This window comes from uncultured Roseobacter sp. (assembly GCF_947496515.1).
Classification (GTDB): Bacteria; Pseudomonadota; Alphaproteobacteria; order Rhodobacterales; family Rhodobacteraceae; genus Roseobacter.
Genome location: NZ_CANMDB010000004.1, coordinates 56,920 through 284,612, shown reverse-complemented (window position 1 = coordinate 284,612; position 227,693 = coordinate 56,920). Strand labels below are relative to the sequence as shown.

At 63.6% G+C, this 227,693-nt stretch carries 212 protein-coding genes and 6 tRNA genes (1 of these 218 running past the window's edge); 95 read left to right on the top strand and 123 right to left on the bottom strand.

The genetic code is table 11. The annotated features are described in order from the left end of the window. The first annotated feature begins 179 nt into the window (after nt 1-179). Nucleotides 180-830: an invasion associated locus B family protein gene (locus Q1A53_RS10205; protein ID WP_299965897.1), complete on the top strand. Its 651-nt coding sequence runs from the start codon at nt 180-182 to the stop codon at nt 828-830. 207 nt (nt 831-1,037) lie between these two features. Here Q1A53_RS10205 and Q1A53_RS10200 read toward each other — a convergent pair whose 3' ends face one another. The 4 genes from Q1A53_RS10200 to Q1A53_RS10185 are packed head-to-tail and all read right to left on the bottom strand — an operon-like array spanning nt 1,038 to nt 5,310. Next, a complete protein-coding gene (locus Q1A53_RS10200) occupies nt 1,038-2,246 on the bottom strand; it encodes a beta-ketoacyl-[acyl-carrier-protein] synthase family protein (protein ID WP_299965894.1) in 1,209 nt (402 codons plus the stop codon). A 5-nt stretch (nt 2,247-2,251) separates the two neighbouring features. Beyond that, nucleotides 2,252-2,509 (bottom strand): acyl carrier protein, encoded by a 258-nt coding sequence (locus Q1A53_RS10195; protein WP_299965891.1) that lies wholly within the window; start codon nt 2,507-2,509, stop codon nt 2,252-2,254. 35 nt (nt 2,510-2,544) lie between these two features. After that, the gene (locus Q1A53_RS10190) at nt 2,545-3,645 is read right to left on the bottom strand and encodes a UDP-3-O-(3-hydroxymyristoyl)glucosamine N-acyltransferase (protein ID WP_299965888.1); all 1,101 of its coding nucleotides are present in this window, start codon (nt 3,643-3,645) and stop codon (nt 2,545-2,547) included. Between the two features lie 39 nt (nt 3,646-3,684). Then, nucleotides 3,685-5,310 (bottom strand): L,D-transpeptidase family protein, encoded by a 1,626-nt coding sequence (locus Q1A53_RS10185; protein WP_299965885.1) that lies wholly within the window; start codon nt 5,308-5,310, stop codon nt 3,685-3,687. A gap of 317 nt (nt 5,311-5,627) precedes the next feature. Here Q1A53_RS10185 and Q1A53_RS10180 point away from each other — a divergent pair, with 317 nt between their 5' ends. After that, nucleotides 5,628-6,173: a DUF882 domain-containing protein gene (locus tag Q1A53_RS10180; protein ID WP_299965882.1), complete on the top strand. Its 546-nt coding sequence runs from the start codon at nt 5,628-5,630 to the stop codon at nt 6,171-6,173. Between the two features lie 1,391 nt (nt 6,174-7,564). After that, nucleotides 7,565-7,702, top strand: coding sequence for a hypothetical protein (locus Q1A53_RS10175; RefSeq protein WP_299965878.1), 138 nt, complete (start codon nt 7,565-7,567; stop codon nt 7,700-7,702). A 170-nt stretch (nt 7,703-7,872) separates the two neighbouring features. Here Q1A53_RS10175 and Q1A53_RS10170 read toward each other — a convergent pair whose 3' ends face one another. The 10 genes from Q1A53_RS10170 to rlmB form a co-directional block, all read right to left on the bottom strand. Further along, nucleotides 7,873-8,508, bottom strand: a complete 636-nt coding sequence (locus Q1A53_RS10170) for a response regulator (RefSeq protein WP_299965875.1) — start codon at nt 8,506-8,508, stop codon at nt 7,873-7,875. After that, nucleotides 8,492-10,837 carry an ATP-binding protein gene (locus Q1A53_RS10165; RefSeq protein ID WP_299965872.1) on the bottom strand — a complete coding sequence of 782 codons (2,346 nt, stop codon included), beginning with the start codon at nt 10,835-10,837 and terminating at the stop codon, nt 8,492-8,494. The genes Q1A53_RS10170 and Q1A53_RS10165 overlap by 17 nt, the downstream gene beginning before the upstream one ends. Nucleotides 10,838-10,990: 153 nt before the next feature. After that, complete coding sequence (locus Q1A53_RS10160) at nt 10,991-11,497, bottom strand: GAF domain-containing protein (RefSeq protein WP_299965869.1); 507 nt, start codon at nt 11,495-11,497, stop codon at nt 10,991-10,993. 111 nt (nt 11,498-11,608) lie between these two features. Next, nucleotides 11,609-12,655 carry a PucR family transcriptional regulator gene (locus tag Q1A53_RS10155; RefSeq protein ID WP_299965866.1) on the bottom strand — a complete coding sequence of 349 codons (1,047 nt, stop codon included), beginning with the start codon at nt 12,653-12,655 and terminating at the stop codon, nt 11,609-11,611. Next, nucleotides 12,652-14,085 (bottom strand): PucC family protein, encoded by a 1,434-nt coding sequence (locus Q1A53_RS10150; RefSeq protein ID WP_299965863.1) that lies wholly within the window; start codon nt 14,083-14,085, stop codon nt 12,652-12,654. The genes Q1A53_RS10155 and Q1A53_RS10150 overlap by 4 nt, the downstream gene beginning before the upstream one ends. Before the next feature lie 90 nt (nt 14,086-14,175). Next, the gene (locus Q1A53_RS10145; RefSeq protein ID WP_299965860.1) at nt 14,176-14,520 is read right to left on the bottom strand and encodes a light-harvesting protein; all 345 of its coding nucleotides are present in this window, start codon (nt 14,518-14,520) and stop codon (nt 14,176-14,178) included. A 12-nt stretch (nt 14,521-14,532) separates the two neighbouring features. Then, complete coding sequence (gene pufB / locus Q1A53_RS10140) at nt 14,533-14,688, bottom strand: light-harvesting antenna LH1, beta subunit (RefSeq protein ID WP_299965857.1); 156 nt, start codon at nt 14,686-14,688, stop codon at nt 14,533-14,535. A 489-nt stretch (nt 14,689-15,177) separates the two neighbouring features. Next, entirely contained in the window at nt 15,178-15,645 is a 468-nt protein-coding gene (locus Q1A53_RS10135) for a CoA-binding protein (RefSeq protein WP_299965854.1), read from the bottom strand. A 213-nt stretch (nt 15,646-15,858) separates the two neighbouring features. Then, nucleotides 15,859-16,176 carry a hypothetical protein gene (locus Q1A53_RS10130; RefSeq protein ID WP_299965851.1) on the bottom strand — a complete coding sequence of 106 codons (318 nt, stop codon included), beginning with the start codon at nt 16,174-16,176 and terminating at the stop codon, nt 15,859-15,861. 23 nt (nt 16,177-16,199) lie between these two features. After that, complete coding sequence (rlmB, locus tag Q1A53_RS10125) at nt 16,200-16,976, bottom strand: 23S rRNA (guanosine(2251)-2'-O)-methyltransferase RlmB (RefSeq protein ID WP_299965848.1); 777 nt, start codon at nt 16,974-16,976, stop codon at nt 16,200-16,202. Between the two features lie 111 nt (nt 16,977-17,087). Here rlmB and Q1A53_RS10120 point away from each other — a divergent pair. Further along, nucleotides 17,088-17,171: transfer RNA gene (locus Q1A53_RS10120), tRNA-Tyr, on the top strand. Nucleotides 17,172-17,617: 446 nt separating this feature from the next. Here Q1A53_RS10120 and Q1A53_RS10115 read toward each other — a convergent pair. From Q1A53_RS10115 to hisA, 3 genes are read right to left on the bottom strand one after another with little or no spacing between them, the layout of a single operon-like run. Continuing rightward, the gene (locus Q1A53_RS10115; protein ID WP_299965845.1) at nt 17,618-17,923 is read right to left on the bottom strand and encodes a phosphoribosyl-ATP diphosphatase; all 306 of its coding nucleotides are present in this window, start codon (nt 17,921-17,923) and stop codon (nt 17,618-17,620) included. Next, nucleotides 17,920-18,681 (bottom strand): imidazole glycerol phosphate synthase subunit HisF, encoded by a 762-nt coding sequence (gene hisF / locus Q1A53_RS10110; RefSeq protein ID WP_299965842.1) that lies wholly within the window; start codon nt 18,679-18,681, stop codon nt 17,920-17,922. Before hisF ends, Q1A53_RS10115 begins: the two co-directional genes overlap by 4 nt. A 37-nt stretch (nt 18,682-18,718) precedes the next feature. Then, nucleotides 18,719-19,441, bottom strand: a complete 723-nt coding sequence (gene hisA, locus Q1A53_RS10105) for a 1-(5-phosphoribosyl)-5-[(5-phosphoribosylamino)methylideneamino]imidazole-4-carboxamide isomerase (RefSeq protein WP_299965839.1) — start codon at nt 19,439-19,441, stop codon at nt 18,719-18,721. 228 nt (nt 19,442-19,669) lie between these two features. Here hisA and Q1A53_RS10100 point away from each other — a divergent pair, with 228 nt between their 5' ends. Continuing rightward, nucleotides 19,670-20,143, top strand: coding sequence for a hypothetical protein (locus tag Q1A53_RS10100; protein ID WP_299965836.1), 474 nt, complete (start codon nt 19,670-19,672; stop codon nt 20,141-20,143). Nucleotides 20,144-21,294: 1,151 nt separating this feature from the next. Here Q1A53_RS10100 and Q1A53_RS10095 read toward each other — a convergent pair. The 4 genes from Q1A53_RS10095 to Q1A53_RS10080 are packed head-to-tail and all read right to left on the bottom strand — an operon-like array spanning nt 21,295 to nt 25,497. Next, a complete protein-coding gene (locus Q1A53_RS10095; protein ID WP_299965833.1) occupies nt 21,295-22,275 on the bottom strand; it encodes a sugar-binding domain-containing protein in 981 nt (326 codons plus the stop codon). Nucleotides 22,276-22,278: 3 nt separating this feature from the next. Continuing rightward, complete coding sequence (locus Q1A53_RS10090; RefSeq protein ID WP_299965830.1) at nt 22,279-22,944, bottom strand: class II aldolase/adducin family protein; 666 nt, start codon at nt 22,942-22,944, stop codon at nt 22,279-22,281. Next, entirely contained in the window at nt 22,937-23,974 is a 1,038-nt protein-coding gene (locus tag Q1A53_RS10085; protein ID WP_299965828.1) for a zinc-binding dehydrogenase, read from the bottom strand. Before Q1A53_RS10085 ends, Q1A53_RS10090 begins: the two co-directional genes overlap by 8 nt. Nucleotides 23,975-23,985: 11 nt before the next feature. Then, complete coding sequence (locus Q1A53_RS10080) at nt 23,986-25,497, bottom strand: FGGY family carbohydrate kinase (RefSeq protein ID WP_299965826.1); 1,512 nt, start codon at nt 25,495-25,497, stop codon at nt 23,986-23,988. 113 nt (nt 25,498-25,610) lie between these two features. Here Q1A53_RS10080 and Q1A53_RS10075 point away from each other — a divergent pair, with 113 nt between their 5' ends. The 4 genes from Q1A53_RS10075 (at nt 25,611) to Q1A53_RS10060 (ending at nt 30,114) form a co-directional block, all read left to right on the top strand. Further along, on the top strand, nt 25,611-26,582 hold the full coding sequence (locus tag Q1A53_RS10075; protein ID WP_299965824.1) for a sugar ABC transporter substrate-binding protein: 972 nt from the start codon (nt 25,611-25,613) through the stop codon (nt 26,580-26,582). A 66-nt stretch (nt 26,583-26,648) separates the two neighbouring features. Next, nucleotides 26,649-28,172: a sugar ABC transporter ATP-binding protein gene (locus Q1A53_RS10070; protein WP_299965822.1), complete on the top strand. Its 1,524-nt coding sequence runs from the start codon at nt 26,649-26,651 to the stop codon at nt 28,170-28,172. Next, nucleotides 28,162-29,136 (top strand): ABC transporter permease, encoded by a 975-nt coding sequence (locus Q1A53_RS10065; RefSeq protein WP_299965820.1) that lies wholly within the window; start codon nt 28,162-28,164, stop codon nt 29,134-29,136. Before Q1A53_RS10070 ends, Q1A53_RS10065 begins: the two co-directional genes overlap by 11 nt. Nucleotides 29,137-29,139: 3 nt before the next feature. Then, a complete protein-coding gene (locus Q1A53_RS10060) occupies nt 29,140-30,114 on the top strand; it encodes an ABC transporter permease (protein WP_299965818.1) in 975 nt (324 codons plus the stop codon). Here Q1A53_RS10060 and Q1A53_RS10055 read toward each other — a convergent pair. Further along, nucleotides 30,111-32,372, bottom strand: a complete 2,262-nt coding sequence (locus tag Q1A53_RS10055) for a molybdopterin-dependent oxidoreductase (RefSeq protein ID WP_299965816.1) — start codon at nt 32,370-32,372, stop codon at nt 30,111-30,113. The genes Q1A53_RS10060 and Q1A53_RS10055 overlap by 4 nt on opposite strands. A 9-nt stretch (nt 32,373-32,381) precedes the next feature. Further along, a complete protein-coding gene (locus Q1A53_RS10050; protein WP_299965814.1) occupies nt 32,382-33,476 on the bottom strand; it encodes an alcohol dehydrogenase catalytic domain-containing protein in 1,095 nt (364 codons plus the stop codon). Nucleotides 33,477-33,547: 71 nt separating this feature from the next. On the opposite strand from Q1A53_RS10050, the gene Q1A53_RS10045 reads away from it, so the two are divergent. Both Q1A53_RS10045 and Q1A53_RS10040 read left to right on the top strand, forming a co-directional pair. Next, nucleotides 33,548-34,474 carry a transketolase gene (locus Q1A53_RS10045; protein ID WP_299965812.1) on the top strand — a complete coding sequence of 309 codons (927 nt, stop codon included), beginning with the start codon at nt 33,548-33,550 and terminating at the stop codon, nt 34,472-34,474. 12 nt (nt 34,475-34,486) lie between these two features. Beyond that, complete coding sequence (locus Q1A53_RS10040; RefSeq protein WP_299965809.1) at nt 34,487-35,491, top strand: transketolase C-terminal domain-containing protein; 1,005 nt, start codon at nt 34,487-34,489, stop codon at nt 35,489-35,491. A 73-nt stretch (nt 35,492-35,564) separates the two neighbouring features. On the opposite strand, the gene hisH is transcribed toward Q1A53_RS10040, so the two are convergent. After that, nucleotides 35,565-36,203: an imidazole glycerol phosphate synthase subunit HisH gene (gene hisH / locus Q1A53_RS10035; RefSeq protein WP_299965807.1), complete on the bottom strand. Its 639-nt coding sequence runs from the start codon at nt 36,201-36,203 to the stop codon at nt 35,565-35,567. A 1-nt stretch (nt 36,204) separates the two neighbouring features. After that, nucleotides 36,205-36,792 carry an imidazoleglycerol-phosphate dehydratase HisB gene (gene hisB / locus Q1A53_RS10030; protein WP_299965805.1) on the bottom strand — a complete coding sequence of 196 codons (588 nt, stop codon included), beginning with the start codon at nt 36,790-36,792 and terminating at the stop codon, nt 36,205-36,207. Nucleotides 36,793-36,933: 141 nt separating this feature from the next. On the opposite strand from hisB, the gene Q1A53_RS10025 reads away from it, so the two are divergent. The 4 genes from Q1A53_RS10025 (at nt 36,934) to Q1A53_RS10010 (ending at nt 38,570) form a co-directional block, all read left to right on the top strand. Beyond that, on the top strand, nt 36,934-37,173 hold the full coding sequence (locus tag Q1A53_RS10025; RefSeq protein WP_299965803.1) for an Lrp/AsnC family transcriptional regulator: 240 nt from the start codon (nt 36,934-36,936) through the stop codon (nt 37,171-37,173). Then, nucleotides 37,170-37,514: a hypothetical protein gene (locus Q1A53_RS10020; RefSeq protein ID WP_299965801.1), complete on the top strand. Its 345-nt coding sequence runs from the start codon at nt 37,170-37,172 to the stop codon at nt 37,512-37,514. Before Q1A53_RS10025 ends, Q1A53_RS10020 begins: the two co-directional genes overlap by 4 nt. A 295-nt stretch (nt 37,515-37,809) precedes the next feature. Beyond that, complete coding sequence (locus Q1A53_RS10015; RefSeq protein WP_299965797.1) at nt 37,810-38,070, top strand: hypothetical protein; 261 nt, start codon at nt 37,810-37,812, stop codon at nt 38,068-38,070. Nucleotides 38,071-38,186: 116 nt separating this feature from the next. Further along, complete coding sequence (locus Q1A53_RS10010; RefSeq protein WP_299965795.1) at nt 38,187-38,570, top strand: hypothetical protein; 384 nt, start codon at nt 38,187-38,189, stop codon at nt 38,568-38,570. A gap of 204 nt (nt 38,571-38,774) precedes the next feature. Here the strand turns inward: Q1A53_RS10010 and Q1A53_RS10005 are convergent. Both Q1A53_RS10005 and Q1A53_RS10000 read right to left on the bottom strand, forming a co-directional pair. Beyond that, nucleotides 38,775-38,849 (bottom strand) — tRNA-Asn (locus Q1A53_RS10005). Between the two features lie 77 nt (nt 38,850-38,926). Then, nucleotides 38,927-39,841, bottom strand: coding sequence for an MBL fold metallo-hydrolase (locus Q1A53_RS10000; protein WP_299966085.1), 915 nt, complete (start codon nt 39,839-39,841; stop codon nt 38,927-38,929). A gap of 47 nt (nt 39,842-39,888) precedes the next feature. Between Q1A53_RS10000 and Q1A53_RS09995 the strand changes: the two genes are divergently transcribed. Next, nucleotides 39,889-41,214: an ATP-binding protein gene (locus tag Q1A53_RS09995; RefSeq protein WP_299965793.1), complete on the top strand. Its 1,326-nt coding sequence runs from the start codon at nt 39,889-39,891 to the stop codon at nt 41,212-41,214. A 10-nt stretch (nt 41,215-41,224) separates the two neighbouring features. Here the strand turns inward: Q1A53_RS09995 and Q1A53_RS09990 are convergent, their stop codons facing one another. Beyond that, entirely contained in the window at nt 41,225-42,055 is an 831-nt protein-coding gene (locus tag Q1A53_RS09990) for a hypothetical protein (RefSeq protein WP_299965791.1), read from the bottom strand. Nucleotides 42,056-42,460: 405 nt separating this feature from the next. Between Q1A53_RS09990 and Q1A53_RS09985 the strand changes: the two genes are divergently transcribed. Next, nucleotides 42,461-42,550 (top strand) — tRNA-Ser (locus Q1A53_RS09985). A gap of 856 nt (nt 42,551-43,406) precedes the next feature. Here the strand turns inward: Q1A53_RS09985 and Q1A53_RS09980 are convergent. The 10 genes from Q1A53_RS09980 to Q1A53_RS09935 all read right to left on the bottom strand — a co-directional run bounded on the left by Q1A53_RS09980 (nt 43,407) and on the right by Q1A53_RS09935 (nt 52,091). Further along, a tRNA-Arg gene (locus Q1A53_RS09980) sits at nt 43,407-43,483 on the bottom strand. 302 nt (nt 43,484-43,785) lie between these two features. After that, nucleotides 43,786-45,006, bottom strand: a complete 1,221-nt coding sequence (locus Q1A53_RS09975; protein WP_299965789.1) for a cysteine desulfurase — start codon at nt 45,004-45,006, stop codon at nt 43,786-43,788. Next, nucleotides 44,999-45,592, bottom strand: coding sequence for a YIP1 family protein (locus Q1A53_RS09970; RefSeq protein ID WP_299965787.1), 594 nt, complete (start codon nt 45,590-45,592; stop codon nt 44,999-45,001). The genes Q1A53_RS09975 and Q1A53_RS09970 overlap by 8 nt, the downstream gene beginning before the upstream one ends. Further along, a complete protein-coding gene (locus Q1A53_RS09965; protein WP_299965785.1) occupies nt 45,589-46,074 on the bottom strand; it encodes a YIP1 family protein in 486 nt (161 codons plus the stop codon). Before Q1A53_RS09965 ends, Q1A53_RS09970 begins: the two co-directional genes overlap by 4 nt. Then, nucleotides 46,074-47,354 carry a Fe-S cluster assembly protein SufD gene (sufD, locus tag Q1A53_RS09960; RefSeq protein ID WP_299965783.1) on the bottom strand — a complete coding sequence of 427 codons (1,281 nt, stop codon included), beginning with the start codon at nt 47,352-47,354 and terminating at the stop codon, nt 46,074-46,076. The genes Q1A53_RS09965 and sufD overlap by 1 nt, the downstream gene beginning before the upstream one ends. Further along, nucleotides 47,354-48,109, bottom strand: coding sequence for a Fe-S cluster assembly ATPase SufC (gene sufC, locus Q1A53_RS09955; protein WP_299965781.1), 756 nt, complete (start codon nt 48,107-48,109; stop codon nt 47,354-47,356). The genes sufD and sufC overlap by 1 nt, the downstream gene beginning before the upstream one ends. A 69-nt stretch (nt 48,110-48,178) precedes the next feature. After that, nucleotides 48,179-48,493, bottom strand: coding sequence for a YbjQ family protein (locus Q1A53_RS09950; protein ID WP_299965778.1), 315 nt, complete (start codon nt 48,491-48,493; stop codon nt 48,179-48,181). 342 nt (nt 48,494-48,835) lie between these two features. After that, nucleotides 48,836-50,374 carry a Fe-S cluster assembly protein SufB gene (gene sufB / locus Q1A53_RS09945; RefSeq protein WP_299965776.1) on the bottom strand — a complete coding sequence of 513 codons (1,539 nt, stop codon included), beginning with the start codon at nt 50,372-50,374 and terminating at the stop codon, nt 48,836-48,838. Nucleotides 50,375-50,502: 128 nt separating this feature from the next. After that, nucleotides 50,503-51,594, bottom strand: a complete 1,092-nt coding sequence (locus Q1A53_RS09940; RefSeq protein ID WP_299965774.1) for an aminotransferase class V-fold PLP-dependent enzyme — start codon at nt 51,592-51,594, stop codon at nt 50,503-50,505. Nucleotides 51,595-51,629: 35 nt separating this feature from the next. Continuing rightward, on the bottom strand, nt 51,630-52,091 hold the full coding sequence (locus Q1A53_RS09935) for an Rrf2 family transcriptional regulator (RefSeq protein ID WP_299965771.1): 462 nt from the start codon (nt 52,089-52,091) through the stop codon (nt 51,630-51,632). A gap of 195 nt (nt 52,092-52,286) precedes the next feature. Between Q1A53_RS09935 and Q1A53_RS09930 the strand changes: the two genes are divergently transcribed. The 4 genes from Q1A53_RS09930 to Q1A53_RS09915 all read left to right on the top strand — a co-directional run bounded on the left by Q1A53_RS09930 (nt 52,287) and on the right by Q1A53_RS09915 (nt 55,782). Continuing rightward, nucleotides 52,287-52,940 (top strand): alpha/beta hydrolase, encoded by a 654-nt coding sequence (locus Q1A53_RS09930; protein WP_299965769.1) that lies wholly within the window; start codon nt 52,287-52,289, stop codon nt 52,938-52,940. 32 nt (nt 52,941-52,972) lie between these two features. Then, the gene (locus Q1A53_RS09925) at nt 52,973-53,533 is read left to right on the top strand and encodes an HD family hydrolase (protein WP_299966083.1); all 561 of its coding nucleotides are present in this window, start codon (nt 52,973-52,975) and stop codon (nt 53,531-53,533) included. 251 nt (nt 53,534-53,784) lie between these two features. Further along, a complete protein-coding gene (locus Q1A53_RS09920) occupies nt 53,785-54,999 on the top strand; it encodes an NADP-dependent isocitrate dehydrogenase (RefSeq protein ID WP_299965767.1) in 1,215 nt (404 codons plus the stop codon). 168 nt (nt 55,000-55,167) lie between these two features. After that, nucleotides 55,168-55,782, top strand: coding sequence for a YitT family protein (locus Q1A53_RS09915; protein WP_299966081.1), 615 nt, complete (start codon nt 55,168-55,170; stop codon nt 55,780-55,782). Between the two features lies 1 nt (nt 55,783). Here the strand turns inward: Q1A53_RS09915 and Q1A53_RS09910 are convergent, their stop codons facing one another. Beyond that, the gene (locus Q1A53_RS09910) at nt 55,784-55,987 is read right to left on the bottom strand and encodes a DUF6356 family protein (protein ID WP_299965765.1); all 204 of its coding nucleotides are present in this window, start codon (nt 55,985-55,987) and stop codon (nt 55,784-55,786) included. Between the two features lie 112 nt (nt 55,988-56,099). On the opposite strand from Q1A53_RS09910, the gene Q1A53_RS09905 reads away from it, so the two are divergent. The 3 genes from Q1A53_RS09905 (at nt 56,100) to typA (ending at nt 58,832) form a co-directional block, all read left to right on the top strand. Then, the gene (locus tag Q1A53_RS09905; RefSeq protein ID WP_299965763.1) at nt 56,100-56,558 is read left to right on the top strand and encodes an Lrp/AsnC family transcriptional regulator; all 459 of its coding nucleotides are present in this window, start codon (nt 56,100-56,102) and stop codon (nt 56,556-56,558) included. Nucleotides 56,559-56,568: 10 nt separating this feature from the next. Then, entirely contained in the window at nt 56,569-56,904 is a 336-nt protein-coding gene (locus Q1A53_RS09900) for a multidrug efflux SMR transporter (protein WP_299965761.1), read from the top strand. A 110-nt stretch (nt 56,905-57,014) separates the two neighbouring features. After that, on the top strand, nt 57,015-58,832 hold the full coding sequence (gene typA, locus Q1A53_RS09895) for a translational GTPase TypA (protein WP_299965757.1): 1,818 nt from the start codon (nt 57,015-57,017) through the stop codon (nt 58,830-58,832). Nucleotides 58,833-58,968: 136 nt separating this feature from the next. On the opposite strand, the gene Q1A53_RS09890 is transcribed toward typA, so the two are convergent. From Q1A53_RS09890 to Q1A53_RS09870, 5 genes are all read right to left on the bottom strand, one after another. After that, on the bottom strand, nt 58,969-59,256 hold the full coding sequence (locus Q1A53_RS09890; RefSeq protein ID WP_299965755.1) for a DUF1330 domain-containing protein: 288 nt from the start codon (nt 59,254-59,256) through the stop codon (nt 58,969-58,971). A 4-nt stretch (nt 59,257-59,260) separates the two neighbouring features. Further along, nucleotides 59,261-61,918: an alanine--tRNA ligase gene (gene alaS, locus Q1A53_RS09885; protein WP_299965752.1), complete on the bottom strand. Its 2,658-nt coding sequence runs from the start codon at nt 61,916-61,918 to the stop codon at nt 59,261-59,263. A 144-nt stretch (nt 61,919-62,062) separates the two neighbouring features. Next, nucleotides 62,063-63,136, bottom strand: a complete 1,074-nt coding sequence (gene recA, locus Q1A53_RS09880; protein WP_299965749.1) for a recombinase RecA — start codon at nt 63,134-63,136, stop codon at nt 62,063-62,065. A gap of 443 nt (nt 63,137-63,579) precedes the next feature. Beyond that, complete coding sequence (locus Q1A53_RS09875) at nt 63,580-65,796, bottom strand: ATP-binding protein (protein WP_299965746.1); 2,217 nt, start codon at nt 65,794-65,796, stop codon at nt 63,580-63,582. Nucleotides 65,797-65,984: 188 nt separating this feature from the next. After that, entirely contained in the window at nt 65,985-67,142 is a 1,158-nt protein-coding gene (locus Q1A53_RS09870; RefSeq protein WP_299965743.1) for an RsmB/NOP family class I SAM-dependent RNA methyltransferase, read from the bottom strand. 761 nt (nt 67,143-67,903) lie between these two features. Between Q1A53_RS09870 and Q1A53_RS09865 the strand changes: the two genes are divergently transcribed. From Q1A53_RS09865 to Q1A53_RS09850, 4 genes are all read left to right on the top strand, one after another. After that, nucleotides 67,904-68,371, top strand: coding sequence for a hypothetical protein (locus tag Q1A53_RS09865; protein WP_299965741.1), 468 nt, complete (start codon nt 67,904-67,906; stop codon nt 68,369-68,371). Nucleotides 68,372-68,521: 150 nt separating this feature from the next. Next, nucleotides 68,522-68,722: a hypothetical protein gene (locus tag Q1A53_RS09860; RefSeq protein ID WP_299965739.1), complete on the top strand. Its 201-nt coding sequence runs from the start codon at nt 68,522-68,524 to the stop codon at nt 68,720-68,722. 65 nt (nt 68,723-68,787) lie between these two features. Further along, nucleotides 68,788-70,416 (top strand): hypothetical protein, encoded by a 1,629-nt coding sequence (locus Q1A53_RS09855; RefSeq protein WP_299965737.1) that lies wholly within the window; start codon nt 68,788-68,790, stop codon nt 70,414-70,416. 121 nt (nt 70,417-70,537) lie between these two features. Then, nucleotides 70,538-71,464 (top strand): hypothetical protein, encoded by a 927-nt coding sequence (locus Q1A53_RS09850; protein WP_299965735.1) that lies wholly within the window; start codon nt 70,538-70,540, stop codon nt 71,462-71,464. Nucleotides 71,465-72,311: 847 nt separating this feature from the next. Here the strand turns inward: Q1A53_RS09850 and Q1A53_RS09845 are convergent. From Q1A53_RS09845 to Q1A53_RS09830, 4 genes are all read right to left on the bottom strand, one after another. Then, a complete protein-coding gene (locus Q1A53_RS09845; RefSeq protein WP_299965733.1) occupies nt 72,312-73,379 on the bottom strand; it encodes a GGDEF domain-containing protein in 1,068 nt (355 codons plus the stop codon). Further along, the gene (locus Q1A53_RS09840) at nt 73,379-73,963 is read right to left on the bottom strand and encodes a heme NO-binding domain-containing protein (protein ID WP_299965731.1); all 585 of its coding nucleotides are present in this window, start codon (nt 73,961-73,963) and stop codon (nt 73,379-73,381) included. The genes Q1A53_RS09845 and Q1A53_RS09840 overlap by 1 nt, the downstream gene beginning before the upstream one ends. A 157-nt stretch (nt 73,964-74,120) precedes the next feature. Continuing rightward, nucleotides 74,121-74,819 carry an HAD family hydrolase gene (locus Q1A53_RS09835; protein WP_299965729.1) on the bottom strand — a complete coding sequence of 233 codons (699 nt, stop codon included), beginning with the start codon at nt 74,817-74,819 and terminating at the stop codon, nt 74,121-74,123. After that, entirely contained in the window at nt 74,816-75,097 is a 282-nt protein-coding gene (locus Q1A53_RS09830; RefSeq protein WP_299965727.1) for a DUF3572 domain-containing protein, read from the bottom strand. Before Q1A53_RS09830 ends, Q1A53_RS09835 begins: the two co-directional genes overlap by 4 nt. A 102-nt stretch (nt 75,098-75,199) precedes the next feature. Between Q1A53_RS09830 and Q1A53_RS09825 the strand changes: the two genes are divergently transcribed. Next, entirely contained in the window at nt 75,200-76,603 is a 1,404-nt protein-coding gene (locus tag Q1A53_RS09825; RefSeq protein WP_299965725.1) for a diguanylate cyclase, read from the top strand. Between the two features lie 1,183 nt (nt 76,604-77,786). Here Q1A53_RS09825 and Q1A53_RS09820 read toward each other — a convergent pair. The 4 genes from Q1A53_RS09820 to Q1A53_RS09805 form a co-directional block, all read right to left on the bottom strand. After that, nucleotides 77,787-78,290, bottom strand: coding sequence for a periplasmic heavy metal sensor (locus tag Q1A53_RS09820; protein WP_299965723.1), 504 nt, complete (start codon nt 78,288-78,290; stop codon nt 77,787-77,789). Between the two features lie 3 nt (nt 78,291-78,293). Next, on the bottom strand, nt 78,294-78,623 hold the full coding sequence (locus Q1A53_RS09815; RefSeq protein WP_299965721.1) for a hypothetical protein: 330 nt from the start codon (nt 78,621-78,623) through the stop codon (nt 78,294-78,296). Continuing rightward, nucleotides 78,607-79,194: an RNA polymerase sigma factor gene (locus Q1A53_RS09810; protein ID WP_299965719.1), complete on the bottom strand. Its 588-nt coding sequence runs from the start codon at nt 79,192-79,194 to the stop codon at nt 78,607-78,609. The genes Q1A53_RS09815 and Q1A53_RS09810 overlap by 17 nt, the downstream gene beginning before the upstream one ends. Nucleotides 79,195-79,263: 69 nt before the next feature. Beyond that, nucleotides 79,264-79,704 (bottom strand): calcium-binding protein, encoded by a 441-nt coding sequence (locus tag Q1A53_RS09805; RefSeq protein WP_299965716.1) that lies wholly within the window; start codon nt 79,702-79,704, stop codon nt 79,264-79,266. Nucleotides 79,705-79,976: 272 nt separating this feature from the next. On the opposite strand from Q1A53_RS09805, the gene Q1A53_RS09800 reads away from it, so the two are divergent. Both Q1A53_RS09800 and Q1A53_RS09795 read left to right on the top strand, forming a co-directional pair. Beyond that, complete coding sequence (locus tag Q1A53_RS09800; RefSeq protein WP_299966078.1) at nt 79,977-80,318, top strand: DUF983 domain-containing protein; 342 nt, start codon at nt 79,977-79,979, stop codon at nt 80,316-80,318. Between the two features lie 48 nt (nt 80,319-80,366). Next, on the top strand, nt 80,367-81,074 hold the full coding sequence (locus tag Q1A53_RS09795; protein ID WP_299965712.1) for an NUDIX hydrolase: 708 nt from the start codon (nt 80,367-80,369) through the stop codon (nt 81,072-81,074). A 5-nt stretch (nt 81,075-81,079) separates the two neighbouring features. Here the strand turns inward: Q1A53_RS09795 and Q1A53_RS09790 are convergent, their stop codons facing one another. The 5 genes from Q1A53_RS09790 to Q1A53_RS09770 form a co-directional block, all read right to left on the bottom strand. After that, the gene (locus Q1A53_RS09790) at nt 81,080-81,991 is read right to left on the bottom strand and encodes a DMT family transporter (protein WP_299965710.1); all 912 of its coding nucleotides are present in this window, start codon (nt 81,989-81,991) and stop codon (nt 81,080-81,082) included. After that, a complete protein-coding gene (locus Q1A53_RS09785; RefSeq protein WP_299965707.1) occupies nt 81,988-83,463 on the bottom strand; it encodes a carnitine 3-dehydrogenase in 1,476 nt (491 codons plus the stop codon). Before Q1A53_RS09785 ends, Q1A53_RS09790 begins: the two co-directional genes overlap by 4 nt. Further along, the gene (locus tag Q1A53_RS09780; RefSeq protein WP_299965704.1) at nt 83,460-84,062 is read right to left on the bottom strand and encodes a lipocalin family protein; all 603 of its coding nucleotides are present in this window, start codon (nt 84,060-84,062) and stop codon (nt 83,460-83,462) included. Before Q1A53_RS09780 ends, Q1A53_RS09785 begins: the two co-directional genes overlap by 4 nt. Then, nucleotides 84,059-84,973: a 3-keto-5-aminohexanoate cleavage protein gene (locus tag Q1A53_RS09775; RefSeq protein ID WP_299965701.1), complete on the bottom strand. Its 915-nt coding sequence runs from the start codon at nt 84,971-84,973 to the stop codon at nt 84,059-84,061. Before Q1A53_RS09775 ends, Q1A53_RS09780 begins: the two co-directional genes overlap by 4 nt. Before the next feature lie 114 nt (nt 84,974-85,087). After that, nucleotides 85,088-86,131: an aldo/keto reductase gene (locus Q1A53_RS09770; RefSeq protein ID WP_299965699.1), complete on the bottom strand. Its 1,044-nt coding sequence runs from the start codon at nt 86,129-86,131 to the stop codon at nt 85,088-85,090. Between the two features lie 173 nt (nt 86,132-86,304). Between Q1A53_RS09770 and Q1A53_RS09765 the strand changes: the two genes are divergently transcribed. Together Q1A53_RS09765 and metG are read left to right on the top strand one after the other, a co-directional pair. Further along, the gene (locus tag Q1A53_RS09765) at nt 86,305-86,892 is read left to right on the top strand and encodes a YceI family protein (protein ID WP_299966075.1); all 588 of its coding nucleotides are present in this window, start codon (nt 86,305-86,307) and stop codon (nt 86,890-86,892) included. A 165-nt stretch (nt 86,893-87,057) separates the two neighbouring features. Continuing rightward, nucleotides 87,058-88,812: a methionine--tRNA ligase gene (gene metG, locus Q1A53_RS09760; protein WP_299965697.1), complete on the top strand. Its 1,755-nt coding sequence runs from the start codon at nt 87,058-87,060 to the stop codon at nt 88,810-88,812. Between the two features lie 580 nt (nt 88,813-89,392). On the opposite strand, the gene Q1A53_RS09755 is transcribed toward metG, so the two are convergent. The 7 genes from Q1A53_RS09755 to Q1A53_RS09725 all read right to left on the bottom strand — a co-directional run bounded on the left by Q1A53_RS09755 (nt 89,393) and on the right by Q1A53_RS09725 (nt 99,618). Next, a complete protein-coding gene (locus Q1A53_RS09755; protein WP_299965695.1) occupies nt 89,393-91,990 on the bottom strand; it encodes a methyl-accepting chemotaxis protein in 2,598 nt (865 codons plus the stop codon). Between the two features lie 235 nt (nt 91,991-92,225). Further along, nucleotides 92,226-92,807: a ferric reductase-like transmembrane domain-containing protein gene (locus Q1A53_RS09750; protein WP_299965693.1), complete on the bottom strand. Its 582-nt coding sequence runs from the start codon at nt 92,805-92,807 to the stop codon at nt 92,226-92,228. A 16-nt stretch (nt 92,808-92,823) separates the two neighbouring features. Beyond that, nucleotides 92,824-93,312, bottom strand: coding sequence for a twin-arginine translocation pathway signal (locus Q1A53_RS09745; RefSeq protein WP_299965690.1), 489 nt, complete (start codon nt 93,310-93,312; stop codon nt 92,824-92,826). A gap of 129 nt (nt 93,313-93,441) precedes the next feature. Further along, nucleotides 93,442-94,473 (bottom strand): choline ABC transporter ATP-binding protein, encoded by a 1,032-nt coding sequence (gene choV, locus Q1A53_RS09740; RefSeq protein ID WP_299965687.1) that lies wholly within the window; start codon nt 94,471-94,473, stop codon nt 93,442-93,444. Next, nucleotides 94,470-95,306 (bottom strand): choline ABC transporter permease subunit, encoded by an 837-nt coding sequence (choW, locus tag Q1A53_RS09735; protein ID WP_299965685.1) that lies wholly within the window; start codon nt 95,304-95,306, stop codon nt 94,470-94,472. Before choW ends, choV begins: the two co-directional genes overlap by 4 nt. A gap of 40 nt (nt 95,307-95,346) precedes the next feature. Beyond that, the gene (locus Q1A53_RS09730; protein ID WP_299965682.1) at nt 95,347-96,273 is read right to left on the bottom strand and encodes a choline ABC transporter substrate-binding protein; all 927 of its coding nucleotides are present in this window, start codon (nt 96,271-96,273) and stop codon (nt 95,347-95,349) included. Nucleotides 96,274-96,375: 102 nt separating this feature from the next. Then, nucleotides 96,376-99,618 carry a chemotaxis protein CheB gene (locus Q1A53_RS09725; RefSeq protein WP_299965680.1) on the bottom strand — a complete coding sequence of 1,081 codons (3,243 nt, stop codon included), beginning with the start codon at nt 99,616-99,618 and terminating at the stop codon, nt 96,376-96,378. A gap of 246 nt (nt 99,619-99,864) precedes the next feature. On the opposite strand from Q1A53_RS09725, the gene Q1A53_RS09720 reads away from it, so the two are divergent. Together Q1A53_RS09720 and Q1A53_RS09715 are read left to right on the top strand one after the other, a co-directional pair. Continuing rightward, nucleotides 99,865-100,542, top strand: a complete 678-nt coding sequence (locus tag Q1A53_RS09720; protein ID WP_299965678.1) for a hypothetical protein — start codon at nt 99,865-99,867, stop codon at nt 100,540-100,542. A 324-nt stretch (nt 100,543-100,866) separates the two neighbouring features. After that, nucleotides 100,867-101,196, top strand: a complete 330-nt coding sequence (locus tag Q1A53_RS09715; protein ID WP_299965676.1) for a TfoX/Sxy family protein — start codon at nt 100,867-100,869, stop codon at nt 101,194-101,196. A gap of 61 nt (nt 101,197-101,257) precedes the next feature. Here the strand turns inward: Q1A53_RS09715 and ndk are convergent, their stop codons facing one another. Continuing rightward, entirely contained in the window at nt 101,258-101,680 is a 423-nt protein-coding gene (ndk, locus tag Q1A53_RS09710; RefSeq protein ID WP_299965674.1) for a nucleoside-diphosphate kinase, read from the bottom strand. Between the two features lie 132 nt (nt 101,681-101,812). Between ndk and Q1A53_RS09705 the strand changes: the two genes are divergently transcribed. Genes Q1A53_RS09705 through Q1A53_RS09695 form a run of 3 tightly spaced genes read left to right on the top strand, consistent with a single transcriptional unit; the run spans nt 101,813 to nt 104,990 of the window. Further along, nucleotides 101,813-103,675, top strand: a complete 1,863-nt coding sequence (locus Q1A53_RS09705) for an ABC-F family ATP-binding cassette domain-containing protein (RefSeq protein ID WP_299965672.1) — start codon at nt 101,813-101,815, stop codon at nt 103,673-103,675. Between the two features lie 55 nt (nt 103,676-103,730). Continuing rightward, nucleotides 103,731-104,357, top strand: coding sequence for a MarC family protein (locus Q1A53_RS09700; RefSeq protein WP_299965671.1), 627 nt, complete (start codon nt 103,731-103,733; stop codon nt 104,355-104,357). 51 nt (nt 104,358-104,408) lie between these two features. Next, on the top strand, nt 104,409-104,990 hold the full coding sequence (locus Q1A53_RS09695) for a TIGR02281 family clan AA aspartic protease (protein WP_299965670.1): 582 nt from the start codon (nt 104,409-104,411) through the stop codon (nt 104,988-104,990). Nucleotides 104,991-105,105: 115 nt separating this feature from the next. Here Q1A53_RS09695 and Q1A53_RS09690 read toward each other — a convergent pair whose 3' ends face one another. Both Q1A53_RS09690 and Q1A53_RS09685 read right to left on the bottom strand, forming a co-directional pair. Then, nucleotides 105,106-105,564 (bottom strand): DNA polymerase III subunit chi, encoded by a 459-nt coding sequence (locus tag Q1A53_RS09690; protein ID WP_299965669.1) that lies wholly within the window; start codon nt 105,562-105,564, stop codon nt 105,106-105,108. A gap of 5 nt (nt 105,565-105,569) precedes the next feature. Beyond that, on the bottom strand, nt 105,570-107,042 hold the full coding sequence (locus Q1A53_RS09685) for a leucyl aminopeptidase (protein ID WP_299965667.1): 1,473 nt from the start codon (nt 107,040-107,042) through the stop codon (nt 105,570-105,572). A gap of 136 nt (nt 107,043-107,178) precedes the next feature. Here Q1A53_RS09685 and lptF point away from each other — a divergent pair, with 136 nt between their 5' ends. Genes lptF through rsmA form a run of 6 tightly spaced genes read left to right on the top strand, consistent with a single transcriptional unit; the run spans nt 107,179 to nt 114,603 of the window. Beyond that, nucleotides 107,179-108,312, top strand: coding sequence for an LPS export ABC transporter permease LptF (lptF, locus tag Q1A53_RS09680; RefSeq protein WP_299965665.1), 1,134 nt, complete (start codon nt 107,179-107,181; stop codon nt 108,310-108,312). After that, on the top strand, nt 108,309-109,406 hold the full coding sequence (gene lptG / locus Q1A53_RS09675) for an LPS export ABC transporter permease LptG (RefSeq protein WP_299965661.1): 1,098 nt from the start codon (nt 108,309-108,311) through the stop codon (nt 109,404-109,406). Before lptF ends, lptG begins: the two co-directional genes overlap by 4 nt. 3 nt (nt 109,407-109,409) lie before the next feature. Further along, nucleotides 109,410-111,539: an LPS assembly protein LptD gene (gene lptD / locus Q1A53_RS09670; RefSeq protein ID WP_299965658.1), complete on the top strand. Its 2,130-nt coding sequence runs from the start codon at nt 109,410-109,412 to the stop codon at nt 111,537-111,539. A gap of 26 nt (nt 111,540-111,565) precedes the next feature. After that, nucleotides 111,566-112,768, top strand: coding sequence for a peptidylprolyl isomerase (locus Q1A53_RS09665; RefSeq protein WP_299965655.1), 1,203 nt, complete (start codon nt 111,566-111,568; stop codon nt 112,766-112,768). After that, entirely contained in the window at nt 112,765-113,739 is a 975-nt protein-coding gene (gene pdxA / locus Q1A53_RS09660) for a 4-hydroxythreonine-4-phosphate dehydrogenase PdxA (protein WP_299965653.1), read from the top strand. The genes Q1A53_RS09665 and pdxA overlap by 4 nt, the downstream gene beginning before the upstream one ends. A gap of 21 nt (nt 113,740-113,760) precedes the next feature. Beyond that, nucleotides 113,761-114,603, top strand: coding sequence for a 16S rRNA (adenine(1518)-N(6)/adenine(1519)-N(6))-dimethyltransferase RsmA (gene rsmA / locus Q1A53_RS09655; protein WP_299965650.1), 843 nt, complete (start codon nt 113,761-113,763; stop codon nt 114,601-114,603). A 6-nt stretch (nt 114,604-114,609) separates the two neighbouring features. On the opposite strand, the gene Q1A53_RS09650 is transcribed toward rsmA, so the two are convergent. The 3 genes from Q1A53_RS09650 to prfA form a co-directional block, all read right to left on the bottom strand. After that, complete coding sequence (locus tag Q1A53_RS09650) at nt 114,610-115,218, bottom strand: DUF4167 domain-containing protein (RefSeq protein ID WP_299965647.1); 609 nt, start codon at nt 115,216-115,218, stop codon at nt 114,610-114,612. Nucleotides 115,219-115,441: 223 nt separating this feature from the next. Continuing rightward, nucleotides 115,442-116,275: a peptide chain release factor N(5)-glutamine methyltransferase gene (gene prmC / locus Q1A53_RS09645; protein WP_299965645.1), complete on the bottom strand. Its 834-nt coding sequence runs from the start codon at nt 116,273-116,275 to the stop codon at nt 115,442-115,444. Further along, on the bottom strand, nt 116,272-117,327 hold the full coding sequence (prfA, locus tag Q1A53_RS09640; RefSeq protein ID WP_299965643.1) for a peptide chain release factor 1: 1,056 nt from the start codon (nt 117,325-117,327) through the stop codon (nt 116,272-116,274). Before prfA ends, prmC begins: the two co-directional genes overlap by 4 nt. A gap of 63 nt (nt 117,328-117,390) precedes the next feature. Between prfA and Q1A53_RS09635 the strand changes: the two genes are divergently transcribed. Then, nucleotides 117,391-117,690 carry a hypothetical protein gene (locus Q1A53_RS09635; protein ID WP_299965641.1) on the top strand — a complete coding sequence of 100 codons (300 nt, stop codon included), beginning with the start codon at nt 117,391-117,393 and terminating at the stop codon, nt 117,688-117,690. Here Q1A53_RS09635 and Q1A53_RS09630 read toward each other — a convergent pair. Beyond that, a complete protein-coding gene (locus tag Q1A53_RS09630) occupies nt 117,634-118,038 on the bottom strand; it encodes a DUF1499 domain-containing protein (protein WP_299965639.1) in 405 nt (134 codons plus the stop codon). The two genes, Q1A53_RS09635 and Q1A53_RS09630, sit on opposite strands and share 57 nt — an antisense overlap. Nucleotides 118,039-118,178: 140 nt before the next feature. Between Q1A53_RS09630 and Q1A53_RS09625 the strand changes: the two genes are divergently transcribed. Then, entirely contained in the window at nt 118,179-118,496 is a 318-nt protein-coding gene (locus tag Q1A53_RS09625) for a hypothetical protein (RefSeq protein WP_299965637.1), read from the top strand. A 64-nt stretch (nt 118,497-118,560) separates the two neighbouring features. Here Q1A53_RS09625 and speB (Q1A53_RS09620) read toward each other — a convergent pair whose 3' ends face one another. The 3 genes from speB (Q1A53_RS09620) to Q1A53_RS09610 are packed head-to-tail and all read right to left on the bottom strand — an operon-like array spanning nt 118,561 to nt 121,655. Then, a complete protein-coding gene (gene speB / locus Q1A53_RS09620) occupies nt 118,561-119,514 on the bottom strand; it encodes an agmatinase (RefSeq protein WP_299965635.1) in 954 nt (317 codons plus the stop codon). After that, the gene (speB, locus tag Q1A53_RS09615; protein WP_299965633.1) at nt 119,511-120,485 is read right to left on the bottom strand and encodes an agmatinase; all 975 of its coding nucleotides are present in this window, start codon (nt 120,483-120,485) and stop codon (nt 119,511-119,513) included. The genes speB (Q1A53_RS09620) and speB (Q1A53_RS09615) overlap by 4 nt, the downstream gene beginning before the upstream one ends. Before the next feature lie 3 nt (nt 120,486-120,488). Then, nucleotides 120,489-121,655 (bottom strand): M20 aminoacylase family protein, encoded by a 1,167-nt coding sequence (locus Q1A53_RS09610; RefSeq protein WP_299965631.1) that lies wholly within the window; start codon nt 121,653-121,655, stop codon nt 120,489-120,491. A 63-nt stretch (nt 121,656-121,718) separates the two neighbouring features. Here Q1A53_RS09610 and mazG point away from each other — a divergent pair, with 63 nt between their 5' ends. Genes mazG through Q1A53_RS09590 form a run of 4 tightly spaced genes read left to right on the top strand, consistent with a single transcriptional unit; the run spans nt 121,719 to nt 125,466 of the window. After that, a complete protein-coding gene (mazG, locus tag Q1A53_RS09605) occupies nt 121,719-122,555 on the top strand; it encodes a nucleoside triphosphate pyrophosphohydrolase (RefSeq protein ID WP_299965628.1) in 837 nt (278 codons plus the stop codon). A 60-nt stretch (nt 122,556-122,615) separates the two neighbouring features. Further along, nucleotides 122,616-123,557: a nucleoside hydrolase gene (locus Q1A53_RS09600; protein ID WP_299965625.1), complete on the top strand. Its 942-nt coding sequence runs from the start codon at nt 122,616-122,618 to the stop codon at nt 123,555-123,557. Continuing rightward, a complete protein-coding gene (locus tag Q1A53_RS09595; protein WP_299965622.1) occupies nt 123,554-124,003 on the top strand; it encodes a GNAT family N-acetyltransferase in 450 nt (149 codons plus the stop codon). Before Q1A53_RS09600 ends, Q1A53_RS09595 begins: the two co-directional genes overlap by 4 nt. Nucleotides 124,004-124,032: 29 nt before the next feature. After that, nucleotides 124,033-125,466, top strand: coding sequence for a protein adenylyltransferase SelO (locus tag Q1A53_RS09590; RefSeq protein WP_299965619.1), 1,434 nt, complete (start codon nt 124,033-124,035; stop codon nt 125,464-125,466). Nucleotides 125,467-125,599: 133 nt separating this feature from the next. Here Q1A53_RS09590 and Q1A53_RS09585 read toward each other — a convergent pair whose 3' ends face one another. Both Q1A53_RS09585 and Q1A53_RS09580 read right to left on the bottom strand, forming a co-directional pair. Then, nucleotides 125,600-126,490, bottom strand: a complete 891-nt coding sequence (locus Q1A53_RS09585) for a DMT family transporter (protein ID WP_299965616.1) — start codon at nt 126,488-126,490, stop codon at nt 125,600-125,602. A 63-nt stretch (nt 126,491-126,553) separates the two neighbouring features. After that, entirely contained in the window at nt 126,554-127,903 is a 1,350-nt protein-coding gene (locus tag Q1A53_RS09580; RefSeq protein WP_299965613.1) for a DEAD/DEAH box helicase, read from the bottom strand. A 353-nt stretch (nt 127,904-128,256) separates the two neighbouring features. Here Q1A53_RS09580 and Q1A53_RS09575 point away from each other — a divergent pair, with 353 nt between their 5' ends. Beyond that, nucleotides 128,257-128,670, top strand: a complete 414-nt coding sequence (locus Q1A53_RS09575) for a Fur family transcriptional regulator (protein WP_299965610.1) — start codon at nt 128,257-128,259, stop codon at nt 128,668-128,670. Between the two features lie 1,161 nt (nt 128,671-129,831). Here Q1A53_RS09575 and Q1A53_RS09570 read toward each other — a convergent pair. Continuing rightward, nucleotides 129,832-130,791 carry a hypothetical protein gene (locus Q1A53_RS09570; protein WP_299965608.1) on the bottom strand — a complete coding sequence of 320 codons (960 nt, stop codon included), beginning with the start codon at nt 130,789-130,791 and terminating at the stop codon, nt 129,832-129,834. A 483-nt stretch (nt 130,792-131,274) separates the two neighbouring features. Here Q1A53_RS09570 and Q1A53_RS09565 point away from each other — a divergent pair, with 483 nt between their 5' ends. From Q1A53_RS09565 to Q1A53_RS09550, 4 genes are all read left to right on the top strand, one after another. Then, the gene (locus Q1A53_RS09565; RefSeq protein ID WP_299965605.1) at nt 131,275-132,147 is read left to right on the top strand and encodes a DMT family transporter; all 873 of its coding nucleotides are present in this window, start codon (nt 131,275-131,277) and stop codon (nt 132,145-132,147) included. Nucleotides 132,148-132,209: 62 nt separating this feature from the next. Beyond that, the gene (gene eno, locus Q1A53_RS09560) at nt 132,210-133,484 is read left to right on the top strand and encodes a phosphopyruvate hydratase (protein ID WP_299965603.1); all 1,275 of its coding nucleotides are present in this window, start codon (nt 132,210-132,212) and stop codon (nt 133,482-133,484) included. A gap of 161 nt (nt 133,485-133,645) precedes the next feature. Continuing rightward, complete coding sequence (locus Q1A53_RS09555) at nt 133,646-134,098, top strand: hypothetical protein (protein ID WP_299965601.1); 453 nt, start codon at nt 133,646-133,648, stop codon at nt 134,096-134,098. A gap of 110 nt (nt 134,099-134,208) precedes the next feature. Continuing rightward, nucleotides 134,209-134,628, top strand: coding sequence for a cupin domain-containing protein (locus Q1A53_RS09550; protein WP_299965599.1), 420 nt, complete (start codon nt 134,209-134,211; stop codon nt 134,626-134,628). Here Q1A53_RS09550 and Q1A53_RS09545 read toward each other — a convergent pair. Further along, the gene (locus Q1A53_RS09545; RefSeq protein ID WP_299965597.1) at nt 134,625-135,749 is read right to left on the bottom strand and encodes an anhydro-N-acetylmuramic acid kinase; all 1,125 of its coding nucleotides are present in this window, start codon (nt 135,747-135,749) and stop codon (nt 134,625-134,627) included. The genes Q1A53_RS09550 and Q1A53_RS09545 overlap by 4 nt on opposite strands. A 64-nt stretch (nt 135,750-135,813) precedes the next feature. On the opposite strand from Q1A53_RS09545, the gene tyrS reads away from it, so the two are divergent. Further along, nucleotides 135,814-137,064: a tyrosine--tRNA ligase gene (gene tyrS, locus Q1A53_RS09540; protein ID WP_299965594.1), complete on the top strand. Its 1,251-nt coding sequence runs from the start codon at nt 135,814-135,816 to the stop codon at nt 137,062-137,064. A gap of 321 nt (nt 137,065-137,385) precedes the next feature. Here the strand turns inward: tyrS and Q1A53_RS09535 are convergent, their stop codons facing one another. After that, the gene (locus Q1A53_RS09535) at nt 137,386-137,517 is read right to left on the bottom strand and encodes a hypothetical protein (RefSeq protein ID WP_299965592.1); all 132 of its coding nucleotides are present in this window, start codon (nt 137,515-137,517) and stop codon (nt 137,386-137,388) included. Nucleotides 137,518-137,563: 46 nt separating this feature from the next. Between Q1A53_RS09535 and Q1A53_RS09530 the strand changes: the two genes are divergently transcribed. After that, the gene (locus Q1A53_RS09530; RefSeq protein WP_299965590.1) at nt 137,564-138,448 is read left to right on the top strand and encodes a GNAT family N-acetyltransferase; all 885 of its coding nucleotides are present in this window, start codon (nt 137,564-137,566) and stop codon (nt 138,446-138,448) included. Nucleotides 138,449-138,501: 53 nt separating this feature from the next. Further along, nucleotides 138,502-139,257, top strand: a complete 756-nt coding sequence (locus tag Q1A53_RS09525; RefSeq protein ID WP_299965587.1) for an SDR family NAD(P)-dependent oxidoreductase — start codon at nt 138,502-138,504, stop codon at nt 139,255-139,257. On the opposite strand, the gene Q1A53_RS09520 is transcribed toward Q1A53_RS09525, so the two are convergent. The 3 genes from Q1A53_RS09520 to bamE form a co-directional block, all read right to left on the bottom strand. After that, a complete protein-coding gene (locus tag Q1A53_RS09520; protein ID WP_299965585.1) occupies nt 139,254-141,065 on the bottom strand; it encodes an ATP-binding cassette domain-containing protein in 1,812 nt (603 codons plus the stop codon). The genes Q1A53_RS09525 and Q1A53_RS09520 overlap by 4 nt on opposite strands. Nucleotides 141,066-141,096: 31 nt before the next feature. Beyond that, the gene (locus Q1A53_RS09515; RefSeq protein ID WP_299965583.1) at nt 141,097-141,822 is read right to left on the bottom strand and encodes a GNAT family N-acyltransferase; all 726 of its coding nucleotides are present in this window, start codon (nt 141,820-141,822) and stop codon (nt 141,097-141,099) included. A 62-nt stretch (nt 141,823-141,884) separates the two neighbouring features. Further along, nucleotides 141,885-142,364, bottom strand: a complete 480-nt coding sequence (gene bamE, locus Q1A53_RS09510) for an outer membrane protein assembly factor BamE (protein WP_299965580.1) — start codon at nt 142,362-142,364, stop codon at nt 141,885-141,887. An 87-nt stretch (nt 142,365-142,451) separates the two neighbouring features. Here bamE and Q1A53_RS09505 point away from each other — a divergent pair, with 87 nt between their 5' ends. From Q1A53_RS09505 to Q1A53_RS09470, 8 genes are all read left to right on the top strand, one after another. After that, nucleotides 142,452-143,009, top strand: coding sequence for a DUF177 domain-containing protein (locus Q1A53_RS09505; RefSeq protein WP_299965578.1), 558 nt, complete (start codon nt 142,452-142,454; stop codon nt 143,007-143,009). A 199-nt stretch (nt 143,010-143,208) separates the two neighbouring features. Then, nucleotides 143,209-143,415 carry a 50S ribosomal protein L32 gene (gene rpmF / locus Q1A53_RS09500; RefSeq protein ID WP_187431692.1) on the top strand — a complete coding sequence of 69 codons (207 nt, stop codon included), beginning with the start codon at nt 143,209-143,211 and terminating at the stop codon, nt 143,413-143,415. Nucleotides 143,416-143,506: 91 nt separating this feature from the next. Beyond that, complete coding sequence (gene plsX / locus Q1A53_RS09495; RefSeq protein ID WP_299966073.1) at nt 143,507-144,538, top strand: phosphate acyltransferase PlsX; 1,032 nt, start codon at nt 143,507-143,509, stop codon at nt 144,536-144,538. Next, nucleotides 144,535-145,506, top strand: coding sequence for a beta-ketoacyl-ACP synthase III (locus Q1A53_RS09490; protein WP_299965572.1), 972 nt, complete (start codon nt 144,535-144,537; stop codon nt 145,504-145,506). Before plsX ends, Q1A53_RS09490 begins: the two co-directional genes overlap by 4 nt. A 97-nt stretch (nt 145,507-145,603) precedes the next feature. Further along, nucleotides 145,604-145,906 carry an integration host factor subunit alpha gene (gene ihfA, locus Q1A53_RS09485; RefSeq protein WP_299965570.1) on the top strand — a complete coding sequence of 101 codons (303 nt, stop codon included), beginning with the start codon at nt 145,604-145,606 and terminating at the stop codon, nt 145,904-145,906. A 4-nt stretch (nt 145,907-145,910) separates the two neighbouring features. Beyond that, nucleotides 145,911-147,842, top strand: a complete 1,932-nt coding sequence (locus tag Q1A53_RS09480; protein ID WP_299965568.1) for a MerR family transcriptional regulator — start codon at nt 145,911-145,913, stop codon at nt 147,840-147,842. 56 nt (nt 147,843-147,898) lie between these two features. Further along, a tRNA-Pro gene (locus Q1A53_RS09475) sits at nt 147,899-147,975 on the top strand. Nucleotides 147,976-148,030: 55 nt separating this feature from the next. Further along, nucleotides 148,031-149,107 carry a 2'-deoxycytidine 5'-triphosphate deaminase gene (locus Q1A53_RS09470; RefSeq protein WP_299965566.1) on the top strand — a complete coding sequence of 359 codons (1,077 nt, stop codon included), beginning with the start codon at nt 148,031-148,033 and terminating at the stop codon, nt 149,105-149,107. Nucleotides 149,108-149,659: 552 nt separating this feature from the next. Here the strand turns inward: Q1A53_RS09470 and scpB are convergent. From scpB to Q1A53_RS09440, 6 genes are all read right to left on the bottom strand, one after another. Further along, complete coding sequence (scpB, locus tag Q1A53_RS09465) at nt 149,660-150,265, bottom strand: SMC-Scp complex subunit ScpB (RefSeq protein WP_299966071.1); 606 nt, start codon at nt 150,263-150,265, stop codon at nt 149,660-149,662. A 50-nt stretch (nt 150,266-150,315) separates the two neighbouring features. Beyond that, nucleotides 150,316-151,107, bottom strand: coding sequence for a ScpA family protein (locus tag Q1A53_RS09460; protein ID WP_299965565.1), 792 nt, complete (start codon nt 151,105-151,107; stop codon nt 150,316-150,318). A gap of 13 nt (nt 151,108-151,120) precedes the next feature. Next, nucleotides 151,121-152,119 carry a beta-N-acetylhexosaminidase gene (nagZ, locus tag Q1A53_RS09455; RefSeq protein WP_299965563.1) on the bottom strand — a complete coding sequence of 333 codons (999 nt, stop codon included), beginning with the start codon at nt 152,117-152,119 and terminating at the stop codon, nt 151,121-151,123. Then, nucleotides 152,116-153,018: an SPOR domain-containing protein gene (locus Q1A53_RS09450; RefSeq protein ID WP_366872551.1), complete on the bottom strand. Its 903-nt coding sequence runs from the start codon at nt 153,016-153,018 to the stop codon at nt 152,116-152,118. The genes nagZ and Q1A53_RS09450 overlap by 4 nt, the downstream gene beginning before the upstream one ends. A gap of 77 nt (nt 153,019-153,095) precedes the next feature. Continuing rightward, on the bottom strand, nt 153,096-154,835 hold the full coding sequence (gene argS / locus Q1A53_RS09445) for an arginine--tRNA ligase (RefSeq protein WP_299965561.1): 1,740 nt from the start codon (nt 154,833-154,835) through the stop codon (nt 153,096-153,098). 73 nt (nt 154,836-154,908) lie between these two features. After that, complete coding sequence (locus Q1A53_RS09440) at nt 154,909-156,048, bottom strand: deoxyguanosinetriphosphate triphosphohydrolase (RefSeq protein WP_299965559.1); 1,140 nt, start codon at nt 156,046-156,048, stop codon at nt 154,909-154,911. An 80-nt stretch (nt 156,049-156,128) separates the two neighbouring features. Between Q1A53_RS09440 and Q1A53_RS09435 the strand changes: the two genes are divergently transcribed. Beyond that, complete coding sequence (locus Q1A53_RS09435; RefSeq protein WP_299965557.1) at nt 156,129-156,452, top strand: iron-sulfur cluster assembly accessory protein; 324 nt, start codon at nt 156,129-156,131, stop codon at nt 156,450-156,452. Between the two features lie 12 nt (nt 156,453-156,464). Here Q1A53_RS09435 and Q1A53_RS09430 read toward each other — a convergent pair whose 3' ends face one another. Beyond that, nucleotides 156,465-157,514, bottom strand: coding sequence for a hypothetical protein (locus tag Q1A53_RS09430; RefSeq protein ID WP_299965555.1), 1,050 nt, complete (start codon nt 157,512-157,514; stop codon nt 156,465-156,467). A gap of 81 nt (nt 157,515-157,595) precedes the next feature. Beyond that, nucleotides 157,596-157,877: a DUF6749 domain-containing protein gene (locus Q1A53_RS09425; RefSeq protein ID WP_299965552.1), complete on the bottom strand. Its 282-nt coding sequence runs from the start codon at nt 157,875-157,877 to the stop codon at nt 157,596-157,598. Nucleotides 157,878-158,211: 334 nt separating this feature from the next. Here Q1A53_RS09425 and xth point away from each other — a divergent pair, with 334 nt between their 5' ends. Further along, nucleotides 158,212-158,994: an exodeoxyribonuclease III gene (gene xth / locus Q1A53_RS09420; RefSeq protein ID WP_299965549.1), complete on the top strand. Its 783-nt coding sequence runs from the start codon at nt 158,212-158,214 to the stop codon at nt 158,992-158,994. A 244-nt stretch (nt 158,995-159,238) separates the two neighbouring features. After that, nucleotides 159,239-159,715: a hypothetical protein gene (locus Q1A53_RS09415; protein ID WP_299965545.1), complete on the top strand. Its 477-nt coding sequence runs from the start codon at nt 159,239-159,241 to the stop codon at nt 159,713-159,715. 94 nt (nt 159,716-159,809) lie between these two features. Here the strand turns inward: Q1A53_RS09415 and Q1A53_RS09410 are convergent, their stop codons facing one another. The 5 genes from Q1A53_RS09410 to Q1A53_RS09390 all read right to left on the bottom strand — a co-directional run bounded on the left by Q1A53_RS09410 (nt 159,810) and on the right by Q1A53_RS09390 (nt 164,184). Beyond that, the gene (locus tag Q1A53_RS09410) at nt 159,810-160,394 is read right to left on the bottom strand and encodes an HNH endonuclease (RefSeq protein ID WP_299965543.1); all 585 of its coding nucleotides are present in this window, start codon (nt 160,392-160,394) and stop codon (nt 159,810-159,812) included. Nucleotides 160,395-160,934: 540 nt separating this feature from the next. Beyond that, nucleotides 160,935-162,011 (bottom strand): HAMP domain-containing sensor histidine kinase, encoded by a 1,077-nt coding sequence (locus Q1A53_RS09405; protein ID WP_299965541.1) that lies wholly within the window; start codon nt 162,009-162,011, stop codon nt 160,935-160,937. Nucleotides 162,012-162,176: 165 nt separating this feature from the next. After that, nucleotides 162,177-162,842, bottom strand: a complete 666-nt coding sequence (locus tag Q1A53_RS09400; protein WP_299965538.1) for an alpha/beta fold hydrolase — start codon at nt 162,840-162,842, stop codon at nt 162,177-162,179. Then, nucleotides 162,839-163,471, bottom strand: coding sequence for a DNA-3-methyladenine glycosylase 2 family protein (locus tag Q1A53_RS09395; protein WP_299965536.1), 633 nt, complete (start codon nt 163,469-163,471; stop codon nt 162,839-162,841). Before Q1A53_RS09395 ends, Q1A53_RS09400 begins: the two co-directional genes overlap by 4 nt. Further along, nucleotides 163,468-164,184, bottom strand: a complete 717-nt coding sequence (locus Q1A53_RS09390; protein WP_299965534.1) for a precorrin-6A/cobalt-precorrin-6A reductase — start codon at nt 164,182-164,184, stop codon at nt 163,468-163,470. Before Q1A53_RS09390 ends, Q1A53_RS09395 begins: the two co-directional genes overlap by 4 nt. A gap of 254 nt (nt 164,185-164,438) precedes the next feature. Here Q1A53_RS09390 and Q1A53_RS09385 point away from each other — a divergent pair, with 254 nt between their 5' ends. Beyond that, nucleotides 164,439-165,662, top strand: a complete 1,224-nt coding sequence (locus Q1A53_RS09385; RefSeq protein ID WP_299965532.1) for an MFS transporter — start codon at nt 164,439-164,441, stop codon at nt 165,660-165,662. Between the two features lie 26 nt (nt 165,663-165,688). Here Q1A53_RS09385 and Q1A53_RS09380 read toward each other — a convergent pair whose 3' ends face one another. From Q1A53_RS09380 to cysS, 4 genes are all read right to left on the bottom strand, one after another. After that, the gene (locus tag Q1A53_RS09380; RefSeq protein ID WP_299965530.1) at nt 165,689-166,459 is read right to left on the bottom strand and encodes a squalene/phytoene synthase family protein; all 771 of its coding nucleotides are present in this window, start codon (nt 166,457-166,459) and stop codon (nt 165,689-165,691) included. Beyond that, nucleotides 166,456-167,175 carry a class I SAM-dependent methyltransferase gene (locus Q1A53_RS09375; RefSeq protein ID WP_299965528.1) on the bottom strand — a complete coding sequence of 240 codons (720 nt, stop codon included), beginning with the start codon at nt 167,173-167,175 and terminating at the stop codon, nt 166,456-166,458. The genes Q1A53_RS09380 and Q1A53_RS09375 overlap by 4 nt, the downstream gene beginning before the upstream one ends. Beyond that, complete coding sequence (gene cimA / locus Q1A53_RS09370; protein ID WP_299965526.1) at nt 167,172-168,794, bottom strand: citramalate synthase; 1,623 nt, start codon at nt 168,792-168,794, stop codon at nt 167,172-167,174. Before cimA ends, Q1A53_RS09375 begins: the two co-directional genes overlap by 4 nt. A gap of 613 nt (nt 168,795-169,407) precedes the next feature. After that, entirely contained in the window at nt 169,408-170,805 is a 1,398-nt protein-coding gene (gene cysS, locus Q1A53_RS09365) for a cysteine--tRNA ligase (protein ID WP_299965524.1), read from the bottom strand. 222 nt (nt 170,806-171,027) lie between these two features. Here cysS and Q1A53_RS09360 point away from each other — a divergent pair, with 222 nt between their 5' ends. Continuing rightward, complete coding sequence (locus Q1A53_RS09360; RefSeq protein ID WP_299965522.1) at nt 171,028-172,200, top strand: pyridoxal phosphate-dependent aminotransferase; 1,173 nt, start codon at nt 171,028-171,030, stop codon at nt 172,198-172,200. A 195-nt stretch (nt 172,201-172,395) separates the two neighbouring features. Here the strand turns inward: Q1A53_RS09360 and Q1A53_RS09355 are convergent, their stop codons facing one another. Continuing rightward, complete coding sequence (locus tag Q1A53_RS09355; RefSeq protein WP_299965520.1) at nt 172,396-172,998, bottom strand: porin family protein; 603 nt, start codon at nt 172,996-172,998, stop codon at nt 172,396-172,398. 407 nt (nt 172,999-173,405) lie between these two features. Between Q1A53_RS09355 and Q1A53_RS09350 the strand changes: the two genes are divergently transcribed. Continuing rightward, nucleotides 173,406-174,944, top strand: a complete 1,539-nt coding sequence (locus Q1A53_RS09350; protein WP_299965518.1) for a trimethylamine methyltransferase family protein — start codon at nt 173,406-173,408, stop codon at nt 174,942-174,944. A gap of 176 nt (nt 174,945-175,120) precedes the next feature. On the opposite strand, the gene Q1A53_RS09345 is transcribed toward Q1A53_RS09350, so the two are convergent. Further along, nucleotides 175,121-175,357, bottom strand: a complete 237-nt coding sequence (locus Q1A53_RS09345) for a hypothetical protein (protein ID WP_299965516.1) — start codon at nt 175,355-175,357, stop codon at nt 175,121-175,123. A 267-nt stretch (nt 175,358-175,624) separates the two neighbouring features. On the opposite strand from Q1A53_RS09345, the gene Q1A53_RS09340 reads away from it, so the two are divergent. Then, on the top strand, nt 175,625-176,140 hold the full coding sequence (locus tag Q1A53_RS09340; RefSeq protein WP_299965514.1) for an RNA polymerase sigma factor: 516 nt from the start codon (nt 175,625-175,627) through the stop codon (nt 176,138-176,140). Between the two features lie 646 nt (nt 176,141-176,786). Here Q1A53_RS09340 and Q1A53_RS09335 read toward each other — a convergent pair. From Q1A53_RS09335 to Q1A53_RS09295, 9 genes are all read right to left on the bottom strand, one after another. Then, nucleotides 176,787-177,131: a GrlR family regulatory protein gene (locus tag Q1A53_RS09335; RefSeq protein WP_299965512.1), complete on the bottom strand. Its 345-nt coding sequence runs from the start codon at nt 177,129-177,131 to the stop codon at nt 176,787-176,789. Between the two features lie 222 nt (nt 177,132-177,353). After that, nucleotides 177,354-181,016, bottom strand: coding sequence for a vitamin B12-dependent ribonucleotide reductase (locus Q1A53_RS09330; RefSeq protein ID WP_299965509.1), 3,663 nt, complete (start codon nt 181,014-181,016; stop codon nt 177,354-177,356). A 737-nt stretch (nt 181,017-181,753) separates the two neighbouring features. Continuing rightward, on the bottom strand, nt 181,754-182,899 hold the full coding sequence (argE, locus tag Q1A53_RS09325; RefSeq protein ID WP_299965505.1) for an acetylornithine deacetylase: 1,146 nt from the start codon (nt 182,897-182,899) through the stop codon (nt 181,754-181,756). Continuing rightward, nucleotides 182,896-184,245 carry an aminotransferase class V-fold PLP-dependent enzyme gene (locus Q1A53_RS09320; RefSeq protein WP_299965503.1) on the bottom strand — a complete coding sequence of 450 codons (1,350 nt, stop codon included), beginning with the start codon at nt 184,243-184,245 and terminating at the stop codon, nt 182,896-182,898. Before Q1A53_RS09320 ends, argE begins: the two co-directional genes overlap by 4 nt. Continuing rightward, the gene (locus tag Q1A53_RS09315) at nt 184,245-186,314 is read right to left on the bottom strand and encodes an FAD-dependent oxidoreductase (protein WP_299965501.1); all 2,070 of its coding nucleotides are present in this window, start codon (nt 186,312-186,314) and stop codon (nt 184,245-184,247) included. Before Q1A53_RS09315 ends, Q1A53_RS09320 begins: the two co-directional genes overlap by 1 nt. 95 nt (nt 186,315-186,409) lie before the next feature. After that, the gene (locus tag Q1A53_RS09310) at nt 186,410-187,348 is read right to left on the bottom strand and encodes a LysR family transcriptional regulator (protein WP_299965497.1); all 939 of its coding nucleotides are present in this window, start codon (nt 187,346-187,348) and stop codon (nt 186,410-186,412) included. A gap of 48 nt (nt 187,349-187,396) precedes the next feature. Then, nucleotides 187,397-188,071, bottom strand: coding sequence for a DUF1028 domain-containing protein (locus Q1A53_RS09305; protein ID WP_299965495.1), 675 nt, complete (start codon nt 188,069-188,071; stop codon nt 187,397-187,399). Further along, on the bottom strand, nt 188,068-188,484 hold the full coding sequence (locus tag Q1A53_RS09300) for a RidA family protein (protein WP_299965493.1): 417 nt from the start codon (nt 188,482-188,484) through the stop codon (nt 188,068-188,070). The genes Q1A53_RS09305 and Q1A53_RS09300 overlap by 4 nt, the downstream gene beginning before the upstream one ends. A 27-nt stretch (nt 188,485-188,511) precedes the next feature. Further along, entirely contained in the window at nt 188,512-189,789 is a 1,278-nt protein-coding gene (locus Q1A53_RS09295; protein WP_299965491.1) for an NAD(P)/FAD-dependent oxidoreductase, read from the bottom strand. A gap of 295 nt (nt 189,790-190,084) precedes the next feature. Here Q1A53_RS09295 and Q1A53_RS09290 point away from each other — a divergent pair, with 295 nt between their 5' ends. The 7 genes from Q1A53_RS09290 to Q1A53_RS09260 all read left to right on the top strand — a co-directional run bounded on the left by Q1A53_RS09290 (nt 190,085) and on the right by Q1A53_RS09260 (nt 197,074). After that, the gene (locus Q1A53_RS09290; RefSeq protein ID WP_299965488.1) at nt 190,085-191,173 is read left to right on the top strand and encodes an ABC transporter ATP-binding protein; all 1,089 of its coding nucleotides are present in this window, start codon (nt 190,085-190,087) and stop codon (nt 191,171-191,173) included. Beyond that, nucleotides 191,173-192,099, top strand: coding sequence for an ABC transporter permease (locus tag Q1A53_RS09285; RefSeq protein ID WP_299965485.1), 927 nt, complete (start codon nt 191,173-191,175; stop codon nt 192,097-192,099). Before Q1A53_RS09290 ends, Q1A53_RS09285 begins: the two co-directional genes overlap by 1 nt. Further along, nucleotides 192,096-192,902, top strand: coding sequence for an ABC transporter permease (locus Q1A53_RS09280; RefSeq protein ID WP_299965482.1), 807 nt, complete (start codon nt 192,096-192,098; stop codon nt 192,900-192,902). Before Q1A53_RS09285 ends, Q1A53_RS09280 begins: the two co-directional genes overlap by 4 nt. A gap of 23 nt (nt 192,903-192,925) precedes the next feature. Further along, the gene (locus Q1A53_RS09275; protein ID WP_299965480.1) at nt 192,926-193,954 is read left to right on the top strand and encodes an extracellular solute-binding protein; all 1,029 of its coding nucleotides are present in this window, start codon (nt 192,926-192,928) and stop codon (nt 193,952-193,954) included. Between the two features lie 56 nt (nt 193,955-194,010). Then, a complete protein-coding gene (locus tag Q1A53_RS09270) occupies nt 194,011-194,769 on the top strand; it encodes a nitrilase-related carbon-nitrogen hydrolase (protein ID WP_299965477.1) in 759 nt (252 codons plus the stop codon). A gap of 31 nt (nt 194,770-194,800) precedes the next feature. Then, nucleotides 194,801-195,637: a helix-turn-helix transcriptional regulator gene (locus tag Q1A53_RS09265; protein ID WP_299965475.1), complete on the top strand. Its 837-nt coding sequence runs from the start codon at nt 194,801-194,803 to the stop codon at nt 195,635-195,637. Nucleotides 195,638-195,703: 66 nt separating this feature from the next. After that, nucleotides 195,704-197,074, top strand: coding sequence for an aminotransferase (locus tag Q1A53_RS09260; protein ID WP_299965473.1), 1,371 nt, complete (start codon nt 195,704-195,706; stop codon nt 197,072-197,074). Between the two features lie 131 nt (nt 197,075-197,205). Here Q1A53_RS09260 and Q1A53_RS09255 read toward each other — a convergent pair whose 3' ends face one another. Further along, nucleotides 197,206-197,982: a sulfite exporter TauE/SafE family protein gene (locus Q1A53_RS09255; protein WP_299965471.1), complete on the bottom strand. Its 777-nt coding sequence runs from the start codon at nt 197,980-197,982 to the stop codon at nt 197,206-197,208. A gap of 65 nt (nt 197,983-198,047) precedes the next feature. On the opposite strand from Q1A53_RS09255, the gene Q1A53_RS09250 reads away from it, so the two are divergent. Further along, the gene (locus Q1A53_RS09250) at nt 198,048-198,902 is read left to right on the top strand and encodes a LysR family transcriptional regulator (RefSeq protein WP_299965469.1); all 855 of its coding nucleotides are present in this window, start codon (nt 198,048-198,050) and stop codon (nt 198,900-198,902) included. Between the two features lie 224 nt (nt 198,903-199,126). Here Q1A53_RS09250 and Q1A53_RS09245 read toward each other — a convergent pair whose 3' ends face one another. The 11 genes from Q1A53_RS09245 to pdxH all read right to left on the bottom strand — a co-directional run bounded on the left by Q1A53_RS09245 (nt 199,127) and on the right by pdxH (nt 210,681). Further along, entirely contained in the window at nt 199,127-200,521 is a 1,395-nt protein-coding gene (locus Q1A53_RS09245; RefSeq protein ID WP_299965467.1) for an AMP-binding protein, read from the bottom strand. Then, nucleotides 200,518-201,360 (bottom strand): hypothetical protein, encoded by an 843-nt coding sequence (locus Q1A53_RS09240; RefSeq protein WP_299965465.1) that lies wholly within the window; start codon nt 201,358-201,360, stop codon nt 200,518-200,520. The genes Q1A53_RS09245 and Q1A53_RS09240 overlap by 4 nt, the downstream gene beginning before the upstream one ends. Continuing rightward, nucleotides 201,357-202,673 (bottom strand): hypothetical protein, encoded by a 1,317-nt coding sequence (locus tag Q1A53_RS09235; protein WP_299965463.1) that lies wholly within the window; start codon nt 202,671-202,673, stop codon nt 201,357-201,359. The genes Q1A53_RS09240 and Q1A53_RS09235 overlap by 4 nt, the downstream gene beginning before the upstream one ends. After that, nucleotides 202,670-203,773 (bottom strand): DUF3419 family protein, encoded by a 1,104-nt coding sequence (locus tag Q1A53_RS09230; protein ID WP_299965461.1) that lies wholly within the window; start codon nt 203,771-203,773, stop codon nt 202,670-202,672. Before Q1A53_RS09230 ends, Q1A53_RS09235 begins: the two co-directional genes overlap by 4 nt. Beyond that, a complete protein-coding gene (locus Q1A53_RS09225) occupies nt 203,770-206,163 on the bottom strand; it encodes a PEP/pyruvate-binding domain-containing protein (protein ID WP_299965459.1) in 2,394 nt (797 codons plus the stop codon). The genes Q1A53_RS09230 and Q1A53_RS09225 overlap by 4 nt, the downstream gene beginning before the upstream one ends. Then, nucleotides 206,160-207,071 (bottom strand): UbiA family prenyltransferase, encoded by a 912-nt coding sequence (locus tag Q1A53_RS09220; protein WP_299965457.1) that lies wholly within the window; start codon nt 207,069-207,071, stop codon nt 206,160-206,162. Before Q1A53_RS09220 ends, Q1A53_RS09225 begins: the two co-directional genes overlap by 4 nt. Then, nucleotides 207,068-208,333: a hydroxymethylglutaryl-CoA reductase gene (locus Q1A53_RS09215; protein ID WP_299965455.1), complete on the bottom strand. Its 1,266-nt coding sequence runs from the start codon at nt 208,331-208,333 to the stop codon at nt 207,068-207,070. The genes Q1A53_RS09220 and Q1A53_RS09215 overlap by 4 nt, the downstream gene beginning before the upstream one ends. 267 nt (nt 208,334-208,600) lie before the next feature. Beyond that, nucleotides 208,601-208,677: transfer RNA gene (locus Q1A53_RS09210), tRNA-Pro, on the bottom strand. A gap of 183 nt (nt 208,678-208,860) precedes the next feature. Beyond that, nucleotides 208,861-209,325, bottom strand: a complete 465-nt coding sequence (locus tag Q1A53_RS09205) for a DUF192 domain-containing protein (RefSeq protein WP_299965452.1) — start codon at nt 209,323-209,325, stop codon at nt 208,861-208,863. Continuing rightward, nucleotides 209,322-209,858 carry a cold-shock protein gene (locus tag Q1A53_RS09200; protein ID WP_299965450.1) on the bottom strand — a complete coding sequence of 179 codons (537 nt, stop codon included), beginning with the start codon at nt 209,856-209,858 and terminating at the stop codon, nt 209,322-209,324. The genes Q1A53_RS09205 and Q1A53_RS09200 overlap by 4 nt, the downstream gene beginning before the upstream one ends. A 217-nt stretch (nt 209,859-210,075) precedes the next feature. Then, the gene (pdxH, locus tag Q1A53_RS09195) at nt 210,076-210,681 is read right to left on the bottom strand and encodes a pyridoxamine 5'-phosphate oxidase (protein ID WP_299966066.1); all 606 of its coding nucleotides are present in this window, start codon (nt 210,679-210,681) and stop codon (nt 210,076-210,078) included. A 144-nt stretch (nt 210,682-210,825) separates the two neighbouring features. On the opposite strand from pdxH, the gene fabI reads away from it, so the two are divergent. The 8 genes from fabI to Q1A53_RS09155 all read left to right on the top strand — a co-directional run bounded on the left by fabI (nt 210,826) and on the right by Q1A53_RS09155 (nt 220,700). Then, the gene (gene fabI / locus Q1A53_RS09190; protein ID WP_299965447.1) at nt 210,826-211,632 is read left to right on the top strand and encodes an enoyl-ACP reductase FabI; all 807 of its coding nucleotides are present in this window, start codon (nt 210,826-210,828) and stop codon (nt 211,630-211,632) included. Nucleotides 211,633-211,635: 3 nt separating this feature from the next. Next, nucleotides 211,636-212,238, top strand: coding sequence for a LysE family transporter (locus Q1A53_RS09185; protein ID WP_299965445.1), 603 nt, complete (start codon nt 211,636-211,638; stop codon nt 212,236-212,238). A 3-nt stretch (nt 212,239-212,241) separates the two neighbouring features. After that, nucleotides 212,242-212,769, top strand: a complete 528-nt coding sequence (gene gpt, locus Q1A53_RS09180; protein WP_299965443.1) for a xanthine phosphoribosyltransferase — start codon at nt 212,242-212,244, stop codon at nt 212,767-212,769. Nucleotides 212,770-212,793: 24 nt separating this feature from the next. After that, complete coding sequence (locus Q1A53_RS09175; RefSeq protein WP_299965441.1) at nt 212,794-213,975, top strand: aminotransferase; 1,182 nt, start codon at nt 212,794-212,796, stop codon at nt 213,973-213,975. A gap of 74 nt (nt 213,976-214,049) precedes the next feature. Next, on the top strand, nt 214,050-215,891 hold the full coding sequence (locus Q1A53_RS09170; RefSeq protein ID WP_299965438.1) for a peptidyl-prolyl cis-trans isomerase: 1,842 nt from the start codon (nt 214,050-214,052) through the stop codon (nt 215,889-215,891). A 3-nt stretch (nt 215,892-215,894) separates the two neighbouring features. Then, nucleotides 215,895-217,406: an anthranilate synthase component I gene (gene trpE / locus Q1A53_RS09165; RefSeq protein ID WP_299965435.1), complete on the top strand. Its 1,512-nt coding sequence runs from the start codon at nt 215,895-215,897 to the stop codon at nt 217,404-217,406. A gap of 3 nt (nt 217,407-217,409) precedes the next feature. Further along, nucleotides 217,410-218,447 (top strand): succinylglutamate desuccinylase/aspartoacylase family protein, encoded by a 1,038-nt coding sequence (locus Q1A53_RS09160; protein WP_299965431.1) that lies wholly within the window; start codon nt 217,410-217,412, stop codon nt 218,445-218,447. Nucleotides 218,448-218,651: 204 nt separating this feature from the next. Further along, on the top strand, nt 218,652-220,700 hold the full coding sequence (locus Q1A53_RS09155) for an EAL domain-containing protein (protein WP_299965428.1): 2,049 nt from the start codon (nt 218,652-218,654) through the stop codon (nt 220,698-220,700). A gap of 1,151 nt (nt 220,701-221,851) precedes the next feature. On the opposite strand, the gene Q1A53_RS09150 is transcribed toward Q1A53_RS09155, so the two are convergent. Next, nucleotides 221,852-223,558, bottom strand: a complete 1,707-nt coding sequence (locus Q1A53_RS09150; RefSeq protein ID WP_299965425.1) for a divergent polysaccharide deacetylase family protein — start codon at nt 223,556-223,558, stop codon at nt 221,852-221,854. Between the two features lie 174 nt (nt 223,559-223,732). Between Q1A53_RS09150 and Q1A53_RS09145 the strand changes: the two genes are divergently transcribed. The 6 genes in view from Q1A53_RS09145 to glp are tightly spaced (each overlapping or abutting the next) and all read left to right on the top strand, a layout consistent with a single transcriptional unit that may run on beyond the window. Continuing rightward, nucleotides 223,733-224,314: an aminodeoxychorismate/anthranilate synthase component II gene (locus tag Q1A53_RS09145; protein WP_299965422.1), complete on the top strand. Its 582-nt coding sequence runs from the start codon at nt 223,733-223,735 to the stop codon at nt 224,312-224,314. Then, nucleotides 224,311-225,330, top strand: coding sequence for an anthranilate phosphoribosyltransferase (trpD, locus tag Q1A53_RS09140; protein WP_299965419.1), 1,020 nt, complete (start codon nt 224,311-224,313; stop codon nt 225,328-225,330). The genes Q1A53_RS09145 and trpD overlap by 4 nt, the downstream gene beginning before the upstream one ends. Further along, nucleotides 225,327-225,992, top strand: a complete 666-nt coding sequence (locus Q1A53_RS09135; RefSeq protein ID WP_299965416.1) for a uracil-DNA glycosylase — start codon at nt 225,327-225,329, stop codon at nt 225,990-225,992. Before trpD ends, Q1A53_RS09135 begins: the two co-directional genes overlap by 4 nt. Continuing rightward, a complete protein-coding gene (gene trpC / locus Q1A53_RS09130; RefSeq protein ID WP_299965413.1) occupies nt 225,989-226,801 on the top strand; it encodes an indole-3-glycerol phosphate synthase TrpC in 813 nt (270 codons plus the stop codon). Before Q1A53_RS09135 ends, trpC begins: the two co-directional genes overlap by 4 nt. Continuing rightward, entirely contained in the window at nt 226,802-227,281 is a 480-nt protein-coding gene (gene moaC / locus Q1A53_RS09125; protein WP_299965410.1) for a cyclic pyranopterin monophosphate synthase MoaC, read from the top strand. Continuing rightward, nucleotides 227,278-227,693: the 5' end (the start) of a gephyrin-like molybdotransferase Glp gene (glp, locus tag Q1A53_RS09120; RefSeq protein ID WP_299965408.1), read on the top strand. Its footprint extends 757 nt past the window's final position; the window shows 416 of its 1,173 coding nt (coding positions 1-416); it begins with the start codon at nt 227,278-227,280; its stop codon lies off the right edge, out of view. Before moaC ends, glp begins: the two co-directional genes overlap by 4 nt.

Genomic DNA, 227,693 nt, shown 5'->3' with positions numbered 1-227,693 from the left:
GCAGCCTTTGTCTGACGCGCGCATTGCCCGAAGAGCTTGCGGGGCCGGAAATGCCCGCTCCTTGCAGAATCCCCGCTCTCCCAAAAATGATGGCATGCCATGTGGGTTTCCCGCCGACTGGGCCTGACAGTCGCGCAGACCCATGCTAGAGCGGGGAAAGTCCAGCGAACGGAGCGATCATGCCGACACCCACGCCTTTCTCCCTTGCCCTGAGTTTTGCCGCGCTGATGGCGCTGAGCGCCGCACCGGTGCTGGCCCAGAGCGACAGCACCGAGACGCCGCCCGCGGCAACAGATGCCCCCGCGGACGACGACGCGCCCGCACCCGGTGTCCCCGATGGGCTGAGCCTGGGCGAAGAGGTCACCGACGAGCCACAGGTGGGTCAGACGTACATTGGCCAGAAATTCGGTGACTGGAGCATGCGCTGCATCCGCACGGAGAGCGGTGATGATCCGTGCCAGATGTACCAGTTCCTGGTGGATGACGAAGAGACACCGCTGGCGGAGGTATCGCTCTTTCGCTTGCCCGAGGGCGGGCAGGCGGTGGCCGGAGCGACGGTGATCGTCCCTCTGGAGACATCGCTCGCGGCACAGTTGTCGATCAGGATCGATGAAAATCCGGTGCGCCGCTATCCCTTTGCCTTTTGCAACCAGATCGGCTGTTACGCGCGGCTGGGTCTGACGGAGGCGGATGTGACCGCCTTCAAACGCGGGGGTCGTGCGGTGCTGACAATCGTGCCGGTCATGGCGCCCGATCAGCAGGTGAACATCCCCATGTCGCTGAGCGGCTTCACCGCCAGCTATGACGTGGTGTCCGTGATCGACCAGTAAGGCAGCGCGCCTTCTTGGGATGCCCGCGCTGTCGGTGATCGTGCCGGTTCTGGCGGATCCTCCGGCACCGGACAGGCGGTGATCGCGTTTTGCGCGCCCTTGGGCGGGGAGAAGCCCCCTCCCCTCCATCGAGGAGGGTCGGGGGCTGCCCGGCCTTGGGGCCGGGTGGCGGCAGAGGTCATAGGCAGGGTGCCCTGTGCCCGACGGTCAGACCGCGCGCAGAGCCACCACGGCGTTCATGCCGCCAAAGGCAAAGGCATTGGACAGCGCGACGGTGACGGCCGCCTCGCGCGCCTCATTCGGCACCACGTCGAGCGCGCATTCCGGGTCCGGTTCCTCATAGCCGATGGTGGGCGCGATCACACCGTCGCGCAGGGCCATGATGCAGGCCAGAAGCTCGACCGCGCCTGTGCCGCCGATGAGATGGCCGTGCATGGATTTGGTGGAGGAGATCATCAGCTTGTCCGCGTGCGGTCCGAAGACATCCGCAACAGCGGCGCATTCGGTCTTGTCATTGGCCGCCGTCCCGGTGCCGTGGGCATTGATGTATCCCACCTCTGACCGGTCGATGCGCGCATCGGCCAGCGCGCCCGCCATCGCCCGCGCGGCCCCGTTCTTGGAGGGCATGACGATGTCGCTGGCATCCGAGGACATGGCAAAGCCCGCCACCTCGCAGAGGATCTGCGCGCCACGGGCACGGGCGTGGTCGTAATCCTCGAAGACGAAGACCCCTGCCCCCTCGCCCTGCACCATCCCGTTGCGGTTGGCGGAGAACGGGCGGCAGGCATCGCGGCTCATCACGCGCAGACCTTCCCAGGCCTTGACGCCCCCGAAGCACAGCATCGATTCCGAGCCGCCGGTGATCATCACCGGGGCCATACCCGCGCGGACCATCGCAAAGGCCTGCGCCATGGCGTGGTTGGAGGACGCGCAGGCAGTCGAGACGGTGAAGGACGGGCCCTTGAGGTTGTGCTCCATGCTGACATGGCAGGCAGCGGCATTGTTCATCAGCTTGGGCACCACGAAGGGGTGCACACGGTTCTTGCCGTCCTCATAGACGGAGCGGTAGTTGTCGTCCCAGGTGCTGACGCCGCCGCCAGCGGTGCCCAGCACGACGCCGGATTTCGCCGCAAGCTCGCCGGAAAAGCTCAGGCCCGACTGGTCGATCGCCTCCTTTGCCGCGGCCAGGGTGAACTGGGTGAAGCGGTCATAGAGCGACATCTGCTGGCGGTTGTAGCGACCTTCGGCCTCGAACCCCCGTACCTGACCGCCGATCTGGATGGAGAGCCGGTCCACATCGCGCAGCTCCAGCGCGCCGATGCCGCAGACCCCTTCGCGCATGGCCGCCAGCGTGCCGGGCACGTCATGGCCCAGAGCGTTGATCGTCCCGGCCCCGGTGATGACGACGCGGTTCACCGGCGTCAGCTCTGCTCGGCGCGCAGCCGTTCGATGCCTGCGATGATGGAGGACACGGTGGAGATGTCGAAATCCGAGGCCTGCGGGTCGTTGGCATTGAAAGGCACCGAGATGTCGAAGGCCTCTTCGATGGCGAAGATGCTTTCAACCAGACCCAGGCTGTCGATCCCGAGGCTTTCCGGCGTGCTGTCCATGGTCACATCCGAGGGGTCCAGCACGGCCTGTTCGGCAATGATGGCGATGACTTGATCCTTGGTGCTCATGGCGCGGTCCTCCGGGGCGTCACTTGATCTGGGATTTAGTCACTTGCGCCCGATTTGAAAACCGCTTTCTGGAGGGCCGCGATGTCGCGCATGAGGCGCGGCAGGCGGCGGCTGGCCTTGTAGGTCTCGATATGGGTGTCCATCTTGACCGCCGGGTATCCCAGCACGGAGCGCCCCGCGGGCACGTTGGACATCAGCTTGCTGCCGCCGCCCGCGATCACGCCGTCACCGATGAAGATATTGTCGCTGACGCCCACCTGACCGCCGAGCACCACGAAGTTGCCGATGTCCACGGAACCCGCGATGCCCACGCAGCCGCAGATCAGGCAATCGGTGCCGATGGTGCAGTTGTGGCCGATGTGCACGAGGTTGTCGATCTTGGTGCGGTCGCCCACCACCGTGTCGCGGATGGTGCCGCAGTCGATCACCGCGTTCATGCCGATCTCGATGTCGTCGCCGAGGGTGACCGCGCCCAGCGAGTGGATGCGGGTCCACGATTGGCCTGCCGCGTCCTGCCGGTCGCCCAGCGTGCTGCGCGTGGCCTCCACCGCGGAGCGTTCGGGCGTGACGAAGGAAAAGCCGTCACCGCCGATGCGCGCACCGGGTTGTGCGATAAAGCGCGCGCCGATGCTCACCCGCGCGCCGATGCTGACGCCCTCGCGCAGAAAGGCGCCCGGCCCCAGCGTGGCGTTCCAGCCGATGAAGCATTGCGGCCCGATGATGGATCCCGCACCGATGCGCGCGCCGGGGCCGATGACCGTGAAGGGGCCGATATGGACCCCCTCGCCCAGCTCTGCCGAGGGGTCGATGATGGCCGCGGGATGGATCCCGGTGCCGAACCCCTGCCCCGGATCGAGCAACCGCGTCACACCGGACATGGCATAGCGGGGCCGGTTCGGGATGATGGCAGCCTTGAGCCCGAGCGCCTGCCAATCGGCACCGTCCCACAGCAAGCCCACCTGCGCCTGCCCTGCGCTCAGCGCGTCAGCGTAGCGTTGGCTGGTGGCGATGGCCAGATCGCCCGCGCGGGCGGTCTGTGGTTCCGCCGCGCGGGCGATGCGCAGGGTGGTGTCGCCGTGGGCGGTCGCCCCCAAGGCGGTCGCGATCTCGGCGACGCTGTGGCTTTTGCTCGTCATGGCAGCGGCTCTCTTCCCGGGGGTTGGTCCCGGGCAGATTTAGCCCTGAACCGCGCGCAATGCCACCCCGCTCTTGGCCAGCGCATCCCAGATCTTGCCGTCACGACCGTAGATGTCGCGGCGGAACTGGGGGCGGCCTTTGCCGTCCACAAAGGCGGTGCGGTAGATGATGTGGACCGGCACGGGCGTCTCCAGGTTCACCTGCTGTTCGCGCCCGGTGGCCAGTTTGGACTGAAAGAAGCCCTCGGGGTCGGACGTCTGTTTGGCCAGCAGCGCGTAGGCAAAGTCAAACGGATCGGCCAGCCGGATGCAGCCGTGGCTATAGGCGCGGACCTCGCGGCCAAAGAGACTCTTGGCCGGGGTGTCGTGCAGGTAGATGTTGTATTTGTTGGGGAACATGAATTTCACCAGCCCCAGAGCGTTGCCCTGATTGGGTGGCTCACGCATGGAAAACGGGAAGGTGCGTGCGGTGAACTGGGTGAAATCCACCGCCGAGCGGTCGATGCGGCGGCCATTGCGGTCGGTGATCTCCAGATGGCTGACCGCGTTGGGGTTGGCCTTCAGCTCGGGCAGATACTCCTTGGTCGCGATGGAGCGGGGCACGTACCAGCTGGGGTTGATCACCATGAACTCCATCACATCGGAGAATTCGGGCGACTGCCGGTCGCTGGCGCGATGCCCGATCACGGAGCGGGTCTCGAAGGTGGTCTTGCCGCCATCGATGATCTTGGCGCTGAAATCAGTGAGGTTGACCTCCACGTGCCTGTCGCCCCGGTCGCGGTTGACCCAGCGTTCGCGTTCCATGGCAACGATCACCGACTGCAGGCGGGTCGCGACGGGGGTGTTGATCTCGGTCAGGGTCCCGGGGCCGGCCACGCCGTCCTGCGCCAGACCGTGGGCCGCCTGAAAGGCCTGCACGGCGCTCTGGAGGGCCGCATCATAGGTGGGCGCGGCGCTGCGCCCCATATAGCCCATCCGCACCAGCCGGTCGCGCAGTGCAACGACCTGCGGCCCCGAGGCGCCCGGCTTCAGCGTCTCCGACGGGCCCGCAGGCCCCCAGCCACCGGCCGCCAGCAGACGCTCGAGCCGCAACTTTTCCTTCATCAGTGCGGTGTATTCGCGGGTCTGCGGCGGCAAGGCGCGGAAAAACCCTTTGACCGAGGATTTGGTCAGATTGGTGAGGTAGGATGTCCGGTCGCGATAGGGGATGCTCCGCACGATGGCGCTGTCGATGCGGCTGGGCACGAGCAGCCCGGTCTGCACATCGCGGGCGTATTGCAGGAAAATGCGGCTCATTTCAACGTCGAGCAGGCCCAGTTCGCGCGGTGTACGTGCTGTCTGCATCCGGGCCTGCAAGCCGGGCAGGTCGTAGCGCGCGGCGGGCAGACCATGCGCGTCAACCCCGGCGAGCGCCTTGAGCAGTGCCGCACGACGCTGCCGGTCCTCTCCCCGCGCGGTCCAGATGCCACGGTAGCCGTTGGCCTTGTAAAAGGCGGCAATGTCCGCGTCATCGCTGGCTGCTTCGGCCACGGCCTGCCGGAACGCGGTATCCTGCGCGGCGGCGGGCCCCGGCACGGTGGCCCACAGGAGCATGGCAAACACCAGCAGGGCACGGGCGACAACAAGCCGGTGGCGGGACAACGCAAATACCATTTCAAACCTCATGAACAAATAGTTAACACGGGTTTTGGCCAGCCTGCCGCACCGCTGTCCAATAACATTTCACGGCACGGTCAAGGAAAACTGAACGTGATGCACGGTTGCATCGTGTTCAGACCGAAATTCAACCACGCCACGAACTGGCAATATTTTGCCTAAAATTGTGTGCAAACAACCACATCCGCTTTCAGCACTTGGTTAACAATCGGCGCTATGCCATACCTCATGTTGCATCTGGGGATGAGATGACACCCTCGTGTAACATCACGGGTAAAGGCAGTATACGGGGCGAAAACCATATGACGACAGGCAGCTCATTGAGTATGTCTCGCCGCACCTTGCTGGGTGCATTTGCGGCGACGGCGATCACGGCAGCACCGACTTTTGGCAATGCGGCGGGGTTTCTTCGCGGCGCCGGTGATATCAGACGGATCAAGATGTACTCGGGCCGGACGGGCGAGCGCATCGATATGATCTACTGGATCGAGGGCGAATATGTCCGCGAATCCGTGAAGGAAATCAATCATTTCATGCGCGACTGGCGGACCGATGGTGTGAAATCCATGGATCTGCGCACCATCGACATCATGTCGGCGGCACATAATCTGCTTGATGCGTCCGAGCCTTACATGCTGCTGTCTGGGTATCGCAGTCCGCAGACCAACGCGATGCTGCGGTCGCGCAGCCGCGGTGTGGCCAAGAACTCGTTGCACATGAAAGGCCAGGCGGCGGACCTGCGGCTATCGAGCCGCTCCGTCGGTCAGCTGGCCCGTGCCGCGCGCGCCTGCAAAGGCGGTGGAGTTGGTAAATACTCGCGGTCCAATTTTGTCCATATGGACTGCGGTGTGGTCCGCAGCTGGGGGCGATAACGCCCTCAGGTCGGCCCGGAAATCGGACGGGTTTTCGATGCCTTTATAGAGCATTTTACCTGTATCACGGCTTTTTGCGCAGAGCTGATTGAGCATCGTCAGCTGACAAATTTGGCGGTTACAGCAGACGTTGCGCCTTTTCGACCACGGTACCACACGGCAAATCCCTGGGGAGAGAGACCGGCAGCGTTGCAATCCGATCGTGTGCATCGAACTGCAACGCATATCCGGGTAGGCCAAGTCATACGCACTCGAAACAAACCGGCTGTAAAATCTCACGTCAAAATAGGTCATTCGTCAAAAGCGAAATGAACACTCGGTACCGGGTCGCCGTAACCAAAACCGACACTCCCTTACACCCACACTGTGCCGGCAAAATGCAGCAAAAGCCGGTTGGTCACAATTGGCGTCTTTGCCTAGGCAAGACTGCCTAGCGCAATTCGCCCGTGGCGTGTATGAGAAATGCCTCGAGGCCTAGGCGATCTGGGCAAAAGAGCGGCTTCCCACGCACCCGACTTACCGGCGCATGACATGGGTTTGGCGCATGTGGTTAGGTCCACAAGGCCCGGTTCGAGTATCAACCACAATACACGCTCAAGGCTTGTTCCGCGCAACAGCGTCGAGGCAGGTCGCATCTCCCCGCAAGATATGCTGCAACAGCGAATGCAGACACCGGTGCGATGATGTTGAAACCGTGCCAGTAATCACGATGGCTCCTACTTTCTGTAAAGGAACAGGCGGATGCTGCGGATTGCACATCTCTTCTGTTGCGCCCTTAAGCGGCTGGGGAGCAGGAGCCCGCACGATCGACCGCAGATCGTCCGTTTTCAGGTCAGAGCAGCATAGGATGGGTTCGGCGAGAGGCTCGGCGACCGGCGATTAGACCTTTCCGCCACCGTGGACGGCCTAAGCAAAACGGCTTGATTGTCGGACTGCGCGCATCTGCTTTCCTCGCTGTCGCTGGGCCGGGTGCTCCAAGAAAGCTGCGCGGCCCAGGGCGATAGGTCCGCTGTAGCCCCCCTTCGACCCAGATTTCCCCGGTTGGTGATCCACCGGCGGCAGGGCATCGGGTGCGGGTACCGAAGCAGGACGGGATGACAGGCGCGGTGGCCGACGGGCTCTCCTGTCGATATCAAATCGGTGAAGGGCGGCCCATGTCGCGCTGCGCCGTCGCCTGAGACTGCCTAGAGTTCTAACCGTTCAGCGCTCCCCGCCGATACCAACCGGGCGTTCCGTGCAAGGCCACGGAAATCCCTTTGCACGAAAAACTCGGGATACCGCGCGCCGATTGATGACGCTGAGCGCAGCGTAGATTCGACGCATGGGCTTTCACATGATGTTGGCGGCTATCTCACATGGTCCGACCCCTTGAGGAAAGCATTGAAGGATCGGTGATCGTCATCCTGTCGGCACGATCGAACGCGGTGCCTGACAGCAGTTTTGCGCACATCTCAAAGATCGCGCACATCCTTGAGCGTGCTGCAAAAAAAGCGGCGGCGCGCGTGACCGAGGATGGTTGCCTTACATGAACACCGAAATGCGAGAGCTCCAAACGCACCGAGACTGGACCCGCGCGGCTACACCCGGTTGATCAGTCGCTTTGGTCGAACCGACGTGTTGGCATTCTGTCGCGCGCCTGCGCCTCACCGGGTCGCAAGGCCCAAACCGGGTCCAGATCCAGTCCACCGCCCGGCCCCGCTCAGCGCTTTTCGACCAGCCGGGTTGTGATGGCGAGGTCAATCAGCTCCGCCACGGAGTTCACCCGCATCTTCTCCAAGATGCGGGCCCGGTGATGATCGACGGTGCGCGGGCTGATGTCGAGCTGTCGCGCCACGTCCTTGCTGGTGGCGCTGGACGGATTGGAGACGAAGATACCCGCAATCTCGCGCTCACGCTCGGTGAGCCGATCAAAGCGGGCCTTGGCCGTCCGCGCCTTGTCCTGCCCTCGACGGCGGCGGGCATCAAGCTCAAGTGCTGCATCAACTTGTGCCAGTAACACTTCCTGTTTGAATGGTTTTTCCAGAAAATCAAGTGCGCCCAGCTTCATCGCCCGCACGGATTCCGGCACCCCACCGTGGCCGGTGATAAAGATCACCGGGAGCGCGTACCCCTTCGTGATCAGAAGCTCCTGCAACTCCAGCCCCGTCATTTCGGGCAAACCGTAGTCCAGGATCAGACAGCCCGGTTGCTCCGGATCGTAGCCCTCCAGAAAAGCCTGGGCAGAGGCGAAAACCGATGTCTCGTACCCCCTCAGCCGCAGCGCGCGTGACAGGGACGTGCGGATGTCCTCATCATCATCGACGATGAAAACACACGGTTCAGGCGCTGACGGCATCGTGCACCCCCTTGGGCATCCTGGGCATCAACCGCGGCAGGGTAAAACAGAACTCGGACAGCCCGTCGGGATCCAGCCGGAACCAGAGCCGGCCGCCGTGCGCCTCCACGATGGACCGGCAGATCGACAGGCCGAGGCCCATGCCGTCCTCCTTGGTGGTCTCGAACTGCTCGAAGGGGCGCGCGCCGGGGGCAAAGCCGGGGCCGGTATCGGTGATGGACACTGTGAGCCCGGCCTGTGTCTCCTCGCCGCTGATCCAGATGATCCGCCTTTGCCCACCGCCTTCCGCGATGGCCTCGATGGCGTTGCGCAAGAGGTTCAGCAGGACCTGCGCGATCTGCACCCGGCTGCCGTAGACCGGCTCGATCTCGGGGAGCCGGATGCGGATGCTGACCCCCTGATCGCGCGCCTCTGAGCGGATGAGATGCAGTGTTTGCTCGGTCAGCTCCGCGAAATCGAAATTCATCTTGCCGACACCGTCCTTTTTCACGAAGCCCCGCAGGGCGCGGATGATGTCACCCGCCCGGTGGGCATGACGGTCGGTCTCTTCGAGGATGGTCTTGAGCTCACCGATGTCGGATCCAGCCTTGTTCAGCGCGAAAAGCGCGCTGTCCATGTTCTGGGTGATGGCCAGCAGCGGTTGGTTGAGCTCATGGGCGAGGCTGGTCGCCATCTGCCCCATCATGTTGACCCGCGCGGAATGCGACAGATCTCGGTTGAGCCGTTCAATCTGACGGTCGGCTGCCTTGCGCTCGGTGATGTCATCGACGGTCAGCACCGCGTGCTGGATCACCCCCGCCTCATCGCGGATCGCGATCACGTTCTCGTTCACCCAGATCACACTGCCATCTTTGCGCCGCAAGCGCTTTTCGTGCAGGTATTCCGACCGGGCGGTATCGTCCTCCTTCTCGAAAATCGCGGCGACCGGATCATCTGGGTGCGAGATATCCTGCACCCGCATGCCGCGCAGCTCCGCAGCGGTGTAGCCCAGCATGTCGGCCAGCTTGGCATTGGTGCGCATCAGCTGTCCCGTCCCGGCGGCAACCTGCGCCATTCCACTGGACGCCAGATCAAAGGTGCGCCCGAACTCGGTCTCGGATTTGCGCCGCTCGGCGATGGCCTGAACGAGGGTCTCGTTGGCGCGTTCCAACTCCCGGTAGGTGCGGGGCAGCGGATCGCTGGCGGAAACCTCACCCTGGCTGACCAGTGAGGCACGCACCGCAAAAGCGCGCACCGGCTTGTGAATGAGATGCGCCAGCGCCAGCCCACACACAGCGGTGATCAGGGCGATGGCCGCCGCAATCCAGATGTTCTGGGTTCGGTTGGCCTTGATTTCACCGGTAAAATCGGATTCGGGCGCATAGACGGCGATGGTCCAGGGCAGTTGCGGGCTGATCGCCGGCATCACCTTGGAGACATAGCTTTTCCCGTCGTTCACAAACTGCAGCGACACCTCTTCCGAGATCGAGATATCGCCGTCTCGGCCCAGCCAGCCGAAGGCGGCGCGCGCCACCGGGTCGCCGATTTCATCTATGCTGGTGAAGCGAAAGCTGCCGTCAGGGTTGGCCGTCCGGATCAGATGGCTGTCCGGGTGCGCGATCACGTCGCCATTGCGGTTGAGGATCAGCGCAGCACCGTTGTCGCCCACGTTCAGCTGCGACAGAAATCCGGAGATGGCTTCAATGCCGATATCGACACCCACGACCCCCTTCAACTCACCGGTATTGCCGAAAACCGGCGAGGCCGCCGTGATCCCGGGGGTCTGGGACGTGAAGAAGATATAGGGATCTGTCCAGATGCTGGTCTGCTGCGCCTTAGCGGTTTGATACCACAGGCGGCGGCGCGGATCGAAGGTATCGGTGGGATCCTGTCGGGCGAGCATGATGTTGTAGTCATCGTCACGCCAGATCAGCTGCGTGCTGCGGGCGTCGTCGTTGCGGCGCACGATCTTTGTACGGAACGGCCCCGGCCCCTTGCTGCGCATCACATAGACGAAGTTTCCCGCCTCATCCCCGTAAAAAAGCCCGGCGAACTGCGGCGAGATCTGCAGCTGCTGGAACAGCAGCTTTTCCAGCTGCGCGGTGTTCTCGCTGACGATCACATCCGTCTCAGCCAGTCGGGTGGCAAGCTCTGCGGCACCCTTGGCGGGTTGCAGGAATTCGCGCGCGTGGGTGATCGTGTTGACCCCTACATCGCTGAGCAGATCGCCCGCGTGTTCAAGCAGCACCTTTTGCGACGTCAGAAAAGAAGAGAACACGACCGTGGTCACAGCCACGAACTGCAGCCCCGCCAGACAGAGCGCGAGGATCATGCCGAGCGATAGCTTCATACCCCCGCTATCCACCGCAGTGACGGGCATCTCGCCATCCAAGGCTCGTCGGTGCGGAAGAGGTCGGTGCCCATCCCGTCAGTCGTCGCCGCATGTCATGTCGGTTTTCGTACCCGTACCGTTTCTCTTATTGAACGATATTGTTACATAATTTCAGAAAAACGACAGCCGACGAAGGTCTAACTGAGCAACTATTTGCGCAATCATGGCGCAGTCCTGCGCCGTCCAGCGACGTACAACCGTGTCAATGGCGCACATGACGCCCAAGAGCGCGCCATCCGCGTCGCGGATCGGTGCCCCGAGGAACGCTCGCAGGCGATGCCCGGACAGCACCTCGGCCCGGCGGATCAGCGGATGGGCGTAGATGTCATCAACGGCCAGCGGTGCGTAGAGGGACGCAACCTGTGCTGAAAGCAGCAAGGCCTGACCGTGCATGACGTCATCGTGCAGCAGCGGGCGACCACCGGCGGGTTGGCCAATGGTCAGGTCAAGTTCACGGGCAGAGAACAGATAGGCCGCCTTGGCATCGACCCCGATGGTCAACAAATGCAGGGCGATGCGCGCGTTCTCACCGGCACCGCCGCCGACTGTGTCCTTCGGGGGGCGCCCCGAGGGCGCGTCACGGGACCCCGGGGGGCCCGGCTTGGCATGGCTGATCACGCACATCCTCCGGCGATATCCGACACGGGAGAATGTGCCCGAAAGCGAAACGCGCGAGAATAAGCAGTATTGCCTAGGTACAATTACCCAGACGCACGGAGACAGACCCGCTCAGCGGCGGATCAGTGTCGGGATGCGCAACAGCCCGGAGAAGGAGAAGCCCTTGTTCTTTCTGGGCGAAGCACCGTGGGGGATCACCAGTGGCAGAAAGACATCCGCCATGCGGGCGTGGCGCTGGAACAGCGACCCCGTAAAGGGTTTGCGACGGCTGATCAGCGGCAGGATCAGCTTTGCCATCCGCGCATGGCGGGGGAAGGCGAACTTATCCGTGGGCTTCCGGTCGCTGAGCAAGGGGATGGGAAAGTTTGCCATGCGGGGCCCGCCGGGGATCAGCGCGTTGGTACCGGTCTTGCCATTGATGAGCAGTGGAAAAGGCCAGTTGGCCATGCGCGTGTGCCGCCCGATCAGCGTACCGTCGTAGGGTTTGCGGCGGCTGATCAGCGGCAGGATCAGGTTTGCCATCCGGGCATGGCGCGGAAAGGCGAAGCGGTCGTAGGGCTTGCGCTTGCTTAGCAGCGGGATGGGAAACTTGGCCATCCGGGCGTGGCGCGGAAAGGCAAAGTTGTCCTTGGGCTTGCGGCGGCTGATCAGTGGCAGGATGAAGTTGGCCATCCGCGCGTGACGCGGAAAGGCAAAAAGATCAAAAGGTTTGCGGCGACTGATCAGCGGGATTGGCCAGTCGGCCATGTGATAGGTATCACTCTCCGGATCGCGCGGCGCAGGGGTCAGAAAGCGCGGGTGGTTGGTCAGGACCGACCCGCCACCGCTGCCGGGGCGATCCTTGACAAAGACCTCCTCGGTCAGGTCGCCCATGTCGGCGGCCCCTTCTTGCGCTGTCAGCTCGCGCGTCATGCGGGCGGCGCCCAGGGGTTTGTAGGTCGCCCGGGCCAACAGGACGGCCCCGCCTTTCTTCAACCGGTCTGCGTAGGCTGTGGCGGTCTTTTTCTCCACTTGCTCTTTGGTCAGCGCGTCGACCACTTTGCCTGCGTCCGACAGCACATAGAGATCGGCGCGGGGAAAGCCTTCGATCTCCAACGAGCGTTTGACCCGGGATGCCACTGTGGCGTCCTCGAAATATCGGGTGATGACGTTTGTCATGATGCCTCCGCCGGATGAGGGGGCGGCCCGGCTGCGGGCCGCGGGGACGTGTGCTGCTGCGATGTCTGTCTCGCTTGGGACAGAAGCATAGCGCAGGCGAGCACAAGGAAAACAATTTCAACCAGAAAAACCGCCCTGTAGGGGGCATGAGCGGTCGTCTCAAGCCCGTTCGGCAGGGCGAGGATCGCGTCGCGCAGGATGCCGGCGAGCGCAACGCCCAACCCGGCGAAGCTTGCCTGCACAGCACCCCAGGTGCCAAGTGCAAGGCCGATGCGGTCCCGCGGCGCGGCACGGATCGTGGCTGTCAGCGTAGCGTGACCGAAGAGCCCTGCCCCCAGGCCGGTCAGAAGCGTGCCCGCCAGAAACATGAGCGCACCACCGCCCAGCGATGACAGGATGATGGCGCCAAATCCCGGCACGCCGGTCAGCGCGCCGATGAGCGCCAGCCGCAGCGGCGCGCCTCCGCGGCCCAGCACCTTTGAGGCGATGCCAAAGCCGATGAGCGTACCGCCCGCGAGCAACGCGGTCAGCCGCGTCGTCTCCGCCACCGAAAACCCGAGCACCTGTCCGCCGTAGGGTTCCAGCAGCACATCTGCCGCCCCGAACCCTAACGTGCCAAGCGCGATGATGATCAGCAAAGGCCGCAGCGGCGCCATCTGTGGCCAGACCGTGCGGAAGGGGGCGGGAACAGTGCCTTGAACCCGCTGGGCGCGCACACGATCACGCGCTTCCTGCTTCCACATGGCAAAGAGATTGAGCGCGACGGTCAGCACCGCGGCCCCCTGAATGACCTGAATGAGCCGTCCCGGCGAGTAGGTCTGCAGAAGGGCGCCGAAAACCAGCGCGCTCAGCACCATACCGACGAGCAGCATCACATACATCAGCCCCACAACCTTGGGCTGGTCTTCCTCGCGCACCAGATCGGTGGCGAGCGCCAGACCGACGGTCTGCACCATATGCACGCCCGCACCCACCAGCAGAAACGCCAGTGCCGCAGACGACAGCCCCCACCAGCGCGGCGCGTCAAAGGACTCGCCGTAGCCCGAGAGCACAAGCAACGCGAAAGGCATGATGGCAAAGCCGCCGAACTGGTAGAGCGTGCCTTTCCAGATATAGGGGACCCGTCGCAGCCCGAGGGCCGAGACATGCACGTCAGAGCGGTAGCCGATCACCATGCGCAAGGGCGCAAACAGCAACGGCAGCGCCAGCATGACCGCCACAAGCGAGGCAGGCACCGACAGCTCCACGATCATCACGCGGTTGAGCGTACCGGCGAGCAACACGACCGCCATGCCGACGGTGACCTGAAAGAGCGACAGCCGCAGCAGCCGCGACAGGGGCACATCCTCGGTTGCGACATCGGCAAAGGGCAGATACCGCGGGGCAATGGACGCCAGCTTGCGCAGGGCGAATGCACGATATTGGATCATCGGCTCCTCGCGGTGGATGGGCAGAAAGGCGGCGCCAGAGGTCCGCCGTCGCAGTGCGGGCCCCTCACCGCAGTGGCAAGGGGCCGCGGGTCACTGTTCTATGACAGCCGGTTGCGAGACCTTCATCGGGGCCGCCGCATCCAGTGTCGCCGTTCGGACAGAGCCGTCCGGCATCATCACCAGCAGTCGCTGGCCACCATCCGGGGATGGCATGGCATAGGACGCCTTGGCCACCGATGCTGCACCTTCGTCGATGAGCATCGCTTCCTGCTGATCCCCGGAGCCGAGCTCCTGACCAGAGAGGAAATCAGACACCCAGGAGGTGTTGCTGAGAACGGCCACATGTACTGCGAAAGAGCCCACAGCCACTGCGCCGAGAAACACCGGGACGCCCACGGCGGGCGGGACGACAAGCCACATTTTTGCGTTGTTCATGGTGTTTCCTTTTTAGCCCAGCCAAGGGGTGGCTGCTGCGACGAGCATATGTGCAACCAGTGCGATGGCACCAAAAACACGTGTGCCATCAATGAGATAGCTGTGCACTTCTTCGGCTTCGGGTAAGGTAAGACCGGTGGGCCAAACCTTGTCGGGATCGTCGGACATCTTATTCCTCCAAGTCTGCTTCAAATGAATTGCGCCGCACCCCTCCAGAGAGAAAAAGGGGCCCTGCTGCCACGCAGCTCCTGATCGCGGCGCGCACAGCCGGATCCGAGTCCAGTGTGTCATACTTTATTGACAAAGCAAGTGTAATTTTTACTAGACACTCGTGATCTAGGTGTCGCGACCTCCTGTTGACCAATGTGTGACCATGCGCCCTACCCGGACAAACGGAGGCGCGATCGCGTGGTATCGGTGGCTCACGGCAGACTGAAAGAGCGTTGCCCGGCAGCGCAGATCAAGCGCCCGTCCGGCACCCTACAGACCATTTGTATCTTAGGGATCTACGGTATTTTGGAAAGACACCTCCGCGCCGCCAGATCTTCTTGGCAAACAGGCGGACGCATTTGGATCGCCCGGCGCTGCTCCATCACGCTGACGAGACTGGCGTCGCCCCTGCCCTTCGATGCGGCGGATCTGTCCAGGGTCCAGACCTTAGAGCTTGCTGGAAATCACCCCGGTGGCAAAGCCACCCATCCGCAGCTCTCCGAAAAGCCGTTGGTATTCGATCTTGGGACAGCGGTTCTGGATGACCGTGACCCCGCGGGCCTCCGCCTGGGCTGCCGCGTCGGCATGCTCCACACCGATTTGCATCCAGATCGTCTGCAGGTCGGGAAAGAGGTCGAGTGCTTCGGCCACGATGGGGGGTACGGCGTCAGACCGCCGGAAGATGTCGACCATATCGACCCCGCCGGGGATCTCCGCCAGACCGGCGCGCACCTGCTGTCCAAAGAGCGTGGCCCCCGCATGTCCGGGGTTTACCGGGATCACCTCGAACCCTTTCAGCGACAGATAGCGGGCCACATAGTAGCTGGGCCTCACAGGGTTCATCGACACGCCCACCACGGCGATGCGCCGGGTCCGGGTCAGGATATCTTTCAACATCGAGTCCGAATAGGTCATGCTGCACCCTACACATCTGCCGCGTGAAAAAAAGCGCCCGATGCTGAAAAGCAAAGGGCGCTGCAAGGTACGGAACGAGGGACAGTCATGAAATCGAAAAGCGTTCCGGGCTCTCCAACTGACGTTTAGATATGCGTGCAAACCGCATATGCAATTAGTCTCGCAAACCTGTGAACGATTGGTTAAAAAAATGCCGAAAATGCGCCGATTTGATCAATCAAGGATGTCTTCGATCACGTCAAAGGCCTCTTTCATGAGATACACCATGAGCCCCTTGCGCCGTTTGCCGGGCTTGCTGCGCGATTTGTGGTATTTGTGCTTCTTGGATTTTTTCGGACGGGTCGGTGCGGGTCGCACAGCGGACGGTTTGACGAGGTCGCGTTGCCCGGGATGGTCCTGCGGCAGGCGTTTGAGATCGTGCAACGGCGCGCCGCAACTGGCGCAGGTCAGCTCATGCCGTGCGTGATCCAGCACCAGGGCCGCGCGCGTCCCGCAATAGCAACATGTGGCGATTTTCGTGGACCTGCTCATCAAGGCTTCCTCTCACCGCGCCATCATGCGCGCGCTCTACTCGCATATAAGGCGATCGCGGCCGCGTTTGAAACATTCAGCGATCCGAAACCGCCCGCAGCATCGATCCGCACCAGCCCGTCCACCACGTCCTTTGTCTTTGCACGCAGGCCGGGGCCTTCCGCCCCGAAAACGAGAGCGACGGGCCGGTCCAGATGGTCCGCCACGGCCTTCTCGATGGTCTGCTCTGCCTCTCCGTCGAGCCCCAGAACCAGATAGCCCATCCGCTGGAGCGCCGCGATGCTGTCGGCCAGGTTGCGCACCCGCAGATAGGGCTGACGCTCCAGCGCGCCGCTGGCGGTCTTGGCCAGGGCACCGGTCTCGGGCGCGGAATGATGCCGCGTGCCGATGACGGCAGAAGCGCCCAGAACCTCCGCCGACCGCAGGATGGCACCGACGTTATGCGGATCGGTGACCCGGTCCAGCATCACCACGCGCGGTGCCGCAGGACCGATGCACACATCCTCCAGCGTGCCCCAATCGAGCGGCTTCACTTCCATGGCTGCCCCCTGATGGACCGAGCCGGGATCAATGGGCACGCTGAACTTGCGCGGATCAACGATCTCGGGCGCGATACCGGCTTGGGCAATCGCCGCTTCCAGCTTGTTCTGGGCGTTGAGCGTCACCACAAGGCGCAGTTTCTGACGCGCCGGGTTCATCAGCGCATCTCGCACGGCGTGTAATCCGAAAAGCCACAGGGTTTCACGGCCCTGCGCTTTTTTCTCCTGCTCTTTTTGCACAACCCATTTGGGTTTTTTCATCGTCCTTGCCCCGTATTTGCGGCCTGCCAAAAAGCTGCGCATTGCATCTTGACGCCTTCAGGTACCGCTTGTAATCACGCCTCCACCGCAGGTGCAATGCACGCGCGGCGTGGGCGACAGGCCGCAAGGTGTGGCAGGGGACTGTAACTCCCTCGCGGAGACGCACGCCTGGTTCGATTCCAGGGTCGCCCACCACTTCTCCTTCTTCAGTTAAGTTACTGCGCAAAAAGGCAATCTAGCGGTCAGACGCCCGGTTTCTTGGCTGTCCGCAGGGCTTTCGGCAAGATCCATCACGACATCGGCGCGTCTCTCACTCGGCGGGCCCGCGAGAGACTGCGCAAAAGCTTGACGCTCGGTGTGATACCATCAGTCAGATGGCGTTTTGGCGCGAAGGGGCTCGGGGACGAGTGATTGGAGCCCGGTTTCTCCCATGCAAGAGGCATCCAAGATCACCCGCTTAAGTACTGCGCGGGTGAAAGGCCTTCGAAGGCCTTTCCGGCGGCTTTGCGCCCCATCGGCCCGGGATTTCGGGCGAGGTCACGTGACAGCCTGCCCATCCGGTCAAAGATCCGGCGCGGTGTGCCAGCCGTTCGACCCTCTAAAGCTCGATGCGCACGAGGCGCTCAAGCGAGCGGCGTGGATCAGCGGGCGGCTTTTTCGGCGAGCCCGGACTGGCCCTGCCGACGGTCAAGCTCCGCCAATACATCGCTTAGGGAAATGTCGCTGGCCGCCAGCATCACCAACAGATGGTAGAGCACATCGGCCGCCTCCGCGGTCAGCGCTGCGGTGTCGCCCCGGGCCGCTTCGATGATGGCCTCGACGGCTTCCTCGCCAAATTTCTCGGCGCATTTGGCGGGCCCTTTTGCCAGCAGCTGCGCGGTCCAGCTACTCTCGGGGTCGGCGGTCTTGCGCGCCTCGATGGTGGCAAAGAGATCCTCGAGCGTCATGACAGCCTCATGGGGATGCCGGCGCGGGCCATATGCGCCTTGGCCTCGGCGATGGTGAAATCGCCGAAATGAAAGATCGACGCGGCGAGCACGGCGGAGGCGCCGCCCTCGGTCACCCCTTCGACCAGATGATCGAGCGTGCCCACCCCGCCAGAGGCGATCACCGGCACCTCGACCGCGTCCGAAATGGCCCGTGTGAGCGGCAGGTTGAACCCCGCCCGCGTACCGTCCCGGTCCATGGAGGTGAGCAGGATCTCCCCTGCCCCTTTGTCCGCCACGGTTCGGGCGAAATCCACCGCGTCGATGCCTGTTGGTTTACGCCCGCCATGGGTAAAGATCTCCCATTTGCCGGGTGCGACGGTCTTGGCATCAATGGCCACGACGATGCACTGGCTGCCGAAGTGGTCCGCAGCCTCGGCCACCACATCCGGATTAGCCACGGCGGCGGAGTTGAAAGACACCTTGTCCGCCCCCGCCCGCAGCAGCGCACGCACATCATCGCGGGTTCGCACACCGCCGCCCACGGTAAGGGGAATGTAGCAATGCTCCGCCGTGCGGGTCACCACATCGAACATGGTGGCGCGGTTTTCGTGGGTGGCGGTGATGTCGAGAAAACACAGCTCATCCGCGCCCGCCGCATCATAGGCCACCGCCGCATCGACCGGATCACCCGCGTCGCGCAGATCGACAAAGTTCACGCCCTTGACCACCCTCCCTTCGGCCACGTCGAGACAGGGGATGATACGGGTCTTCAGCATCGCTTGGCACCCTTGCTGCAGGGTCCGGGTTCACGCGTCATTGCTTGAGGACCTGCAGTGCTTCCGCCAGATCCAGCGCCCCGTCATAGAGCGCGCGACCGGAGATGGCGCCCGCCAGTCCCGCCCCGCAGTCGCGCAGCGCGATGAGATCTTCGATGGAGGATACGCCGCCCGACGCGATCACCGGAATATCAACAGCCCGGGCCAGCGCCGCAGTCGCCTCTACGTTCGGGCCGCCCATCGCTCCGTCCCGCAGGATGTCGGTGTAGACGATGGCGGCGACCCCCGCATCCTCAAAGGATTTTGCCAGATCGGTGACCTCTACATCTGTTTCTTCGGCCCATCCCTTGGTGGCCACGCGGCCGTTGCGCGCGTCGATGCCCACCGCGATGTGACCGGGGTAGATCGCGGCTGCCTCGCGCACGAGACCCGGGTTTTCAACGGCCACGGTCCCCAGGATGACGCGCGTCACCCCCTTTTCCAGCCAGGTATCGATGGTCGCCATGTCGCGGATGCCACCGCCCAACTGCACCGGAACCGTGCAGCTTTTCAGGATAGCCTCCACAGCATCGGCGTTGACGGGCGTCCCGGCAAACGCGCCATTAAGGTCCACCAGATGCAGCCATTCGCATCCCGCCTTGACGAAACTTGCGGCCTGCGCCGTGGGATCCTCGTTGAAAACGGTCGAGCGTTCCATATCGCCGTGGATCAGACGCACAGCCTGCCCGTCTTTGAGGTCGATGGCGGGAAAGAGGATCATACGCGCTGTCCAATCGTGCGAGTTTGGGGAATATCCGCGGTCTCTTGCACCCTTTGGGCGTTTTTTGCAACGCCGCATCGGCCGTGGTGACGGGCGGCCTCGCACGGGCGGACGGCATTTGTGGCGCGGCGCTCAACAGTTCTTTAACGGTCAATTGCTTAAATATAGCGATTCATGGTGTGGCGAGAGGCGATACCGGCATTGTTTTGGTTCTGACTGGGGTTCAATATGGGGTATCGGCGCAAACCACCCTCTGAAATCACACCGGAGTATGAGGACGCCGGGCTTTTCAAGAACAAGGTCGGCCAGATTTCGGTCGAGCTGGTTCCGCAGATGACGCGCAACAGCCGCAACGATCTGGTGGTGCGCGGTTTCGTCAATCGCACCATCGAGATCGAGGTTGCCTTTGCCGGGCGGCGGGTCAAGGAAGTGGGCCCGCTTGAAACATATCTGAAAGCGGTGCGCAGCAAAGCGGTGAAAGCGGCCAAGGCCAAAGGGTTGCCAGAGCCTGACATCGACAGGATGCGCCTGCCCGTCCTTATCGAAGGTGCCTGGCGACCGCGGTTCCAGCGCGATCAGGCCGGATGGGAAACGCGCAGCTATTACCTCTTTGCGGCACGCTGGTCGGTTCTGGACGGGGAAGGTAATACCGTGTCCTTTGGCTCGCGCCCTCTGGTAGTCGCCGAGCAACCGAGCGCCTGACTTTTCAGCCGCGGCATCGGTGGACCGGGCCGAGAGGAGTCTGCTTTGCTTCTGATGTCCGATTTTCCCGGATGCCTCCCGCGCGCGGGAAACCATTCCGGATCCTCAAGCGTCGGTGAAAACCGGACTTTCCAGAGGGTTGGCAGGGTCGGGGCAAAGAGGACCATGGCTGTTGTCGTGGAACTGTTTCACCTCAGCGCCGCTCATCCACTCGACCCAGTCTCCTCCACGGGTGATCTTGCCTGGTGAGGCGATGCCCAAGTGTTTGCAATACCGATGATGTAGGATCGCCTTGGCGGTGAACAGCCCGTGTTCCAAAGGCTCGTTTGGTTGCAGGATGGGATGTCACTCTGCGCCAGGATCGGACGGGCCGTCCACGGCAGCGCGTGAGAGACGGTTTCTAGAGACCCTTTTGCAGTTTCACGAGTTGCTTTGTTGACCACGTAGGTGCCGACAGTGCTGCCAGTCCGGTCCGCAGCGCCGAGGAAAATAGGGTCCCGGTCTTGCAGGAGGTCTGGCGATCTCCCTATCGACGTAACCCGCAGGCTATCGTTTGAACTTCTGACATTTGGGCCTGTCAGCGTCCGTATCGGGCAAACGGAATATGCCCTGAAACGACAACCAGCGATGCCGGGCGCGCCAGAGTTGGGATCGCCGACGCCGAAACTTAGAGGCAGTTATTCAACGTCCAGCGTGGGGCGATGAACGTCACGAAGCATTTCTTCCTCCGCGTTCAGACCTGTGGAACGGTTTCAGTATCGGGCTCACACCATTTGGCGACCATCTCGATAGTAATCTCAGCACCCCCGATCAGCTGGGCGCTGGCAGCTAATGATCGGGTCGCTTTTGCTTTGACGACCTGCGTCCCCCCTGATCAGTTGTTGCGCAAAGGACCGGGGATCGCTCGCGCATCCAGGACGCAGCTGCCCCTTGGTACGTCGGTCCATTTCAACGGCCAGATCAATCATCGGCCTGAGAGAGCCTATACACAGATCTGCTGCCTGAAATGCCATGCCCGGGGGAAGGATCCTTAAAGGGTCGCCAGCTAACCTCTCGGTCGCACTGGCACGCAGTTCTGTGGCTGGCGGTCAATGGCCCCTGCCCGACAGAAGCACGGATCTTGATGCAGGTGGCACCAGCCGGTCCCCCGATCAGGAGTTGGACTGTAGAAGCGCCGCTGCCAAGCCCCGGTCCACGCAGAGGTGCGTTGCAAACCCTCCGGCAATGGCCGCGCGCGTTGCGTCGGCCCGGTCCTCACCGCAAACCACCAGCATGATCTTGCGGGCTGCGCGGAGATTTTTGAGGCTTGTCGTGACCACACGGTCCGACGGCGGCAGCGCACATTCCTGCCCCTGCGCATCAATGTAGCGACAACAGATGACACCTTTGGCACCGGCCTTTTCGGCGGCCTTGGCCTCGCCGGGGGTGGCCATGCCCGCCGCAACGAGATGCGTGTCTTTGGAGACGTTTCCAATCGAGGAGACGACCATATCCAGAGCCCGCAGCCGGTTCATCTGGGCCGCGATCGTCGGCTCAAGGCGCAGCGCGCGCGCAAGATCGACGGTAGAGACAATCGCCGGGGCGTGCAGCGTGAAACACCGCGCACCGATCTGGTTGGCAATCTGAATGGCGCAGGTTTCGGAGGCGGGAACCCGGTCAGAAATCATGGATCCGATCAGCTGGCTGACCTCCACCCCCTCGACCCGCGCACGTGGCAGCGCATTGCACAGCGCCAGAACCGTCTCGCCCCAGGCAACGCCAATCTTGTCCCCCGGTTCGACCACATTCAAAAAGGCCGTCGCCGCGACACGGCCCAACTGGCGCAACACGGCAGCGCGGTCCGTCTCCGCGCTGTTGAACGTGTCGGAGATATAGACGTCTTCCAACCCGAACTTGTCGCGCAGATCACGCGACAGGCTGCTTTCGGTCAGATGCCGGCCGCTCACATGGATCTCGACGATCCCCTCGTCGCGGGCATCGCGCAGCAGATTGACGACCGTTACACGTGACACCTGCAGACGCTTGGCGATTTCCGACTGGGTCAGCCCCTCACCGTAGTAGAGCAGCGCCACATTGGACAACTGCGTGGCGCGATCGCCGTCCTTGGAGAATGTGCCGCCCGATCTGTTCATGGATCAGCTGTTGACCTTCTTTTCACCGGCCTGTCCATAGTTTTTGCGGAACCAGTTGTAGCAGCGGTCGATCTCCTGGTCGGACAGTTCTTCGACAGGGCCGCGGGTCATGGCCAGATGCGTGGTCATGGCGGCCTCTTCCAGATACATCGCAAAGCTTGTCGCCTCGGACGCGGATGCGCCCATGGTAAAGACGCCGTGGGCCTTCACCAGCACCGCCCAGCCGCCGTCCGCAGCATCAATGATGGCCTGCCCTGTGTCGACCTCACCGGGTGTCGCGTAGCGCGAACAGGGAATGTCCCGGCCCAGCATATGCGTGATCGGGGTCAACACGGCAGGGATGCGTTCACCGCGCGCCGCAAAGCTGCTGGCGTAAGGCGAATGTGTATGCGTGATGCCAAACACGTCCGCGCGCTGCTTGTAGATATAAAGGTGGATGCCCGTATCGACAGAAGGCCGCATCTCGCCTTCGATCACGGCGCCGTCCGGATCAACGACGACCATGGTCTCCGGCGTCAGTTTCGCGAATTTCACGCCGGACGGTTTGATCACCACCAGCCCTGTTTCCGGGTCGCGCCCCGACACGTTGCCGCCGGAACCGACAACCAAGCCATTGTTGGGCAATTCATGGTTTTGCGCGCAAACTTCTTCTTTGAGGGCTTCAAGCATCTGGCACTCCATGGGGGTAGACGACGATTTTCAGGGACTTTTCGGCCTTGACCAACAGGCGGAATGCGTCGGCGCTGTCGGCGATATCAAAGCGGTGTGAGATCGCGTCGCGGGCGTTGATCCGGCCCGCTTCCAGCAGGCGGATATAGCTGTAGGTGTCGGTATGATCGGACGAATAGCGCGAAGTGATGGTGATCTGGTCGAAATAGGCCTTGTGGCCGTCCTGAACCCAATCGGTTTCGGGTGGCAGCGGGGCGCCCAGATGCAGGCATCCGCCAACCTCGACCAATGCAAGGGCCTGCGCCCATGCCGAAGCGAACGGCGCGATGACGATGACGGTGTCCGCCAGACGACCGTTATTGAGCGCACGCATGGCCTCAACCGCGTCTTCGGTCTTGGGGTTGATCGTATGGGTCGCGCCAAAGTGACGGGACTTTTCCAGCCGCCAGTCGGAAAAGTCGAGCGCCACGACCTTACCCGCCCCGAACAGCGGCGCCATATGCACAAATCCCTGCCCCATGAAACCTGCGCCCACCACGGCCACGGTATCGCCCGGTTGAATATTGCAGACCTTCAGACCGGACAAAACGCACGACCACGGCTCGATCGTGACAGCCTCTTCGTCGGTGATGCTGTCCGGCAGCTTGTGGGTATCCATGGCCAGATGCTGGGCCGTTACGCGGAAGTAATCGCAGACCCCGCCGGGATCGAGCCGGTTTTTCCTGTAGAACGGATCGCGGGTGAAATGGCCGCGGCGCGACAGGTGACTGTCCACCCGACCGACGTGGTGATTGACGAACACCCGGTCGCCGATGCTGTAGTCGGTGACGCCCGCGCCAACCTCGACCACCTCGCCCGCAGGCTCGTGGCCCAGCACTTTGGCCTCGGACTTGTACCAGGCCATGGTTTCGCCACCGCAAAGCCCGCAGGCCCGGGTTTTCAGCAGCAGCTCCCCGGGTCCGATCTGAGGAACGGGGACATCCTCCAGCCGGATATCGTCGATGGCGTATTGAACGGCCGCGCGCATCATATTGGACAAGGTCAGTCCCCTTTCGGTTGGTTGAGGGCATGTTGCACGCCCCGCATCGCGTCCGACAACATCGTGTAGCGCGCATAGGGGCCTTCATAGGCCGCATGCGCTGTGGCATCGCAGCGGTAGCGGGTGACCTGCCCCTGTCTGCGGGTCAGACCGATGGCGTTTTCGCCGGTGACTGCCGCCCGCCCGATACAGGACGCGCCCCAAAGCCCCAGATCGTCGGCGGGCTTGACCAGCACATCCTGACCCATCACATCCGCGATGATCTGACACCAGACCGGATTGCGCGCGCCACCGCCGGTCAGATGCACAGGCACGTCGGGCAAACCACCTTCGGTTTCGAAACAGTGGCGCAGGCTATAGGCCGTCCCTTCCATCACGGCGCGGCCCAGTTCGCCCTTGGTGCTCGTTGATGACATGCCAATAAAGGATGCGCGGATCGCCGGGCTTACAAAGGGTGCGCGCTCGCCATTCAGATAGGGCAGGAATGTAACACCGTTCGCCCCGATGGGGATCTCTCTGACCAGGGCGTTGAGTTTGTCGGCAATCGCGCCCGCGCTTTCCCCGCCGAGGCTTTGGGGATGCAGGGTCGCGAACCAGTCAAAGGCGGCAGCGCCTGTAGAGGGGGCCAGGATGCGAATGATGACATCTTCCGTCGCGTGCAGGGCCGCAGCGGCCACCGGTGGCTCATGCCCTGCAGCGGTGTCGCGTAGGATCGTGACCACGGCGGTGGTGCCGAGGATCATCATGGCATCGCCGGGTTTTGACAGCCCCAACCCCGCGATCATCGCCGCAATATCCAGCGTTGCCACCGACACTGGCGTGCCTTGGGGCAACCCAGTCTGCTGTGCTGCCGTCGTCGTCAACTCACCCAGAATGTCAGTCGCCTTGCGGGGCGCGGGCAAGGCCGCGCGCATGTCTTCGCAGTCCAGTGCCATGATCGCGTCACCGTACCTGCGCCGCTCGATGTCCATGAACGGGATGGACGCGTTGGCGAAGTCAGTCGCCACAGCACCGGTCAGCTGCGCCCCGATCCAGTCGCCACAGGTCACCACATGCGCGACCTTTGCCGCCGACGTCGGTTCATGGGTGCGCAACCACCTCCATCCCAGCGCCGACGTACCCGGCCACAGCGCGGTGTCGCATCCACGCCCCACGATATCCAACGCCCCGGCCCTGCGCAGCTGTGCCAGATCGGCCGCGGTATCGGGGCGCGTATCGGACCACAGGATTGCGTGTCGAACGGGCTGCGCCCGCTCATCAAGGGGCCAAAACCCGTCGCCCTGGGCACAGATCCCCAGCGAGCCGACATCCGCGCCCTCAATCTGTCGGGCCAGCGCTTTGAGGCAGGCGGCCGTCTCGGTCCAGACCGCCATGGGATCCTGCTCGTTCGACCCATCGGCGGATCGAAGAACCAGCGTGGCCCTCTCCGCCCGGGCCATAGCCCTGCCCGCCGCATCATAGGCGGCAGCTTTGATGGTTGTGGTCCCCACATCCAGACCGATTGATAGCGTCATCGCAACACCCCTTCACACCAAACATCTGAAATAAAAATTGACATTTGTAAACATCTTTGATTTTCATCTGGTTGATTGACGGACCACGCGTCAGGATTTCTAGGGAGGATCACATGAGTTCAATTCAAAAGGCCATTGTCGCCGGTGTCATCGCGACATTTGCGGCACCCGCTCTGGCGGACGGGCATCTGAGCCTCGAAGGCAAGACGATCGGCGTCGCTGTCGTCGGCACCCAGCATTTCTGGGACCGCGAGGCGTTTAACGGTGCAACCAGCACGGTCGAGGAACTGGGCGGTACAGTTGTTCCGGTTGACGGCGGCCGGGACAATCAGGTTCACGCCGACAACCACGACATCTTGCTGAACAACGGCGTTGATGCGGTGATTTCGATCCTGGGTGACGGCGCGGTCGAGCCGAAGTTCGAGGCCCTGCAAGAGGCAGGCATTCCGGTCTTCACCGTTGATCATCCCAGCCCCTTTGCAATCAACAATACCACATCCGACAACTACTACATGGGCACGACCATTGGTCGCTACATGGCCGATGCCATCGGGGGCGAAGGCAAGGTCGCCGTATTCAACGCCTTTGAAGGCGCGCTGCGGATCTGCGGCATTCGGACGGGATTGTGGAAATACGTCCTGCAGGATTATCCCAACATTGAAATCATCCAGCCCGAACTGGCCGAAGAATTTGCGAACGCGCCGGAAAATGCGCGGATCCAGACCCTGGACCTGCTGAGCCAATATCCCGAGGGCGAGCTTGACGCGATCCATGTGGGGTGCTGGGACCAGCCGGCCATCGGTGTCGTGCAGGCTCTGGAGGAGACGGGCCGTACCGATGTGCTCGTCACCGCGCTCGATGGTGGGCCGGATACGCTAGAGATCATGGCCGAGGACGGCTCCCCCTTCGTGGCCAATGTGGCCCAGCAGCCCAATGTCATCGGCTCGACATCGGCGATGAACGTCGCGCGTCATTTTGCCGGTGAAGAGCTGTTGCCGCAAACCTACGTGGACGTGGTGCCGGTGAACGGCCAGGCCGAAGCCATCGCGGCCTATGAACAGCTTGGCTACGGCTCGCTGGAGTAAGACTTGCACACAGACAGACGGGTGGCGGGACGCCCGCCGCCCCTTGACCAGCGAGGGAGCCGTTTCATGGGGCATGCCGCCTTTCGTCTGTCCGGTATTGTCAAGGATTTTCCCGGTGTCCGTGCGCTCGATCACGCCTCCCTTGAAGTGATGCCCGGCGAAGTTCACGGGCTGGTGGGTGAAAACGGTGCGGGCAAATCCACGGTGATCAAGGTGCTTGCGGGTGTCTACCAGCCCGAGGCGGGACAGATCGAAGTGGACGGGCAACGCCTGTCGCCCGCGACCCCTCTATCGGTGCACGCAGTAGGCGTGCGGTTCATCCATCAGGAATTGCACCTCGTCCCGCATTTCACGGTAACGGAATCCGTCTTCATGGGGCAGGAACGCACCGCCCGTCTCGGTCTGGCAAAACGCGAGATGCGCCGCGCGGCTGAAGCATTTCTGCGCGATGCCCTTGGCCTTGATCTGCCGGGCAACCGGTTGATCCGCGATCTGGGGACAGCAGAAAGAAAACTCGTGCAGGTGGCGCGTGCGCTCATCGATGGCGAGGCGAAGGTGGTGGTTTTCGACGAACCGACAGCGCCGCTTGCCTCCAATGAAGTCGATATCGTGATGGAGGCGATTGCCCGCCTCAAGGCACAGGGCATCGCGATCCTCTATGTCTCCCACTACCTGTCCGAGATCACCGAGATCTGCGACCGGGTGACTGTGTTTCGCCAGGGCGAGACGGTCGGCGTCTTTGACACCATCACCGACGCCAGCGCGGGCGATCTGGTCTTTGCCATGGTGGGGCGCAACATCACCGATATGTTCCCGCCAAAGGGGTCGCGCGCCACGGGGCGCGGGCTGGAGATCTCCGGGCTGACTGATGGCGCGAAATTCGCCCCGCTGTCGCTCTCAGTCGGTGAAGGTGAGATCGTGGGCATCGCGGGTCTGATCGGCTCAGGGCGAGAGGAATTCGTCGATACGCTGTACGGATTGCGCCGAAAGACATCGGGGCATGTGACCTTCGACGGCAGCCCGCTGCACATCGCAACAGCGGCGCAGGCAGTCAAGGCCGGGCTGGTGCTCGTCCCGCGGGACCGGCGGCACGACGGGCTGGTCCTGCCGATGACCGTGACCGAGAACGCAACGCTCGCCACGCTGGAAGATAACGCGACCGCGGGCATCGAGAACCGCAAGGCCGCGCGCACTGCCACTGAAGCTCAGATCCAGGCCCTCGATATTCGCCCCCCCAACCCGGACGCCGTCACGCGGCTGCTCAGCGGCGGGAACCAGCAAAAGGTCGTGCTGGCCCGGTGGCTGGCAACATCGGCGCGAATTTTCATTTTTGACGAACCTACCGTTGGCGTGGACGTAGGCGCCAAGGCGGAAATCTATCAATTGATCGAAGACCTCGCAGCCAAGGGCGCCTGCATCATCCTGTCCTCCTCCGACCCGGTCGAGTTACAAGGTGTCTGCGACCGGATCGCCGTCATGACGCGCGGCGCGCTGGTGGGCGAACTGAACGCGGGCGAGATCACCGTGGACGACCTTGTGGCGGCCACGACAGGTGCTGCCTCATTGGCGGAGATCCGCGATGCAGGCTGATGCGCAGGGTCGCCGGTTTCTGCTGGAGCTTTTCGGTTTTCTGCCCGTGATCATCTTTGCGGGCGTGCTGGTCTACATCAGCTTCAACGCGCCAAACTTTGTCACCTTGCGCAATCTGGAACTGATTGTGATGCAAAGCCTTCCGGTCGTGCTGGTATGTGCCGGGCTCGCGGCGGTGGTGATGGCGGGAGGGGACGACGTCGTGTCGGGGGGAATTGATCTGTCGATCCCCGCGACCGCCGTGCTGTCGGCGGGCATCACGGCGCAGATGCTCAGCCTTGGCTATCCCCTCCTCTTTTGTGCAGCGGCAGCGCTGGCGGCATCGACGGTGGTTGGCGTGCTGAATGCCCTGCTGGTCACCCGGATCCAGATGACGCCGCTCTTGACGACGCTGGCCATGTTCGTAGCGGTCGTGGGGGCGAACAATGTCGTGACTGCAAGCCGCCGGATCAACGTCGATCATCCGTGGATCATCGCCCTGCGGGCACAGGATGTCGGGGGTGTACCGCTGGGCATCGTGGTGGTCGCCCTGGTTGTCGCAGCAGCCTTCTTTCTGCTGCACCAGACCCGTTGGGGCCTGAACCTGCAGGCCGCGGGCGGCAGCCGCGATGCCGCTGAAATCTCCGGACTGAATGTGAACCGTTTCATCGACCAGAGCTTTCTGCTCGCCGCCTTCACGGGTTTCATCTGCGGGTTTTTCATCCTCGCCCGCGGGTCGGGCAGTTCACCCGGCGTCCAGGACAACCTGATGCTGGAGATGGTTCTGGCGACTTTTCTGGGGGCTGCCTTTTCGCCGCGCCGCGTGGTGACGATGTGGGGGGCCGTTCTGGGCGCGCTTTTGGTCGCCGCCATTTCCATCGGGTTCAAATCCATGGGCGTGAACTTGTTCTGGACAGGTCTGATCAAGGGATCGCTGATCGTTCTCGTGGTCGCCTTTTCCGCCATTTCGCAACGGGCGCGCTGAGCGATGTCCAGCACCTCCGCACCCTCAGGCCCCTTTGCAAACATCTTCCTGCGGTTCGGCTTTTTGATCGTCTTTGCGGCATTCTTTGCCCTTTTTGCCGTATGGAACCCGGTCTTTGTTCAGGGCGGCAACCTGATGAACATCGTCGAAGGGTCTGCCGTGCTGATGATCGTCGCCCTGGGCATGACGCTGATCGTCGCCACGGGTGGCATTGATCTGAGCATCGGCATCGCCCTCGACTTTGGCGCGGCCTTTGCTGTGGTGGCGATGAAGACCTACGGGCTGGACTGGTTCGGGGCCGCCTGTGCGGGCATCATCGGCGGCTCTCTTGTCGGGCTCTTTAACGCAGCACTGGTCGTGGGCCTGAGGATCAGCCCGTTTCTGGCGACCCTGAGCACGTTCTTCATCGGCTCCTCCGTTCAGCGCATCTTCACCAACGGCGGTGGACCGATCTCGCATCGGCGCATGCCGGAGGAGTTTCGCAACCTCGCCCTGGGCCAGATAGCGGGCATCCCGACCGAAGCGGTCATCGCCTTTGTGCTCGCGGTTCTCTATTTTCTGGTTCTGGAGCGGTCGATCTGGGGCCGCCGCATTCACGCGATGGGCATGCAGCGGTCAGCCGCTGTTGTGGCGGGCATCCGCGTGAACCGCATCCTCCTGCTGTGCTTTGTCCTGGCGTCGGCGACCTGTGCGGTGGGCGGGCTGATTGCGGCGGCAAACATCCGCATGTTCACCCCGCTGTCAGGCTTTTCCTACCTCTTGGACGCGATTGCCGCGGTGTTCATCGGGGCGGCCCTGCACCCGCGCGGACGGCCCAACATTCCGGGCACCGTCATCGGCGTGTTGTTCCTCGGCATGGTGGCCAACGGACTGAACTTGATGGGCCTCAATTTCAACACCAAGGATGCTCTACAGGGCATTATCCTGCTGTCCGCTCTTGCGCTGGCCGTTGCGCAGCGCAAGGCCCGCAACGGCTAGGAGGCGATCACCGGCGGTCGGGTGACGCGCAGGGCGGGCAGCGGACCGGTCCACCGCTCTGCCCGCACCACAGAGGTATGCGCGATATTGCCCTGGCTGAGCCCGGAGCATCCCTTGTCGATGGTCAGCACGTTGGGATTGCCATGCACATCCATCAGCGTGCCGTCCACGTCCTGCACATCGAGCCACGCGCCGGTCGGCAGCGAAATGCAATCGGCGCGCATGTCCGGACTGGTCCGAAAGGCGCACAGACAGGCGCCGCGCGCATTGCTGAGCTTGATCAGGTCGCCCTCCGTCAGCTTCAGCATCGCGGCGGCGTCGGGATGAAGGGTGCACACCTCACGCCCCTGCCGCTTGGTCGCCTGCGCTTCGGACCCCATATCGTTCTGCGCATGCAGGCGCGTGTCCGGCTGGCCGGTGATCAGATGGAATGTTCCGCTGTCCAGCGCCCCGCCCTCAATGGGGGCAAGCCAGACGGGATGCCCCGGACAATCCGCCAGATCCATGTGGGCAATAGTCCGGTTGAACAATGTCAGCTTCCCGCTTTCCGTGCTCAACCCGTGGGCATCGGGGGCGGCAATGAACTGGCTGAATGCAACGCGCCGCTCTGTCGCGTGGGGCACGTCAAAGCGCCCTTCCGTACGGAACGTGTCAAACTCGGGCAACGCAAAGCCGTGCGCTTTCGCGACACTTTCGGCACGCGCCCAGATATGGCGCAGCCAGCCATCGGTGCTGCGGCCTTCGGTAAAGGCATCGCGCAGGCCAAGCCGTTCCGCGACATCGGCAAAGATGGTGTGATCGTCGCGTGCGTCACCCATCGGATCGAACATCCGGCTCATAAAAAGCAGGATCGGATCACGCCGGTTCATCATGATGTCGTCGCGTTCAAGCGGGGTTGTGGCAGGCAGTACCAGATCCGCGCGGCGGGCGGTCGCGGTCCAGCTGTGTTCATTCACGATGACGGTCTCGGGCCGGCACCATGCCTGTTGCAAGCGAAAGAGATCCTGATGGTGATGAAAGGGATTGCCACCGGTCCACCAGATCAGTCGCAAATCCGGGTAGTGACGCGTCTGCCCGTCGTATCGGTAGGGTTGACCCGGCTGCAGCAGGCAATCCGCGATGCGTGCCACGGGGATGAAATCCGTGACCTGGTTGGGCGCCTTCGGCAGCGACGGCCAGGGGATCAGCCTGGCCGCGCGACCAACGGGCGTGGTTGAGCCGTAACCGAAGGCGTAGCCCGTGCCGGGTTGCCCGATCTGACCCAACACACAGGCCAGCGCGAGACCGGCCCAGATTGGTTGCTCCCCATGATCTGCGCGCTGCAGGCCCCAGGCCAGCGAGACCATCACCCGTTTGCGCGTCAGCTCCTCGGCCAGATCGGCGATATCGCCCGCATCGAGATCACAAATCTGCGCCGCCCAGGCAACGGTCTTGGGAATGCCGTCGCTGTCCCCCCGCACGTAGCGCTCCAGGGTGGGCCAACCGCTGGTATAGCGCTCCAGAAAACCCCTGTCCTCACGTCCCAGACGCAAGATCTCGTGGATCAGCGCAAGGATCAGCGCGGTGTCCGTTCCCGGCTTGATTGCCAGCCAATCCTCCTGTGCCTCCCCCCGCTCGGGCGAGATGGTCACGACCCGCACACCCGCGCTCTTCAATGCGTGGATCCATGGTGCGACCTCATGCGTCGACGTGCCTGCTGCGGTGATCTGCGCGGTGCGTGCTGACAGACCGCCAAAAGCCAGCATGACGTCGCAATGCTCCGTCACCAGCGGCATGGCCGTCACCTGATCCTGAAACGCGCGATGTGTCAGGCCCAGTACATGCGGAAACAGCACCTCGGCGGCCGCGTGAGAGTATGTCTCGCGCGATGAGGTAAAGCCGCCCGCCACCGACAGCATCCGGCGCATCTGGCTTTGCGCGTGGTGAAAACGCCCCGCGCTCGACCACCCGTAGGAGCCACCAAAGATCGCACTGTTCCCGTGGGTTTGCCGCACCCGGTCCAGTTCGGAGGCTGCCAGATCAAGCGCGCGGTCCCAGCCGATCTCCACGAATGTATCGTCGCATCGGGCGGCACCCCTGTCGCCCGCCAGCCAGCCCCTGCGTGCGACGGGGGCCATCACGCGGGCATCGCGGTTGCGGACCGCTGACACCCAGCCGCGCCCGATGCGTGAGGGTGCGGGATCGCCGTCCAGCGGCGTCAGTTCCGTGTCGCCGGGATCGAACTGATAGCTGCCCCAATGTGCGGCGGTGTACTTCATCACGTATCCTCAGAGGGTCGGGTCCAGCATGATCTTGATCTGAAGCTCGTCGGGGTCCGGTCTGCGGGTCAGCGCGGTCTCGAACGCCTCCAGAGCATAGACATGGGTCACACAGGCGTCCCCGTCGATCTTGCCCCGCGCCATCAGATCCAGCGCGGTGGCGTAGGTAAAAGGCGCAAGGTGACCGCCGCGCACGTCCAGTTCCTTGAACTCTCCAAAGATATTCAGGTCCACGCGGGCCGGTGATTTGTAAACACCAAAGACCACGATCCGCGCACCCTTGCGCACGATTTGCAGGCCCTGTTCAAAGGCCGATGTCTGGCCTGATGCCTCCAGAAAAACATCCGCGCCGCGCCCGTCTGTCAGATCGCCAAGCGCCTCATGCAGCCGCGGATCATCCGGAGCAAAGGCCATGTCCGCCCCGAGAGACAGCGCTGCTGTGCGCTTGGCAGCACCTGGGTTGATCACGATCACCTTGCGCGGGGTTTTCAACGCGGCCGCCTGCACCATGCCCATCCCGATGGGCCCTGCCCCGGCAATCACGACCACATCGTCAAACTGGATATCCGCCCGCTGTACACCGTGGATCGCATTGGCCAGCGGTTCCGTGTAGCACGCCGCTTTGGTGCTCAGCCCGTCGGGCACCCGGTGGATAACGGCATTGGCCGGATAGATCATGTACTCCGCCCAGCCACCGTCGCACGTGGCGCCCAGCACCTCCATGCAATCGGTCAGATGATAGGCGCCGCGCTGGCGGAAAAAGTCATTTCCGCTTGTCACATTCAATTCGGCAATGGCGCGGTCACCGACGGACAGACCGTGCATCTCGGCCGCATCCGCACCCAGTTCAACGACCGTTCCTGTAAATTCATGCCCCGGCGTAAACGGAAAAGACAGATCCCACGGCCCGGTCGCATCCCACATGGCGCGGTCTGCTGCACAGATGCCGGAACCGTCGACGCGCACCAGAACCTCGCCCGCACCGGGTCGGGGCACCGGGTGATCTCTCACCAACCGGTGCTTGCCGCCAAACCCCTCACAGCGCACGGCTTTCATCATTTGCGTCATGGTCTCGACCTTTCGTTGACCGGCAGTATCGGGCATCCCACCCCAAATGTCTTGCTCTATACATTTGATCAGTATATTGACTAATGTAAAGAAAAAGGAGCCGTGCAATGCGCAATGAAAGACAAACCGACGATGTCGCCCTGGGCATCCGCCGCAGAGTCTTTGAGCACGCGATCCGTAACAACGGCGGCTATCTCAGTCAGGCGTGTTCCGCGGCAGAACAGCTGGCCTGGCTCTACAATGAGGAGCTGAAGCTCGGCGCACCAACACTGCCGATGATCCCCAAACCGTTTGAGGGCGTGCCGTCGCAGGACAATCCCGACTACCACACCGGCGCGGGCTACAATGGCCCCGCAACGCCCCATCATGACCGCCTGTTCATCGCCCCTGCGCATTATGCGCTCGTGGCCTATGCCACGTTGATAGAGGTCGGACGCATGGCGCCCGAGGGGCTGGAAATGTTCAATCAGGACGGATCGTCGGTGGAGATGATCGGCGCGGAACACAGCCCCGGCATGGAAGTGCACAACGGCACCCTGGGCATTGGCCTCTCGACGGCATCAGGGCTTGCCTACGGGCGGCGGTTGCGCGGGGAGACGGGGCGGACATGGGTCTTTATGTCGGACGGCGAGGTGCAGGAAGGTCAGACATGGGAGGCCGTACAGGCCTGCGCGCACCACGGGATCGATACGGTGCTGGCCATCATGGACGTGAATGACCAGCAATGCGACGGCGCCATGTCGTCGGTCATGGACGTGGGGGATATCCGCACCAAATTTCTCAATTTCGGGGCCTCCTGCGTGGAAATCGACGGTCATGACCTGTCGGCCATGCGCGATGCGGTGCAGGAACCGCACGCTGGCAAGCCGTTGATCATCCTGGCGCGCACCAATCCGTTCCACAGCATGTCGATCCTCGAAGAACGCTTTCCGCGCCTGCATTACGTGCGGTTCAAGTCAGAGGACGAGCGCGCACGCTTCAACACCTCCATCGCGGCCGACCTTGGCGTCGATCCCGTCGACTACGGCCACTAAGGAGACCGCGATATGGTAGAAATGGTCAACCGCCCCTATGCCAAGGCTTTCGAGACCTTCGCCGCTGGCAACCCGGATATCCTGTGCCTGAGCGCTGATCTGACCTCCTCGTGCGAGATCGACGGATTTAGGGACCGCCACCCGGATCAGTTTCTGTCCCTCGGCATGGCGGAACAGAACATGATGAGCTTTGCGGGCGGTCTCGGTCTGGCGGGCTTCCGCCCGTTCATTCACACTTTTGGCGTCTTCATGTACCGCCGACCCTACGATCAGCTGATGGCCTCCATCGCGTACCCCCGGCGCAAGGTCAGGCTGATGGGGTTTCTGCCCGGGGTGACAACACCCGGCGGCATGACCCACCAATCGATCGAGGATATCTCGGTCATGCGGTCCATTCCGAACATGACCATTCTGGAGACGGGCGATGCCACGGAGGTGGAAAGCATCTGCGAGGCCGCCGACAGCATAGATGGCCCCGTCTGGTGCCGCGTGCTGCGCGGGTCCGTGCCGCGATTGTTCGATACACCGATCAAGGTGGGCGACATGCGTGAGCTGTCCACGGGCGACGATATTCTCGTGGTGACCTCCGGCATCTGCACCGAAGAAGCGATGCGCGCACGCGCGGCCTTCACTAAAGCGGGTCTGGCCATCCGTCACCTGCACTTGCACACCATCAAGCCTTTCGACGCGCAGCAGCTGCTGGATCATATCGGCAGCGTCAGACACGGTGTGGTAACCCTTGAAAACCACGTGACCGAAGGAGGCATCGGGTCGTTGGTCGCAGAGACCATGGCCGACGCAGGCGTCGGCAAGAAACTGGTACGGCTGGGGTTGAAAGATACCTATGCCCATGGTGGATCGCGGCCTTACCTGATGCGGTATTATGGCCTGGATGCCCTGGCGCTCGTACGGGGAATTGAAAAGCTGATGGGTCAAGAGTTCGACATCAGCGAAGACGACCTGGCTGTCGCGCGGGTGGATGACGTGCACTCTCTCGTCAAGGCCGAAGCGCTATAACGACGTCATCCGGCTGACTGTCTGATCCGGCAAATGGTGGTCAGTCGCGCCCTCTTCTGACCCACCGCTGGCGCTAGGGTCGCCAGTTGAGAAAGTTGGCGATCATCCTAAGCCCGGCGGCCTGGCTTTTCTCCGGGTGAAACTGCAGGCCGATCATCGTGCCCGCCCCCACCACCGCGGTCACATCGCCACCGTAGTCCACATGGGCCAGACGGTCGGCCAGATCAGACACGACCATGTGGTAGCTGTGCACGAAATAGGCGTGGTCTCCCGTGGCAATGCCATCAAAGACCGGGTGCGCTGCGTCCAGCACCAGATCGTTCCACCCCATGTGCGGCACCTTGAGCGCCTCTGCCGCCGGCGTGATCCGGACGACCTCGCCCGACACCCAGTCCAGCCCCGCCGTATCGCCGTATTCCCGACCCCAGCTGGCCATCAGCTGCATGCCAACGCAGATCCCCATGAAGGGACGACCCTTTTCCTCCACTGCGTGGACCATCGCGTCATAAAGACCGGAGTGGCCCTTGAGCGCGCTCATGCAGGCTGCGAACGCGCCATCCCCGGGCAGCACGATCCGGTCTGCCCCGGCGACGACCTCCGCCTCACCGGTCACCACCACCTCACCGCCGCCCGTCTCGCGCGCCATGCGCTCAAAGGCCTTTTGCGCGGAGTGCAGGTTGCCGCTCTCGTAGTCGATAATCGCTGTCAGCACGTCAGAGCGCACCTTTGGTCGAGGGGATCGCATCCGCCTTGCGGGCGTCCTGTTCGACCGCTTCGCGCAAGGCCCGGGCCACGGATTTGAAGACAGCCTCCGCGATGTGGTGGCTGTTGATCCCGTGCAGCATGTCCACGTGCAGGGTGATGCCCCCATGCGTGCTGAGTGCCTGGAAGAACTCCCGCACCAACTCGCTGTCGAAAATGCCGATCTTGGGGGTGGGCAGATCCACGTTCCAGATCAGATAGGGCCGTGCGGACAGATCCAGCGCCACGCGCACCAGCGCATCGTCCATCGGCAAAAGGCACGCACCGTACCGCCGGATGCCCCGCTTGTCGCCGAGCGCTGCCGCCAGTGCCTGACCGATCGCGATGCCCGTATCCTCGACCGTGTGGTGATCATCGATGTGCAGATCCCCGTGCGCGCGCACGGTCATGTCGATGAGCGAATGGCGCGCCAGCTGATCCAGCATGTGATCAAAAAAGCCCACACCCGTCTGATTGTCGTAAGCGCCGGTGCCATCCAGGTTCACCTCGACGGTGATATCGGTCTCTGCCGTCGCGCGGGTCAAACTGTGGGTACGCATCGGAGCCTCCGGGCCAGCTGTCATCGCCGCCCTTATAACAGCGCCGAACGGCGCGCCAAGTGGCACATTCGGGATTGCAGCGCCTGTGCCGGTTATGCCAGCCTGCGACAGAGGCAACATTGCCCGGACAAAGGAGCGCCGATGGCCACCTGCGTATTCATTCAGATCCGGTGCACCCCGGGCACGACCTACCGGGTCGCCGAAGAAATCGCCCTGCGCGAAATCCACTCCGAACTCTATTCCACTAGCGGCGACTATGATCTGCTGATGAAGCTCTACATTCCGGCAGAGGCGGATGTGGGCAAATACATCAACGATCATCTGCTGGACATTGGCGGGCTTGAACGGTCGCTCACGACCATGACGTTCAAAGTCTTTTGAGCGCGCGCCGCGTCCTTTTTGCCGGACTCACCCTGCTGTGGTGCGGTGCCGCCGCAGCGGGTCAAAAGACCTATAGTGGCGACGAAGCGGCCGCCCTGCGCTGTGCAAATACGGTTGCCTTCACAGCGATCGTGCTGGCCTCCACCGACCGGATCGGGCGGTTTGAGCGCAACGTGATGCTGGGCATCAGCGCAAATATCCTGACCGAATACGTGAGCGGCACACGCGGCCAGAAAAAACGCGCGCTCGCTCAGATCCGGGACAGACGAAGCGTGCTGGAAACCCTCAGCGATTTCCAGCGCCTCGCCGAGAGATGCCTGCGGAGATTTCCCCTGAATTGAGGCCGGAGGAGGTGTCCTATCGCTGCATGGTCGGTGCCTATCCTGTCGAAAACCACTACAAACGCCGGGACGGATGATCTGTTAGCCAATAATCTGGCTGGGGATAACCGAACACGGCAAGGTGACTGCTGCGAGCGACGGAACCTGAACGGACAGCGGCAGTGATGACCGCACGACGAACTTCACCTATTGCCGTGCTGGATCACGCGAAAGTGCAGAAGTCTGTTGGGACAAGTTCGCGAACCAACATCTAGGCTCCGCCTTTTTCGAGAGGATTAGAGAAGCTCATGTTGCCGTGACGATTCTTGCTGAGCCGCCTAGCAAGCAGGTTGTGGTGAATGAAAGGCTAGACTGGAAACCGGGTGTTGTTCCAAACAATATCCAACATCTTTTTGTGGCGATCCGTCGGGTTCGAGATAATCTCCTTCATGGTGGCAAAGCTGGCGACATTGACCACCACCGGAACGCAAATCTCGTGTCCGAGTCCATTGCCGTGTTACTCGAGGTGCTGAAGTTTGATGAAGAGCTGCGAATGATGGTTGAAGATCGTCACTAGCTGAAGCATAGCGCCTGTTGGTCGATTTCCGATGACTTTTCCCGAAAAATTTGCTGTATAGTTGCGATATGAAAGCTTGGGTCGTTAAATAGGAGTGGATCGGAGATCACACTGCAGTGGCTGATCCGATTATCGCGGCCCTGAGCGCTCGCTTGTCTCCCAAAGACGTGCGCAAGTTCGTAGAAAAGTATTACTCAATTCAAAAATTGTCTCTCCGAGAACAAATAGGTCAAGCCCGCTATAACAAGCCCTCGAAACCGGCGTATCCAGCAAGGTTTAACGTGCTTGATGGTCACGCATACGCGGGACAAATCATTTGTGGAAACAATCCATTCATTGAGGCTTTTAGAGCTGACGGAGTATGCGTGGATGAAGAGACAGATCAGTTGGTATGGGACCAAGAGAGCATCAACGAAGGTCGTTTGAAATTCTCAGCTGCGGTAAAAAATTTCGTTGAAGGTTCGGTACCCAAGAGCGAGATAGGTAGCGAACTCTCATAACGCTGCTTGGTAAGTTGCCAGACGGCAGCTCGGACGATCTATATCCCGAGACTTCAAGTGCTAACAAGCCTGAGCATGCCACGGTGCCGAGGACAGACCTTGGGATCGGCAGCTATCGAAACCATTGTCGTCGAAAATGAGCCTAGAACGAGCCTAGAAATCAGGCAGATGCTTGAGCTTGTTTTCTAAGTCTTTGAATTTTATTGGCTCCGGCGGTAGGGATCGAACCTACGACCAATTGATTAACAGTCAACTGCTCTACCGCTGAGCTACGCCGGAACGGTTCTGGCGATATAGCAGCGAGGATTTTTATCGTCCAGTGGATTTTCAGCGCAAGAGCGCAAAAAACCTGAGCGCTACTGTGAGGCTCGTTCAAACCGGCTGTCTGCGTGCAGCGCGCCTTGCACCCAAACCTCATTTCTTTGTTCCAGATCAATCAGATGCGCCAGTACATTGCGGGTTGCCGCGGGGATCAGCGCGGCAGGCGTGTCGTGGTACACCAGCCGCGCGATCTCCGCCGCGCGCGCCGGTCCGGCAACAAGTGCGGCCAGCACCGCGGCCTCTCTGTCCAGCCGGTGCGAAATGAGCCAGTCGAGCCGCTCCGCGGGGTCTTCGATCACCGCGCCGTGGCCCGGGTAGAACCGGTGCCACGACCGGCGCCGCAGCCGCTGACAGGACACCATGAAATCCGTGAGATCGCCGTCGGGCGGCGAGACCAGCGAGCTGGCCCAGCCCATCACATGATCGGCCGTGAAGCAGGATCCCTCCCACCCAAGACAGATGTGATTGCCCATATGGCCCGGCGTATGGATCACCTCCAGCGCCCAGCCCGACCCGTGGAGGACCTTACCATCGGCGACCGGCTGATCGGGGCTGAAACCCGTATCCACGCCCTCACCGCCCGTCAGCCCCGCGCGGGCCAGCGACTGCATGACCTCGGAACGCCCCGCCTGAGCCGGACCAAACCCATAGACGGGCGCGCCGCAGACCGCCTTCAGGTCCCGGGCCAGTGGCGCGTGATCGAGATGCGCGTGGCTCACGATGATGTGGCTGATCCGCTGCCCCGGCCGAAGCGCAGCAAGGATGGCCTCCAGATGCGCCTTGCTCCGCGGCCCCGGGTCGATGACCGCCAGATCGCTCTCGCCCAGCAGATAGGTATTGGTGCCGCGCCAGGTCATGGGCGACGGGTTCGGCGCGAGGATCCGGCGCAAGCCCGGGCCGAGCGTCTGAGCTTGCCCTGGCGGTGGATCAAAGGGTTCCGGCACTGGGATGGTCTTTGCCTCTTTCTTCGGGGCGGGGGCACCGATAGGCTTTAGCCATGTCCTTTGTCTGGCTCAAACACTATATGCCGCGCGGCCTTTATGCGCGCGCCGTCCTGATCCTGCTGTTGCCTGTCGTTTTCCTGCAACTGGTGGTCACCGTGCTGTTTCTGACCCGCCATTTCGAGGACGTCACCCAGCAGATGACCACAGCGGTCGCACGCGAGCTGAACCTGGTTCTGGATGTGATCGACACGGCCCCGACCCGCGATGCCATCGCCCAAACGGTTGAAACGCAGGTGCCGCAGCTCGCGATGACCGCTGAACACGTGCCGCCCGAGACGATACCGACGGAACCGCAGCGAGCCTGGTACGACTTCTCGGGCCGTGTCATCGTGTCGAGCCTGCCGGAGCGGGTCCCCCGGATCCGCCAGATTGATCTGCTGGATGACCGCACCGTCATGGTCTACGCAGAGACATCCGCAGGCCCGGTGCGCATCGGCTTTGACAGGCGGCGCGTCTCGGCTGCTAACCCGCACCAACTCTTTGTAAACATGATTTTTTTCGGCGGGCTGGTGACGGTGATCGCGATCCTTTACCTGCGCGGCCAGCTCCGCCCCATTCAGCGTCTCGCAAAGGCGGCGGAAGCCTTTGGCCGGGGGCGGCACGAAAGGTTCTCGCCATCGGGCGCGTTGGAGGTTCGCGCCGCGGGCAACGCTTTTCTGGACATGCGCAACAGGATCGAGCGGCAGATCGAACAGCGCACGCTGATGCTGTCCGGTGTCAGCCATGACCTGCGCACACCGCTCACACGCATGCGGCTGAGCCTGTCGATGCTGGATGACGATGATCGAACAGTGCTGGAACAAGACGTGGACGACATGCAGCAGATGCTGGATGCCTTCCTCAACTTCGTCAAAGGCGCGGGCGAAGGCGAGCCGGAACCGGTTGATCCCCATGCACTGGTGGCCAGCGTGGTGGAAGACGCCTGCCGCGCGGGGCGTGATGTGCGGCTGGTGCCTGCCGAAGGCGATGGTCTCGGCACTGTCCAGCTCAACCCGCTGGCCATGCGGCGCGCGCTCGATAATCTGATTTCCAACGCCGTGCGCTACGGCGCCATGGCCGAGGTGTCGGTCACTCTGACCGAACGCACCTTGCGGATCCGGGTGGAGGATGACGGCCCCGGTATCCCGGAGGCCCGCCGCGCCGAGGCGACGCGGCCCTTCACCCGCCTCGACGCGGCCCGCAATCAGGACAAAGGGGGCGGCGTGGGCCTCGGTCTTGCCATCGCCACGGACATCGCACGCGCGCACGGCGGGATCTTGCGGCTGAGCAGCTCGACCCGGCTTGGCGGGCTTTGCGCGGATATCGTCATCGCGCGCTGAGCCCTGCGTGTCAGGCCAGGCGCGGGTTCCGGCGTCTTAAGAGCGCAAGACATCCCAGAGCAGCGACCATCAGGCTTGCGGCAAACGGCAGTGGCACAGGTGCTGGTGCTTCCGTGTCATCTTCATTGGCCGCGGTGTTGTCGCCGCCGGGCGTGACGCCACCGCTATCACCGGTTCCATCGGGAAAAAGACGCAGACCATCGTTCTCGCCCGTATCCCCTTCGTCGTCGTCAGATCCGGTGTCGCCCGTGTCATCCGAGGCAAGGCTGGTGCGGGCACTGCCGCCAAATCCGGCGATCCGCGGTTGACCTGCAGATGACCGAGCCGCACGCAAGATATCCGACTGGGGCAGCGCCACGGGCGCGGGCGTCCGGGCTGCGACCTCTTCAGCACCCAGGATCGGGGTCCAGAAGGACGCAATTGTGCCGTCGTCCTGAATGGGCTCGACGTCCTCAAAACTCACGATCTCCTTGCGGCAAACGTCAGCATAGCGGGCGAAGTACGTGTCCCACTCGGCAGGATCAGCCGGTCGTCCCATCAGCTGGGACAGTCGAAACGGCGTCAGCGCCTGTTCGCAGGGTTCGGGCAGGCAGGTTCGGGGCAGTCTCAACCCTTTGCCCGACGCATAGAAGGCCAGATCAATGTCGCCTTCCTCGATGCACTCACCGCCCAGCGCGTCTGTGCTGATCAATTCCCCCAGCGTGAACTCGTCCAAGGGCTCGCTGTCCAGCGCCGGCAGTTCGTTGATCGTTCGTCCCTGTGCCGTAACAGCCGCCAGGCCGACACTCGCGGCACAGCAGAGACGCAAGAAATACGTGTTTGTCACAGAAAAGGGATACATCCCGACCTCACTTAGGTTACTCATTACTTTACAATTCGATCGCGTTAGAGCGCTTCGAGAGAAAAAACTAGCATAAATTTGCGCAAAATTGCGATCTGACTTCCCAGTTGGTAAATACGCCACGTCACCGTTAACCTTTACCCCTGCGGTAGAGGGCATTGCAGGGCGATCAACCCCCTCGTGTGCACGTTCAGAGCCTCTTGCAGCGCACCGTTCCTGATGAAAACTCATCCTGCTGGCGTTCGACCCACCGCGCAGCGGCAAGCCCGGGCCGATACGCTCCCCGGTGCCACACCGCCACCCCCTATCCGACGTGGACAGCATTGGGACCAGCTGTGACCCGTAAAGAAGTTTGTCGCGATTTCAGCTTGTATCTGTCCGCACGCGACGGCTATACCCGGCAGCGGAGACGTGGCCGAGTGGTCGAAGGCGCTCCCCTGCTAAGGGAGTAGGCCCGGAAGGGTCTCGAGGGTTCGAATCCCTTCGTCTCCGCCACAGGCTTTTCTGGAACAGAAACGCCAAAACCATCTGACACAAAGAGCAGGGCGGCAGTCGTTTCGCAGAAACGATGAGAGCTTCCTAGGTTCGAACTCTCTCCCGTCAGGTCCGCCACAGGCTTTTCTGGAGCAGAAACGCCGGTTGCCTTCAGATCGAAAACCTGAGCGGCAGTTGCATCGTAGATGCAATGAGAGCATCGAAGGTTCGAACGCTTTGCCGTTCACCCCGCCACAGGCTCATTCAAGGAATGATGCCGCAGCACCTTCGATAGATATAGGCGGTCGTTTTCTGGAGGAAAACGATCAGAACCCCGGTCCGAACACGCTCTATTCTGACCCGCTACTGCACATTGATTTCATTGGATAAATACGATGTGAGGCAGGTCCATCCATGGATGGCTGCGCAGCTGGCGGCAATTGGTGCATCTATGTTTGCCATGTCATTTCCAGTCTTGAGTTTGATCTCAGGATCCTCTCACCCACATAGCCAATGTGTCGAACGTTGCGCGTCATTGGCACGTCAAGTTCGGCTGTAGCAGGGTCAGGTCTCAGATACACACCAACGGCGCCCTTGATTGTAAACCTGCACGGACGCGAACATCTTGTTCCGCCGGAACGCCATGTCGTGCTTTTGGGGATACGGCGACAATCATCGCTCATCGGATCTCGTTTAACCGCAAGCCTATCGCAACGTCCGCCGACGTCGTTCGGCACAGCATCAATCTTGTCGCTTATCGGGACCATGGGCTTCTCCAACGCCGGGGGCAGTCAGACCGGGCGCGTGAACCGCTGAGAAAACTCCACGGACCGCACGCAAGAGCGAGACATACGCCGTTGATCTCATTGTAGAAAGGTGGCGCACCCGAGAGGATTCGAACCTCTGGCCTCTGCCTTCGGAGGGCAGCGCTCTATCCAGCTGAGCTACGGGTGCCTGACCATGGGCCAAAGCGCGGATATGTCTCTTGCCGTCTAACCACAATCCGCCGTGCGGCCAGTCGGCAGAGGGTCGCCCCTCAGACCGCGGTATAGCCGGAGGTCCGCCGCCTCGCAACGGCAAAAACCATAGGCGGCCCACGCCGTTGGCAGAGATTGTCCCTGAGGGATGAACCGGCACGGCGGCCAAGCGTCATCCTCTCAGGATCACGGCGCTTTCAGCACATCCGTGTCAGCGCATAGCGTCGGTGCGCGCCGGGCAGCGGGCCCAGACACAACTCTCCCAACAGACGACCTCTCTCAGGCGAAAAGGTCGTGGGCCAGCTCCAACGCCTCCACCAGCACGTCCACCTCATCCGTTGTGTTGTAAAGGCCAAAGGACGCGCGGCAGCTGGCCGTAATGCCCATATGGGTCATCAATGGCCCGACGCAGTGTTGGCCTGCCCGGACGGCCACCCCCTTTTTGTCGAGGATGGTGGAGATGTCATGCGGATGCGCCGCACCTTCCATGGTAAAGCTGAAGATCGCCGCCTTGTCGGGGGTCGTGCCCTGGGTCTGCAACCAGTTCAGCCCGGACAGCTGCGCCACCGTATAGTCGCGCAAGGCGTCCTCATGGGCGGCGATGTTCGCCATGCCCAGATCCATCATATACTCCAGCGCAACGCCCAGACCGATGGTCTGGACAATACCGGGCGTGCCCGCCTCGAACTTCATGGGCGGATCATTGTAGATCACGGTCTCCTTGGTGACCTCACGGATCATGTCGCCGCCGCCCATGAAAGGTTGCATCTCGGCCATCCGGTCGGACGTCACATAGATCGCGCCGGACCCCGACGGACCATAAAGCTTGTGGCCGGTGACCGCGTAGAAGTCGCAGCCGATCTCCTGCAGATCCACCGGCTGGTGCACCGCGGCCTGGCTGCCGTCGATCAGCACGGCCACACCGCGGGCACGCGCCTCGCGGCAGATCGTCCTGACGTCCACCCGCGTGCCCAGCACATTTGACAGATGCGTCACCGCGATCAGCTTGGTGCGCGGACCAATGGCATCAATCACCGCCTGCGGATCCAGCGCACCGGTGCTGTCCACATCGACCCATTTCAGCACCACCCCCTGCCGTTCGCGCAGAAAATGCCAGGGCACGATGTTGGCGTGATGCTCCATCACGCTGAGGATGATCTCATCCCCCGCCTCCAGCCGCGGCATCGCCCAGCCGTAGGCCACCATGTTGATGCCCTCGGTGGTGCCGGAGTTGAGGATGATCTCCTCCTCCCTGCCCGCGTTCAGGAACCGCGCGACGATGCCGCGCACCGCCTCGTATTTCTCTGTCGCGATGTTGGAAAGGGTGTGCAAACCGCGGTGCACATTGGCGTATTCCTCGGCGTAGGCGCGATGGATCGCGTCAATCACCACCCGCGGTTTCTGCGCCGATGCCCCGTTGTCGAGATAGACCAGCGGCTTGCCGTTCACCTCGCGCGACAGGATCGGGAAATCCCCGCGGATTTTGGCAACATCATACATTGGGGGGTACTCCAAAAGCGCTCACACCCAGCATCTGCAACAGCATGGCGAGCCCGAAAGAAATGGCAAAGCCGGTGATCAGCAAGACCAGCAGCGCGCTCATCAGCGAGTTCAGCTGCAAGCCGACGCTGACGAAATTGAGAAGGATCCAGATGGTGGCGATCCCCACCGCAAAGATCAAGAGCCCCGCCAGCGGCGGCAGGAGCACGACCGACAGCAACGCCACCAGCCCCGCCAGCGCGCGCAACAGCTGCAGCCAGACGAGCAAGGCGAGCATCTCGTCGACCTCGCCGCCACCGCCTAGTGCGCGGCCCGCCCAGACCAGCACGTAAAGCCCCAGCACAAAGACCACCATCGTCAGCGCGCACAGGATCAGGGGCTGGGCCAGCACGACGGCCATGACCTCCGGCACCGGCATCAGCGCATTCGACAGGATCGACATGAAGGTGCTGAGGATCGTGATCAGCACAGCAGCCATCCACAGCACGCTTTGGGGCAGCTGCCAGCCGATGATCACGGCGGCGGCATCCTTGGGCGCCCGCAGGGTCAGGATGGCAAGATCGGTCCACCGCACAGCCGTGCTCATGGCGCGCCCCTTTCCGCGGCCCGCAGACCCGCGAGCCAGAACCACATGAAAATCGCAAACCACAGCAGACCCACGAGCTGCAGTCCGGTGCCCGGCCCGATGAACCCTGCCACCAGCCCGTTGAGCAGCATCAGCGGCGAAGAGGCCAGCAAGGCCCAGAACAGCGCGATGCGCGCCCCGTAAAAGCTGCCCTTGCCGCCCAGCAGCTTGGCCACCAGATGGCTGATCGCCGCCACACCGTAGAGCAGCAGGGGCGCGATAAAGATCCACGCCATCAGCGCCGCCCCCAGCAGCATGTCAAGCTCGGTGCCCTCCAGATGGGCCTGCCGGGCCAGCCGCGGCAGCTGCGCGATGAACACCACCAGACAGCCCGCCATCAGATAGCCCAACGCGCGATCCTCCCGCGGCCCGAGCGCCAACAACCCGCGCAGTGTTCTGCCCGGGTTGCGGTAAGTGGCCGTGATGTTGCGCGTCACCGCCATCAGGTTCGGTGCCGTTCCAGCCAGGCGGCCATGCGCCCCGTGATCTCTTCGCGCAGGGCCTCATCGGCGATCTCCTCGACCGCCTCGGCCAGGAATGCCAGGGTCAGCAGATCCGTCGCCTCCGCATGCGGCACCCCGCGCGAGCGCAGATAGAACAGCGCCTCCTCGTCAATCGCCCCCGAGGTGGAGCCATGCGAACAGGCCACGTCATCGGCGTAGATCTCCAGCTCCGGCTTGGCCAGAAACTGGCTGTCGCCGTCCAAGAGCAGCGACTGGCTGATCTGGTAGCCGTCGGTCTTCTGCGCGTCCTTCTTGACGAGGATCTTGCCCTGAAAGACGCCCGTGGCGCCGTTGCGGAGCACCTTTTTGAAGACCTGACGGCTCTCGCAGCCGACCGCATCATGGGTGATGAACACGGTATCGTCATGGTGGAAATCACCGTCTCCGACGCAGGCGCCCGCCACATGCGCAATGGCGTTGTCACCCGTCAACTCGATCACACATTCGTTGCGCGTCAGAACGCCATTGGCCGTCAGCGTAAAGGACTTGAAGACGCTCTCCTCCCCCAGCCGGGTAAAGATATGGGTGGCCGCCCGGCGCTCGTGGTCGCGGCCTTGCGCGCGCACGTGATGGAAACAGGCACCATCCGCGATCTCCACTTCCATGCATTTGTTGAACCGTGCCGCTGCCGGACCATTCTCCAGCACCGTCAGCTCCGCCCCGGGATCGAGCCGGATCACATGGTGCAGGATCGCGTCCGAGGTCTCATCCGCGTGATGGTAGATCAGGCTGATGGGCCGGGAAGGTTTGCCGGTCACATGGATCAGCACGCCATCGGTGGCAAAAGCGGTGTTGAGGGCAGCCAGCGGGCGCGACACCGGGTCCTGCCCTGCCGCCTCCAGCGTGCCGTAGAGATCGCGCGCCCAGTGAATATCCGCATCCGTCTCCGCCAGCCGGTCGATCTTGACCCCTTCGAGGCTCAGATCATCCGAGGCGTCCGGATCGAACACACCGTCCACAAAGACGATTGTCAGCCGCTCCATGCCGTCGAAAATAGGCACCTCGCCCGCATCAAACAGCGCCGCCGGCACCGCCCCGGGTTGTGTCAGCGTATCGGGGCGGGTGTATTTCCAGTACTCATCGCGCCGCTCGGGCAGACCCATCTGCCTCACCCGGGCAAGCGCCTCCGAGCGCGCCGCCTCCGACCAGCCGCCGCGTGGCATGTCCAGCGCCGCGAGACGCGCCTCGGTCGGGGAAAGTTGTGTCGCCGCCTCGCCCATTACGCCACCTCGGCCAGAATGTCGGTATAGCCGTTGTTCTCGACCTCCAGCGCCAGTTCCGGCCCGCCGGATTTCACAATCTTGCCGTCCGCCATGATGTGCACCACGTCGGGTTTGATGTGATCGAGCAGCCGCTGGTAGTGGGTGATTACCAGAAAGCCGCGCCCCTCGGAGCGCAACGCGTTGACGCCTTCGGCCACCAGCTTCATCGCATCCACGTCGAGGCCGCTGTCGGTCTCATCCAGAATGCACATCTTCGGCTCCAGCATGGCCATCTGCAGGATCTCGTTGCGCTTTTTCTCGCCACCCGAGAAGCCAACGTTGACAGGCCGCTTAAGCATCTCGGCGTCGATCTTCAGCTCCTTGGCACGCGCCCGGATGAGTTTGAGGAAATCGGCTGCCGACACTTCTTCTTCGCCGCGCGCCTTGCGCTGCGCGTTCACCGCGGTGCGCAAGAAGGTCATATTGCCAACGCCGGGGATTTCCACCGGGTACTGGAACGCCAGAAAGAGGCCTGCCGCCGCGCGCTCCTCGGGTTCCATCTCCAGCACGTCCGCGCCTTCAAGCTCCGCCGAGCCGCCCGTCACCTCATAGCCGTCCTTGCCCGAGAGCACGTAAGATAGCGTCGATTTGCCGGATCCGTTTGGTCCCATAATCGCATGCACCTTCCCGGCCTCGATCTCCAGATCCACGCCCTTGAGGATTTGCTTGTCCTCTTCTTCCAGTTTCACGTGCAGGTTCTTGATGCTCAGCATATCTTTATCCTTCTGACCGCGCCGCATTTACGGCATTCTATCAACGCCTTGCGGCGCATTATTCATGTATCAGCTTAATCTCACCGCAGTGCCGGAGACCGAGACCATCAGCATGGAATCGCCAATCACCTCATAGTCCAGATCGATCCCCACGACCGCGTTGGCGCCCAGTGCAGCGGCGCGCTCCTCCAACTCCGCCATCGCCTCCTCCCGCGCATCGCGCAGCTTGCTTTCATAGGCGCCAGAGCGTCCGCCGACGATGTCGGTGACCCGCGCAAAGAAGTCGCGCACCACGTTGGCCCCCATGATCGCCTCGCCCACGACGATGCCGTGGTAGCTGCGGATGGGGCGGCCCTCGACGGTGTTGGTGGTGGTGAGGATCATTGATTGTGTGCGCCACTTTTTTGGAGGAGTATGAAGAATTGGATTGCCATACCTGTGACCAGCGCTCCAGCAGCCGCGCAAGAGATTACCAATCTCTTACGGCCCTCCTGGTAGTCGACTACCTTTCGATAGTCGAAATTAGAGAAAGACCTTACCCAGACGCCGCATAGATAAAACCCAGCTGCGAAGACAACGGTATTGTGCAGTATCGACGAAGTAGACCAGACCGGACCGTCCGAAAAAAACCAAGGAATGGAGGCGACCAGGCAGACCGCAGCTCCTGCAAAGACTGATCCAACTGCTAGCGCCAGACTCGCGCCATATACATTCTTCGTCATCAACTCACCCAACCGACCCTTCGAGCGAGATCGCCACCAACTGCTGCGCCTCCATGGCGAACTCCATCGGCAGCGCCTGCAGCACGTCCTTGCAGAAGCCATTCACGACCAGCGCCACGGCCTCTTCCTCATCCATCCCGCGCGAGCGGCAGTAGAAGAGTTGGTCGTCGTCCACCTTGGAGGTAGTCGCCTCATGCTCGACACGGCTGGAGTTGTTCTTCACCTCGATATACGGCACCGTGTGCGCCCCGCAATCGCCGCCGATCAGCAGGCTGTCGCATTGCGTATAGTTGCGCGACTCCTTGGCCTTTGGGTGCATCGACACCAGCCCGCGATAGGTGTTCTGCGCGCGCCCCGCCGAAATGCCCTTGGAGACGATCCGGCTCTTGGTACGCTTGCCCAGATGCACCATCTTGGTGCCCGTATCGGCCTGCTGCATGTTGTTGGTGATGGCAATCGAGTAGAACTCGCCCTGACTGTCGTCGCCCCGCAAAATGCACGACGGGTACTTCCAGGTCACAGAAGATCCGGTCTCCACCTGAGTCCACATCACCTTGGCGCGATCACCGCGGCAATCGGCGCGCTTGGTGACGAAGTTATAGATCCCACCCTTGCCATTCTCATCGCCCGGGTACCAGTTCTGCACGGTAGAGTATTTCACTTCCGCGTCTTCCTCGACGACGATCTCCACCACCGCGGCATGAAGCTGCGCGATATCGCGCTGCGGTGCGGTACAGCCTTCGAGGTAGCTCACATACGACCCCTTGTCGGCAATGATCAACGTCCGCTCGAACTGTCCGGTATTCTCCGCATTGATCCGAAAATACGTGCTCAGCTCCATGGGGCAGCGCACGCCCGGCGGCACATAGACAAAGGACCCGTCCGAGAACACTGCCGAATTCAGCGTCGCGTAATAGTTGTCGCTGACCGGTACGACGGAGCCCAGGTACTTCTTCACCAGCTCCGGATGATCCTTGATCGCCTCGGAGATGGAGCAGAAGATCACGCCGGCCTTCTTAAGCTCCTCCTGAAAGGTCGTGCCTACGGAGACGCTGTCAAACACCGCATCCACCGCCACCTTGCGCCCCTCAGCGGGGATATCCTCTGCCCCCTCGACACCGGCGAGGATCATCTGCTCCTTCAGCGGAATGCCGAGCTTGTTGTAGGTGGCGAGGATTTTTGGGTCCACCTCGTCCAGCGATTTCGGCTTCACCTCCATCGACTTGGGCCGCGCGTAGTAGTACTGGTCCTGAAAGTCGATCTCGGGGTAGTCCACCATCGCCCAGTCGGGCTCTTCCTTCTGCAACCAGCGCTCGTAGGCCGCCAGCCGCCACTCGGTCATCCAGGCAGGCTCCTCGTTCTTCTCGGAGATGAGCTTCACGATGTCAGGGCTCAGACCCTTCGGCGCATATTCCATCTCGATGTCGGTGGACCAGCCATGCTTGTAGGTACCGCCAACCTCGCGGACCGCATCGACCGTCTCCTGATCAACACCATCCTTGACCTGTACGTCCTGCGCTATCGTGTTATCCAGTGCCGCCATCTTTCCCTCCAGACCTCACGCCCTTGGGGCGCGGTTACTCTTCTCAGCGCCTCAAGGGCGCTCCGATCTCTCTCACGCCACCCGGGCGCTTCTTTCATCCTCACGCCGCTCGGGCGCCTCTTGTATCCTCACGCCGCTCTGGCGCGAAACCTCGCTTCCGCCGCCAGCCACGCAGCGGCGAACCGCTCCACATCCTGACGCGTCGTCTCCAACCCCAGGGACACGCGAACCGCGCTCCCGGCGATGTCCTCTTCGAACCCCATCGACCGCAGGACAGCACTCGCCCGCACCTTGCCGCTGGAACATGCAGACCCGGCGCTGATCGCGAACCCCGCAAGGTCCATCTGGATCACCTGGGCCTCTCCCTTCCAGCCAGGCGTGGCAAAAAGAGACGTATTGGGCAGCCGCGCCACCCCTTGTCCGACAAAAATAGTTGTCTTTGCCTCCGCCGCAAGGGTGTTTTCTAGAATCTTTCTAAGTTCTCCGACCGCGTCCCACCGACCGGCCCGAATATCACCCGCAGCCCCCTCCGCCGCAGCCCCGAAGCCAGCGATCCCGATGATGTTCTCCGTGCCCGAGCGCCGCCCCATCTCCTGCCCGCCCCCGCGCAGGATCGCCTCCGGATCCGACCCGGTAAAGTTGATCAACGCGCCCACGCCCTTGGGCCCGCCCAGCTTATGGGCCGACAGGATCATGTAATCGGCCCGCAGCGCAGCCCGCTCTGGCACGGCGACACGCCCCGCAGCCTGGGTGATGTCACAAACAACAGGCACCTCCAGCGTGTCAAAGAGCGACTTGGGCGCGCAAATACCCGTCTCACTGTTGGCCAGGGCAACCGCAAGCAGACCCGCCGCGGGCAGACCCGCCAAAGCTTCGGGACGCGCGGCGCCTGTGCTATCAAAAACGCCCGGCACCTCCCGCGTGCCCCAAACCGCCAGACAGTCGTGCTCCGTTGGCAACGCCGCAAAATCCGACCGTTGCGCAACCGCCAGTGCCGCCGCTTCGGTGGCCCCGCTGGTAAAAATCACCTGGGACGGCTCACACCCCACCAGCCCTGCCACCTGCGCCCGCGCCCGCTCCACCACCGCTTTCGCGGCGCGCCCCTCGCCATGCACCGACGACGGGTTGCCCACCAGATCCATCGCCGCCAGCATCGCGGTGCGTGCCTCCGCCCGCAAAGGCGTGGTCGCATTGTGATCGAGATAGACGCGCTCTTTCATCTTGCCAAAAAAACTCCCGCCGGAGGCTCCCGCCCTCAGACCTCATCCACAACGTCAAACAGGTTCGGCACCGCCGGACAGGGCACCAGATCATTGGCAATCACATCCGACAGCCGGGTCTGGTGCAAAAACACGTAGACATGCGCGCTCAACCCCTCCCACAACCGGTTGGTGAGCGACTGCGCCCGACTGCCCGACGCACCACCCGAGGCACCCGCCCCCTTGTGCATCGCATCCACCGTCTCATCGACCGCGGACAGAATATCGACCACCCGGATCGCGGACGGCGCCCGCGCCAAGCGGTACCCGCCCCCCGGGCCGCGCACCGATGCCACCAGTTCCGCCCGCCGCAGCTTCACGAAAAGCTGCTCCAGATAGGGCAGCGAAATTGACTGCCGCCGCGCGATCTCGCTCAGGGTCACCAGATCCCCCTCCGGCTGCATCGCCAGATCGGCCAGCGCCACCATCGCATACCGCCCCTTGGTCGAAAGCTTCATCCCATCCCCTCCCCGCGCCCATGCGATTGACGCGGGCGCATGAATTGCATAAGTCGGAATTTCGCAGGCTGGACTTGGCCCGCGCCCAACGCGGGACGGCACCCGGCTCGCACCCGAATTAGAACCGTTCTAAAGTGACCGGGGCCATCCGTCAAGATGACCCGGCCACCTCAGGACACTGTTACAGGGACGCCCATGCCCGAGGTCATCTTTCCCGGACCCGAAGGCCGCCTCGAAGGCCGCTACCACCCCCAAAAAGAACGCGACGCCCCCATCGCCATTGTGTTGCACCCGCACCCGCAGTTCGGCGGCACCATGAACCATGTCATCGTGCACCGCCTGCACTACGCCTTCTACAACATGGGCTTCACGGTGCTGCGCTTCAATTTCCGCGGGGTGGGCCGAAGCCAGGGCGAATACGACCAGGGCATCGGCGAGCTTTCCGACGCCGCCTCCGCGCTCGACTACCTGCAGTCGATGAACAACAATTCCAAACACTGCTGGGTCGCGGGGTTCTCCTTCGGCGCCTGGATCGGCATGCAGCTGCTGATGCGCCGGCCGGAGATCACCGGCTTCATCTCCGTCGCCCCGCCCGCCAACATGTACGACTTTTCCTTCCTCGCCCCCTGCCCCGCCTCGGGCCTGATCATCAACGGCACCGCCGACCGTGTGGCGCCGCCCGCCGATACGGATGCGCTGGTCTCCAAGCTGCATGAGCAAAAGGGCATCACCATCACCCATGAACAGGTCGATGGCGCGGGGCATTTCTTCGAGGAGCCGCACCTCGACTCGCTCATCGACACCTCCACTTCCTACGTCAAACGCCGCCTGACGGAGACCTCGCGCTAACCGTGCCCGGCACGCCGCGCCTCGATGCCCAGATGGCGTTTCTGGCAGAGGCCGACCGGCTGAAATCCGTGCTGCGTGCGGCGCGCCTGCACGATGCCAGCCGGTTCGAGAACGCGGCGGAGCATTCCTGGCATGTCACCCTCTACGCGCTGACACTGGCCGAGCACGCCCCCACCGGCGTGACCATCGACCGGGTGCTGCGCATGTTGCTGATCCACGATCTGGTCGAGATCGATGCGGGCGACAACCCGATCCACGGCGCCGTCGATGCCGCGGCACAACAGGCTGCGGAGCAGACCGCCGCCGACCGTCTCTTTGGCCTGCTGCCCGACGACCAAAGCACCCGGTTCCGCGCGCTCTGGGATGAGTTCGAAGCGGCCCGGACACCGGACGCACAATTCGCCAAGGCCATCGACCGGCTGACCACGCCCATGGCCAATCTCGACAACGGCGGCGGCTCCTGGCACGACTACGATGTGACGCTGGCGCAGCTGGACACCCGCGTCGGCACCCCGATGGCGCGCGGGGCGCCGCTGCTCTGGGCGTGGCTCAGGCCCCGGCTTGCGGGTTTTTTCGGACACACACCGCCCTAACGCCCCCTTACCCGACCGGTCGCCCAGCACCGACACGATACCGACGCGATACCGACGTCATACCGACGCGATACCGACAGGATGCCGAAAAAATGAAATCCCACGGATCGCGGGATCAGTGGGAAATCCTCCCAACGCCCGTGATGCTAGTCCACAGCGCGGTATACATCTGTATACCGCCTTTCCTACCGACCACATCTGCGCTACAGGGGGGCGCAGACCACGACTCGCATCAGCCACAGGAGACGCCCGTGACCAAGATCAAGGTAGAAAACCCCGTTGTCGAACTCGACGGCGATGAAATGACCCGGATCATCTGGGATTTCATCAAGAAGAAACTCATTCTGCCTTATCTGGACGTGGACCTGAAATACTACGATCTGGGGATCGAGGCGCGGGACGAGACCGACGACCAGATCACCATCGACGCGGCCAACGCCATCAAGGAAATCGGGGTGGGCGTCAAATGCGCCACCATCACCCCCGATGAGGCGCGGGTGGAGGAATTCAACCTCAAGAAGATGTGGCGCAGCCCCAATGGCACGATCCGCAACATCCTGGGCGGCGTGGTCTTCCGCGAGCCGATCATCTGCTCCAACGTACCGCGCCTGGTGCCCGGCTGGACCCAGCCCATCGTGATCGGGCGCCACGCCTTCGGCGATCAGTACCGCGCCACCGACATGAAATTCCCCGGACCCGGCAAGCTGTCCATGAAGTTCGTGGGCGAGGACGGCACCGTCGAAGAGCATGAGGTGTTCGACGCCCCCTCTTCGGGCGTGTTCATGTCGATGTACAACCTCGACAAATCCATCGAGGATTTCGCCCGCGCGTCCTTCAACTACGGCCTCAAGCGCGGCTACCCGGTCTATCTCTCCACCAAGAATACCATTATGAAACAGTATGATGGCCAGTTCATGCTGATCTTCCAGCGGGTCTTTGACGCCGAGTTCGCGGATGCCTTCAAAGAGGCGGGCATCACCTACGAGCACCGTCTGATCGACGACATGGTGGCTTCGGCCATGAAGTGGTCCGGCGGCTACGTCTGGGCGTGCAAGAACTACGACGGCGACGTGCAGTCCGACACCGTCGCACAGGGCTTTGGCAGCCTTGGTCTGATGACCTCGCAGCTGATGACGCCCGATGGCAAGATCGTGGAGGCCGAGGCGGCCCACGGTACGGTCACCCGCCACTACCGCCAGCACCAGAAGGGGGAGGAGACCTCGACCAACTCCATCGCCTCGATCTTTGCCTGGACGGGCGGGCTCAAGCACCGCGCCAAGCTGGACGAGAACGCCCCGCTGATGAATTTCGCCGAGACGCTGGAAAAGGTCATCGTGGACACCGTGGAAAGCGGCTCCATGACCAAGGATCTGGCGCTGCTGGTCGGCCCCGATCAGAAGTGGCTGACCACCATGGGCTTTCTGGAAAAAGTGGACGAGAACCTCAACAAGGCGCTCGCCGGCTGAGGCAACGCCCCGCGCAGTCGGCCTCCGAGCCGACTGCCTGCCGCCTCCCCCTTCAAAGCCCTCCCGTGCTGAAAGATGTGGCACCCGCCCGGTGCCACCTCCTCCAAAGCCTGCCGCCTGCGCGACCGGACTGGACAGCGAACAGCCACGCGGGATAAGCGCATCCCCATGCAGCTGTCCTCGAAAAACCCGCAAAAACATACACTTTGGGAAGATGTGCAGGGTCTGGGCCTCGGCGTCTTTCTGTGCAGCCTCGGTGTGCATCTGCTCACCTCCGTGGGGCTGATCACCGGGCAGACCGCAGGGCTCGCCGTCATCGCCTCCTACCTCACGGGCTATTCCTTTGGCGTGGCGTTCTTTGTGATCAACCTGCCGTTCTACGCGCTGGCCTACCGGCGGCTGGGGCTGGAGTTCACCGTCAAATCGCTGATCTCCGTCACGCTGATGTCCCTGATCACCGAAGCACTGCCCCTGGGCATGCAGTTCGACACGCTGGATCCCGCCCTCGGTGCGGTCAGTTTCGGCGCGCTGGTGGGCATCGGCCTGCTGGCCATGTTCCGGCACAATGGCTCCATGGGCGGTTTGGGCGTCGTGGCCCTGCTGGTGCAGGACACCACCGGGTTCAAGGCAGGCTGGGTGCAGCTCATCGCCGATGCGATGATTTTCGGCGTGGCCTGCTTCCTGTTCCCGCTGCCAGTTGTGCTCTTTTCACTGCTGGGGGCCGTGGTGCTGAACCTGGTGATCACCTTCAACCACCGGCGCGACCGCTACATCGCCACGTGAGCTAGTGCCGGTTCTCGATCCGGTGGTAGAGCTGACGGATAATGTTACCGGCCGTCTTCTCGAAAAGACAGGGGATCAGCGCATGCACCAGCGCGGCACCCCCCGCCGCGAGCAGCAACCCCGCAAAGCTGAGCGCAAAGCGCATGTGCTGGAAAAAGCTCTCATTCACCGTGGCGGGATGATCAAGGAATATACGTTGCAGCATGGGGCGGGTCTCCTCTTTTGCGATGTTTCTACCGCTGATAGGGTGAGACCCTATCCCAAAAATCACACTATTATCGTTGACGATGAGATATTTTCCCACAAACATGCGATATATGGAGACATTAGATGCCATAGACCGCCGACTCCTCGTCCAATTGCAACGGGACGCCGCCACCCCGCTCGACGCTCTGGGAGAGGCCGTCAACCTCAGCCGCAACGCCTGCTGGCGGCGGATCAAGGCACTGGAGGCGGCGGGGGTGATCAAGGGCCGCGTGGCGGTGCTCGATGCGGATAAGCTGGGCCTGGGGTTAATGGTCTTTATCATGATCCGCACCAACGCCCATGCCCCGGACTGGCTGACACAGTTCCGGCAGGCAACCCGCGCCATGCCCGAAATCCTCGGCGTTTACCGCATGACCGGGGATCTGGATTATCTCATCCGGGCGCGCGTGGCGGATATGGCGGGGTACGACCGGCTCTACCAGGCGCTGATCCACAGGGTTCCGCTGTCCGATGTCTCCGCCAGCTTCGTGATGGAGGAAATCAAGGACACCGCAGAACTGCCGCTTTGAAAGGGTTGTCATGCCGCTACACTATCTGACGCTGATCGCCGCCGTGATATTCGAGACCATCGGCACCACCGCACTGCAGGCCTCGGCGCAGTTCACCCGGCTCGGACCGTCGGTGCTGGTGGTGCTGGCCTACGGGATCGCCTTTTACCTGCTGGGGCTGACGCTGAAAGTCATGCCGGTGGGCGTTGTCTATGCCATCTGGTCGGGGCTGGGGATCGTCAGCATCGCGGTCATCGGGTTCGTGGTCTTTGGTCAACGGCTCGATCTGCCTGCGGTGATCGGGCTGGCGCTGATCCTCTGCGGGATCCTGGTGATCCACCTTCTGTCGGATACGACCACCCATTAAGGCTGTTGCTGCAGGGCAGCAATTTTCCCTAGCAATCCGGCCCCCCGCGCGGTATGCGCGCTGCAACACGCGCGGCAGCGCGCCCCCTTCCCGTATCAAAGGCTCACCTCATGGACCTGCGCAACATCGCAATCATCGCTCACGTTGACCACGGCAAAACCACGCTGGTGGATGAATTGCTCAAACAATCCGGGACCTTCCGCGAAAACCAGGCCACCGCCGAGCGGGCCATGGACAGCAACGATCTGGAACGTGAGCGTGGCATCACCATTCTGGCCAAGGCCACCAGTGTCGAGTGGAAAGACACCCGTATCAATATCGTGGACACCCCGGGCCACGCCGATTTCGGCGGCGAGGTAGAGCGGATCCTGAGCATGGTGGATGGGGTGGTGCTGCTGGTGGATGCCGCCGAAGGGCCCATGCCGCAGACGAAATTCGTCACCTCCAAGGCGCTGGCGCTCGGGTTGCGACCCATCGTGGTGCTCAACAAAGTGGACAAGCCCGATGCAGAGCCGGACCGCGCGCTGGACGAGTGTTTCGATCTTTTCGCCAATCTCGGCGCCGATGACGATCAGCTGGATTTCCCGGCCATGTATGCCTCCGGCCGCAATGGCTGGGCGGATATGGAGCTGGATGGGCCGCGCCAAGACCTCTCTGCCCTCTTCGATCTGATCGTGGAACACGTGCCCGCCCCTGCTCAGGTGGCCGAGCGCGACGCACCTTTCCGGATGCTGGCAACCACGCTGGGGGCGGATGCGTTCATCGGCCGGATCCTGACAGGGCGCGTCGAAGCGGGCACCTTGAAAGCCGGTGAAACGGTCAAGGCGCTGAGCCGCGACGGGGAGCTGATCGAGAACTTCCGCGTGACCAAGATCCTCGCCTTTCGCGGGCTGAACCAACAGCCCATCGATCTGGCCGAAGCAGGTGACATCGTGAGCCTGGCGGGCATGTCCAAGGCGACCGTGGCCGACAGCATCGTCGCACCGCAGGTCACCGAGGCCCTGCCCGCCCAGCCCATCGACCCGCCCACGATCACCGTGACCTTTGGGATCAACGACAGCCCGCTGGCGGGTCGCGACGGCAAAAAGGTGCAGTCCCGTGTGATCCGCGAGCGGTTGATGAAAGAGGCCGAGAGCAACGTGGCCATCAAGATCTCGGACACACCCGGCGGCGAGGCCTTTGAGGTCGCGGGCCGGGGCGAGTTGCAGATGGGCGTGCTGATCGAGAACATGCGCCGCGAGGGGTTCGAGTTGAGCATTTCGCGCCCGCAGGTGCTCTTTCGCGAGATTGACGGCGTGCGGCACGAGCCCATCGAAGAGGCCACCATCGACGTGGATGACGAGTATTCAGGTGCCGTGATCGAGAAGATCACCGGTGTGCGCCGCGGTGAGTTGGTAGAGATGAAACCCGCCGGTGCGGGCAAGACCCGGATCGTGGCGCATGTGCCGTCGCGCGGGTTGATCGGCTATCACGGCGAGTTTCTGACCGACACGCGCGGGACGGGCGTGCTGAACCGGGTCTTTCATAGCTGGGCACCGCATAAGGGGGCCATTCCGGGGCGGCGTGCGGGGGTGTTGATCTCCATGGAGAACGGCAGTTCCGTGGCCTATGCGCTGTGGAATCTGGAGGAACGTGGCCGGATGATGATCGGCGCGCAGGCCGACGTCTACACCGGCATGATCATCGGTGAGCACAGCCGCGAAAACGATCTGGAAGTGAACCCGCTCAAGGGCAAGAAGCTGACCAACGTACGCGCCTCTGGGACCGATGAGGCGGTGCGGCTGACCACACCGATCACCCTCTCGCTGGAAGAGGCGATTGCCTATATCGACGACGACGAACTGGTCGAGGTAACGCCGAACGCGATCCGGCTGCGCAAGCGGTATCTGGATCCGCACGAGCGCAAGCGGATGGCGAAGGCGGGGTAGCGCCGGGGTTCTTCATCGGAGGGACTTTTTCCTGGGGCTCTGCTCCAGACCCAGCGTTACCTGGGGCTCTGCCCCAGACCCCGGAGTTTATCTGGCAAGATGAAAGAGCAGTGCTGCGCCTGTTTTTAAGCGCGCTTTATTCGCTGGTCTCAATGATCATCAACTCGCGTTCGGAGACGTCGCGGGCGTGGTTGAGGGCGCGTTGATACAGGTCGGAATGATAGCATTTTTCCGCCGTGGCCACGTCTGGGAAGCGGGCGACCACGTTGCGGGGCCGGGCACGGCCTTCGAGCTGGACGAAATGGCCACCGCGGGCGATGAAATGGCCGCCGTGCGCTGCGATCGCTTCCGTGGCAAGGGCGGCGTATTTGGCGTAGGCCTCCTCATCGGTAACGGTCACATGGGCGATCCAGAGGGCGGGCATCGCTTTATCCTTTCAAGACGGTTTCTGCGGCGGCGATGGCGGCGTCGGCGTTGGCGGTATCGCGGGCGCCACCCTGTGCCATGTCGGGCCTGCCACCGCCCCCCTTGCCGCCCAAGGCTGCAACGGCGGATCTGACCAGATCGACGGCGGAGTGTTTGTCGGTGAGATCCTCCGTGACGCCCGCCGCGACGGCGGCCTTGCCATCTGCCTCGGCGATGAGCAGGACGGCGCCGCTGCCCAGACGATCCTTGAACTGATCCACGAGGGCGGGCAGATCCTTGCCGGTGACGCCCGAGAGGACCTGAGCCAGAAACGGGGTGCCGGCGATGTCGCGCGCCTCGGGCGCGGCGGCGGTGCCACCGCCCGCCATGGCGAGTTCGCGGCGCAGTTGGGCGATCTCGTTGCTGAGACTGCGGCGCTCGTCCATCAGGGTGCGCACGCGGGCGGGCACATCGGCTGGCTGGGCCTTGAGATCGCCCGCAACCTCGGCGAGCCGTGTGTCCTGATCGCGCAGGTGCTCGAGCGCTGCAGCCCCCGTGAGCGCCTCGATCCGGCGCACGCCTGCACTGCTGGCGCTGTCCCCCAGCGTGACGAAGGCACCGATATCGCCGGTGCGCGCGACATGGGTGCCGCCGCAGAGTTCCAGCGAGTAGGTAGCGCCGTCGCTGCCTTTGCCCGACCCGGGCTGGTGCCCCATGGAGACAACGCGCACCTCATCGCCGTATTTCTCGCCGAAAAGCGCCTGCGCGCCCATGGCGCGGGCGTCATCGGGTGTCATAACCCGGGTGGTCACGGGGGCGTTCTGGCGGATGTAGCTGTTCACCTCTGCATTCACGCGCGCGAGATCGTCGGCGGTGAGCGCGTGGTTATGGCTGAAATCGAAGCGCAGCCGATCGGCGGCGTTCAGCGAGCCGCGCTGTGCCACGTGATCGCCCAGAGCCTCCCGCAGCGCTTCGTGCAGCAGATGGGTGGCGGAGTGGTTAGCGCGGATCTGGCTGCGGCGGGCGTGGTCAACCTCCAGCACGGCTGCCTCGCCGGGGGCGATCTGGCCTTCGGTGACCTCGGCCATATGAACGAAAACACCCGCGGTCTTGCGTGTGTCAGTGATCCGGGCCGCGCCTGTTGATGTTTTCAGGACGCCCGTGTCGCCCACCTGACCGCCGCTTTCGGCGTAAAATGGCGTCTGGTTCAGCGCGATCTGCAGGTTCTGGCCTTTAGTGGCGGTCTCAACCGGTTTGCCGTCCTGCACGAGCGCGACGATCTGACCTTCGGCCTGTTCGGTATCGTAGCCGAGGAAATCCGTGGTGCCATGTTGATCGGCCACGTCGAACCAGACGGTCGCATCGGCTGCCTCGCCGGAGCCTGCCCAAGCGGCCCGCGCCTTGGCCTTCTGCTCGGCCATGGCGGCATCGAACCCATCGGTATCCACGCCGCGGCCCTGTTCGCGCAGCGCATCCTGGGTCAGATCCAGCGGGAACCCGTAGGTGTCATAGAGCTTGAAGGCCGCCGCCCCGGGCAGATCGGCGTCGGGCGAAAGCGTTGCGATCTCTTCGTCGAGCAGTTTCAGACCGCGGTCGAGGGTCTGGCGGAAGCGTGTCTCTTCCTGCAGAAAGCTCTCCTCAATCATGCTTTGAGCCTGCACCAGTTCGGGGTAGGCCGCGCCCATCTGACGGACCAGCGCGGGCACCAGCCGGTGCATCAGCGGATCCGCAGCGCCCAGCAGATGCGCATGACGCATGGCGCGCCGCATGATCCGCCGCAGCACGTAGCCACGCCCGTCGTTGCTGGGCAGCACTCCGTCGGCCATCAGGAAGGAGGTGGAGCGCAGATGATCCGCGATCACCCGGTGGTTGGTCTTGCCGGGCCCGTCCGGATCGGAGCTGGTGGCATCGGCGGAAGCCTCGATCAGGCTGCGCATCAGGTCCGTGGCGTAGTTGTCGTTGGTCCCCTGCAGCAGGGCCGCGACCCGCTCCACACCCATGCCGGTGTCGATGGATTGCGCGGCGAGATCCCGCCGGGTGCCATCCTCGAACTGCTCGTACTGCATGAAGACCAGGTTCCAGATCTCCACGAAGCGGTCGCCGTCTTCTTCGGGGCTGCCGGGGGGGCCACCCCAGATGTGATCGCCGTGATCGTAGAAGATCTCCGTGCACGGCCCGCAGGGACCGGTGGGGCCCATCATCCAGAAGTTGTCATTGGTGGCGATGCGGATGATGCGGCCATCGGGCACGCCGATCTTTTTCCAGATCTCCGCCGCCTCATCGTCAGTGTGATAGACGGTGACGTAGAGGCGCGATTTTTCGATGCCGAGATCGCGGGTGATCAGCTCCCACGCAAAGCGGATGGCGTCTTCCTTGAAATAGTCGCCAAAACTGAAATTTCCCAGCATTTCAAAGAAGGTATGATGGCGCGCGGTATAGCCCACATTGTCCAGATCATTGTGCTTGCCGCCCGCGCGCACGCATTTCTGCGCCGTCGTGGCACGTTTGTAGTCGCGCGTCTCGACCCCGGTGAAGAGGTTCTTGAACTGCACCATGCCCGAGTTGGCGAACATCAAGGTGGGATCATTGCGCGGCACCAGCGGACTGGAGGGCACGACCGCATGTCCCTGCCGTTCGAAATAGGACAGGAAGGTCGATCGGATATCGTTCAGCGTTTGCATCGCGGGGGCCTTTGCGCAGTCATTCAGCCTGCGAGAGATAACCCGGTGGTTTGCCCCTGTCCACGGGGATTGCAACGGAAAACGGGGCCGCCTCTGAGGCCGCCCCGTCCGTCAGAATTCATCCTGTTGGCGCGCGTCGGGTGCTCAGGCCTCCAGAACGCCGTCGTCTTCGGTGCGCTCGCCCGGGGGCATGTCGAAATCCAGACCGTGCGCGGCGCGGATCTTGTCCTCGATTTCCAGCGCCATGGCGACATTCTCGCGCAGGAAGCCCTTGGCGTTCTCGCGGCCCTGCCCGATGCGTTCGTCGCCGTAGCTGAACCAGGAGCCGGACTTGTCCACCACACCGGCGGCCACGCCCAGATCCAGCAGCTCGCCCATCTTGGAGATGCCCTCGCCGTACATGATGTCGAATTCCACCTGCTTGAAGGGGGCGGCGACCTTGTTTTTCACGACCTTGACGCGGGTGTGGTTGCCCACGACCTCATCGCGGTCCTTGAGCGCGCCGATACGGCGGATGTCGAGCCGGACGGAGGAGTAGAACTTCAGCGCGTTGCCGCCGGTTGTCGTTTCAGGCGAGCCGAACATGACGCCGATCTTCATGCGGATCTGGTTGATGAAGATCACCATGCAGTTGGAGCGGCTGATCGAGCCCGTCAGTTTGCGCATCGCCTGGCTCATCAGCCGCGCCTGCACGCCGACGGAGCTGTCGCCCATGTCGCCTTCAAGCTCGGATTTGGGCGTTAGAGCGGCGACCGAATCCACGATGACCATGTTGACCGCACCGGAGCGCACCAGCGTATCGGTGATCTCCAAGGCCTGCTCGCCGGTGTCAGGCTGGCTGATCAGCAGCTCATCCAGATCAACGCCGAGCTTTTTGGCATAGGTCGGGTCCAGCGCGTGTTCCGCATCCACGAAAGCGCAGACGCCGCCCGCCTTTTGCTGCTCTGCCACGCAGTGCAGCGTCAGCGTGGTTTTACCCGAGCTTTCGGGCCCGTAGATCTCCACGATCCGGCCCATGGGCAGACCGCCGATGCCAAGCGCGATGTCGAGACCCAGAGAGCCTGTCGAGCTTGCCTTGATGTCCTGAACGGCGCCCTCCTGGCCCAGCTTCATGATCGAGCCCTTGCCGAACTGCCGCTCAATCTGGGCCAGCGCGGAATCGAGCGCCTTTTGCTTGTCTGCCGATTTTTTACTGCTCATGCTCAATAAATCTGCCATTACCATCCTCGATTGCTCTTAGTGTCACAGTTCGCCGAGCACGGCAATCACTGCACATGCTCCCGACCGATTTGTTCTCATTACGTTCCTTATGGGACCAAAAAGAGAACATTTCAATCAAAATGTCGATAAATGATCTTTTGCCGAATCTGGTTAAGGAGAGGTTTAGCGGGCCGAGGTTTTTGCCCGAGCCGGGCTTTGCCGCTGCGGGATCACGCCGAAACGGCGGCTCGGCCAGCGGCAAATCGCCAGCAGCGAACCGCCCCGGGGGACGGCCTCACGGCACGGAAAATCAGCCCCGGTGAGAGCCATCGTCGGCATAACAGACCACGTGCCTCCATCGGACGTGGCAACCGGAACGATCCGCATCCCAACCATCCGTCGGTCGCCATCAGATCGAGCAGGCCCCGGCCTTGCGTGACCCCCCTGTCGCGGCCCGACGCTTAATGAAGCTGGCTGTGAACAGTGTCCGTCAAGTCATTGAGGGAGAATGGTTTTGGCAGAAAGACCGAATTGGGGATCTTGATCTGTTCTTCGCCGAAACTGTCCTCAGCGTAGCCCGACACAAAGACCACGCGCACGCCGGGCCGGTCCTCCAGCGCCTTGCGCACCCAGCTTGGCCCGTCCATGCCGGGCATGACCACATCCGTCACAAAGACATCCACGGTCAGCGAGGTATCCTCCAGCGTTTTGAGCGCAGTCTCGGCGGAATCCGCCTCCAGCACGGTATAACCACGCAGCCGCAGCGCGCGGCTGGCAAAGGCCCGCACCGGGGCTTCGTCCTCCACCAGCAGGATGACCCCGTCGCCGTGTTTGGCGGTCACCTTGGGCTTTTCCAGCTGCTTGGCGGGCTGAACCGCTTCGGGGTTCTCCAACACCGGGAAATAGAGCGAGAAGCAGGTGCCGGTGCCGACCGTGCTATCCACGAAAATATATCCACCCGTCTGCTTGACGATGCCGTAGGCGGTAGACAGGCCGAGGCCCGTGCCCTCGCCCGTGCGCTTGGTGGTAAAGAAGGGCTCAAACACCTTTTGCAGCTTGTCGGAGGGGATCCCGACCCCGTCGTCCGAAACCTGCACCGTGACATAGCGGCCGGGCGGCACCTTCACGCGGTCGCGTTCCAGCGTCTCGGCCAGATCGGAGCATTCGGTGACGATGCGGATCTGACCACCCTGGGGCATCGCATCGCGCGCGTTCACTACGAGGTTCATCAGCACCTGTTCCAGCTGCCGTTTATCGGCGCGGATGGGCTCCAGCACCGGATCGTGGCTGAGCGTCAGGGTGATCTTTTCGCCCACCAGCCGGTTCAGCAGATGCGTCAGATCCGCCAGCGTGTCGCGCATGTCCAGCGTCTCGGGCCGCAGGGTCTGCTTGCGCGAGAAGGCAAGCAACTGCCCCACCAGTGCGGCGGCGCGGTTGGCGTTCTGGTTGATCTGCACCAGATCGCTGAAATCCGGATCGCCCTGATCATGGCGCAGCAGCAGCAGATCGCAATGGCCCGAAATCGCCGTCAGCAGGTTGTTGAAGTCATGCGCCACCCCGCCCGCCAGCTGCCCGATGGCCTGCATCTTCTGGCTCTGGACAAACTGCGCTTCGAGCGATTTGAGCTCGGTGGCATCGTTCAGAACAGCGATCAGCGCGGGCACGCCCTCTTCGGTCACCCGGTTGAGGGTGACCTGAACAAACACTTCCTTGTCGGTGCGTTTGAGCCGCAGAAACTCCGATTGCTGCGCCACCCGTCCCGCCAGCGTTTCGGCCAGCCAGTCGTTGATGGACCGGCCCAACCCTTCCATCAGTTCGAAAAGATGCACGTTGTCCTTGAGCCCGACGCCGATCAGGCCCGCCGCCAGCCGGTTGTAGGCCTGCACTTCACCTTCCTGGCTGATCTTGAGCAGCGGCACCGGCAGGTCCTGAAAGACGTTCCAGCCGTCGGCGACCATCGTCTCCACCCCCGGCGGCAGCAGATAAAGCGCCCGCCTGCCGAGCCCGGCGTCGGCTTCGGCCACCAGCATCCGAATGGGGCCTTCCGCGGCATCGATGTCGCAAATTGCCCCCGGCATCACCGGCAATTGCACAAAAAGCTCCTCAAGCCGCCGGACCCGCCCGCCCACGACCCGGTTTGCCGCTTCATTCATATGCTGGACAGCACCGTCGCGCCCCACGAGGATCATGGGCAGCACCGGCACATCGGTGGCTTGAGCTGCAGCCGCAATATCCTCAAGCCGCCACAAATATGTCTCGGGACCCGCAAGATGCACGCTCAACCGGAGGTGGCCACGTCGGGTGGCGATATCCTCGCGCGCGGCACCGTCTTCATCGGCCCGGCCCCGCAGCCGGAAGAGAAGACCGCTGGGGTTCGCCAGCGTCGTGCTCAAGGTCGCGGCCAGCGTCTCGCTCATACCGTCGCCAAAGCGGGTTCGCGCCGCGGTATTGGCCGCCAGCACCGTGCCCTCCAGATCGGTCAGCACACCGGTGGCGCTGTCCTTTTCGATCACCGCAAAGATGTTGGCGACCCGGGCGGCCTTGCCACGCTCGAACCGCCGCGCCAGGACGACCAGCGTGAGACTGATCGCCACGAGGGCCACAGCCGCGGCCAAGAGCGCCCGTTGCGCCGTCAGATCAGGCGCCACCAGCGCAAGGCCGCCAAGCACCAACGCCACCACCAAAAGGCTTTTCCATCGGGTCTCGGCAGTCAGCGCAAACCGGGTAAGTTTGGAAGGCGTTACAGCACTGCTCGGCAAGTTCAAGCTCCCAGGATTTCGAATCGCCAAAGCATTTACGCGTCCGATGAGTTAAGCAGCGATTAACCAACGCATGCATTGCTCGCAGAAGTTGAGTACGCCAAGGATTAAACGCGCGTCAAGTGTGCAGTGAAAAAACCGTCATTGTGTTGCCCGACATCAAAACGGTGTTGCACGGTGCATGACCAGCCCGGGGTCCGATCCAGAAACGCGGTGACGCGCGCTTCATTTTCCGCCGAAAGCACCGAGCAGGTCGCATACGCCAGCACCCCGTCCGGCGCGACCAGCGCCGCCGCCGCATCCAGAATGCTGTCCTGCAGGTCGGTGAGGTCGGCCAGCCTCTCTGGCGTCAAGGCCCACTTGCCGCCGGGCGCACGCCGCCAGGCGCCACTGCCTGAGCATGGCGCGTCGCAAAGCACCAGATCAAAGGGCGCGTTTTCGGCCAACTGCCGGGCGTCAAGAAGGGTCAGAGGGGTGCCCGCGCGCGCGGCGCGCAGGGGCAAGTCCTGCATCCGGGACGGATCGGCGTCATGGGCAAAGACAGCAGCCCCCCGCGCCGCGAACGCCAACGCCTTGCCACCACCGCCTGCACAATAATCCAGCACCCGCCCGCTGTCGGGCGCCAGATCGACCACCGCCTGAGAGGCCGCATCCTGCAATTCGATCTCTCCCGCCCGGAACACCTCGGTCTGCCGTACCCGGCGCGCACCCTCCTGCACGCTCAGCGCGGTGGGGCTGACGGGATTGGGGGCGGTGATCACGCCGTCTGCGGCCAGCGCGGCAGCGGCAGTCTCCAGGGTGGTCTTGGCAATGTTGACCCGCAAGGTCACCGGTGCACGCGCCTTCAGCGTCTCTGCGGTGGCAGCAGCGCCGTCTCCCAGGCTCTCTTCAAACGCAGGGAGGATCCAGTCTGGCAGGTCCCAGTCCTCCCCCTTGTCGAGCGCGGGCACCGCATGGGCTGCCTCCGCCGGTTGCAAGGGTGCGGGAGCATGGCCCTGCCCGTCAAAGAGCGTCTCGGGCGCCGTGCCCTGCATCCGCAATAGACCGATCATCAGCGCCCGGCCCGTCTCGCCCCCGCCGTGAGCGGCAGCGCTGCGCTTGCATCGGATGACGTCAAAGACATGGTCCCGGACCGCCGCACGATCCTTGGAACCGGCAAATCGGCTCCGCCGCGCCCAGCGGGTCAGCGCCTGTTCCACCGCTGCCCCCGCCTGCACCGCATCAAGCACCTCAATCGCGGCAGCGACCCGCGCACCTGGGGTCATTGCCTGGGTCCCCGCACCTGCTCGCTGTCATCCGTGTATAGGCCCTGCGGGGTAGCGGGCCCGAAAGTGCATCTTTGCTGGTCTGCCATCACTGATCCCTTTTGACTGCCCGGCTCCGGGTGTCACGCGGCGACGCGGCGGCGTCAAGGTGCTTTGCGGATGATCCGGGATCCGGCTGTGCCCCTGTGCGGGTCAGTGCCACTGTCGTCAGGTCCTCATGCGCCACGCCGCTGCGTCAACCCGCCCGCCCTTCGCAACTGCAAAGCCCAGTAGCACGCACATGCCGGCACTAACATTGATGGCATCGCCACCGGTTGGGCAAAGATCAAATCATTCATGGCAACCTTAGAGACACCCCCCGCCACCCGTGGTGTCGGTCGGCACGAACCCTATTGCCGCTTTGGAAAGACTATCGTCGATCGGCTTTGCGGGCGTTTGAAATTCGATCCCGCAAGCGCTTGGTCGGACAGTGGCGTTGAAGAGATGGCCCGGAACCGAATTGGCATCCGAGAGCACGTCCCGGGGGCAAGATCCCAATTAGCCTGGCATCTGCCACCGTCGAAATTCTCCGGTACTTTGGCACTGAGATCGCCCGGACCTTTGCGGAGGTGGTACAGCGTCGACTGGAACTGGGCAACGTCAGCGCCAAAAGATGTCACCACCACCGGGGCCGCCGCCGCGACCACCGGCAAGTCGAGAAACGCGCCTGCGATGGCCATTGATCCAAGATACGACTTTGAAAACCCTCTTGTGTCGGAACCGTGATCGTCAAAAGGCGCGACGCCCGCCTCGCCAAATGCGCTCGAGCAACTGGCGCACTGGGTGTGACCGTAAAGCCCCGAAAAATTAGTGATATAACGCAATTTCTACAAACCGATGTCATGGCGTTGGCGCTTTGCTGCCCGGGGTTTCTTTTATGGGAATGCCTCCTTCCGACGAAATGCTGTCCCGGGATGCTGACACTGCATTTACGTTTGAACCGTATTTTAGAGCCTCACACATCCCGGCGCATTACTGGTGAAATCACCGAAGCCTTATCCGGCGTGTCGTGTCGCGCTGCCGTGGTCTCTTTTCTGGATGGGACGCGCGGATCACAAAAGACATCACCCGGTCACCCTTTTCAGCGCCGGATCTTGGCGATGCGCTTCAGGCAAGCCATCCAACTTCCTGACATGGAAGTGGTCGACGACACCGATCTGGTCCACCCTCTCGCAGAACTTTGCAAATAGGTGGAGGAAAGTTTGCAAATTGCCCACAGGACTTTGCAAATAGGTTGATATAACTTTGCAAAGCCCTCGTCGGCCGCAGGAAAAATAGATGTAAAAACAAATCACTACGGCCAACTAGCATCGACATCACGACCGCGACACAGCCGGGAGTTGAAATTTTTCAAAAATTCGGTTATCGTCAAACATTATTTAATTTCGTGGAATGGGGGTTTCATGCATTTTTTGACAACTATGACTCTCGCTGCCGTCATTACCGGCACAGCTATTTTTACCTCTTTTGCCCTGCACGGCTCGGATCAGACCGGTTTACAACTGGTTGCTTGCGATCCTCAGGTCAGACGCTGCGACTGATTTTTTAACGTATCTGGGCCAGGTGCTATCCGCATCCCGGTCCTTATTGGATTTGGTTTATGATTATGAGCGATACCGTCGCCTATTTCGTGATGTGCACGATTGGTGCTTTCATCCTGTTGATTGAAGCACACCGTCAGTTCTCCTCCCCGATCAGGCTCAACAACAAAAGCGCCTTTCGGATCCTCGACAATATCGAGCTTGAAGACCTCGCCGCCCGGCGGGTGCTGCTGCGCGGCTACCTGTTCTACATGGTGCTCTACCTGCTCGTTTACGCCTTGCTGCTGACCTGCGTCCAGCTGGGCGATATGGTCGTACTCGGTGGCGAAAAGAACGGCGCCCAGGGGGATCTGCCTTTCGAAGCCGTCGACACCATCTTTCTGGACCGCGAAGGTGTCGCGCGCCCGATCTACATTACGCTCGCGCTGATCACGCTGCTCTCCACCGGGTGGGCCTCCAAGATCGAGCGGGTGCTGCGCGCTATCGCCCACAGGCTGGCGGGGATCCCCAGTGGCATCTTCAGGACAGTCACGCGCCTGAACCGTCTTGACCTGTCCGATCCGTCCTTCCGCCCGCATCTGGCACGCACGCGCGCCTTTCTGGCCCATCATCCGCAGGCTGGCGCCGAGGATGCCGCACAGGAGGACCGCTACATCGTGAAGGGTCTGCGCGACATCGACGCCATCGCAGAGCCTGTCGTCACACCGCTGCGCAACAGCGTGTTCGCGCAGGAGGACATCAACGCGCTCTCGCCGCTTCTCGACAAGCAGGCCGAGAACATCCGCGCGCTCGACGCCGAGATCGCAAGCGGCACCATGGAGAAATCCGCCTTGCTCAACCGGATCGAGGAGGAAAAGCGCAACCTGCAGGTGCTCTTTGCGGTGCTCTACTTCAAGGATCCACACGTACGGCCGCCGATCAGCCACCCGCCGACGGCTTTCCTCATTGATGCGCTCAACAAGAAACCGCGCGACTTTGTGTTCAACGGCCTGATCGCAGGGGCGGTGGCGCTCTTTTTCTCGGCGCTGCTCGCGGGTTTTGCCATCGAGATCTGGTTCAAGAGCGCGCTCGACAACACGTCGCTCTTTGGGCTGCCACAGGACGAATATGCCTACCGTGCGCGCAAGGCGATCATCCTCGCCGCGCAATCGGTGATCATCTTTATCGCGGTCTCCATGACGATCCACGCCATCCGCGGCGCGCGGCTGTGCGAGGGTCGCTACCGCAGTTACACATTCCAGAACCTGCCCTATAGCCGGCTTGTCCAGCTGTCGCTGGCCGGGGCGCTAATGGGCGTGCTCGCCGCCTCCTTCGTGCTGTCGGTACCGGATTTTGTGGTGGCACTGGTCCAGAACGGCTACATACAGTTGTGGAGCACAGCGATCAGCAGCCTGAGCAACGCGCTGGCAGAGGCTTTCATGTACGGCGGCGCGATGATCTTTGTCGCAGCCACGGTCCTGCTGGTGGCCGATCAGCATGACAACCTGCCCGCGGCACAGACCTGTCTGATCGCTGTGGTGGGTACCTGCGTGGCAAGCATCGTGCTGCTGATGTGCCTGATCGCCGATCCCGGTCACAGCTTTCGCGAAGCGCTGCGCGACGGGGCGATCTTTGGCGTCATCAGCCTGACGTTCCTGCTGTGTTTTGCGGCGATCGTGGAAACTGCGGAAGGACAAATGACCGATGCCACCTGAGCCAACCGACAGCCCGAGCACCGCTGAAAAGGCCCCGCCTACAGGCGCCAGCCACTCAAAGCGGTACCGCAAACCGGTGCGAACGTGGATCAATAAGGCCCTGTTCACCTGCGCCGCTGCGATGATGCTCCCCCTGACCAGCGCCGCGCAGGAGCGTACTGTGCTGACGGTCGGCGTGCGCGCGGACGCGGCCCCCTTCTCCTACCGCGCGCCCGCCAATGACCGCACCAATGCCGATCGCGCCGTGCGCGGCCCGCTCTACAAGGCTGGCTATCGCGGTTATGTGGTCCAGATCTGCGATGCGGCTTTCAACGAAGTCCTGCGGGATACAGATGTGCAGATCGAGCTGATCGAGGTCAACACCGCCAACCGCTTCGGCGATCAGCAGGCCGATTGGCATGTGCTTTGCGATCCTGCCTCCATCACCGCCGGGCGGCTTCGGCATCAAATGCCCACCGTGCCGGTGTACCTTTCCGGCATCGGATTTGCGACTGCCGCCGAGGTGCCGAAAGGAGTGTTGTGTCAGTCGGTGGCAGGCATTGCCGACAACACCACCGCCAGCCATGACGGGATCCGGGCCGTGGCAGAATCAGGTGAGGTGCCGCGTTGGCGGGACTTGCTGCTCAGCGCCATCGAGCCCGGCACCAGCGATCAACGCGCCACCGTCGACTGTGAGGAAACGACCGCTGACGTGGTCCTGACCAAAGACAGCCACGTGGATCTTGCGCGCGCGCTGTGCGAGGGGGAGATCATCTACTACATCGGTGATCTGGAAATCGTGCGCAAAAATCTCGAAGCGCGGCCCGACTGCCGGTACGACCTGTCAGACACCACCTATCGCGACGAACGCTACACGATTTTCACCCGTCAGGATGGGCTGGATGCCCCCGCCCGCGCCGCGCTGACCCGTTTTCGGGAAGAAATTTCGGCACAGGTTCTGCAGCCAGACAGCATCCTGCTGGACGCTTATGAAACCTATCTGACGCCGGTCAGACCGTCCCGCAAACTGGCGGCCTTTTACTGGTCCCTGATCGGCAGGTTCGAATAGCGCCCGGGGGCGCGTTTCCGTGGGCTTTTGAGCAGTGCCTTGTCAAAGAAACCGCCTGCGCCGGCAAACGGGCGGCGTCATCTGAGGGGGCTTTCCTCTCGACCTGACACATATCCGCCGGACCTTCGCATCGCGTGATTGCGAACACCGCAGAGGTGCCTGGAGAAGACCCAGCGTCTCTCACCGTCTTTCAGCCTAGAGGCGACCCTATGGTCGAAGACGCAATGTATTTCAAAAGGTTAGAGCATGGCAGAGAGCACCCGTGCAGATTCTGTCATCGAATCCGTCTGATTTGCGCCGCTTTCCTGCAGGATGTCCTGAGACAGAGGGGAGTGAGCTTGAGCCACGTCGCACTGGCAACCCGGGTCTGTTGACCGCGGGAGTTACATGATGGTGGAGGCGGTTCATCGAACAGCCTGAGGCGGAGCTCTCAGACCGGACGGCAGCTTTCGTCACTGACACACCGGACAGCATCCGCGCCATACCGCGTTTGCGGTATCAGATCGCATCATCCCAGATCTGGCGGGAATGAGCAGATGCCTCTGCCCGCATGGGCCGCATCGCGCAGGATCTTCGACGCCTCCTTCTCGGGTCGGGACCCGCTGATTTCCATATCTAGGGTGCTACAGGTTTTGCCGTTAGAGAAGGCAGCACCGTCGGCCTAGCGCCAATATTTCAAGGTTCTGCAACGGTTCTTACAGCACGGATCGTTCAACCCGCGGCGTGTTCTCACCTCGGCTCAGCGGTGGGTGCCGCCCGCTCCCGGAATCCGGCTGGCTGCTGCGACGCACGCAAAAGGGACCTTCTAAGACCGCCGTCAGTTTAGGAAAACAGCAGATCCTGCGTCTCAGGCCACATCGCCCTGAACCTCAGGCGCGGAGGAAGCGGCACCGTCGTTGCCCGCCCCGGCACCCCGACGCTCCACCATCCGGGCGCGCAGGTCTTCGGTGTAGAAGGTATGTCGCGCCCGGCCCGCGTTCTTGGAGGCATAAAGCGCCAGATCAGCGTCGGTAATCATCCGTTCGGCGTCGGCCACCTCGTAGTAGCTCGTCAAGGTCGTGCCTGCGCTGGCCGATATCTGGCAATCCTCGCCCTCAAAAGGGATCGGCTGTGTCAGCCGCTCGATCATGCGCAGTGCAATCTGATCGAGGATCGGCGGCTCCGCCACCTGGCGGAGCAATAACACGAATTCATCGCCACCGGTCCGCGCAACGGTGTCATGACTGCGCACTTCGCTGCGCAGGATCTCAGCCACCCGTTGAAGAACGAAGTCTCCGGCCGCGTGGCCCAGCGTGTCGTTCACCGCCTTGAAGTAGTCGAGGTCGACGTGCATCAGCGCGAACTCCTCGCCTTCCGCCAGCATTTCGGCCAACATGGCATCGAGGCCGCGGCGATTGCTCAGCCCGGTCAGAGTGTCGGTCAGGGCCTGCTGCTCGGCCTGCGCCCGCGCGCTCTGCAAGCGGCGGCTCAACCCGCGGGAGGCCTCCATCGCCGCGGATTTCGCCTCCATCAGATAGAGCATTTCAATGGCAAGATCCGTGGGCGCAAAATCAGCGGCGGTCAACGCATGGGCACGCACGGCATCAATGACCGAAATCCCAAAAGAGAGGTTCACCGTGATCTCATCCGGTCCCGGCCCGGGCACGGCGACAGCTTTCAGCGCGCGTTTTTGCGACGCGTGCAGATGCAGGTGAAGCTTGCGCCCCGCCGCCGCACGCAGGCTTTGGGTGCAGGTGATGTCCCGCGGACGCGCGACCTCAAAGACATCAAAAAAGCTTTTCTTAACAGGAGAGTACCCGCCGAAGATCCGCAGTGCCGTCGGCCCCACATTGCAGATGGCACCGTCCGCGTCCACGATGACGTTCATCGGGCAGAGCACATCCAGCATGTCCCGCAAGGGGGTCTGAGCATCCATCAGGCCCGTACCCCAAGCTCGAACTCACGGCCTTCTGCAAAGGCAGCCTCCAACAGGGTGATGGATACCTGCTCGACCCCGTTCTGCACCCCCTGATGGTCGAGCGTCACCAGCGCGCCGTAATCATCGGCCATGGCCCGCAGCAGACCGAGAAACAGATGACCGCTGCCATCGATCTTGCCCTCACAGCTCAGCACATAGCGCCCCTCCCCCAGCTCGCGCAGATCGAGCCGCGGCAGTTCCAGATCGGCAACCGCGAGCCGCGCCCGATCCGGCAGATCATCAAGTGAGTAGAGGAAATCTTCGAAATCCATCCCGCCAAAGCGCATCAACCGCCTGAGCGGCTCAAGGTTGGGGTGCGACACGAGATAAGCGCCAATATCCTCCATCAACTCGGGATAGGGTCGGTCCAGCACGTCGCTGGATGCCTCCAGCAGCCGCGGCGTGATGGCGTCCTCGTAGGTCCACATCGCCTCGAACTCCGTACAACCGGGATGCGCCACGCGCACCACGGCGGACCACTGGGTGGCCCCGTAGTTATCGATCACAAACGACTGAATTGCCTTGTTTACAAGACCATGCATGGCTGCCTCGCCTAAACCGGTCTCTAGTTTTGCAAAGATCGGTTAAGAAAGAACCAACGGCCACCCGCTCATCAAAGCGTTTGTCTCCGGTAAGGACCGAGAACGCCGCTCGGCGCCGTCAGATCCGGGCCGATGCGGGCCAGATGCCACTCCGCGCCTAAGCTGCGCGCGCGGCAAGCCAGCCCGGCAACGCGCCGATGTCCCTCAGCACCACATCCGCCAGCGGCGCCAGATCCGACTGCGCCGCCAGTCCTGTCAGCACACCGACACTTGGCATGCCAGCTGCCTGTGCCGCCATCAGATCGTGCGTGCTGTCCCCAACCATCAAGACCGCCTCGGGCGGCACGCCCATCGCGCGCGCAAACGCCAGAAGCTGCCCCGGCCCGGGCTTTGCCCCGTGACCGCTGTCAAATCCGGCAATGAAATCGAACAGCCCGTCCGCACCGGCGGAGGCCAGATGCACCCGGGCGGGCGCTTCGGCATCGTTGGTCGCCACGCCCAGACGCAGCCCTCTGGCGCGCAACGCTTCAAGATAAGGCACCAACGGCACCACCTCGACCTGCGGCGCGGTTTCGGCTTCGGTATTGATCAGCCCGATGAGCCCGGGCCGCGACCATCCGTCCAGATGCGGCAAGAGCGCGTCGGCGACCTCTCCCGGTGTGCCCGCGATGGCAATGCTGTCGGGGGCGAACCGCCGGGCGGCCAGATCAAAGCCGATGCGCGCGCCAAGTTCCGCTGCCTCTTGCGGATCGCGCGCCAGCCGCATCAGAAATCCCTGCGCCCAGCTTTCCCACGTCGCGCCAAAGTCGAACAGCGTGCCGTCCTTGTCAAAGAGCACCGCGCGGATGGCGGTCATGTCCAGTTGACCTCTGCCCCGCCAGGCAGTGCCTGACGCGCCTGCATGGGCGCCGCGTAGTCGAGCCCGAGCGAATCGCAGCTCTCCACGATCCAGTCGTCATTCATCATCATGAAATCCAGCACGGATCCCAAAAACACCGGGTCTGCCGCACCGGCGCGCAGGTCCGCCTCCGATGCGCCCGTCGCCCCGAGAAACACGGGCAAAAGCGTGTCGTTAGCGGCCAGCCATCCCAGCAGTCTCAGCGCCACCAGCTCAGCGGATTCTTGCGTATACACGAGCCCCCTCCGGCATTTTGCACGCTGCACGAAACCCTTTGTTAACCAAATTGGGGTCAATGTCGATCTACTCAAATCAACCCTTGGAAGGACCCGGTCCGCGTGCAGGGAAAAATACTCATCGTTGATGCGATCTCGACCAATCGCATCGTTTTGAAAGTCAAACTCGCCTCCGCCTTTTACGAGGTTGTGCAGGCGGCAACGGCAGATGAGGCCTGCGTCGCGGCACTGCGACATGATCCTGATCTCATCATCTCCGCGATGGCGCTGCCCGATTGTGACGCGGCAGAGCTGTGCAGGCGGCTGAACCGCAGCCCGCAAACCCGGGCAATCCCGATGATGGTGGTCGGCTGCAGGCCACATTCCGACACCCGGCTCAAGGCACTGGAGGCGGGCGTGCAGGATGTGATGCTCAAACCTCTCGACGATACTCTTCTTCTGGCGCGCGTTCGCAGTCTCATCCGCGCCCACAATCAGGCGGCGGAATGGCAAATGCGCGATGATACCTCGAGAGCTTTGGGATTTGCGGAAGATCGGATTGATTTCGGCCCTCCCGGCCGCGCGGTGCTGGTCGGTGCCGATCCCAACGTGGCGCATAACTGGATCTCGCAGCTGCGCGGCCATCTGCGCACCAGCCTGAGCTTTACCGCGCCGGAGACGGCCCTGAGGGATCTGTCGCCCGGCAAGGTGCCGGATGTCTTTATCCTCACCTTGGCGGAGAACGACACGAATACCTCTGACGTGCTGCGCCTGCTGGCCGCCATCCGCGCCACGGCCATCACTCGGCACGCGGGCATTCTGGTGCTGCAGTCGCGCCCTGATCCGGGTCTCGGGGCCTATGCGCTCGATCTTGGGGCCGATGATCTGATGACCGACGGGTTCGAAGTGGCCGAGCTGACGCTGAGGATCAAGGCGATGCTGCGGCGCAAGCACATCGCGGATCAGCTGCGCGCCACCGTGCGCACCGGGCTCAAGGCGGCGGTCTCTGACCCGCTCACCGGCCTGCACAACCGGCGCTATGCGATGCCCCATCTGGCCCGTGTGGCAGAGCATTCCGCCGCCACGGGCCGCAGCTTTGCGGTCATGGTTGCCGATCTCGATCATTTCAAGCGGATCAACGACGTCTACGGCCACGCCTCCGGTGACGCGGTGCTCGTGGAAACCGCGCGCCGGTTGCGCGACAACCTGCGCGGCGTGGATCTGCTCGCGCGGATCGGGGGGGAGGAATTCCTGATCGTGATGCCCGCAACCCCGCTGTCCGAGGCGCGTGTGGCCGCAAGCCGGCTGTGCCGCAAGATTGGCGGCCGCGGCTTTGCCGTGCCGGGAGCGGACGCGCCGATTGACGTGACCGTCTCCATCGGGGTGACCATCGGCGGCATCCGCGCCAGCCACCAGCCCGCCGTGGCACCGGATGCCAACCTGTTGCTCGACGCCGCGGACAAGGCGCTCTACGCCGCCAAAATGCAGGGCCGCAACCAGATCAACCTGAGCCGACCCGCCGCCTGACGGCGCGGTCCACAGGCTCCGCGCGGCTTCGGAAGCAACGCGGTACTGCGCAGCACCGGCACATGGCTTTCGGGCGCAGTATCGCCCAGCTGTCCTAAAGGCAGAACCTACCGGACGGAGGTCTTGTCCATGGGATGGGAAAGAGGCGCGCCTTTGCGGTCAGCTTGTAAACCGGCGCTGCCTGACACCGTCATGGGGCCGCACTGGCGATCAAGTTACCACCTGACGGGTGCTCCACAACGGTCTACCAACACAGCCCCGACGAGAAGGGCAAGGCCAGCACCGCGACGGATCGCGGGCTCCTCAGTGATGATCAACGGCCCCTGCTCGGCTGGAGCATAGGCCTAAAGGCAGTGGTCTCAGCGGCGACAACCTGATCTGCGACATCCGCCCGCGTCCCAGCCGGCTCCCAAGGCACTCTTTTCCAAAAGTTGTTTTGGCAGCGGCCTGCGTTTTTGCGAGGCCGGTTGTCTTGAAGAGGATGGAAGGTCTGCTTGCAGATCTGACGCCAGGCTCCGATCCATCGAAAAAGCCTGCTCCATTTTATGCGGACGGGAACCGACACCGGTCACAGAGCCAATCGCGCACCAAAGTCTCCAGGTGGCGCTGTCCCCTTCCCTTCTTCTCCCGTTTTGGCCGAGACCAGCCCCATTCCCGCACCATCGGTCACAGCCCAAAGCTGATCCGCCACTGAGCGAGGTGCGCCCCCGCGCGGAGGCGCTCACCGCCGTCTAGTGCGCGCCACGGCACCGTTTGCGCAGCCATACCGGTCAGGACATGTCACACGGAATGTGGTGGGCACGATGTCTGCCGAGCCGACGATACCCCGGTCGACAGGCAAGCGCTTGCGGTGGCCGGGGCAGCTTTGCAAAATACCCGAGCCGCCAAAGTCCGAAGCAGGCTCTACGACAGAAAAACGAGCCATGCTCCGAGACTGGCCGCGCCCTATAGGATACCTGTGCCACGCACTCAGACCGTAGCAGCGCAACCGACAGGGCACGCCTGCCCGTAGCTGACCTTTCCCCTGCGATATGCTCAAACCGCAGAACAATGCCGCCCCTGATGGCACCAGATCCGGACGGCTCCGACCCTAATAAGCTGCCCAGACCGCCTCCGAAGGAGGAGACGACGGCTTCGAACCAGATGGCAGCTGAAACCGGTCGAGGCTCACGTCAAAACGGCCTTACCTGTGCCGCTTCGCCCCCCGCGCCAATACTTCTTCCACCGCCAGTGCGTACTCCGCGCGGTCCGCATCGTTCATATCCGTCACAACCTCCAGCCAGGCCGCCTGCCCGACCTGCTGAACTGCCACCGCGCCCCGCGCCTGTCGCGCCAATGCGGCGGTCAGAGCCGCCCTGTCAAAGGGCTGCGCCTCCAGTGCTGTGATCACATCGGCATAGAACGCCCGCCGGGCCGTGCGATCCGGCATCGCACCGTCGCCAGCAGCCCCGCGACCCCGCATGGTCTGCAGCACGGCACGGCGCGTCTCGGGCGGCAGCGCCATGATATAGGGTGCTGCATAGCCACCGAAAGCGCCGAGCCGCGGCCCGCCGCGCCGGTCCCCGCCGTCGCGCAGCATGGCGCCCGCGACAATCCCCGCCACCGCGAGGTTCAGTGCCAGCGATACCCCCAACAGCAGTTTCACCCACCGCGGCATGCCACCCCGGCCGTCAGACGATCTCGCCATCGCTCAGCCCTCCTCCATATCCCAGCCAAAGCTGCTGAACGCAGCAACGGAGCCCGCCATCGCGTCCCCCCCCATCAGCACCACAGGGTCGGGCAGCCCTTCGGGCGCGCTCCACCCGATCCAGAGCCCCGCGCATGTGGCCGCCACCAGACCACCGAGCCCCTGCCACCCGCCGATGAGGGCCGACAGCCGCCACCGTCTCGGCTGCTGGGCCGCGGCATCGCCAAGCACCCGCGCCATCAAAGCGGCTGGCACGACCGGGGGCGCGTCCCGCGCGGCGGTCATGGCGGCCTGAAACAGGGCCTCGTCTTCGTCCTCAGTCGGATCGGTCATCATCGTACCCCAATTCTGCGCGCCGCCCGGCAAGGAGATCCGTCAGAGCCCGTTTCCCCCGGGCCGTCAGGCTCTCGGCTGCGCGCGCGCCGATCTGCATGATCTCGGCAATCTCACCGGTGCCGAGCCCTTCGATGTGCCGCAGCACCACCGCCTGCCGCTGCCGGACGGGCAAGCGGTCCAGCGCATCCTGCAACGCCGCCTGCCGCGCAGCACCCTGGAGCCGCGCGGCAGCCGAGGGCGCAGGATCCACCGGCTCCGCAACCTCGCCCAGCCCGACGGTGCGGCGTTTGCGCAGCCGGTCCACACAGAGGTTCGCCGTCACCCGGTAGAGCCACGTGCTGACCGCCGCCTCGCCCGGCCGCCACTTGGGTGCTATCCGCCACAACCGCATCATTGCCTCCTGGGCCACATCCTCTGCCTCCGCCGGGTCGGACAGCAGGCGCAGGGCCTGTGCATAAACCCGCGGCAACAACCGGCCCGAAAGCGCGCGCGCCGCCGCGGGATCGCCCGCCGCGTAGAGCCGCAAGAGCGCATCATCAGAGCGGCTGTGATCTGCGTCGCGCGCCATGGCCATCCCGTAAAGCGATAAAAGACCGCGGCCCGCCGATCAAGACGGGCCGCGCCGGTACCGGTGTTCTCAATCCCGGTCACGCTGCCGGCGCTTGCCGCGCGTGTCCAGCGCCTCGAACTCATCGCGGCTGAGGCTACCATCGCCGTCGCTGTCCACCCGTTCAAACCTGCGCATGGCGCGGTCGGGTCCGCTCAGTTCCGCCGCGGTCAGGCGACCGTCTCCGTCCGCGTCCAGACGCTCCATCATGCGGGCGGCCCGCTCCGGCGCGCGCTCCCGGGCGGCGGCGGCCAGCTCGGCTTCGGTGAGAAACCCGTCGCCATCCGTGTCGAGTGAAGCCAATTGCGCGGCGTGGCGGTTTTGCATCTCGGCCGCCGAAATCTCCCCGTTGCCATCCGTGTCCAATGTATCGAATGAGGCCGCGCCACCGCGCGCCTCGGCCAATGCGGCCACAGCAGTCAGCGCGAGGGCCGCGGCGATGATGGCGCGTTTAAAAGTAAGGGATGTCATATGCTCGTCTCCTTGTTAATCGGTCGTTCTGCCCGCCCTGTTTTCGGTGCGGACAAGGCTTGAACGGCGGAGCGCCATATTTCCGTCGAAAAAATGCGCAAGACTTCGCGACATCCCGACGCAGCGACACGCAGGATGCTTTCATCTTGCCCCGGAAAGGCGCAGTAGGGAGACAGATCTATGAGGACGCCATGACACATTCGGCCGATCAACTGGAGGCGCGCGACCGCCCGGCGGACGCCTCCTGCCAAGACCGCGATCTGAAGCGCGCGATGCTGCGCGGCTGGCGGCGCAAATGCCCCAATTGCGGCAGCGGGCCGTTGCTGCGCAGTTATCTGAAGGTGAACGATCGCTGCTCCGTCTGCCGGGAGGATCTGCATCACCACCGTGCCGACGATGGACCCGCCTATCTGACGATCCTTTTTGTCGGGCATCTGATGGCGCCCCTGCTGCATTTTGCCTTTGTCACCTGGCGGCCCGAGCCGCTCACACTCTTCACAATCTTCGCGGTGGGCTGCGTGGGCCTGTCGCTCTACCTGCTGCCACGGCTGAAGGGGGCGATTGTGGGCTATCAATGGGCGCGCGGCATGGGCGGCTTTGACCCCGATCATTGAGACACGGCGCTCTTTCCCGCGTGGCCCGGCTGCGTTATGGCTAGGGGGATGATCCCCTCGCACCCTCCTGACAAATCCCGCATTCGCGACGCCGCCACCGTGATCGTACTGCGCGACCGCGACGGCGATCCGCACATCCTCATGGGGCAGCGGGGCGCGCGAGCGGCTTTCATGCCCAACAAGTTCGTCTTTCCCGGCGGCGCGGTCGACGCGGGCGACGCTGACGTGACACTGGCAAGCCCCCTGCCGTCTTTGTGCGCCGGGCGTCTGGCGGAGGATGCCGCGAGTGACATCTCTCATGCGCTGGCCGTCGCCGCGATCCGCGAACTGTGGGAGGAGACGGGCCAGATCCTGGGCCAGCCTGCACCCTGGCCAGCCGCGCCTCCCGCTGATTGGGCCGATTTTGCCGCCACCGGTCACGCCCCCGCGGCGGCCGGCATGCAGTTCGTCTTTCGGGCTCTCACCCCGCCCGGCCGGCCCCGCCGCTTTGACGCGCGCTTCTTTCTCGTCGATGCGGAGGCGCTGGCCAGCGACCCCGATGACTTCTCCGCCGCCAGCGATGAGCTGTCGCATCTGCAATGGGTTCCGCTGGCCCAAGCCCGGCAGTTCGACATGCCCTTTATCACCGAAGTCGTCCTCAGCGAGATCGACGCGCGTGTCACCCGCAGATCTCCGCCCGACAGCGTGCCCTTCTTCAAGAACAACGACGAGGAAAGCCTCTTTCTGCGCCTGCGCGGCCAGCCATTGGTGGACTGAGCCGCTCAGATCAGCAGCAGCAGCAACACGATGGACAGGCACAGCACCGCCATCCCGCCAATCTCGCGGGCATCGGGACGCTCGCGAAAAAACAGCACCGAGGCCATGAGCCCCATCACCAGCTCCACCTGCCCCACAGCCTTTACATAGGCCGCCGTCTGCAGCGTGAAGGCCAGAAACCAGCTGAACGATCCCGCCATGGACAAAAGCCCCAGCCAAAACGCCACGCGCCGCGCCCGCCACACCGCCGCAATCTGGCCTGGATCGCGCCGCCACAACCACAGCGCCATGCCGGTCATCTGGGCGCTGGTCACCACCGCCAGCGTGACACCTGCGCGCAGCACCGGATCATCCGAGCCGATCTGCAGCGACGCACCCCGGTAGCAAACCGCCGACACCGCGAACAACACGCCGGACGCCAGCCCCAGACCGGTCGCGCGGTTCCACGGCAGATGCCAGCCGACCACGCCCGGTGGCACCGACAAAAGCTGCACCCCCAGCACGCCCAGACCAATGGCGCCAAAGGCAGGCCAGCTGACCCCCTCCCCCAACAGGATCAGCCCCACCACGACCGACAGCACCACTTCGGTCTTCATCAGCGCCACACCCACCACGAAATTGCGCAGGGTAAAGACGGTGACCACGCAGACCGTCGCCACCACCTGCGCCACCGCCCCGGTCAACGCCTGCGCCCAGAACGCGTGGCTGACCGTCGGAAACGGCGCGTCCAGATGCACCAGAAACCCCGCCAGCAGCACGACAATCAGCGGTGCAGAATAGAAAAACCGCGCGAATGTCGCCCCCGTCGGTGACAGCGTCTGCCCGGCCAGCAGCTTTTGCAGCATGAACCGCACGGTCTGGAACCCGGCAGCCGCAAAAGCCATGATGACCCACAAGGCCGGAAGCGTGTCACTCACCGCGGCGCGCCGATGCCGCGCCCGGCCCCCTCGGGCCGCGGCAGGTCTGCCTGCGCCCGGGCAAAGCGGCGCAGTGCTGCGTCAATCTCGGGGCTGGCCTCACAGGCGCGCCGGGTCTCAAGGCTCACGTGCAGCAGGAAATGCTCCCCCGTTGCCAGCAGCCGCGCGCCCGCGCGCATCTCGTGCCACAGATGCATTTTCTTGCCGCCGCCCTGCAGCACCCGCGTGCGCACCTCGATCAGCGTGCCGGTATGTACCTCGTCGAGATGCCGGATATGGGTTTCGGCGGTAAAGAAACTGCCACCCGCCGCGATATAGGCCGCATCGCAGCCGATCATCTCCATGAAGCGGTCGGTCGCATCGCCAAAGGCCTGCAGGTATTTCGCCTCCGTCATGTGGCCGTTGTAATCCGCCCAGTCGAGCGGCACGACCCGGCGCAGGGTCAGCACCGGCTGGGCCGGATCGGCCACCTCCCCCGCGCTCTGACCCAGGTCCGTGCCCGCGCGCAGGGTGTCTTCATGTGCCGCCAGCAACTGCCCCGCCCCCCAGCCCTGCCCTTTGAGCGCGCGCAGCATGGCCACGAGATTGCTGTCCCGGATCCGCTCCAGCGCGGCCACATCCTGCGCGCCGGACTGCGCGTCCGATTGCTCGGCGATCCTGGCCACCAGATCCGGCGTCAGTTCCGGCACGTCGGTCAACCGCGACCACGGCCACTGCAGCGCCGGGCCGAACTGGGCGATGAAATGCGCCATGCCCGCCTCCCCGCCCGCGATGCGGTAGGTCTCGAACAGGCCCATCTGCGCCCATCGCAGGCCAAAGCCATAGCGGATCGCGTCGTCGATCTCACCGGTGGTGGCGATACCGTCCCGGACCAGCCACAGCGCCTCACGCCAGACCGCCTCCAGCAGCCGGTCGGCCAGATGCGCGTCGATCTCCTGGCGCAGATGCAGAGGGTGCATCCCCAGACCAGTCAGGCATTGCTGTGCCCGCGCCAGAAAGTCGCCGGCGTTGGCATCCGTGCCGACAACCTCGACCAGCGGCAGCAGGTAGACCGGGTTGAAAGGATGACAGACGAGGATCTGTCCCGGTCGCGGCACCTCCTGTTGCAGCTGCGATGGCCGGAACCCCGATGTCGACGAGCCGATGATCGCACCGGGATCACAGCTTGCCTGGATCTCCGCCAGCGTGGCTTGTTTCAGCGCCAGATCCTCCGGCACGCTCTCCTGTATCCAGCCGGCACCGGCGACCGCCGCTGCCAGCGTGTCGCAGAAATGCAGCGTCCCTTCCTCGGGCAGCGCCACGTCGAGCAAGCCTGGCAGCGCGCGCCGGGCGTTGGAGATCACCGCCTCGATCCGGCTCGCGGCCTCCGGTCCGGGATCATGGACCCGTACGTCCCAGCCGTTCAGCAGGAACCGCGCCGCCCAGCCGCCCCCGATGACGCCGCCGCCGATGATGGCAACCGTGCCGCTCACGATCCGGGTTCCGCGCCCGGCAGGCGGGCAATGTCATACCCGTTGAACGCCATGATCGCGCGGGCTGCGGTCGCCCGGTCGGGCGCAAGGCGGGGCGCGCGGTTGACGATCCACCCCATCTCGCCGCCCGGGGTGCCGATGACCGCAGTCCGCCGGTCTTCGGCCAGCCACATCACCCACAGCGCCCGCGCGGGCCGGTCGAGCGCGCCTGACCGCACCTGCATCACGCCGCGCGCATCCACCTCCAGCGGTGCGTCCAGCCGGACCCGCCCGCCGCAGCGCACCATCAGCCGCGCCTCCGTCGCTGCGCTGTCAATCTGCCAAAGCTGATCCGCACAGCCGGGCCAGAGCGGGCTGGCGTAGGCGGCGATCACGTGCCAGTCGCCCGCAATGGCTTCGGGCGTAAACCGCGTGCTCGCCGTGATCGGCACGGCGCCGTCGCGAAAGCTCTGCGGTGGCGGTGCACAGGCGAGCAGCAGCGCGAGACCCGCGTAAAGAAAACCCCAACGCAGCGCGCGCGGCGCACCGACGTCATACCGACGTAAGACCGACGCGATACCGACGGCAAAACCGACGTTTGAACGGCCCTGATCGCTCATCCCGCGGGCGCCCGTTTTGTCAGGCCCAGCAGCGCACGTACCCGGTCGGGCCCCATGATCCGCGCGCCCATGCCCTCGATGATCCCGCGGGCCCGGTCGACCAGCTGCCAGTTCTGTGCCAGCACGCCTTTCTCCAGCCACAAGTTATCCTCCAGCCCCACCCGCACATGACCGCCCGCCAGCACCGCGGCCGCCACATAGGGCATCTGGGCACGTCCCAGTGAAAAGGCGGAAAACGTCCAGTCGGGCGGGATATTGTTCACCATGGCCATAAAGGTACTCAGGTCATTGGGGGCGCCCCAGGGCACGCCCATACAAAGCTGCACCAGCGCTGGCGCCTCCAGCACGCCCTCTTCCACCAGCCTTTTCGCGTGCCACAAGTGCCCGGTGTCAAAGGCCTCTATCTCCGGCTTCACGCCCAGAGCCGTCATCTGCCGCCCCATCGCCGCCAGCATCCCGGGCGTGTTCGTCATCACGTAGTCCGCCTCCGCGAAATTCATCGTGCCACAATCCAGAGTGCAGATCTCGGGCAGGCAGGCGGCGATATGGGCGACCCGCGCGCTGGCCCCGATCATGTCGGTGCCCTGCGGCACCACGGGCAGCGGACTCTCCACATCGCCAAAGGTGATGTCGCCGCCCATGCCCGCTGTCAGGTTCAGCACCACGTCCACATCCGCCGCGCGGATGCGGTCCGTCACCTCCCGGTAGAGATCCAGATCGCGGGCGGGCGCACCCGTTTCCGGATCGCGCACGTGGCAATGAACGATGGCGGCCCCGGCCTTGGCCGCGTCTACGGCGCTTTGGGCGATCTGCTCAGGACTGCGCGGCACGTGCGGGCTGCGGTCCTCGGTCGCGCCTGACCCCGTGATGGCGCAGGTGATGAATACCTCGCCCGACATGGCCAGTGGCATGGGTACGCTCCCTTGGTTGGCGCGCGGACATCTGTTTGCCCGCCCGCCAAAGGATGCAGGCCAAGCGTCTCAAGATGCAAGGAAAATCCACGCAAAGACCGGTGGGGTACCCGCCTAGTAAGGCATTGGATGCGCGCGATGCGCCGCTGCAATCTCCTCCATCACGGCATCGCTCAGCGTGAGTTCCGCCGCGCCAAGGCAGTTTTCCAGCTGATCCATGGTCGTCGCCCCGAAGATTACCGACCCCATGAAAGGCCGGGTCCGGCACCATGCCAGTGCCATCTGCGCAGGGTCGAGATCATGACGCTGCGCTATGTCGAGGTAGGCCGCCACCGCCTCGAACGCCCGGGGCGTTTTGCGCCCGCCCATTTCCGGGTTCAGCGACATGCGCGACCGCTTTGGTACCGCGCCATCCTGATACTTGCCCGTCAACAGCCCCGCGGCCAGAGGCGAAAACGCGAGCAGCGGCACATCCTCCTGCAGACTCACTTCAGCCATGTCCGTATCAAACAACCGGCAGAGCAGAGAATATTCGTTCTGAACCGAGGCCACCTGGGGTCCGCCGGTGCGCCTGGCCACTTCCTGCCACTTCGTCGTGCCCCAGGCGCTTTCGTTGCTGAGACCGAAGGTACGGATCGTACCGCGTTTGACCTCCTTCTGCAGCGCGCCCAAGGCCTCTTCCATGTGATCAATCGTGTCGAGCATCAACTGCCCGGAGGGGTCGAAATCCCAGTTTTGCCGAAACATGTAGCTGCCACGATTGGGCCAGTGGAACTGATAAAGATCAATGTAATCGGTCTTCAGCCTGCGCAGCGAGCCTTCTACCGCCTCCGCGATCGTTTCGGCAGAGATGGGCGCGCCCTCGCGCACCGCGGCGAGCCCCTCGCCGGAGTGTTTCGTGGCGAGGATCACGTCGTCCCGGCGCATATCACGCTCAAACCACATCCCGATGATCCGTTCCGTCCGCCCGATCGTCTCGGCGCTGACGGGGTTCACGGGGTACATTTCGGCGGTGTCGACAAAATTGATCCCGGCATCCAGCGCGCGGTCGATCTGGTCGTGCGCCTCATCGGCATCGTTCTGGGTACCCCATGTCATCGACCCAAGACACAGATCCGACACCTCTATCGAACTATGTCCCAGCGTTTTCATCTTCATCGTTGCCGTCCTTTGCGTCAGTCGCCGATACCCTAGCCGCAGCGCGCCCGACTGCAAGTCATTTGCCTGTCCGGGAACAACCTGCGCCACCGCGAAGCGCGCTGTAACATTGGCAATCTAAGTCGTTGAGCTATATCGAGGATTAACCTTTGCGTGCAGGAGTGAAATCCGTGATGCTGAACCGCCGCATGATGATCGCCGCAGGGCTTGCAAGTCTCGCAACCCGCAGCCACGCCGCCGCAGAACGCTACCAGTTGGTGCCTGACCGGGCGCAGATTTCATTTGCCTTTTCGCTGAGCGGTACGGTCCAGACCGGCACCGTCCCGCTGGAAACTGCCGATATCCGTGTCGACACCCGTCGGCTGTCGCGCTCCAGCGCAGACGTGACGGCGGACATCCGGCAGGCCCGCACCGGCATGTTGTTCGTGACCCGTGCCTTGCTTGGCAAATCGGTCCTGAATGCCGCCGAACATCCCATCGCCCGTTACCGATCCCGGCAGATCAGCTTGGGCGCCGGTGGACGTCTCTCTGACGGCGCCGAAATCAATGGGGATCTGACCCTTCGTGGCGTGACGCTGCCCATGACGCTGGCCGCGCAATTGACCCGTCCCCCCGGAACGGCGCCCGACGATCTGTCGGTGTTGACCATCGCGCTCAATGGCGCGCTGAGCCGCAGTGCCTTCGGCGCGACCGGGTATCCCAACCTGGTCGAGGATGAGGTTCGATTGGACATCATCGCCGAGATCCAGCGCGCGGCCTGAGCAGCGATATGGGCCACCGGTGGGGCGGGTGCGCGGGCCGCGCCACGCGGCAGTATCCATCCGGGCCGAAGTGCGAAGCAAGGTGTCATGGCACTTTCGCCTTGGCTGCGGGGCCGAAGCTGCGCTAGACGGGGCCGATCAATCCGACCGGACGAGGCTTTCCGCATGGCGCGCCATCTCATCACCTCTGCGATCCCCTATATCAACGGGATCAAGCATTTGGGCAATCTCATCGGCAGCCAACTGCCCGCCGATCTTTTTGCCCGCTACCAGCGCGCCCGGGGCAATGACGTGCTGTTTCTCTGCGCCACCGACGAACATGGAACGCCCGCGGAACTGGCCGCAGCCAAGGCAGGCAAGCCGGTGGCGGACTACTGTGCCGAAATGCACAAGGTTCAAGCCGATATCGCGCGGCGCTTCCGGCTTTCGTTTGATCACTTCGGCCGCTCTTCCAGCCCGCAAAACCACGCACTGACGCAGCATTTCGCGGGGCGCCTGGCAGAGAATGACCTGATCAGCGAAGTCTCCGAAAGGCAGGTGTACTCCATCGCCGATGGCCGGTTCCTGCCTGATCGATACATCGAAGGGACGTGCCCCAACTGCGGCTATGACAAGGCGCGCGGCGATCAATGCGAAAACTGCACCAAACAGCTGGAGCCGACCGACCTGATAGATCCGCGCTCGGCGGTGTCGGGTGCCACGGATCTGGAGGTCCGCGAGACGCGGCATCTTTATCTGCGGCAATCCGCCTTGAAAGACGCGCTGAACGACTGGATCGACAGCAAGACAGACTGGCCGGTGCTCACCACCTCCATCGCCAAAAAATGGCTGCATGACGGGGATGGGCTGCGCGACCGCGGGATTACGCGCGATCTCGACTGGGGCATCCCCGTGCGCAAGGGCACCGAGGATTGGCCCGGCATGGAAGGCAAGGTTTTCTACGTCTGGTTCGACGCACCCATCGAATACATCGCCTGCGCTGCCGAATGGGCAGAAGCCAACGGCCTGACCGAGGCCGACTGGCAGAGCTGGTGGCGCACCGACAAGGGCGCGGAGGATGTGCGCTATACCCAGTTCATGGGCAAAGATAACGTGCCCTTCCACACCTTGAGTTTTCCGGCGACGATCATCGGATCGGGCGAGCCATGGAAGCTGGTCGATCACCTGAAATCATTCAACTATCTCACCTATGACGGCGGTCAATTCTCGACCTCTCAAGGGCGCGGCATCTTCATGGATCAGGCCCTGGAGCTGTTGCCGGCAGACTACTGGCGGTGGTGGCTGCTGAGCCACGCACCCGAGAACAGCGACGCCGAGTTCACCTGGGACAATTTCCAAGCGTCCGTGAACAAGGACCTTGCAGACGTCCTGGGGAACTTCGTCAGCCGGATCACCAAGTTCTGCCGGTCAAAATTTGGCGAGGCCGTGCCCTCTGGCGGGCAGACGGGCGCTGAAGAGGCTGCGGTTGTGGCGGACCTTTCCGAACGGCTCGACCGGTATGCCCGCTTTATGGAGGCAATGGAGGTGCGCAAGGCAGCACAGGAATTGCGGGCAATCTGGGTGACCGGGAATGAATATCTGCAATCGGTCGCGCCGTGGACAGGCATCAAATCCGATCCGGATCAGGCCGCGATGCAAACCCGCTTTGCTCTCAATCTTGCACATCTCTTCGCCGTGATCTCGGCCCCGTTCGTACCGGATGCAAGCGCGAAAATCCTGACCAGCCTGAACGTATTGGAGCCGATTTGGCCTGCCGATCTTCAGGAATTCTTGTACACGCTTGGCCCGGATCATCCTTTTACGGTGCCGGATGTGTTGTTTGCAAAGATCACGGATACGCAGGTCGAGGAATGGCAAGCGCGTTTTTCCGGCGGCCAGAGCCGCAAGGGCGCGGAGGGTGAAGCAGAGGCCCTGTCGTAACCAGCGACCGACCGGATCCGCAAAGCATGGCAAAGTCGTTAGCGTCGCTGACAGACGACGGGCATGCGAGCGCTATGTCTTTTATCAAAAGATTTTGGAATAGCGCCCGCTGGAAATCAACGCGTAAAGCATACTGTCAGAGCCAATGCTCCGCCGCAGTCACTGCTCAACGGGTGCGCTGATCGTGCTTCTGCCTTGCGTTGCTGAAGTGCGTTGCCCACCTTTTCATTCGCCTTTCCCTTGCGAACCGCTCACAGGCAATCAATCTTGCAGGTTCGCTGCCGACGCTTGACGGGCTTAGTCACATCAACACCCGCGATCCGCTTCTGTCTCTGAGTTGTCAGCACCCCTTTTTACGGGCTGCCTTTGATTGCCCGATCGGGCCGTCTGCCATTCAAGCCAACTTTTTGAATGACCACAAAGGAACCGCTTTGCTAATCGCCAGACGCTCAGTCAGGCAGATGGGCAACGGTTTTAGCGGAACGGCAGACTGCCCTTCGGTTCGCAATATTCCCGCTCGGCTGTTCTAGATTAATCCACCACCTTCACAGTAGGCCTCTTGGGAGGAGGGTGCTGGCACCTAGAACTCGTCCCATCCGTCGTCGAGATCTGGAGCGTCGTCGGCCTCGACCTTCAGAGCCGCATTGCCCTGCGTAGCTGCCCGCGGTGCTGGCGCTGCAGGCGACTGGTCAACTTTCGGGTCCTCAGTGACCGACGCTTCAGAGGCGGGTTTGGCGGTTGCTGTGGTCTGGCTGGCCCCCGATGTGTCCAGCTTGAAACGGGCGACGGCTGCAGCAAGCGCATCGGCTTCCGCTGTCAGCGCATGGCTCGCAGCTGTCGTCTCTTCGAACATGGCGGCATTTTGCTGTGTCACATGGTCGAGCTCATTGACCGCTGTATTGATCTCGTTCAACCCCGTGGATTGCTCGCGAGAGGAAGCGGCTATGGTCGATACTCTCTTCGAGATCTCGGACACAGAATTGACGATCGATGCAAGCGCCTGACCTGTCTTGTCGACCAGCTCCACCCCTGTTCCCACCTGCTCGCCCGAGCTCGAAATCAGCGCATTGATCTCTCGTGCAGCGTCCGACGACCGTTGAGCCAGCGCGCGCACCTCGGTTGCGACCACGGCAAACCCGCGTCCCGCTTCTCCAGCACGCGCGGCTTCGACACCTGCGTTGAGAGCCAGCAGATTGGTTTGGAAGGCGATATCGTCAATGACGGTGGTGATCTTGGAAATCTCCTGTGAGGAGGTTTTGATACCGTCCATCGCCTCGACGGCCTTGCGTGCGATGTCGCCGCCTTCCTCCGCGTTGGCTTGCGCCTCGGCAGACATGGCAGAGGCCTCGTCCGCACCCTCAGCGGCGGATTTGACCGAGCTCGTCAACTCATCCAGAGCGGCCGCGGTCTCCTCGAGCGTTGCAGCCTGTTTTTCGGTGCGGCGCGAAAGGTCATCAGCAGCACTTGTAATCTCGCCTGTTTCATTGCGGATCTGATCCGCATTTTGCGTGACCGCGCCGACCGCCTCCTGCAGCGATTGCACCGCGGCATTGAAGTCAGCGCGCAGTTTTTCGTAGTCGGTCGGAAAGGCAGTATCAATCTCGCAGGTCAGGTCTCCATCCGCGAGATCCTGCAGTGCCACACCCAAAGCACTCACAACGCTCTTTTGTTGCTCGGCAACACGGCGACGTTCTTCTTCGGCATCTTTCAGCGCGGCAGCATTGTCCGTCACATCGGTCCCTAGAAAGATAACGCGCTCAAGAGTACCATCCAGGCCGGGCACGGATGCAAAGTTCCCTTCCAACACCAAACCGCTGCCGCCCGAGGTCCGTTGCACATTGAAGCGGCCTGCGATTGCTTCTGCGCCTATCTCAGAGGTGAACACCCGCTTGTACAAGTCTGCTTCGCTCATCTCGCCATCGACATCGCTGGTGAAGATGTCGCCAAAGGAGCGACCTTCGATCACCTCTTCAGCGGTTCGAAGGATACCGGACATATTGCCATTTGTCGCGACGACGCGACCATCCGCATCGAACTCGACGCGCATTTGGGTATTGTCGATGGTGTTGAGCAATGCAGCGTTGCGCGCCGCGTCGGTTTCGTCGGACCATTCGATAACCGCGCCAATCATCTCGCCCGCCTCGTTGAGGGCAGCATTCATGTTGATCGAGATCAGCGCGTCACCGATCTTGCACTGGTGTGAGATCGGCAGCGCCCGCATGCCCTCCGCCAAAACCCGACCAGCTTCATCCGTCAGCTCGGCAAATTTCGACAGGTCCGCGCCCTCAACGGTGCCGTCGGCCAGGTCTGGCCAGCTTTTTTGCAAGTCGGCATTGATCTTCTGCAGCAACGCTTCGCAGGTCGGATTGACAAAGATGACCCGGAGCTTTTCGTCCACCATCATCATCGGCGCTGTCGACCCCACAAAGGCCGCACTTTTAAAAGCACTCTCGCGTTCCGCCTCTTTGGCAACACCAAGCGCTTCGCGGAAGGTATCAAGCCGCCGTGCCATCTGTCCGACCTCATCGCCGCGCCCCGTGTAGGGCACGTCAATGCTGTAATTCGCGTTCTCGATCTCACTCATCGTCGAGGTCAGCCGTATCAATGGCCGGGACATCTGTGTCCGAAGGAAAATCCCCGACAGCAGCACGGCAACGGCCATCACAACCATTCCCATGATAAGCGCCTGCGTCTGACGCGCCTCCAAAGCGGCAAGCAGGCTTGCATCGCTCCAAGAGGTTACAACGATGCCGGCGATCTCGGCCGCGTCTCCGAAAGTTGCAGGCTCAGCCGCCGATAACCCATCATCGGACAACAGCCGCTGACCACTCTCAAGGGCCCGCTCCGCAAGCGCAGTGGCCGCCTCTGAATCGAATGCTTCATCGCCCTCATTGTACATGACCGTCCCGGTGGCGCTGAGAACGAGCGCACCGATCGCGTCCGGTTTTGCAGACGCGATTACCCCATCAACTATCTGCGCCACACCGGCGGTGTTCCCAAACTTGATGGAGCCACCCATCTGCATGGCCAGAAGGTTGGTGGTTTCGCTGGCCCGCTGGCTCATGTTTTCGGCCATCAACTCCGCGTTGATGTTCCGGTTCAGGATCGCGATGACAGAGACCACCGTCACAACGCAAACGATCACAATCACGGATGTCTTGACGAGAAGGTTGTTCAAAAAGTTGGTCTTTGACTTTCGCGGTTTGTTCAAATTTGCCACCGTCACGTTCCTCTTCGCACACCTTACCGACCGCCCGGAAATCGGGTCGGATTTGCAGTCATCTTTCCGCGTAGGGGTAGGCAAAAGAGTTTACGGACACCTTAACACCGCCGAGATCACACAGGGGTCAAGCGCTTTCTTGTTGTGTCAAATCTTATCGAAATCGGTGCTTTGCAGACCAAACGGCAGTCCCTCAGCGTCGTCTGACGCCAAGCACGGCGGCGAGCGTCGCAGTTGCGACCAACACGCTCAGCCCGTATTTTGACACCTGCTCCATAGTGCCTTCGATCAAGACGGCATGCAGAATTGTGGTCGTCACGATCACGGCAGCCGCGCCAAGATGCAGGCGGCGCCAAATCCGCGGGCTCAACCGCAACGGGCGCCGCATGACAGCCAGCGCCGCCACCGCAAAAACGATCCACATCGCAATCACGCCCCAGACCGAAAATGGCGTGGGTGAAACGAACAACAAGGCATCGACCACGTCCGGCGGGCTGGTCAGCCACAGCCCCGCCACGTGGACGATCACCATCAAGACCAGTGCTGCACCAAGAAACCGGTGCACCCGCCGACCGCGGCGCTGATCCAGGCCGGGCAGATACCCCATGGCCAGAAGCGGCTGCATCAGCAGCAGCGCGAGACCGACAATGCCCGCAAAACCTGCGATGATATAGACAGGCTCACGCCAGGCGAGCAGCGGGCTGAGCGCAGCGGCAGCGATGGGAAAAGCCAATCCCGACGCCACGACACCCCAGATCAGAACGCTGCGCCACATGACGTCGAAGCTCGGGTCAGACCGGCTGCAGGACGAAATGCGCCTCTAGCGAGGTATCACGGGCACTGCCCATCACCGGGCGCAGAAAGACCGTCTCAAAGGCGCCGCTATCATAGGCCAGATGGGCGTGCGGCTGACCGAAGGCAGGCACGATCTGCGGCATCTCCAGCCGAAAGACACCGTCTGCATCGGTCAGCGTGGCACCGTGGCTGCGTTCGTCCCGCTCATGCCCTTCGGTGGTGTGCGCCCAGATCTGGATGCGCTGACCGGGCAATGGCGCACCATCGCTTGCGCGGCGGACAGTCCCGCTCATCCAGAAGCCGCCACCGCCAATGCGCTCCACGATGGGCGCGCCGGGCCGGTAGTTGTTGGATCCACCGCGCATGGAGGGCGTCGGCGCGAGTGTCTGCGCACGGGCAGGCGTGGTCACCCCGGCAGCGGCGGTAACAAGGCCCGCGCCAACGGCGGCCAGCAGATGACGACGATGAAGATCTGTCTTGGTCATGGGTCTCTCTCCCTTGGCTTGGCATTTCGTCTGTCTCACCCGAGATATAAGGCCGCAGGTCGGAATGCCCAAACGCCCCCGGACCGATGCGCCCCGGTTCCGGTCAAACCTGCGTGAGATGCGGCAAGATCAACCGCTTTTTCGCGGATCAAGGATCCGGGCCAGCACACCCCGTTGCGTCACCTGACCGACCACTTCACCACCGCGTTCGACGCCCAGAGGCTCGTCGTTTTCCAGCAGCAGACGCATCACCGCCTCCACCTCCGTGCCCGCGCCCACGGTCCGGTCGGGCGAAGACCCGACCGGCTCCATCACGTCAGCCGCCGACAGCACGCCCAATGGATTCATATGCGCCACGAAATCGGCCACATAGTCATTGACCGGGTTGGAGAAGATCTCCTGCGGGGTGCCCCACTGCGCGATGCGCCCGCCTTCCATGATGGCGATGCTGTCGCCCAGCTTGAACGCTTCATCCAGATCGTGGCTGACAAAGACGATGGTCCGTTTCAGTTCCCGCTGCAGATCCAGCAGCTCATCCTGCAACCGCGTGCGAATGAGCGGGTCCAGCGCAGAGAACGGCTCATCCATCAACAGGATGGGTGCCTCCGTCGCAAAGGCCCGGGCGAGCCCGACGCGCTGCTGCATGCCACCCGACAGCTCGCCTACCTTGCGGTCCGCCCAATCGGCCAGACCCACCAGCTCCAGCTGCCGTTCGGCCCGGGCGACGCGGTCTTTCCGGGGGACATCCGCAAGCTCCAGCCCCAGGGCCACGTTGTCGCGGACCGTGCGCCAGGGCAGCAGCCCGAACTGCTGGAACACCATCGACACACACTCGCGCCGGACACGCCGCAGATCCTGCGCGGTACTTCGGGTCACATCGCAGGACCAATCCCCATCGTGTACCCGCACGGCACCGCGCACTACCGGGTTCAGCCCGTTGACCGCGCGCAAGAGCGTCGATTTACCGGAGCCGGACAAGCCCATCAGCACCAGGATCTCACCAGCCTCCACGGACAGCGAGCAGTCATGCACACCCAGCACCTGACCGGTGGCCTCCTGCACCTGCGCGCGCGACTGCCCCTGATCCATCAGCGGCAGCGCCTCCTTGGGTTTGTCTCCGAAGACGATGGAGACTGCATCGAACTCAACCGCCTTTGTCATTTGCGGTCCACCCGCAGCATCCGGTCGAGCATGATCGCCACCACCACGATGATGAACCCGCTCTCGAACCCGAGCGCGGTGTTCACCTGATTGAGCGCGCGCACGACCGGCACACCCAGCCCATCGGCTCCCACAAGGGCCGCGATCACCACCATGGACAGTGACAGCATGATCGTCTGGTTGAGCCCGGCCATGATCTGCGGCAGCGCGTAAGGAAGCTCCACTTTCCACAGTTTTTGCGACGGCGTGGCGCCAAAGGCATCCGCTGCTTCCAAGAGCGGCTTCGGCGTCGAGCTGATCCCCAGATGTGTCAGACGGATGGGCGCAGGCACCACGAAAATGACCGTGGCGATCAACCCAGGCACCATCCCGATGCCGAAAAACACAATGGCAGGAATGAGATAGACGAAGGTCGGCAGTGTCTGCATCAGATCCAGCACCGGGCGCATCGCCTGAAAGAGCCGCGGGCGGTGGGCCGCCGCAATTCCAATGGGCACCCCGATGGCCATGCACACCACGCAGGCCGAGAGCACCAGCGTGATGCTCTCGGTCATCTCCTCCCAGTAGTCCTGATTGAGGATAAAGAGAAAGCCGAGCGCCACGAAAAGGCAGACCTTCCAGCTGCGCTGCAACGCCCATGTGAGTGCTACAAAAGCGGCGATGATCACGAACGGATGCGGCGTCTGCAGCACCCAGAGGATGGCGTCAATCATCGCCTCCATCCCGATGGCCAGACCATCAAAGGCCCAGGCACCGTTAATCTGCAACCAGTCGAAGAATGCCGCTGCCGTCTTGCCGACCGGAATCTTGGTGTCAGTCAGCCAGTCGAGCATCGGCTATCCTTTCCGTTTCACCTGCGCCAGATGTTGCCGGTCACAGACCGAGTGCCGCCTTGACCGCGGCTGTCGCATCGCCCCCGTCCAGTGTCGTCACACCGTCGAGCCAACCGGTGAATACCTCGGGATTGGCCGTCAGCCACGCGGTCGCCGCATCCTCGGGCGCCTCACCATCGTCCAGGATCGCCCCCATGATCTCGTTCTCCATGGCCAGCGTGAACTCCAGATTGTTCAGCAGCGCGCCGACGTTGGGACACTCGGCGACATACCCCGCCCGCGTGTTGGTGTAGACAGTGGCCCCGCCCAGATCAGGGCCGAAGAAGTCATCGCCGCCGGTCAGATAGCCCATGTCGAAGTTGGCGTTCATCGGATGCGGTTCCCAACCGAGGAACACGATGGGCTGGTCGCGCTTGGTTGCCCGGTCCACCTGCGCCAGCATCCCCTGTTCGGAGCTTTCGCGCACTTCAAACTCACCCAGACCAAAGGCGTTACCGTCGATCATCGACTGGATCAGGCGATTGCCGTCGTTCCCGGGCTCGATCCCGTAAATCTCCGCATCCAGCGCATCCGCATGGGTGGCGATGTCGGAAAAATCCTTGATCCCTAGGTCTTGGGCGGCCTTGTTCACGGCAAGCGTATACTTTGCCCCTTCCAGATTGGCGCGGACGGTATCAACCGTGCCCTCCTCCCGGTAAGGCGCGATGTCGCCTTCCATCGTGGGCATCCAGTTGCCCAGGAAGACGTCCACATCGCCCTGCGCCATGGACGTATAGGTCACGGGCACCGACAGCACCTTGATGTCCGTCTCATAGCCGAGCGCGTCGAGGATCACCGTCGTCGCTGCCGTTGTCGCGGTGATGTCCGTCCAGCCCACATCCGAAAAGGTAACTTCCGAACACTCCGCCGCTGCCATGCCCGCGCAGGTCATCAGCGCCAGGGCGCTGGCCGTTGTCTTAACACTCATATCCGTTCTCCCGATTGGTTTTGGCACATTGATGCGCGGCACCTTGGGGAGCGTCAAGGCGAAAGCCCGCACCCTGCCCGACACACGGAACCCTGACGGGTTTCAGTTCTCCGCTGGCAGCTCCCGGAAAACGCCGACGATCCGGTTGACGTTGCCCGTGGCATCCGGCCGGCCCAGCCCGAAGGATTCCACCATCACCTTCTCACCCTGCTTGTTGATCAGGTGATGCTTGAAATGGAAATCCCCACCGTTCTCGATCACCTCGTTGACATGATCTTCGACCATCTCACGGTCCTCGGGCTCGTAGTACTGGATCGCTGCCTTCAGGTCAGGTGGCGCGGTATCGGGATCCACACCGTGGATCCGGTAGACTTCCGAAGACCAATGGATCTCCTTGGTTTCGAGATCCAGCGACCAGAATCCAACCTTGGCCAGATCCTGCAGCAGTTCCAGCTGGGCCAGCGCATCCTTGGCATTGTCGCGGGCCTCGATCACCTCTGAGATGTCCGTCCCGACCGTGTAGATCGAGGATTCGTTCAGCAGCGGGTCGGCAAAGATGAAGTTCTCTGTGTTCATCCAGTAGGTTTCGCCCGTCTCCTTGGACACGACGCTATTGACGAAGCGGACCCGACCGTTGGCACTGCTCATCAACTCATTGTCACGCTGTTTAACGGCGTCTGCGGTTGCTTTGTTGGCCAGCTTGAAGAAATTCTCCCCTTCTGCGTCACGCCGCGTGGTACCGAGCACCGCGGCGGATTTCTGGCTAATCCGCAGGATTTTACCGTCCGGCGTGCGGTTGAGCATGAAAATTTCCGCGTGGTCCAGGATCAGATCAAGCTCCTGCGCCAGTCCCGGGAACTCCGAGATCACCATGGTGGAGCCCTTCATCTGCCCGCGCATGTCAAAGAACGGCGAGCAGGTGAGTTTGTAGCGCGACCCTTTCGAGGTAAACTCGCGCGTGATCGGCTCGCCCAGCTTGAGCGTCTCGTTGCAAATGGGCGCAAGCGACGGGCAATTGTCCGGCAATACGCATTGGCTGATATGCGGATTGGACACGGGCCGTGTCAGCCCGAACATCTCGGCGGCGGCATTTGTCGCTTGGCTGATCTGCAACGCGGTATCCAGCACCATGATCGCCAGTGGCGCTGTCTCCAGTACCGACATCAGCTCGCCCGTCCGCCCGCTCAGCTCAGCGGCGGTAACCTGCAGTTCCTCGTTGACGGTTATCAACTCTTCGTTGGTGGACTGAAGCTCTTCGTTGGATGTTTCCAGCTCTTCGTTGGTGGCCTGAAGCTCCTCGTTGGTCGACTGCAGCTCCTCGTTGAGCGACTGCAGTTCCTCGTTCGAGGTTTCCAGTTCCTCGATGGTCTGCTGCAGCGCCTCGCGGGTGGTCGCCACCTCGTCTTCGAGCAAGCGGATCCGGTCGCTTTCAAAGGGTTCGTCGCCCGTGTGCGCCTTGGCCTCCGCCGCCTTGGCCCGGTCCACTTCATATTCGGTAAACACCACCAGCGCGGCGCGTTCGTTGATGTCGCGGGCGATGATCGGGTAGACATCCAACCTGATTTCCGCGTCATCACCCTCCGCCAACAAGTGACGCACGCCAGAGCGGTGCTCGCCGTTCTTGAGCGACAAGGTCACCAGGCTGCGCGCCTCCTCCCGGAAAGGTCGCCGCAACAGATCAATGTGCATCTTGAGATTGCTGGTCTCATTCATCTCGACGTAGGGGCTGACGTTGCCGTAGATCCGAACGATCGAGTATTCATCGGTGACCAGCATGGAATTCTTGCCCAGCGACAGGGCAAGCGCCTCGAACATCTGTCGGTCGGTCGAATGACCAGGTGACTTCGATTTCGTCGGGATGGCGGAGGGCGTGCGCTGTGGCACGGCGCTGCGCGACGCGGAAAACGGCGCCGGATCAGACCGGCGGATGGACCGGCGGCGATAGATATGCGCCGACTGACTGTCCTGAATGAACAATTCGTCGGAGCCAGCGACGGATTCTGCCGTCCCCAGAAACATCAGCGCCGTCTCGGTCAGGGAATAGTGGAAGCGTGACATCACCTTGTGCTGGAGCGCGTTGCCGAAATAGATCAGCAGGTTGCGGCAGCACAGCAGATCAACCTTCTGAAACGGTGGGTCCTGACAGACGTTGTGGTCGGAAAACAGAATGGCCGAGCGCAGCGAATCGATCACCCGGATACCGTCGTTCTGCTGGATGAAATACTGGTCCGACAGCTCCTTGGGAATGTCGTTCAGCGCCGCAAGCCCGTAGACACCCTTGCGCGCCACCTCCAGTGCATCCTTGTCGATGTCGGTGGCAAAGATCTGCACGTGGTCTTTCAACTGGACCTTTGCGCCACCCAGAGCCTCGCAGAGCAGAATGGCAATGGAGTAGGCTTCCTCCCCCGTCGCACATCCCGCAATCCACACCCGGAACGGCCGACTGCCGTTCTTTTCCAACAGACCGGGCAGAAGCTCCCGGAGGGCTTTGAACTCTCCCTTGTCGCGGAAAAAGCGGGTCACGGAGATCAGCAGATCCTTGAACAGCGCATCGACCGCATTGGGGTTCACGCGGCAGAACTGCGTGTATTCCTCGTGGTTCTCGATGCCGAGCGCGATCATCCGCCGTTCGATCCGCCGGTTGATGGTCGTCTGCTTGTACTCACGGAAATCCACCCGGGTGCGCGCCAGCAGGATCTGCAACAGATCCGACGACGGGCTCTTTTCCGACGCTTCCATCCGGAAATCATCGAAATCACGCGGGCTGGTCAGAATCTTTTGCAAGTGCGTGCCGATCTCGAAGGGGCGCAGCACCAGATCGACGCAGCCGGTCTGCATGGCCGCCATCGGCATGCCGTCGTATTTGGCACTTTCGGTGTCCTGGGCGATGGTGATGCCGCCCGCCTCGCGGATCGCCTGCACACCGTAGGCGCCATCGGTCCCCGTGCCGGACAAGATCACCGCCATGGACTTCTCACCATGCTCATCGGCAAGGCTCAGCAAAAACCGGTCCACGGACGGTTTCGGTGAGGCCACCTCGTGGCTGGGGTTGACCAGCGTCAGCTTACCGTCCGCGTAGACAACGTCCGTTTTGGGCGGTGTCACGTAAATGACGTTGGGTTCCGGCATGGTGCCATCAATCACATCCCGCACCACCAGGCTGGTCTGACGCGCCACCAATTCCGTCATGAGGCTTTTGTGATGCGGTGACATGTGTTGCACCACCACATAGGCCACATTCAGATCAGTCGGCAGCGTAGCCACCAGTTCACGAATCGCTTCCAGACCACCTGCCGACGATCCGATCCCAATGATCGTAAGTTCTTCTACGTCTGCCCCATCCACAACCAACGTCTCCCACCAGACATATTAACGCGCAGGCCTGTTCTCGCCCATCGTGCGCCTCTCCTCGACCTTGCAACTCTTAATTGCAAATTATGAAGTTCTTTACCATATATTCAACCTGAAGGTCATCCGCTCGTTTATATTTATCCGGGCGTGACGCAACAGGCACCGTACGGTAGGTTCATACTTGTGAGCATCTTCTAGGGCACTTTAGCGGAAGCTACTCCGCATATACGGATCACTTTCATGATAAATACAAACATCGTCGCGCCCTTGCCTTCGGATTTGTCCGATCGCGTTTTGACCGTCAACCTGACGCTCAAGGCCGACCGGGTTGTCCATGTGCGTTCGTGCGAAGTGCTGGGGCGTGGATTTCGCAACAGGATCTCCTTTCAGCATGTGGGCGAGCTGGACGAGGTCTTTGTCACGCGGCTTGCCGACGCCATCCGCAATTGCATCCGATCGGTTCCCACAGGTGCCCACGTCCTGTCACTGCCCGAATTCCTGGTCGAGGTGCCGGGTCTGGCGCTGTCGGGTGTGCACCTTCTGGTGATGGAAGCCAACGATGGTGTGCGCAATGCCATTCTGCGCTTCAAGGAGTTCATGGGCTCGATCAACAACGCCTTTCATGCCGATATCGGTTTTCAGGCGCCCTACTCCAACCACGCCGAACGGCTGGCGGCGAATGTGCTGGCCGACATCTGCCTGCCGCTTCTGAACATGTGCCGGGATCTGGAGTATGGCCAGCACGACACGCGCGACAGGCTGCCGACAGGGTTTTCCGAGCGCGCGCGGGAGTTCGAGTTTCACACGGAACTGCTCAAACGGTTCATCTATCACGCAGGCATCGGGCATGCAGCGGGAACCGAGGCGCACCTCAGCGCCGAACATCAGCCGCAGCCGCGGCAATTACCACCCGTCTGAGGTCGCTGCAGGGCTTAGGGGTTCTCCGACAAATCGTCTCAAACTGACGCGAAAAACCATGATGTAGCCACAGTTGTGCCGCGTCATGGCACACTGTGCCGGGGACACTCGGTCTTGCGTCATCGTCGGCGCGGCAGCCGAAAGGATCATCCCCATGGCACAGACCCAAACACCCCGACAACCAGCCAAACCCACACAAACCGCGAGCGGAAACGACAGCCGCAAGCCCCAGCCAGCGCCCGCACCGCGGATCACCGATTACGCGAGTATCTGAGCGCATTTGTGACGTGACACAGTCGGCATGCAGGGCTTAAGGTGCCACGCATGCCCGCGCCCGTTTCCTCTATCCGCAATCTCGGCCCCGCCTTTGAAGCCGCGTGCCTCGCCGCGGGCATCCCCACGGCGGAGGCCCTGCGCGAGCTTGGCGCGGATGCCGCCTACGCGAAACTGCTGCGCACCGGCACCAAACCGCATTTCATCGGCTACTACGTGCTGGTGATGGGTCTGCAGGATCGTCCGTGGAACGATTGCAAAGGTGCCGAGAAAACCGCCCTGCGCAAAAGGTTCGACGCCATCAAGGCCGAGGCCTTTGACGCAGACAGAGCCGGTTTTGAGCGGATGATGGATCAGATCGGGGTGCGGCCCGCCCGCTGACCCCCAACGAAAAAGGGCCTCCCCTACGGAAGGCCCGTTGTCATTCGTCGTCGGCGGCTGCCTAGCCCACCAGCTCCATGCCGGAGAAGAAATAGGCGATCTCGATTGCCGCTGTCTCCGGCGCGTCGGAGCCGTGGACGGAGTTTTCACCAACGCTCTCGGCAAATTCCGCGCGGATCGTGCCGGGCTCTGCATCGGCGGGGTTGGTGGCACCCATCACTTCGCGGTTCTTGGAGATGGCGCCTTCGCCTTCCAGCACCTGTACGACCACGGGCGCGGAGGCCATGAATTCGCACAGCTCATCGTAGAACGGGCGCTCGGCGTGCACAGCGTAGAACACACCGGCCTGCGCCTTGGTCATGTGAATGCGCTTTTGCGCGACGATGCGCAGACCTGCGTCCTCGAACTTGGCATTGATCTTGCCGGTGAGGTTGCGGCGGGTCGCATCGGGTTTGATGATCGAGAAGGTGCGCTCAAGGGCCATGGGTGTCTCCGTGAAGTTATGCGCGGGGCTGTCAACCGCCCCGGGCCTGGAATTTCGCGGGTCCCTAACACGGGCCATCCCCCTTGAAAAGCGGCGATTGACGCCTGGCCTGCGATGCGGCACACCGCGGCCATGCTACGCATTTCAGACATCAGCTATTCGGTCGAGGGCCGCCCGCTTTTTGAGGGCGCGAGCGCCGTCATCCCCGACGGCCACAAGGTCGGTCTGGTGGGACGCAACGGGGCGGGCAAGACCACGCTCTTTCGCATCATCCGCGGTGAGCTGGGCCTTGACGGCGGCCAGTTCTCGCTGCCCAGCCGCGCGCGCATTGGCGGTGTCGCTCAGGAAGTGCCGTCCTCGGCCACCTCGCTCATCGACACAGTGCTGGCCGCTGACACCGAACGGGCCGAGCTGCTGGCAGAGGCCGAAACCGCGCAGGATCCCGGCCGCATCGCCGAGGTGCAGACACGGCTCGCCGACATCGACGCCTGGTCCGCCGAAGGCCGCGCCGCCAGCATTCTCAAGGGTCTCGGTTTTGAGGATGCGGAACAACGCATGCCGTGCTCTGATTTCTCGGGCGGCTGGCGGATGCGCGTCGCCCTTGCCGCCGTGCTCTTTGCGCAACCGGATCTGCTCCTGCTTGACGAGCCCACGAACTACCTCGATCTGGAAGGCGCGCTCTGGCTGGAAGCCTACCTGGCGCGCTACCCCCATACGGTCATCATCATCAGCCACGACCGCGGGCTGCTGAACCGTGCGGTGGGCGCGATCCTGCATCTCGAAGACCGCAAGCTGACGCTCTACCAGGGGCCCTATGATCAATTCGCCCGCCAACGCGCCGAGCAACGCGCGCTGCAGGCCGCCATGGCCAAGAAGCAGCAGGCCCGACGCGATCACATGCAGGCCTTCGTGGACCGCTTCAAGGCCAAGGCCTCCAAGGCCAAACAGGCCCAATCGCGTCTGAAGATGATCGAAAAGATGGACATGATCGCCAGCCCCGAACAGGTGGCGCGGCGCGTCTTTACCTTCCCCGAACCCGAGGAACTCTCGCCGCCCATCATCTCCATCGAGGGGGGGTCTGTGGGCTATACCGACGATCCCGTGCTCAGCCGCCTCAACCTGCGCATTGATCAGGACGACCGGATCGCCCTTCTGGGCAAGAACGGACAGGGCAAATCGACCCTGTCAAAGCTGCTCAGCAACCGTCTGACCCTGATGAGCGGCAAATCGGTCCAGTCCAACAAGCTGCGCATCGGCTTTTTCGCCCAGCATCAGGTGGACGAGCTGCACATCAACGAGACCCCGCTGCAACACATGATCTCGGCCCGCCCCGGGGTGCTCCATTCCAAACTGCGCGCGCAGCTGGCAGGCTTCGGCCTCGGTCCCGATCAAGCGGAAACCAAAGTAGGCAGGCTCTCGGGCGGGCAAAAGGCGCGGCTGTCGCTGCTGCTGGCCACGCTCGACGCGCCGCATCTGCTGATCCTCGACGAGCCCACCAACCACCTCGACATCGAGAGCCGTGAGGCGCTGGTCGAAGCGCTGACCGCCTACTCGGGTGCCGTGATCCTCGTCAGCCACGACATGCACCTGCTGTCGATGGTCGCGGATCGGCTCTGGCTGGTCTCGGACGGCACGGTGAAACCCTACGAGGATGATCTGGAAGCCTACCGCCAGATGCTGCTGAGCCCGGCCAAACCCGCGGGAAAAAACAGCAAGAAACCCGCCACAGTCTCCAAACCCAAACGCGCAAGCCGAGACCAGATCCTCGCGCTGAAATCGGAGGCCCGCAAATCCGAGGCCCGCGTCGAAAAGCTCAACGACATGCGCGACAAACTGGCCAAGAAACTGGCGGACCCGGCCCTCTACGAAGACACGAAAACCGGCGAACTCGAAGTCTGGAACCGCAAATATGCCGAAGTGATGGCGGCGCTGGACCGCGCAGAAGCGCTCTGGATGAGCTCTCTGGAAAAGCTCGAAGAAGCACAGCCGGGATGATCTTTCACTTTGCCAGAAAAACTCTGGGGTTTGGGGCAAAGCCCCAAGAAAAACCATGATGGATACCGCCTTCTTCATCACGGCCTTCGTCACCATGTTCGTGGTGATCGACCCCATCGGGCTTGCCCCGCTCTTCGTGGCGCTCACCCAAGGCATGACCGATGCGGCACGTCGGCGGATCGCGATCCGCGCCACCGGCATAGGCGTGGCGATCCTGCTCGCCTTTGCGGGTTTTGGTGAGGCGCTGCTGGCCTTCATCGGCATCTCCATGCCCGCCTTCCGGGTCGCGGGCGGCATCTTGCTGTTTCTCACGGCACTCGACATGCTCTTTGAGCGGCGCACCCGGCGGCGCGAGGACCAGAGCGAGGAAGAGCATAACGACCCGTCGGTCTTCCCGCTGGCCATCCCGCTGATCGCGGGGCCTGGCGCCATCGCCTCCGTGATCCTGCTGATGGGCCAGCGGCCCGACTGGGAAGGGACGGCGCATGTGCTGGGCGCCACAGGCATTGTCATGCTGATCGTGCTGGGGTTTTTCCTGGCCAGCGGCGTGATCGAACGCGCCCTTGGCAAGACCGGCGTCACCGTGGTCACCCGACTTCTGGGGATGCTGCTGGCCGCGCTGTCGGTGCAATTCGTGCTCGACGGGCTCAGCGCCTTCGGGTTCGGGCCGGGTCCGGGCTGACAATTCACCGCAGCCACCCTATGTATAGAGCATGACCTTCAAGGGATGCATATGAGCAGCGGTGACACCGGCAGTCTGATCTACCTGATCCTTCTCGGCGTGATGGTCGGGGGCTGGTTCTTCATGCAAAACCGGATGTCCACCAACAAGCTGCTGCAGCAGGCCGCGGTCTGGGGGCTGATCTTTGTGGGTGTCGTCGCCGCCTACGGGCTCTGGGGCGACATCAGCCAGTCGGTCCGGCCGCAACAGGCCGTCTTCGCCGACGAAGGCCGCATCGTCGTGCCGCGCAGCCCCGATGGCCACTACCATCTGACGGCAGAGGTCAACGGCACGCCCGTGCGCTTTATCGTGGATACCGGAGCGACGATGCCCGTGCTGACCAAGGCCGATGCCGCACGCGCGGGGCTCGACCCCGACAGCCTCGACTATGTGGGCCGTGCCATGACAGCCAACGGTGCCGTCGCCACTGCGCCGGTGCGGCTCGACAGCATCACCGTCGGTCCGGCCAGCGACACGGATATTCCGGCTGTCGTCAATGGCGGTGACATGGAGCAGAGCCTCTTGGGCATGAGCTACCTCCAGCACTGGGGCAGGATCGAGATCGCGGGCGGGGCCTTGACCCTCACCCGCTGACCGGCAGCGCAGCAATCCTCGCCCAGGTCAACGGCGACTGCGCTGTTGGCAGTGGGGGCCATAGAGCACCAGTGTTACAGTCCAGTCAGATGCAACCGCCCACCCAGACCCCCAATCAGGTCTCCGCCTTCATCTCCCAGCGGCCACTTTCCTCGGACCAGTACTGCGCGCTCACACCTGCGTCTTTGAGCGCCTTCCACTGTCCGCGTGCCCGGCTCAGTGCAGCCTCGTCATTGCCGTCAAACAGCACACAAACGCGGTCCAGCGCCGCGACCTCCGCCGCATCGACCTCTGCCCCGTCCACACTCATGAGGCAGCGCGCACCGTTGGGTATCCCGGCATCCGTGGTCAGCAAGACCGGTTGCGCCGCATCGTATTCGCCCCCGGCCAGACCATGCGGCAGAAACCCCTCCTCCGGTCCCAGCCACAGCCGTTCGTCCAGCCGCCCCAGATTGCCCAGGTCGGCTCCGCGCACCACGACCCGCATGTCCCCCGCCAGCGCCTTGCCCAGCAACATCGCCAGCGTCTCTTCCAGAGGGCGCCGGGTCAGATGGTAGAACATCGCACGGCCCACGGGGCTCAGCCTGTCTCGAACATGTCCGCCACCAGCCGGTTGAGCGCGCGAACGCCCCAACCTGTCGCGCCCTTGGGCGCCAGCTTGCTGGCTGATTTCAGCGAGGCGACGCCCGCAATATCCAGATGGATCCAGGGCGTGCCATCCTTGACGAAACGCTGCAGGAACTGCGCCGCGGTGATCGAGCCACCGGGCCGCCCGCCGATGTTCTTCATATCCGCAATGGGGCTTTTGAGCATATCGTCATAGGCCTTGCCGAGCGGCATCCGCCAGGCGCCCTCACTCTCGGCCTTGGCCGCCTTCAGGAACGCATCACAGAGCGCGTCATCATTGGAAAAGACACCGGCATTCTCATGGCCCAGCCCGATGATGATCGCACCGGTCAGCGTCGCCAGATCAATCATCCCCGCGGGCTCAAACCGCTCTTGCGTGTACCACATGACATCACAGAGCACGAGCCGCCCCTCGGCATCCGTATTCAGGATCTCGACCGTGTCGCCCTTCATGGAGCGGACGACATCCCCGGGGCGGATCGCCGTACCGGAGGGCATGTTCTCCACCAGACCCACCAGACCCACCACATTGGCTTTGGCCTTGCGCAGGGCCAGTGCGCGCATCACGCCCGCAACGGTGCCGGCGCCGCCCATATCCATGGTCATGTCTTCCATGCCAGCGGCCGGTTTCAGACTGATGCCACCGGTGTCAAAGACGACCCCCTTGCCGATCAAGGCCAGCGGGGCTGCGTCCTTTTCACCGCCCTTCCACTGCATGACCACCACCTTGGAGGGGCTGGCCGATCCCTGCCCCACCGCCAGAAGCGTCCGCATGCCCAGCTCTTCCAGCTGCGCCTCTTCCAACACCTCGACCTTGAGGCCGAGTTCTTTCATCTCCGCCAGACGGTCGGCAAACTCGGTCGTGGTCAGAATGTTCGCTGGCTCATTGACCAGATCGCGGGTCATGAAGGTGCCGTCAGCCACCGCCAGCAAGGGTGCCGCCGCCGCTTCCAGCTCGGAGGGGTCCTTGCACATCACCTCGATGGTTCCCGCGGGTGCCGCGCCGGAGGTCTTGTGATCCCGGAACGCATAGTCGCGCAACACAGCACCCTGCACCAGATGCGCGGCCCCGCGCAGGGTGCCCACGGCCACCAGCAGATCCGACTTGCCGCGGGACTTGCCCAGCAGCGCGCCCGCCTCGCGGGCGGCGGTCTCATCGGCACTGCGACCCAGACACAAGACATCGACCGCCTCCGCGTCCATCCCCGCCGGATAGGCCAGCGTCAGGATGTCGCCCGCCTGCCAGCTGTCCTCCATCCGCGCCTCAACCGCCCGTTTCAACGCCCCCTTGCTCAGCCGGTTGACGCGCCGCGCCGCCGTATCCATGCGGCCCTCCGCATCGACGATCAGCGCAATGCGGCCCCGATGGGCGGCAAACCGCTCGATATCGGTTTCGGAAAAGCGAACGGCGGTGGGCGTTGTCATGGGGAAACCTTTCTTTTGCGAGCTCTCCACCGGAACTATCGCGCCCGGCGCGCAAAGACCAGATAGCAGTTTTACCGCCGCGTTCTTTGGTCTATCGTCGCCAAAACGAAACAGGCGCAGACCCGAGGAGACCGACGTGAGCAAGCTCGACAGATATGTGCTGTCGCAACTGCTTATGCTCTTTGGTTTTTTCTCGCTCGTGCTGGTGGCGATCTTCTGGATCAACCGGGCCGTAGTGTTGTTTGACCGGCTGATCAGCGACGGACAATCGGCGCTGGTGTTTCTGGAGTTTACCGCTCTTGGCCTGCCGCGGCTGATCACCACGATCCTGCCCATGGCGGCCTTTGCTGCAGCCGTCTACGTGACCAACCGCCTCAATAACGAAAGCGAGCTGACGGTGATGCAGGCCACGGGGTCGAGCCCGTTCCGCATGGCCCGTCCGGTGCTGGCCTTTGGCGGTGTGGTCTTTGTCATGGCGTCGATCCTGCACCATGTCCTGCTGCCCATGGCCTCGGATCAGCTGAGCGCGCGCGAAGCGGAGATCGCGCAGAACGCCACCTCGCGGCTGCTGACCGAAGGGGCGTTTCTGCACCCGTCAGAAGGCGTCACCTTCTACGCGCGCGAGATCACCGAAGAAGGCGTGCTGGTGGATGTCTTCCTGTCAGACCGTCGAGGCCTCGAAGAAGAGGTGATATATACCGCTGACACTGCCTATCTGCTGCGCAATCAGGATGTCACGACGCTGATCATGCTCGACGGCATTGCCCAGCGGCTGACGCTTGATACCAACCGGCTCGCCACGGCAGAGTTTCGTGACTTCTCCTTTGATATCAGCTCCTTGGTCCGCACCGATGGGGCGAGCAGCCTGCGCGCCCGCAACATGACGACCTTCGCGCTCTGGGCGCCCTACCCGCAGCTGACCGCCCTGACGGGCCAGCGGGCGGGCGATCTGGCAGAGGAAATCCATGCCCGCTTTGCCGAGCCGCTCTTTTGTGCCGTCGTGGCACTCATCGGCTTTGCCACGCTGTTGCTGGGCGGGTATTCGCGCTTTGGCGTCTGGCGCGAGATCGTGATCGCCTTTGGCTTGCTGCTGTTGATGGACGGGGTGGGATCGACATTCCAGAAACCGGTGCGCGCCAACCCTGAGCTCTGGCCGATGCTGTATCTGCCGACACTGACGGGCGCGTTGCTGGCGGTATTGATGCTGTGGTGGATGGCACGACCGAAATCGCGCCGCACCGCCCGGCGCAAAGAGGTCCAGCCCGCATGATCCTGCACGTCTACTTTGCCCGCCGTTTCGTGATCAGCTTTGGTCTGCTGACGCTGGTGCTGTTCTCTTTGGTGGCCCTGGTTGATCTGGTCGATACCACCCGATCTTTTGGCGTCCGCGGTGTCAGCTTTGGTGGGATCATCGAACTCACGCTGCTGAAAGCACCCCAGACGATCAACGAGATTCTGCCGTTGATCATGATCCTGGCGACCATCGCGCTCTTTATCGGGCTGGCGCGCAGCTCAGAACTGGTGGCCACGCGCGCCGCGGGCCGTTCGGCACTCCGGGCGCTGGCGGCCCCGGTCTTCGTGGCCTTTGCCGTGGGGCTGCTGGCGGTCACGACCCTGAACCCTATCGTCGCCGCGACAACCCAACGCTACAATATACTCTCGGATGGCTACCGGGCGGGTGAAGCCTCCGCGCTGTCGATTTCCGACGAAGGCCTGTGGCTGCGGCAGGGGGGCGAACAGGGCCAGACCGTGATTCAGGCCTGGCGATCAAACGCGGATGCCTCGGTGCTCTACGATGTGACGTTTCTGTCCTACGCCCCTGAGGGTGGGCCCAACCGGCGCATCGCGGCGGAAAGTGCTGCATTGGAAGCGGGCGGCTGGCGGTTGCGCGGCGTGAAACTCTGGCCGATTGTCCCGGGCGGCAACGCCGAAGCCAGTTCCGAGCAGCTGGACGAGCTGTTGCTGCCCACCACCCTGACACTGGACCGCATCCGCGAGACCTTTGCTCGCCCCGGTACGATCTCGATCTGGAAGCTGCCGGAGTTCATCGAACAGCTGGATCAGGCAGGGTTTTCGTCGCGTCAGCACCGTGTCTGGTTTCAGGCCGAGCTCGCACGACCCCTGTTCCTGATGGCCATGGTTCTTGTTGCGAGCGCCTTTACCATGCGGCATACCCGTTTCGGGGGCACAGGCATTTCGGTGCTTGCGGCGGTACTTCTGGGGTTCGGCTTGTACTTTATTCGCAGCTTTGCGCAGATCTTGGGAGAGAACGGGCAGATCCCGATCTATCTCGCGGCGTGGGCGCCGCCGGTCGCCTCGGTGCTGCTGGCGCTCGGGCTTCTGTTGCACGCAGAGGATGGCTGACCGTTGAGACTTCTCCATCTTATTGCGCTGCTGCTGATGCTCTGGCCCGTGGCCCTACTGGCCCAGCCAGCTCCAACCGAGGAAGACGCGCCCGCGGTACTGATCGCGGATGAGGTCTTTATCACCGGCGACAGCGAACTGATCGCGCGCGGCAATGTGGAGGCCTTTCAGGGACCCGTGCGGCTGACCGCGCCGGAGATCCGCTACAACCGCGAGACCGGCGCGCTGATCGTGACCGGCCCGATCACGCTTGAGGACGGCGACGGCGTCACGGTCGTGGCGTCCGCGGCAGAGCTTGATGCAAATCTGCGCACCGGACTTCTGCGCAGCGCGCGCATGGTGCTCGATCAACAATTGCAGCTGGCAGCCGTCCAGATGCAGCGTGTGAACGATCGCTACAGCCAGCTTTACAAAACCGCCGTGACCTCCTGCCGGATCTGCGAGGACGGCCGCGCGCCACTGTGGCAAATCCGGGCCAAGCGCGTGGTCCATGACAAACAGGAACGGCAGCTTTACTTCGACAGCGCGCAGCTTCTGATCCTTGATGTTCCCGTTTTTTACCTGCCCCGCCTGCGCCTGCCCGATCCCACGCTTGAGCGTGCGACAGGCTTCCTGCGCCCCGAGATCCGCAGCACTTCGCAACTGGGCACCGGCATCATCGTGCCGTACTTCATCAACATCGCGCCCGACCGTGACCTCACGCTGACACCCTATCTGTCCGGCGCCACCCGCACCCTGCAGTTCCGCTACCGTCAGGCGTTTCGCAAGGGCCGGATCACCGTCACGGGTGCTGTCAGCCGCGATGACATCCGCCCCGGTGAAACCCGCGCCTATCTCTTCGCCAACGGCAGCTTCACCCTGCCCCGCGACTTCCAGCTGACCTTTGACATCGAAGCCTCCAGCGATGACGCCTACCTGCGGAACTACGATTTCTCCGACAAGGACCGGCTCGACAGCGCTATTTTCATCAGCCGCGCGCGGCGCGATCAGTACATTCAGGGCGGGCTGACAGTCTTCTCCTCGCTGCGTGACGAGGATGTGAATGACGAGCTTCCCAGCGTCGTGGCCGACGCCATCTATGACCAGCGCTTTTTTCCGGATCTCATCGGCGGGGAGCTGCGGTTCGAGACCCGGGCCCAGACAGATTTCCGCGAATCGGATCTGGATCAGGTCGGTCGTGACGTGGCCCGCATCGGGCTGGAGGCGGACTGGCTGCGCAGCTGGATCCTGCCTGTGGGGCTGAGAGCGGATGTCCAGCTTGGTGCTGCGGCGGATTTATTCCGCAACGATCAGGATAGCACCCTTGAGCGGACGACCTCCCAGCTGACACCGCGCGGCGCCCTCACCCTGCGCTACCCGCTGGCCCGGACCGGTGCTGGCGGGGTCACACAATCGCTCGAACCGGTCGCACAGCTGGGATGGGTCGGCGGAGACAGGCTCGACGTGCCCAATGAGCAAAGCACAAGGGTGGAATTCGACGGGGGCAACCTGCTCTCACTGTCCCGGTTTCCCGGATTTGACCGGCGCGAACGCGGCCGTGCGCTGGCGTTCGGGGTCAACTGGGCGCGCTTTGATCCCAACGGCTTTGATGCCGCGCTCACGCTGGGTCAGGTCATCCGCGAGGATGCGGACGAGGACTTTACGCTGACCTCCGGGCTTGGCGGGACGCGCTCGGATTTTCTGGTGGCGGGCCAGCTGGCCGCGGAGGACGACTGGATCCTGACCGCGCGCTCCCTGGTTGGTGACGGGTTCGAGGTCAACAAGGCCGAAGTGCGCGGCGACTACACAGGCGACCGCCTGCGTCTTGGCGGCAGCTACGTCTGGCTTGACGATGATCCCGGCGAGGACCGCGACGACAACATCGCCGAGCTGATGCTGGACGGAGGCTACCGGATCAACCGCTACTGGACTGCAACCGCCGACTGGCGCTACGATATTGCGGTCAAACAGGCCTCCGAGGTGGCACTGGGGTTCTCCTACCAGAACGAATGCGTCTCCGTGGGGTTCTCGGTCGAACGGGAGTATGCCACCTCCACCAGCCTTGAACCCGACACGACTTTCGGCTTTACCATCCAGTTAAAAGGGTTCTCGGCCCGCAAGGGCACCGAGACCTACACAAGAACATGCGGGTAGGACGACAGATGATGGCACTGAGCAGCATGAGAACCGCAATCGCCTTCACAACGGCACTGATCCTCGGCGGCCCGGTGGTGGCACAGGGTCTTTTTGATCCGGTGGTGCTGGTCAACGACGATGCGGTCACCCAGTTCGAGGTCGAGCAGCGGATCACCTTTCTGCGGCTTCTCAACTCCGCCGGGGCCGGTCGCGCGGATGTGATCGACACGCTGGTGGACGAGCGGTTGCAATCCCAGGCCATCGAGGCCGTGGGGCTGGAGTTGACCGAAGAGGACATCGACGCCGGCGTGGCTGAGTTTGCTGGCCGCACCGAGCTGTCGCCGGAGGCCTTTGTTCAGGCGCTGGAGCAGGGCGGCGTTGCCGAAGAGAGCTTTCGCGCCTTTGTGGAGATCGGCGTTGGCTGGCGGCAGCTGATCCGCGGACGCTTCGGCGGCCGTGTCCAGATCACCGAGGCAGAGATCGACCGCGCGCTCGGTTCGGCCGGTGGCGCGTCCGGCATCCGCGTTCTGGTGTCGGAGATCATCATTCCCGCGCCGCCCGAGCGCCGCGCCGACGTGGAGGCGCTGGCGCAGGAAATCGCCGAGACCACCTCCTTTGACGTCTTCTCCGACTACGCCCGTGAATTCTCCGCGACCGCGTCGCGGGACGCTGGCGGGCGGCTGCCATGGCAGGAGATCAACCGCTTGCCCGCATCGCTACGGCCGCTGCTGCTGAGCCTCGCACCGGGCGAGGTGACCGATCCGCTGCCCATCCCCAACGCCATCGCACTGTTCCAGCTGCGCGACATCGAGGAAACGGGGGCGACCGCGCAGGAATTCGCCGCCATCGACTACGCCGCCTACTACATCCCCGGTGGCCGGTCCGAGAGCGCATTGTCCCAGGCCGCCAAAGTGCGCGCCGATATCGACGTATGCGATGATCTCTACGGGATCGCACAGGGCCAGCCCGAAGAAGTGCTGGAGCGCAGCACCCTGCCCCCCGCCGAGATCCCGCAGGATTTTGCCATCGAGCTCAGCAAGCTGGACCCGGGCGAGGCCTCCACGGCGCTGACCCGCAACAACGGGCAGACCCTGGTGTTCCTGATGATGTGCGGCCGGACGGCTGCCGTGAACGAAGATGTGGCGCGTGAAGACGTGGCCGCTGCGCTGCGCTCCGCGCGTATCACCGCCTATGCGGACGGCTTTCTCGACCAGCTGCGCGCGGACGCCCGTATCATCACCCCATGACACCGTCGTCGTCGCCCGTGGTGATCAGCTGCGGGGAGCCTGCGGGCATCGGCCCGGAGGTGGCAGCAGGAGCATGGGAAGCGCTGCGGGGCAGTATCCCGATGATCTGGATGGGCGATCCACGCCACCTGCCCGGCAACATCCCGGTCGAGGTGATTGCCAACGCGGGCAAGGCGGCAGCCGTCTGCACGCGCGCGCTGCCGGTGCTGGCCCATGATTTCCCCGGCCCCCGCGTGCCGGGTGTGCCGGATCCGCGCCACGCGCAGGGAGTCATTGACGTGATCGCCGCCGGGGTGGATCTGGTGCGCAGCGGCGCGGCCTCCGCGCTGTGCACCGCGCCCATCCATAAAAAGGCGCTCATCGACGGGGCGGGTTTCGCCTACCCCGGCCATACCGAGTATCTGGAGGCACTGGCGGGCACCGGCGCGCGCGCGGTGATGATGCTGGCCTCCGATCAGCTGCGCGTGGTGCCCGCGACCATCCATATCCCACTGCAGGAGGTCGCCAAGGCACTGACCCCCGATCTGCTACGCACCACGATCGAGATCACCCATGCGGATCTGCGCGACCGTTTCGCCATCGCCGCGCCCCGGCTGGCCATCGCCGGGCTCAACCCCCATGCGGGCGAGGGCGGCGCGATGGGCCAGCAGGAAGGCAGCTGGATCGCCCCTTTGCTGATGGAGATGCGGCAGGAAGGGTATGACCTGACCGGCCCTCTGCCCGCGGATACGATGTTCCACGCAGCCGCCCGCTGCCAGTATGACGCGGCCATCGCCATGTACCACGATCAGGCGCTGATCCCCATCAAGACGCTGGATTTCGACCGCGGCGTGAACGTCACGCTGGGCCTGCCTTTCGTGCGCACCTCGCCCGATCACGGCACCGCCTTTGACATCGCCGGGACGGGGTCCGCCAATCCCACCAGCATGATCGAGGCGATCAAGCTGGCCGCCCGGCTGGCCGCACGCTGATGCCCCGGCCCGCCCCCTGAGATGAGCGCCATCGATACCCTGCCCCCGCTGCGCGAGGTCATCGCCACCCACGGTCTGAGTGCGCGCAAATCGCTCGGCCAGAACTTCCTGCTGGATCTGAACCTGACCGCCAAGATCGCGCGCGCCGCGGGCGATCTGCAGAGCTGCGACGTGCTGGAGGTCGGCCCCGGCCCCGGCGGGCTGACCCGCGGGCTGCTGGCCGAAGGCGCACGCCACGTGCTGGCCATCGAAAAGGACCGCCGCTGCCAACCGGCGCTGGCGGAGATTGCGGCCGCCTATCCGGGCAGGCTCACGGTGCTGGAAGGCGACGCGCTGGAGATCCATCCGCTGGCGCATCTCACCCCGCCCATCAAGGTGGCGGCCAACCTGCCCTATAACGTCGGAACGGAGTTGCTGGTGCGCTGGCTGACGCCGCCCGCGTGGCCGCCTTTCTGGCAGAGCCTGACCCTGATGTTTCAGCGCGAGGTCGCCGCGCGCATCGTGGCCCAGCCGGGCAACAAGGCCTACGGGCGTCTCGCGGTGCTGGCCCAGTGGCGCAGTGATGCCCGCATTGCCCTGCAGCTGCCGCCCGAGGCGTTTACGCCACCGCCCAAGGTTTCCAGCAGCGTCGTTCATCTGGAGGCGCTGCCCGCACCGCGCTACCCCGCGGATGCAGATGTCCTGAGCCGTGTGGTGGCCGCCGCCTTCAACCAGCGGCGCAAGATGCTGCGCGCGGCCCTGAAGGGCGTGACACCTGATCTGGAGGATCGGTTGCGCGCTGCGGGGATCTCGCCCACGGAGCGGGCCGAGCAGATCCCGGTGGAGGGGTTCTGCGCGCTCGCCCGAGAAGTGGCGAAAACCTGAGAACCCCTATTCCGCGGCTTTCGGCGCATCCCCACCCGGCTGATCACCGCCGGACCCGTCAGCGCTCGGCACGTCAGACGTGGCCGCATCGGATTTCGGCTTGTCGGACTTCGGATTGTCGGGCTTTTGACCGTCCGTTTTGGCGCGCGGTTTGCGGCGCGGGCTGCGCTTGGGTTTGGGCTGGCTCTCGGGTGTTTCCACCAGCGTGCTCTCACCATCCTGCGGGGCATCGCCCCCCTGCGGTGGTTGCTGCTGCTGATGCTGGGCGTCGCGTTCCTGCCGTTCGGCGCGCTCGCGGTCGCGCTCGGCCTGCCGTTCGCGGTTCTGACGCTCCTGCTCTTCGCGGCGCGCCTCTATCTCGCGCTGCGCTTCCGACAGCATCCGCGTGTAATGCTCCGCGTGCTGCTGGAAGTTCTCCGCAGCGACCCGGTCGTTGCTCAGCTGCGCATCGCGCGTCAGCTGATTGTACTTCTCGATGATCTGCTGCGGCGTGCCGCGGACTTTGCCTTCCGGGCCCGAACTGTCGAACACGCGGTTGACGACATTGCCGCCCTGATTGCCATGGGACCGGTTGCGGTTGCTCTTGGAGCGGGACCGGGATCTCGATGATTTCATGAAGCTCGCTCAGCCTTCGTGCTGTGGATCGGTGGGCCGGATGCGCAAAGCGCCGTATCTGTTCCGGGGCGTCGATATGTTGGGCTTACCGCCGCGCGGGACCACCCTGGTGGGTCATCCACTGCTGCAACATGTTTGAATAAGCACGCAGCACCTCACGCTGCAAGAGGGAATACGGTTTTTTAGATAGATTTCCGAAGTTTTGCAGCGTTTTCAGCGCGTATCAGCCGGGTTTCGCCGCGGAAACCACCCTGTCGCGCCCACCCAGATCGGGGAGAATCGCCACCTCTCCCCACCCCTGGGCCGCAAAGATCGCGCGGACCGCTGCGCCCTGCTGCCAGCCGATTTCAACCAGCACGCGACCATTGGAATTCAGATACCCCTGTGCGTGTGCAGCAATGGTCCGGTAGACCGACAGCCCGTCGCCCTCGTCGGTCAGCGCAAGGCGCGGCTCATGCTCGCGCAGCTCCGGTTGAACCTCGTTCATCTCGTCGGCTGCCAGGTACGGCGGGTTCGACACGATCAGATCATAGCGCCCCTCCACCGCCTCGAACCAGTCTGATTGCACGACGCGCGCGCGGCCCGCAACCTCATGCCGGGCGGCATTGGCGCTGGCATGCAGGCAGGCGGCCTCGGACAGATCCACCGCCACCCCCCGCGCCTCCGGACGTTCGGCCAGCAGCGTCACGAGAATACAGCCAGAGCCGGTTCCCAGATCCAACACCGTGTCAAACGGCTGCGCCAAAGCTGCTTCGATCAGCGTCTCCGTCTCGGGCCGGGGGTCCAGCACATCGCGGCTGACCTCAAACTTGCGGCCGTAGAATTCCCGCGCGCCAATCAGCTGCGAGACAGGCACCCGCACGGCCCGCAGCGCCACGAGGTTGTCATAGCGTTCGGCGATCTCGGGGGCGATATCCTCGGGTGCGATCAGCGTGACGCGAGCTGCATCCACAGACGCCGCATGCGCCAGCAACACCCGCGCATCGCGCGCCGGATCCGGCACGCCCGCCGCCCGCAGCCGGGCGGTCGCTGCCACCATCGCCTCTGCCGCAGTCATTGGCCCATTTCCGCCATCTGCCGCGCCTGCGCATCAGCCGTCAGCGCATCCACGATTTCATCCAGATCGCCCTGCATCACCGCATCCAACCGATAGAGCGTCAGGTTGATCCGGTGATCGGTCATGCGCCCTTGCGGGAAATTATAGGTGCGGATCCGCTCCGACCGATCGCCTGATCCCACCTGCGCCGCCCGGTCCGCAGAGCGCGCGCTGTCGATCCGGCTGCGCTCCAGATCGTACAGCCGGGCGCGCAGCACCTGCATGGCAATATCGCGGTTGCGGTGCTGGGACTTTTCGGAACTGGTCACCACCAGCCCCGTGGGCAGATGCGTGATGCGCACCGCGGAATCGGTGGTGTTGACGTGCTGACCGCCCGCGCCCGAGGCACGCATGGTGTCGATGCGTATCTCCGCGGGGTCAATGGCGATGTCCACCTCTTCGGCTTCGGGCAGCACCGCTACCGTCGCCGCCGACGTATGGATGCGCCCGCCGCTTTCGGTGCTGGGGACCCGTTGAACCCGGTGCACGCCGCTTTCGAATTTCAACCGGGCAAAGACGCCCTCGCCCCTGATATGCGCCACCATTTCCTTGACACCGCCCAGCTCCGTCTCCTGCAACTCGATGATCTCGAAACCCCAGCCGTGGTCCTCTGCATAGCGCTGGTACATGCGCATCAGGTCACCGGCAAAAAGGGCGGCCTCATCGCCCCCGGTTCCGGGCCGGATCTCCAGCATCGCGGGGCGCGCATCGGCCTTGTCGCGCGGCAGCAGCGCCAGTTGCAACGCCGCCTCCGCCTCCGGCAGCGCGGCCTTCAGCCGCGGCAATTCCTCTTCGGCAAGGGCCGCCATATCAGGATCGCTGAGCATCTCCTGCGCCTCGGCCATATCCGCCACGAGCCGCTGGTAGGCGTTGATCTGCGCCACCACGGGCCGCAGATCGGCGTATTCCTTGGCCAGCGCCGCAATGTCCGCGGAAGGGTCGCCCGCTGACATGGCCGCTTCGAGGTATTCGAAACGGGCCGTAATCTGCTCCAATTGATGCACCGGGATCATGCAGCGTCTCTGAGGGATTGAAAGGCGTTGGTCAAGGCCCCGGCACGTGCTAATCTTGGGCCCATGAAACGCCTGAGCCTGCTTCTGATTTGTGCGGCCCTGCCGGGGGTTGCGGATGTAACCAGCCCCAGCGGCAAGACCGTGGATTGCTACTGCACGGACACCGGCGGCGCCCGGATCGAGCTGGGTCAGACCATCTGCCTGCAGGTGGACGGGCGGATGTTCATGGCGCAGTGCCAGATGTCGCTCAACGTGCCCATGTGGCGCGAGGTGCAGCAGGGGTGCCTGTCCTCCTCGCTGGGCGGCTCACTGCACGGCGGCGATCACCCGCTCCAGTCGTTTGCGGTTGACCCCCAGATCTGACGCCCCGTATTTTAACCGCGCGAAGAGACGGATCTGATCTCCCTGCAGGTCCACCGTGGTGAAATCCGGAAACCCGAAGACAGCCGAGCGGGTCACGTAGGTAACGCGCCCGGCCTCGGGCGATCCTGCCAGAACCTGCGTGCGCGGCAGGGCCCGCATCTCTGCATCAATGGCCTGCATCAGGGCCGCGTCCCCCTCCAGCACGCGCACAGCACTCCCCGCCAGATCCGCGTTCTCCGTCTGGTCAACGGGCTGATGCCAGGCCTGCGGGTCAATCGGCGCCAGCCGTACGTAGGCCATCCCCGCCAACGCCATCAGTAGCAACACTGCCACAATCGTCATGCCCATCCGCCGTCTCCCTGTCACCGCTCTGGTCTCCGTCCGAAAGCGACGTTAACCAATATTAACGCCGCCGGTTGAATGCTTGGCACTACTCCCATAGGCACGCCACCAACGCAGTAAATTCTTGCAAAAAGTGATATAAAACGATGAAAAAATTCTATCTCCTGCCCGCCGCCCTGCTTTGCGCAGCCTGTGCCAAAGGGCCCGATTCCATCGCACCAGTCAGCATGGGCAACGCTTTTGCCGCGACCAGCTGCACCGACGCCCGCAACCAACTGGCCGAGGAACAGGAAATTCTCGCCGCACTGGAGCAAAAGCAACGCAACGCCCAGACCGGCGATGCCATCGGTGTCTTCCTCATCCTCGTACCCGTCAGCTCCATCACCGGCAATGATGTAGAAGGCGAACTGGCCACGTCCAAGGGCAAGGTCATCGCGCTGGAAAACCGCCTGCGCAACTGCTGAAGATAAGATCCGGTCGGCTCTTGCGGGGCGACCGGACCAACACGCCCGCGGGCGTGCCGCAGGCTCAGCGGTACTTGACCCCGGGCAATACGCACAGCAGCTCGAACATCAGGTTCGCGGCCACCAGCGCCGTGTTGCCGGTGGTATCATAGGGCGGCGACACCTCCACCATATCGCAGCCCACGATGTTGAGCCCCTTGAGCGCGCGAATAAGCTCCATCGCCTGCGGCGTGGTCAGCCCGCCAATCTCCGGCGTGCCGGTGCCGGGGGCAAAGGCCGGATCCAGACTGTCGATGTCGAAACTCACATACGTGGGCTGATCGGGTCCGATGTCGCGCCGCACCTCGCCGCCCAACGTCGACAGGCTGCGGTGCCATAGCTCCTGTGCGGGAAACTGCTGAAAGCCCCAGCCCTGCGCCTCGGTGAAATCCTCCGCCGTATACCCCGTGCCGCGCAGCCCGATCTGATAGGTCTTCTCGGGCAGGATCAGCCCTTCCTCATGGGCGCGGCGGAACACCGTGCCGTGGGTCTCGCGCTCACCGAACATCTCTTCGTTCACGTCCGAATGCGCATCCACATGCACCAGCGCCACCGGCCCGTGGCGTTTGTGCATCGCGCGCAGAATGGGCAGCGTGATGGAATGATCACCTCCGATGGCCATGGGCATCGCGTCATAATCAAGGATCGCCTCGTAGCTCTCGTGGATGATCCGCAGGCTGTCTTTCAGCGAGAACGTATTGATCGCCAGATCGCCAATGTCTGCCACCTGCAGGCTGTCGAAGGGCGCCGCCCCCGTGCCGATGTGATAAGGCCGGATCATCGCGCTCTGGCTGCGGACCTCCTTGGGCCCGAACCGCGTGCCCGACCGCCAGGAGGTACCGATATCCATCGGAATGCCCAGCACCGCCACATCGAGCCCTTTGAGGTCGTTGACGAACGGCAGCCGCATAAAGCTGCCGGGCCCCGAGAACCGGGCCAGATCATTGCCGCTGATGGGTTTGTTCTTCTGTCTGCTCATTCTTCACTCTCTTGTCGCATGCGCCAACCGAGAAGGCTCAGCAATTCAGTTGCCACATGGGCGCCCGCGATTGCCGTCGCGCCGGTTGTATCGAAGGGGGGCGAAACCTCAACCACATCGCCGCCCCGGATGTTGATCCCCGCCAGCCCCCGCAGCATCGCCGCCGCCTGGGCAGAGGTCAGCCCGCCCCACACGGGCGTGCCGGTACCGGGGGCAAAGGCCGGATCCAGCGCGTCGATGTCAAAACTCAGATAGCAGGGGCGGTTGCCCAGGATCTCCCTGACGCGCGCAACCACCGCTTGCGGACCGATGCGGTGCACCTCTGCTGCGTCGATGATGTTCACGCCAAGGGTGTCTGCATTGGTCGTGCGGATACCCACCTGCACGGAGGTCGCAGGATCCACCAGCCCTGATTTGACCGCCTTGTAGAACATGGTGCCGTGATCCACCCGGGCCATATCATCATCCGCCCAGGTATCCGTGTGCGCGTCGAACTGCAGCAGGCTGACGGGCCCGTAAACCTCTGCATAGGCCTTGAGGATGGGAAAGCTGATATAGTGATCCCCACCCAGCACGACGCTGGCAGCACCCGCTTGCAATATCCCGCGGATATGCTCGGTCAATGCACCGGGAAAGGCCGGGATATTGGCATAATCGAATGCCAGATCCCCGTAATCCACAATCACCCGCTCGCTCAGCACATCAAAAGGCCAGCCATAGGGCGCATCGGGTGCCTGCAAGCTGCTGGCCTCGCGGATCGCCCGTGGCCCCAGGCGCGTGCCGGGCCGGTTAGTCACCGCCTGATCGAAGGGCACGCCCGTTACGGCAATGTCCACCCCGCTCAGGTCCTTGGTATAGCGCCGCCGCAGAAACGACAGCGCACCGCCAAAGGTCAGCTCGAAACTGGGGCCTTTGGGATCCTCCCGCGTAAAGGCGTGATCCATCTGGCTCTTGGCATCTTCCAGCGCCATGGGCTAGCGCTGCACCGGTTGGGCGCGCTCCACCAGCCGGGCAAAGAAGGAGGCACCGATCGGCGCTATCTCATCGTTGAAGTTATACTTGGGATGGTGCACGCCCGCCGTGTCGCCCTGCCCCAGCATCAGATAGGCCCCGGGCCGCGCCTCCAGCATGTAGGAGAAATCCTCCGCCCCCATCACCGGCGGGATGTCACTGTTGACCCCCGCCTCTCCGGCCACGTCATCCGCCACCTCGACCGCGAAATCAACAGCGCTGGCATGGTTCACCGTGGGTGGATAGCCGTAGTCGATCTCCAGCTCGGCGGTGAGACCAAAGGTCGCCGCCGTCCCCTCCACGATCTCCTGCATCCGCCGCACCGCCATGGCCTGCACCGCCTTGTCAAAGGTGCGCAGGGTACCATTGATATAGGCCATCTCCGGGATCACGTTGTCGGTTGTGCCGGTGTGGATCTGCGTGGTCGAGACCACCAGGCGGTCCATCGGGTTGCGGTTGCGGCTGACGATGGTCTGAAGCGCCTGAACCAGCGCACAGGCCGCCACCACCGGATCCACAGTGTCATGGGGCCGGGCCGCGTGCCCGCCCTTGCCGGTGATGTGGATGTGAAACGTATCAGCCGCGGCCATGATCGGCCCGGGCCGCGTGTTGAAGCTGCCAAAGGGTTTTCCGGGCGCGTTGTGGATCGCGTAGACTTGGGCAATGTCGAACCGGTCCATGATCCCTTCCTGCACCATGACCTCGCCCCCGCCGCCGTCTTCCTCCGCCGGTTGAAAGATCAGCGCCACACGGCCTGCGAAATTCCGGGTCTCGGCCAGATACTTCGCCGCCCCCAGCAGCATCGCGGTATGCCCGTCATGGCCGCAGGCATGCATCCGCCCCTCGTGGGTCGAAGCATAAGCCACCCCCGTTTCCTCCACGATGGGCAACCCGTCCATATCCGCGCGCAACCCGATGGTGGGCCCCTCGCCCTGCCCCTCGATGATGGCCACGATCCCGGTCTCCGCGATCCCCTCGTGCAGCGCATCCACGCCGAATTCGCGCAGCCGCTCCGCCACAAAACCCGCCGTCTTGTGACAGGCCAGCCCCAGCTCCGGGATGGTATGCAGATGCTGGCGCCACGCGGTGATCTCCGCACTCATATCGGCGATCCGGTTTACCACGGCCATGGGCTGGACTCCTGCGATGTTTGTTTGTCAGGTGCATCTGACACGACAGATGGGCGACCTGCAATGGCTGACGACCTGATACATGATCCCGACGCAGGCATCGAGCGTCTGCTGCTCATCATGCGCCGCCTGCGCGATCCCGACACGGGTTGTCCCTGGGACATCGAGCAGACATTCGACACCATCGCCCCCTACACCATCGAGGAAGCCTATGAGGTCGCCGACGCCATTCAGCGCGCCGACTGGCCCGAGCTGGAGGGGGAGCTGGGCGATCTGCTGTTGCAGACGGTCTACCACACGGCCATCGGCGAAGAGGCGGGGCATTTTTCGTTTCAATCGGTTGTGCAGGCCATCTCCGACAAGATGGTCGCGCGCCATCCGCATGTGTTCGGAGATCAGAGCCGGGACAAATCCGCCGAGCAGCAGACCGCGGATTGGGAGGCGATCAAAGCGGCGGAACGGGCGGGAAAAGAACAGCGCGGCACGCTTGACGGGGTGGCCATCGGGCTGCCTGCGCTGCTGCGCGCGGTCAAGCTGCAAAAGCGCGCCGCCCGCGTCGGGTTTGACTGGCCAGAGACGGATCAGGTGCTCGACAAACTCCGCGAAGAAGCCGCCGAACTGGTCGAGGCGCGCGACACGCTCACCGCCGACGCCATCGAGGACGAGATGGGCGATCTGCTCTTTGTCATGGCCAATCTCGCCCGCCATCTGGGCGTCGATCCCGAAGCCGCCCTGCGCCGCACCAATGCCAAGTTCACCGCGCGGTTTGAGGCGGTCGAGGCCCGGCTGGCCGAGCGCGGCAAGACCCCGTCCGAAAGCACGCTGGAGGAAATGGACGCGCTCTGGACCACCGTCAAGACCGCCGAACACGCGCGCAAAAAGACGCCGCCACAGGACTAGACGATCTGGACAATCGCGGCACCGCTTGCGAGTGTCCGCGCTCAGTGCTCAGGAGACCCCATGCCCCCCCGCAAGATCATCATCGACACCGATCCCGGCCAGGATGACGCCGTCGCCATCCTGTTGGCACTGGCCAGCCCCGAAGAGATCGATGTGCTAGGTATCACCTGCGTCGCGGGCAATGTTCCGCTGGAGCTTACCTCGAAAAATGCCCTCAAAATCTGTGAGTTGGCGGGCAAATCTGATGTGAAGGTTTACGCTGGCTGCGACCGCCCGCTGGGCCGCGCACTGGTGACAGCAGAGCATGTGCACGGCAAAACCGGCCTTGACGGCCCGGACCTGCCCGACCCGACCATGCAGCTGCAGGAACAGCACGCAGTCGAGTATATCATCGACACCCTGAGCCGGGCAGAAGACAACTCCGTCACCCTCTGCCCGCTGGGACCCCTGACCAACATTGCCACGGTGCTGCAACGCGCGCCCGAACTGGCCACCAAAGTGACCCAGATCGTCCTGATGGGTGGCGCCTATTTCGAAGTGGGTAACATCACCCCCACGGCTGAGTTTAACATTTACGTCGACCCGGAAGCCGCTGATATCGTTTTTAAATCAGGCATTAACCTCGTGGTCATGCCGCTGGATGTCACCCACAAGGCGCTGGTCACCGCCGCCCGTAACGAGGCCTTCCGCGCCTTGGGCAACCCCGCAGGCATCGCCGTGGCGCAAATGACCGAATTCTTCGAACGCTTCGACCGGGAGAAATACGGCTCCGACGGCGCCCCCCTGCACGATCCTTGCGTGACCGCCTATCTGGTCAGGCCGGATCTTTTCACCGGGCGGCACATCAACGTCGAGATCGAAACCCGGTCCGAGCTTACCATGGGCATGACCGTCGCTGACTGGTGGGGCGTGACCAACCGCACCCCCAACGCGCTCTTCATCGGGGATCTCAACGCCGACGGCTTCTTTACCCTGCTCACCGACCGGCTGGCCCGGCTGTGAGCGCTGCCCTCACCCTGGCCACCACCGACCACATGGACCGTCTCGACCCGCTGGTCGCGGCCTTTCATACCGAACACGGCATCGCCCTGAGCGATGAGGCCCGCCGCGCCGGGATCGCCCCGCTGCTGGAGGGCTCGCCCCACGGTGCTGCCTATCTCATCGGACCACCCCGCGCGCCCATCGGCTATGTGGTGATCACCTTCGGCTGGTCGCTGGAATTCGGCGGTCTGGACGGGTTCGTGGACGAAATCTACATCCGCCCCGGCGTGCGCGGACGGGGCATCGCCTCGGAAACCCTGCAAAGCCTGCCCCGCGCACTGGCGGGCGCCGGGCTCAAGGCGCTCCATCTGGAGGTTCAGCGCAGCGACAGCCCGACACAAGGGCTCTACACCCGCGCCGGGTTCTCCCCCCGCGACGACTACATGCTGATGACGCGCCGGTTCTAAACCACAGCCGCAAGCCCTATATTCATCCCATGCGCTTCACCGCCCCTTTCGACAACAGCTACGCCGCCCTGCCGCCGCAGTTCTACACCCGGCTCGACCCCACGCCGGTCGCAGCACCCGCACTGCTGGCCTACAACTCCGCGCTGGCCAAACGCCTCCGCCTGCCGGAGGCGGACGACGCCACGCTCGCCGCCGTCTTTTCGGGCCAGACCGTGCCCGACGGCGCGGCCCCCCTCGCACAGCTCTACGCCGGGCACCAGTTCGGCAATTTCAACCCGCAGCTCGGCGATGGCCGCGCGATCCTGCTGGGTGAAACCGTGGGCACCGATGGCATCCGCCGCGACATCCAGCTCAAAGGCTCCGGGCCCACCCCCTACAGCCGCATGGGCGACGGGCGCGCCTGGCTGGGCCCGGTCCTGCGCGAATACGTGATCTCGGAGGCGATGCACGCCCTGGGCATCCCCACGACCCGCGCGCTGGCCGCCACGCTGACCGGCGAGGATGTGATCCGCGAAACCGTCCTCCCCGGCGCGGTGCTCACCCGCGTGGCGCGCAGCCACCTGCGCGTGGGCACCTTTCAGGTCTTCGCGCACCGCGGCCAGCGCGCAGAGCTTGCGCAGCTCACCGATTACGCCATCGCCCGCCACTACCCCGACGCCCGCGGCCCCATGGATCTGCTGCGCGCCGTCTGCGCCGCCCAGGCGGAGCTGATCGCCGCCTGGATGTCCGTGGGCTTCATCCACGGGGTCATGAACACCGACAATTGCACCATTTCGGGCGAGACCATCGACTACGGGCCCTGCGCGTTTCTTGACAGTTATTTCGCCAACCAGGTGTTCAGCTCCATCGACCAGATGGGCCGCTACGCCTATTCGAACCAGCCGCGCATCGCCGTCTGGAACATGGCGCAACTGGCCACGTCGCTGCTGCAGCAGCTGGAGGATCCCGCGGCGGGCGTCGAAGAAGCGACGGAGATCGTGCACGCCATGCCAGCCCGGATCGAGACTGCCTGGCGCGCGCGTTTCGGGGCCAAACTGGGGCTGAGCCAGCCCTCGGAGGAGGACGCCGCGCTGATCTCGGACCTGCTGGATCTGATGCAATCCGCCCATGCCGATTTCACCAATACCTTCGACGCCCTCGCCCGAGGCCCGGCCGACGCGCCCGGCAGCACAGCACGCGACCAGTTCACCGACCGCGACGCATTTGACGCCTGGGCCACCCGCTGGCAGGCCCGCCTGGCGCAGGAAACCACCCCCCACGAGATGATGCAGGCCGCCTCCCCGCGCGTGATCCCCCGCAACCACCGGATCGAAGAGATGATCGCCGCCGCCATCGCGGGCGACATGGCCCCGTTCGAGCGGCTGATAACGGCGCTAACCGATCCCTTCGCAACCACGGATCTGGACCTGATGCGCCCGCCGACACCGGCGCAGGCCGTGCCCGCCACCTTCTGCGGCACCTGACCCGCCCCACCGCCGGACATCGCGCACCCGGCCCAAAAGCTCTTTCATCTTGCCAAATAAACTCAAACGGCACTGCCGCCCGAAGCCGCCGCTGCCGCCCGCATCAACGCGGGCCCACACGCCCCGGGCGGCTCTACCCCCTGCGCGCAGGCCGACGGTTGATCAGATAGATCCCCGCCGCCACCAACACCAGCGCCAGCCACACCTGTACCCCCACCGCCTCGCCCAGCAAAAGCCACCCCAGCAGCACCGCAAAGACCGGTGACAGAAAGCTGAAAGACGCCACCGAGGACGCCGGATAAAGCGACATCAGCCAGAACCACGCCAGAAACCCCAGGCTCGCCACGGCAACGATCTGAAACAGCAGCCCGGCGATATGGATGGGCTGCAGATCACGGATCAGATCCCCAAAGAACAGCGACGCCACCAGCAGCAACGGTGCCGAGACCACCACCTGAAACATCAACTGCTGCGCGGGCGGCACGGTGCTCAGCGGCGTGATCTTGACACACAGCGCAATGCCCGCCCAGCAGACCGCAGAGGTCAGCGCCAGCAGATCCCCCAGCAGGAATGCACCCCCATCGCTCCGGTCCAGCAGCGCCAGCGCGACACCGCCCATGGCGAGCCCCAAGCCCACCAGGCGCGCCCCGCTCAGCCGGTCGCCCGGCAGCAGAAAATGGCTCGCAATGGCCAGCCACACGGGCATGGAATAAAAGATCACCGACGCCCGGCTTACCGTCGTCAGATCAAGCGCTACGAAAAGACACATGAACTCCAGCGCAAAGAGGCTGCCGGAAAAGATCCCCGCAGCCAGTGCCGCCCGGGGTACGCGCCAGGGGATCCCCCGCGCCCACATCCAGAGCGCCAGAACCAAAACGGCCCCGGCTGACCGAAGACCTGCGGCGAACACCGGATCAAACCCGCCGTTCGTCACCTTGATCACCACCTGATTGAACCCCAGCTGAAGCGCGAAACCCGTCAGCGCCAGCGCCCCGAAGGCGTCCATGTTGGTTTTGCGTTCCACAGGAGCACAAGGTGCCGCGGGCCGGTGAATGTCAATTCACCGGCCCGCTCTTTTTCCTCGAAATCAGGCCGCGTGCTGGCCGCCTCGGCTTGGCTTGGCACCGCTGCCCCCGGGGCCGCCGGGCTTGCCACCGCGCCGCCGTCTGCGCCGACCCGCACCCGGCTTGGCCGCCTGCGGCTGCCCGCCCGGCCGTCCGCCACCCGCCTGGGCACCGCCCCCCTGACCGCGCCCGCGGCCCCGGTTGCGCCCCTTGGGTTTGGTACCTTCGGGCAGATCCGCAGCTTCCCAGGCCCGGCCCGATGCCACGGGAATGCTGATCCCCATTGTCTTCTGAATGGCCCTGAACTCACCCATCTCGTCGGGCGCACAGAACGCCACCGCGGCGCCGTCCTTGCCCGCGCGCGCCGTCCGCCCGATGCGGTGCACATAGTTGTCCGGCACATTCGGCAGGTCGTAGTTGTAGACATGCTTCACATCCGGGATATCGAGGCCCCGGGCGGCCACATCCGTGGCCACCAGCACCTTGATCTCGCCGGATTTGAAGGCCGCAATCGCCCGGTCCCGCTGACCCTGGCTCTTGTTGCCGTGGATGGAGCCCGCCGCATAGCCCGCCTTCACCAGCGTTTTCATCAGCTTTTCGGAGCCGTGTTTGGTGCGGCCAAACACCAGCGCGCGTTCCTCGCGGTGGCCGTCCAGCAGCTCGATCAGCAGGCCGGCCTTTTCCGCCTTGGCGATAAAGTGCACCTCCTGCGTGACCTTGTCCGCCGCCTTGCCAGGGGGCGAGACCTCCACCCGCATGGGGCTGCGCAGGTAGCTCTGCGCCAGCTCGTTCATCTGTTTGGGCATGGTGGCCGAAAACAGCATGGTCTGGCGCTCCTTGGGGATCACATTCGCGATCTTGCGCAGATCGTGGATAAAGCCCATGTCGAGCATCTGATCCGCCTCATCCAGCACCAGAAACGTCGCCTCCTCCAGCCGCACCGCGCGCCGGTCCATCAGGTCCAGCAAGCGCCCCGGCGTGGCCACCAGAAGATCGACACCCCGCTCCAGCCGCTTGATCTGGTTGTTGATGGACTGACCGCCCACCACCATGGCCACCTTGATCGGCGTGCGTTCGGCAAAGGCCCGCAGGTTGACGCTGATCTGCGTCGCCAGCTCCCGCGTCGGTGCCAGCACCAGACCGCGGACCGAGCGTGGCGCAGGGCGCCCCTCCAGCTCCAGCATCTGTGCGACCAGCGGCACACCAAAGGCCGCCGTCTTGCCGGTGCCGGTCTGCGCCAGACCCATCACGTCGCGCCCGTTCAGCGCATGGGGAATGGCCTGTTTCTGAATGGGCGTCGGGTCCTTCAACCCCATGTCATTCAACCGTGCCACCAGTTGCGGCGGCAGGTCCATCATATCGAAATCACTCATCTTTTTCTTTCCGACGCGCACCCATTCGGGGGCACGCGCACTCGTTTGCTGTGCCCATCCCGGGCACCGCTTGGGGACGCATGTCGGATCGCGGGCACAGGCCATCTGCCTGCCGCCCGTCCGCAGCGTTTGCACCCACGCGTGATTTTGGGAACAGTGGCGGGCCTTTTGGATTGCGCACACAACCGAGATCTTTTCCCGGGGGCGCACAAGACTGCTCACGCGGCAGAAGACGTCACCTTAAGCCCCACATGAGGCCCCGGCAGGCCAAAGTCAAGCGTCCTGCGCAAAAGGCATCTGGAGGCCGCGGCCAAATGCCGCTAAAAGATGGCTCCACGCAAAAGGGCAGGCCGATGGGCAAGAGCATTATTTCCCGCTGCGAGGCCAAAGGGCTGCGCATGACCGATCAGCGGCGCGTCATCGCCCGCGTGCTGGAGCAAAGCGCCGATCACCCCGATGTGGAGGAGCTTTATACCCGCGCCTCCGCCGTCGATGCGGGCATCTCCATCGCCACGGTCTACCGCACCGTGAAGCTGTTCGAGGAAGCGGGCCTGCTCGACAAGCTCGAGTTTGGCGACGGTCGCGCCCGCTACGAGGACGCCGAGCGGGACCACCATGACCACCTGATCGACATCAATTCAGGCGAGGTGATCGAGTTCGTCGACGCGGAGATCGAAGCGCTTCAGGACCGCATCGCGCGCAAACTGGGCTATGAGCTGCGCGGCCACCGGCTGGAGCTATACGGCGTGCCGCTCAAGAAAGACTGAGGCCACCTGAAGGCCAGGACCCGTCGGCACCAACCGGTCTAGCCGCGCGCTTCCCTGAACGCGATCATAGCCCGACGATCGGCCAAACCGAAGGGGCACCCCCCGCGGCCAAGGCAGGTCTTTGCCGGGACGCAAATTCCGGACCACGAAAAGATCACGGGTAAACGGCCCGGGGTAACACCCGTTGCCGCACAATTCCTATGCGGGGCCAGCATCCTCGGCACTGTGGGTGATTTCATAACAGGACAGCGGAACGGTACCTGCCAGATGTGGTAGGGTGTCAGAAACCCGAGTAACTGACCTGTGGTGGTCCGGCCAGAGGGCAAGCACCGTCCGCGCACCTCAAGGCGCATATTGCCATGAAATCAGAACCCAGGAGGCCGCCGCGGTTCAGCAGATCTTCACGGCAAAGAGGCATTGGACAGTCTGGGGCGCGGTTCCGGCTCCGATGCACATAGCTCAAGTCGGTCACATCCGCGCAACTATGTTCGCACGTCAGCATACCGGCATATGCCGCCTTCCTGATAAGAAGTCTCGTTACGCCGCGACCTCCTGATTTTGCGTGACCGCACCGCTGGCAGCGCAACAGTCGTTTGTTGTGCCCTTTCTTAGATCGCGCAATCGCGGCTGACGCGATCCCGACCAGACTAAAATGGGCTCGAATCCAGCGCTCTGCGCTTCCAGAGTGCCGTCACGAGCGATACGCACCAGATCCCGAATGCTGCTATTAGTTTTTTACGGCCAGGTGACGTTTGCGCCACGAAAGCAGCAACCCATTTCGCCCTCTCCGGCGCTTGATGGCGCCGTCCTCCGACATCCGGATCGCTGAAAGCACAGACCGAATTGCCGCGCCAATCTCCGCCACCGGCTTGGACAGGCTTGGGGGTCAAAGCCCGTTCTTCCCACATCTTCAGAGTACATATCCGGCGGATCTCATGGTCGCGCCGTGCCAAACGGATGCTTTTCCTCCGAAAGGGCGTAAGGCGCTGGTATCAAAAAACATCTTTACCCTGCGTGTCTCTTAGCGTTTGCCCATGGATCGCGCTGCATCCGCCTGAGAGAGCACCGCTATTCCGGCTCCAACACGCCATGTCCTCAACGTGGTCTGACACAGCGAAGGTGCAAAATTAACGGATCCTTGCCATAGACGACGCACAGCAATCAGGCCCGCGCGTCCCTCAGGTACTCCAGCCCGATCTCACCGTGCTTTTCCAGAAAACCAAGGCCCATCTCGGTCATGAAATTGGCTTTCTCCTCGTCCAGCACAAGCTCGCCATCAACCACCGTGATCCCCTCGAACATCCGGCCATAGAACTGCTTGTCCCGCTCCGACATGACCCAGCCCTCATCAAAGGCGACCCCGTTCTCCGGCTTCACGACAAGCCCTGCGTCAGCCGTGTCCAGTGTCGCATAGGTTTTTTCGTAGTTGGCCGCGTGGACGCTGGCAAAAACTTCAACCTGAAGCCTCAGCTCACCCCGCTGGAACTCATCCCGGCGTTTCGCCAGAAGATCCGCGCGCATTGCGTCGAAATCGGCATCACTCAGGGGGTCACCAAGCGCGGTCGGTGTTTCGGTGGTGGCCGCATAGCGCTGAAAGGCCTCCTCTCGCGCCATGCCCATGGTATTCCGGATCATGCTGATTTGAGCATCGACCATCTGGTTGATCCGCGCGTCAGCCAGTTCCTCTTCCGACATGCCCACATATTGCTCACCGAACATGAAGGCTCTGACACCGCCAAGTTGCTCAGCGTCCAGCGACGCAAGCCGCGCGGTCAGGCCAAATTTGATCTCCAACCATCCGGCGTCGTGCGTGTCCTCCGACAGCGCACGGCGTTGCGCATCGGTCAGATCCCTGATCGTCGTCTCCTCGGGCAGCGCCTCGTCCGGCTCAAGCTCAAGATCGACAGCCACCATCTCCCGAAAGCTGGCGCCGACGGTCTCCAACTCGTTGCTGATCAGCGATTGGATCCTGTTCAGTATGTCCAGAGTTTTCTGGGACAGGGCCGCAGATACGGTCGGCGCCACCCTTGGATCGGCGTAGACGCCTGCCATGTCGGTGATCACGGCGGAGCTTAAGACACTCGCAGGTCCCGGCGCGGTCGCGAAAGGGTCCGCAGGCATATTCCGTCCGGCCGTCTGAAACAAGGACGTCGTATAGCTGCTGAGAGACTGGTTCACTTGCATAACACACCTCGCATTCGTCTGACAGGCCCTTCACCCGACTAGGTGCCAGCCTGCGTCGCCGACTTTAAAATCCGGTAAATCCCCCTCTCGCGGATCGCCAAAATGACACTTATTTCGTCACGCGCCGCCAGCACAATCGCAGGACCTGTCCTGTAATCCTTTCGTCACGAACCCCATCGCGCGCCCCGTTACCATACCCGTACCGACACGCGCACCGACGGAATACCGACGTCTTACCGACGTGATACCGATAGCCTCCTGCGCCTTCTTTACAACGGGCAAAGGCCGTTCTCACCCCGCGCTGCCGCCCGGCCCCGATCCCGTTGCGCGGTCCGTGCGTTAACCCTTTGTGCCCATCCGCCGATTGACCCGGGCGGGCGTTTCTGCGACCCCGCGATCAACCCCGGTAAAGGACACCCAATGGATAATCTGCGCGGCGCCGCCTTCATGGTGTTGGCCATGCTTGCCTTCGCCCTGGAAGACATGCTGATCAAGCTCATGGCGAGCGCCCTGCCCGTCGGTCAGATCGTCGGCATGCTGGGGCTGGGCAGTGCCCTCATCGTGGGCCCGCTCCTGCTGTGGCAGCGCCAGCCACTTCTGTCGCGTGACATGCTGACCCCCGCCATCGGCCTGCGGGCCTTGGGCGAACTGATCGGCACGCTGGGCTTTGTCACTGCCATCGCGCTTATCCCGCTTTCGACCGCTTCGGCCATTCTGCAGGCCACCCCGCTCTTTGTGACACTGGGGGCTGCACTCTTTCTGGGAGAGACCGTGGGCTGGCGTCGCTGGGCGGCCATTCTGGTCGGGTTTTTCGGCGTCATGCTGATCATCAGACCGGGGATGGAGGGGTTCAGCTGGCTCTCGCTCTTTGCCGTCCAGGGCGTCATCGGCCTTGGCCTGCGCGATCTCGCGACCCGGCGCGTGCCGCCACAAACCTCCTCCATGCAGTTGAGTTTCCTGGCTTTTCTGGTGCTGATCCCGGCGTCTGCCCTGCTGATGTGGGCCAATGACACCGCCTTTGTCGCCCCGTCCCCCACCGACTGGGTCCGGCTCGCCATCACGGTGCTGATCCAGACCGTCGCCTATTACGGCATCGTCACCGCCATGCGTGTGGGAGAGGTCGGGTTCGTCACGCCCTTCCGCTACAGCCGCATCCTCTTTGCTCTGGTCATCGGCATCGTCGTCTTCTCCGAACGGCCCGACAGCCTCACCCTGATCGGCGCTGCAATCATCGTGTCTTCGGGGCTCTATACGCTCTGGCGGGAACGGAATGTTCGCGCTAACGGTCCCTGAGCCTTTCCATGTGCGCCGCGGCCCGATAAGACACCGGTAACACTGACCTGCAGGAGCCTGACATGAGCACGATCATCGACATCCACGCCCGCGAAATCCTCGACAGCCGGGGCAACCCCACGGTGGAGGTCGACGTGATCCTGGAGGACGGTACCATGGGCCGCGCAGCGGTACCTTCTGGTGCATCTACAGGGGCTTACGAGGCGGTAGAGCGGCGCGACGGCGACAAGGCGCGCTACCTGGGCAAGGGCGTGCTGGAGGCCTGCGCCGCCGTCAACGGAGAGATCGCCGAAGCGCTGGTAGGGATCGACGCCACCGAGCAGGTGGAGATTGATCATATGATGATCGAGCTGGACGGGACCGAGAACAAATCCCGCCTTGGTGCCAACGCCATCCTCGGGGTGTCACTGGCCGCCGCCAAGGCCGCCGCGGACTTCTGCACCCAGCCGCTTTACCGGTATGTGGGCGGAACGTCGGCGCGCGTTCTGCCGGTGCCGATGATGAACATCATCAACGGCGGCGAGCATGCGGACAACCCCATCGACATTCAGGAATTCATGATCATGCCGGTTGCCGCGGACAATATCCGCGAGGCAGTGCGCATGGGCGCGGAGGTTTTTCATACGCTGAAGAAAGAGCTTTCCGCAGCGGGGCTCTCTACCGGGATCGGGGATGAGGGCGGCTTTGCCCCCAACATCAGCTCAACCCGGGACGCACTTGATTTCGTTTTGAAATCCATCGAAAAGGCAGGATACAAGCCGGGCGATGACATCTATCTCGCGATGGATTGTGCCGCGACCGAATACTATCGGGACGGAAAGTATGAGCTTAAGGGCGAAGGCAAATCGCTCAGCTCCGACGAGAACGTGGCCTATCTTTCCGCACTCGTCAGCGACTACCCGATCATCTCCATCGAGGACGGCATGTCCGAAGACGACTGGGACGGCTGGAAGGCGCTAACAGAGGCGCTCGGCGACAAGGTGCAACTGGTGGGCGACGATCTCTTCGTGACCAACCCTGCGCGCCTCGCCACCGGGATCGCGCGCGGCTCGGCCAACTCCATGCTGGTAAAAGTAAACCAGATCGGCAGCTTGACGGAAACACTTAAAGCCGTCGATATGGCCCACCGCGCCGGGTTCACCAACGTGATGTCTCACCGCTCCGGCGAGACGGAGGATGCCACCATCGCCGATCTCGCGGTGGCCACCAACTGCGGGCAGATCAAGACAGGCAGCCTGGCGCGCTCGGACCGGTTGGCCAAGTACAACCAGCTCATCCGCATCGAAGAGATGCTAGGCGAGACCGCCGAATACGCAGGCCGCAGCATCCTGAAGTGACGCTAGCGGCGGAGTTCGCCCGCGCAGTGGGGCCGCGGATCGTGCATGTGACAGCGGCCTCAAACATAAACTCCATTCTTCGTCATGGCCTGCTGCCCGCCGCCACCTTGGCGGAGCGTGCTCAACAAGACCCCGAAGATCTAGCACTACGCTCAACCCGGATGCAGGTAGGCCGCGCAACGCTCAATCACCAGCTTCCGATTGTCCACGGCCTGAATGCCGCGCATCGGATGATCGAGGATATGTCGCCCGCGGCATGGGCCAGGCAACTCGACCAGCGCGTCTTTTTCTGGCCTGCCAAGAAAGGCGCGGCCTTTGCTGCAAGCATCGCGCGTGACCGCACAATCGATACGCTGTGGCTCGACGCACAAGCCTTCGCCGACGCATTCGCGCCGCAGATCGACCTATGCGCCCTGAACTCCGGGAACTTCACGCAAGGCGGCGCGCATGCGCTGCGCGGTCTCTGGATCTACCGTCCGTTGACAGAGGGCATCGATGCCTTCCGCCACTTCAGACGCAGACGAGGCCTGAAGAAATCCGCCGATGCCGTCGGTGAAGTCTCCCTTCGCGGCAGCATCCCGGCTGACATGCTCCGCCACCTCCTGAGGACATGACGCCTAAAAAAATAAACCGCTTCTTTCATCCTTCCAAAAATACTCATATACCTGCGGTCTGCGTCAGAACCACCGTTGGCTGTTGAGCGCGCCAGAGGTAGTCTCAGACCATGACAGCAGCCGACATCATCGCCCGCCTCGACCTCCAGCCGCATCCCGAAGGCGGCCACTATCGCCAGACATGGGTCGCCGATGGCGAGGGCCGGCCAAGCGGCACCTGCATCTATTTCCTGCTGGCCGAAGGCGAGCGCAGCCACTGGCACAAAGTAGATGGCACCGAAATCTGGCTCTACCATACCGGGGCGCCGCTGATCCTGTCGCTGAGCGGCAACGAGGAAGGCCCAGCCACCGATCACCTGCTCACTCCCGACCTGGCGCGGGGCGCTCCGCAGATCATCGTGCCCAAAGATCACTGGCAGGCGGCGGCCACGACGGGCAATTACACGCTCGTGAGTTGCACCGTCTCGCCCGGCTTCCAGTTCGAGGGTTTCACTCTGGCGCCACCCGGCTTTGACATACCCCGCGACTAGATCGCCACATCCCGACGATCCGGCCAGCTGAGCCGCCCGCCGCTGACCGGTTGCCGCACCCCCGTCGTCCCTGGGCAACTCGTCGGCAGCCTGCGCGCCACGCGCACGGCCAGATAGGCAAAGGCCTGCGCCTCCAGCATATCCCCGTCGAGCCCCACCTCCTCGACCGCTGCCACCGGGCAGGGCAGCGCCGCGGCCAGCATCTGCATAAGCACCGGGTTCTTGCGACCGCCGCCCGTCACCAGCACACGCGCGGGCGGCTCCGGGCAGTGATCAAGCCCCGCCGCAACCCCGGCGACGCAAATGGCAGTGAGTGTCGCGGCGGCATCCCCATCGCCCAACCCCTCGACCAACGGCAGCAGGCGGGGAAAATCGTCCCGGTCCAGAGACTTGGGCGGCACGCGGGCGAGGTAGGCTTCGGCCTCGAACATCGCCACGACCGACCGGTCCACCCGACCTGCGCGGGCCAAGGCGCCCCCGTCGTCATAGGGCAGCCCGCGTCGTGCCTGCATCAGATCGTTGATCGGCGCGTTGGCGGGCCCGGTGTCAAAGGCCAGTAGCGCGCCGGGCGCCTCCGGCGCATCAAAGCGCGGGTCGAGATATGTCAGGTTACCGACGCCACCGAGGTTCAGAAACGCCAGCGGCGCCTCCGCGCCAATGTGCTGAGCACAGGCAAAATGGAAAAAGGGTGCCAGCGGCGCGCCTTCGCCGCCTTCTGCCACGTCCAGCCCGCGGAAATCCCAGACCACCGGTGTGCCGAGCACCGTTGCCAAGCGCGCCCCGTGCCCCACCTGCAGCGTGCGCCCATCCGCTGGCGCGTGGGCCAGCGTCTGGCCATGAAACCCGATCAGATCCACCGCGTCTTGTGCAGCCAACAGCGACAGATGCGCGCGCTCCACGATCTCCGCCGCAGCCGCGACCGCGGGGCCAGACCAGTGGCCCAGGGCGGCGCGCAAAACCGCCCGTTCTGCGTCGGAATAGGCGCGATAGGCAGAGGCTCCGAACCCCATGATCCGATGGCCATCGGTGCTGATCGCGGCGGCATCCACCCCGTCCAGAGACGTCCCGCTCATGGTGCCCATGGCGGTCAGCGCGCCGGTTTTCAGGGAGGCTTTGGGCAAAGTCTTTTCCTTTGTCTGCGCACCGCCTATAGAGTGTGCAGTTTTCCAGCCAAGAGCAAGTCCGATGACCTATCGCCCCAAGTCCGAATTCCTGCATGAGCTGAGCAGCCGCGGCTTCATCGCCGATTGCACCAATCTGCAGGAGCTGGACGAGCGGCTCTGCAAGGGGGTTGTTACCGGCTACATCGGCTTTGATCTGACCGCGACCAGCCTGCATATCGGCAATCTGGTGCAGATCATGCTGCTGCGCTGGCTACAGAAAACCGGGCACCGGCCCATCACGCTGATGGGTGGCGGCACAACCAAGGTGGGCGATCCGTCCGGCAAGGACGAAATGCGCAAGATCCTGTCGGTTGAGCAGATCAACCACAACGCCGACGGCATCCGGCAGGTGTTCTCGCGCTACATCTCTTACGGCGACGGGCCGCTGGATTCGCCTCTGGTGAACAACGCGGAATGGCTCGACCAGCTGAAATACATCGATTTCCTGCGCGATATCGGCAAGCATTTCACGATCAACCGGCTGATGGCCTTTGAGAGCGTAAAATCACGTCTGGACCGCGAACAGCCGCTGTCTTTCATCGAATTCAACTACATGCTGCTACAGTCCTATGATTTTCTGGAGTTGCACCGCCGCTATGATTGTCGCCTTCAAATGGGCGGGTCGGATCAATGGGGCAACATCGTCTCGGGCGCCGATCTGGTGCGGCGCATGGACGGGGAGGACGCGTTCGGCCTGACCACACCGCTGGTGACCCGAGCCGATGGCAAGAAGATGGGCAAATCCGCCGAAGGGGCCGTCTGGCTGAACGCTGACATGATGTCGCCCTACGCGTTCTGGCAATGGTGGCGCAACGTGGCCGATGCGGATGTGGGCAAGTTCCTGAAACTCTTCACTGAATTACCGGTCGAGGAATGCGACCGGCTGGGCGCGCTGCAAGGCGCGGAGATCAACGACGCAAAGGTCACGCTGGCCGCCGAAGTCACCACCCTGCTTCATGGTGCGGAGGCTGCGACAGCCGCGGAGGCCACGGCCCGCGAAGTTTTCGAAAAGGGCGGCGTGGGGGATGATCTGCCGACCCTGACCCTGAGCCAAGCCGATCTCGGCAGCGGTATCTCCGTGGTGCAGCTGATTGTGAAATCGGGTCTGGCGGGCTCCGGCAAGGAAGCCAAACGTCTGATCGCGGAGAATGGTGCGCGGCTGGACGATGTGCCGCTCACCGATGCGGGTCTGATGATTGACGCGGCAGCGCTGTCGCGCCCGCTCAAACTCAGCGCGGGCAAGAAACGTCACGCGCTGGTGCAGCTTGGCTAGGCAGAGACAGAGGTCCGGCATGGTGGCTTTGATCGTGCGATCCGGCGCTATGTCGGCACCTTTGTCCGCAGGTAGCCGTATCTGAGACGCTCTTGTTTGGGCATCTGAACGGGCCCGCCGAGTATCCCAATCGCCCCCCCCGGGGGGATGGTGGAGCCAAACAGCATGCCCGCCATAAACCGACGCCGGCTCTATCGGTTGGCCATCATCAAAGCGGTGGTGTCGCGTCGACACCAGAATGCTTCCGGGGCTGGCAACGACCCGAGAACGCTCATGCGACAGCCGCAGCCCGCTGGATCAGTGCCGACCCTGCGCTCTTGTTCAGAACCAGAGCCTGTCGATCAGCGTCAGCACGGCAAAGACGGGGATGGACATGCCAACCGCAATAAGGAAAGCGGCGGTGCGTGTCAGACGCGGGGCGGGGGCAGCGATGCCTTGGACAGTCTTTTTCATGGCCACATTAACCCGCACTTAGGTTTCAGATGCGTTAATGCGGCCCATGTTCGATGCTGCTCCCGTCTCCGCCCCTGTCCCTCTTCAGCAGAGCGAGGCGTTTCATCGGGCCCTGGCAGCATTCGGACGCACGCCCGAGCGGCTGGCCTGTGGCACGTTGGTCCTGCACCGCACCTTCGGGCCACTTCCCGTGCGGATGATCGTCAGACCCCGCGCGCAGACGGTCTTTGACATGCACCGCCTGCTGGAACGGCTGCCCGGGCGCGGACCGGTTATCCTCAGCCCTGATGCGCCAATGCCCCTGGGCCAGCTGGGCGCCCTGCCCGTGGTCAGCCCGACCACGGTGGCCTGGCTCGATCTATCGCCCGGGGAGGACGCGCTGATGGCAGGTCTGCACCAGAAGTGGCGTAACCGGCTGCGCCATGCGCAGCGGCAGGAATTGCGGATCTCGCGGCAGAACCTGCCAGATGATCCCTCCCATTGGCTGCTCCAGATGGATGCACAGCAGCAGCGCGCGCGCCGGTACCGTAGCTGGCCGCCTGCGCTGACCCGCGCCTTTGCCCGCGCCAACCCCAGCCAGGCCAAGCTCTTTACGGCGCGACTGGGCGGCAACCCGGTCTCCGCTCTCCTGCTGCTGCGCCACGGTGAGGTGGCAAGCTATCACATCGGCCATACCGGGCCTCTGGGGCGTCTGACCTCGGCACAGACGCTGCTCATGTGGCAGGCCATTCTCTGGGCCCGGCGCAAGGGCATGCGGCGGCTGGAGTTGGGCACGCTCGACACCGAAGAGGGTGCCGGACGCGCGCGGTTCAAGCTGGGCACAGGTGCTGTGACGCAGCGGCTGGGCGGTACGTGGATCTATGCGCCGGCGCTGCGCCCGCTCGCGCGTCCGCTGGCCAGACTGGACCGGGCTCTCATGGCCGGGACCTAGACAGCCCGCGGCCTGCGTGCTTCTGTGCAAGGCACACCCGAGCGGAGAACCCCATGCAGATCACCGAAACTGCCGCGATTGTCACTGGCGCGGCCTCAGGTCTGGGAGAGGCGACCGCGCGCCATCTGGTAGCACAAGGCGCGCAGGTGACGCTGCTGGACCGGGACGCGGCGCGCGGAACCGCCATCGCGGGCGAGATCGGCGCGAGCTTTGCGCAAACCGATGTAACCGATGCCGCCTCGGTGGAGGAAGCCGTGTCGCTGGCCATCAAGCGCATGGGACGGATCACCGCCGCCATCAACTGCGCCGGTATCGCCGATGCGGCAAAGACCGTGGGGCGCGACGGGCCGCATCCGCTGCCGCTCTTCACTCGTACCATCGACATCAATCTCGTGGGCACTTTCAACGTCGCCCGACTGGCGGCGGAGGCGATGCAGGGCAACACCGCTGACGAGACGGGCGCGCGCGGCGTCATCATCAACACAGCCTCCATTGCCGCTTTCGACGGGCAAAAGGGCCAGACAGCCTATGCGGCCTCCAAGGGCGGTGTGGTCGGGCTCTGCCTGCCGATGGCGCGTGATCTCGCCTCCAGCGGTATCCGGGTGATGACCATCGCGCCGGGGATTTTCATGACGCCGATGCTGGCCGGTCTGGGAGAGGAGGTGCAGGCACAGCTGGCCGCTGACGTGCCCTGCCCGCCACGGCTGGGCGATCCGGCGGAGTTCGCAGCGCTGGCCGCCTTCATCATCGGAGCGGGGTATCTGAACGGAGAGGTCATCCGCATCGACGGCGCCCTGCGCATGCGCTAGCCGTTCTCCGCCCGCTCCTCCAGCGTCAGCCACTCCTCCTCTGCCGCGCTCAGTTTCTTTTGACGCGCAACGAGCGCCTCGGTGGCCTTGGTGAACTTGACCGGCGCATCGGTGAAGAGCGCGGGATCGCTCAGCAAGGTTTCGAGTTTGCTGATCTCCGCCTCCAGCTGCGCCATCTCGTCGGGCAATGCTTCCAGCCTGTGCTTCTCGGTAAAGCTCAGCCGGCCCGCGCCGCCGGTTTTCGGCTTCGGCGCGGTGCCACCGGTCTTTTGCCTGGCGGGCTTTTCGGCTTTGGCAACCTCCTTGCGCTGGCTTTGCATGTCGCTCCAGCCACCGGCGTAGGCCGTTGCGCGCCCGCCCGGCTCCAACACGATGGTGACCGCCGCGACCCGGTCAAGAAAGTCGCGGTCGTGGCTGACGATCATCACCGTGCCATCGTATTGGCCCAGGAGATCCTGCAACAGATCGAGTGTCTCCACATCCAGATCGTTGGTCGGCTCGTCCAGCACCAGCAAATTACTGGGCCGCGCCATGATCCGGGCGAGCAGCAGGCGGGCTTTCTCCCCGCCCGACAGCGACCGGACGGGCGCGCGCGCCTGCGCTTCGTCAAAGAGGAACTCCTTGAGATAGCCCACCACATGCTTGGGCTGGCCCCGCACCATGATCTGATCTGCCTTGCCGGACACACGCATGTCCGGATCGCCTGTCAGACTGTCCCACAGGCTCATGTCGGGGTCGAGCTGTGCGCGGGTCTGGTCGAAAACCGCCATCTCAAGGTTGGTGCCCGGGGTCACCGTGCCGCTGTCCGGGGCCAGTTTTCCGATGAGCATGTTCAGCAGCGTGGTCTTGCCTACCCCGTTGGGTCCGACAAAGGCCACCCGGTCGCCGCGCTGCACGGTGATGGAAAAGGGCTGCAGAATGACAGTCTCGCCAAAGGACTTACTGATCTGATCCGCCTCGATCACCTTGCGCCCGGATTTCGGCCCCGCCTCAAAGGCCATGGCCGCGGTGCCCTGGCGTTTGATCTGCGAGGCGCGCTCGGCCCGCAGATCCTGCAGGGCGCGCACCCGCCCCTGATTGCGCTTGCGCCGGGCAGAGATCCCCTCGACCGCCCAGCGGGCCTCCGCCTTGATCTTGCGGTTCAGCTTGTGGGTCTGGGTGTCTTCCGTCTGCCAGACGTCGTCGCGCCAGGCTTCGAAATCGGCGAACCCTTTTTCCTGCCGCCGCACCACGCCCCGGTCAACCCAGAGCGTTGCCCGGGTCAGCGCGCGCAGAAAGGCGCGGTCGTGGCTGATCACAACATAGCCCTTGCGGCTCTGGCGCAGCTCCGCCTCCAGCCAGGAGATCGCCTCGATGTCGAGATGGTTGGTGGGCTCGTCGAGCAGCATCAGATCGGGGTCCTGCGCCATCAGCCGGGCGAGTGCTGCGCGCCGCCGCTCGCCGCCGCTGGCGGTCTCCACGGGTCGGGCAGGGTCGAACTTCAGCCCCTCACCGGCACGCTCCACCAGATACATCTGCGCGGGCTCCAGCCCGTGGGCCGCGAAATCACCCAAAGTGTCAAAGCCCGTGAGATCCGGGTCCTGCTCCATATAGCCGACGGAGACACCCGGCCCGGCCACCACCTCGCCACGATCGGCCTCCACCAGACCGGCCATCACCTTCATCAGCGTGGATTTGCCCGACCCGTTGCGCCCCACCAGCGCCACCCGGTCGCCGGGCTGCACCACGAGGCTGAGATCCTCGAACACAGGATCCCCCCCAAAGGTCAGGGAAATGTCGGTCAGTTGCAGCAAGGGTATACGGGCCATGCGGCGGAGCTATGCCGCGCGGGCCTCGGGGTCAAGCAAGTGCGCGCAGCAGGCGTTTGCGTGCGGCCGGGATCGCGCCGATTTCCACCCCGGTGAACACATGCAACGTGTTCATCTGCCGGTCCACCACCGCGTGATCGCTGACCCAGCCACCCATCATCAGATAGGTGCGCAGCAGGGGCGGCATATGTGTCATGGCCTTTTTCAGATCCGGCTTGCGCCGCAGCCGCGCGGCAAACCGGAAGACCTCGCGCGCCTTGACCCGGGGCAGCCAGCGCGCGGGCGCCAGATGTCGCGCCTTGAGCATGGCGAAAGCGTCCAGATAGGTCGCCGTCTCCGTGCCCGCGAAAGATGAGCACCCAAAGAGCAACCGCACATCCTGCGCGTCCACATAGGCCGTCATCGCGGCCCAGGCGATCCGCAATATGTCCGGGTCGCGGCGGGCGGGATCGACGCAAAAGCGCCCCATCTCGACCATCCCACCCTCATAGCCGCTCAGCGCGGAGAGTTCGTAGTACTGGGCCGCATAGCTGCTTTCCAGCCGGTCAGATGTGAGATCCTGCATCCGAAAGGTGCAGACAAGCGCACCCGTTGCAGCCTCTTCGATCAGGACATGGCTGCAGTGAGCGTCGTAAGCATCCTCATCGCGGCGTCCGGCCAGTCCAAAACAACGCGCCCGCAGGGCCTGTGCCGCGTGCAGATCCGCGCGGCTCTGTGCAAGACGCGCCCTGTAGAGACCTCTTTCAAGCGTGGTCATGGCCAGCTCCACCCCCCTGTCGAGACCGCGCTACCACGGTCGGGGTGACGCAACGATGACACCTACAGACCGAGACCGCCGCCGCCGCTGCCTGTGGGCGTGAACCGACCGATATTGCCAAAGAGCTGCCGCAGGAAGGTGCTGTCACGCACGCTGGAGCTGGTAACGCGGCGGGTCAGCGGCACCACCTGTCCGCGTTCCAGACCGAAGGTTTCCAGATTGGTCACGACATCGTTCTGGTCAAAGCTGATCGCGAGCACTTCGCGCTCGACCACTTCCGGCTCCAGCATCGCGAAGGTGCGGAACCTGCTGCGCACAAAGTACATGCCGCTGTCGCCGGTCACCGACCGTGCTCCCGCACTGCCGAGTGTTTCCTGAACACTAGCGCGAGTGTCGATGCCTACGACGATCTGTTCAAGATCTTCGGGCGGCGGGATATACCCGTGCTCCCGAAACTGGCTGGCGCAGGCCGACACAGCGAGACACAGCAGCGCCACAGCGGCGCGCGGCCCCCAGGCCTGAATAGCTTTCGTGATGCCCATGCGCCCTGCCCTCTTGTTCTTCGCCTGCGCGGCTTTTATTTCGCTTACACCATGGACCGAGGGTGGTTCAAGAAACGAAAGCATATGATGGCCAGGCAACCGACCCCCCATCCCGCCGCTTTGCGGGTCGCGGATCTCAACCCCAACGCGAAGGCAGCATTCTCGCTGCGCCCCGAAGCGGATGCGCTGCGCGCGCTGGCATCGGAACTGGATCTGCTGGGGCTGCGCAAACTGTCCTTCACCGGCCATGTCACGTCGCAGGGCCGGACAGATTGGAGCCTGACGGGCACTTTGGGTGCCACCGTGGTGCAGCCCTGCGGCGTCACGCTGGAGCCGGTGACAACGCGGCTCGACGTGCCTGTGACGCGCACGTATCTGGCAGACTACAACGAGACCACGGCCCCCGAGACCGAAATGCCCGAGGACGACACGATTGAACCCCTTGGCCAGTGGATCGACCCCGAACAGGTGATGATAGAGGCGCTGGTGCTTGCGCTGCCTCTTTATCCCCGCAGTACCGATGAACCGGCGGATCCTCAGGTCTTTGCCGAAAAAGGGGTGGCACCGATGCGCGACGAAGACGCCAAGCCCTTTGCCGGGCTCGCCGCCCTGAAGGCTCAGATGGACGATCCGACCAAGGAGTAGTTTGCGGGGCAACCGCCCGCGAAAAATGACTTGCACCACCGCGCAATCCCGGTATTTTGCGCGGCTCACCCGAACGGGGTTGCATTTGGGTCAGGCTTGGGCCTAAACGCACGCCTAGCCCCATGAGTGGATCCGAATAGAAACCCGGCCCCGCGCAGCACCTGCGCCCCCGGCCCCGAACGACAAAAGGCCCAAGACAATGGCTGTTCAACAGAACAAAGTCTCCAAATCGCGCCGCAACAACCGCCGCGCACATGATTCTCTGGTTGCCGCCAACCCCAACGAATGCACCAACTGTGGCGAGCTGAAACGCCCCCACCACGTCTGTGCGGCCTGCGGTCACTATGACGACAAAGAAATTGTCGCGCTGACAGAAGAGATTGATCTGGAAGACGACGCGGCCTAAACCTCTCCCCTAAACAATAAGGGCAGAGGGCGTGGGGGCAGTCGAACCAGCAACGCATCAGCGCGATCAGGCGCGGGCCAGTTCCAGACGTATTGTCATATCTGTCGATGCGATGGGAGGCGACAAAGGTCCCGCAGCAATCGTTGCGGGCTGTGCGTCCTCGGCTCAGAAAAATCCCGACATCGGTTTCATTCTGCACGGGCCCGAGGCTGAGTTGAAAGAGCTTGTCGCCCGGCGCCGCGCACTGGAAGGTCGCGTCGACATCCGCGATGCGGCTGATGTTGTCAGCATGGACGACAAACCCAGCCAGGTCGTGCGCAACGGCAAGGGAACCTCCATGTGGTCTGCCATCGAGGCCGTGCGCGACGGAACCGCCACCGTCGCGGTTTCCTGCGGCAACACTGGCGCACTCATGGCGATGTCCATGATCCGCCTGCGCAAGCTGCCGGGCGTCAACCGGCCCGCCATCGCCGTGCTCTACCCCTCCTCCAATCCGCAAGGCTTCAACGTGATGCTGGACGTGGGCGCAGATGTGAAGGCCGACGCCGATGATCTGCTGCGCTACGCACTGATGGGCATGTCCTATGCGCGCAACGGGCTCGACCTGCGGCGGCCTCGTGTGGGGTTGCTGAACGTCGGCACCGAGGAGCACAAGGGCAATACCGAGCTGAAAGAAGCCTATGAGCTCATCCGCGACCAGCGTGAAACCGCCGGGTTCGAGTTCGTGGGGTTTGTGGAGGGTGGCGATATTTCGGGTGACCTCTGTGATGTGATCGTGACCGACGGGTTCACGGGCAACGTGGCCATCAAGACCGGCGAGGGCACCGCCAGCCTGATCGGGGACCGGCTGCGCGAAGCGTTCAAATTCTCGCCCCTGTCGCGCCTTGCCTCCCTGCTGGCCTATACGTCACTGCGGCGACTGCAGAAGAAGATCGACCCCCGGCGGGTCAACGGCGGCGTTTTTCTGGGGTTGAACGGCACGGTGGTCAAATCCCACGGTGCCGCAGATGCGACAGGGGTTTCGGCAGCGATCAAACTTGCCGCACAGCTCGCCGACATCAAGTTTACCGATAAGCTGGCCGCCCATGTGGCCGCCTTACCCGCCGAGGAACCTACAGGATGAGTTTGCGCGCCGTGGTCCGAGGAACCGGACACTACCTGCCCGACCGCATCGTGACCAACGCGGAATTCGAGGCGACGCTCGACACCAATGACGAGTGGATCAGATCGCGCTCCGGCATCGAACGGCGTCACTTCGTGGCCGAAGGGGAAACGACCTCGGCCATGGCGACCGCTGCAGCGCGCGCGGCCCTGGAGGATGCAGGCCTTGACGTGGCGGATGTGGATGCGATCGTGTTGGCCACCTCGACCGCCGATCTGACCTTTCCGTCCGCCGCGACCATGGTTCAGGCCGAGCTTGGCATGACGAAAGGCTTTGCCTTTGACGTTCAGGCAGTCTGCGCCGGGTTTATCTACGCGCTCAGCAATGCCAATGCGATGATCCTGTCGGGTCAGGCGCAGCGGGTGCTGGTGATCGGCTCGGAAAGCTTCAGCCGGATCATGGACTGGACCGACCGCAGTACCTGCGTGCTCTTCGGGGATGGTGCAGGCGCGCTGGTGCTGGAAGCGCAAAACGGCACCGGCAGCCCCGAAGATCGCGGGATCCTGGCCACCGACCTCAACTCCGACGGGCGGCATAAGGATCTGCTCTACGTGGACGGCGGCGTTTCCACCGGCACCACGGGCTATCTGCGGATGCAGGGCAATCAGGTCTTCCGCCACGCGGTGGAAAAGCTGGCCGCGACCGCCAACACGGCGATGGCGCGCGCGGGTGTCTCGCCCGGCGACGTGGACTGGATCGTGCCCCATCAGGCCAATATCCGCATCATTCAGGGCACCGCCAAGAAGCTCGGCCTGCCCATGGAAAAGGTCGTCGTCACGGTTCAGGACCACGGCAATACCTCGGCCGCCTCGATCCCGCTTGCCTTGTCGGTTGGTCAGGCGCGCGGGCAGATCAAACCCGGCGATCTGATCGTGACGGAGGCGATTGGCGGAGGCCTTGCGTGGGGGGCTGTCGTGCTCCGCTGGTAGGGCGGAAAACCGGCATAAAGTCTCTCCGCCAAGCCATTGATATTGACTCTGAAATTCCCCCTCCCCTATGGTTGCCGAAACTGGGCGGAGGATGACCATGGCGGAAAAGACGTTGACACGTATGGATTTGAGCGAAGCCGTCTTCCGCGAGGTGGGGCTGTCACGTAATGAGAGCGCGCAATTGGTCGAATCCGTGCTGGAGCATCTGTCCCAGGCACTGGTCCGCGGCGAACAGGTCAAGATTTCGTCCTTCGGCACCTTTTCTGTCCGGGACAAATCGGCCCGCATCGGACGCAACCCAAAGACCGGCGAAGAGGTCCCGATCAATCCGCGCCGGGTACTGACCTTCCGCCCCTCGCACCTGATGAAGGACCGCGTCGCCGACGGCAACAAGTCCTGATCTGATGTCGAAATCCCCCGACGCGTTCCGCACGATCTCGGAGGTCGCCGATTGGCTGGGCGTGCAGGCGCATGTGCTGCGCTTTTGGGAGAGCAAGTTCAACCAGATCAAGCCGATCAAGCGCGCCGGTGGGCGGCGCTACTACCGGCCGTCGGATATGCTGTTGCTCGGGGGCATCAAAAAGCTGCTCCATGACGACGGTCTGACGATCAAGGGCGTGCAAAAGATCCTGCGCGAACGCGGCATGAGCGAGGTCATCGACCAGTCCCAACCGCTGGATGATCTGACAATGGCGGTGATGGAAAGCGGCGTGCCGCGCGCTGCCAAGGCGGACACGGACGAGACACCTGCGGCGGAACAGCAGGCTGAAGAGGCCGTGGCGACTGAAGTCGCGGATGAGACGACACCGGAGGGCGATCTTCCCGCGTCGGATGCGCAACCGACCGAGGAAACAGTCGCCGCTGCACCGGAAGACGACGCTGGATCCGAACAGGCTTTGGCAGAGCCAGACACCGAACAGCGTCAGGACGACGCCCCGGTTACCGCCGCGGAGATGCCGGCAGTGGACACGCAACCCGCCGCGGATGCGACAGAACTCGAGGATAGTCCCGCCGAGGAGACCATCTCCGACACGACGGTGGAGGCAGCGGACGCGGAGACACCGCTACCGGAATCTTCGAGCATGGATTCCGCACCAGCGGCGCCCACCGACGAAGAATCGCACGACACTGCCGCGGTCACGCCAACCGATGATCTTTCGACCGCTGTCCCGGACACGCCCACCTCCGCGATGGAGCCAGACGAGCCAGCACCCTCGGACGGCCCGACCGAAAACCTGTCCTCCGTAGATGAGGATGAAGACAGCACGGAAGCGCCGGGGGCCGAGGTCGCAGCCGATGCCCCCTCCTCGGACAAAGATGCACCCGCGGCGACCTTGGAAACGTCAGATGATGAGACGCTGCCCGGGCTTTCGAACGACGAAAGCACAGAGAGGGCGATCGCCGACGGTCTGGATGAGCCGGACACCGTAGAGACTGCCTCCGAAGAAACCGCAAAGCCCGATGAACCGGACACGCAAGCGTTGCCGGAGGCGGACGCTTCGCCTGACGAGGACGCACCGACCGGCGTGAGTTCAGAGCAGGTTGACGCCCTTGCCGAAGCGGACATTGAGACACCCGATGATGCGAGGCTGACCGCAGCGAGGACAGAAGATACCCCCCAGGCCCAAGACGACACGCTCGATGCTGACGTGACAGATGGCGACGCGCCGAACATTGCCGACACCGTTGAGGATGACGTGCCGTCAGAACCACTCGGGGAGGATGCGACAAGTGACACAGCAAACTCTGAGGCGAAGATCGTAGAAGAAGACACCCAAGACACCGGTTCTTCAGAAGGCGTCGCTGCTGCCGAGACCGATGACGATATACCGGCGGACGACGATACAGAACCAACCACCGAAGCTCAGCACGCGCCGGAAGAAGACACACCCGAGGCAGAGGTGGCCGAGAGTGCCGCGATGGACGCGCAGCCTGAACTGGACCTGACACCGGCCGCAGACACTGTGGCCAAACCGGAGCGGGAAGCTGGGGATGCGATGCCAAGTTTTGTCCGCAGGCCCCGTGCGGCGCCAGTGGCAGAAGCCGCTCAGGACAGCCCGACTGACGACGCTGTGGAGGCAACCCCCGAAGCATCTGATGTCACCCCTGACGCGCCTGAGGAGGCACCCACCACCCTGCCCAAGCCACGGGTGATCGAGGTCGCGCCATTGCCGCGCGAGGAAGAGATGCCCGCCAAGCCCGCTCTCTTGTCGGCCCTGCTCGCGCACTCGGACCTCTCGCCCGCCGCGCGGGACAAGGCCGGGTCTTTGCTGTCGGAACTCACCCGCCTGCGCGACCGGATGGCCGCGGCGGACAAAGACACCCCTGCCGGTTGAACGATGCCAATTCGCTCTTGCCTCGGGCCGCAGATCGGGTATGACACCTCTGATGTCGGGCTATGGCGCAGCCTGGTAGCGCGTCCGTCTGGGGGACGGAAGGTCGCAGGTTCGAGTCCTGCTAGCCCGACCACTTACCGACATCACCGCGCCTTCGGGCGCCCCCCGCCCCGAAGAGGAGCGTTGCGATGACCGGTGTGCTGCCCAATCAAACCATTGCGCAGATGATCGCGGACAGCGAGATCGCGGGCAGCCGCCCCATCGGCACGGATCAGATCCAGCCCGCCAGCCTCGATCTGCGCCTTGGCACCACCGCCTACCGGGTCCGCGCATCCTTTCTGGCAGGCGAAGGGGCGCGGGTCATCGACCGGCTCCGCGAATTCGAGATGCACCGGGTGGACCTGAGCGACGGCGCGGTGCTGGAAAAAGGCTGCGTCTACGTCGTGCCGCTGATGGAATCGCTGGCCCTGCCCGAAGATGTCCACGCGGTCGCCAATGCCAAGAGCTCGACCGGCAGGCTCGATCTGCTGACCCGCACGATCACCGACGGCGGCACGGAGTTTGACCGCATCGCACCGGGCTACTGCGGCGCGCTTTACGCCGAAATCTGCCCTCGGTCCTTCTCCGTTCTGGTGCGGCCCGGCATGCGGCTCAACCAGATCCGCTTTGGCGCGGGAAATGCGGTGCTGAGCGATGCGGAACTGACCGATCTGCACGCTGAGACACCGCTGGTGGATGGCTCTGCGGTGATTGACGACGGTCTGGGGTTTTCGGTCGATCTGCGATTGCCGGATACGACGCTGGTGGGCTACCGGGCCAAGCCGCATACCGGCGTGATTGATCTGGAGCAGATCGGCCACTACGACCCGCGCGCCTATTGGGAAGAGGTCCATAGCGAGAACGGCCAGATCATTCTGGATCCCGGGGCCTTTTACATTCTGGTGAGCCGCGAGGCCGTGACCATCCCGCCGAACTATGCCGCGGAAATGGCGCCCTTCCTGGCCATGGTGGGTGAGTTCCGCGTGCACTACGCGGGGTTTTTCGATCCGGGCTTCGGTCATGATGCGGCAGGGGGCGCCGGCTCTCGCGGGGTCTTGGAGGTGCGGTGCCATGAGGCGCCCTTCGTGCTGGAGCACGGCCAGATCGTGGGACGCCTGATCTACGAGCGAATGGCAGAGCAGCCCACGCAGCTCTACGGGGCTGGCATCGCGTCGAACTACCAGGGTCAGGGCCTGAAACTGTCGAAGCACTTCCGCACGCTCTAGGGTAACCGACCTTCGGAGCACACCAGACGCCACGGCTTGTCGCGGTCAGCCGGGAAGGCCCGCGACCGCGTGGTCGCACTCCGGACGGAGTGCGACAAGGTATCGCTGAGGGATGCCGCGCCGTCACATTTCCATTAGCTATCGGCTCACAGGAGGCTGCGCGTCTCGTGTGGCAGACGTGGTATCAGCCAGAGCGTCAACGTCTGCGGTTTCCACCCGCGCCGGACGGTTCGAGATCGGCGAGATATACAGTTTTGTACCTTTCCTGTGGCGAGCGGCCTGCGTCACTGACCGGTCGCTTGCGGTGCCCAATCCATCCGCAACAGGGTTTTTCGAAAAACCCTGCGCCGCTCACAGCTGTCCGCTTAGCCCAAAGCCACGCGGGCGGGTTCTGAAAGGTCGCTCGCCCTTGAGCTCCCAATGGCAGCTGAACTGTGAAAGCCACCGCCGAACATCACCTCATCACGCGCCGCATTGACTGTGAGCGGGCCGCGAAAAGGTTTTTCGAAAAACCTTTCGCTGCGCCGTGGCTTTCTGCTCCGCGACGCATCGCTAGTCCTCGAATAGCTCGCTCTGACCTTTGGTCTCCTCCGGTTCCGGTGCCTCTTCGGGGCCAGGCAGCCCTGCGCCGGGCGGCGGGCGGTTCTCCAGAAGCCCTGCAGCGCGCAATTCCTTGAGGCCAGGCAGATCGCGCGCGCTCTCCAGCCCGAAGTGATCGAGGAACCCTTCCGTCACCACAAAGGTGACCGGGCGCCCGGGTGTCATCTTGCGGCGGCCAAAGCGGATCCACTCCATCTCCAGCAATTGATCGACGGTGCCGCGGCTGACCGACACACCACGGATCTCCTCGATCTCGGCGCGGGTCACCGGCTGGTGGTAGGCGATGATGGCCAGCGTCTCGATCGCGGCCCGGCTCAGCTTGCGGGTCTCGACGGTCTCGCGCTGCATCAGAAAGCCGAGGTCGGGGGCCGTCCGCATGGTCCAGGCATCCCCGATGCGCTTTAAGGTGACGCCCCGGCCCTCGTAGCGTTTGCGCAGATGCACCAGAGCCTCCGCCGGGTCGGACCCATGCGGCATGCGTGCAGCCAACTCGCGCAGGGAAACCGGCTCGGCGGCCGCAAAGAGAATGGCCTCCACCATTCGCTCCTGCTCGCCCATGGGCGGTGCATCAAAGAGGCTCTCCTCCGCCTCCTGCGGTGTCTCGTCGGTCAACTCGCGGGCCCTTTCTTGCGCAGCTGAATGGGCGCGAATGTCTCTGACTGGCGGATCTCCAGATGGCCTTCCTTGACCAGTTCCAGCGAGGCGGCAAAGGTCGAGGCAGTGGCGGAGCGGCGGCGCACCGGGTCAAGCTCCCACCCCTCGGGGAGATAGCTCGCGATATCGGTCCAGTCGCCCGCAAAGCCCATCAACCCGCGCATGCGGTCGAGCGCCTGTTCCATGGTGAAAACGGCTTCGCGGTCCATTACGAAGGGGCGGAACTCATCCCGGGTCCGGATGCGTGCATAGCCTTGCATGAGATCGAGCAGCGTCGCGGTATAGGCCACCTTGCGGGTGCGCGTGACCTCCTGGGTCTGGCCTCGGGCAAAGAAATCCCTGCCCAGCCGGTCGCGCCCCATCAGCCGGGCCGCGACGTCCCGCATGGCCTGCAACCGCTCCAACTGAAAGGCCAGATGAGCGGCCATCTCCTCGCCCGTGGGTCCGTCCTCTGTCGGGTCGGGGGGCAGCAAGAGGCGGGATTTGAGAAAGGCGAGCCAGGCCGCCATCACCAGATAGTCTGCCGCCAGCTCCAGCCGCAGCGACTTGGCGCGCTCCACGAAGGCCAGATACTGCTTGGCCAAGGCCAGTACGGAAATCTTGCGCAGATCGACCTTTTGCGTGCGCCCCAGCGTAAGCAACAGATCCAGAGGGCCTTCAAACCCGTCCACATCCACGATCAGCGCCTCGGCGGCCAGCCGGTCCGCCACGGAGACGGTATCTTCCTCGAAAGGGGTTTCAGCCATGTCGCACCCGGATTTACGCGCCGCTCAAGAGCGTCTCAAGCTGCGCGCGCGCGGCGTCAATGTCAACATCATCGGGGGTCTGCCGGGCCGCCAGCGCACGCTCGGCGCGGGTTTGCGCCGCGTCCGTCATCTCGCCCGCTGCGTCGGCGACGCGGATCCGGTCGGCAAGCGGCGCGTTGCAGTGCAGGATCACGTCGCACCCAGCGGCGAGCGCGCCCGTGGTGATCTCCTCCGGTGAGCCTTTGAGCGCCTTCATGCTGATGTCGTCGGTCATGATCAGATTGTCGAACCCGATCTCATCCCGAACGAGCTGCATCATCCGCCGCGACAGCGTGGCCGGTTGGCTGTCCAGCGCGTTATAAACCAGATGCGCCGTCATCCCCATGGGCAGATCGGTGAGTGCGGCAAAGGGGGCAAAATCCTCGGCGATCAGCGCGCCTGCGGCAGCATCCACGTGGGGCAGATCGTAGTGGCTGTCGAGCGTCGCACGCCCGTGACCGGGCATGTGCTTAAGCACGGGCAACACGCCTCCCGCCAGCAGCCCGTTGGCGACGGCACGGCCCAGCTGGCTGACCTGCGCAGGGTCACTGCCGTAACAGCGGTTGCGCAGGAAATCGTGGGTCCCGGGCCCGGCCAGATCGACCATGGGCGCGCAGTTGCTGTCAATGCCCACGGCATGAAGCTCTGCTGCAATCAGACGGTAGCGCAGATACATCGCCTCTTCCGCCCGCGCCCCGGCGGCGGTCACGAAATCCAGCGGTGGCAGCCAGTCGGTCCAGATCGGGGCGCGGAGGCGCTGCACACGCCCCCCCTCCTGATCGATGGTGATCGGCGCGTTGCGCCCCACCGCATCGCGCATCTGATCGCACAGAGCGCGGACCTGATCGGGCGTGTCGATGTTGCGGGCAAAAAGGATGAAGCCAAAGGGGTTCGCCTCGCGGAAAAACGCGATCTCTTCACGGCTGAGCGTCAGCCCGTCGGCGTCGAGGATTGTCGCGCCGAACCGGCTCACTTGCTCGCGACGGGGATGCAATCCACCCCTTCGGCCTTGAAGGCAGAGCAGAAACGTCGCGCATCCGCCAGATCGATGAACCCCATGGCGCGCAGCCGGTAGAACGTGCGCCCACCCGATGCCGCCTGTTGGACGACGCGGGACTTATCGGTCAGATATTCGCCGAACCGCGTCTCCAGCCGGGACCACTCCGCACGGGCGATCTCGGCACTGTCGAAAGCGCCCAGCTGCGCGAGCCGCGTACCAGCAGGGATCGCAGCGGCATCCACCTCTGCCGAGGGCGTCTCCACCACGAAGGCCGCAGTCTGCGTGGGCGCAGCGCTGCGCGGGCGCAGACGCGGGCGTTTGACGGCAGCGGCGACCGCGGCAGGCTCGGCGACTGCGACGGCATCCAGGGCGAGTTCGGCGACAACGGCGTCAATGGCAGCACTTGTGGCGGTCGCGGGGTCTATGTCGGGCGCCGCGATCACTTCCGCTGCGGGGGCAAGCGGTGCGGGCGCTGTGATCGGCTCGGCAGAAGGCCGCCCGATGGGCTGATCCTCGGCGGCAAGATCGATATCGCGTGGCGCAAGGGTCACCTGATCGACAGGGCCCGTGGCGGCACCTTCGGCGGCGATGGCGTTGACGGCAAGCCCCTGATGGCGGGCCAGCTGACCGCCGGGGTTCTCTGGGCGCACGCGCATCTCGCCCGCGGCGGCACGCACCACGGGGATGCCGGAAACATCGCGTACCATCAATTTGTAGCCCCAGACGCCAATGCCCGCGATCAGCGCAAGCGATACCACCGCGCCCGCCAAATGGGTCATGGTGGCCAGCGCCGCGAAGGACGTGCCCTCCTCCGCCGCGTGCTCACGACCATAGGCACCCATGCCATGGGAGAATTCAATATCCGCCATCATTGCCTCGCTGCCCGCAGGATACGTTGCCCCACGGATCTCTTCTGATGCTTGCCTGCTCGGGCGGAGGGTGCGATTTGCTACCGCATTTCCTCTGCCGGTGTTACGCCCAAGATACCAAGACCGGCTGCAATTACAACGCTGACGGCCCGCGCGAGGGCGATTTTCGCCGTTGTGACTTTTGGGTCATCCTGCACGAATCGCACACCGGGTACTTCGTTGCCCTTGTTCCAGAGCGCGTGGAAGGTACCCGCAAGCTCGTAAAGGTAAAACGCCACCCGATGCGGCTCGCGGCTTGCTGCCGCCGTTTCCACCAACCGGGGCCATTCGGCCAGCTTGGCGGCGAGCGTCAGCTCAGCGGGGTGATCCAGAAGGCTCAGATCCGCCCCGGCGAGGGCGGTATCGTCCAGTGACACCCCGGCCTCCGCCGCCTTGCGCATGGCGCTGGCGACCCGGGCGTGGGCGTATTGCACGTAGAACACCGGGTTCTCGCGGCTCTGCTCCATCACCTTGTCGAAATCGAAATCGAGCATGGCGTCATTCTTGCGGGTCAGCATCACGAACCGCGTCACATCCGGACCCACCTGATCGACCACGTCGCGCAGCGTCACGAAGGTGCCCGCACGTTTGGACATCTTGAATTCCTGCCCGTCCTTGAAGAGCTTCACCAGCTGGCACAGCTTGATGTCGAGAGGCACGGCACCGTCGCTCAGCGCTGAGACCGCCGCCTTCATCCGTTTGACATAGCCGCCGTGATCCGCGCCAAAGACGTCGATCAGCAGATCAAAGCCGCGCTGCACCTTGTCGTAGTGATACGCGATGTCGGGCGCAAAATAGGCCCAGCTGCCGTCTGATTTCTTGACCGGTCGGTCCTCGTCATCGCCGTGCGCGGTGGAGCGAAAGAGCGTCTGCACCCGTGGCTCCCAATCGTCGGTCTGCTTGCCCTTGGGCGGCGGGAGCGTCCCATCGTATATCAGCCCCTTGCCGCGCAAATCCTCGATGGCCGCTTCGATCCGCCCCGTTCCGTAGAGCGATTTCTCGGAATATAACACGTCCATCTGCACACCGAGCGCGCGCAGATCGTCCCGGATCAGCGCCATCATCGCATCGGTTGAGAACGCCCGCACATCCGCCAGCCACACGTCCTCGGCGGCATCCAGATAGGCATCGCCCACCTTGTCCTTGAGCGCCTCGCCCGTGGCAATCAGATAGTCGCCCGGATAGGTGCCATCGGGAAAGGCGACCTCCTGGCCGTGCGCTTCGAGGTAGCGCAGATAGACCGACCGGGCGAGCGTATCGACCTGCCCGCCGCCGTCGTTGATGTAGTATTCCCGCGTCACATCAAAGCCTGCGTAATCCAGCAAGGACGCCAGCGCATCGCCGAAGACAGCGCCCCGCGTATGACCCACGTGCAGCGGGCCAGTGGGATTGGCCGAGACATACTCCACATTCACCCGGCTTCCCTGCCCCAGCGTTGCGCGCCCGAAATCGGTGCCCGCCTCCAACACCGCGCCCACGATCCCTTGCCAGACCGTCGCGGCCAGCCGCAGGTTGAGAAACCCCGGCCCTGCAACCTCGGCCGAGGTGATCCGGGGATCTGCGGCAAGCTTCTCTGCCAGAGCCTCGGCGATGTCGCGCGGCTTCATGCCTAACGGCTTGGCCAGCACCATGGCCGCATTGGTCGCCATGTCACCATGGGCCGCGTCGCGTGGCGGCTCGACCGTGATCGCGTGAAGCGGTGCGTCCGACTGCCCCGCCATGATCTCCATCTCTTCCAGCGAGGCGATCACCAGCCCACGAATATCGGCGAAGAGGTTCATATCAGCGTCCTTTGACAGAGGTTGGCGCGGTGTATCATGCCGCAAGGCCGGGTCAACCGCTCCTGCATCCGGGTCAGGTGGCGATAAGCCGCTCGTGCTCTTGCAGGGCAAAGCGGTCGGTCATCCCGGCAATGTAGTCCGACACGATGCGCGCCAGAGCTGTCTCGCCCTCCGCCGCTTCCACATCCTTGCGCCACTGTTTGGGCAGCTGATCGGGGTGCGCGAGGAAGTAGGGAAAGAGCTCTTCGACCACGCAGGTGACGCGTGCGCGCATCTCCACCACCGCCGGCGCGCGGTACATGCGGTCAAAGAGAAAGGCGCGGATCACCTTGAGGTCCGCAAAGACCTCATCGGAAAAGCGGATGATCGTGCGCCCCGCCGTCCTCACATCACCCGCCGAGCGCGGGTCCAGATCCCGCAGCCGCCGCTGCGCGAATTCGATCACATCCTCGACCAGAAGACCAAAGAACCGCCGCAACGCCTCGTGCCGCCGCCGGTAATAGTTGAGCCCTGGATAGCGTCGGTCCACCGCCTCAAAACACCCCTGCAGAATGGGCAGCTCCGCCAGCTCATCGGTCGAAAAAAGCTCCGCCCGCAGCCCGTCGTGCAGATCGTGGTGATTGTAGGCGACGTCATCCGAGATCGCGGCCACCTGCGCCTCGGCACTGGCGAATGTGTGCAGCTCCAGATCATGCGCCTCGGTGTAGGTCTGTAGCGCCCAGGGCACCGGGGCCTCCACCGGACCATTGTGCTTGGCCAAGCCTTCCAGCGTCTCCCACGTCAGATTGAGCCCGTCGAAATCCGCATAGTGCCGTTCCAGATGCGTGACGATGCGGATGGCCTGCGCGTTGTGATCAAAGCCGCCGTAGGGCTCCATCAGGGCCGACAGCGCATCCTCACCGGTGTGGCCAAAGGGCGTGTGACCCAGATCATGGGCCAGCGCGATGGCCTCTGTCAGCTCGGGGTTGAGCCCGAGCGCCCCGGCGATGGTGCGCGCCACCTGTGCCACTTCGATGGAATGGGTCAGCCGGGTCCGGTAATAGTCGCCCTCATGCTCGATAAAGACCTGGGTCTTGTGCTTGAGCCGCCGGAAGGCGCTGGCATGGATGATGCGGTCGCGGTCACGCTGGTAGCAGGAGCGAAAGGTGCTTTCTTCCTCGGACACCCGCCGTCCTCGCGTCTGTGCAGGATCCGTTGCATATATCGCGGTCATGGCTGGTCCTTGTGGGCAGTGCTCGGGATCTCTATATTCGGTGCTGAGCCCGGATGAAACCACCCCCAAGGAGCGTCCTCATGCAACTGCCGCCCAAAGTCACGTCCCGCGCCTTTGACAGGCTGGCCGAAATCGGTGCCGCCACCGACGGCAAAGCGCTGCGCATCGCAGTGGATGGGGGCGGCTGTTCCGGATTTCAGTACGACATCGCGCTCGATGAGCCGCGCGAGGACGATCTGGTGCTCGAAGGCGCGGGCCAAAAAGTCGTGGTTGATGCGGTTTCGCTGCCGTTTCTGGGCGGGGCGACAATTGATTTCAGCGAAGAGCTGATCGGCGCGCGGTTCGTGATCGACAACCCCAATGCTTCCAGTTCCTGCGGCTGCGGCACGTCGTTCTCGATGTAGTGTCGCGCAGGCTCAGTCAGCCCGCGCAAATCCCTCAAAGAAGGCGCCGAACTGGTCGGAGGACTGCTCCGCTTCGCTGAGCACGGCCTCACCATCGTGGCCCACGGCATCGGTTACGGCCTGGCGCATCCGGCTCCAATCCGCACTGCGCGCAGCCCCGAGGTGGAACATGTATTCCGACATTGCCCGCAGCGGGCCTTTCTGCCCACCCCGCCGCTGGATGGTCAGCCCTGCGGCCTCTGGCTGACCGGGGAACTGGGGCCGGTCCGCAAAAGCCGCCCACCAGCTGGTCACCAGATACTCGTGATACGCATCCGCGCCGCCGGGATCACGCGGGCTCAGGACGAAACCGCGCATCTGCTGTTCGACCCAATCCTCCCAGATCGGGCTGGGCATCTTGCCGGCAAAGCGCATGGCGACGCAAACCTCGGCGAGCAGATCAACGTCGAGATCGAGATAGGCCAGCAGCCCCGCGAACTCCAGACTGGTGATGGCGGCGGGGTCGAAACCGGGGTCGGTGACCCCGTAGTCCGACAGATAAAAGACGATATGTGTCAGCTCGTAGACTGCCTTTTTGTTGGGCAATGCAAAGGTTTCGGATCGGTTGATAAAGCGGTGCAACCGCTCGGTCAGCTGCGGATCGTCCGTGGTGACGCCCCGCCGGGCCAAAAGCCGCCGCGCCTCGGCGCGTTGCAGATCGGAAAGCTCCGCCTCCGGCAGCCCCATACGGGCGGCCCAGTCGCACAAACCCGTCCCGGTGCCGTCTGTCCGGATCCCCAGATCCTCCAGATCGAGGCAGATAGAGAGCAGGAACCGGTAGTATTGTGGGAAAAACCGCAGCCGTTCGTCCAACCCGTCATAGATCCGCAGGTAGGGCGCCAAGGCCTCGGCAGGCACTATCGCACCACCGCTGGCCAGAATGTTCAAAAGCTCCGCGTTTTCCTTCAGCCAGAAGACATCGTCACGCCGACGCCTGTTGCAGCAAAAGTTGCCCAGAAAGACCGACTGGCGTTCCGCGAGAGGCAGTTTGCGCGGCAGATCCAAAGAGACGACGTTAGACATGGGGGTTCTTCCTTTGTCCCGAGCACCGGCCGCGCGTTGCGTGGAGCCCGGACCCGCAGGGGTCCGGACCTGTTTGTTGCGTTACATGGAGGTCGTGAAGAGACCGGTGACATCACCCGACAGCGTATCGCTGCCCGAGACCATGCTCGTTGTGAATTGGCCGGTTTCGGCGCCGGTGAGAGTCGAGGCTTCCGGGCCCATGGACGTGGTGAAGAGACCCGTTGCCTCACCGCTCATGATGTCGCCGCTTGCAGGGCCCATGCTGGTGGTAAAAAGCTCGGTTCCTGCACCGCAGTGCAGATCCGTTTGCGGTGCATCGTGATCGATTTGTGTTGCAGTGCGGCGTGCCAAGTTGGTGGTCATTGATCGTCCCTTTCCAGTGAAGTGATTACCCCTTCAGCCTTGCCCCCTTAACGAGAGTTGCAAAGGTATTTTCGCGTTAAGAATGTGTTAACCCCCAGTTATCCACACAAAAATCCGAGCGTAGTGAACGGCGGAGTTTGAGAAGTCGATCTGGTAATCTTCGTTAATTTTTTTTTATCCACAGAGGGTAATTCTGTGGATATTAACCAAATCAGGCTCTTTTTGGTTAACCATTAACAAGAATCACCTTAACGAAATGCTGCATTGCCGCGACTTGTTGGCTTGCCCTGCGTCCGGTGCTGGGCGATAGCAAGGCATCAAGGAGAGCCTGCGCATGAAGATCGCCACATTCAACATCAACGGAATCAAGGCACGAATCGCGGCGCTGCCAGAGTGGCTTGATGAGGCAAAGCCCGATGTGGTGCTCCTGCAGGAGATCAAATCCGTTGATGACGCCTTTCCCCGCGCGCTCTTCGAGGACCGGGGCTACAACGTCGAGACGCACGGTCAGAAAAGCTTCAACGGTGTGGCGATCCTGTCGCGGCTGCCCTTGGAAGATGTGACACGCGGGCTGCCCGGGGATGACGGTGACGAACAGGCGCGCTGGATCGAGGCAACTGTTATGGGAGAGCGTACAGCCGTGCGGGTGTGCGGGCTCTACCTGCCCAATGGGAACCCGGCACCGGGACCGAAGTATGACTACAAGCTTGCGTGGATGCAGCGGCTGCAGACCCGGGCAAAAGAACTTCTGGCAGAAGAGACGCCGTTTCTGATGGCCGGTGACTATAACATCATTCCACAGGCCGAAGATGCAGCCGCGCCGGACAGCTGGCGTGAGGATGCGCTCTTTCGACTGGAAAGCCGTACCGCCTTTCGCGCGTTGCTCAACCTAGGGCTGACGGATGCCTTTCGCGCGCGGGTGCAGGGACCCGGGCACTACAGTTTCTGGGATTATCAGGCAGGCGCGTGGAATCGCAACCAAGGCATCCGCATCGACCATATCCTGTTGTGCCCTCAGACCGCGGACGCCTTGCGCGACTGCGTGATCGACAAAGAGGTGCGCGGGCGGGACAAACCGTCCGATCACGTACCAGTCTGGGTTGATTTGGACGGGTGACCTCGTTCTGCACCCGTGCCTGTCGTCCTCCCGAGGCGAGGCTTTTCTGATCGTATGAAAACCGGTTTAAACCGCTGATAAAAAGCGCTTTTCCATGCGGCACGAAACAGCGGCTCGCGGCGATTTTCGATCTTCGGACGATTTCTTCGGTAACTTTCTGGGAACCATGTCAGGGAGCGCACGTTGTGTCGGTGCTCAACAGCGATACACATCTGTGTCCGAGCAAAATGAAGGAGTTATTACGATGAAACGCTTTACAATCACCGCAACCGCCTTGCTGCTTTCCACTGGTGCCTATGCCGCCAGCTCTGTGCAAAGTGTCGAGGTCGAAGCTGATCTTACCGCCGTCCAAAACGCCGAGGCCGCCCAAGTGTGGGGCAACCTGAGCGCCGATCTGGAAGCGGAGATCGCCGAACGCCTGGTGTCGCGGATTGACGATGAAGGCGCCACCGTCGAGGTGGACATCGATGAGATCGAGCTTGCCAACATGTTTACCCAGACCATCGGCACAGCAGACAGCAAACTTGTCGGTGACGTGGAAATCGATGCGCCGGGCCTCTTCAACAAGATGGACTATACGCTGACCGTTTCAGCGGAGCAGGCGATGGCCTACTACCCATCCGGGACAACGCCCGGTGAGGTGCTGGTGGACAGCCAAGTCTACTATGATGCCATGCTCGACGCGTTTGCGGACAACATTGCCTCCAAGTTCGATAGCTAAATCGAGCTTGTCGAGCGGTTGACGCTACGACTGTACAATAAAGGCGCTGCTTCGATCGGGGCAGCGCCTTTTGCGTCGTCTTGTTACTACTCTCTCACGCCTCCAGCTCAGCGTCCCAGTAAAGGAAATCCATCCAGCTTTCGTGCAAATGGTTCGGCGGGAATTTCCGGCCCATGTTGCGCAGCTCTTCGGCACCGGGTTGCCGGGGCGGTTTGCGCAGCGACAAGCCTGTCCGGTGCAGCGGCTTGGCCCCTTTTTTGAGATTGCAGGGGGAGCAGGCCGCGACAACATTCTGCCAGCTGGTCACACCGCCATCCGCCCGCGGCACCACGTGATCAAACGTCAATTCACCCTTCGCACCGCAGTACTGACAGCGGAATTCATCCCTCAAAAATAAATTAAAGCGCGTGAAGGCCACGCGCTTTTGAGGTTTTACATAGTCTTTCAGGACAACGACCGACGGGATCCTGATCTCGGTACTCGGGCTTCGGACGATGTCCTCGTATTCAGCCACAATGTCCACCCGGTCGAGCCAGGCCGCCTTGACCGCATCCTGCCACGGCCAGAGCGAGAGCGGGTAGTAGCTCAGCGGCCGGTAATCCGCATTCAACACCAGCGCAGGCCGGTGTCGCAGCGCCGCAGGGTTGCGCGTGAAATCCGTTCTAAAATCGCCATCCATGTGCAGGCACACTCCTTGCCGATCCGTCTGTTGTCCCACGTCTGCCGCGCCACCAGCCCGTGTCGTCTATCCGGACTATATCTCGTGGCAGGAAGGTGGCAAGTCCTAGTATGGCCACAAGATGTCGCAACACCGTTAGGGCTGTTTCGTAACGCCAAGGTGACAGATCGAGGCGCTGTTTTCAGCGTCGCCGCCCGGCGATGAGGTCAGTCGCACGGGGATGCCATCCACCCCAGACCTCTCTGCGGATGAGACAAGCGTGCAGCACAGAACCGGACAAATGACGGCAGCATGCCCCGACGATGCTGATAACGACGGGGCCCGCTCCGATGACGCGCCGTCGGCCCCTGGCTCATGGATCTGGTTACCTCCTTGCCCGCAATGCCGCGAGCTCAGTGCTGCAGGTGTAGCGAGCCTGTGGAACGACCTGGATCGCATCTTCACATCACAGCGCGTTCGATACTGATGGATCTCCTGCGCAATGCCAGGCGAATGGGCCTGCGGTCATCGACCAAACGAATTCCTGAGCCCTGATCGCGATCACATGATCCGCCCGGGCAACCGAAAGCTCACCACCGCGCCCTGCCCGTCGGGCAGGTTCGTCGCGGTCAAGGTGCCCCCGCGCGTGTAGATCAGCCGTCGCACGCCAAAAAGACCAAATCCGCTGTCAACCCGCAGCGACCCATTGTCCAGAAACAACAAGGCCGGATCGCTGAAACCGGTGCCATTGTCACTGATCGCGACCTCAACACAGCCGTCACCACCGTCCTTCAAGCTCAGCCGCAACTCCAGACCCCAACCAAGCGGCACGTTTTCTGGTGAGCCAGCGGGTGGCTGACCGTGCTTGATGGCATTGTCGACCAAATTGCGCAGGATGATCTGAAACACCGTTCGGTCGCCTTCGATCACCCCGGTGTCCGCATGAAACACGCAATGCTTCATCGGGTCGAGTACCTGAGCCACCTCGTCGACGAGTTCCGAGAACTCGAACTGCACCGTCTCGTGCAAGGGGGTCACCGCCTGCGCCTGCGACAACACATCACCAATCAGCGCGGTCGTCTTTTTCGCGGTTTTTTCCAGCATCCCGATCAGTTCCAGCTTGCCATCGCCTCTGTCCTCAAAGTCGTCCCGCAGCATCTCGGCGATCTGGGAGACATTGCGCATGGGCGCCCGCAGATCATGCGCCGCCAGATTGATGAAATCCTCCATCTCGCCATTGAGCGCGCTCATCTCGGTCTGCACCTCGCGCATGACCTGCCTGCCGGACATATCCGTCGAACTGCCAAAGATGCGCGTCACCCGCCCCTCCGCGTCGGTGACCGGCCGCAGGGCGGTCCGCACAAGGCGCTGGATCCCGCCCAGTGGCAGGAGGATCTCGTAAACCGCAGGTTCGCCAGAGGCCAGCACGCGCAGATGATGATCCAGCGCGATCTCACCCAATCGCCCTCCGTACACCTCGGCCGCCGTCCGCGCGATGATGTCATCCAGAGGGCGCTGAATAACGTTCAAGGCAAAGGTATTGAAGGCGGCGTATCTGGGCATGCCCTCATCATCCGGTTCGAGAACGAACACGGCATGATCAATGAGATCGAGCAGATCGATTTCGAAACGCTGCATGCACAAACTCCACCGGTGGACGATGCCCGACGGCGGTTAAATTGCGATGAATGATCGCCAATGACCTCTGCCTGACAATCGAGATGCCAGTATGCCACATTTTGGTGATCACGGTTGCCTTGCAGCGAGTGCCCGGGTTGGAAATGACGGCTACAGCTCTGTGCGCTAGAGGCTCAGCTTGTCGCGCATGAAGGCCAGCGCAACTGACAGACCATCCGGGGCGATACCGTGACCGGTGCCCTTCATGATATGGGCAAAGACGTCCTTCCAGCCTGCCTGTTGCAGCGCCTCTGCGGCTTCGGGCAAGGATTGCGGCGGCACGACGTCATCGGCATCCCCATGCACCAGCAGCACGGGCGGACGCACCTGCACCTCATCGGCCAGCGTCTCCGGTCCCAACAAACGGCCGGAGAAGCCCACGACACCCGCAACCGCATCCTCGCGCCGGGGTGCAACGTGCAGAGACATCATCGTCCCTTGCGAGAAACCAAAAAGCACGACCTGCTCCGGCAGCAGGTCCTCGTCCACCATCAGCGCGTCGAGAAAGGCGTTCAGATCATCGACCGCCTGCATCATCCCGCGCATGGATTCCTCTTCGGACGAGCCATCAATCCAGGGAATGGGGAACCACTGGAAACCCATGGGCGCCCCGGCACAGGCCTCGGGCGCGTCGGGCGCCACAAAAAGCGTGTCGGGCAGGTGCTCGCCCAACGGATCCGCAAGGCCCAGCAGATCCGCGCCATTGGCGCCGTAGCCGTGCAGGAACACCACGATTGAGCGTGTCTGCCCGGAAACCGGCGCCCGCCTGCCCGCATTCAAAACCCGTGTCATGTGATCCCATCCCTTTGCTTGGCCACCCGGTAGTACGTAAAGAGCAATCGCGCCGCAACCGACCGCCAGGGCGACCAGGCCTGTGCCATCTCGCGCAGTGCGCGCTCCTTGGGTCGCTCGGGCATGTCGTAGATCATCCGCGCCGCTTCCTGCAGTGCCAGATCACCGGGCGCGAAAACATCCGCACGCCCCAGCGAAAACATCGCGTAGACCTCAGCCGTCCAGACACCGATGCCGGTAACGGCGGTTAATGTGCCGATGACCTCGGCATCCGGAACCTCGCGCAGCGCATGAAAATCAATGCCGGCATCCGCCAAAGCATGGGCATAGCGCGCCTTTTGCCTGCTGAGCCCGAGGGCACGCAATTCCTCCGCGCTGAGGCTCAGCACTGCCTGCGGCGTCGTGGCCCCTGCCTGCTCCAGCCGCGACCAGAGTGCCCGCGCCGAGGCGACGCTGACCTGCTGTCCGACGATGGCGCGCAAAAGCTCGGCAAATCCATCCGGCCTGCGGCGCAGCGGCAAAGGGCCGGTCGCCGCCAACGCCCGCTTCAGATGTTGGTCCTGTCGCGCTAGCCAGTCCGCCCCTTCGGCCACGTCGGCCTGCGTGTTGATCAACCGGCCCGGGCTCATCCGTCGGCTTCCCAGGCGAGCGCTTCCGTCACCGTTTCGACCCGTGGCGTGTGGCCGGGCGGATCCGGACGCGCCACCATCGACACACGCAGTCCGAGGCGACGCGCCGCCAGCAGTTTCGAAATGCTGGCGCTGCCCCCCACGTTTCGGCAGATAAGCCGGGTGATCCGTAACTCGCGGAACAACACTTCCTCCTGCAGTTGCGGATAGGGCGGTTGCCCGCTCACAAACCGGGCGAATCCGAAGGGCGGGGCATCGGTCGTCGGATGGTTTTGGCGGATATAGAGCCGTTGTCCCTGAAAATCTTCGAAGGCATCCAGATTGGCGCGCCCGGTGTTGCAAAAGACCCGCTCGCCCCGCGTGACGGCCTCCGCCGCTTTGCGCAGGCTGCGAAACTGGCTCCATCGATCCTGGCGACCGGGCGTCCATTCGGGCCGCAAGACGCGCAGATACCGCAGATCAAGCCGGGTCGCGGCGTGCACCGTCTGACGAACGATCCGGGCATCGAAAGCATGGCTGGCGTCGATGATGCAGGTGACTTTCTCGCTCCGCAGCCAGTCTTCCAACGCGGCCTGGTCCCCGAAGGCGCCAATGCGCGTCGGCACCGGCAAGGCGTCAAACGTTCGTTCCGGCGCGGGGAGCGACGCAATGACCTGCCGCCCGCGGGCCAAAAGCTTGCTGATGAGCCCGTGCGCTTCGCGGGCGCCTGCCATCACCAGAGTTGTCCCGCGCTGCACCATGGTTGGACTTTACGCGCGGCAACCGGCAACACAAGGGCCGCAGTGTGCAGCGCCCGAGCGATGCGACAGCCTGTGGCCCGCCCCACATCACCGCGGTTCCGCGCGATCAGCGAATCAGTCACGGAGCGACACCGCGCTGAGGGCGCTTCGCACCCCGCATGCAACGGCCAACCCGACAGGTGACGAGAGCCCTTGCTCCGCCCGCGCAGGCGCAGTACCCAAGCGCCATGCAAGCCGAAAACGATACCCGCGCGAAACGCAACGTGGCCGTGCTGGTGATGGCGCAGGCGCTTATGGGCAGTCAGATCGTCATGATCTTCGTCGTGGGCGGGCTTGCGGGACAACAGATGGCGGTGAACGCCTGTCTGGCCACGCTGCCCATCTCCATGATCGTTTTCGGGTCGATGACAACGGCGCCGTGGCTGTCGGCGGTGATGCAGCGGTGGGGCCGCCGGGCGGGTTTTCTGCTGGGTGCGCTCGGCGGGCTGGCGGGGGCGGCGATCTGCGCCTACGCGCTGACCGTCTCGCAGTTCTGGCTGTTTCTGGTCGGCAGCTATATGACCGGCATCTACATGTCGTCTCAGGGGTTTTTCCGCTTTGCCGCGGCGGACTCCGCCTCGGACGCTTTCCGGCCCAAGGCCATTTCCTACGTCATGGCGGGCGGGCTCTTGTCCGCCGTCATCGGGCCGCAGCTGGTCGGTCTGCTGACCGGCAACAATCCTGACGCCACCGTCATGCGCTATTTTCCGATCTATCTGGCGGCAATGGGGCTCAACGTGCTGGGCATGCTGCTGTTTCTCTTTCTGGACAGCCCGCGGCCCGTTCCTGTGACCGCACACAGCCCCCGGGGGCGCACGCTGGGGCAGTTGCTCAAAACGCCGCGGATCGCCGTTGCCGTGGTCTGTGCGATGGTTTCCTATGCGCTGATGAACCTTGTGATGACGTCGACACCCCTTGCCGTCGTCGGCTGCGGTTTCACGGAGCCGGATGCCGCCAACGTGGTATCAGGCCATGTATTGGCGATGTTCGCGCCATCGTTTTTCACCGGCCATCTGATCCTGCGCTTCGGAGTGGAGCGCATCATGGGGCTGGGTCTGCTCATCCTCGGGGCAGCGGGTGCCGTGGCGCTCTCGGGCGTCGAGCTGGGGCACTTCTTTGTCGCCCTCATCCTGCTCGGGCTCGGCTGGAACTTCGGCTTCATCGGGGCCACCACGATGCTGGCGGGCGCGCATGAGCCCCATGAACGGGGCCGGATGCAGGGGCTGAATGATCTGCTGGTTTTTGGCGGCGTTACACTGGCCTCGCTGTCGTCGGGTGGCTTGATGAACTGCTCCGGCGGCAGCGCCGAGCAGGGCTGGGCCGCGGTCAATATCGCCATGATCCCCTTTCTGGTCCTCGCCGGGGGTGCACTTATCTGGTTGGTCATGCGCCCCAAACCGCAGCCGGTCTGAGCGGCTCCAGCGGCTCTCGGGCCCCGTCAGATCCGGCGCAAGAGACGCGCCCCGATCAACGTCAGGCTCCGCAGCACGGGAGGTTCCGCCAGCGCGCCGCGCGCGACCAGCGCGGGCGTGCGCCCGGCGCGGCGCAGGATCCCCCGTGCACGCCATCCGGACAACAGCACCAGCCGCGCGGGCGCGTCGAGGTGACGCTGAGCTGACAGGCCCCCAAGCGCCTCCTTGGCCAACCGCGCCAGCGTCTCTGGCCTGCCGTCGTGCATCGGGCGTTTCCCGCGCGCCTCCAGCTCCGGCAGCGCCAGCAGCCAATTGGCAAAGGCCACGGCACGGGCCGTGCGGCGAAAGGCGGCTTCGTGATCGAAGGAGGACCCCAAGGCCAGCGCCGCGATCCACAGCAAGGTGCCGGTGGTCGCGTCCAGATAGCGCCACAGTGCGGCCTCATCCTCGAAAGCTTCGCTGCCGATGTCCCAGCGGCGTGCCTCGATCAGCGGATCGAGCGCCTGCGCCTGCGGCGCGGTGAGCGCGCGGCTGAGCGGGGTGACGACCTCATGGGCGCGCACCGGCTCACCGCCCGCAATCTCCGCCAAGGCGTCCCGCCACCATTGCAGGCGCATCTCTGCGATTATCGGTTCCTGCGTGACCCATGGCGCGCGCGAGACCTCCACATTGAAAGCGTAGAGCGGGAACAAGACCTCTCGCGCAGGCAGCGGGCTGGCCATGGTCGCGGCAAAACGGTCGGGATCCCCGCGTTCGACCAGTGCAGCGCAGGCGTTGAACTCAGCGGCAGCGCTCATCGCGGGGCGACGACGCTCAGCAGATACCCGGCCTCGCGACGATGCGCGCGCCAGCAGGCCGCCTCCTCCTCTGCCTCATCGAGCACTTGCGTCAGGGCTGCATCCGCTCCCGGACGCAGCGCCGCGATGCGCGCATCGAGCGGGCCGTAATAAGCCTCCCATGCGGCGTCGGAGACGCGGCGGGTCCCCAGCGTTCGGTATCCGGCGGCCTCAACCCGCGCGTCAATACCGGCAGCGTCTGTCATCGCGGGATAGTCGGCCCACATGGCGCGCATCCGGTCGCTGGGGGCGTCGGTGAACCAGCAGGGTTCGGAAAAGGCGATGCTGCCGCCGGGCCGCAGGGATTTGCGCCAGGCACTCAGCGCCTCTGTGACCCCGAGGAAATAGACCGCCCCCGCGCACCAGATCAGATCATATGAGTTGGCGATGCTGGCCATGTCAGCCTTCAGCACCGTGACCCGCGGATCGGGCGCCCAGCCTGCGCGGGCCTGATCCACGAAATGCGCCGTCTTGTCGAGCGCCGTGACATGACCCTGAGGCGCAGCCGCCAGCAGTGCGGCGATGTCTGCGCCCGGCCCGCAGGCAACATCCGCGATCTGCGCGGTGGCGGACGTCCCGGCCACCGACGCGGCCCATGCCACATCCGCCGCCTCGCCCGGACCTTCACGCGGAAGGTCCCGGTGCAGAGCAAAGAAGGCCTCAAAATAAGCGCTCATGCGGGTGCGCCTGTATCTCGAAGGATCTTCCAGCGGATCGCATCCAGCAGCGCCTCGAAAGATGCGTCGACTATGTTGGGGGACACGCCGACGGTGGACCAGCGCCGCCCCTGCCCGTCCTCGCTGTCGATGATCACGCGGGTCACGGCCTCGGTCCCGCCCTGGGTGATGCGGACCTTGAAATCCACCAGCCGCATGTCGTCTATCACCGACTGATACGGCCCGAGATCCTTGGCCAGCGCCTTGGCCAGTGCGTTGACGGGCCCGCGGTCGGAGCCTGTCTCATCCATGCTCTCGCTGACGGAGAGCTTTTTCTCGCCCCCCACCTTCACCACGACGACGGCTTCGGAGAGGCTCACCATCTGGTCGTACTTGTTCTTGCGGCGCTCCACCGTGACCCGGTAGCGCTTGACCTCGAAGAATTCCGGCATCCGGCCAAGTGCCGCCCGGGCAAGCAGTTCGAAGCTGGCCTGCGCCGTGTCATAGGAATACCCCTGCGCCTCGCGCGATTTGATCTGATCGAGGATGAGACCGAGGGCGGGATCGTCCTTTGCCACGGTCAGACCAGCCCCGGCGAGCCGTTCGCGCAGGTTCGACCGGCCCGCCTGATTGGACATGGGGATGATCCGCGCGTTGCCCACGGCGGCGGGATCGATATGCTCGTAGGTGCTGGGGTCCTTGAGCATGGCCGAGGCGTGAAGCCCGGCTTTATGCGCAAAGGCCGAAGAGCCCACGAAAGCCGCCTGGCGGAAGGGCACCCGGTTGAGGATCTCGTCCAGCATGCGGCTGGTGCGGGTGAGATCCTTGAGCGATTCCTTTTTGACACCAATGGCATAGCGGCTGGCGAAAGGTTCCTTGAGCAGCAGGATCGGGATCAGGGTCGTGAGGTTCGCGTTGCCGCAGCGCTCGCCCAGACCGTTGAGCGTGCCCTGGATCTGCTGTGCGCCCGCGAGCACCGCGGCGAGCGTGCAGGCGACGGCGGTTTCCGTGTCATTGTGGGTGTGGATGCCGAGGCGCTCGCCGGGAATGCCTGCGGCGATGACCTCGCCCGTGATGCGGCCCACGGTCTCCGGCAGTGTGCCGCCGTTGGTATCGCAGAGCACGACCCAGCGGGCACCGGCCTCATAGGCGGCTCGCAGGGTGGCGAGCGCGTAGTCGGGGTTGGCGAGGTAGCCGTCAAAGAAATGCTCGGCGTCAAAAAGCGCCTCGCGCCCGATACTTACCAGATGCTCGATGGAGCGGCGGATGTTGTCGAGGTTTTCCTGCGCCGTGATCCCGAGCGCCGCGGTCACGTGAAAATCATGCGCCTTTCCGACGAGGCAGACCGCGGAGGTGCCTGCGTTGGCCACGGCGGCAAGCACGTCGTCGTTCTCCGCCGAGATGCCTGCGCGCTTGGTCATGCCGAAGGCGGTGAGGGTCGCACGGGTCTTGGGAGCGGCCTCGAAAAAGGCGTTGTCGGTGGGGTTGGCGCCAGGCCAGCCCCCTTCGATGTAGTCGATCCCGAGCGTGTCGAGCGCTGTGGCGATCGCGCCTTTCTCCTTGGTGGAGAACTGGACGCCCTGGGTCTGCTGACCGTCGCGCAGGGTGGTGTCATAAAGCGTCAGGCGGGTGCGGGTCATGGGGTGACCTCCGGTGCCGAAAGGGCGTCGGTGGGCCGTCGGTACGGCGTCGGTATCACGTCGGTATCACGTCGGTGCGCCGCGCGCGGTGGTGTCAGAAACCATTCATGCCTCGGGCGGGGATATGTGTCGGCAGAAGGGGCCTGCTGCGGTTGGGCAGTGCGGGGGCGAAGCTGCGGCTTTTGCCGCGCCAGATCGCGATCCGCGTAACGCAGGATCTGCGACCTGTGACAGCCCCTTGCTTGTGTTTGCGCCATGCGCTGGAACGTGCCGCGTGTGGCAGGGACAGCGTCCGGCATCTGTCTCGACGAGCAGTTCGCCAGAACACCGCATTCGCACCTTCCGGTTGCGGCGGTATCTTGCGGGACGCGCAGCGGAGCGGATCGCAGCCGACCCTCTGTTACCATCCGTGCAGGCAATCGCGCCGTGCCGCTTGCGGCACGGCCAGCGTCCGGCTTCCACCCACGGCTGGGCACTGTCGCCGGTCGTGCAGGTAAAGTGCCAGACATCCGCGACCGTCCGCGCCAGCGGCGCGGACAGCCCCCGACCGCCCCCCCGGGCGGGGGCTTCCCCCCCACCCGCGGTCGGGGGCTGTCCTCGGTAGGGTGCGTCATCATTTCAATGCGTCCAGTTTCGATAGATCTACGCTCTGCCCCAAGCTCCACTGGGAACCATCTTTTGCATCTTTCACGATGATCCCGGCCTGCGCCAAACCATCTCTGATGCGGTCCGCTTCTTCGAACCTTTTTTGCTTTTTTGCATCATCACGCCGATCCAAGAGCACATCGATGTCTTTTGCTACCTGCTCGTTCATGCCAGTTTGAAGACCACCGCTATCAACATGACGTCTCTCGACCCAGCCACCGTGCTCTGGCCTCAACAATCCAAGGATATTTGCAGAGGCCAGCAGATCAGCCATGTCCCCCTTGGTTGACATCTGGTGCAACGCCGCCATCGCGCCCGGCACATTCAGATCGTCACTAAGTGCAGCAATCACCTGGGGCGCAGGGCTCGTCGCGGGCTCGATGCCCGCGACGAGCCCACGCCATTTGCGCAGCGTCCTCTCCGCCTCTTCCCGCTTCTTCTCGGTCCAGTCCATGGGCTTGCGGTAGTGTGTGCTCAGCATCACGAACCGGATCACTTCGCCCGGTACGCCTTGGTCCAACAGGTCTCGCACGGTGAAGAAGTTGCCCAGAGACTTGGACATCTTCTTGCCTTCGACCTGCAGCATCTCGTTGTGCATCCAGACATTGGCAAAGCCGTGCCCGGCGCAGCGGCTCTGGGCGATCTCATTCTCGTGGTGCGGAAAGGTCAGGTCGATCCCGCCGCCGTGGATGTCGAAGCGCTCGCCCAGCAGATCGCGGGCCATGGCGGAGCACTCAATATGCCAGCCGGGCCGTCCCCTTCCCCACGGGCTATCCCAGCCGGGCAGGTCAGACGAAGACGGCTTCCACAAGACGAAATCCATCGGGTTGCGCTTGTAGGGGGCGACCTCGACCCGGGCGCCTGCGATCATGTCATCGACCGACCGGCCCGAGAGCGCGCCGTACTCCGCGTAGCTTTCCACGGAGAACAGCACATGGCCCTCCGCGGCGTAGGCGTGACCCTTGGCGATCAGCTCTTCGATCATGGTGACCATCTGCGCGATGTACTCGGTCGCGCGCGGCATCTGGTTGGGCTCCAGCGCGCCCACGGCGGCCATATCGCCCAGAAACCACTGGCTGGTCTCGGCGGTGATGTCACCGATGGGGCGCCCGCTCTCGGCGGCGCGCGCGTTGATCTTGTCGTCCACATCCGTGAAATTGCGCACGTAGGTGACGTGATCCGGCCCGTAGACGTGCCGCAACAGCCGGAAGAGCACATCAAAGACGATCACGGGTCGCGCGTTGCCCAAGTGAGCGCGGTCATAGACCGTGGGACCGCAGACATACATGCGCACATTCGCGGGGTCGATCGGCGCGAAATCCTCTTTCTGTCGGGTTGCGGTGTTATAGAGCCTGAGTGTCGTCATGACATGCGTCCTTGCGCGGGTGTGGCGCGGACATAGCGATCTCTTCTCGGGATGAAAACGACCTTAATCTGCCCGCAATATGCGTTCAGCTAATGAGACAACAAATGAGCGGTTGTGTGGTCATGCGACCGACCTACCGCGGCGCGGGGCACCGGGTCAAGGCTGATTGACGAATCGCGGCGGCTCTGTGCCCCTGCGCGTGAAAGGGACAGGGAGCGGATGATGCGACATTCACAGCGGATCGGCGGGCTGACGGGCGGCGGCTCGGACGGGTGGGACGTGTTTCTCAAGGCGCGCGCGATGATCGCGGAGGGCATGCCGGTGACCGAGCTGACCATCGGGGAGCATGACATCCGCACCGCTGCCCCCATCCTGCAGGAGATGCACCGCAGCGCGCTGTCGGGGCACACCGGCTATGCCGCGGTGCCGGGCACGATGGATCTGCGCGAGACCGTTGCGGCGCGGCTCACCGAGCGGACGGGTGTTCCCACCACGGCGGACAATGTGCTGATCACGCCGGGCGGTCAGGCGGGGCTTTTCGCGGCGCATATGGCGGCCTGCGATCCCGGGGATACCGGGCTCTACGTGGATCCCTATTACGCCACCTATCCCGGCACGCTGCGCGCTGCGGGAGCGGTGCCGCGGGCGATCCGGACCCGGGCGGAGGACGCTTTCCTGCCGTCCGAGGCCGCGCTGCGCTCTGCCGCGAAAGGCGCGCGCAGCCTGCTGATCAACACGCCCAACAACCCCACGGGGGTGGTCTATGATACGGGCACCCTGCAGATGATCGCGGATGTCTGCACGGACGAAGACCTCTGGTTGATCTCGGACGAAGTCTATGACACGCAGATCTGGCAGGGTGCGCATCAGTCTCCCCGCGCGCTGCCCGGCATGGCGGAGCGGACGCTGGTTGTGGGCTCGATGTCGAAATCCCACGCCATGACGGGTTCGCGCTGCGGCTGGGTGGTGGGACCGGAGGCGACGATTGCCCGGCTGATCACACTGGCCACCCACACCACCTACGGCGTGCCGGGGTTCATTCAGGATGCCAGCGCCTTTGCCCTGCAGCAGGGCGCGCAGTTCGAGGCCGAAATCGCAGCACCCTTTCGCCGCCGCAATGCCCGCGCGGCGGAGATCCTCGCGGGGCAGAATACCGTCGGGTTGGTGCCCGCGCAGGGGGCGATGTATCTGATGCTGGACGTGCGGGCGACGGGGATGACGGGCGAGGCCTTTGCCTATGATCTGCTGGAGGCAGAGCGGATCGCGGTGATGCCCGGGGAAAGCTTCGGTGCCTCGGCGGCGGGGCATATCCGGGTGGCGATGACAGTGGAGGATGCCGCGTTCGAGGCCGCGCTTGGCCGGTTGGTGGCCCATGCGGAGAGGCTGGCCGCCTGAGACTGGCACGACCGCAGCGGCGCAGGGTCAGAAGGTATCAGACCGTGTCTGACCGGCGCGGGATGCGCGTCGCGGCCCGTCTGACAGCGATGACTCTGGCACGCTGCGGGCGCGGTCTGTGATGCACCGCCAAGAATAAGGCCCGGCCGCACGCGGCGACCGGGCCTGTCCCAAGGGGGATCCTGGTCGGGAGGGTCAGAACTGCCAGGATGCCCGCAGGGTGATGGTGTCAGCGTCGGCATCCACGCCGTCGCTGCCGATGTCGTCAAATTCATGCATCAGGTATTCACCGGAAATGATGAACTGCTCTGTGGCCTTGTAGGAAACGCCAAGACCGTAGAACTCACCGGTGTCATCGCCGACGGAGGTATCAAGCTCCGCAAGGCCCGCCGTGGCATAGACCAGCGTGCGGCCGAAGTCATAGCCGCCGCGCAGCTTTGCACGCCAGACGTTGTCCACTTCGGCACCCACGGGATCAAGGTCAAAGCCCGCATCGTCATAATCGAGCTCACCACCCACAACCCAGCTGCCAAAGTCGTAGTTGTAGCCCGCGTGCAGACCGAATGTGGTGTCATCGCCGTCGGAGCCGTCGATGGCGCCGTCGCCCTCCACGTCGATATCGCCGATCTGGGCACCGGCGTAGAAGCCTGTCCAGTCGCCGCCGGTGTAGACCGGTGCGGGCGGGGGCGCGGCGGGGGCGGGCGTGATCACCGGTTCTTCCAGGGATCCGGCCAGCACTGGCGCCGTCATTATTGTTGTCGCGGCTATTGCGGCTGCTGCACTCAGTACTCTTTTCATGGGTATGTCCTTCGTTGAGGTTGCGAGCGCCTGCCTGTGGCGCTCTATGGTGCATAACTGTGGATCCGCGCAATTGGTTCAATGTGCCGCGATCACGCTGCTGCGAGGCGGCGGAAAAGAGCGCAAATCGCCCGATTCAGCGGTGTTTTATCGGCGGGGATCTGCTGCGTTCGCCTCAGATGATCACAATGTCGAAAAGCGACCGCGTGTCGCAAACGCGCTTGACGCAGCAGGACCGCTGCCGTGACACTGATCCCGGAGGGAGGCGCGGAGCGATGCAAGACGATTTTAGCAAGATCAACCTGATTGTCCGCACCATCGGGGCGGAACGGGGACGCGCGGCCAGGGGGCGCCCAGCGGCAGGCTGAGTGCAATGCCCTTCCCGTTTCCCGTTGAGGACCCCTGATATGACACAGACACTGAAATCCCGCGGCGGTGGTCGCGCGGCGCGTCGTGCGGCCCGTGCCGCCCCGCTGGCCGCGCATCTGCGCCCGGTACGTCCCGGGATGAGCGGCGGCACCTACCGCCCACTCTCGCCCGACGACATGACCCGCATCCACCGCGCCGCCCTTGCCGCGCTGGAGGAGATCGGGCTGGCGGATGCGCCGCGCTCCGGCATAGAGCGGCTGACGGCGGCGGGTGCTGTGCTGTGCGAGGACGGCCGCCTGCGGTTTCCACCGGCGCTGGTGGAGGATGCGCTGGCCATTGCCAACCGCACCGTCACCCTGCACGGGCGCGATCCTTCCCATGATCTGGATCTCTCGGGCAGCCGCGTCCACTACGGCACCGCGGGGGCCGCGGTGCATCTGGTCGAGGTGGACGGCCAGAGCTACCGGGAATGCGGGGTGCAGGATCTGCACGATGCCGCGCGGATCGCCGACCGGCTGGACAACATCCACTTCGTCCAGCGGCCGATGATCTGCCGGGACATTCCCGATAATCTGGAGATGGACCTCAACTGCATCTACGCCTGTTGCGCGGGCACGACCAAGCACATCGGCACCGCCTTCACCGACCCCTCTTATGTGGCCGAAGGCATGGAGATGCTGCACATGATTGCAGGGGGTGAGGCCGCCTGGCGCGCGCGGCCCTTCGTGAGCAACTCCAACTGTTTTGTCGTCCCGCCGATGAAGTTCGCGACGGAAAGCTGTCAGGTGATGGAGGCCTGCGTTGATGCGGGCATGCCGGTGCTCCTGCTCTCCGCAGGCATGTCGGGGGCCACGGCGCCGCCCACCATTGCCGGTGCCATCGTGCAGTCAGTGGCCGAGTGCCTCGCCGGGCTGGTCTACGTGAACACGCTGTCACCGGGGCACCCGGCGGTCTTTGGCACCTGGCCTTTCGGGCTGGATCTGCGCACGGGTGCGATGACCGGCGGGTCCGGCGAGCAGGCGCTGCTGACGGCGGGCTGCGCGCAGATGCATGGGTTCTACGACCTGCCCGGTGGCGCTGCGGCAGGGATTGCGGACGCCAAGCTGCCTGACATGCAGGCAGGGTGGGAGCAGATGTGTTCCAACGTGATGGCGGGGCTCGCGGGGCTCAACATGGTCTATGAGGCGGCGGGGATGCATGCCTCGCTGCTGGGGTTCTGTCACGAATCGCTGATCCTGGGCGATGATCTGGTGGGTCAGGCGCTGCGCTGCGTGCGCGGGATCGAGGTCAGCGACGAGACACTGGCGCTGGATCAGATCCGGGCGGTCTGTCTGGAGGGGCCGGGGCATTATCTGGGCACGGAACAGACGCTCAGCCGGATGCAGCTCGATCACGTCTATCCCACCTTCGGGGATCGCACCTCGCCCAAGGAATGGAACGAGCGCGGCAAGCCCGATCTGGTCGCCAAGGCAACGGCCCGGAAGGAAGAGATCCTGAGCACCCGCGCCCCTGCCCGGTTCGATCCGGCCTGCGACGCCGCCTTGCGGGAGAGGTTCCGCATCCACCTGCCCGCCTGAGCCGATCGCCCGCCCTGGTGAGCGTTGGAGGCTGCTTGAGAGGTCGGACGCGCTGCATGGCGATCTGCCGGGCGCGGACGAAAAATGCCCGGTTCCTTGGGGGAGAGAACCGGGCATCCGATAACCGGCCCCCGCGCGGATTGAGGGTACGCGGGGGCCAGATCTACGAAGCCGTGTTAGGCTGGCATCAGGCCCGCTTCCTGGGCTGATTGCACTTCGGCTTCATCCAGCGCACCATCCGCATTCAGGTCCATGGTGGTGAAATCCTCGGCGGTCACATCGGGGAAGACTGCCTGCACCTCGTCGATTGTCAGAACGCCATCGCCATTCGCGTCACCGCTCATCTGTGCATAGGCAGCTGTCGCGGACAGCAGGGCAATCAGGGCGACTGTGGGTTTGGTGATCAGTTTCATTTGGGTACTCCCATTTTTGAGTTCGAACGTAAGTGTTCAACAAGGCGCTGCTCGCGCCTCATGAAGGTAGATGCAGGAACCGGCCATCCCGTCCCCGGGGGCGCTGAGCGAAGGGCCGACGCGCCGTTCCTCGCCGATTGTGACAACTGCAGGTGGCAATCCGTCGCCGAAAAAGGGGGGAATTCGGGGATAGGCGAAAACTCCCCGTCTGGTGCAGCCCCGATCAATGATCATGTTGGAGGCGGTCCCACGGAAAGGAGCCCGCCCATGCAACCCGTGCCGCCCAGATCCCATGTCACGTCCCCCGATCTCGACGCCCTTTTGCCGCGCCTCAGAGGGCGCGCCCGCAGGCTGAGCGACAGCCAGAGCGATGCGGATGATCTGGTTCAGGAAACCGCGCTGAAGCTCTGGACAGCGCTGGCCAAGGGGGCGGAGGTGGAGGATCTGGATCGCTATGCCATGACGATCCTGCGCAATCTCGCCCGGCAGCGCTGGCGGGCGGAGCGGCCCACGGATCCTCTGGAGGAAGAGAGTGCCGCCGTGGCGCCGGTGGCGCCAGCGCGCATGGCCTGTGTGGATCTTGCGGCGGCGGTGGAGCGGTTGCCCGAAGCGCAGGCGGCCCTCATCCACATGATCGCCGCGGGTGAGACCAGCCCCGCCGTGCTGGCAGAGCGCACCGGGTTGCCGCTGGGGACGGTGATGTCCCGACTGTCCCGCGCCCGCGCCACGCTGCGTGACGAAATGGGGATTGCCCGGAAGGCGCCCGTGTCAGACCTCTACTAGGGGCGGCTCTGCAGTGAGCTGACCCGTCAACGCGGCCTCTGCGGACACGTGGGTTCGCCAGCGGGAAACCTGCACCGCCAGCACCCCGGTTGCAGCGGTGCCGCGCACCCTCAACCCGCGGTGGAAGGTGGTTGCAACCACCTTGGCGGGTGGCAACCGACACGCCCAAAGGAAAACGGGACCAACGTGCCCGGTGGCGTGCCTCCGTTCAGGCCCTCTTTGTTAACCGCTCGGTATCTTGCTGCCTGCGGCCTCCGGCGTTTTCGCCTGCGAAGGCGCCGCGTGCGGACACGTGGGTTTTCATGGAAAACCTGCGGTCCGGCACATGGTCGGACCCAAAAAAGAAGGGCGCCGAAGCGCCCTCTTAGTTTCGCCGTTCAGGCTCTCTTTGTTAACCGCTCGGTATTTTTCTGCCTGCGGCCTGAACGTCGTCGGGGGCGAGCGCACCCGCCCCTTGTCCGTTGAGAAATCCGAGGATTTCTCAACGAGGCGGACAGAGCGGGTTTTCACAAGAAAACCTGCGGAGTCCGTCCCCGCCGGATCTTTGAGTAGGCCAGAGATCCTCTGCCCTCCTCGGTTATTCGTCGGGGTCCCGCCAGCTTGGGTTCTGTACGGGACCCCTACACGCCATCACCGGCGCGTTTTCCTAAGCCACCTTTCTTGCCGATTGTTGCAAGACAACCTTGATCTTCATTTGCGGCATTCCAACCATCGAGCCAGTAAACTGACCAATTCCGTTGGTGATCTGCCCACAAAGGCTGAGTTCGAAGTTTCGCATTGGTCCAAATATCGAGATCATGCCGTCGGCATGTTGCGAGACCGAAACGGCACCAACCAATTCGGAACCAACCTCCTTAAACGCTCCCGCAAACAGGAATCCTGAATCCCCTCCGGATACCTCAAGGTTGGAAAGCGTGACCACTCCAGCTCCAAATAGCCCAAGGCTACTCTGGAATTGAACCGTGTACGTGCCGTCTGTCGAGTGTTTCATCTGAATACTCCTTGGTTGCCCACAGGGCTTTGTGAATTTGCGGGATATCTCATGGGATATCCCTGTATATCTCGGCACGCTATTGATCCCCAATTCAGACCGTGATTTTCCCTTCCCCATCGGCCCGTCTGGGACGAATTGGTTTCTCCGGCAGCGTACCAAGTGTTTGCCGGAAGAGCCGGGGAGTGGTGTTCGCGCACCGCTCCCCAACTCTCAATCTCCTCAGCTACACCCGCTCGTCCCGCCGCAGGTATTGCACTTCATGCAGGTCCCGTTGCGCACCAGCGTGTAGTTGCCGCATTCGCCGCAGGCTTCGCCCTCGTAGCCCTGCATCTTGGCCTTGGTGCGGGCGTCCAGCTCGACGGTGCCGGTGCTGACTGACGTTGTCGTGGCGATGGCGACGGCAGCGCTGCCTTGGGACACACCCGCGCCCAGCCCGTCAAAGCCCACGGCTTCTTCGGCAAAGGCCTGATGCTGACCGCCCTGCAACACCACCAGTTCCTGCGGCATGCGGTTGCGCAGATACCCGGTGGAGCTGATCTGTTTCAGCACTTCGAGGGATTTGGCCGCCGCCGTCTCGGAAATCTCCGAGACATTGCTGACACCGTCCTCCTCGCCCCGGCCCAGATCGTCGAAGGTGTGCCCGGCGGGCGCCACATGTGCCAGATCCGTCCGGTCGAGGTAGCTGACCGCCAGTTCGCGGAACACGTAGTCGAGGATCGAGGTCGCGTTCTTGATGGTCTCGTTGCCCTGCACCATGCCCGCAGGCTCGAACTTGGTGAAGGTGAAGGCGTCCACGAACTCTTCCAGCGGCACGCCATATTGCAGACCGACAGAGACCGCGATGGCGAAGTTGTTCATCATCGCCCGGAAGCCCGCCCCTTCCTTGTGCATGTCGATGAAGATCTCGCCGAGGTTGCCGTCTTCGTACTCACCGGTGCGCAGATAGACCTTGTGACCGCCGACGATGGCCTTTTGCGTATAGCCCTTGCGGCGCTGAGGCATCTTTTCGCGGTGCGATTTGACGATCTCCTTGACCACGACCTTTTCGACGATCTTTTCGGCCAGCACGACCGCTTTCTCCTGCGGGGTGCCGCTCTCCAGCGTCTCGGCGGCCTCTTCGTCGTCCTCCACCAGAGCGGCGGCCAGAGGCTGGCTGAGTTTGGAGCCGTCACGGTAGAGCGCGTTGGCCTTCACCCCCAGCGACCAGCTCAGCTCATAGGCCTTCTGGCAGTCCTCGATGGTGGCATCATTGGGCATGTTGATCGTCTTGGAGATCGCGCCCGAGATGAAACTTTGCGCCGCGGCCATCATGTGGATGTGGCTGTTCACGCTGAGGTAGCGCTTGCCCTTCTTGCCGCAGGGGTTGGCGCAGTCGAAGATCGGCAGATGCTCTTCTTTCAGGTGCGGCGCGCCTTCCAGCGTCATTGTCCCGCAGACGTGATCGTTGGCGGCGTCGATCTCGGCCTTGGAGAAGCCCAGATGCCGGAGCAGATCGAAAGTCGGGTCGTTGAGCTTTTCGGCGGGGATGCCGAGGACCTGCGCGCAGAATTCCTCGCCCAGCGTCCACTGGTTGAAGACAAAGCGGATGTCGAAGGCAGAGGCGAGTGCTGCATCCACCTTGGCCAGTTCCTCAGCCCCGAAGCCGTGACCGGCCAGTGCGGTGTGGTTGATCCCCGGCGCGTTGCCGATGGTGCCGTGACCCACGGCGTAGGAAACGATCTCCTCGATCTGGGCAGAGCCGTAGCCTTGCTTTGCCAGGGCGGCGGGCACCGACTGGTTGATGATCTTGAAGTAGCCACCGCCCGCGAGTTTCTTGAACTTCACCAGCGCAAAGTCAGGCTCGATCCCCGTGGTGTCGCAGTCCATGACCAGACCGATGGTGCCGGTGGGTGCGATGACGGAGACCTGCGCATTGCGGTAGCCGTGTTTCTCGCCCAGTTCCAGCGCCTGGTCCCAGGCACCGCGCGCCACATCGATCAGGCGATCATCCGGGCAGTTGCGATAATCCAACGGCACCGGCGCGACCGAGAGCGCCTCATACCCGCCGACTTTGCCGTTGGCGGCAGTGCGGTGGTTGCGGATGACGCGCAGCATGTGGTCCGCGTTCTTGGCATAGCCCGGGAAAGGACCCAGCTCGCCCGCCATCTCGGCGGACGTGGCGTAGCTGACGCCGGTCAGGATCGCGGTGAGCGCGCCGCACAGGCTGCGGCCCTCGTCGCTGTCATAGGAATACCCCATGTTCATCAGCAGACCGCCGATGTTGGCATAGCCCAGACCCAGCGTGCGGAAGTCATAGGAGCGCTGCGCGATTTCCTTGGACGGGAACTGCGCCATCATGACGGAGATTTCCAGCGTCACGGTCCAGAGCCGCGTGGCGTGCATGTAGTCCTCGACCTGGAACACGCCGTCCTGCAGGAAGGTCAGCAGGTTCATCGACGCCAGATTGCAGGCGGTGTCGTCGAGGAACATGTATTCCGAGCAGGGGTTGGAGCCGCGGATCGCGCCATCCTCGGGGCAGGTGTGCCAGTCGTTGACAGTGTCGTGGTACTGGATGCCCGGATCGGCGCAGGCCCAGGCGGCGTGGCCCACCTGTTCCCATAGCTCGCGGGCCTTGACGGTCTTGGTGACCGAGCCATCGACGCGGTTGATCAGCTCCCAGTCCGCGTCTTTTTCGACGGCCTTGAGGAAGGCATTCGTCACCCGGATCGAGTTGTTGGAATTCTGGCCGGAGACGGAGTTATAGGCCTCGCTGTCCCAGTCGGTGTCGTATGTCGGGAACTCGATGGAAGTGTGGCCCTGCTTGGCGTAATCCAGCACGCGCTTGACATACGTTTCCGGGATGGAGACCTTTTTCGCCTCCCGGATCGCCTTCTTCAGCGCGTCGTTCTTGGCCGGATCATAGGCATCCTCGACCGTGCCGTCCCACTCGCGGATCGCGGTGAAGAGCAGGTTGAGTTTCTGTTCGTGCATCTTGGAGCCGGCGACGATGCTGGCCACTTTCTGCTCTTCGATGACCTTCCAGTTGATGAAATCCTCGATATCGGGGTGATCCGCATCGACGATGACCATCTTGGCCGCGCGGCGGGTGGTTCCGCCCGATTTGATGGCGCCTGCGGCACGGTCCCCGATCTTGAGGAACCCCATCAAACCGGACGATTTGCCGCCGCCCGACAGCTTCTCGCCCTCTCCGCGGAGCGATGAAAAGTTGGTGCCTGTTCCCGAGCCGTATTTGAACAGCCGCGCCTCACGGACCCACAGATCCATGATGCCGCCGTCGTTGACCAGATCGTCGGAGACGGACTGGATAAAGCAGGCGTGGGGCTGCGGGTGCTCGTAGGAGGATTTGGATTTGGTCAGCTTGCCGGTGCGGTAATCCACGTAGTGGTGGCCCTGCGCGGGGCCGTCGATCCCGTAGGCCCAGTGCAGGCCGGTGTTGAACCACTGCGGGGAATTGGGCGCGGCACGCTGGCTGGCGAGCATGTGGCGCATCTCGTCATAATAGCTTTGCGCGTCGGCCTCGGAGGTGAAGTAGCCCCCCTTCCAGCCCCAGTAGGCCCAGGCACCGGCGAGCCGGTCGAAGACCTGCTTGGAGGAGGTCTCGCCGCCCATCTCGGCGCCGTCTGCGGGGACCGAGCGCCAGAGGAATTCGGGCACGCCCTTTTCCTTGACCTTGCGGGTGGCGGACGGAACGCCCGCCTTGCGGAAGTATTTCTGGGCGATCACGTCGCTGGCGACCTGGCTCCAGGCGCCGGGCACTTCGACATCATCGAGGCGGAAGACCACCGTGCCGTCGGGGTTGCGGATCTCGGATGCGGTGGTCACGAAATCGAGCTCTGCGTATGCGTCCTGCCCGGCCTTGGTGAATTTGCGTTCGATTTTCATTTTTGTCGCTGCCTCGTCTTCAGCTTGTTTCTGTCGTGGAGCGCCGGGGCCCTCCGATCCTTCTGGACAGATCACTACGACGGGCCCGTGCCGCACTCATCACGGGCGCCGGTTCGGGTCTGTCCCGATTGTGGTTGTGTCGTATCACTCTGCCTTGCCGCACCGGCCACTATATGTTGTGGCCGTGTCGGCTGTTCACACAAATTGACGTATCTTCCCCTATCAGGTCAACGGATTTTTTTACCCTTCGGCGAAGTTTCGGCGCTTGACGTCGCCGTTCCCGTGGCCCGGCGCCCGCACCGGGTGATTCAATGTATTAACAGTGGGTTAATATCCCCAGAACGCCAGTGGAGGATCCGGCGGGGCGCGCCCACAGATTTGTCAGTGGATAGGCAGGTTTAGCGCCGAGAAAGCGGATCAGGACCGATCTTCTCCACAGGGCGGGTAAACCTTAACGCACCTCCGGCGCACGGATCGCATGATGATGGCAGCCGCATCACAGCCGAGCCACACCGGTCCCGTTTTCCCGCAGAGCGATCCTTTTGCCTCCCCATATATAGCGAGGCTGCCCGGGGCTTTGCCCGGATGATGACTACATCTGGTAGTACGCGGCCGGACCTTGAGGCACCTCCGGTTGGCTCGGACCGACCGTTTGAACCAAGCGATTCTATCTCCGACGGCTGATGCTGCCGTTCTTGACGCGCCGACCATCGACACCACCGCCTGCGCAACAGCGATCATCCGTCGCCCGACAGCTGTGCCTCAATCCGCGTCATCATCCGGTCGCAGGCGGCCAGCTGCGCGAGATCGAGGCCCTCGTCCGGCTTGTGCCCGTCGGAGGCCATGTCACCCGGCCCGATGACGACCGTCTCCAGCCCGATCTGCGCGAAGTATCCGGCTTCGGTCCCGAACGCCACATGCCGCGGTTCGGCTCCCTCCAGCAGGGCGGCGACACATGCGATACTGTCAGGCCCAAGGTGTTGGTTGAGCCCGGGATAGGCGCCGGTTTGCGTGATGTCGATGAGATCGGACCGCCCCTGCTCTGCTTCGATGCGGCGGCCGAGGGATCTGATGGCGTCCAGCACCTTTGTCGCCGGTGTGACGGCCAGATGGCGAAACTCCATCTCCAGCGTCACAAGATCGGGCACGATGTTGAGCGCGCGGCCACCGTGGATTTTCCCGATATGAAGGGTGGTATAGGGAATGTCGAAGGCGGGATCCTGCGCGCCCTGTGCCAGCGTCTCCTGCAAGGACCGGGTGCCGGCGATGAATTCCGACGCGACGTGAATGGCGTTGAGGAAATTCGGTGCGAGCGCGCTGTGCCCCGCCTCTCCCCTGCAGGTCACCTGCAGGGACACCTTGCCCTTGTGGCCGGTGGCCATCTGCATGGCGGTGGGCTCCCCCACGATCACGAGCCGGGGCGCGCCCAGAAGCGGGATCAGCGCGGGGAGCATTTTGTGCAGGCCGACGCAGCCGATCTCCTCATCGTAGGACAGGACCAGCGTCAGCGGCTGTTGCAGCGCGACCTGTCCGATCCGTTCCGCGAGGGCCAGAGCAGAGGCGACGAAGCCTTTCATATCGGTCGTGCCGCGTCCGAATACACGGGCACCCTCCTGCGTCAGGGTGAAGGCGGGCCGGGTCCAGGCCTGCCCCTCGGTCGGCACCACATCCGTATGACCGGAGAGGCAGATGCCACCCGGCACCGCAGGCCCGATCCGGGCGTGCAGCCCGGCCTTGGTGCCGCAGGGCGACGGGAGGCGCGTCACGGTGAAACCGGCCGTTGCCAGAAGATCCTGCGCCCAGTCGATCAGATCGAGGTTGCTGGCCTGGCTGACGGTCGGAAAGGCGATCAGCCGCTCCAGAAGGGCCAATGTCCGGGTCATGAAGGCTGACCCTCCGACAGGGTTCTGAGGACGGCCAAGACGTCCTTTGCCCGGGTTTCGGGGTTCACGATGCAGAGCCGAAAGACCTTTTGCCCGCGCCAGACCGTCGGCAGGCACAAGAGCGCGCCGGAGCGGCGGTGCCTCTCGGCCCAGACGTCCATATCCCGGTCGGTCATCGCGTCGGGCCGAAACAGGATGACGGAAAGCTGCGGGCCGAGGATCCGCTGGACACCGGGCATCGCGTCGATGCCGTCCGCGATCTGCCGTGCGGTGTCGATGGTGGCGGCAATGGCCGCGCCATAGGCCTCTGTGCCGTGGGTCGCCAGCGCGTACCAGAGCGGCAAACCGCGGGCACGGCGGGTCAGGTGCAGCGCGTAGTCGGACGGGTTCCAGTGGGTGTCGTCAAGTGCGTCGAGGTATTCGGCGCGTTGCCCGTGGGCGTTGGCACCGTCGGCGGCGTTGCGGTAGATCAGCGCGCAACTGTCGTAGGGGGCAAAGAGCCATTTGTGCGGATCGACGATGAAGCTGTGCGCGCGCTCAATCCCGGAAAAGATCGGACGCATCGCAGGATCCGCAAGCGCGGCAAGCCCGTAGGCACCGTCGAGATGGAGCCACAGGTCATGGTCCCGGGCGAGATCCGCAAGGCCCGCGATGTCATCCACAGCACCGGAGTTCGTGGCCCCCGCGTTGGCCACGATGGCAAAGACACCCGGCGTCAGGGCAGCGCGGGCCACGGGCGCGGCCAGACCGCCCGACGGGTCGGGGGGTACCGCGATCACATCCACATCCATGACGCGGGCAACGGCCCGGATGGAGCTGTGCGCATCCGTCGAACAGAGGATCGCGCGCCGCCCGGCAGGCGGTGATGCGGTCCGGCGTTCCTTCCAGGTCCGCGCGGCGTGCAAGGCGCTCAGGTTGCCAAGCGTGCCACCGGCCACAAAGACACCGCCCGCCTGCCCGTCCCACCCGGCCAGATCCGACAGCCAGCGCAGGGCCTGGTTTTCCGCATGGATGGCGCCCGCCCCCCCGTCCCAGTTTCCCGCGAAGATCCCCGCCGCCCCGAGGGCTGCATCAAAGCTCAGCGCCGCCTGACTGGGGGCAGAGGCCACGAAGCTCAGCGATGTGGGGTGACCAAAGGGGCGCGTGGCGGGCACGATTCTGTCGGTAAAAAGGGCAAAGGCGCGCTCCGCCCCGATGCCCGACGGGGTGATCGAGCCGCCCAGAAGAGGGTCCAGCGTGGCACGGTCCTGTGCGCCGTGGGTTGGATCGGGTCCGCCCAGAATGCGCCCGCGGGTCCAGTCCAGAACCCTGTCTACCATCGTCGCGGGATAGGGAAAGGGGCGCATCACCCTGCGGCAAGCTCTGTGATTTCGCGGCGAAACGGGAGCGCATCGCCGATGTCTTCACCGTCAAGCTCGCGCGCGTAGCGGTGCCCGGCGTAGACGGCCCAGGCGATGGGCCCGGGGGCGTTCGCATCGCCGATGATCTGCACGGTCTTGATGCCCGCATCCGCCCATTCCGCCTGCCGCGCTGTGAGGTCGCGGTAGACTTCGTTGGTCTCGACGCGCGACGCGACCATCACGACGGCGTCACAGGGGGTCTCGCGGCGCTGATCGGTAAAGGTGCAATTGCTCTGCACGTGACCCACGCCAATCGCGGTTACGCCGCGGTTGAGCTCAATGGCCACGCCCATCCCGGCGAGACGTCTGTGGATTTCGTGCTGCTCCAGCGTGTTGAGCGTCCATTCGCTGACGTATGCGGCGGGGGTGATCAGCGTCACGGTGCAGCCCTTCTGCACCAGAAGCTCGGCCAGAACGCCGCCCATGTAGTAGTGATCATCGTCATAGATCACCACATGACCGGATGGTGCAGCACCGCTCATCAGATCGTCAGGTGTGAAAAGCGGCATGGCGGCGTCGATCTCAAAGGGGACCACGTGCTGGCGGGCGACCCCGTCGCGCCGCCAGGTGGCGCCGGTTGCAAGGCACACATGCTCGAACCCGAATTCCAGCACGCTGTCTGCATCCAGTCTGCTGTCGAAGTAGATCTCGACGTTGCTCTTCTGGCGGATCTGGTAGGCGCGGTAGTCCGCGACGCGGCCCCAGGCGCTCAGACCCGGCAGATGCCGTTCCCGTGCCACGCGCCCGCCAAGCGCTGTGCCAGCCTCGGCCAGCACCACGTCATAGCCCCGCTCGGCCAGGGCGCGCGTGGCTTCGAGCCCTGCTGGGCCCGCGCCCACGACCAGCACGCTTTGACTGCCGCCCTTGGGGTTCATCCGCTCCGGGTGCCAGCCCTTGCGCCACTCTTCCATGAAGGTGGGGTTCTGCGTGCAGCGGCTGATCGACATGGTCATGTCACCGCTGACGCAGATGTTGCAGCCGATACATTCGCGGATGTCGTCGATCCGGCCTTCGTCGATTTTGCGCGGCAGGAACGGATCGGCGATGGATGGACGCGCGCAGCCGATGAAATCAAGCGTGCCGGAGGTGATCATGCGGGCCATGACATCGGGGCTGGTGAACCGCCCGACACCGACAATGGGGCGATCCGTCAGCGCGTGGATGCCCTGCACCAGCGCCTGCTGCGCTGCTTCTTCCTTGAACCGCGACGGGCCGGAGCAGTCTTCCCACGTGCCGTGGGCGAGGTCCCACAGATCCGGCAGGTTGCGGTTCATCTCGACGAATTCGCGCACCTCGGCGTTGGAAAAGCCAAGGTCGCCAATCGTTTCATCCAGCGACACCCGCAGGGTCAGCCCCATGGTATCGCCGACCGCGTCGCGGATGTCGGCCACCACCTCGCGGGCAAAGCGCGCGCGGTTCTCCAGCGGGCCGCCGTATTCATCGCTGCGGTGGTTGGTCACGCGGCTGAGGAAATGCTGAAAGATCCCGAAGCCGTGCGCACCATAAAGGCAGATCAGATCAAATCCGGCGGCTTTGGAGCGTTTGGCGGCATTCACGAACCATCGCCGCAGATCCCGGATGTCAGATTTATCCAGCGCGCGCGCCTGCACGGGATCATTGGTAAAGGTGCGGATGGGTTGGGCGGAGACGGCCAGAGGCACCTCGCGGGTGTAGAGGTTGGGGCCGTTGACGCCGGAATAGGCCAGCTGGATCCCCGCCAGCGCCCCGTGCGATTTCATCGCCTCCGACATCCGGCGCAGCAGCGGGATGTCCTTGTCCTCCCACAACCGCAGCTCGATGAAGGGGGTAATCTCGGAGGTATGGTGCATCTCGCATTGCTCGGTGAAGATCACGCCCCAGCCGCCTTCGGCCTTGGAGCCGCGCATGGCCGCGGCCGCCGACGGATCCCGGTAGCCGCCACCGTTACAATGCGGCACCTGATAAAAGCGGTTCTTGGCGGTCACCGGTCCGATCCGCATGGGCTCGAACAGGACATCGTATCGGGGATCACGCAAGGCAAGGGCTCCTGTGGCAGGCGGTGGTCGCCTGAACGTGACAGAGAATGGGCGCGGGCTAAAGTCACCGATCCGAAACCATGGCTTAGGTTTTGCTAAACCGGTTTTGCGAGCGGCACGCCGGGAAAGCCCCAGTCGGCCACGGTTTTTTCGGTATGATCCACAAAGGCGCTGATCGTCAGCACCTTGCGCGCGCCCGGCGGCAGGATCAGGCCCAGGCGCATGGGCCGCAGATCGCCCCGGAGCGGCACGAACCGCAGCGCGCGGCCATCGGGCGACAGATCCGACTGAGGCCGGATGTTGGCAATGCCAAAGCCGAACCCGTTGGCCACCAGCGAGCGCATCACCGCCATGTCCCGGGTGCGTTCCACGATCCGGGGGCGGGTTTTGGCCGCATCAAAGAAGCTCAGGAAATAGTCGCTGCTCAAGGGCAGATCGAGCAACACCATCGGGTGATCCAGCAGGTCCTCGACACAGAGCCCCGCCCGGTCCGCCAGCGGATGATCCGCGGCCAGCATCGCGTAGGGCGGCAGCGCGCGCAGCGGCAGAAAGTCTAGATCGGGCGGGATCTCCAGATCATAGGAAAGTGCGAGATCAATTTCGGCGCGGCGCAGCTTGTCGATGAGAGCGGGCTGGTCGGCCTCGATCTGCTGGGCCTGAACGTCCGGGTAGATCGCCGCGAACTTGCGGCGAATGGCGGGCAAAAGCACCTGCGCAAAGGTGAGCAGGCACCCGATCCGCAGCGGGCCTTGCACCTTGCCCGAGATGGTGTCGGCCAGCTGGTTGAGCAGCCGCGCCTCGGCCAGAACGCGGGCGGCGTGGTCCAGAAACTGGCGGCCCGTTTCCGTCAGGCTCAGACCATGGGCATGTTTGCGCACGAACAAAGGCAGGCTGAATTCGGCCTCCAGCTGCGAGATGGCCGCGGAAATGGACGGTGACGAGACATTGACCCGCGCGCTGGCCGCCGCGATGGAGCCTTCTTCGCAGACGGCGACGAAATATTCCAACTGGCGCAGGGTAAATCGCATGGGCATGGGCGCAACCTTGCAGCTAGGGGGCGGCGCAGCAAGCCGGATCCGTGCTCATTCGTCGCCCGGCACCCCGTATGAGGGCGCCCGGGTCGGGTCGAGCGCCCGCTGGACATACGCTTCCAGTTGCGGCTTGTAGACGGCCCAGGCCTCGCCCACGGCCTCGATCGGGCAGCCTTCCGTCCAGTCACAGCGCAAATCGGCGACGGGCCAGGGGACGCGATCCACCAGCATCATACCCGCGGAATGGACAGGCCCCGCCTCGCCCCCCGCGGCGAGACCCGCGCGCATCGCGGCCAGCAGCCGGTCGCCCAGATGCCCGGTGCTATCCGTGAACCCATCGACAATGGCCTGCGGGACGGTGTCATTGGCCAGCAGGTTGCCGCCCGAGGCCACATCCCGCCCCTCGGCCTGTGTCCAGATCCCGAGCGAGTTCGGCCCCGAGTGGATCGCCGTGCGGCCGTGCGTGTCGATGGCGAGCACCTGCCGGTAGCTCATGTGGCGGCCAAGATCGCGCAACCCGGCGATGGCCTCGGGCGCGCCCATGCCGCCCTGCATCAGATCCAGCGCGAGTGGGCCGAGTGTCGGATCGGTGATATTCTGCGAGGCGACGGCCCCGACGCCCGCCCGCGCGTAGGAACAGCGGGCCGCGACGGCCGGTGACGAAGAAGAGATGGCGACACCGAACATGCCCGTCTCGGCGCAGCGGGCGACCAGTGAAAACGTCATTCGGGGATGACCGCCGTGCCGTCGATCTCGACCAGCCATTCCGGTCGCGCCAGCGCCTGCACCACCAGACCGGTAGAAACGGGATGCACGTCTTTGATGTATTCGCCCATGGTGCGGTAGATCGCTTCGCGGTGGCGCACATCGGTAATGTAGACAACGACTTTGACCAGATGCTCCATTGTGCCGCCCGCTTCCTCGATCAGCTGGCGGATGTTCTGCATGACCTTGTGGGTCTGCTCGACCGGGTCATGGCTGTCGATGTTGACCGCGTCATCGAGGTTTTGCGGGCATTGGCCGCGCAGCCAGACGATTTTGCCGCCCTGGGTGACCACGGCCTGACAGAGGTCATTGTCCAGATTTTGCTCCGGGTAGGTATCGGCAGTGTTGAATTTTCGGATACGGGTGTGGGCCATGGGCGGCTCCTCAGCGGGAAGGGGATGTCATTCGGCGGCGCTCTGCACGATGGCGGCGCTGCCGTCATAGTCGGCATAGGCGCGCCGGATGGCAATCTGATCGGCGATGAATTTCGCATCATGCCAGACACCCCAGAGAAACGTGGAACCGCGGCGCGACTGCCAGGGCAGCCCCAGAAAATAGACATCCGGTTCGCAGGAAACACCGCGCTGGTGATGCGGCGCGCCATGATCGTCGAAGCCGTCGATCTTCAACCAACTGTAATCGCGGCTGTAGCCGGTGGCCCAGATGATCGTGGTGATGCCGTCCCGCACCAGATCAAGCGACAGCGCGGGCGCACGCAGACAGGCCGGATCGCTGAGCATCACGCGCGCGTCGGGGTCCGCGGGCAGATCGAGCCCCATCCGGGCCACGTAAGCATCGGCAGCATCCAGAAGGGCCAGATAATTCGCATCCCCCGCCGCCACGTTCCGCTGCAGATCCGCGGCGAAATGCACAGCGCCCTGCCCGTACCGCTCGGTCCGGCCCACCAGCGTGACCCCGTCATGGGCCAGCCTGCGAAAATCCATGGTGTGACCGCCGCGCGCGCCGCTCACCGCGATGGTGACATGTTCGGTGCCCGGCGCCTGTGCGGCCATGTCCCACAGGCCCAGCACACCCAGCCACCAGACATTGTCGCGCCCGCGGTACCGGCGCGGAGGGCGGTCGTGAGGGCCAACGGACAGGTAGACGCGGCGCCCTGCCCGGTTCAGCTCCTCCGCGATCTGCGCGCCCGACGAACCGGAGCCCACGACCAGCACGGCACCCTCCGCGAGCTGGTCGGGATTGCGGTAATGATAGGAGTGGATTTGATCAACGGGCGCGTCTTGCGGAACGAGAGGCGGTATCACCGGCTTCTGAAAAGCCCCCGTTGCCGCGATGATGCGTGCGGCCTCGATGGTGCCTTGGGAGGTGTCGATGCGGAATCCGGGCCGACCTTCAAGTCGCCGGGCGCTCAGCACATCCACCCCGGTTCGCACGGGGGCGTCGATCTGTGCGGCGTATTGTTCGAGATAGGCCACCACGCGATCCTTGGGCACAAAGGCATCCGGGGCCTCGCCTTCAAAGCGCAGGTTGGGAAAGCGGTCGTGCCAGACCGGCCCGTTTGTCACCAATGCGTCCCAGCGGCCCGTGCGCCATGCCTCGGCCAGGCGGTGCTTTTCCAGCACAAGATGGGGGACGTTGTGGTCGCGCAAATGCTCGCTCGCCGCAATGCCCGCCTGACCTGCCCCGACCACGAGGGTGTCAATCTGTTCAACCGTCATCTGGGCTGCTCCCTGCGCGCGCTGCCGATGCCTCAGGATGAGGCAGCTCAGGGCCGGGAGAAAAGAACAGTCTGCATTACCGCGGCTTAGGGCAAACCTAAGACTGGACGCGGCGGGAAAGGTTTCCCCTAATCCAGACTTCACCAAAGACGATTCACCGCGCCGCCCGTTTGGTGCTTAGTCTGGGGCGCATCGACGGAGAGCAGGGCGTGCAGGGGATTTCATCACCCAAAGGGGGGACAGGACAGCGCGGCAGGCCGGGTGGTAGCTTGGCGGCAATAACGGGGATGCACTGATGGCGAACGGCACAACAGTTGCGGTGGACATCCGCAATGCGGTCAAGCGCTATGGTGAGTTTACCGCGCTCAAGACGATTTCGCTGGGCATTGCGGACAACGAGTTTTTCACCCTGCTGGGGCCGTCGGGCTGTGGCAAGACCACGCTTTTGCGGATGATCGCCGGGTTCGAAGACGTAACCGCGGGTGAGATTTTTCTCTACGGCGAGGAGATCGAGACCCTTCCGCCGCACAAGCGCCCGGTCAACACTGTCTTTCAGAACTACGCGCTGTTTCCGCATATGACGATCCTGGAGAACGTGGGCTTCGGGCTGGAGATGCTGGGCCAGTCGAAGGCGCAGGCCCGCACGCGCGCGGGCGAGATGCTGGAGCTGGTGCAACTGTCGCAATTCGCTGCCCGCAAGCCCGCGCAGCTCTCTGGCGGCCAGCAGCAGCGGGTGGCACTGGCCCGGGCGCTGGCGCCCTCCCCCAAAGTGCTCTTGCTGGACGAGCCGCTCTCCGCGCTGGATCTCAAGCTGCGCAAGGCGATGCAGATCGAACTGAAGCACATCCAGCGCGAGACCGGGATCACCTTTATCTTTGTCACCCACGACCAGGAAGAGGCGCTGACCATGTCGGACCGGATCGCGGTGATGTCAGCGGGCGAGTTGCAGCAGCTGGGCAGCCCGCGTGATATCTACGAGCGCCCGCGCAACAGGTTCGTGGCTGATTTCATCGGCGAGACGAACCTGCTTGATGTCACGGTGGACCGGATTGACGGCGGCATCGCGGAATGCGTTCTGGACAGCGGGCAGAGGCTGAGCTGCGAGGCAGCCGACAGTGTTGCCCCCGACAGCCGCGCGCATCTGTCCATCCGCCCCGAACGTCTGGTGCTGGGCCACGATCCCGCGGCGCCGGCGCTCAAGGCGCAGGTGCGCGAGACCATCTTTGTGGGCACTGACATCACCACCTTGCTGACACTTGAAAACGGCCCCGAGATCACCGTGCGCAGCTCCAATTCCGCCCGGGGCAACAAACGGGTCTTCGCGCCGGGCGCCCATGCCTTTGTGGCAATGGAGCCGGGTGCCGCCCGTCTGCTGGTGGACTGATGGCGGGCGGTGCTCCTGCTCCGGGCGGTGTTGCATCGCAGACCTTTGCCTCTGCGCGCAACTGGCTGCTGATGCCGTCGTGGGCGGTGCTGCTGGTCTTTGTGGCGGCCCCCGTGGCGATGATGCTGGTCTACTCCTTTCTGACAAAGGAGTTTCGGGGCGGTGTGATCTGGGAATTCTCGACCGGTGCCTATGATCAGTTCTTTTGCAACCGGGGTCTCTTCGGCGACGAGCCCTGCCAGATCGAGTGGACCTATATCAACATCTTCTGGCGGTCGATCTGGCAGGCGGGGCTGGCAACGGTTCTGTCCTTGCTGATCGGCTTTCCGACGGCCTATTTCATCGCGACGCGGTCTGAGAAGACCCGCGCGCTCTGGGTGTTTGCGATCACCATCCCCTATTGGGTCAACCTGCTGATCCGCACTGTCTCCATGAAATTTCTGCTGCGCGATCAGGGTCCGCTGAACGATCTGCTGATCGGTCTGGGGCTGACGGAGGATCCCTTGCGCATCATCAACACCAATCTGGCGGTGCAACTGGGTCTCTATTACAGCTATCTGCCGTTCATGGTGCTGCCGATCTATGCGGCGGTGGAGCGCTATAACTTCACCCTCTCGGAGGCGGCAGCGGATCTTTATGCCACCAAATGGGCGACGCTGCGGCGCATCGTCCTGCCCGCCGTGAAGCCGGGCATCGTCGCGGGCTGCATTCTGGTCTTTGTCCCCAGTCTGGGGGCCTTTCTGGCCCCGGATCTGCTGGGCGGGGCGCGGAACTTCATGATCGGGTCGCTCATCGAAGAGCAGTTCAAGGGCAACGCGGGCAACTGGCCCTTTGGGGCGGCGGCCTCGATGATCCTGCTGACGCTTGTGTTGCTGGTGCTGCTGGTGTCGGCAACCCAGCAGCGCCGCACGAAGGGCGCAGTATGAGTACGGTCACGGACGTCAGAACCTACCGGGGGTTTTTCACCGTCACCGTGCTGTGCCTCGTCATTCTCTATGCGCCGCTGGCGGTGGTCACGGTCTATTCCTTCAACGCATCAGCGTCGATCACCGTCTGGGAGGGGCTGTCGCTGCGCTGGTACTCGGACGTGTTCACCGGACCCGAGAGTGCGAAGTTCAAGCAAGCGGCCATCAACTCATTCTCGATTGCCCTGATCGCCGCCAGCGTCGCCACCGCCATCGCGGTGACAGCGGCCACCGCGATTGTGCGCGGGGGTCGGTTCTGGCTGCGCCTGCCGTCGCTCGGGCTGATCACGCTGCCCATCATGGTGCCGGAGATCGTGCTGGCGGTCGCCACGCTGATCTTTTTCAACGCGATCGGCTTCACGCGCGGCTACCTGACGATCCTCGTGGCGCATATCGCGTTTTGCATCCCCTTTGCCTACCTGCCCATTCAGGCGCGCATGCAGGGAATAGATGATACCTATGAACAGGCCGCGATGGATCTATACGCCAGCCGTGCGCAGGCCTTTCGCCGGGTTCTGCTGCCGCTGATGATGCCGGGAATCATTTCGGGCTTTCTGCTGGCGTTCATCGTGAGCCTCGATGACTTCATCATCACCAATTTCGTCAAGGGTGCTGGCGTGGAAACCCTGCCGACGGCGATCTTCGGCTCGGTCAAACAGGGCATCAAACCGAATATCATGGCGATCTCCACAATGCTCCTGGGCGTCTCGGTGGTGATGGTCACGATTTCCTACGTCGTGTCGAAGTGGGACAACACAAAATAATATCGCAACAAGGAGAAACTGACATGAAATACCTCACATCCACCGCACTGGCGCTGGCCATGAGCGCCGGGGCCGCTGCCGCCGACGGCGATCTGGTGATCTACCACTGGTTTGAATACATGCCGCAGGAGTTGCTGGACAAGTTCACGTCCGAGACCGGCATCAACGTCACCATGGATACCTACGATTCCAACGAGGCGATGCTGGCCTCGCTCAAGGCGGGCGGCATGGGCACCTATGACGTGGCGGTGCCCGGTGACTACATGGTCAAGATCATGGTCGGCGAAGGGCTGCTCGACACCATCGGCGCGGATGAGTTGGCCAACAAGGGCAATATCGCGGCGGAATGGGCGGACCCGAGCTTTGATCCCGGGCGCCAGCATTCGATCCCTTACCAGTGGGGCTCCACCGCCTTTGCGGTCGATACCGATGCCTATTCCGGCGACATCAACACGACCGATATCCTGTTCAACACGCCCGATGCGCTGAAGGGCAAGATCAACGTGCTCGACAGCCAGGGCGAGGTGCTGGCGATGGCCGCGCTGCATATGGGGATCCCGCAATGCTCCACGGATCGCGATCAGCTCAAGGCGCTCAACGACATGCTGCAGGCTGCCAAGGGCGATTGGGCCTCGTTCAATTCGGATACGGCCAAGGAGGTGCTGGTGTCGGGAGACGCTGCCGCGGGCATGATCTATGACGGGTTCAGCGCCAAGGCGCGGGAAGAGAAAGCCTCCATCACCTATGCCTTCCCCAAGGAGGGCTACGTGGTGTGGATGGACAATGTGGTGCTGCTGAAGGACGCGCCCAACCGCGAGAACGCAATCACCTTCATGGATTTCCTGCTGGAGCCGGAGAACATCGCGCAGGTGTCGAACTATGCCCGCTACGGGCTGGGCGTGACCGGTGCAGAAGCCTATCTGGATCCGGAACTGGCGACACTGCCCGAATCCAATCCGCCCGCCGATGCAGGCGAAGGTGCCTTCATCGAGGTCTGTGACGAGGCCACGCAGGCGGTCTATGATCAGATCTGGACCAATCTGAAGAAGTAAAACGGCAAGGGGCCGCCCGCACCGGGGTGGCCCCATTTGCTGACGGAGGCAATTGCATGATCATCGCGCTCTACCAGTGCCCCGAGCCGGTCTCCGTCGATGCAGGGTTGTCCACGGTGGAGACAGCGCTCGCGGAGGCCGCGCAGGCCGGTGCCCAAATGCTGGTACTGCCGGAGACCTTCCTGCCGGGCTACACACAGGTGACCGCCACGCCGCCCTCGGGCTGGTCGGAGGTACACGGCCGCCTCACCGCCGCCTGCCAGCACCACGGTGTCGCCCTGACCATCGGGTTGCCGGAGTATACCGAGACAGGCGTGTTCAACACCGCCCTCGTGCTCGGATCAGACGGACGCGAGAGAGCGCGCTATGTCAAACGGCAACTCTTTGGACCGGAGGAGGCCGCGATCTATACGGCCGGTCGGCGGGATGTGCTTTTCGACTACGAAGAGACGCGCTTTGGGCTGCTGATCTGCTATGATGTGGAATTCCCCGAGCATGTGCGTGCCCTCGCGCGGCAGGGCGCGGAGGTGATCCTGGTGCCGACGGCGAACATGATGCCCTTCACGAATGTCAATGAGATCATGGTGCCCTCCCGCGCGGCAGAGAATGCGCTGACCGTCGTCTATGCCAATTACTGCGGCACATCCGCGGGGCTGACCTATACCGGCCTGTCGCGCATCATCGGGCGCGATGGTCTGGTGCTCGCAGGCATGGAGCAGACACAGGGACTATGTGCTGCAGCGGTCTCCGGGCCGGATTTTGACGGCGCCAGCATCCCACCGGCGACGCAGTTGCGGGACTATCAAGGCGATTGATGGCCGCCTGCGCCGCTGGCATTGTCCGACCATGACACCCGCACCTTCGACAGATGTGATGGCCCTGCTGGGCGCTGCGATCGACGCGATCGGCACGCCTGATTTCCCGCGCCTGATCGGCGCGGTATGCCAGCGGGCTTGCGGGGCGGATAACATCTTTATCACGGCGCTCTTTGATGGGCATTCGCCCGCCGTGCTCTACGGCAATCACCGTCAGCCTGCGCAAAAGGCGCTGCTGTCGGTCTATCTGGAGGCGGCGTATCTGCTGGACCCGTTCGTGCTGCGCTACCAGCATGCGCGCGCCAGTGAAGCGCTGTGCCTCGGCGATGTGGCGCCGGATGACTTCGGGCAATCGGAGTACCATGCCAAGTTCTTCAAACAGATGGGGCTGGTGGATGAATGCGCGATGCTTCTGGCCTTGCCCGGCGGGGCGGGGCTGTTCATCTCCTGCGGGATCGAGCGGGAGGACGCGCGGGCCGATGCCCGGGCGCTTGCCCCCTTGCTCCCCGTGATCGACGCGCTGGCGCGGCGGCACTGGACCACGCTCAGCCCCGACAACATCGACGGCACCGGGCGGCTGTCCGCGCATCTGAACATGGCGCTGGAGCAGTTCGGCACCTCCTGCCTGAGCCCGCGCGAACGCGAAATCTCGCTGATGATCCTGCAGGGCCACAGCTCCAAGGCCATCGCGCAGATGCTGGGCAACAGCCCCGAGACGATCAAGGTCCACCGCAAGCGCGTCTACACCAAGCTGAACGTCTCCGGCCAAGGAGAGCTGTTGTCGCTGTTTCTGGAGGCGCTGCAGCGCATGCCAGCCGGAGCGCAGGGGGATCCCATCCGCTTTCTGCCAGACCGCCCTACCCCCTGATGGGGACTGTGCCGCGCGCGCGGTTTCAGCCTACGGTGGTGGCAGGCCATCCGGGGAGATCCACATATGACCATCGCTGACGCCAATTCCGCCTGGGCCAAGGACCGCGCCCATGTCCTGCATCCCTACACGGATTTCAGCACGTTCAACGCCGAAGGCAGCCATGTCATCACCGAAGCTGACGGCATGTATGTGACAGACAGCGACGGGCGCAGGTTGCTCGACGGGATTGCCGGGCTGTGGTGCGTCAACATCGGCCACGGGCGCCGCGAGATGGCAGAGGCCATCGGTGATCAGGTCCTCAAGATGCAGTATTATAACCCGTTCGGTCATTCGACCAACGAACCTGCCGCGGAACTGGGCGCGTGGCTGGCAAATCATGCGCCGGGTGATCTGAACCACGTCTATTATACCTGCGGCGGCTCCACAGCGAATGACGCCGCTGTCAGGCTGGTGCATTACTATTTCACGATGCGCGGTGAGCATCGCAAGAAAAAGATCATCTCTCGCAACAGCGGCTATCACGGTGCGACCTATGTGGCGGCGGAGCTGACGGGGATACAAGCCACCAAGATGAGCTTTGACAAGGTGGGCGAGAATTTCATCCACCATGTTTCCGCAGCTAATATGTTTGCCAAGCCCGATCACATGGACGAGGCCGCCTATTGCGATCATCTGGTGCGGGAGTTCGAAGACCGCATTCACCAGTTGGGCCCTGATAATTGTGCCGCCTTCATCGCGGAACCGGTAATGGGTGCGGGCGGCGTGCTGGTGGCACCAAAGGGCTATCACAGGCGGATGTGGGAGGTCTGCAAACGCCACGGCATGCTCTATATCGCCGATGAAGTCGTGACCGCCTTCGGACGTCTGGGACATTGGTTTGCGTCACAGGAGGTCTATGACTACACGCCCGATATCCTCGTCTGCGCCAAGGGCATCACCTCGGGGTACATTCCGTTGGGGGCCACGCTGATCTCGGACGAGATCTACGAGGTGATCAGCCAGCCGCAGTGCGAAGGCGGTGTCTTTTCCATGGGGCTGACGTACTTCGGGCATCCGGTGGCCTGCCGGGCGGCACTGGAGAACATCGCGATCATCGACCGTGATGGCATTTTGGCAAACGCCAAGAAGATGAGCCGCTATTTCCAGACGGCGCTGCAAACGCTGTCGAGCGATGCGCATGTGGCCGATGTGCGCGGACAGGGCCTGATGCTGGCGCTTGATCTGATGAAGGACCCCACCACAAAACGCCCGTTTGCGGTCTCCGCAAAGGCCAGTGCGCGCGTCTTCGACGCCTGTGTGAAGGCGGGTCTTATCGTCCGACCGGTCGGAGACCGCATTATCCTGTCGCCCCCGCTTATTCTCGAAACAGCCCATGTGGACCGGATGGTCGAGGTGCTAGGCCATGCGCTGAGCGTTCTGGAGGACTGCGACTGACAGCGCGCGAGTGGGTTTGCGGCAGGGTTCCCATCACCCGATGATGATGCGGGCTTTGATGCGCGTCTGTCTCCGATGGCCCCGGCGGCATGGTGTGAAAATCTGGTCGGATCTCCGGTCGGGACACCGCGCTATCGGGTGAAGGCCAGGACACTGTCGGTCAGCAGCTTTGCGGCAGTCAGGGCGAGAAAACCGTAGACGACTTTCACAAACACCTCCTGTTTTATGTAGGCATGGCACCGGGCGCCGATGAAAACGCCCACAAACAGCACCGGCGCCAGCGTGACGCTTGTCAGCAGGCTGGTCATCGACAGCGTGCCCGTCGCCCCGTAGGCGATGGTCTTGATCACGTTCAGGGTAAAGAAAAAGACCGTGTTCGTTCCCACAAACCAGGTCTTTTCGAGGTTTTGCCGCAGCAGATACCCTTTGACGGGGGGGCCGCCCGCGTGGGCCACGAAACTGGAAAAGCCGGACAAAAGACCCAACGCCCAGACGACGGGGCGCCGCGTGGGCCGGGATCCGTGCGTTGCCCGGCGGGAGGCGAGAAACTGTCCCACGAAGAACGCTGCCAGAAGACCGATGACCAACCGGATCACATCGGCGTTCATCAAACCGAAGGTCAGGCTGCCCAGCACCAGCCCCAGCACCGCTGCAGGCAACAAGCCCAGGATAATCCGCTGATCCCATGTTCGGCGGAACCGCCAGACGATCAGCACATCCATGGCCAGCAGTATCGGCATCATCACAGCCGCCGCGAACTGCGGCGCCACAAAGAGAGACATCAGCGGGACAGCCATCACACCGAGCCCCCCGCCGAACCCGCTTTTGGAGATACCTGTCAGCAAGATGGACAGGGCAGCGACCCCATAGAACGACAGAGCGAGATCGGTAGAGAGCGTCAAATTCATGATTTTTCATGTAGATGACGCCGGTAGATCTTTGAAACGATTTGATATGCGTTTAAGAAACGCAAATGACGATTTCATTTGATCTCAACACGCTCAAGACGTTTTTGCTGGTCGCCCAGCACCTGAACTTCACCATCGTCGCCGGAAAACGACACACGGTTCAATCGGCCGTCAGCGCTCAGATCAGGAAACTGGAGGCATCGCTGGGTCAGCCTTTGGTGTCGCGTGGTCGCGGTCAGACCATGCACCTGACGGCGGAGGGGGAGGCCTTTCTGGTCTATGCGCGCCGGATCGTTGCGCTGTCGGAGGAAGCCGTTGAAACGGTCCGAACGACCAAATCCCGGCAAATCCTCAGGCTGGGCACGACCGTCACGCTGGCGCTCTCCGTCGTCAGCGAGGTGCTCAGAGACTTCGCCGTCAGACAACCCGGCGTTCAGATCCAGATCCAGTGCGACCGCAGCGACAGGCTGCTGGAGCGCTTGGAAGAGGGCGAGATTGACGTTGCCTATATGATGGATCAGGGGCGTCACAGTCTGCGCCGGTTCGTCCATTCGACCAAGCTAGACTGGGTGTGTGCGCGTGATTTCGTGTTGCCGAAAGATGGTCCTATCCCGCTGGCGTTTCTGACCGACGGTCGCGATTTGAGGCAATACGCGCTGAAGGCGCTGGACAATGCGGGCCTGCAAGGCCACGTCACCCATCTCAGCCCCCATCCGATCGGGGTTCGCGCGTTGGTTCAGGCAGGGTTGGCGCTGACGGTGATGCCGCGCCAGACCATCGTAGGGCCGCTGAGCACCGCGCCCGACACCCTCGACCTGCCCCCGCTCTCTCCTGTCGCTCTGGCGGCCTATCACGCGCCGCGAGACGGCTTGTCGAGCGCAAACCTGCTGCTCAGCCAGTTGGAGGCCATGTCCCGGTAGAGCGCGCGCGGCCATTGCCAGAGGCGCGATCACCGTGCCAGCCAGACGCAGAGACTGCCGGGGCCGGTCCCTTTGCGCGGGCCGAAGGCGCTGCCTTTCAGCCAAAAACCTTGGGAGGTCGATCACCTTGGTTCAGACACTGCTGATCCGAAAGAGCCGTGTCATCCCGCACTGGCGTCGGAGTCCCTGCGCGCTCGGCCCCTCGATGAAACCTCAGCCACGCGTCAGATCAGCAGTTTGCGCAGGGCGGTCCGATCCACTTTCGAATTGTGACGCCGGTCCAGCGGGATCGACGGGACGTGCCGCACATCCGCAATTCCAAACGTTGCGGCCCGGGAGCGCCATGCCTCGCCGTGCTCTGCCTTACCGGCAACTACCAGAACCGCCGTCTTGTTCAGCGCCATCAGGGCCACCTGATCAACACCCGGCCACATCCGGGCTGCGGTCTCTATGGCGAACGGGTGCAGCACGCCGGTGTCGATCGTCACCTCGTCGCCAACCCTGCCCAGCAACCAGAGCCGTCCTTGCTCGTCGAGCTGCCCGGCATCGCCTGTCCGGTGCCAGATCGTATCGCCTTCGACGACTTTGGTCTCCTGATCGCGGGCAGGGTCGAGATAGCCGCGGTTCACGTGATCCCCGGCGATCTGAATTTCGCTATCCACGATCCGCAGGCGAACCGCATCCACAGGGTGCCCTGCGAACAGGCCATAGCCCTCTTCCACCGTCTGGGCATGCGCGATGGGCTCGGCCTCGGTCGAGCCATAGACGGTGGTGATCTTGAGCCCGTCGGAAATGTCTTGCAGGCGGCGAATGACATCCGGGAAAACGGGGCCGCCACCGGTGAAGATCTGGCGCAGCTGTCCGGTGTCTTGCGCCTCAATCAGCTTGTCGCAAAGCGCAGGCGGCAACAAGGCGCGGGTACACTTGTTGGCCGATATCCACCCGACAAGCGATGCCGGGTCGAGACCGGCCAGTCTGGACATCTTCCAGTTGGGCAGCACGGAGGTCCGCCCTTCGGCCAGGTTGATCAGAACGAACACGGGAAAGGTCACAAGATCGATCTCTTCCCCGTCGCTATGGAGCAAGGGGGCCACCGCTTTCCACTGCGCCATCAGAAACGCATGTGTGCGCGGGATCGCTTTGGGAATTCCGGTTGTGCCGGATGTGAAGGAGATGAGGGCGACGCTGTCAGGGTCCGCACCATGGCTCGGCGGTGCCGCGTCGCACCCCTTGCCAGGTGTCAGCAGACGCGCGCGCCACAGGCGGGGAAGCAGCAGCCTGATCCACCTGTAGGGACCTGCCGCGCAAAAGAATTTGGGATGTGTCGCGTCAACCGCGGTTCTGACCCCGGCCAGCCCCATCGCGGGTTCCGGCAGAACGGCGGTTGCCCCCAGCGACCAGAGCGCGGCAAGGGACGCGTAAAGATCGGGGCCGATCCCCATAGCGACCAGCACCCGGTCACCGGGGCGCACGCCCCTCGCATACCATCCGGCGGCGTAGGTTTCCGCCAGCGCTTGCAGATGCGAAAACGTATGAGCCGCGCCGGTGCCGTCAATCAGCGCCGTACGCGCGCTGTGCTTCGCCGCTGACCGGGCGAAGGCCGCGACAAGGGTGGTCACAAGACACGCCCCATCAGCGCGTAGCGGCGAAAGATCTCCGCCCCGTTGAGGCCCGACCGAAGCGCCGACAGGTTGTCGTCATGCATCAGCGCATGGATGACCCTGTCAAACTTCATCGCCTTGGCGTTCACGTAGAACTGATGGGACAGCCAATGCCCGGCCCCCTTTTGCAGCGAGGCGTAGGTCTTGAGGATCACGGTGGTCGGCTCCGGCCCTTCGGCATAGTTTGGAATGCCGAACAGAAAGCCCACCAGCGCACCGGTGCGGTCGCGGGCGAAAAGGATCAGGTCCTGTTTCAGGAGCGGCACCACCGGGCGATACATCGCGAGGAAGTCCGACAGGGCAATCGGTTTGTAGAATGGGTTACCTGCAAAGGCCGCGCAGGACAGCTCATGAACCTGGGTAAACAGCGCATCCGCATCGGTGCCGTCCCACGGCTCCACGGTGAATTCATCCGTATCCCTGGGCTTGGGTCCCGGCAAATCGGACAAAGGTGCGGAGGCCGAAAAATAGGACGAGATCACGTCGAAGCCGGCAGCACGAAACGCAGCCTCATCATGGGCGGCACTGCTGGGTTCCATCAGGAAAGGCGGCTGCTCCCCCCGCTCGCAGATCAGACGGTAGGCATGCCAGGTGTCCCCTTCCATGGGGCCGATCAGCGCTTTGGCCCCCCTGGCTCTGGCGCGGGTTGCGGCATCGCTCAACAGGCGCGCGCCCGCCTCCGCCGAGGCGAAGGTGCATTTGCCAACCGTCGCGACCCGGGTATGGCCAGCCCACGCGGGCCCGTCAAACCAGAGCGTCACCTGCCCGTCGTCGGTTTTCAGTGTCTCGACCGTCATGTACCGCTCACCATCATGCCATAGCTGAGCCCCGGCACGACCTGTGCCAGAAGCGTGAGTTTTGCGGCGCGGTGGGTGTCGAATAACGACGGCCTCAACGCCCCTGCAAGCACCGTGGCGCCCACCACCAATGTGCCGATCAGCATCAGGTCACGTGGCCATGGCACAAAGGTCAGATTGTACGGCATCAAGAGGCTGTAGAGCCCGAACAAGACACATCCCATCACCGTCGCCAACGCCACGCGCAACCACAGAGGTTTGCGCCCCAGAGCGAGCGCCACAAAGCCCGTAGCAAGACCGACCGACATCAGCCCGTAGTACATCAGCGCACTCGTATCGGCCAGCAACCCGACTGCCAACCATCCAAAACTCGCCAGAGCGAAAGCTGCCACCATATCGAGCGCCGGATGAGCCGCGCTGCACGGGTTCAGGCGGTGGGCTACCGCGTGCAGGAGAAACACCAGCAAGGGCAGAACGGTGTTCTGAACGGCGACCACCGAGATGAGCAAGAAGGTTGCGATGATATAGACCCGCGCTTCGTGCCGGGTGATCCGCAGGGACGGAGCGACGCGCAGGAACAAAACGATCGCCATCAGGAACTGGACCGTCAGTAGGACGAGGTCTTGCCACGGGCTGTCCAGATGGCTTTGCAGAAAGACCAGCAGACCCGCGGGCAGAAAGAAGTTGTCAAACCCGCGCCAGCTGTCGGCTTCGACCAGTGTTCCGAAGGCGGCGACCATCGTGGCGATCAGGATGACGCCGGGGCGCGAGACATCGGACAACAGCAGCAGGCACACCATCGAGATGACCAGCGTGACCCCGAAAAAGACAACCGATCCCTCGACCGATTTTTGGCCGTCTTCGACCGCGAAAAATTTCCGACCGTAGCGGCTGCCCGCCAGTGCGGCAGCGGCATCCGCCAGGGTCAGTGTCGCAAGGGGCAGAATGTAGAGAATGGCATTGCCGTCCGCCAACAAAAAGACGGTGCCGACGGCGACGGCCAGCAGAAAATCCCCGTAGGATTTGCGCTCTACCCCGTGCAGCGTCTCGCCGATGCCGCCTTGTGAAAAGGCGGGCAAGCGCAGGAGTGTCATCATCACGAGGGTCAGCCCGATCAGCATGAACACCGGCCAGTCGTCGGTGAACAGCCACGGCAGGCTCAGCGCATAAAGCCCTGTGCCAACATGGACGATCTTGCGCTGCACTTCGGCGGGCACGTCGCGCGCATTGGCGAGGGGTTTGACCCCTGCCATCAGCCCGAGCAACAGCGCGACTGAGGCACATGCGATGGCGATCTGCGCAGGTATGCTCATCCGGTGACTTGCTCGACAACGAAGTCAGAGTAGAAAAACGCCTTATCTAGGGCTTTCAGCCGGTCTTCCTCGGCGGTCAATCTGATCACCTCGTCCGCAAACCGCGGCGGGACACGGCGGGGCGCCATCATGTTCCAATAGACCAGACGGGCCTGCGGGCGCGCCGCGCTGAGGATCTGCCCGTAGACCTGGGCAAAGACGTCCCCAGACATGTATTCGAAAGTATCCGACAGGTTGAAGCCATCCGCCTTGTCACCGTCTTGGATAAATGCCTCCAGCGCGCCTTGGCGAATATCCAGCCGGTCAAGCCTGTCGCGGATCGTCGCGTAGTGTTCGGCGCGCCATGGCATCGGAACAATATCACCGTGGGTGCCTTTCAGGATCCAGTGCAGATAGGGGTTTTGCGAGGGATCACAGTCAACAGCCGCATGTTCGATCCGGCGAGCCACGTGCCCGGCGACGGAGCCTTCGACGTGATCAAAGAATGCCTTGTCCCGGCCCATCTGTCCCATCACGAACCGTGAGAAAAAGAAGTTGAGCAGCAGCCGCCACCGCCAGGTATTGAACCGCGTGCTCAGGAAATCCGCGCGGTCCGCCTTGGACCGCGGGACAAAAATCGCGTCGATGGTTTTTCGGGAATGCACCAGCGGCAGCAATCTTGTGCGGAAGATGCGGAAATAACGCTCGAACTTGCCAACACCCCCTGCCCCATGCGCGATCACCTCTGCCCGGCGGGCGTGCCAGAAGTCTCGCGTTTGCGCGTCGAGCGCCGCCGTCGCGCGGTCCAGCAACGTACCGCGCTGCGTGCTTGGCCGTGATCCCATCAGTTCGAGGAATTCGGGGTGCGACAGCGCTCGGTACGCCCCGATCCGCAGGTGCAGACAGGCGATCTGGGCCGCTGAGAGATCAACGACGACAACCCGCGCGGGGTCAAGGGTCAGCATCGCCAGGGCGTTGTCACCCGCCGAACAGATCGACACGAGCGTCTTGCCCGGCGCCTGCGGCAGTGCCGCGCATAAGACATCCGCGTCTTCCCACAGTTGCGCATAACGGATGTGATCAAAGCTTGCCTTTCCGGCGATTTCGGATGTCTGTGTCATGGCTTTTTCACCACCCCGGTTGCCCCGTCCACCTGCAGCAGCTCACCGTCCTTGACCCAGCGGGTGGCGCCTTTCAGGCCAACGACGCAGGGAATGCCCAGTTCCCGCGCGACGATGGCAGAGTGGGACAGCAGCGATCCGCGTTCGACCACGATGGCACTTGCGTTGGAAAACACCGCGATCCAGCCGGGGTCGGTGTGCCGCGCCACGAGGATCTCACCCGGGGCAAGGCTTTCGGTCCGGGGATCGCGGATCACCCTGGCCTTTGCGGTGACCAGCCCTGCCGAGCATCCTGTCGCCGTGCGCGTATCACCTGTTTCGCTCTGCGCGGGCGGGGCGTGGCTGATCGCCGCTGGCAGGATCGCAGGCCCCCGAACCTCGATGCGTTCGGGCGGATCTTCCCGCCGGGAAGAGGCCGCATCCTCGGCCTGCCGCAACGCAATCAGCCCCCGCAAGTCCGGCGACAGACCGAACCCTTCAATCGCGCCCATCACCTCAGCGACGGTCAGGTAAAACACGTCGCGGGGCTGGTCGATCAGATCGCGTGCCGCGAACTCCCGGCCCATTGCCAGAAAGACCTGACGGGCCCTGCCGAACAGCCGCGTGCGTTCAAACCGCAGGTTTTCCCGGTCGCGCACACGCGCTTTGGTCCAGGTGACGATGCCCTTTGCCACCCGGGCCCTGATCGGTTTGCCACGAAAGATCGTCGTCCAGTCCGGCTCCTGCCCGGTCGCATGTGCCGCGGGCGGGCGTGTCGCGCTGGCGGCGATTGCTGAGACAAGCTGCGATGGGTCCTCGGTCAGCGGAATGGATTCCAGCTTCAGCTCTTCGGTACAGCGGTCGCCGAATTTCGCGAGATACGCGGCAAGCTCGTCCCACAGTGCCGGATGGGTCTCGATGCGGTCCGGCGCAATGCTGTGCTCGGCCACGATGCGGCCCATGCGCGCAATGCGCCGTGCAGGTTCCGCTGACACGATATCGCCCTGCCCGATCATGACATTGTTGTGCAGCGTCAGCCCGTCATCCCCCAACCATCGCTTCAGCAGGTTTCGCGATGCGCCAAACGCGATCATGCACAGAAAGTCATTGACCAGCGGCGCATCCCACCGGTCCAGCAAGGTGCTCTCAATGCGGCGGTATTCGCTGGCAAGGTGCGTGAGGGTGGCGGTGTCCAGCCCAAGATCGCTCTCCAGTGCCGCATTCAACCGCGCGTAAAAGCGGCGGCGGGTCCGCGGCAACAGCAAGGCCTCGACCACCAGCCGCGCGCTGACACCGATGAGTTTCGCGTATTCGGCAGCTTTCGCAAATCCCTTGGCGGGCGGTGGGCCGATGCTGTTCGTCACCTCCGCCGGCAAGGGCGTGTCGACCCCCATCATGGTTTCCATATACGCACGGTTCAGGGCAAAACCGGGCAGCAGCGCCAGCGCGCGGTACCAGTTGACCAGATTGTAGTACACCCGCCCATCCACGCGGCCCAGCATGTTGCCGAAAACGGCCGTGTTATCCGCGATTGTGCCCTGCCTGACGCCCAGAAGGGCCACAAAGGAGCGGTAGACGCGGTCGTACACATGCACGGCGAAACTATAGGTCAAGGGCGACACCAGGCCGGGATAGCTTTCAACGATGTTGGAATTGTCAAAGATCGTCAGGGCCGTGTCGGGGCGGGCCGCCGGTTTGAGCGCGGTGGTAATGGGGCGCAACTGCAGGATGTGCAGACCTGCCGCGTCGATTGCCCATTCGATGTCCTGCGGGCTGCCGAATGCGGCCTCGGCCTTGCGCGCCAGATCGGCGATGCTCTGGACCTCCGCATCGGACAGAACGGGCTTTTGCGGAGCCGTGACGGTGTCCGCCACGATCCAGCTTTGACCATCGACTTCACCACTGACCAGAGCATCGCCGAGCCCTTCGACCGCCGAGATGACCACCCTGTCGCGCCGCCCGCTGACCGGGTCCGCGCTGAAGGCGACACCGGACACACGCGCGTCGATCATTTGCTGCACTACGATGGCAGGGGCCCGCGCATCACCGCCGGATTTCACCGCGCGGTAAGTGGTGACGGTTTTGCCAAAACCCGACACCCAGACCCTGGCAGCGGCATCGATGACCCCCGCCGCATCCACATTGAGGAACGTGTCGAACTGGCCTGCGTGACTATGCTCAGCGCCGTCTTCCGCATGGCCGGAGGATCGCACGGCGTAGGGACCGGGGCCAATGGATTTCAACGCCGTGCGGACAGCTGTTTTCAGGCCACGGCGCGGCTTGCCCTCGTGGAACGCCTCTGCGCTGATCACGAAGGATGGGGGCGGGTTGAACCCGTGTTCGGCCAGTCTGGCGAGGGATGCGCCCTTGCCCCCGGCCTGGGCGGGATCCGTGTTGTCGACCCAGATCATGGCAGTCCTCCCAGGGCGAGGGGCAGGAAACCTGCCGTCGCGTAGCAGCCAAAGACCCAAAGCCCTGCCACAGTGTCCATCTGCTTTTCCGCTTTGGGGGTCGGATCGGCGGCGTAGCGGCGCGCCCGGTGGGCACAAAACGCAAAGCCGATAAGGCTGATGGCCGCAAAGACCGCAGCGAACCCCGTCGCAGCGCCAACGCCGGTCAGCAGCAGAGCCGATATGCCGACGAAAACCAGCCAGATCCGCGCGGCCTGCCCCGCTCCCCAGAGACCTGAATAGGTGTCTACGCCTGCCCGCTCATTCTCCGGCGACCGGAGCTTGCGACCAATCTCCAGGACACACCCGTTCGAAAAGGACAACGCAATGAACAACCAGAGCGCCGGTGCCGCCGTCCCGTGGGGCAGCCATTCTATGCCGGTCAGCAGCACATCGATCAGCGGCATGATCGCCATATGAGACAGCAAATACATGACCGGGCGCGCCTTGAGCCACGCAGGGACGCCGAATTCGACCGTCATCGCGGTCAGCCAGGCCCAGGTGAGCAAGAGCAGCCAGACATGGCCCGCCCCATGCAGCAGAGCCAACAGGATCGCCAGGGGTATGGTTGCGATCCCAAGCGAGACGATCAGTCGAAGCGTGACCAACCCGCGGGGGATGGGGCGTTCCGGGCGATAGGCGGCATCGTCCGCGCCGTCCTTTACCTCATCCGCGACACGCATCTGAAAGAACAGAATGAGGGCGAGGCAAAAGCCGATCAGATAGGCCGGTATGCCGGGCAACGGACGGTCTGCCAGCACCGCGGAGAGGGTGATGGATGCTGCGGAAAAACACGCCAGAAGGGGGACGGTTTTGGCCAGCGGGAACCGTTCGGCCTGGTAGATCCACAGACGTTGCAGCAGTGTCATCTCAACCGTGCCAGGCTCTCGTGGGCGCGGGTGAAATCCCCGGCGGCAATCGCGGCCACGATCGAGATCTCGCCACACAGACACACCGCAGCCGTGACCTCGGCAAGTGCGGCCCCTTTGCCCGCCCCTTTCAGACCCAGAATGTTGAGCCCCGCGCTCTGGCTTGCCAGACCGGTGCCGCCCCCGACGGATCCCACGAGGATGTTGGGCATGGTAACGGAACAGAACAGCGCGTCACCGCGGGCCTCCATCCGGGTAAAGCCCAAGGCACTCTCCGCAACACAGGCCGCATCCTGGCCGGTTGCGATATAGAGTGCGGCCAGGGCGTTGGCGTAATGCGCCTGCGCGCCCATCTGGCCCGAGAGCTTTGCACCCAGATCCGCAATGCGCCCGTAATCCAGCATGGCCTGCGCCGTGGTCCCGAGGGTCTTTTCGATGATCGCGGCAGGCAGCATGACAGACGCGGTGACCTTGCGCCCGCGCCCTGTCATCAGCCCGAGCGCCGAGGCTTTCTTGTCGCCCGAAAAATTGCCCTCGATATACCAGCGGTTGATGGGGACAGGACACTCCGCCGCGATCCTGTCGCACAAAGCATGGGTCGCGATCGTGACCATGTTCTGGCCCGACGCATCGCCCGTGGTGTAGCGGCAGATCAAAAAGACAACGTCGGTGTCGACGACGGGCTCGACGGCAATCAGCTTGCCATGCTTCGTGGTACCTTCCGCCGCGTCACGCAGGGCGTCGATCGTGTTGGCGACCCACTCCACAAAGAGCCCCGCGTTCAGGATGTCGTCAAAGACAAAAGCGGGCGTGCGAATGACACCTTCGTAGAGGACCGCCGTGCTGACGCCCCCTGCCTTGGTGGCTGCATAGGCGCCGCGCCCGTAGGATGCCACAAGGGCGGCTTCGGTCGTGGCCAGAGGTATGTGGAAGTCATCTGCGGCGTTGACACCGTTGACGCGCAGCGGCCCGATCACCCCGACGGGCACCTTGACCGTGCCGATGTAGTTTTCGATGTTGCCGGAATAATCCTGCGCTGACGCAAGGCTCGCCGGATCTGCAATCACATCGCGGTCCTGCGTCGAGGCCGGGCCAATCAGGCGCGCCCAGTAGCGCAAAGCGCTCGCTTCGGAGGCAGTGCGGACGGGTCGCAGCGTGCGAAAAGGTGCATTTCGCGACCTCATCTGAGCCCGCAGTTTCTCGGGCGTGAACTTCGCACGCATCCGCGTGAGCATCGCCTGGACATGGGTGGGGACGGTCACGAACCTTCTCCGATCAATCGCGCGCCTGTTGCTCATGTCCGAATGCGCATTGTGGCTCCGCCGGTCAAGGCGTTTTCGGGGCGGCTTGTGGTCAGTCACGCTCCGCGTTCTACGTCATGACTGTTCGGGCTAAGCAGTGTCGGACAGCATTTGTCCCTTTGCACGCCGCGAGGGTATCGCCGCATCCCACGCTATCGTGCTGCGCTCTGCGTCCTCTCACCACCACAGCGCGAGGCGCCAAGGATTCGATTTTCTGCTGAGAGAAAGTGGTCGGAGCGAGAGGATTCGAACCTCCGACCCCCTGTACCCAAAACAGGTGCGCTACCAGGCTGCGCCACGCTCCGACGCGCTCTCTTTAGGCGAGGTGAAAGACTTTGAAAAGCCCCCAAACGCATTTCCCGTCGAGGCTGCCTGGGGCGGTCCGGCTCCAATCAAGGCTGCCAACCCGGCATCGGCGGTTTGCCTTGTTGCGCGACCGCGACCCAACCCTGATCAACCCGTTGACGCGCTGCCAATACACCGCAGCCTCAGCACTGCCACTGCGCTGCATCGGGCGCAAAGCTCGGGTGGCGCAGCTGCGATCCCTCGGTAATGCCCATGGCCGTGGCCAGACCACCGTTGATCTCCAACACATGGGTCAGCCCGCTGCCGCCGGGAATAGGGGTCTCATCGAGCGGTTGCGCCGAATGGTGGATGTGCTGAACCGTGCCTGTCGGATCAATGAAGATGATATCAAGCGGGATAAGCGTGTTGCGCATCCAGAACGACAGGGTTTGCGGTTTGTCGTAGATAAAGAGCATGCCAGCGGAACTCGCCAGATGTTCGCGGTGCATCAATCCTTGCGCCTGCTCTGCCGGATCGTCGGCAATCTCGACGGCAAAGCGTGCCTGCCCCCAGTCGCCCCGCAGATACACCGCCTCTTCATCGCATTGCTGTGCCGCGACCGCCCCGGCGGTCAAACTGAGGAGCAAAGCGAGAGCGGCAGCCCTCATGTGCCGCCGGTGTCCAGTGCTGCCTCCCAGGCAAAAACCTCCGCCGCCATGTGTCCGCGTTTTCCCTCGATCACGCGCAGGGCCAGCGCCTCCCCCGGGCCGAGATCCGACAGTCCAGAGCGGCGCAGCACATCCATATGTAAAAAGATGTCCTCCCGGCGGCCGAAGACATTGGCAAACCCAAAGCCCTTGCCTTTGTCGAACCACTTGACGCGGGCAGGCTCCAGCGGGGCCGCGGCAACAACCGCGGGGTCCATGGCCGCAATGTCCGACAAGCCGACCGGCTCATCCGCCACAGGTGGTACGAGGGCGAGAACCTGGGTTGCCTGCACGCCACGATCCGTGCGCTGAACCTCCAGTTCGACGCGCGCGCCGTCGGCGACCGAACTCTGTCCAAAATTGCGCAGAACATTCACGTGCAGAAGAATATCCGGACCACCGACGTCCGCGACAACGAAGCCGAACCCCTTTACCGGATCAAACCATTTAACAAGCCCGGCCACGGGCGAGGTTATGTCGTCGGTCTTGTTCACTCGACTACTTTCAATCAACGATACATCTATTAACACAGTCTTGCGCGAATTAACTTTCTTCTTTCAAGGCCAAACAATAAAAACTTAGGTCAGGCTTCCTCGCTACAGCCCAATTTTATTTTGCACAAGCGCGCTTTTAGGATGTATTTGCCGCGCTTTCTCGCCGGGGTTGAATCCACCCGCCGCACGGCAAAACCGCGGCAGCGAATGATTTCCATCAGGGGTTGAGGCGGGTGACCGACCAGTCGGCGGATAGGTCTTGGCGCCGCCAGACAAAGCGGTCGTGCAGCCGGAACTCGCCATCTGCCCAGAACTCGATCTCCAGCGGCGTGATGCGAAAACCACCCCAGAAAGGCGGGCGGGGCGGGTTGGTGCCCTTGGTCGCGGTCACCTTGGCGACCTCCGCCATGAGTGCGCCGCGGCTGGAAAGCGGTTGGGACTGACGCGACGCCCAGGCGCCCAGGCGGCTTTTCAGGGAGCGGGTCGCGTAATACGCATCTGCCGTCTCGCCGTCCTCCCGGGTGACCAGACCGCGCACCCGGATTTGACGGCGCAGGCTCTTCCAGTGCATCACAAAGGCGGCTTTTCCCGCGCTGTCGAGCTCTGCTGCCTTGGCGCTTTCGTAGTTGGTGTAAAAGACAAAGGCATCCGCCTCGACCCCTTTCAGCAAAACCATCCGCACATTGGGCAGGCCCGTGTCATCGACCGTGCTCAAGGCAATGGCGTTGGGGTCGTTGGGCTCTGTCTTCTCAGCTTCGGCCAGCCAGCGCTCCGCTATCCGAAAGGGATCGTCGCCCGCGAATTTGCCGTCTCTCTTTTCCATGATGTCCCCGTTCATGTGTCCACGGGCAAAGGAAGCCCACGCGCCTCAAAGGTCAAGAGCGGTGACACGACCTTGATGGCCCCTGCGCAATCGCCTAAAGGACGAGAACCGATACGTAACGAAATGACGGACCGAGGGACTTTCATGGGCAACGATCTTCTGGCCGGTAAACGCGGGCTGATCATGGGGCTGGCCAACGATAAATCCATCGCCTGGGGGATCGCCAAGGCCTGCGCGGATGCGGGTGCCGAGCTTGCGTTTTCCTACCAGGGCGACGCGCTGAAAAAGCGGGTGGACCCGCTGGCAGCACAGCTAGGCAGCGATATCGTCCTGCCTTGCGACGTGGGCGATGAGGCGTCCATCGATGCGCTGTTCGAGGCGCTCAAGGGCCATTGGGACAGTCTCGATTTCGTGGTCCACGCCATCGGGTTCTCCGACAAGTCGGAACTGCGCGGCCGCTACGTGGATACCAGCCGCGCCAATTTCGCCATGTCCATGGACATCTCCGTCTACTCCTTCACCGCGGTGGTGCAGCGGGCGGAGAAGATGATGAAAGACGGCGGCTCCTGCCTGACGCTGACCTATTACGGCGCCGAAAAGGTCATGCCCCATTATAATGTCATGGGTGTGGCCAAGGCCGCATTGGAGGCATCCGTGCAGTATCTGGCCGAAGATCTGGGCAAGGACGGCATCCGCGTCAACGCGATCTCCGCCGGGCCGATCAAGACGCTGGCCGCCAGCGGCATCGGCGATTTCCGCTACATCATGAAGTGGAACGAATATAACTCTCCCCTGCGCCGCAACGTGACCACCGAAGACGTGGGCAAGGCGGCGCTCTTCCTGCTCTCCGATCTTGGTTCCGGGACCACGGGCGAGAACCTGCATGTGGATGCGGGCTATCACGTGGTCGGGATGAAGGCGGTGGATGCGCCCGACATGAGCAAGGACTAGAGCATGAGCATCGAGAGCCTGGTCGCCTTCAACCTCGTGCTGATGGCAGCGATTGCGAGCCCGGGGGCAGCGCTCTTGTACTTCATCAAGACCTGTGTCGCGGCAGGCCAGACGGCGGCGATCGCCACCGGCATCGGACTGGCGCTCGCCGCGGCGATCTGGACACTGGCGGCACTGCTGGGGCTGGAGGCGGTCTTTCGCCTGTTTCCATGGACCTACACAATCCTCAAGGTGGGCGGCGCACTTTATCTGATCTGGCTTGCAGTCCAGATCTGGCGCCATGCGCGCGACCCGGTGGGCGAGGCGGCGGCACCCCGGGGTCGGGCATTCCTGTCCGGTCTGCTGATCAACGCGGGCAATCCCAAATCCATGCTCTTTGCCGCGGCGGTCATTGTGGTGGTGTTTCCCAAAGGGCTGAGCGCCCCCGAGATCGCCCTGATCGTCGCCAATCATTTCCTGCTGGAAGTCTGTTTCTACTCGGGCTTTGCGCTGCTGCTCTCAAGCGGGCCGGCGCGACGCGGGTATATGAGCGCCAAACCTGTTCTGGACCGGATCGCCGCATCCATACTGGGCGCGTTGGGTCTGCGCCTGCTGATCGAGAGGTAACCCATGATCAAGGATCCAAGCCGCCTGCCCCACGAGAAAGGGTTTCACGTCAGCTGGGACCAGATGCACCGCGACAGCCGCGCGCTGGCCTGGCGGCTGGACGGGCAAGGCCCGGACGGCGGCGGATGGCGGGCTGTGGTGGCGATCACCCGCGGCGGCATGGCGCCCGCGATGATCGTGGCGCGAGAGCTCGACATCCGCACGGTCGATACGATCAGCGTCAAATCCTACCATTCCGGTGGCGGCAAGGCGGATGAGCGTCGCGAGGCGGAGGTGCTCAAATCCCCCGATGCGCAGATGATGGGCGACGGCACCGGTATCCTGATCGTGGATGATCTGGTGGACAGCGGCAAGACGCTGGAGCTGGTGCGTAGCCTCTACCCAAATGCGCATTTCGCCACTGTCTATGCCAAACCCTCGGGTGAGCCGCAGGTGGACACCTTCATTACCGGTGTCAGCCAGGATACCTGGATTTTCTTCCCCTGGGACATGGCGCTGCAGTATGTGGAACCCTACCGTGGCACCGACTGACCGCACAGCAAAGGGCATGCGCCGATGAGCGTGGCACGCACCGCCGCCACCTTTGCCCCGCCGGTGATGGAAGCGCGGCGCTGGCTGGAGGGTGTCACCTTCACGCAAGCGCGCCCGCTGATCAACGTCAGTCAGGCCGCACCGGTGGACCCGCCACCGCGGGCACTGCGCGAGGCCATGGCAGAGATCGCGCTCACCCGGGATGACGCGCATCTCTACGGGCCCGTACTCGGTCTGCCCGACCTGCGCGCCGGGCTGGCGGAAGAGACCACACGGATCTACGGCGGAGAGGTCAGCGCGGATCAGATCGCGATTACCTCTGGCTGCAATCAGGCCTTTGCCGCGGCCATCGCGACGCTCTGTGCCGAAGGGGATGAAGTCATCCTGCCGGTGCCGTGGTACTTCAACCACAAGATGTGGCTCGATATGTCCGGTGTGCGCAGCGTTGCCTTACCCACCGGGACGGACCTGCTGCCTGACCCCGATCAGGCAGCCTCCCTGATCACGCCGCGCACCCGGGCGATCGCGCTGGTCTCCCCCAACAATCCCGCAGGGGTGGAATACCCCCCTGCCCTGATCAGTGCCTTTTTCAATCTGGCGCAGCGGCACGGGATCGCGCTGATCCTCGACGAAACCTACCGCGATTTTCATGAGAGGGACGGCGCACCCCATGATCTCTTTCAGCGCCCCGACTGGGCGCAGACGCTGATCCATCTTTACTCCTTTTCCAAAGCGTACCGGCTGACCGGGCACCGGGTGGGCGCCATGGCGACCGGAGCCGCGCGGCTGGCGGAGGTGGAGAAATTCCTTGACACGGTCGCAATCTGCCCCGGTCAGCTTGGCCAGCACGCCGCCCTCTGGGGCATGCAGAACCTGCGCGATTGGCTGGCGGGAGAACGCCGTGAAATTCTGGCACGGCGCGCCGCCATCGCAGCGGGGTTCCCAAAGCTCGGCGCGCTTGGTTGGTCGCTGCTGGGGCTCGGGGCCTATTTCGCCTACCTGCGGCATCCCTTTGCTGCGTCATCGGACGTGCTGGCCCCTGATCTGGTGCGCGACCAAGGCATTCTCTGCCTGCCGGGCACCATGTTCCACCCGGGTGGCAGCGACAGCGGCAAGGCCCAGCTGCGCATCGCCTTTGCCAATCTGGACACACCCGGGGTCGGCACGTTTTTCGACCGGCTCGCAGAGGTCGACAAAGCCCGCTGAGGCTCTTGCTCCCCGCTGCGCGCGCGCATAGACAGAACGCCAATGCGCATGAGCTGCGCAAGAGAAGGGGTGACATGGCCAAGGGCGCGTCCAGTATTTCGAAAACCGCGGTGTGGATCCTGCTGGGTCTGCTGATCCTGGGGCTTGCGGGCTTTGGTGCCACCAACCTGTCGGGCAATATCCGCACCATCGGTACGGTTGGCGATATGCCAGTGTCCGTGGACAATTATGCCCGCCAGCTGCAACAGGAAATCCGCGCCCTGCAGCAGCAGACCGGCCAGGCGATGCCTTTTGCGCAGGCGCAGGCCATCGGGCTCGACCGGGCGGTGTTGCAGCGGATCGTGGCACAGCGCGCCTTGGATCACGAAGCGGCCCAGATCGGGCTGTCCATCGGAGACGGGAACCTGCGCGACCAGATCCTCGACATTCAGGCCTTCCGCGGCATTGACGGCGAGTTCGACCGCGAAGGCTATCGCTTCTCGCTGGAGCAGAACGGGCTATCCGAACAGCAGTTCGAAACGCAGCTGCGGCAGGAAGTGGCGCGCACGCTGCTGCAGGGGGCGATCCTCGGCGGTGTGGTCATGCCGGAGGCCTACACCGAGACGCTGGTCAATTACGTGGGCGAGCGGCGCAGCTTTACCTGGTCGCGGCTGAGCGAGACCGATCTGGCGGAGCCCGTGGCAGCACCCGAGGCCGCGACCCTGCGCGCCTACTATGACGAGAACATCGACGCCTACACGCTGCCCGAGACCAAGAAGATCACCTATGCGCTGCTCAGCCCGGACGCGATGATCGACCAGGTCGAGATTGCCGACGAAGACCTGCGCGACGCCTATGAGCAACGGTCCGCAGAATTTGATCAACCCGAGCGGCGTCTGGTGGAGCGGTTGGTGTATCTCGATAACGCAGCGGCAGAGGCGGCGGCGGCCTCGCTTGAGGCGGGCGGCAGTTTCGAGGATCTGGTTGACGCGCGCGGGCTTGAGCTTGCTGATACGGATATGGGCGATGTGCGCGCCGAGGATCTGGGCGCCGCAGCCGACGCTGTCTTTGGGGCAGAGGTCGGTGCGGTCGTGGGGCCCCTGCCCAGTTCGCTGGGTCCCGCGCTTTTCCGGGTGAATGGTGTGCTGCCCGCTCAGTTTGTGCCCTTTGAAGAAGCAGCACCCCTGTTGCGCCCGGCTGTCGCTGCAGACCGCGCGCGCCGTCTGGTCGATGCACAGGCCGAAAATCTCGATGACCTGCTGGCCGGTGGTGCCACTCTCGAAGAGCTGGCAGCCGATACGGATATGGTGCTGGGTCAGGTTGACTGGACCCCACAGAGCGATGCCGATATCGCCGCCTATGAAGGCTTTCGCGAGGTGGCGCGCGCCGTCACGTTGGATGATTTCCCCGAGATCGCACAACTGGCGGATGGTGCGCTTTTTGCCCTGAGGCTGGATGAGGTGCTGCCCCCCCGCCCCGCGCCCTTTGAGGATGTGCGCGACACGGTTCTGGCCGATTGGCAGGCGGAGGAGGTCGCGCGTCTGCTGACCGCTCAGGTTGAGGCGCAGCTGCCGCAGCTGGAAGAGGGGACGCCTTTCGCCGATCTGGGGTTGAGCGCGGTGCAGGAGGTCGATCTGCTGCGCAGCGATTTCGTGGGCGAGCTGCCGCAGGGGTCAATGGCGGAGATCTTTGAGATGGAAGCGGGCACGGCCCGGATCCTGCCGGATGCAGGGGCCGTCGTCGTTGTGCGCCTGGACGAGGTGAAAGGCCCCGCCGAGGACGCACAGACCGACCAGATCCGCGAACGGCTGGCCGAGCAGGCAGGTCAGGCGCTGGCGCAGGACATCTACCAGATCTTTGGCAATGATGTGACCAGCCGCGCCAACCCGCAGATCAACCCGCAGGCCCTGCAGGCCGTGCATGTGAACTTCCCCTGATCCATGAGCCTGACGCCGGAGTTCAGCGCCTTTGACGCGGCCTACGCCCGGGGTCGCAACCAGATCGTCTATACCCGTCTGGCAGCCGACCTCGATACGCCGGTTTCCCTGATGCTGAAGCTGACCGGGGCCGCCGAGAACGCCTTCGTGCTGGAATCGGTCACGGGCGGCGAGGTGCGCGGGCGCTATTCCATCATCGGGATGAAACCTGATCTGATCTGGCGCTGCCGCGGGGAGACGAGCGAGATCAACCGCGCCGCCCGCTATGACGCCGATGCCTTTGAACCGCTGGAGGGCGGCCCGCTCGATACCCTGCGCGCACTGCTGGCAGAGAGCCGGATCGACCTGCCCGAGGATCTGCCCCAGGCCGCCGCCGGGCTCTTCGGGTATCTGGGCTATGACATGATCCGGCTGGTGGAGCATCTGCAGGACGTCAACCCCGATCCGCTGGGCCTGCCCGATGCGGTGATGCTGCGACCGTCGGTGATCGCCGTGCTGGACGGGGTGAAGGGCGAGGTGACGGTGGTCTCCCCAGCCTGGGTCAACGATGGCCAGTCGGCCCGCGCCACCTATGCACAGGCGGCAGAGCGGGTGATGGACGCGGTCCGCGATCTGGAGCGCGCCATGCCCGCCGCCACCCGCGATCTGGGCGAGGCGCAGACGCCCGATGCGCCGGTGAGCAACTTCACCCACGACGGCTACAAGCGCGCCGTCGAAAAGGCCAAGGACTACATCCGTGCCGGTGACATCTTTCAGGTGGTGCCCGCACAGCGCTGGTCCCAGGAGTTCCGGCAGGATCCTTTCGCGCTCTACCGCTCGCTGCGGCGGACGAACCCTTCGCCTTTCATGTTCTATTTCAACTTCGGCGGCTTTCAGGTGATCGGCGCCAGCCCCGAGATCCTGGTGCGGGTCTTCGGCAACGAGGTCACGATCCGGCCCATCGCAGGTACCCGACCGCGCGGCGCAACCCCAGAGGAGGATCGCGCGCTGGAGGCTGATCTGATGGCGGATCAGAAAGAGCTGGCCGAGCACCTCATGCTGCTCGATCTGGGGCGCAATGACGTGGGCCGTGTGGCCAGGATCGGCTCCGTCCGCCCCACCGAGGAATTCATCGTCGAGCGGTACTCCCACGTGATGCACATCGTGTCCAACGTGGTGGGCGAGCTGGCGGAAGGCAAGGATGCGCTCGATGCGTTCTTTGCGGGCATGCCCGCAGGAACGGTCTCTGGCGCGCCCAAGGTCCGCGCCATGCAGATCATCGACGAGCTGGAGCCCGAAAAGCGCGGTGTCTACGGTGGCGGTGTCGGCTATTTCAGCGCGGGCGGCGATATGGACATGTGCATCGCGCTGCGGACCGCGGTACTGCAGGACCAGAAACTCTATATCCAGGCGGGGGGCGGCGTCGTCTATGACAGCGACGCGGAGGCCGAGTTTCAGGAAACGGTGCACAAGTCCAACGCAATCCGGCGCGCAGCGGCAGATGCGGCACGCTTCTCCGGCAACGGTAACGGATAACCGATGGCGCGCGCGGCCTTTGAGATCGGCGGCCACCGCGTCATCCCGGGCAGCGTCGAGACGGTCAACCTGCCCGTCTCCACCCTGCCCGATCACACCCCTGTCACCCTGTCGGTTCAGGTCCACCATGGCAAACGGGCGGGGCCGTCGCTGTTTGTCTCCGCGGCAGTGCACGGCGATGAGGTGATCGGGGTCGAGATCGTGCGCCGCCTGCTGCGCGCACCTCAGCTGAAATCGCTGCGTGGCACGCTTTTGGTGGTGCCGGTGGTCAACAGCTTCGGCTTTCTCAACCGCTCGCGCTATCTGCCGGACAGGCGCGATCTCAACCGATGTTTCCCCGGACACCCCTCTGGGTCACTGGGCGCGCGGCTTGCGCATATCTTCCTCAACGAGGTCGTCCGCCGCTGCGATGTGGGCATCGATCTGCATTCTGCCGCGATCCACCGGACGAACCTGCCGCAGATCCGGGTGTCGCCGGATGATGTGACGACGCAGGCCATGGCGCAGGCGTTTGGCACCCCTGTGGTTCTGACGTCGCCCCTGCGGGAGGGCTCGCTCCGGGGGGAAGCCGCGGCACGGGGCACGCCCGTCCTGCTCTATGAGGCGGGTGAAGGGTTGCGGTTCGATGAAATGGCCGTGCGCGCGGGCGTTGCTGGCATCCTGCGGGTCATGCGCAGCCTCGATATGTTGCCCGCCAAGGGCATCGCAAAGGCCAAGGCGGCACCCTACATCTGCCCGTCGTCCAAATGGTTGCGCGCACCGGCCGGTGGTCTCTTGCGCACCTTCCGGGCCGAGGGCGAGATCGTCAAGGCAGGCGATGTGCTGGCCAGTGTCGCCGATCCCTTTGGCGAGGTGGAAACTGATCTGGTAGCGCCTGCGGATGGCATCCTGATCGGCCGCGCGATCCTGCCCGTGGTGAACGAAGGCGACGCTGTCTTTCACCTCGCCGCCCTCGCGCCAAGGTCCTCGGACGGGACTGTCGAGGACCTCGCGAGCCAGCTCGAAACCGATCCACTCTTTGACGAAGACGAGATCATCTGAGCGCCGCAGTAGCGCGATTACACCCCGGTTTTCGTCAATTTTTGCGTAAAAACCCCGCCCGCAGTCTCATTTATCGCCACCTTATTGAGGATGGTGAAACGCGCCTTTGGTAGGGATTTCCGCGCGAGTACGAGGTCGTGCGGAGGCCACAGACCCACCTCATCACGCGGAAACGGGGTCCCATTGAAGGACACAGCAAAAAAGATGATCCGACGGGTTTTCCGCCGGGTCCACATCACCAACCCCGAGACCCTGTGGAAACGCTATCTTCTGGGTCTGGTGCTGGTGTTTGCGACCATCTTTTCGGCGCATTACGCGTCCATTTCCGCGATCAGAGAGGCGGAGGATCACCGCGAAACCAGCCTGATCAGCACGCGGCAGGTGATCCTGAGCCAACGCATCCTGTTTCTGATGCGCGAGGCTGAAACCCACCCTTCCGAAGAGATCGAGGCCCGGTTAAGAACGGCGATCGACCTCTTCGCGACCTCTCATGACTGGCTGATGGCCAGAGCCGGGATGACCCCCGAGCTGCAGCACCTTTACTTTGACGACGAGACCTTTCCGCTGGACTATTTCTCTCGGCGCTTCGTGACGACGGCGCGCTATTCCCTGACCGCGACGGGGCAGGTCAAAGCCAACATGCAGAACCAGATGGTCGCACTGGGCCAGCAGGATCTGCTGTCGGCGCTCTACACGGCATCCGAACTCTACGATGCGAGGTCCATGGCGCATAGCCGCTGGTTACAACGGATCGAGGCGACCGCACTGGGGCTGGCGCTGGTCGTTTTGCTGATCGAGGGCGCGTTGATCTTTCTGCCGGCACAGCTGTCGGTCAGTCGCACGATCCGCAGGCTCGATCGGCGGCGCAACCAGCTTCTGGCCTCTTTCGAGGCGCTGCGTGTGCGCAACACCGAACTGACGGCGGCGCGCAACAATCTCGCGCATGCGGCCAATCACGATCCGCTCACAGGGCTGCTCAACCGTCGGGCGCTCTACAGCCATTTGGCAGCATTGCAGAAAACAGGCGGCGGCGATGTGGCGCTGAGCCTCATGAAGATTGATCTCGACAAGTTCAAAGCAGTCAATGACAGCCTCGGACACAAGGCTGGCGATGAGGTGCTGGTAGAGGTCGCGCGCGTGCTCCTGAGCCATGCGCGCACCGATGATCTGGCGGCACGGATCGGCGGCGATGAGTTTGTGATCGTGATCCGCGCGCCTCAGTCCATCGATGCCATCGAGCAGCTGGGCAACCGGTTGATCGACGCGATCAGCCAGCCCATGCAGCTGAGCGCGGGGCAAGGAGAGGTCGGCGCCAGTGTCGGCTTTACCATGGCCACCTCCAAGGGTGTGACGCCGGATCAGCTGCTGATCGAGGCGGATCTGGCGCTCTACAAGGCCAAGCGCAGCGGTCGAGGCCAGACCTGCGCCTATTCCGACGACCTGCGCACCGAGTTGGACAGGCGCAAGACGCTCTTTGCCCAGATTGACCGCGCCCTGGCCTTCGATCAGTTCGAGCCGCACATGCAGCCGCAGCTGTGTCTTGAGACGGGGCGGATTTCGGGATGCGAGGTGTTGGCCCGTTGGCGCCATCCGGAACGCGGGATCATCCCGCCCGCCACCTTCATTGCCGCGGCAGAAGAGGCTGGGCTGATCCGGCAGATCGACCTGATCATGGTTGAAAAGGGACTCAACCTGCTGGAACGCTTTCGCGCCGAAGGGATGGAGATACCGGCCATCTCGGTTAACGCGTCCCCTGCAACCCTGCGGGATCCGCATTTGTCCGACCGGCTGCTGCAAGAGGTCCTGACCCGCGGTATGCGGCCCGCAGACCTGACCGTCGAAGTGCTGGAGAACACGCTGATCGAGGCCGATGACGACGAAGCGATACGGACGGTCGAAAACCTGACGCGCGCCGGGTTTCCGGTGCTTCTGGATGATTTCGGAACGGGCTATGCGTCCATGTCGAACCTGTCGCGGCTCAGGATCAGCGGCATCAAGCTGGACCGCAGCCTGATCGATCCAATCCCAAACACCCGGGCCGAAAGCATCATCTCGGCGCTGGTCGCCCTGTCCCGCAGTCTCAGCATGCGGGTGGTGGCCGAAGGGGTGGAGACACAAAAAGACATCAGCGCGGTCAGCGCGCTTGGGTGCGACATCGCCCAAGGGTTCGCGATTGGTCACCCGATGGAAGAGGCCGCGTTTCGTGCCTGGTACGCCCGTTTCACCGGCGAGACAGGGACCCGCAAAGCCTAAGCTCGGCACGCTGTTCTTCGGGCAAAGGGGCGTTGCATATCCGTCAGCACAGATGGCGCGCAGTGCAGCCTCTGCCCCGGTGCCTTTTTCCAGCAGACACAGCTGACCCTGACCCCGGTCCGGGTTCTACTGCCTTCGCTGACCTCCGTCCGCCTTATCACCGGTCGACAATACGACACCGCCCAAGACCGCCCAAGATCCCGGCAGACAGAACCAAAGGACGTTTCGGTCCCAAGCCACCCGTTGGCGCCGCCGGGCCGTTGGTCGCAAGGAAGTAAGGCGCGCTCCACGACCATGTACCGGTTCGTCGCCCTAACGACTGCGCGGTCGGCTCAACACTGCTCACGCGAGCCGAGGGCGCGGACGTGGGTCGCGAAAATTGCGAGGGTTGTCTGGTTGTAGAGGCACGCGACGACATGTGAGGAAGTCATACTCTGCGAAGCAAAGACCTGTCTCAGACTTGGGGTATCTCAAAGGCCGGATCCGCGACATGGCCGTGACGGCACACGAGCATCAAAATCTGGGGTATCCGGACATGCAGCGCTACGCGTCATCTGGCAAGGCTTGGCCGTTGGCTCGACGGATCGGTTTGCACACTGTCGGGGCGCTCGACAGAGGCCTTCTGTGACCAACCGGGTGCCATGCGATCCAAAGTACCGCCAAGTGATCCCGGCGTTGAAACAGATCTGATGACACATCTCTGCTCCGCGACGCAGGACGGCGTCTGGGCGCCTTGATCGCTTGCACTCTTGCAGATCGCCGCGCGTGGCAATACGGCCTTTTCCCTGAGTGCGCGCATTGACGACCATAGCGGCGGTCCCCTCGATCCCAGTGGAGGGCGCGGGCAAATCAACTTAAAGCCTTAGCCCTTTGAGATCCAAGGGCCGCCACGTTCTCAGATCAAGCCCGGCGAGATCCGCATCTACCCAACGGGTCGCTTGTTGCGCTGACGCGTGCCGGGCCACCGGGCAGGCAGTCCAGTTTTCCCGCTCCAAGATCCCAACGGGCAGGATCATTGCCAACGTGATCTGACAGGTCAGCGCATGCCGGGACCGTTTGACCACCTTCACCGCCACTTTGACACAGACTGAAACGTGAGGACCCCGAATGTCCCACATTGCCCTTAGAAGACGGCCCCGGCTATAACCCCGTTACTCGCGCAGCGCAGCCGAGACAGGCACCAGCGCCACCCGCTGGGCACGTGCGTGCTGTGCCCAGGTCAGCAGCGCCGTCACCGTCTCGGGCCGCAGGCGCCCCAGCACGATGACCCGGTCCTGTCTTGTGGCGCGGAACGCGGCCTGATCCAGAAAGCGCCCCATCACCGTCGGCGACTGGCCCTTTCCATCAAGATCGTGAAAGACAACACCGGCGGGCACGCCCGCGCTCACCGCCAGTTTACGCGCCGTCTCATCTGCGCCCTCCCGGGTGATCAACCCGTGGCCGGTATCTGCGAGGACATTGGCAATCTTGGCGGCAACCCCGGGCGAGCCGTCCACGCCACCGCCCACCCCTTCGAGCACCCCGACGGCCTCCGGGACCGCGGCAAGCGCCTCTGACAGCGCGCGGGCGGCGGCATCCGGCACCGCGCCTGCGGCCAGATCAAGCGTCGTCAACACCTCCAGCCCCGCCTTGCGGTAGGCAGCCATCCGGTCGCTGGCATCCGGCAGGCGGCTGTCCACCGCGACGCTGACAGCATGGGGAAACCGGCTGAGCGCCGCGGGGCTGATGCCCGAGCCGGCGAGGTCCACGCCGGTATCCAGCAAAACGATGGCCATGCGCGGGCGGTCGTCTGCCCCGGGACCCTCGGCGGCAAACCGGACGAGCGGAGGGTCCTGCTCACGGCTGATACGCGCGCCGATGCCCTGCTGCCCGGTGGGCGCAAAACCCGTCACGGGCACATCCGTCAATTCCGGCAGCGCATTGATGGCGACGTCCGGCGCCAGCTCTTCGCCACCACCCGCGGGCGCATCGAGCCCTGCCAGCACATCGCCAGAGGCCAGATCAGGGACCGCTTCGGTTGGTGCCGCACCAAAGGTTTCTCTGGCCTGCGGCACCGCAGACGGCGACCCGCCCGGCAGCGCGACGGTGCCGCGTGCCGGTTGCGGTGCGGCCACATCTTCTTCGAGCGACGGGATATCCGACGGCTCCGGCGGGGCGGCGGCAAACGCGCCGCTTTGGGGTGGCAGCGCCGGTTGTGGGGGCTGCGCCGGATCCAGCGAAATCGCCAGATCCGAGGGTGTGAGCGTGGCGCCACTGGACGCAACAGCCGGTGCGCCCCGGTCCGGAAGATCCGGCACGGGGGCATCGCTAAGCGGCCCGGTTTCGACCGTCGTGGGGGTTTGCGGTTGCGGTGGCGCGGTGCTCTCTGCCAATGGCGGATCGCTCTGTGCCACCGGGTCGGCGACAGGCGGCGGGGCGGGTTGCGTCGAGACCGCGACGTTGCCCGCAACCTCGGGCACGGCCAACGGTGTCACCGGTGATGCGGGGCGTGCCGGGCTGTCCTGCTGCGTCAGCGCCTCGGGTGCGTCAACTGTCGGGCGCGTGGGTTCGGTCAGCGCCGCCACCCCGCCTGTCTGAGGCACCCGAGGCGCCCGGAGATCATCGGGCCGCACGGCTGCCAGCGTATCCGCATCGGGCGAGGTGGCCTTGGGCACCTCAACGGGCGTGACAGGCGCGCTGTCGGCCTGCGATGTGGCGGCGGCGGCGCCTGTCGGGGCCTGCGGTGCGGGCTGGGCCACGGGGGCTGAGGCGGTGACCACGGGCGGCATCGGCGCATCTGCAATGACCGAAGCGACTGCGGCAGCCGCAGCACTGACCACCGTCCCCACGAGAGCGCCCTTCACGAAACCGCCTGCCACCTCTGCTCCCCTCTCGTTACCCGCGACGTTGCCCGCTGCGTGTGGATCTCGCCGGTTTGCACCGCTGCCCGGCTTTCGGGGGCCTTGACGATGCTGCGCAAGCCTGAACAAGTATGCGCCACATATACCCCGCCAAAGCCCGTTTCCTCCAGCCCTGAAATCGAAGTTTTGAACATGCTGCTGCTGATCGACAACTACGACAGTTTTACCTACAACCTGCTGCATTACGTCGGCAGCCTCGGCACCGACGTGGTCGTGCATCGCAACGATGCGCTTGACGTGCAACAAGCCATGGCGCTGCGGCCCAGCGGGATCCTGCTGTCCCCCGGTCCGGGGCGGCCCGAACAGGCGGGGATCTGCCGGGAATTGACGCTGGCGGCAGCGGAAACAGGCATTCCGCTCATGGGTGTGTGCCTCGGTCACCAGACCATCGGCGAGGTGTTCGGCGGCCAGGTCGTGCAGGCGGGTGAGATCGTGCATGGCAAGCTGGGTCAGATCACCCACGCGGGCCGCGGCGTCTTTGCCGGGTTGCCCACCCCCTTTGCGGCCACGCGCTACCATTCGCTGATCGTTGCGCGCGACAGCCTGCCGGATGCGCTGGAGATCACCGCAGAACTGGACGACGGCACGATCATGGGTCTGCAACACCGCGATCTGCCGATCCACGGGGTCCAGTTTCACCCGGAATCGATCCGCTCCGAGCACGGGCACGCACTGCTGAAAACCTTCCTCGACACGCTGCCGGTTGCCGCATGAGCGAGGCGCTGAAGACCCTGATCGGCGCGGCAGCCACGGGTCCGCTCAGCGCCGAGGAGGCAGAAGCCGCCTTTGCCATCCTCTTTGAGGGCGAGGCGACCCCCAGCCAGATCGGCGGGTTCCTGATGGCGTTGCGCACCCGCGGTGAAACGGTTCAGGAATACGCCGCCGCCGCCGCCGTGATGCGCGCCAAATGCAACGCCGTGCGCGCGCCCGAGGGGGCCATGGACATCGTGGGCACCGGTGGCGACGGCATGGGCACGCTCAACATCTCCACGGCGACCGCCTTTGTGGTCGCGGGTGCGGGCGTGACGGTCGCCAAGCATGGCAACCGCAACCTCAGCTCGAAATCAGGGGCGGCGGATGCGCTCACCCAGATGGGCATCAAGGTGATGGTCGGTGCGGAGGTGGTCGAGCGTGCGCTGAAAGAGGCAGGCATCGGTTTCATGATGGCACCCATGCACCATCCGGCGATTGCCCATGTGATGCCCACCCGGGCAGAGCTTGGGACGCGCACGATCTTCAACATCCTCGGCCCTCTCACCAACCCCGCCGGGGTCAAGCGGCAGCTAACGGGGGCGTTCTCGCGTGATCTTATCCGCCCCATGGCAGAGACCCTGCACACGCTCGGCTCCGAGAAAGCCTGGCTGGTCCACGGCTCGGACGGGACCGATGAGCTCACCATTACCGGGCTGTCGTGGATCAGCGCGCTGAACCCCGATGGCACCGTGACGGATCACGAGGTTCACCCCGAAGACGCTGGCCTTGCGCCGCATCCGTTCGAGGCGATTGTCGGCGGAACACCCGAACAGAACGCCCGCGCGTTCAAGGCCTTGTTGGACGGGCAGCCCTCCGCCTACCGCGATGCGGTGTTGCTGAACGCGGCTGCGGCCTTGCTGGTGGCCGATGCGGTGCCGGACCTGAAAGACGGCGTCGCCCGCGCCGCGGAGGCGATTGACAGCGGCGCGGCCCGGGCCAAGATCGAGGCCGTCGCCCGCATCACCCAAAGCGCGTGAGCGCGCCTGCCCCGCCAGCCGCCTGGTCCGACCTGCCGTTCTTTGCGCAGGATTGGCCGCGCATCGCGGCAGAGCTCGACGCCGATCCGCGCGAGGTCCTGCCGCCCGCACCGCAGATCTTTCGCGCGCTGGCGGAGCTTGCCCCAGACGACGTTCAGGTCATCATCCTCGGACAGGACCCCTACCCCACACCCGGTCACGCACACGGGCTTGCCTTCTCCGCCGATGCCTCCGTCCGCCCGCTGCCGCGCTCACTGGGCAATATCTTCAAGGAACTGCGGTCCGATCTGGGGGCCTCTCCGCCCACCGCTGACCTGGGGTTTTGGTCGGATCAGGGCGTGCTCTTGCTCAATACCGTGCTGACCGTGCCCGCAGGCACGCCCAAGGGGCACGCAAAACTCGGCTGGCAGCGGCTGACAGCGCAGGTGCTGACACGGCTCGCCGACAGCCCTCGCGCCTATCTGCTCTGGGGAGCGGACGCGCATAAAGCCGCGCGCGACGTGGACCCCGCCGCCAACCTCAAGATAGAGACAGCTCATCCCTCGCCGCTCTCGGCGCGACGGGGATTTTTCGGCTCAGGTCCGTTCAGCCGTACCAATGTATGGTTGCAGGCCCGGGGCGCGCGCGCCATAAACTGGACCAACCCGGTGGAGTGCGCATGACAGAGACCATTCTCGACAAGATCAAGGCCTACAAGCTCGATGAGATCGCCGCCGACAAGGCCGCCAAACCGCTTGACGATGTGGAGGCGGAAGCGCGGGAGGCAGGGCCCGTGCGCCCCTTTGCCGATGCGCTGCACCACGCGAGCATCCAAGGCTACGGGCTGATCGCCGAGATCAAGAAAGCCAGCCCGTCCAAAGGGTTGATCCGCGCAGACTTCGATCCCGCCGCCCTTGCCCAAGCCTATGCCGAAGGTGGGGCTGCGTGCCTGTCCGTGCTGACGGACACCCCCAGCTTTCAGGGCGCGAAGTCCTATCTGCCCGAGGCCCGGGGCGCGTGTGATCTGCCGGTGCTGCGCAAGGATTTCATGTACGATCCCTATCAGGTGGCGGAGGCGCGCGCGCTTGGTGCCGATTGCATCCTGATCATCATGGCCTCTGTCAGCGACGCCCAGGCCGATGAGCTGGAAGACGCCGCCACCCGCTGGGGCATGGATGCGCTGCTGGAAGTCCACGACGCCGAAGAGCTGGAGCGCGCGAGCCGGTTGAAAAGCCGCCTAATCGGGATCAACAACCGCAATCTCAAGACCTTCGAGACATCGCTCGACACCACGCGCCAGCTGTCGCGCGGGGTGCCCGAAGACCGGCTGATCGTGACGGAATCCGGCCTCTCCACCCCCGAAGACCTGGCCGATCTGGCCCGTTACGGAGCGCGCATGTTCCTGATTGGCGAGAGCCTGATGCGGCAGCACAACGTGGAGGACGCAACGCGCCGTCTGCTCGCCAACCCGATGACCGCTGGCGGCATGTAAGTGACCGGCAAGCTCACGCATTTCGACGCCGACGGTGCCGCGCAGATGGTCGATGTGGGGGCCAAGCCCGTGACAGACCGCATTGCAACCGCCTGCGCGCAGATCACCATGCAGCCCGAGACCTTTGCGATCATCCGTGAGGGCCGCGCCAAAAAGGGCGACGTGCTGGGGGTAGCCCGGCTGGCGGGTATCATGGCGGCCAAGCGCACGGCGGATCTCATCCCGCTATGCCATCCACTGCCCCTTACCAAGGTCGCCGTCGATTTCGCCGAAACCCCCGACCTGCCCGGATACCGGATCGAGGCGACGGTCAAGACCACCGGACAGACGGGCGTGGAGATGGAGGCGCTGACGGCGGCCTCTGTCGCGGCTCTGACCATCTACGACATGACGAAGGCGGTCGATAAATCCATGCGGATCGACGATCTGCGCGTGACCCTGAAGGACGGGGGTAAATCCGGCCGGTACGAGGCACCATGATCCCGGTGAGCGAGGCGCTGGCGCATCTTTTTGCGCTGGTGACACCGCTGGGGGTCCAAACCGTCCCGTTGCGCGCCGCTGCCGGTCGGGTCCTAGCGCGGGATGTCGCGGCGACCCGCACCCAGCCGCCGTTTGATGCGTCCTCCATGGATGGCTACGCGCTGCGGCGGGCGGAGGCGGAGCCCGACGCGATGTTCAAGGTGGTGGGCGAGGCCGCCGCCGGGCACGGGTTTGCAGGAACCGTCGGTCCGGGACAGGCGGTGCGCATCTTTACGGGTGCGCCGGTGCCGGCCCAGACCGACTTCATCGTCATTCAGGAAGATGTCACCCGCCGCGGCGATGTGATCACGCTCAACCGCGATCTGGACACCAAAGACAACATCCGTCCCGCCGGTGGTGATTTCAGCGCAGG

Excerpts from the sequence above, each read along its gene's own strand:
- Q1A53_RS09290 (WP_299965488.1), top strand. The coding sequence starts at position 190,085 with ATGGCGAACGGCACAACAGTTGCGGTGGACATCCGCAATGCGGTCAAG.
- Q1A53_RS09635 (WP_299965641.1), top strand. The coding sequence starts at position 117,391 with ATGAAACGCCTGAGCCTGCTTCTGATTTGTGCGGCCCTGCCGGGGGTT.
- ihfA (WP_299965570.1), top strand. The coding sequence starts at position 145,604 with ATGGCGGAAAAGACGTTGACACGTATGGATTTGAGCGAAGCCGTCTTC.
- Q1A53_RS09565 (WP_299965605.1), top strand. The coding sequence starts at position 131,275 with ATGGATAATCTGCGCGGCGCCGCCTTCATGGTGTTGGCCATGCTTGCC.
- Q1A53_RS09820 (WP_299965723.1), bottom strand. The coding sequence starts at position 78,290 with ATGGCGAGATCGTCTGACGGCCGGGGTGGCATGCCGCGGTGGGTGAAA.
- Q1A53_RS09525 (WP_299965587.1), top strand. The coding sequence starts at position 138,502 with ATGCAGATCACCGAAACTGCCGCGATTGTCACTGGCGCGGCCTCAGGT.
- xth (WP_299965549.1), top strand. The coding sequence starts at position 158,212 with ATGAAGATCGCCACATTCAACATCAACGGAATCAAGGCACGAATCGCG.
- Q1A53_RS09400 (WP_299965538.1), bottom strand. The coding sequence starts at position 162,842 with ATGACACGGGTTTTGAATGCGGGCAGGCGGGCGCCGGTTTCCGGGCAG.
- Q1A53_RS10205 (WP_299965897.1), top strand. The coding sequence starts at position 180 with ATGCCGACACCCACGCCTTTCTCCCTTGCCCTGAGTTTTGCCGCGCTG.
- Q1A53_RS09770 (WP_299965699.1), bottom strand. The coding sequence starts at position 86,131 with ATGAAGATGAAAACGCTGGGACATAGTTCGATAGAGGTGTCGGATCTG.
- speB (WP_299965635.1), bottom strand. The coding sequence starts at position 119,514 with ATGAGCAGACAGAAGAACAAACCCATCAGCGGCAATGATCTGGCCCGG.
- Q1A53_RS09570 (WP_299965608.1), bottom strand. The coding sequence starts at position 130,791 with ATGCCTGCGGACCCTTTCGCGACCGCGCCGGGACCTGCGAGTGTCTTA.
- Q1A53_RS10070 (WP_299965822.1), top strand. The coding sequence starts at position 26,649 with ATGGGGCATGCCGCCTTTCGTCTGTCCGGTATTGTCAAGGATTTTCCC.
- eno (WP_299965603.1), top strand. The coding sequence starts at position 132,210 with ATGAGCACGATCATCGACATCCACGCCCGCGAAATCCTCGACAGCCGG.
- Q1A53_RS09910 (WP_299965765.1), bottom strand. The coding sequence starts at position 55,987 with ATGCTGCAACGTATATTCCTTGATCATCCCGCCACGGTGAATGAGAGC.
- Q1A53_RS10045 (WP_299965812.1), top strand. The coding sequence starts at position 33,548 with ATGCGCAATGAAAGACAAACCGACGATGTCGCCCTGGGCATCCGCCGC.
- Q1A53_RS09705 (WP_299965672.1), top strand. The coding sequence starts at position 101,813 with ATGCTACGCATTTCAGACATCAGCTATTCGGTCGAGGGCCGCCCGCTT.
- Q1A53_RS09385 (WP_299965532.1), top strand. The coding sequence starts at position 164,439 with ATGCAAGCCGAAAACGATACCCGCGCGAAACGCAACGTGGCCGTGCTG.
- Q1A53_RS09715 (WP_299965676.1), top strand. The coding sequence starts at position 100,867 with ATGCCCGCGCCCGTTTCCTCTATCCGCAATCTCGGCCCCGCCTTTGAA.
- cimA (WP_299965526.1), bottom strand. The coding sequence starts at position 168,794 with ATGACCCGCACCCGCCTGACGCTTTATGACACCACCCTGCGCGACGGT.
- Q1A53_RS09360 (WP_299965522.1), top strand. The coding sequence starts at position 171,028 with ATGCGACATTCACAGCGGATCGGCGGGCTGACGGGCGGCGGCTCGGAC.
- bamE (WP_299965580.1), bottom strand. The coding sequence starts at position 142,364 with ATGGGCATCACGAAAGCTATTCAGGCCTGGGGGCCGCGCGCCGCTGTG.
- recA (WP_299965749.1), bottom strand. The coding sequence starts at position 63,136 with ATGGCAGATTTATTGAGCATGAGCAGTAAAAAATCGGCAGACAAGCAA.
- Q1A53_RS09425 (WP_299965552.1), bottom strand. The coding sequence starts at position 157,877 with ATGACCACCAACTTGGCACGCCGCACTGCAACACAAATCGATCACGAT.
- Q1A53_RS09930 (WP_299965769.1), top strand. The coding sequence starts at position 52,287 with ATGCCCGAGGTCATCTTTCCCGGACCCGAAGGCCGCCTCGAAGGCCGC.
- Q1A53_RS09230 (WP_299965461.1), bottom strand. The coding sequence starts at position 203,773 with ATGACACAGACATCCGAAATCGCCGGAAAGGCAAGCTTTGATCACATC.
- gpt (WP_299965443.1), top strand. The coding sequence starts at position 212,242 with ATGATCAAGGATCCAAGCCGCCTGCCCCACGAGAAAGGGTTTCACGTC.
- Q1A53_RS10195 (WP_299965891.1), bottom strand. The coding sequence starts at position 2,509 with ATGAGCACCAAGGATCAAGTCATCGCCATCATTGCCGAACAGGCCGTG.
- alaS (WP_299965752.1), bottom strand. The coding sequence starts at position 61,918 with ATGCAAACGCTGAACGATATCCGATCGACCTTCCTGTCCTATTTCGAA.
- mazG (WP_299965628.1), top strand. The coding sequence starts at position 121,719 with ATGGCTGACGACCTGATACATGATCCCGACGCAGGCATCGAGCGTCTG.
- argE (WP_299965505.1), bottom strand. The coding sequence starts at position 182,899 with ATGACCCGGACATTGGCCCTTCTGGAGCGGCTGATCGCCTTTCCGACC.
- Q1A53_RS10165 (WP_299965872.1), bottom strand. The coding sequence starts at position 10,837 with ATGAAGCTATCGCTCGGCATGATCCTCGCGCTCTGTCTGGCGGGGCTG.
- Q1A53_RS09255 (WP_299965471.1), bottom strand. The coding sequence starts at position 197,982 with ATGAATTTGACGCTCTCTACCGATCTCGCTCTGTCGTTCTATGGGGTC.
- Q1A53_RS09935 (WP_299965771.1), bottom strand. The coding sequence starts at position 52,091 with ATGAAGCTTTCGACCAAGGGGCGGTATGCGATGGTGGCGCTGGCCGAT.
- Q1A53_RS10190 (WP_299965888.1), bottom strand. The coding sequence starts at position 3,645 with ATGACGAGCAAAAGCCACAGCGTCGCCGAGATCGCGACCGCCTTGGGG.
- hisB (WP_299965805.1), bottom strand. The coding sequence starts at position 36,792 with ATGCGTACCCACAGTTTGACCCGCGCGACGGCAGAGACCGATATCACC.
- choV (WP_299965687.1), bottom strand. The coding sequence starts at position 94,473 with ATGACAAAGGCGGTTGAGTTCGATGCAGTCTCCATCGTCTTCGGAGAC.
- trpC (WP_299965413.1), top strand. The coding sequence starts at position 225,989 with ATGACAGAGACCATTCTCGACAAGATCAAGGCCTACAAGCTCGATGAG.
- Q1A53_RS09320 (WP_299965503.1), bottom strand. The coding sequence starts at position 184,245 with ATGCGCCCCTTTCCCTATCCCGCGACGATGGTAGACAGGGTTCTGGAC.
- Q1A53_RS10050 (WP_299965814.1), bottom strand. The coding sequence starts at position 33,476 with ATGCCCGATACTGCCGGTCAACGAAAGGTCGAGACCATGACGCAAATG.
- pdxA (WP_299965653.1), top strand. The coding sequence starts at position 112,765 with ATGACACCGTCGTCGTCGCCCGTGGTGATCAGCTGCGGGGAGCCTGCG.
- Q1A53_RS09275 (WP_299965480.1), top strand. The coding sequence starts at position 192,926 with ATGAAATACCTCACATCCACCGCACTGGCGCTGGCCATGAGCGCCGGG.
- Q1A53_RS09310 (WP_299965497.1), bottom strand. The coding sequence starts at position 187,348 with ATGCCCATGCGATTTACCCTGCGCCAGTTGGAATATTTCGTCGCCGTC.
- hisA (WP_299965839.1), bottom strand. The coding sequence starts at position 19,441 with ATGATCCTCTTTCCCGCCATCGACCTCAAAGACGGGCAGGCTGTGCGT.
- rsmA (WP_299965650.1), top strand. The coding sequence starts at position 113,761 with ATGAGCGCCATCGATACCCTGCCCCCGCTGCGCGAGGTCATCGCCACC.
- Q1A53_RS09350 (WP_299965518.1), top strand. The coding sequence starts at position 173,406 with ATGACACAGACACTGAAATCCCGCGGCGGTGGTCGCGCGGCGCGTCGT.
- pufB (WP_299965857.1), bottom strand. The coding sequence starts at position 14,688 with ATGTCCGACGATCCCGACAAGGTTTGGCCCACCGGTCTTACCTTACCC.
- Q1A53_RS09810 (WP_299965719.1), bottom strand. The coding sequence starts at position 79,194 with ATGGCGCGCGACGCAGATCACAGCCGCTCTGATGATGCGCTCTTGCGG.
- Q1A53_RS09870 (WP_299965743.1), bottom strand. The coding sequence starts at position 67,142 with ATGACCCCAGGTGCGCGGGTCGCTGCCGCGATTGAGGTGCTTGATGCG.
- Q1A53_RS09185 (WP_299965445.1), top strand. The coding sequence starts at position 211,636 with ATGAGCATCGAGAGCCTGGTCGCCTTCAACCTCGTGCTGATGGCAGCG.
- Q1A53_RS10085 (WP_299965828.1), bottom strand. The coding sequence starts at position 23,974 with ATGATGCGCGCGGCCGTTCAATACGCCATCGACGATATCCGGCTGGAG.
- Q1A53_RS09965 (WP_299965785.1), bottom strand. The coding sequence starts at position 46,074 with ATGGCGGTGACGCGCAACATCACGGCCACTTACCGCAACCCGGGCAGA.
- Q1A53_RS10130 (WP_299965851.1), bottom strand. The coding sequence starts at position 16,176 with ATGAGCAGGTCCACGAAAATCGCCACATGTTGCTATTGCGGGACGCGC.
- Q1A53_RS09695 (WP_299965670.1), top strand. The coding sequence starts at position 104,409 with ATGAGCAGCGGTGACACCGGCAGTCTGATCTACCTGATCCTTCTCGGC.
- Q1A53_RS09765 (WP_299966075.1), top strand. The coding sequence starts at position 86,305 with ATGCTGAACCGCCGCATGATGATCGCCGCAGGGCTTGCAAGTCTCGCA.
- Q1A53_RS10100 (WP_299965836.1), top strand. The coding sequence starts at position 19,670 with ATGGGGTATCGGCGCAAACCACCCTCTGAAATCACACCGGAGTATGAG.
- Q1A53_RS09330 (WP_299965509.1), bottom strand. The coding sequence starts at position 181,016 with ATGAAAATCGAACGCAAATTCACCAAGGCCGGGCAGGACGCATACGCA.
- Q1A53_RS09265 (WP_299965475.1), top strand. The coding sequence starts at position 194,801 with ATGACACCCGCACCTTCGACAGATGTGATGGCCCTGCTGGGCGCTGCG.
- Q1A53_RS09900 (WP_299965761.1), top strand. The coding sequence starts at position 56,569 with ATGCCGCTACACTATCTGACGCTGATCGCCGCCGTGATATTCGAGACC.
- Q1A53_RS09720 (WP_299965678.1), top strand. The coding sequence starts at position 99,865 with ATGATAAATACAAACATCGTCGCGCCCTTGCCTTCGGATTTGTCCGAT.
- Q1A53_RS10090 (WP_299965830.1), bottom strand. The coding sequence starts at position 22,944 with ATGCTTGAAGCCCTCAAAGAAGAAGTTTGCGCGCAAAACCATGAATTG.
- prfA (WP_299965643.1), bottom strand. The coding sequence starts at position 117,327 with ATGATCCCGGTGCATCAATTGGAGCAGATTACGGCCCGTTTCGAATAC.
- Q1A53_RS09650 (WP_299965647.1), bottom strand. The coding sequence starts at position 115,218 with ATGAAATCATCGAGATCCCGGTCCCGCTCCAAGAGCAACCGCAACCGG.
- Q1A53_RS09625 (WP_299965637.1), top strand. The coding sequence starts at position 118,179 with ATGAAAAAATTCTATCTCCTGCCCGCCGCCCTGCTTTGCGCAGCCTGT.
- Q1A53_RS09665 (WP_299965655.1), top strand. The coding sequence starts at position 111,566 with ATGAGAACCGCAATCGCCTTCACAACGGCACTGATCCTCGGCGGCCCG.
- fabI (WP_299965447.1), top strand. The coding sequence starts at position 210,826 with ATGGGCAACGATCTTCTGGCCGGTAAACGCGGGCTGATCATGGGGCTG.
- Q1A53_RS09450 (WP_366872551.1), bottom strand. The coding sequence starts at position 153,018 with ATGATGGCGGATATTGAATTCTCCCATGGCATGGGTGCCTATGGTCGT.
- Q1A53_RS09835 (WP_299965729.1), bottom strand. The coding sequence starts at position 74,819 with ATGACCGCCATCCGCGCGGTGCTCTTTGACAAGGACGGCACGCTGTTC.
- Q1A53_RS09950 (WP_299965778.1), bottom strand. The coding sequence starts at position 48,493 with ATGATCCTCACCACCACCAACACCGTCGAGGGCCGCCCCATCCGCAGC.
- Q1A53_RS09175 (WP_299965441.1), top strand. The coding sequence starts at position 212,794 with ATGAGCGTGGCACGCACCGCCGCCACCTTTGCCCCGCCGGTGATGGAA.
- Q1A53_RS09535 (WP_299965592.1), bottom strand. The coding sequence starts at position 137,517 with ATGAAAAAGACTGTCCAAGGCATCGCTGCCCCCGCCCCGCGTCTGACA.
- choW (WP_299965685.1), bottom strand. The coding sequence starts at position 95,306 with ATGCTCGACTGGCTGACTGACACCAAGATTCCGGTCGGCAAGACGGCA.
- Q1A53_RS09575 (WP_299965610.1), top strand. The coding sequence starts at position 128,257 with ATGGGCAAGAGCATTATTTCCCGCTGCGAGGCCAAAGGGCTGCGCATG.
- Q1A53_RS09990 (WP_299965791.1), bottom strand. The coding sequence starts at position 42,055 with ATGTATCCCTTTTCTGTGACAAACACGTATTTCTTGCGTCTCTGCTGT.
- hisF (WP_299965842.1), bottom strand. The coding sequence starts at position 18,681 with ATGCTGAAGACCCGTATCATCCCCTGTCTCGACGTGGCCGAAGGGAGG.
- Q1A53_RS09580 (WP_299965613.1), bottom strand. The coding sequence starts at position 127,903 with ATGAGTGATTTCGATATGATGGACCTGCCGCCGCAACTGGTGGCACGG.
- Q1A53_RS09240 (WP_299965465.1), bottom strand. The coding sequence starts at position 201,360 with ATGACGGTCGAGACACTGAAAACCGACGACGGGCAGGTGACGCTCTGG.
- Q1A53_RS09775 (WP_299965701.1), bottom strand. The coding sequence starts at position 84,973 with ATGCCACTGGCCATGTCGGGCGAGGTATTCATCACCTGCGCCATCACG.
- Q1A53_RS09780 (WP_299965704.1), bottom strand. The coding sequence starts at position 84,062 with ATGAGCGATCAGGGCCGTTCAAACGTCGGTTTTGCCGTCGGTATCGCG.
- Q1A53_RS09840 (WP_299965731.1), bottom strand. The coding sequence starts at position 73,963 with ATGCATGGTCTTGTAAACAAGGCAATTCAGTCGTTTGTGATCGATAAC.
- Q1A53_RS09745 (WP_299965690.1), bottom strand. The coding sequence starts at position 93,312 with ATGACCAAGACAGATCTTCATCGTCGTCATCTGCTGGCCGCCGTTGGC.
- trpE (WP_299965435.1), top strand. The coding sequence starts at position 215,895 with ATGAGCCTGACGCCGGAGTTCAGCGCCTTTGACGCGGCCTACGCCCGG.
- Q1A53_RS09160 (WP_299965431.1), top strand. The coding sequence starts at position 217,410 with ATGGCGCGCGCGGCCTTTGAGATCGGCGGCCACCGCGTCATCCCGGGC.
- Q1A53_RS09685 (WP_299965667.1), bottom strand. The coding sequence starts at position 107,042 with ATGACAACGCCCACCGCCGTTCGCTTTTCCGAAACCGATATCGAGCGG.
- Q1A53_RS10185 (WP_299965885.1), bottom strand. The coding sequence starts at position 5,310 with ATGAGGTTTGAAATGGTATTTGCGTTGTCCCGCCACCGGCTTGTTGTC.
- Q1A53_RS09440 (WP_299965559.1), bottom strand. The coding sequence starts at position 156,048 with ATGACCGCGATATATGCAACGGATCCTGCACAGACGCGAGGACGGCGG.
- Q1A53_RS09220 (WP_299965457.1), bottom strand. The coding sequence starts at position 207,071 with ATGACACTGCTGCAACGTCTGTGGATCTACCAGGCCGAACGGTTCCCG.
- Q1A53_RS09170 (WP_299965438.1), top strand. The coding sequence starts at position 214,050 with ATGGCCAAGGGCGCGTCCAGTATTTCGAAAACCGCGGTGTGGATCCTG.
- Q1A53_RS09305 (WP_299965495.1), bottom strand. The coding sequence starts at position 188,071 with ATGACGTTTTCACTGGTCGCCCGCTGCGCCGAGACGGGCATGTTCGGT.
- Q1A53_RS09260 (WP_299965473.1), top strand. The coding sequence starts at position 195,704 with ATGACCATCGCTGACGCCAATTCCGCCTGGGCCAAGGACCGCGCCCAT.
- metG (WP_299965697.1), top strand. The coding sequence starts at position 87,058 with ATGGCGCGCCATCTCATCACCTCTGCGATCCCCTATATCAACGGGATC.
- Q1A53_RS09235 (WP_299965463.1), bottom strand. The coding sequence starts at position 202,673 with ATGAGCATACCTGCGCAGATCGCCATCGCATGTGCCTCAGTCGCGCTG.
- prmC (WP_299965645.1), bottom strand. The coding sequence starts at position 116,275 with ATGACTGCGGCAGAGGCGATGGTGGCAGCGACCGCCCGGCTGCGGGCG.
- Q1A53_RS09925 (WP_299966083.1), top strand. The coding sequence starts at position 52,973 with ATGGCGTTTCTGGCAGAGGCCGACCGGCTGAAATCCGTGCTGCGTGCG.
- Q1A53_RS09975 (WP_299965789.1), bottom strand. The coding sequence starts at position 45,006 with ATGTATGATGTTGCCAAAATCCGCGGGGATTTCCCGATCCTGTCGCGC.
- sufD (WP_299965783.1), bottom strand. The coding sequence starts at position 47,354 with ATGGGCGAGGCGGCGACACAACTTTCCCCGACCGAGGCGCGTCTCGCG.
- Q1A53_RS09890 (WP_299965755.1), bottom strand. The coding sequence starts at position 59,256 with ATGCCCGCCCTCTGGATCGCCCATGTGACCGTTACCGATGAGGAGGCC.
- Q1A53_RS09155 (WP_299965428.1), top strand. The coding sequence starts at position 218,652 with ATGATCCGACGGGTTTTCCGCCGGGTCCACATCACCAACCCCGAGACC.
- Q1A53_RS09205 (WP_299965452.1), bottom strand. The coding sequence starts at position 209,325 with ATGAGGGCTGCCGCTCTCGCTTTGCTCCTCAGTTTGACCGCCGGGGCG.
- Q1A53_RS10025 (WP_299965803.1), top strand. The coding sequence starts at position 36,934 with ATGGCCACCTGCGTATTCATTCAGATCCGGTGCACCCCGGGCACGACC.
- Q1A53_RS09415 (WP_299965545.1), top strand. The coding sequence starts at position 159,239 with ATGAAACGCTTTACAATCACCGCAACCGCCTTGCTGCTTTCCACTGGT.
- Q1A53_RS10180 (WP_299965882.1), top strand. The coding sequence starts at position 5,628 with ATGTCTCGCCGCACCTTGCTGGGTGCATTTGCGGCGACGGCGATCACG.
- Q1A53_RS09855 (WP_299965737.1), top strand. The coding sequence starts at position 68,788 with ATGAGCGATACCGTCGCCTATTTCGTGATGTGCACGATTGGTGCTTTC.
- sufB (WP_299965776.1), bottom strand. The coding sequence starts at position 50,374 with ATGGCGGCACTGGATAACACGATAGCGCAGGACGTACAGGTCAAGGAT.
- Q1A53_RS09795 (WP_299965712.1), top strand. The coding sequence starts at position 80,367 with ATGATCCCCTCGCACCCTCCTGACAAATCCCGCATTCGCGACGCCGCC.
- tyrS (WP_299965594.1), top strand. The coding sequence starts at position 135,814 with ATGACCTATCGCCCCAAGTCCGAATTCCTGCATGAGCTGAGCAGCCGC.
- Q1A53_RS10075 (WP_299965824.1), top strand. The coding sequence starts at position 25,611 with ATGAGTTCAATTCAAAAGGCCATTGTCGCCGGTGTCATCGCGACATTT.
- Q1A53_RS10055 (WP_299965816.1), bottom strand. The coding sequence starts at position 32,372 with ATGAAGTACACCGCCGCACATTGGGGCAGCTATCAGTTCGATCCCGGC.
- Q1A53_RS10115 (WP_299965845.1), bottom strand. The coding sequence starts at position 17,923 with ATGACGCTCGAGGATCTCTTTGCCACCATCGAGGCGCGCAAGACCGCC.
- Q1A53_RS09340 (WP_299965514.1), top strand. The coding sequence starts at position 175,625 with ATGCAACCCGTGCCGCCCAGATCCCATGTCACGTCCCCCGATCTCGAC.
- Q1A53_RS10080 (WP_299965826.1), bottom strand. The coding sequence starts at position 25,497 with ATGACGCTATCAATCGGTCTGGATGTGGGGACCACAACCATCAAAGCT.
- Q1A53_RS10040 (WP_299965809.1), top strand. The coding sequence starts at position 34,487 with ATGGTAGAAATGGTCAACCGCCCCTATGCCAAGGCTTTCGAGACCTTC.
- Q1A53_RS09505 (WP_299965578.1), top strand. The coding sequence starts at position 142,452 with ATGGCCAGGCAACCGACCCCCCATCCCGCCGCTTTGCGGGTCGCGGAT.
- Q1A53_RS09915 (WP_299966081.1), top strand. The coding sequence starts at position 55,168 with ATGCAGCTGTCCTCGAAAAACCCGCAAAAACATACACTTTGGGAAGAT.
- Q1A53_RS09845 (WP_299965733.1), bottom strand. The coding sequence starts at position 73,379 with ATGGATGCTCAGACCCCCTTGCGGGACATGCTGGATGTGCTCTGCCCG.
- Q1A53_RS09295 (WP_299965491.1), bottom strand. The coding sequence starts at position 189,789 with ATGACGGTTGAACAGATTGACACCCTCGTGGTCGGGGCAGGTCAGGCG.
- Q1A53_RS10135 (WP_299965854.1), bottom strand. The coding sequence starts at position 15,645 with ATGACCTATTCGGACTCGATGTTGAAAGATATCCTGACCCGGACCCGG.
- argS (WP_299965561.1), bottom strand. The coding sequence starts at position 154,835 with ATGAACCTCTTCGCCGATATTCGTGGGCTGGTGATCGCCTCGCTGGAA.
- Q1A53_RS09270 (WP_299965477.1), top strand. The coding sequence starts at position 194,011 with ATGATCATCGCGCTCTACCAGTGCCCCGAGCCGGTCTCCGTCGATGCA.
- typA (WP_299965757.1), top strand. The coding sequence starts at position 57,015 with ATGGACCTGCGCAACATCGCAATCATCGCTCACGTTGACCACGGCAAA.
- rlmB (WP_299965848.1), bottom strand. The coding sequence starts at position 16,976 with ATGAAAAAACCCAAATGGGTTGTGCAAAAAGAGCAGGAGAAAAAAGCG.
- Q1A53_RS09610 (WP_299965631.1), bottom strand. The coding sequence starts at position 121,655 with ATGGCCGTGGTAAACCGGATCGCCGATATGAGTGCGGAGATCACCGCG.
- cysS (WP_299965524.1), bottom strand. The coding sequence starts at position 170,805 with ATGACGACACTCAGGCTCTATAACACCGCAACCCGACAGAAAGAGGAT.
- Q1A53_RS09430 (WP_299965555.1), bottom strand. The coding sequence starts at position 157,514 with ATGTCTAACGTCGTCTCTTTGGATCTGCCGCGCAAACTGCCTCTCGCG.
- Q1A53_RS09805 (WP_299965716.1), bottom strand. The coding sequence starts at position 79,704 with ATGACATCCCTTACTTTTAAACGCGCCATCATCGCCGCGGCCCTCGCG.
- Q1A53_RS09995 (WP_299965793.1), top strand. The coding sequence starts at position 39,889 with ATGTCCTTTGTCTGGCTCAAACACTATATGCCGCGCGGCCTTTATGCG.
- Q1A53_RS09600 (WP_299965625.1), top strand. The coding sequence starts at position 122,616 with ATGCCCCCCCGCAAGATCATCATCGACACCGATCCCGGCCAGGATGAC.
- Q1A53_RS10065 (WP_299965820.1), top strand. The coding sequence starts at position 28,162 with ATGCAGGCTGATGCGCAGGGTCGCCGGTTTCTGCTGGAGCTTTTCGGT.
- Q1A53_RS09380 (WP_299965530.1), bottom strand. The coding sequence starts at position 166,459 with ATGAGCGCTGCCGCTGAGTTCAACGCCTGCGCTGCACTGGTCGAACGC.
- Q1A53_RS10060 (WP_299965818.1), top strand. The coding sequence starts at position 29,140 with ATGTCCAGCACCTCCGCACCCTCAGGCCCCTTTGCAAACATCTTCCTG.
- trpD (WP_299965419.1), top strand. The coding sequence starts at position 224,311 with ATGAGCGAGGCGCTGAAGACCCTGATCGGCGCGGCAGCCACGGGTCCG.
- Q1A53_RS09280 (WP_299965482.1), top strand. The coding sequence starts at position 192,096 with ATGAGTACGGTCACGGACGTCAGAACCTACCGGGGGTTTTTCACCGTC.
- Q1A53_RS09390 (WP_299965534.1), bottom strand. The coding sequence starts at position 164,184 with ATGGCAGGCGCCCGCGAAGCGCACGGGCTCATCAGCAAGCTTTTGGCC.
- Q1A53_RS09520 (WP_299965585.1), bottom strand. The coding sequence starts at position 141,065 with ATGGCCCGTATACCCTTGCTGCAACTGACCGACATTTCCCTGACCTTT.
- Q1A53_RS09850 (WP_299965735.1), top strand. The coding sequence starts at position 70,538 with ATGATGCTCCCCCTGACCAGCGCCGCGCAGGAGCGTACTGTGCTGACG.
- Q1A53_RS09300 (WP_299965493.1), bottom strand. The coding sequence starts at position 188,484 with ATGGCCCACACCCGTATCCGAAAATTCAACACTGCCGATACCTACCCG.
- Q1A53_RS09145 (WP_299965422.1), top strand. The coding sequence starts at position 223,733 with ATGCTGCTGCTGATCGACAACTACGACAGTTTTACCTACAACCTGCTG.
- Q1A53_RS10095 (WP_299965833.1), bottom strand. The coding sequence starts at position 22,275 with ATGAACAGATCGGGCGGCACATTCTCCAAGGACGGCGATCGCGCCACG.
- Q1A53_RS09800 (WP_299966078.1), top strand. The coding sequence starts at position 79,977 with ATGCTGCGCGGCTGGCGGCGCAAATGCCCCAATTGCGGCAGCGGGCCG.
- Q1A53_RS09815 (WP_299965721.1), bottom strand. The coding sequence starts at position 78,623 with ATGACCGATCCGACTGAGGACGAAGACGAGGCCCTGTTTCAGGCCGCC.
- Q1A53_RS09395 (WP_299965536.1), bottom strand. The coding sequence starts at position 163,471 with ATGAGCCCGGGCCGGTTGATCAACACGCAGGCCGACGTGGCCGAAGGG.
- Q1A53_RS09470 (WP_299965566.1), top strand. The coding sequence starts at position 148,031 with ATGACCGGTGTGCTGCCCAATCAAACCATTGCGCAGATGATCGCGGAC.
- scpB (WP_299966071.1), bottom strand. The coding sequence starts at position 150,265 with ATGGGCGAGCAGGAGCGAATGGTGGAGGCCATTCTCTTTGCGGCCGCC.
- Q1A53_RS09250 (WP_299965469.1), top strand. The coding sequence starts at position 198,048 with ATGACGATTTCATTTGATCTCAACACGCTCAAGACGTTTTTGCTGGTC.
- Q1A53_RS09480 (WP_299965568.1), top strand. The coding sequence starts at position 145,911 with ATGTCGAAATCCCCCGACGCGTTCCGCACGATCTCGGAGGTCGCCGAT.
- Q1A53_RS09405 (WP_299965541.1), bottom strand. The coding sequence starts at position 162,011 with ATGCAGCGTTTCGAAATCGATCTGCTCGATCTCATTGATCATGCCGTG.
- rpmF (WP_187431692.1), top strand. The coding sequence starts at position 143,209 with ATGGCTGTTCAACAGAACAAAGTCTCCAAATCGCGCCGCAACAACCGC.
- Q1A53_RS09970 (WP_299965787.1), bottom strand. The coding sequence starts at position 45,592 with ATGAGCACGGCTGTGCGGTGGACCGATCTTGCCATCCTGACCCTGCGG.
- pdxH (WP_299966066.1), bottom strand. The coding sequence starts at position 210,681 with ATGGAAAAGAGAGACGGCAAATTCGCGGGCGACGATCCCTTTCGGATA.
- Q1A53_RS09285 (WP_299965485.1), top strand. The coding sequence starts at position 191,173 with ATGGCGGGCGGTGCTCCTGCTCCGGGCGGTGTTGCATCGCAGACCTTT.
- sufC (WP_299965781.1), bottom strand. The coding sequence starts at position 48,109 with ATGCTGAGCATCAAGAACCTGCACGTGAAACTGGAAGAAGAGGACAAG.
- Q1A53_RS09515 (WP_299965583.1), bottom strand. The coding sequence starts at position 141,822 with ATGACCACGCTTGAAAGAGGTCTCTACAGGGCGCGTCTTGCACAGAGC.
- Q1A53_RS10150 (WP_299965863.1), bottom strand. The coding sequence starts at position 14,085 with ATGATCCAATATCGTGCATTCGCCCTGCGCAAGCTGGCGTCCATTGCC.
- Q1A53_RS09490 (WP_299965572.1), top strand. The coding sequence starts at position 144,535 with ATGAGTTTGCGCGCCGTGGTCCGAGGAACCGGACACTACCTGCCCGAC.
- Q1A53_RS09435 (WP_299965557.1), top strand. The coding sequence starts at position 156,129 with ATGCAACTGCCGCCCAAAGTCACGTCCCGCGCCTTTGACAGGCTGGCC.
- ndk (WP_299965674.1), bottom strand. The coding sequence starts at position 101,680 with ATGGCCCTTGAGCGCACCTTCTCGATCATCAAACCCGATGCGACCCGC.
- lptG (WP_299965661.1), top strand. The coding sequence starts at position 108,309 with ATGATCCTGCACGTCTACTTTGCCCGCCGTTTCGTGATCAGCTTTGGT.
- Q1A53_RS09700 (WP_299965671.1), top strand. The coding sequence starts at position 103,731 with ATGATGGATACCGCCTTCTTCATCACGGCCTTCGTCACCATGTTCGTG.
- Q1A53_RS10145 (WP_299965860.1), bottom strand. The coding sequence starts at position 14,520 with ATGAACAACGCAAAAATGTGGCTTGTCGTCCCGCCCGCCGTGGGCGTC.
- Q1A53_RS09750 (WP_299965693.1), bottom strand. The coding sequence starts at position 92,807 with ATGTGGCGCAGCGTTCTGATCTGGGGTGTCGTGGCGTCGGGATTGGCT.
- Q1A53_RS09590 (WP_299965619.1), top strand. The coding sequence starts at position 124,033 with ATGCGCTTCACCGCCCCTTTCGACAACAGCTACGCCGCCCTGCCGCCG.
- Q1A53_RS09335 (WP_299965512.1), bottom strand. The coding sequence starts at position 177,131 with ATGAAACACTCGACAGACGGCACGTACACGGTTCAATTCCAGAGTAGC.
- Q1A53_RS09345 (WP_299965516.1), bottom strand. The coding sequence starts at position 175,357 with ATGAAACTGATCACCAAACCCACAGTCGCCCTGATTGCCCTGCTGTCC.
- Q1A53_RS09355 (WP_299965520.1), bottom strand. The coding sequence starts at position 172,998 with ATGAAAAGAGTACTGAGTGCAGCAGCCGCAATAGCCGCGACAACAATA.
- Q1A53_RS10170 (WP_299965875.1), bottom strand. The coding sequence starts at position 8,508 with ATGCCGTCAGCGCCTGAACCGTGTGTTTTCATCGTCGATGATGATGAG.
- Q1A53_RS09550 (WP_299965599.1), top strand. The coding sequence starts at position 134,209 with ATGACAGCAGCCGACATCATCGCCCGCCTCGACCTCCAGCCGCATCCC.
- Q1A53_RS09530 (WP_299965590.1), top strand. The coding sequence starts at position 137,564 with ATGTTCGATGCTGCTCCCGTCTCCGCCCCTGTCCCTCTTCAGCAGAGC.
- Q1A53_RS09940 (WP_299965774.1), bottom strand. The coding sequence starts at position 51,594 with ATGAAAGAGCGCGTCTATCTCGATCACAATGCGACCACGCCTTTGCGG.
- speB (WP_299965633.1), bottom strand. The coding sequence starts at position 120,485 with ATGGCGCTGGAAGATGCCAAGAGCCAGATGGATCACGCCTTTACGCGG.
- Q1A53_RS09375 (WP_299965528.1), bottom strand. The coding sequence starts at position 167,175 with ATGAGCGCTTATTTTGAGGCCTTCTTTGCTCTGCACCGGGACCTTCCG.
- Q1A53_RS09730 (WP_299965682.1), bottom strand. The coding sequence starts at position 96,273 with ATGAGTGTTAAGACAACGGCCAGCGCCCTGGCGCTGATGACCTGCGCG.
- Q1A53_RS09460 (WP_299965565.1), bottom strand. The coding sequence starts at position 151,107 with ATGGCTGAAACCCCTTTCGAGGAAGATACCGTCTCCGTGGCGGACCGG.
- Q1A53_RS09410 (WP_299965543.1), bottom strand. The coding sequence starts at position 160,394 with ATGGATGGCGATTTTAGAACGGATTTCACGCGCAACCCTGCGGCGCTG.
- Q1A53_RS09905 (WP_299965763.1), top strand. The coding sequence starts at position 56,100 with ATGGAGACATTAGATGCCATAGACCGCCGACTCCTCGTCCAATTGCAA.
- Q1A53_RS09225 (WP_299965459.1), bottom strand. The coding sequence starts at position 206,163 with ATGATCTGGGTCGACAACACGGATCCCGCCCAGGCCGGGGGCAAGGGC.
- Q1A53_RS09630 (WP_299965639.1), bottom strand. The coding sequence starts at position 118,038 with ATGGGCATGACGATTGTGGCAGTGTTGCTACTGATGGCGTTGGCGGGG.
- Q1A53_RS10155 (WP_299965866.1), bottom strand. The coding sequence starts at position 12,655 with ATGACAAACGTCATCACCCGATATTTCGAGGACGCCACAGTGGCATCC.
- Q1A53_RS09555 (WP_299965601.1), top strand. The coding sequence starts at position 133,646 with ATGCAGGTAGGCCGCGCAACGCTCAATCACCAGCTTCCGATTGTCCAC.